This is a genomic window from Mesobacillus harenae, from assembly GCF_013343715.1.
GTDB classification, from domain to species: Bacteria; Bacillota; Bacilli; order Bacillales; family Cytobacillaceae; genus Mesobacillus_A; species Mesobacillus_A harenae.
In genome coordinates, this window is sequence record NZ_JABUNR010000004.1 from 112288 (window position 1) to 304685 (window position 192398).

Genomic DNA, 192398 nt, shown 5'->3' on the forward strand with positions numbered 1-192398 from the left:
AGCTTCTTTATAAGCCTTTTCCGACCAAGAGCCTGTCAAAATATAATAAGCAGTGCTTCCTTCCTGCAGCAAATTCATTGGAACCATAGTGAATTGTAGACTGGCGCCGCCCTGCAGGAATAAAACATCATAGTTGTCCGGAATATCCAAAAGGGACCGTAAAAGGGATTCCGCCTTGTTATGTATTTCCTCATATGCCTTACTGCGGTGGCTGAGCTCCATAACACCCATTCCGGAATCTTGATAATTCATCATTTCTTGTTGGGCTTTTTCCAATACTTCAGCAGGCAGAGCTGCAGGTCCTGCATTAAAATTCAATGCACGTTTCATTGTGTTTCACTCCCCAATATAATTTAAGTAATGCGTTAAAGAGTTTCGATAGTATCATGGTCAAGGTGAAGAAAAAAACTTCTGCAACGGCAGAAGTTTTAAAGATTACCTGCAATCTCTGCTGAAATGTTTTTTAAATCCTCTTGCGTGTATTCGCTGGTATTGGTTTTCCAAACAGCACCAAACCCATCACCTTCACCATACCTTGGAAGAAGGTGCATGTGAAAGTGGAATACTGATTGCCCAGCCTTCTCACCATTGTTGTTTAGAATATTCATGCCAATAGGATTATAAGCAGACTTCAGTGCATTTGCTATTGCCGGAACTGTCTTAAACAAATTGGCAGCCACTTCTTCATCTAATTCATAAATGTTTTCCTTATGTACCTTTGGGATCACCAGTGTATGTCCTTTTGTGACTTGGCTTATGTCAAGAAAGGCAACAACATGTTCATTTTCAAAAACCTTTGCAGCTGGTATTTCCCCATTGACAATCTTGCAAAAAATACAATCGCTCATTAAATTCGTCCTTTCCTTTTATGATTTGATCGTATTTTATCATAATTTTCAATAAAATACGTAATACATCCATTTAAAATTTCGCAGATAATTATCGACAAGACTAAAAAAGCCGCACCAGGGTCTAGATGGACATAAAGCATGGGAATATCCGTAACTTGAAGTTTTTCTATCTCCTTACTTTCTTAGCAATAGGAAAAGGACAGGATTCTGCCCGAATCCTGTCCAGAAGGGGAAATTTGCTTCAAATGTGCTTTCTCGTTAGGAAGTCTTCGACCAACACCTCATTTTCTAAAAAATATGATGTTTGTCTAAAACAATACTGAATTCAATCTGACCATCCCCTAATTTATATATTTCAACAACGTATAAAGCGGGAGTATGATCTTTGACAGACACCTCATTTCAAAAGTGCTGTAATGCCAGAATTCAAAAAATACTGTTCGTGAAAGCAGCATTCCATAGTTAGAACACAGAAGCTGATAAAATCGAATGGTTATAGTCTTTAACGGACACCCCATTTTCGATTGTGATATTTCCCCTTCGAAATTATTATGTCCAAACGAAAAAGAGAATATGAATACTAATTGGACTCTTTTAACGCTCATTCCTATTTTTCATGAACACATTTTGATAAAATTAGATATATATTAGCTGGGAAGGACGTTGACCATGTCTTTATTAGAAATACAGGCTATAACTGGAGGCTATACAAGAAATCCGGTTTTAAAAGAAGTTACTTTTGAAGTGAACAGGGAGGAAATTGTTGGCTTAATTGGCTTGAATGGTGCGGGAAAAAGTACGACGATTAAGCATGTCATCGGATTGATGGAGCCCCATCAAGGAAAAATTAAGATAAATGGAAAAGTATTTCACGAGGATAAAGAAGCTTACCGAAAAGAATTCACTTATGTTCCAGAAACACCTATCTTATATGATGAACTGACTTTAGAGGAACATCTGAAAATAACAGCCATGGCATATGGTTTAAGTGAATCAGTATATAAGGAAAGAATGGAAAGGCTTCTTGTTGAATTTAGGATGACTAAAAGGCTTAAATGGTTTCCTGCTCATTTTTCAAAAGGTATGAAGCAAAAAGTTATGATCATGTGTGCATTCCTAGTTCAGCCTTCACTTTACATAGTTGACGAGCCATTTGTGGGCTTAGATCCGCTTGGAATCCAGTCTTTCTTGGATCTAATGAAACAAATGAAGGATAACGGTGCAGGGATTCTAATGTCCACTCATATTTTGGCTACAGCGGAGAGGTATTGTGACCGATTTGTCATTCTTCATGAAGGAAAAGTGAGAGCAAAAGGAACACTAGCGGACCTTAGGAAGCAATTTTCTATGCCTGGCGCAACATTAGACGACCTTTATATTCAACTGACAAAGGAAGAAGACCATGTTTAAACCAGAGGAGTTGTGGAAGCAGCGATTTAGCCGCTTCGTAAAAGAGACTGGCCGATACCTTCGCTATATTTTAAACGGGCATCTTGTAATTGTGTTTTTATTTTTGCTTGGTACAGGTGCCTACTATTATCAGGAGTGGGTTCAGACTCTTACTCCATCTTTTCCAGCCGCTATTTTACTGGCTGTTGTTTTGGCTATTCTCTTGACATATAGCCCGATTTTCACTTTCCTAATGGAAGCCGATAAAATATTTTTGCTGCCTCTTGAGACAAAGCTTAGTGACTACTTTAAGCGATCGATTCTGTTTAGTCTGCTCCTCCAATCCTATTTGCTTCTTATGGCTTTGGCTGTACTGATGCCAATATATGCACAAGTGAGTGGATCCGGCTTCAGTAAGTTCTTTCTATTTTTACTTGCAATAATAGCAGTTAAGTTACTTAATTTAATGGTTCGTTGGCAGCAGCAATATTACCTTGATGCCAAAATACATCTAATTGATTCACTAGTTCGATTTTGTGTGAATGTGGTTTTTCTTTATCTATTGTTTTCAGATGCAGCTTGGCTGCTTATTATTGTAACTTCAGCAATTCTTTTTATGCTTTATTGGTATTATCGTTCTCAGACAGTGGATAAGGGGCTAAAGTGGGAAGCCCTTATAGAGGCAGATGAACGGCGGATGACATCTTTTTACCGGCTGGCCAATATGTTTACAGATGTTCCACAGATGAAAGATCGGGTTAAGAGGCGTAAGTGGCTTGATTGGCTTGTGGCGAGACTCCCTTTTCAGCAAAATAGTACGTATGCTCACATTTTTGGCCGTACTTTTTTAAGAGCAGGGGATTACTTTGGATTGGCTATCCGTTTGACAGTAATTGGGGCATCGGCACTTTATTTTATTTCCTTCGGACTAGGACAGATCCTTCTTGTGGTGTTATTTTTGTACTTAACTGGGTTTCAGCTCTTACCGCTATGGAGCCATCACCAATATAAGCTATGGACTGAGCTTTATCCTGTTAAAATGGAAACGAAATTGAGGTCATTCCAAAGGCTTCTTTCAACTATACTCTATTTGCAAAGCCTAGCTTTTGCCATGATATTAGTCTTTAAAAGCGATTTGATGACAGCACTATTGTCCCTTCTCGCGGGTTGTTTATTTGCTTACTTTTTCGTGTTTATATACAGTAAAAAACGAATAAGTGAGTAGCTGAAAATTCCTCTTCAAAGAATCTAATGAAGAGGAGTTTTTTGTAGCAATCAGTTTTGGGATCTGCTGACCATCGAATGAAAGAACAGAGAGGTTCAAAGAAGTTACGTAACTAATTGGGTGCCGAGGCGTATTAATTAAATGAGGTGGAAGTGATGAACGAATATGAACTAAAAGCTTATGAAGAGGTTATAATGTGGAAAAGACAGTTGCTGAAAAGGTCAGGAATCCTTAAACGTGTTTCCAAAAGAGCCCAATCCAAGGTCAATCAGTTAATTCCAGCGAAAGTCCACAAAGTATTAACGGAAGGAATAAAAAACATGGTAAAGGCTACCCTCGCTGGTTCAAATTTAACAGTTAAAAAAAACCAAGCTAACGGGTTGTCACTTTTTGAAAGAGATCAGCTTGTGTTGAAAAAAATGGGTGCATACCGAAAAACAGCGGCAGTTGAAGGAGCGGGAACTGGGGCTGGCGGTTTTATGCTTGGCCTTGCTGATTTCCCATTGCTTTTATCCATAAAAATGAGGTTTTTGTTTGAGGCAGCTTCCATATATGGGTACAATCCGGCCGATTACGAGGAACGATTATTTATTCTTCATGTTTTTAAGCTTGCCTTCTCAAGCGATGATAAGCAGAGAGAAACCTTTAGGATCATTGAAGAATGGGATAACAGGGGGGGAAAGGCCGGGTCAGAGATAGACTGGCATGAGTTCCAACAGGAGTACCGAGACTATATTGATTTTGTAAAGATGCTTCAGTTAGTTCCAGTCATAGGTGCTGCTGTGGGAGCGTATGCGAATTACAGTCTTTTGGACCATTTGGGTGAAACAGCAATGAACTCATACAGGCTTAGATTATTAAACACACCTCCAGCCGCCATATAAGGCAGTGGAGGCTTCTAATACTTTAATGTGCTACTTTGCTAAGCTTTGGCAGGATCAAAGCTTTTTGTCTCATCGGACTGAAAGGCATGGTAATTTAGTGCAGCTGTTCCTAGTGTCTTAGCTGCGATTAGCATGGCATTCTCATCAATATCAAATTTCGGGTGATGGTGAGGGTATGCAATAGGCGTATTAAGCGGCTTAGCCCCTGTAAAGAAAAACGTGCCTTTCACCCGCTGAAGATAGTGAGCGAAATCTTCACCGCCCATTTGAGGTTCTGATTCTTCAATAAGATTAACCTCTGGAACCAGGTCCGCGGCTGCTGCAAGGAATTCAGTTTCGGCCTGATGGTTTACAACTGCTGGATATCCTCTGTCAAAAACATAATCATAAGAACAGTCTGCACTATAACAGGTACCTTTGATAACTCGCTCAATTTCTTTTTCGATAAAGGTTCTGGTTTCTTCATTGAAGGTTCGGACTGTTCCGACTAATTTCGCTTTATCTGCGATTACATTAAAAGCATTTTCTGCAACGAAAGATCCTACTGTTACTACGGCTGAATCTACAGGATTAACTCTGCGGCTAACAATTTGCTGAAGAGCGATAACAAGTTGAGAGGCTGTGACAATAGAATCCTTCGTTTTGTGCGGTTGAGCACCGTGTCCTCCCTGACCCTGTATGGATACCTCGAATCGGTCTGCTGCAGCCATAAAAGGACCTGTTCGATATTGTATAACACCAGTTGGGACACTGGCCCACAAATGAGTTCCGAAGATTACATCCACGCCCTCAAGGCAGCCGTCTTTTATCATCGATATCGCACCGCCCGGCGCGTATTCTTCTGCATGCTGATGAATCATCACATATGTACCGGCAAGTTCATCTTTTAGCTCGTTAAGAGTTTTTGCAAGGACAAGTAGTGTTGCAGTATGGCCATCATGACCGCAAGCATGCATAACTCCTGGTACTAGCGATTTATACGGAACATCTTTTTCATCCTGTATAGGAAGAGCATCAAAATCTGCCCTTAAAGCAACTGTTTTACCGGGCTTATTTCCCCGGATCCGGGCTACCACTCCATTTCCGCCTACTCCGCCTGTTACTTCAATCCCAAGCTTTTCATAATAAGCTTTGATATAGTTTGCCGTGTTTACTTCTTTAAATGATATCTCTGGATGCTGATGCAGATATCGTCTAATCTCCACCATTTCCTCATAATAGCTTTCAAGCTTGCTGAATAAGTGTTCCACTATATCCTCCCTTTCGGTCTGCCTGACGTTTTAGTCCTCCAATTATATCATTCCTGTAAGGCTAAATAGCAGTATTTTGTGAGTATTTTTACTATTATAATAATATTCTGAGGAGTTAGGATAAATACAAAGGTTGGGTGTAAATGAAAAAAATAGAACCTTAATATTATGGCTGGCAGCAGCAATAATTTTATATTTTACCTACATGGTAAAACTAAAAGGGAACCAGGGGACTTTAGGGTTTGATGAAGTAATTACTCCATTTATTTTACAGCTCACAAACCATGCGGTAGAGGATTTTTTATCTGTCTTTGAAGCTGTTGCTTCTAAACTTGGGATTGTGGCTATAGCCGGTACAGTAGTGTTTTGGCTATGGAGGAGGAAAAGAGATTATAAGGGAATCATCATTTTCTTGGTGGCTGTTGGAGGAGGATATGGTCTAAATACATTTTTGAAACTATATTATGGACGTCTGCGGCCGGGGCTGGATATATGGATAGATTCAGATTCATTTGGATTTCCAAGTGGGCATGCAATGGTTGGAACAGTTCTTTATACATTTACGGCCTATTTTATCATTCAGAGTTATCGAGAAGCTGTTTGGACAAGAAGAATAGTCCCCTGTTCTGCTGCGCTTTTAATTGTTTTGACCGGACTTAGCAGAGTGGCTGCTGGGGCACATTATCCATCAGATGTAATAACAGGGTTCGCCTATGGCATCAAAATTTATGAAATTGGTAATCCGCGAATGATAAAAACCGCTTCTGAGAAGGGAATCCGAATAGGAACGTGACTGAAATACAGCTGCATACTTAAAAGAAACAGCCCTTCCCAGTTTGGAGCAGGACTGTTCGGGGCTGTTCAAGTATAGTTTTCGATTTCTTAATTTAGGATTTTTACTTAGCTAAATGGCCAATGCTTTTAACCAAATTGGAAGCCATCAATAGAAAGCCAGTGGCTTTCTGGAGTTTCTTAGCAGCTTGGCTATATAATAATCCGCAGGAGGTAAGCTATTGCATGAGATTGGATTTCTTCTTCGGTGTGAATGTTATTCCTGATTTTCTTCTGCTATATAGTATTCTGCCGAATAAGGAGCTTCAGAAAAAATTGTGCTGGATTTTTTGCCTGGAGCTTCAGAAAACATCTTTTGAGTGCTTTCGAAAGAAGCTGAGTTTTTCCAGTCTTCAAAGCTTTTTGCATTCTCCCAAGCTGTAAGGACAATATAAGTGTCAGAACCAATGGGGCGCAGGAGCCGGAATGCAACAAAACCCGGCTGTTTCTCAATTAGACGCGGACGATTTTTATATTGATATTCAAACACTGGCCTGCCTTCGTCTGTAACTGGAATATTATTAAATACTATAAAACTGGCAGTATCCCATGACCCAGAGCTATCTAATACTTCATATTTTCGGGGAGCCTGAAAAACAGTCTTTCCAATGGTTTCATGGAGTATCAATGTGTTTGTGGAGTTTGACATTAACAGCATATTTTCATTAGGGAACTTTTTCTTTAAATTACTTAGAAACTGCAGCGTTCCGGTTGTTATAAATGTTTTCATATGAATCTCCTCTAATAAGTATTTTTTAGATCATGTTTTACTAAGCCAAATTATCAAAAACAATCTTCCTATATAGTCATTTGAATCTGCCGCATAAAAACGTCAATTTATTGACATTTGATACTGGTAACTAGGAATAAAGGGAGTAAAGGGATATAGTGTATATAGCCAAGTTGGGATTTCACAACTGCTCCCAAAGCTGAAGCTGACGGATCTCTATTCTATCCGTCCGGCGGCAATTAATTATACTTCAATCACTTTACTTGTTTTTAAAAAGACAGATGAGTGAAAAAAAGGATTAACTGTTTTTTAATTTATTCCTCTTATATTACAATGATAAACAGAGAAGTCATGAAAGGTGGAAAATTTTTAATGAGCAAAATAATTAACAACACATTTTTAAAGGCTGCTAGAGGAGAACAAACGGATCATGTTCCTGTTTGGTACATGAGGCAGGCAGGGCGTTCTCAGCCTGAATATAGAGCAATAAAAGAAAAATACTCTCTATTTGAAATAACGCACCAGCCGGAACTTTGTGCCTATGTAACCAGGCTCCCTGTTGAACAATATAACGTAGATGCAGCTGTTCTGTATAAGGATATTATGACACCGCTGCCCGCAATTGGTATTGATGTTGAAATCAAATCAGGAATCGGCCCGGTGATCGCTAATCCAATTAAGTCCTTGTCAGATGTAGAAAAACTCGGGAAAATTAATCCCGAAAGTGATGTGCCATATGTTCTTGACACAATTAGGTTATTGACCCAAGAGCAGCTTTCTGTTCCGCTAATCGGTTTTGGGGGAGCCCCGTTTACACTAGCTAGCTATATGATTGAAGGTGGTCCTTCGAAAAACTATAACAAAACTAAAGCTTTCATGTACTCTCAGCCAGAAGCTTGGTTTGCTTTAATGGACAAGCTTGCGGATATGACAATCACTTATGTGAAATCACAAATTAAAGCAGGCGCGAGAGCTATCCAAATTTTTGATTCTTGGGTAGGAGCACTTAATGTTACTGATTACCGCCATTATATTAAACCTGTAATGCACAGGATTTTCACTTCACTTAGAGAAGAAAACGTGCCTTTAATTATGTTTGGTGTCGGAGCGAGCCACCTTTCCCGCGAATGGCATGATCTTCCTCTTGATGTAGTGGGGCTTGATTGGAGGCTTTCAATAAAAGAAGCGCGCCAAATGGGTATGACTAAAACTTTACAAGGGAATTTGGATCCTTCCATATTATTGTCTCCATGGAAAGTGATTGAGGAGAGGACCAAAGCAATACTCGATCAGGGAATGGAAGCTCCAGGCTATATTTTTAATCTTGGCCATGGTGTTTTCCCTGAGGTAAACCCTGAAACATTGAAAAGATTAACTTCATTTGTTCATGAATATTCTAGTGCTAAAATCGGTAAATAACCTCTTTTTTATTGGTAAGTTTAAAGGTTTTTTGGCAAAATAAATGCTTAGGAATAAAAAAAGAGGTGTAATCAATGGCAAAGAAAAAACTAGGATTGCTTGTAATGGCATATGGCACTCCATACAAGGAAGAAGACATCGAACGTTATTATACCCATATTCGCCATGGCCGTAAGCCGACTGAAGAAATGCTAACAGATCTAAAGGACCGGTATGAGGCAATTGGGGGCATTTCTCCATTAGCCGAAATTACAATGGAACAGGGCAAGAAGCTCGAGCAACATTTAAACAAGGTCCAAGACGATTATGAATTTAAAATGTATCTCGGTTTAAAACACATAGAACCGTTTGTTGAGGATGCAGTAAAACAAATGTACGATGATGGAATTGAAAAGGCCATCAGCATTGTTCTTGCACCACACTTTTCAACATTCAGTGTTAAATCTTATATCGGCCGGGCCAAGGAAGAAGCTGAAACCCTGGGTGGTCCTGAGATCCATTCAATTGAGAGCTGGTACAGAGAACCGAAGTTTATTCGCTACTGGGCAGACAGGGTCAGAGAGACATTTGAAAGTATGACAGGCGAGGATAGAGAAAGTGCTGTGATGATTGTTTCAGCGCACAGCCTCCCGGAAAAAATTCTCAAATCAGGAGACCCATACCCTCATCAATTACAAGAAACTGCTGATCTTATTGCCGAGATGGCAGGAGTTAAGAATTATGAGATTGGCTGGCAAAGTGCTGGTAATACACCTGAACCTTGGCTGGGACCGGATGTTCAAGATTTAACACGTGAATTGTATAATCAGCATGGTTACAAGGCTTTTGTCTATATACCAGTCGGATTTGTAGCCGACCATTTAGAAGTACTTTATGATAATGATTATGAATGCAAAATTGTTACTGATGAGGTGGGTGCTAGCTATTACAGACCACCTATGCCAAACGCCCAGCCAGAATTTATTGATTCGATGGCCACTGTCGTTTTAAATAAGCTATCTGAATCAATCTAACAATCTTTAGAAAAGTAGGCGATTAATCGTGGTAGATGAAAAACAAAAGGTTGTTATTGTTGGGGGAGGAATAACGGGACTTGCTGCAGCATACTACCTCCAAAAACACGCCCGCGATAATCAGCTGCCGCTTGAGGTGAGATTGATTGAAGCTTCCCATCGCCTTGGGGGTAAAATGCAGACGGTTGTAAAGGATGGCTTTGTCATTGAAAGAGGCCCTGATTCTTTTTTAGAACGAAAGGAAAGTGCCGCACGTCTTGCTAAAGAAGTAGGGCTTGGAGATAAGCTTGTTAATAATGGAACAGGGAAATCCTATGTTCTCGTTAAAGACCGTTTACATCCTATGCCTGGGGGATCAGTAATGGGAATTCCTACTGAAATTCGCCCCTTTATATCAACTGCCCTATTCTCGTGGCCAGGTAAGTTTAGAGCTGCGGCAGACTTTGTTATGCCGCCTTCTAAGGAAGAAAATGATCAGTCTCTGGGTTCGTTTTTTCGGCGCAGGCTTGGAGATGAGGTTGTTGAAAATTTAATCGAACCTCTGTTATCAGGTATTTATGCAGGTGATATTGACAACTTAAGCCTGATGGCGACATTTCCGCAATTTTTTGAAGTGGAACAGAAGCATGGCAGCCTGATTCGTGGGATGAAGAAAGGGACACCTGTGCAAAAGAAACCTGTTAAGGCTGGGACATCACAGCGAAAAGGCATATTCTTGACTGTAACAACAGGTTTGCAGTCCTTTGTTGAAGCGATCGAAGCTAAACTTGAACCTGGGACTGTGCTTAAAGGTGTAAGAGTTGATAGAGTTGCGAAAGAAGAGGCTGGATACAAACTAAGGCTAAGTGATGGGACATTTGATAAAGCTGACGCTATACTCGTTTCAGCCCCGCATGAATCTGCGCTCAATATGTTTTCTGATAATGAAAATATATTTGAGGAATTCATCAATATGCCATCAACCTCTGTTGCTACTGTTGCCTTGGCTTTTCCAGAAGAAGCTGTTAAACAGGATATTGACGGTACTGGGTTTGTTGTTTCACGTAATAGTGATTATTCTATTACAGCCTGTACCTGGGTTCATAAAAAATGGCCGCATTCCACTCCTAAGGGGAAAGTCCTTCTGCGCTGTTATGTAGGAAGAGCAGGAGACGAAGCAGTTGTGGATCTTTCTGACGAAGAAATTATAAAGACCGTTATGGATGATTTGAAAAAGACGATGGACATATCAGCAGAACCAGAGTTTTCAGTAATTTCCCGCTGGAAGGATTCTATGCCTCAATACACAGTGGGACATAAAGACAGGGTGGACAGATTAAAAAAATCCCTAAAGCAGGAATTGCCGGGTGTTTTTGTAGGCGGAAGTTCCTTTGAGGGGCTTGGCTTACCTGATTGTATCGATCAAGGGGAAGCCGCGGTAGAGGCTATTCTGACTTATCTCAAGCTTAAAAAATGATAGCTTGCCATTCACAAAAAATACTCTCCTGAAATAAAAGAACACAAAAAGGGCCAGCCACTTTTTATAAGGGCTGGCTTTATATTGCAGCTTAAAGCTGCGGGGAAGGGAATGGAACACAAGTTAAGTTAATGCACCGGCCGTAGGGCCAGCAAGTTAATAGGTTAGCAGATTTACAGCCTGGTAACATCGAGACAGCTGTCACATTTGTTTCCATAGCATTCATGCTGCTCGGCAATCTGTTCTCCACACTCTGCACAGTTTTTAGGCGGTAAGTTTTTGTAGAAATCCAAGATATTTTCAAGCATTCTGATAACCTCCAATTAAATAGTTGTTATAATACAAATATTTTTATTAATTGTATTGTATTATAACAGATCACCCTTGTCAATAAATGTTTTAATACAATTTTCAAAAAAATGAACTGTACTGATACAGCTTGCCCGAAGTATAATTTTTTTGTTTCTTTAATAGTCCTAAAGTATCTTAAGGTCAAAGATTAAAAAAACAACGAGCTAACTCTCATGATGAGGATTTCTGCTAATAATAAGGTATAGTAAAAGGTAAATATTCAAAGGAGGCAGACTAATGAAGTTAACAGTTATTGGCTGCTGGGGCGGCTATCCGAAAAAAAATGAGGCAAGTACAGGGTACTTACTGGAGGCAGGCGATTTTAAATTGCTGATAGATTGTGGCAGTGGTGTACTTTCCAAGCTGCAAAACTTCGTCTCTCCTGAAAAGTTAAATGCAGTTATTCTTTCGCATTACCACCCTGACCACATTGCTGATATTGGAGTTCTGCAGCATGCCCGACTGATACAGGGATTTTTAAAGGGCCAGCCAGATACACTACCAATATATGCGCATTACGCAAATCAGTCTGAATTTAAAAAACTTACATATAAGGATATTACAAAAGGGGTCGCCTATCAGCCGGAGAATACGATCAATATTGGACCTTTTACAATTCGGTTTCTACTCACCAATCACCCAGTCCCATGCTATGCAATGAGAATTGAGACGGGCGGGAGTTCAATTGTATATACAGGAGACACCGCATATAAAAAGGAATTCATTTCTTTCGCAAAGGATACAGACATTTTACTAAGTGAGTGCAATTTTTATGCGCATCAGGATGGCAAAAATGCTGGTCATATGAATAGCACTGATGCAGGAACCATAGCCCAATCAGCAAATGCAGGTAAATTAATACTCACACACCTTCCGCACTATGGGGATGTTCAGCAGCTTGCCCAAGAAGCTTCAAACCATTTTACCGGTGAGATTGTACTTGCCGAGGAAGGTTTAACAGTTACATTGTAAATTGGAGGGAATACATATGTTATTTATTGATAATAAAGGAATAACCGACCCGCGGATCAATCTTGCTATTGAAGAGTATGTACTAAAAAATTTGGATATAAATGAAACCTATTTGCTCTTTTACATCAATGAGCCCTCGATTATTATCGGGAAGAATCAAAATACGATTGAAGAAATTAACACAGAGTACGTAGAAGATAATGGCATACATGTAGTCCGCCGCCTTTCCGGTGGGGGCGCTGTTTATCATGATCTCGGCAACTTAAACTTTAGCTTTATCACCAAGGATGACGGAGAGAGCTTTCATAACTTTAGAAAGTTTACTGAACCTGTAGTAAAGGCATTACATAAGCTTGGTGTACAGGCGGAGCTCAGCGGCCGAAATGATCTAGTTGCTGAGGGCAGAAAGATTTCCGGTAATGCACAATTTTCTACAAAAGGAAGAATGTTCAGCCACGGAACGCTTTTGTTCGACTCAGAAATAGAACATGTTGTGTCTGCGTTAAATGTAAAAAAGGATAAAATAGAATCAAAAGGGATTAAATCAATTCGAAGCAGAGTAGCCAACATTTCCGAGTTAATGGAAGAGGCCATTAGTATAGAAGATTTTCGGACTTTGCTGCTCAATAATATTTTTGAAAATACCACTGAAATTCCAGAATATAAACTGACTGAACAGGATTGGAAGAACATTGAACAGCTTTCACAGGAGCGTTATAAAAACTGGAATTGGAACTATGGTAAATCACCAAAGTTTAACCTTCAGCATTCACACAGGTTTCCTGTCGGCCAAGTTGATGTAAGGCTCGATGTCACGAAAGGGATCATTGAAAACTGTAAAATCTATGGTGACTTTTTTGGTGTTGGAGATGTGAAGGAAGTGGAGGATAGGTTAATTGGGGTTAACTATGAAAGATCTGAAATTGCGGAAGCTTTAAACGATTTGGAAATGAAATATTATTTTGGAAATATAACCAAAGAGGATTTTATTAATTTAGTTTATTGAATGGCTCTGTTAAACTTGTATGCTGAGTTCCGCTGCAGATCTCGTTTTTTCGCGGAAGAGTCCAGGAGCATTCTAGGGATATACCGTCTAAGAGGTCTGTCCCGGACCCGCCTCCTGCAAGAGTCCGATGTCCTCCACTCTAATCTATGCAGCCGCGGAATTAACTGTTAAGTAAATTAAAACTATGTCTATTAAATATAAACACGGTGGCAACTGTCATCGTGTTTTTTTAATATTAAAGAAAATTAGACAAATTTCTTGTATCATTAACTTTCTTTCAATATAATATATTTAGAATATTTTTGCGAGTCCCGCAACTGTATTTACGAGTCAAAGGGGGAAGGTAAATGAATCTTTCGGAAAAACTTCATGAAACAGCATCTAAACTAGGACAGAAACCGGCATACTATTTCATGGATCAGACAACAACATACGCAGAGCTGGATGCAGCTGTGACTAAGTTCGCATCAGGCCTTGAAAAATTAGGGGTTAAGCAAGGTGACCATATTGCGCTGCTTCTAGGGAATTCACCTCACTTCATCATCAGCCTTTATGGCGCAATGCGGCTTGGTGCAACAGTTATTCCAGTAAATCCAATTTATACTGCAGATGAAATTGGTTATATTCTTAAAAACGGTGACGTTAAAATAGTTGTAGGGCTCGATTTGCTCTTGCCTGGTGTTGAAAAAATGCATCAGCAGCTTACATCAGTCGAGAAGTTTATCGTCTGTGAATCAGGCCAAGTTAAAGAGTCAGATCTAGATGTTACAAAGCTTTCTGTTTATCCTAAATTGAAACCGTTTGCAGAGGTGATCGGTTCTGGGGATCTAGGATTTAAAGGACCTGAAACGGATGAGAATGACACAGCTGTTATCCTATACACTTCCGGAACAACAGGAAGACCTAAGGGTGCCATGCTGACTCAACGCAATCTGTTTAGCAACGCGAAAGACGTTGGAGAATACTTAAGAATGAACAAAGACGATAAGGTTATTACTACTCTGCCAATGTTCCACGTATTCTGTTTGACTGTTGCACTTAATGCCCCACTAATGAACGGGGCAACGTTACTACTTGTTCCTAAGTTTAGTCCTGCTGAGATCTTTAGAATCGGTCAAAAATTTGAACCGACTGTGTTTGCAGGCGTTCCAACCATGTACAATTTTATTCAGCAGCATCCTGAAGGTAACCCGCAGGACCTGAAATCCCTGCGCCTGTGCATTTCTGGCGGAGCTCCCATGCCTGTTGCGCTGCTAAAGGATTTTGAGAAGAAATTTAATGTTAGAATTTCAGAAGGCTATGGGCTGTCTGAAGCATCTCCTGTTACTTGCTTTAACCCGCTTGATCGGCCCCGTAAGGCAGGATCTATTGGTATGTCCATTGTAAATGTGGAAAATAAGGTAGTTGACGAGCTTGGAGAAGAAGTACCAGTTGGACAAGTAGGTGAACTGATTGTTCAAGGACCAAATGTAATGAAGGGCTATTACAAAATGCCGGAAGAAACAGCTGCAACTATACGTGATGGCTGGCTTTATACAGGAGATTTAGCAAAGGTAGACGAAGAAGGTTATTTTTATATCGTTGACCGGAAAAAGGACCTAATTCTTGTTGGAGGTTATAACGTTTACCCTCGGGAAGTGGAAGAAGTACTTTACTCGCACCCAGATGTTTTAGAGGCGGCCGTTTTAGGCGTGCCAGATCCTAACTTCGGTGAGTCTGTCCGCAGCTATGTAGTCAGTAAGAATCCTGACTTAACTGAAAAAGAGCTTCTAGAGTTTTGCAAAGAGCATATGGCAAAGTATAAAATTCCAAGCTCAATCGAATTCTTAGAAGAACTGCCGAAAAACACTACAGGAAAAATTCTGCGCCGTGCTTTGAAAGATAAGGTATTACAAGAGAATAAGTAAATTGCAGATTTTAGATAACGTACCAGGTGCCGACTATGGCCCTGGTATTTTTTTGTTTCCGTGTTACTAGGCTTGCAGTGGAATTACCAGCGTTATTCCGAGCAGGAAATTAGCATAAAGGCGACGAAAACTAGTTTAAGAGAATTTAAGTCTATTGGAGGGAAAACCATAATGACAGTTAACTTTAACCTTACTGGCCACATTGGAGTTATCATGTTAAACAGGCCTGAAGCAATGAACGCTTTTAATTATGAAATGCTAAATGAGCTATTTGAGCATGTGGAGAATATTCGGGTCAACCCAGAAGTCCGCGCGGTTATTTTTACGGGAGCTGGAGATAAAGCGTTCAGTGTTGGCGCTGATTTAAAAGAGCGTAAAAGCTTAACAGCTGAACAAGTAAAACGAAACCTTTTAAAAATAGGAGAGGTATTTACCGCGATTGACCAGCTGCCCCAGCCAACGATTGCGGCGATAAATGGATATGCTTTTGGCGGAGGAATGGAACTAGCGCTAGCTTGTGATATTCGAATTGCCGCAAACGGGGCCAAAATGGGGCTGACAGAAACGAGCCTGGCTATCATCCCTGGAGCTGGAGGAACACAGCGGCTGCCAAGGCTGATAGGAGAGGCAAAAGCCCTTGAATTAATACTGACGGCAAAAAGAATCACCTCGGAGGAAGCTTTGGCTAAGTATCAGCTTGTAAATAGTCTTGCTGAGAAAGAGGCTTTGCTTGATGAATGTTTTAAGCTTGCTCAGCAAATCCTGGCAAACGGACCGGTCGCTATTCAGCAGGCTAAGTTTGCGATCAAGCAAGGAATGAACACAGATCTGCAAACAGGCTTGCAGATTGAAAGAAAAGCTTATGAAGTCACTATTCCAACCGAGGATCGGATAGAGGCTCTCGAAGCATTCAGCCAGAATCGAAAGCCGCACTTTAAGGGTAAATAGAGGCTGCCGGACGGCGGACTTATTCAAGAAAGATTTCTATACAGTTGAAAATAGCCGAACTAAATTCAACCTCCATCTCCCATTGAAAATAGCAACAGGAGATAAGCGTATACGGTTAGGCAATAAATAAAATATCTTATTAAACTTTAGAAGAAATATAGTAATCTCCTGATTAAATTCCATCTACAAGTGTTTATCAGTACTCGGGCTATTAATATATATCAAGAATACAATGTGCTTCTTCAACTTTTCTAAAAATTTAGTGAAAAAGCTTGAAATTAAGTATGTTATAGCATTATAATTTAGTGAATAAAAGCATAAAAGCGTTTAAGTAAAAAAGTATAATGATAGAAGATAGAAATAAGGGGGATATATAATGTTGAAAAAATGGAGAATTGCAGCAGCAGCAGGGCTTTTAAGTGCTGTTATGTTAAGTGCTTGTGGTTCAGAAAGTTCTGACGGTGAAGGAGGAAACGGAGAAGGGGAAGCAAAAACGTATAATGTTGGCGTTTCTCAAATTGTTGAACATCCTTCTCTTGATGCTGCTTATGAAGGATTTAAGGAGGCCCTAGAAGATGAAGGCCTTAATGTTGAATATGATGTGCAAAACGCACAGGGTGATACGAACAATACCCTTCCAATCGCCCAAAACTTTGTTGGGGATAATGTGGACTTAATTTTTGCCAACTCTACGCCAAGTGCTCTTGGTGCATTGAATGCAACAAAAGATATTCCGATCGTGTTTACATCTGTGACGGATCCTCTAGGAGCAGGACTGGTCAGTTCATTTGAAAATCCTGGCGGTAACGTAACGGGAACAACTGACACTCATCCGGATGCGATTCCTAATACAGTTAAATTCATCAGTGAGCATTTCTCCGCAAAGAATGTCGGAGTAATTTATAACGCAGGCGAGCAAAATTCAACTGCACAGATTGAACTTGTGAAAGAAGCCATGACTGGGACCGATCTTAAGCTTGTTGAGGCTACCGTATCCAATTCTTCTGAGGCCAAACAAGCAGCTGAATCATTAGTAGGAAAAGCAGATGTTATTTATGTTATTACGGACAACACAGTTGTTTCAGCATTGGAATCTGTTATCCAAGTAGCGAATGACAATGACATCCCATTGTTTGTTGGTGAGCTTGATTCCGTTAAACGCGGAGGATTTGCAGCTTACGGGTTTGATTATAAAGATATTGGTTATGAGGCTGGACAAATCGCAGCAAAGATTTTAAAAGGTGAGAAGACAGCTGAAGAATCGCCAGTTCAATACCCGCAAAACTTAAAGCTGTTGATCAACAAAAAAGCAGCTGAAGAAATGAATGTTGATATAAAAGACGAGTGGAACGATCTAGCGGAATTTACCGAATAAAAGCTTTGTAAATTTAATAGATAATGAAAATGTTGATTAAATAATTCAAAAAGGCTCCGGCTAATCTTAAAGTTAGGTTTCCGCTGGAGCTAAACAGCCAGAGTTTCAGCTTTAGCTTTGTGGAAAGGAAGAGGTAGCATGCCAACAGCAATTTTTACGTCAGTAGAGGCAGGGTTTATCTATGCTTTAATGGCCTTAGGTGTATATTTATCTTTTAGGATATTAGATTTTCCAGACTTAACGGTCGATGGCAGTTTTGTAACCGGTGCTGCGGTAGCTGCGGTACTTATTGTCTCAGGAGTCAACCCATTTTTGGCAACAGGCGCAGCGCTTTTGGCAGGTTTTTTAGCAGGATGTATTACCGGGCTTTTACACACAAAGGGAAAAATCAACCCATTATTGTCTGGTATTTTAATGATGATTGCTCTATATTCTATTAATCTGAGAATTATGGGAAAATCCAATGTCCCGCTTTTAGCTGAAGAAACTGTGATCACGAAGATTACAGATTTCTGGAAAAGCCTTGGAATTGATGATGGAATTCAAGCCGGCTTAGCAGCAATCGGGGTTTCTAACTTTATTCCGAAAACGTGGGCAGTTATCATGATCATGATGCTGCTAGCACTGGTCATTAAATTTGTGTTTGACTGGTTCTTTAAAACAGACCTTGGGCTGGCTATCAGAGCAACCGGAGATAATGAAACAATGGTTAAAAGCTTTTCAGCTGATACAGACTTTCTTAAAATAATCGGGCTTGGCCTTTCTAACGCACTTGTTGCATTTTCTGGAGCTTTAATTGCGCAGTACAACGGCTTCAGTGATGCGGGCATGGGAATCGGTATGATCATCATTGGCTTGGCATCTGTTATTATCGGTGAAGCAGTTTTTGGAGCAAAGAATATTATACGTGCGACGATTGCAGTAATTGGAGGCGCTATATTATACAGAATTATCGTTTCTCTCGCATTGAGGGTTGAATTCCTTGAAACGGGAGACATGAAATTAATCACAGCTTGCATTGTCGTCAGTGCACTTATTTTCCCTAAAATACTCGATAAACAACGAGAGAAGAAGCGAAGAAAAAAACGCCTGGCAAGAGCACAGGAAAAAGACGATGCTGCTTTTGAAGAGAGGGGGCAAAGCCTTGCTGCAGTTAAGACAGATTTATAAGGTTTTTAACGAAGGTACACCAGATGAGAAGATTGCACTTGATCATGTGAATTTAGATCTTAAGCAAGGTGATTTTGTCACTGTTATTGGAAGTAATGGAGCTGGAAAATCAACGCTAATGAGCGTCATATCAGGCAAGATTTTTCCTGATCTAGGTGTGGTAAAGGTTGATGGCAAGAATGTCACTCAAGTAAGTGAGCATAGACGTGCCTCATTGATTGGCAGAGTCTTCCAAGATCCTATGGCAGGAACAGCTCCTTCCATGACAATTGAGGAAAATATGGCGATTGCATATGGAAGAATGAAGAAGCGTGGAATGGCCCTCGGAGTTTCAAAAAAGAAGCGCTCCTTTTTTAAGGAAACGCTTGAAAATCTCCATCTTGGTCTAGAAAACCGTCTTGAGGCAAAGGTGGGACTTCTGTCCGGAGGAGAACGTCAAGCCTTGTCTCTTTTGATGGCTACTTTTACCGAACCGAAAATTCTCCTGCTTGATGAGCATACTGCTGCGCTTGATCCATCAAGAGCTGAGCTTGTAACACAACTGACAAAAGAAATAGTAGAAAAGTACGGCCTGACTACCTTGATGGTTACCCACAACATGCAGCAAGCATTAGATTTAGGGAACCGCCTGATTATGATGGACCAGGGACAAGTCATTTTTGAGGCAGAGGAACAGGAAAAAGAAGCCTTATCTGTTGATAAACTTCTTGCAGAGTTCCAGCGAATCCGCGGAGAAAAGATGAGCAGTGATAAGGCAATTCTCATTTAAATCTAACAAAGACACATGGGAACATACCATGTGTCTTTCTCTGCGTTTAGGGGCTGTTCGCATTCGATCAGTGACTAGTGAAATTTGCTAACCTTCCTGCGATAAATTAGCACCGAGTCAATTTTGCCGCTTTCCTTCAGTTTATTTGCGCTTTTGCTTTTAATGCATGAAAATCTTTAAGAGTAATACATGACAACCTGAAATCGTGTCATTTGACTGCTGCGGCTGTGGTAAGAATGTTGCTGATTGGCATTAAAGCGGATCGAGCTGCCCGCGGGGATCTGATAGGTCTCCCGTCCGATAACCAGTTCAAGCTCACCGGAGATAACTGTTATATATTCTTCTACTCCATCATTATGCTTATCGGAATCCTGTTTACAGCCAGATTCAATTTCAATTGTAAAAATTTCAAACTTCTTTCGCGGGTCAAAAGGGAAGATCGGGTATACCCTGTAATCTCCGCCCTGTTCCATTACAGATTCGATCTGATCCTGGTGGATAATATGAACACCTGAGGGTTCCTCTTTAATCAGTGTAGAAAAGGAGATTTGCAGTCCAGTAGCAATTTTCCAGAGAGTAGTAACTGTTGGATTGGATTCGCCACGCTCTACTTGGCCAAGCATTCCTTTACTCACTCCTGTCAGGTCTGCGGTTTGGTCAAGGCTTAAACCTCTGGATTTTCGGATTGCCCTTAAGTTTCGGCTGATATTTTGTTGGATATTTTCCATATTTTCCTCCAAAACAATTGTACAATATAACGTACATATGTATAATAAGTTATAATAGTTTCATTATAGCATTCTTTTAGTTTATTATAGTACATATTTTATAGGCAGAGTATATTTATGGGAAATTGGATGGTGACCACAATGGGCGAGTTGGCTCTTGAGAAGACATCAGCTTCAGAATTCAAAAAAGGTGTGCAGTCTGGGATTAGTATAGGCATTGGGTACTTCCCGGTTGCTTTAACCTTTGGTCTTTTAGCAAAAACGACAGGCCTGACCTTAGGTGAAACAGTCATGATGAGCCTGCTTGTATTTGCTGGTGCATCTCAGTATATTGCCTTAAGCCTGCTAGTACAGGGTATAGGGATGTTCGAAATCATACTTACAACCTTCATTGTTAATATAAGACATTTTTTAATGTCCGCTTCTCTAAATGAAAAAAGTGAAGATGAGCCAGTAGGTAATAAGATGTTATATTCTTTTGGTATAACGGACGAAACCTTCTCGGTTGCCGCAACAAGAGAAGGTTCTGTTACGACAGGCTATATGCTTGGTCTCAGCTTAGTTGCCTATTCGAGCTGGGTCGTTAACTCTGGTGTTGGTTTTATAGTAGGAGCTGGTCTGCCTCAATCCCTGCAGGAAAGTATGTCAGTTGCCCTGTATGCAATGTTTATTGGTCTGTTGGTTCCATCTATAAAAGGAAGCATGAAGGTTTTGTACTTAGCAGCAATTGCTGCTGCGTTTAGTTCCATCTTCACTCTTGCGGACTTGATGTCAACGGGCTGGGCTATTGTTGCAGCGACTCTTTTATCAGCGGTGCTAGTTGAAGCAGTGGAGACGCTGAAAAGGCAGGGGAGGCTGAGCAGGGTTGAATAGAGAAATTATTCTTATGATCATTGGTATGGCGGCAGTAACCTATATCCCAAGAATGCTGCCATTTGTTATGTTTAAGGGCAAGGAATTGCCGGCTTTTTGGCAAGGGGTGCTAAAAAATGTTCCATATGCGACTCTTGGTGCGCTCATATTCCCTGCTATCCTATTTATTCAGGAGGACATCTGGTATGGAATTATTGGGGCAGCCGCTGCGTTTATAGCAGCCTTCCTCGGTGCCAATGTTATTGTAGTCGTTATTGGTTCGATTGCTGTCCTTTCAGCTTACTCTGTTTTCTTTTAACTTGGATCTGTTGATTTCCGACTAAGCGCTTCAACCGACGCAGCCGAATATTCAAAAATGAACCCTAACACAGACTGAATATTAAATAATACAAAACCGGCCCTGCTCAAGTGGCCGGTTTTGAGTTGCTTATTTTTAAATGCTTTTTGTAAGATAAATTGTCTATCAAATTAAGGGTAAAATTGTGGGAGGTACTACGGCCATTTAACCTCTACAATTCGGGGTGCATTTCCCTATACGAATTTCCATGTAATTACCACCCAAATGGTTTTGCACCAATAATAAATGAGTGACAATTTGATCTGGAATTGTTATTCACTTTAACTTGCATTTTTAATGTTTGTGATGGGAAACGGAACTGTTACGGTTTTTGCCCGGTTTTTCTTATTTGTTGTTCTAATTATTTATTTTAGACTTAAAATAAGTATAGAATGGTTGTACGAAAAGGGGGAATAGCTGTGGTAAGAAAAATGGCCTTTTATTCGGTGTTATCCTATATCTTGTATGGGTTTGCCATGTACTGGTATATTTTTTATTTTGCAGATACCAGCTTACCGTTTGAACTTGAAGGTTCTAGGGCAGACCCTGCCACATTTTTAAATAGCAGGGAGTTAATGCTGAGCGAGGAGTATTCAAAGATAAGGAATTTGCTTTTTTTTCTATCAACACCGTTTGAGTGGCTTTTTTATTTTCTGATATTACTGTTTGGCTTTTCTAAAGCCTTCAAACGCTGGGGGGAAGAGACGTCCCCGTACAAAGCCGTCCAGACTGCTGTCTATCTTATTTGGCTTTCGTTTTTTGCTTATTTAGCAACTTTTCCTCTTAGCTATATTAGTTATACCTTGTCAAAAACCTATAACATATCGACCCAGAATTTTTCATCGTGGATGAAGGATGAGTTAATCGACTTCTGGGTTAACTATGGGATGATGTTTGTGATCGTAGGGGTATTATACTGGCTGATTAATAAAAGTAATAAGCTATGGTGGCTGTATGCCTGGCTTTTGTCTGTTCCATTTACATTATTTATCATGTTTTTGCAGCCGGTCATAATTGATCCGCTATACAATGATTTTTATCCGTTGAAGGATAAGGAACTGGAGACGAAAATCTTAACGCTGGCAAACGAAGCACATATTCCAGCTGAACATGTGTTTGAAGTGAATATGGCTGAGAAGACAAATGCTTTGAATGCATATGTAACGGGAATAGGTTCCAATTCCAGAATTGTCTTATGGGATACTACGCTGAACAGGTTGAATGACGACCAAATTCTATTTATTATGGCGCATGAAATGGCCCACTATGTGGAAAAACATTTATATACCGGGATTGCCGGTTACTTGCTACTATCTTTGGTCGGTCTGTATTTGACAGCCCGCTTAATGAACTGGGCGATAGGTCGCTGGGGTAAAGAGCTAAAAGTAGGGGCTATTGGAGATATCAGGTCTCTTCCGCTATTTCTGCTGATTCTGTCTATGTTTATGTTTGCTGCCAGTCCGCTTACCAATTTTGTATCACGTTACCAGGAAGCGAGAGCAGACAGATTTGCGATTGAAATGACAGAAAACCCGGATGCAGCGATAATGGCCTTTCAGGAACTGACTAAAGCAGGGTTAAGCCAGGTTAACCCGCCTACGCTTGTAAAAGTGTTCAGATATGGCCACCCTACCATGTTGGAACGCATTTCGATGCTCGAGGAATTTGAGGTCCAGAAAAGGAATTTAGAACAATAAAAAAGGCCCCTGAGGCCCTTTTTTATTGTTTGCTAAATATATTTTTGATGGACTTGAGGGTTTAAGCAAATGGCTTAGGACACTTTGTTTACTCTTCATCACAGGGAAATCATGGCGATAAATTAACAATAATGGCTGTTTTCGTAAACTTTGTTGCTATTTAACAAATGCAGTCGTTGGTTTTCGCTTTAGATGCTCGCTTTCCGCGGGGCGGGCGGTGAGCCTCCTCGGCGCATTGGCATTGGCGCCTGCGGGGTCTCACCTGTCCCGCTGATCCCGCTGGACATTGATTGGGCATCCTCGAATTTTCCCACGCACGAAGGAAATGCGATAGCTATTTTCGAGGAGTCTCGCATCTTCCGCTCCAATCAAATTTTGTTTTCACAACTCTGCAAAAACAACAATCTTTTGAAAAGAGCCAAAATAATAAAATACTTACGTTCCAAATTTTTTGTTTAAATACTTCAGTTCCTCTGTGAGCGACAAGAACGACTCCCGATCTTTTTCATCAATGGCCTGGTCGATGCGGTTTAAGAGCTTTTCCTTTTGAACGTTCAGGTTAATTTCAGAAATAAGCATATCAATGTATATATCCATAACAAAGGTTTTCTTAGACTGCTTCTGCTTCATAACACTGGCTCTCATTATTTCAGAATATGATCTTTCCTTCATCGAACTCACCTCTTAGACCTTTTTTATATTATATGGAGTTAGGGAAAGATAATCAACTAATTTTTTAAATTTTTAGAAAATTTTAATTGAATTATTGAATTGTGAATATAATCCGAACTTTAATACAATTTTAATAAAACTTGAAAAGCAAATGATATGATAATTTTGTGGGATACTGCAAGCCAAGGAGAGGAACAAATGATAAGGGAACATAGAAGCCATATTGAGGAATATGAGGTTAATCCCTATACGATGTTGGTATTACCTGTTCCGTATGGGAGCAAAATTTATTCGCAAGTAATTGAATATGAGGATGAATTTTTATCACCATATAAACCAATTGACATTATTAAAAAAAGCTGTCAGTATTTCGGCTCAAGTTATGAGGGAAGAAAGGATGGAACAAGGCAGCTTACAGGAATTACTCATAAAGTCCCAATCATCATTGATCCTAACAGCTTCATCTACTTTTTGCCGACCACTTCACCAACGAACCCTCAATGTATATGGATTTCACATGGGCATGTATTGGACCATAGACGTATAGATACTCATACCTCAGAAGTGCTTTTTAGGAATAAGAAGAGTTTCACGCTGCCGATATCCTATCATTCTCTGGAAAACCAGTTGTTAAGAACAGCCTTATTAAGAACGAGGCTTACACAGCGTATGGAGGAAACAGAGAAAAAAGCATCTTATATGTTTAGGGGGCAGAGACATTTGGAATACCCGCCCGGAAATTATCCAAACCCGTATTAATACATTTAAGGACAGAAGACGAAGCGCACAGCTAGGCTTCTGTTTTTGTATGGAAAAGAATGTGTCTCTTAAATAAGTAATGCTTGAGCAGCTCCTGAACTTTATTCCGAATCCTCGGGTTAAAATAATTATGCTGCTCCTCGTAGCCTTTGAATAAGAAAAGATACATAGTAAATGATTCATCCCGTTTGAGTTCCTCAACGCGAAGTTTATTTTGCCTCATGAAAAGTTTTGCCTCATGTAATTCCTTTTGAATCACCTTCATCGTTTCTTCAATTAATTCAAGATAGGGCTCCTTCAGCTTAAAAGGGCTTTTTTCCACTATTAGGCGATCGCGGTTTAACACGGTCAATACCATCGGGAGGTAGATTGCCTGCTCCATTATATTGCGCTCATTTTCGGGGATCCTCGTCATTTCCAGTCACTCCTAAGTAAAATACGGAACGTATGTTCGTTATAATCGTACTGAAAAAATGCCATCTATGCAAGATATTTTTAGAAATAAATAAATATATAGGTTATACTCAGCATTGCCATGTTTAAAAGAAAAATTCCAAGGTGAAATGAGCAGAAAAAGCAGGGGATTTATTTCTGATAACGAAATGATTTAATGGAGCTAATTAGGAAGGGTGACGTTTGCTTGAGCAAAAAAAGAAAAATTACACCAGAAGATTTATATAAAATAAAATCTGTGGCAGACCCGCGGCTGTCTCCTGATGGAAAAAAGTGCGTGTACGTTGAAACTAGGCTGCAAGAGGATAATGATGGCTATTCTTCAAACCTTTTCTATTTAGATATGGCAGATAAAGGACCCAGCCGGCAATGGACTTTTGGGGCAGACCGAAACCATTCACCGCGCTGGTCTCCTGATGGAAGTAAAATTGCGTTCGTTTCGAATCGCAGCGGCAAGGATCAGATTTATATGTTACATTCTAGCGGCGGTGAGGCCAGAAAACTGACTGCGTGCAAAAATGGGGCCAGGAATCCTGTCTGGTCACCAACTGGCGAGGAGATCGCGTTTACAGCTTCCCTAAAAATGAATGAGTCTGTTATGGAGACAGAAGAAAATATAAAAGAAAAAGAGACTGTGGTTCCCCTTGAAGTGGATATTATGAAATATAAATCCGATTCCTCCGGTTTTTGGGAGGGTAAAAACCTGCAGATTGCTATTGTAAGTATCGAAACAGGAGCTATTCGACAATTGACAGATGGAAGAACAGACTACCATTTGCAGAGTTGGTCCCCCAGCGGACAGTGGATTGCAGCGACCGCCGACATGGCACAAAATCGGGATCTGTCTTTTAATAGTCATGTTCTGTTGATTCATGCTGAGACAAAAGAAATTGATCAGCTTACAAATGAATCAGGTCAGTTTGGGAGTGTAACCTTTTCTCCTGATGGAAAATACATAGGGTTCATTGGTCACAAACGAGAGCATGAAAATGCAACCTTATCGAAGCTCTGGACATACAATACAGAAACAAAAGGAATTAGCTGCCTTACAGAGGAAATGGATCTGCTGACGGGGGATTATGCTATTGGGGATATTCAGCAAGGAGCAGTTACCCCTGGCGTCTTATGGAGCTATGACAGCAGCAGCTTTTATTTTCTTGCCTCTGACCGGGGAAACACAGTTATTTACTTCGGGAACCTAGATGGTGAATTCTATCCAGCGCTGCTCGATCAGCAGCACGTTTATGGGTTCTCCTTGGATGCCCAAAATCAAAAAATAGTCGCTGCCATTAGCAGGCCTTCTTTACCGGGAGAACTTTTTTTACTCGATGTGCCATCAGGCAGCTTGGAACAGATGACTGCGGTAAATGAATCCTTTATGAATGAAGTTATTCTTTCTGAACCGGAAGAGACAGACTTTATGGGAAAAGACGGAGCTTCGCTTCACGGGTGGCTAATGAAGCCGATAGAGGTAAAACAAGGTGAAAAGTATCCGCTCGTTTTGGAAATTCATGGCGGACCGCATATGATGTATGCAAATTCATATTTTCATGAATTTCAAATCCTTGCTGCTCAGGGGTTTTCCGTCCTCTATACAAATCCAAGGGGAAGTCACGGGTATGGCCAGGCTCATGTGGATGCCGTTCGCGGTGACTATGGGGGAAGTGACTACGATGACATTATGTCTGCAGTGGACTACGCCGTCAAAACTTTCAACTTGGTTGACAGCTCGCGTCTCGGGGTAACTGGGGGGAGCTACGGAGGGTTTATGACTAATTGGATCATTGGGCGCACGAATCGTTTTAAGGCCGCTGTTACCCAAAGATCTATCTCAAACTGGGTGAGCTTTTATGGCGTAAGCGATATCGGCTACTATTTTTCTGAATGGCAAATGAAAGCCGGGTTGAGCGATATCAAAACACTTTGGAAGCATTCCCCGCTCGCATATGCCGAGAACATCAATACACCTCTTCTTATTATGCATGGAGAAAAAGATTTGCGTTGTCCAATTGAACAGGCGGAACAACTATTTATCAGTTTAAAACGGCAAAATAAACAGGTTAAATTCATAAGATTCCCTGAGGCCAATCATGAATTATCAAGAAGTGGTAGGCCTAGCTTGAGAATTCACCGGCTAAACTATATTGCTGATTGGTTTAAACAGCATCTAAATTAAAGTCAATTTTTCCGCAGCTTGGTTTGCGGATTTTTTTAATAGGTAAAGGATAAAAAAAGACTTCAACTCCGTTAGTAATCCCTGTACTGCTAAATAAAAAGATAATGGATAAAGCGAGGAATTATATCTACCCTAAAAATAGCAACTTTTTTCTTACTAGGACTGTCAATATAGTTAAATAAATAATATGGAGGGGGTTATCGATGAGATCCGATCGTTATAAACCAAAGCATAAAAAGAGTGGGAAATCGAAGAAAATACTGTATTTTTTATTGTTTATAGCTGTATTAGCTATTATTTACTCGATTTACCAATATAGACAAGGAGTGTCGGATTCCACGCAAACGAGTGAAATAGATCAAGAAAAATATGAATTTAATGGCAACCGTGATGAATCCGGGGCTACAAATATATTATTGCTTGGCAGCGATGCACGGGGGGATGAACAGGCTCGAGCTGATACAATTATGATCGCCCATTATAATCCAGATACGGGCAGTTATAAGGTAACATCTATTATGAGAGATACTTATGTGGACATTCCTGGGCATGGAAAGAATAAAATTAACGCAGCAAATGCAATTGGCGGACCTGAATTGTTGAGGCAGACCATAAAAGAAAATTTTGATGTAGATATGCAGTATTATGCGATTATTGATTTTGAAGGATTTGTAAGAGTGATTGACGAAGCATTTCCTCAAGGGGTAGAGGTGAATGTTGAGAAACATATGTCTGAAAATATTGGCGTCACACTTCAGCCTGGGCTGCAAAAGTTGGATGGCGAACATCTCCTCGGTTACGTTAGATTCAGGCAGGATGCTGTTGGCGATTTTGGGAGGGTAGAAAGACAGCAGAATGTTATCAAGGAGGTAGCGGGACAGCTAGCAAGTATACAAACAATTCCAAAGCTGCCTAAACTTCTTGGGGTTATCACTCCATTCGTAAATACCAACCTGGACACAGGAGACATGCTATTTATGGGAAGGGGATTATTAACAGCAAACGAAAAAACGATTGAAACGTTAAGAATCCCGGTCGAAGGAACTTTTCAAAATCAAAGAGTCAGCGGTGCAGGAGCTGTCCTCGTTATTGATATTGAGGCCAACAGACAGGCCCTTAAAACCTTTATAGCGAGCTGAACTATATAACAAATTTAATTTCCTAATTTCTAAAAAGAGGAGTACAATTGTCATATAGAGGTAAATTTATGGTACGAGCTTGGATTAAACACAAATCTGTAACAGCCAAGCCTCCAGGGTGATACTACAAGGAGATTATCAATGGATTTCGGATCAATTAGAGAATGGCTAACAGTAGAAAATATAATGGAACTAATCGACAGGTACCGTTCTTTCGGGCCTGTCCCGGGAATTCTTCTGCCAATGCTTGAAGCTTTCCTGCCGTTTCTGCCACTCGTTTTATTTGTGATGGCTAATGTGAATGCTTTTGGTCTTTGGTGGGGGTTTCTGTTTTCCTGGGCAGGTGCTTGCCTCGGGGCACTACTAGTCTTTTTTTTAATAAGAAAATATGGACAGCGCCGAATTTTAAAGGTGCTGCATAAACACCCGAAAATTCGCAAATCCATGAGTTGGATTGAACGCCATGGTTTTGGACCGCTATTTCTTCTTTTATGCTTCCCTTTCACCCCTTCAGCTGTCGTAAATGTGGTGGCAGGACTGTCAAAAGTTAGTACTGCTCAATATATGCTGGCTGTGCTGGCTGGAAAAATGGTCATGATATTTACTGTAGGTTTTGTGGGTTATGATATTAAGGCCTTGATTACTAATCCGGCAAGAACAGCTATTGTCACAGCCGTCATTATCATTCTTTGGTATATTGGGAAAAGAATCGAAGTAAGAATGAATATGAGACCAGAAAAAGACCATAATGTTGAATAGAAAGCCGTGTAAGAATGGGGGAAGGGTGAATGAAAACTGAAGTAAAGAAAGAAGGAATCGAATGGCTGAAAGCGTTTGCGATCGGAATTATTATTTTCGCCTTTATTAGAACTTTCTTTATTTCCAATTACGTGGTTGAAGGAGAATCGATGCTGCCTACCCTCAAAGAGGGAAACAAATTGGTTGTCAGTAAATTTGGCTATGAAACCAGCGACCTAAAACATTTTGATATTATCGTATTTCATGCAAGCAAACGTGAGGATTTCGTTAAAAGGGTAATTGGACTGCCTGGGGATAAAATTGAATATCGTGATGATCGTTTGTTTATCAATGGGACCCACAAAGAGGAACCCTTCCTTGACATCTATAAAGAAGAAACACTAGGAGGTACCTTAACAGGAGATTTCACCCTTGAGGAGCTAACTGGCTATGAAAAGGTCCCAGAAGGGAAGCTATTCGTTCTTGGAGATAACCGGCTTGGAAGCTGGGACAGCCGGCATTTCGGATTTATCTCAGAAGATCAGGTTGTAGGAGCAGTTAACCTAAAGTATTGGCCGTTAGATGAAATACATCTCTCTTATAATTAATTACTATTTGTTAACGCTGTTATTTGTATGAAAGGACTCGGCACGATTCGAGTCTTTTTTTAGTTTCATATAGTAAAGCAGTTAGAATATTAAGGAAAGAATGAGAAGGAGAGTGGAAGGGTTAATGGCAATTATTAAAACTAAACGATTCCCCTTTGTTAAAGAATCATTTATCCAAAGATCGAGGTATCACTATAAAGTGAAACGGTTATCAGATATCTTTTAACGCTTATCCATTCTGGAGCAGGTTATGGAAAAAGTACAGCTCTTGCTTTATTGGAACAGGATGAGAACGGAGAAAGTAATGGATTCCCAAGGAAAAAATATTTTCGAGGGGTAAAAAGTAATCTTCTCAGGTTTTAAAAATGCATTGAATTCGTTGAATAAAGAACTTGAGCCAGACAGATAGACGGGCCGATTCATTTTCTATTGATCGTTACTAGGTTAAATCCAAGCAAGAAGATATTATGTTCGCATAAACTTAACCGTTTTAATAAAAGATAATAGGAGAAACGGTAAGGAGGCTTTGAATGAGACATCTTTTAAACCTTGGATTGAAATTTTTACTCATTACCTCGGTCGTTTTTGTTATTCTTCAGCTGTTATATGGAGTCGACTTTGGGACCGTATTGCTAATCTCAGCCACACTAACATTGGTATCTTATTTTGCTGGTGATTTATTGATTTTGCCAAAAACAAATAACTTAACAGCTTCATCAGCAGATTTTGGTCTATCTCTTATAACCATATGGCTAATGGGTGTGCTATTGGTTGGTAACCCATATTATCCTTCCTTAACGGCTGCGCTGATAACATCAGTAATTATTACTGTAACGGAATATGGTTTCCATATATATATGGGGATTATCGACAGCGGTGAGCCGGGTCAAGCTGCAGGACAAACCAAGCGTGACTTTAGCTTTGAGGCATCGGAAGAACTGCTTCCCGATCAGAAAGCAGGTTCAAATGCTGACAGTCATAAAAAGAAGTAAAGAGATGTTTTCCGATTTGGAAAACATCTTTATTATCGTTTAGGCACTTATAAAAGTTCTAAATTGAAGAATGGCTAGTTTATTTATAGAAAATAATTCAATAAAGAAAAGATAATTAATTTCAGTGGTATGAGATGGGAATCCGAAATCGGGTTCTTTTTTGAAGGTAAGAAATGATGAACATTGACTACCGTCTAGCTCCAGCACCAAGGGAATTTTCTCCAGGAGCTAGCTTCTGAGCATCTTGCTAGGAGCACCTAGGTATCGAACAGCTCAAAATTCCCTTAATTCATGTTATTGAATCACAGCAAGAGATTATTGTTGGCACAATTGTTAGGGTATTCGAAAAACCTAGATAGGTTAGCCTTTTGAAATCCTAGTAAGTTCTCCTTTTCAATATAAAGATTAAACATACTAAAAAGGTGGTAAACCATATAAAAGGAGCCAAAGGAGTTGAATACATTGGATAACAGAAAAGAGACCTATTATGTAAATATAGAAACAGGTGAAGTTCTGCAGCAGCCTATTGAAGATACTAACTTTAGAATTTTTGCTGATGAGGATGAAGTGACTGATTTGATGGGGTTACTCGGTGAAAATTATGATGATGATTTAAAAACCTTCGGGGCAGCCCATATCCCCTATCGTAATGATCTCCCTGAGAATAAGGAATATGACCAGACGTTAAACAAGGTATATGAAAAAATTTATGTACTGGGAGATGAAAAAGCCAAGCGGCATATTGAGGGCATGGGCATATTATCAGAGCCGCCCATCAGCGAACATGATAATGTTTAAGCTTATAGCATCAAGAGTCCCTCAAGGGGCTCTTTTTTCGTAGGTTTAGGCTATTTAGATGGCCTAAACAGGAAATAAGTGTGTGAGCCCGAATGCGAGGCCTATTCGGCAAAGCCGGTATGGAATGAGGATAGTGAATCTGAATTTAAGGCCTTAAACTATTGTCCGAAAAGGTCATTAACCGGACTACTCGTTCTCTTTAAGATTAATAGAGCCAGTCTGATAAAAGAGGAAGGAACCCCCGCTTTGATGAAGAAGTGGGGGTGAACTTGTCTTTAGGGGCTTATGCTTTTCCTACTATTGGAGTAATGAAGCAGGAACACGTAGCCGCCTTGGAAGAGCTGGAATTCCTATTCTTGGATGCATCGTTTTACTATTCGGGGATTACATAGCAATTTCAAGGAAATAAGGTGAGTATGTCCTATCCCTTCGTGCGAAGCATAATTTAGTCTAGTTTAGACTTCATTTTTTGGTGGGAAAGCTTAGCAGATTTTGCTGCCAGCTACAAGCCATGCAAGTATATTAGCTTGGAAAAAATTAACGTCATCTTAAAATAGAAACTGCTGTCAAAAACAACTATACTATTCTTATAAACTTCCTGCTTTTAATCGGGCAGGAGAACGGCTTTAAAGGGCGCAGAATTGCGGCCCTTTTTTTCATCATTTCAGGAAGATTCATAAAAGCTTTAGTCGCGGATAATTTAATGCGTTGTCCGCATTGAGCTTCGGCGTCCAACGATGGGGGTACTTTCAAGCCACCTCTCTACGATAAGTCAACATCGATTCGTGTTTTCTTTTTCTCAGTAGGGTGCGCTCCGGTCCAGACGTTGCTTAAAGAGCGTTTGCGCTTTTGTTCTTTGTTCATGGGGCTCTATGATAAAATGAAGAGATAGAAAACATATAATTTAGCACAGGGAGAAGGGGTTCTTTATGTCTGTTCGATTAATTTACGGACGTTCTGGAAGCGGGAAAACAGAATTATGTTTAGAGGAAATGAGGGAAAAGCTTTTCGAGAAACCTCAAGGTGATCCAATTCTCTACCTTGTTCCTGAACAAATGTCGTTCCTTTCCGAATACCGATTATCCACGACCCCGGGCCTGGGGGGAATGATCAGAGCTCAGGTATATAGCTTGCCTCGTCTCGCCTGGAGAATTCTGCAGGAAACAGGAGGCTTTAGCCGCCACCACTTAACTAGTGTCGGAATCAGTATGCTGATTCGTAAAATTATAGAGGATAACAAAGAAGAGCTTAAGATTTTTCAAAAAGCTTCAGATAAAAATGGGTTTATCCAGCAAATGGAAAAGATGTTAGTAGAATTTAAACGTTATTCGATTAATCCGGAAAGTCTTGCCGACTATGAATCTCCTGGTGCTCAAACTCCAGAGGGACAAAAGGCCATAGAAGAAAAACTGCATGACCTTGAGTTGATTTATCAGCATTTTGAATCAGCTCTTTTTGATAAGTATATAGATTCTGAGGATTATTTCAGGCTACTTGCTGAAAAAATCCCCTCATCCCTTTACTTACAGCAAGCTGAAGTTTATATTGATGGCTTTTACAGCTTTACCCCACTTGAATTCATGATTATTGAACAGCTTGCGCGGCATTGTAAGCGACTTACGATAACACTTCCTTTAGACAAGCCATTTAAGGGGCAAGAGTTACCGGATGAACTTGATTTGTTCAGGCTGACAGGTGAAACTTGCCATACTCTTTATGAAATCGTGCGGGCTAATGGTCTTATTTTAGAGGAAGAAGTTTATTTGGACCAGCAAATGCGCTGGCAGGACCCTAGCCTTAAGCATCTTGAACTTCATTTTGACTCACGGCCGGCAAGCCGGTATGAGGGTGAAACAGCCATCCATCTATGCCAGGCAGCTAACCGAAGAGCGGAAATCGAGGGAGTCGCCAGGAGGATACAGGAGCTTGTCAGGGATGGCGGGTACAGATACAGAGATATAGCGGTTTTAATGCGAAATAGCAATGACTATCGCGATATTCTGGAAACAATCCTGGAGGATTACAGCATCCCTTACTTTATCGATCAAAAAAGGACCATGTTAAATCATCCCTTAATTGAGTTAGTCCGTTCAAGCCTTGAGACTATTATAGGGAATTGGCGCTATGAACCCATATTTAGGGCTGTTAAAACAGATTTGCTTTTCAAGAAGGATGTTCACTTAGCAAAGGTTCGCGAGCAGATGGACAGGCTGGAAAACTATGTGCTGGCTTATGGCATTCAAGGTGATAAATGGACGAAGCGAGAACGCTGGATTTATCGGAGAATTAGAGGTTTAGAATTTGATAATGTAGTTCAAACAGATGCCGAAAAGGAAATTGAGAATGAACTGAATGATTTGCGTCTGCTGATTACTGCTCCAATGCTACGGATGTCACGAAGAATAAAAAAGGCAAACACGGCCCGAAAATTGTGTGAAGCAGTCTACTTATACATCGAGGAGCTGGATATTCCGGCAAAGCTTGAGCAGTGGAAACTTCAGGCAGAACAAAATGGAAAGCTCGTTCAGGCTAGAGAACACGATCAGGCTTGGAATGCGGTTATACATTTGCTTGATGAATTTGTTGAAATGCTTGGTGATGAGCAAGTTTCCGCTAAGCAATTTGTCAGTATTTTAGATGCAGGCTTTGAATCGATGGAATTCTCGCTTATACCGCCAGCAATTGATCAGGTCGTCGCGGGGGACTTAGAAAAATCCCGGCTGGCTGAAATTAAAGCAGCATTTGTGATTGGGATGAACGAAGGGGTCTTGCCAGCTAAAGTACCGGAGGATGGCATACTCGGTGATGAAGATCGTGAATTTTTATCAGCAAAAGGAATTAAAGTTGCACCTGGGAGCAAAACCAGGCTGCTTGATGAGCATTTTTTTGCTTATAGAGCCTTTACTATACCGTCGGAAAAGCTGTTTCTAAGTTATCCGATTGCCAATGAAGAAGGAAAAACGCTGTTGCCGTCTGTTTATATAAAGCGAATGATGGACTTATTTCCAAACGTACAGCAGCATTACTTTGTTCCGGATCCATCAGAGCTTGGCGAAAACGAACAGCTTGAATATGCAGCCAATGAAAACACCGCTTTAGCTTATCTGACTGGACAGCTGCAGTTGAAGAAGCGATCTTACCCTGTCTATGATTTCTGGTGGGATGTGTATAACTATTACATGAACCATACAGTTTGGAAGGAGCCAGCCAGGAAGGTTCTTTCAAGCTTGTTCTATGAAAATCGGACTAAGCCGCTGTCACCTCAGTTAAGTGAGGAGCTGTACGGGGATGAAATTGAGGCAAGTGTTTCACGGATGGAACTGTTTCATAGCTGTCCTTTTTCACATTTCACCCAACATGGCCTCAAGTTGAGGGAAAGACAGGTGTTCAGGTTAGAGGCGCCTGATATTGGCGACCTATTCCATGCCGCACTCAAGCATATTGCTGATGCTGTGATGGAGCAGAACCTTTCCTGGTCAAATATGACAAGATCGCAATGCGAGCAGCTAGCTCGTGAGGCAGTCGAAAGGCTTGCTCCAAGGCTGCAAAACGAAATCCTGCTCAGCTCTAACAGGCATCATTATATAAAACGGAAGCTGGAAAGCATCATTAGCCGTGCCTCCTATATATTAAGCGAGCACGCTAAGGCAAGCGGTTTTTCGCCGATTGGCTTAGAGCTTGGTTTTGGGCGAAGCGGAAAGCTGCCTCCTTTATCATTTACATTGAAAAATGGAGTGAAAATGGAATTAGCCGGAAGAATCGACAGAGTGGATAAAGCAGTTGACGATAACGGAGTTTATCTGAGAGTAATCGATTATAAGTCGAGTGAAAAAGATATTAGCATGACAGAAGTGTATTACGGTTTGGCTTTGCAGATGCTCACTTATCTAGACATCATCGTCACACATTCCAAGGATTTGGTCGGAACAGAAGCTGACCCCGCTGGTGTTTTGTATTTCCATGTCCACAATCCGGTCATCAATTCAGCTAAACTGCTTTCTATGGACGAAATCGAACAGGAAATATTAAAGAGGTTTAAAATGAACGGGCTTATGCTTGGCGAACAAAATGTCATTCGTTTGATGGATCAAACGCTTGAAGATGGGGATTCCAATATTATCTCAGCTGGAATCAAAAAGGATGGAAACTTGTCAAAGCGTTCAAAGGTAGCAAGCAAGCAGGAATTTAACAGTCTGCGCTCTTTTGTTCGAGGCAAATATGTCCAAACAGGCAACGACATTATCAGCGGAGTTGTCGACATCGCTCCATATAAATTGAAAAATAAAGTCCCATGCACATTCTGTTCCTTTAAAGCGGTCTGCCAGTTTGACCAGTCAATCGAACACAATGAGTATCGGAGTTTGCCTTCGCGAAAAAAAGAGGATGTTTTAGCTTCCATTGGAAAGGAGAACAATGCAAATGAGTAAAACAGTCATTCCGGAAAAGCCTGAAACATCAACCTGGACTGATGACCAATGGAAAGCAATTATGGCCAAGGAACAGGATATCCTCGTTGCAGCGGCCGCTGGCTCAGGAAAAACAGCCGTTTTAGTTGAGAGGATTATTCAAAAGGTGATTTCCGAAACCGAGCCGCTCAATGTGGACCAGCTTTTAGTTGTAACTTTTACTAATGCGTCAGCAGCTGAGATGAGGCACCGAATTGGTGAGGCACTCGAAAAAGCAATTGATCAAGATCCGAAATCGGTTCATTTAAGAAAACAGCTAAGTTTATTGAATAGAGCGTCCATCTCAACCTTGCATTCCTTTTGTCTGGAGGTTATTAGAAAATACTATTATCAAATTGACATCGATCCTGGCTTCCGGATGGCGGATCAAACAGAGGCACAGCTGTTAAGAGATGAGGTTATCGACGATCTTTTTGAAGAAGAGTATGGAAGGGCAGGAAATGAGGGATTCTTTAAGCTTGTTGATACGTTCACAAATGACCGAAGCGATGATGCCTTAAAGGATATCATTCTTGATTTATATGATTTTGCAAGGTCTAATCCAGCTCCGACAGCGTATTTAAATTCTATTGCAGCCATGTATGCTTTAGAAGAGGATGCAAGTATGGACGAGCTTGAACTTACTGATATTTTACGAAACGATATTGAGCTTCAGCTGCAGGGAGCAAAGCAGCTGCTTCAACAAGGGCTGGAAATGACGAGTCTCCCCGGTGGTCCGGCACCAAGAGCGGAAAACTTCATAAGTGATCTTCATCTTGTAGAAACCTTGCTTACAGCATTGAACGAATCGTGGACAGTCTTATATACAGCCATGCAGTCTGTTGATTTTTCAAGAGCAAAGCCGTGCCGCGGTGATGATTTTGATAAAGACCTGGTAGATCGTGCCCAAAAGATCAGGGATAGGGCAAAGAAAATTGTCAGCGAAATACAGAATGATTTATTCACGAGAAAGCCGGAAAGCTTCATTAAAGATATTCGTGAAATGAGCCCGCTCATCGACACACTCGTAAATCTGGTCGCTGTCTTTTCAGATAGGTTCAGCAGGAATAAAGCAGAAAAAGGTCTGGTTGATTTTTCTGATTTAGAGCATTATTGTCTCGAGATTCTCAGTAGAGAAACAGGGGATGCTGGAAAGTATCTTCCATCGGAGGCAGCTCAATCTTACCGGAACCAGTTTGCAGAGGTACTAGTGGACGAATACCAAGACACAAATATGGTTCAGGAAACCATCTTAAGCTTGGTTACTAAAGACAGTGAAACTAACGGGAACATGTTCATGGTTGGAGATGTTAAACAATCCATTTACCGATTTCGTCTAGCCGAACCGAATCTATTTCTCGGTAAATATACACGATTTACGACGGCAGGCGATAATTTTGGATTAAGGATTGATCTGGCCCGAAACTTTCGCAGCCGTGCCGAGGTACTTGATGCTACTAATTATCTTTTTAAACAAATTATGGGTAAGAGGGTCGGTGAAATCGTATATGATGAAGCCGCGGAACTGATTAAAGGTGCACCATACCCTGACGATGATCCATTTCCTGCAGAATTACTGGTAATTGACCTAGAAGACCGAGAGGATTCTCCTGCTCAGGAGGGTTCGGAGGATACAGACTTCGACAGTGAGGATATGGAGCAATCCCAGCTTGAGGCCCGTTTAATGGCATCGAAAATCAGGGATATGGTTGATAACCGCAGGCCGGTATTCAATACGAAAACAAATACAGACAAGCCAATCATGTATAGGGATATTGTCATTTTGCTTCGATCGATGACATGGGCTCCGCAAATCATGGAAGAATTCAAGCAACAAGGCATTCCTGTATACGCTAACCTGTCGACAGGTTATTTCGACGCCACCGAGGTATCGGTTATGCTTTCGCTGCTAAAGGTGATTGATAATCCGCTCCAGGATATACCGCTGGCAGGGGTACTCCGCTCACCAATTGTTGGTTTAAATGAAGAGGAGCTTGGCTTAATTAGAGTCGCTTTTAAACGTGGCAGTTTTTTTGAAGCATTATCGGTATTCTGCCGGCAAACGTCCACCCAGCAGACAGAGGAGCTTCATACCAAAGTTCAGCCTTTTTTAAAAAATCTTCAGGAATGGAGGTCCCGGGCAAGACAGGGAGCTGTATCCGACCTAATCTGGCAGTTGTTTCGTGAAACAAGATTTTATGACTTTGCTGGTGGTATGCCAGGGGGCAAACAGCGGCAAGCTAATCTTCGAGCCTTGTATGATCGGGCTAGACAGTATGAATCTACCTCTTTTAGGGGACTATTTAGATTCCTGCGCTTTATTGACCGTATGAGGGAACGCGGAGATGATTTAGGAGCTGCCAGAGCACTTGGTGAACAAGAGGATGTCGTAAGGATTATGACGATTCATAGCAGCAAGGGTCTCGAGTTTCCCGCCGTATTTGTGGCTGGGCTTGCCCGCCAATTTAATACAATGGATTTAAAAAAGACTTATATGCTTGATAAGGAGCTTGGCTTCGCTGCGAAGTATGTTAACGCTGAAAAAAGAATCTCCTATCCTTCCTTGCCTCAGCTTGCATTTAAACGCAAAAAGAAGCTCGAAATGCTCTCTGAAGAGATGAGAGTTTTGTATGTAGCCTTAACGAGAGCAAAGGAAAAGCTTTATTTAATTGGGTCGGTAAAAAGTGCTGAGAAACAGCTTGCAAAATGGTCAGCTTCAGCCGAGCATACTGAATGGCTGTTAAAAGATTATGACAGGGCTGCAGCAGGTTGTTACTTGGATTGGGTCGGTCCGGCCCTAATGCGCCATCAGGACTGCGATGCCCTCAGAGGAGGGAAAGGCTTAAATCCGCTAACACCTGCTGAAATAACTGAACATAAGTCACGCTGGCACGTTGAAGTAATTCATTCGGAGGAAGCTGCAGCCTTGGCAGGGGAACTAAGTCTTGAGAAGGACGATGCTATGAGTTCTGTTGCTACTGGACGACCTGTCGATATTGCTTCCAATCATTCGGAAACAGTGAAGCAGCAGTTGGCTTGGAAATATCCTTATACTGCTTCATCTTCACACCGCTCAAAACAATCTGTTTCCGAGTTAAAGAGAAATTATGAGACCCGAGATGATGAAAGCGGAACAGATTTACTGAGGCAATACACTCGGCCGATTTTGAACCGACCTAAATTCATGCAAGAAAAGAAATTGACTCCTGCTGAAAGAGGAACAGCTATGCACATGGTCATGCAGCATGTTGACCTCTCGATGCCTGTAACAGAGCCTGCCTTACAAGTGCTATTAGATAGAATGGTAGAACAGGAGCTGCTTCTTCAAGAGCAAAGGGACGCTATTCAATTAAACTGGATTCTTCAGTTCTTTGAAACGAAGCTTGGCAAGCGTCTGTTTGATGCTGAAAAAGTTGAAAGGGAAGTTCCATTTTACCTGTCCCTTCCCGCCGAAGAAGTCTACCCTGACTGGAAGGGAACAGAGGAAGAAATTTTTATCCAGGGTGTGATTGACTGTGTATTTGAAGACGAAGAGGGTGTGGTGCTATTAGACTTTAAAACGGATGGAATTTCTGACCGTTTTAAAGGAGGCATTGCGCAAGCCCAGCCGATTTTGGCAGAACGCTATCGGATTCAAATAAGCCTGTATGCAAAGGCTCTTGAGAAGATCTGGAGACGTGAAGTAAACGAGAAATATCTGTTTTTCTTTGATGGAGGGCACATTATCCACCTGGAAGACTAAAATCAAAAGCCGGAGCACAGTTAGTCTGTGCTTTACCCAGATGGTCGACAAAAGGCATCGGAGAACTCTCTCGGTGCCTTTTGTCATTGTTTAGGGAACCTAAGGGGTATTTTTGAGTTTATCCGCAGTCTGTGCTTTTGGCTTTTAATATTAAAGAAAATTCCTGCTTCCAGTGCTTATAGAAGTCAAACAACGGCTTTACGTGTGGTTTGATGGGATTGTTCAAGAAGATTCTGCTTATATTTGATTGGCGTTAACGGGTATATTTTAAATAAAGAAGCTAGGAGTGTGATGTTTAATGGCGAAAAAGCGTTTAGACGGAAGATGTGAACTTTGCGGGCGCGAGCCGGTCCAAACGACTGTCCATCATTTAATTCCCAAAGAAATGGGGGGGACTTTTGGAACAACCGCCGATTTATGCCTTCCATGCCATAAACAGATTCATGCACTATTTTTTAACAAAGAGCTTGCAGAAAACTTCCATTCAATCACAGCTTTACAGGAGGAACCGAGGATTCGAAAGTATATAAGGTGGATTAAAAAGCAGCCTGCAGCAAAACTTCCGATTCTCAAAAAATCAAATCATAAAAAAAGGCGATAGTCTCAATGACCGCGCCAGTAATTTTTACGTTATGCGTTTCCTTGTGTCGGCTGATCAACAAGGTCAGGGTCAACCATGTTGCTTGCATTGATTCCATTATTGGTAATAATGAAACCTCCGGTATTAGAAGCCCCTTGGCCACTAGTGGACTTAGAGTTGCTTTTGGGGGATATATAAAGAGAGTCTCCAAATTGAACGATACCGCCGCCGACATTCACGATCTGAACTGGGCCGACAATAGATGGCATGATAAAACATCCTTTTCTTTAACGTTAAATATTTTTATTATAATCAGGCTATGCTTTTAGTCAGGAGATTGTTCTTCTTCCATAGGGAGAAGCTGGCGGATATGTTTCACCCTGGCCTCCAGGCTGACTTTTTGCGTATTGCCAATATGAATAACCGAGGAAGCTGAAGTACCAATTATATCGATGCTATTCACTTTTATAACAGGATTAAGATGGTGGGTAAACATTGTCGCTGCTTCATTAAGGGCAGGAAGTGGAATGGGTTCACGAAAAATCGAGTAGGCATCAAAATTTCCTTCGTTGCTATAGAAAATTTCGGCCTCTCTTTGGACAGCGATGGCACGCGAGAACCCATTAATAATTGTTGAGTCTCCAATCTGTAAAACTGAGGAAAAGGCAAGTGTAGCTATATTAATTTTATTCACCTTAGAAGTTCGATTGAGCATTATCCTACATCCGGTGTCAGAGGCACAAACGGCCCGACTATCAAGGATTCTGGGGGAGTATCAAAAGCTGAGGCCAATTGGATAGACTGCGCATCACCAACCAGAAGTAATGAGGACGTCGAGACCCCAATAATTCTAATATCCCCAACGGAAATATCCCGATTATACACATAAAAATTCACTCTGTTTTCCTTCCTTTCACCTGATCTGGCAGCTGTTTCAGGAATAAGAGGACTCCATTTTCTATTTCAAGCTTTAATCTGTCTATGACTGATTTCTGGCTTTCGTCCTTGCTAGAACCAGAACGGCTTGCGGCATCCTCTTTTAAATATAAGTTAATCCGCTCAGGAAGCTGCTTTGTAATATCTTGACGAATAAAGTCCAAATAGGAATCATCTACTTTTATTTCTAATTTTTCTTGAGCCATTTTAAAAATCGAAGGAAGTTTTTCTTGCATATACTGGTCAAGCTCTCTTTCTACTTCTACTGTTCGTTCAAATTGATCCTGGGGTGAAAATGGAGTTTTTATCTGTTGATTGTCGACTGAAAAGTCTTCTATTCCCTGAAGGTCGGAGGGGTTTAACCCAATATTTAAGGTGCCTTCAAGTGTTTCTACCTTCAGCTGGTCAAATTTATATTCAATTCTGTCTACACGAACCGTATTTCTATCTTTTAATTGAGTAATTTCAGCTTGAAAATTCTTGGCGAGTCTTTCTAATTCTTTTATTCTCCGATCTTGTGACTCAATAAATGTATGAAGTTGCTTTAGATATTCATAGAAATTGTTGCTCAAAGGCCGCACCTCCCTCTGTATAGTTATTGCGGCGGAACCAGGGGAACAGCAGGGGCTTCTACATTGGTTCCATCCTCGGCTGGCGATTGTGGCTCTGGCGCAGGCTGTGTGAACCCCCCTGTATTATATAAATATGAAGCTGGTTTAATTATTCCTGCACTTCCTATCTGCAGCACGGATGAATTGCTGACAGCATCTACCTTTAAGAGATTTATTGTAATGTTTTGCTGTATATAAAAATTCATTTTTATCACCTGCAATTATGCATTTGCGACATTCCCTTGATCAATAGCATCTTGATCAAACGTATTCGTTGAGCTTTTATTATTATAAACTTGCAGCCCGTCACCTGTATTGAACGATCCAGCACCAGAGAACGTTTTCGCATTGGATACAGGTAAAATTTTATAAACATCTCCAATGTTGAAGACGGAGCTGTTACCAATTGAGATGACCTGCACGGCACCGACGATAGCTGGCATGATGGGCAACACCCTTTTAAAAATTTATTTATAAAAGTAACAACCTGTGACTGTAAAATATTTTCTTGCGATTTCTCTATTATCGTATGTAATGGGCGGCGAGTGGTGCATAAACTTTGGGCTTTTCTGCAGGCTCTGTAAATCTGCACAAAATTAGCCAAAAGCGGTGCTACTAACAGGGAAGATACTATGGTAATATAAGGTATATTCATAATATTCTATAAAATCAGGAGGGTTACTATGAATGTACCATTAATATTAAATCAATTTCTGGATCGGGCCGTTTCACTTTATGGGGAAAAGGCCGCAATCTATAATGAGGACAGAGTATTTTCGTATAAGGATTTAAACGGTCGTGTGAATCAGTTGTCATCAGGCCTTAAAAAGCTTGGTGTCAAAAAGGGTGACAGAGTTGCCTACCTTGCCCCAAACACCGTTGAAATGCTGGAGGGCTTTTATGGAGTTTTTCAGCTTGGTGCTATTATGGTACCGCTTAATACCCGGTTGAAGCCTGATGATTATTTGTTTATTTTAAATCATAGTGAATCTAAGATTTTATTTGTTGATCAGGAGTTATATCAGCTTATTTCACCAATTAAAGATAAACTAACGACAGTAGAAAAAATTATTATTCATTATAACGAGGGGGAAACCAATGAGATTGGGTATGACAGCTGGCTGGAAACCCAAAACTCTTCACCTTTCGAGCGAGAATTACTAGACGAAAACGATGTATGCAGCCTGCTTTACACAAGCGGTACGACTGGCAACCCAAAAGGGGTAATGCTGACTCATCGCAACAACTATATTCACGCATTAAGTACGATGCATCATTTACGGGTGTCTGATGAAGATACGCTTCTACACGTTCTGCCCATGTTCCATGTGAACGGGTGGGGCTCACCTTTTTACTATACTGCCAATGGATCATCCCAGGTTTGCTTAAGAAAGGCATCTCCAGAAGCCATTTTCTCACTCGTGAAAAAACACGGCGTTTCAGTTATGCACATGGCGCCAACAGTGTTGAACTCCCTGCTGCAGTACAATGAGCAACATGCTCCAAACATTGACCAAGCCGTCCGAGTCGTCATTGCGGGCTCAGCACCACCGCCTGCCTTTGTCACGAAGGTTGAAAAAGAACTAGGCTGGGAATTTATCCAGGTATATGGGATGACAGAATCAACCCCGTTAAGCACGATTTCCACGATTCGTTCCCATTTAAAACAGCTGCCTATTGAGGAACAGTACCGGATGAAATCAAAAGCGGGCGTGCCAATGATAACTTGTGAAGTTAAGGTAGTGAATGATCTTGGGCAAGAGGTAGCCAAGGACGGATCTGAAATTGGCGAGGTTGTTACGAGAAGCAATGGAGTAATGAAAGGCTATTGGAAAAATGAAGAAGCAACAATCGAAGCGATCCGCAATGGCTGGCTGCATACGGGAGACATGGCCAACGTAGACCAGTATGGAAATATCGATATCGTTGACAGAAAAAAGGATGTAATTATTAGCGGCGGTGAAAATATTTCCTCGATAGAAGTAGAGGGAGTTCTTTATGATCACCCTGGTGTGCTCGAAGCGGCCGTTATTGCCGTGCCCCATGAAAAATGGGGCGAAACTCCTCACGCTTATGTAGTATTGAGGGGAAATTATAACCTTTCAACTCAGGACTTAATCGCTTTTTCTAGAGAAAAACTGGCTCACTTTAAAGCGATCACAGGGGTTACTTTTGTCGATGAACTTCCAAAAACAGCATCTGGAAAAATTCAAAAGGTTTATTTAAGAAATGAATACTGGGAATCGAATGGTGTCTCCGGCAAGTTTGTTAATTAACCAGGCTTTGTAAAGTTTATCAAAATATATTGCTGAGGCTGCTCTCTTATGGGGCAGCCTTCATGCTGTTCTGAAAATGGACTATAATGAGAGTAATAGCTCTTTCAAGAAATGAGGAAGTTTAATGAATCAAAACTCCAGGGCAACAACCAAAAGGCGAACCAGGCTTTTATCGCTCGATCTCATGAGAGGTATTGCATTGTTAGGGATTTTACTCGTAAATATGATCTCTTTTCATGCGCCTTTTTTATATATAGACCCTTTAGCTTGGTGGTCAGGTGACCTTAATCATTATACATATATTTTTATTGATGTATTTATCCAGGCGAGCTTTTACCCGCTATTTGCTTTGCTGTTTGGATATAGCATTGTTTTGTTTCAGGAGGGGAGCCTGGCAAAAGGCCTTCAGTTCTACAGAGTAGCAGTTAGAAGGCTTCTGTTCCTGCTGATAATTGGGATCATTCATATGGTTTTTGTCTGGCATGGCGATATCCTTATTACCTATGCCATATGCGGACTGCTTTTGCTGTTGTTCCTTAGGCTCTCAAGCCGGGGGTTAGTCTGGTGCGGGATTTTGCTATACAGCATTCCCAATCTGTTATTTGGCTTACTGATATTTGCTGCTGAATCTATGGCACCATCTGAAAACTTAACAACTGGTGATCCAGTTGCGGCTAGTACCTCGGTGGCTGTTTATCAAAATGGCCAATGGATAGAAATAATGAACCAAAGGATTCACGACTGGCTTCAAGTGAATAACCCAGCCTCGTTTCTTTTTCTGATACTAACGATTCTCCCATTGTTTTTAGTTGGAGCGGGCGCAGCCAAAAATAATTGGGCTGGGAATTTTTATCTTTATAAAAGACCAATGTGCTATGTATTGATATTTTTGCTGCCTTTTGGACTGCTGTTAAAATCCTTTCCGTATTTTTTTGAACAAACAGCTGCAGCTGATTATTTTCAAGACTTATTTGGCGGAGTTTTTCTGGCTATTTCATATGCGATTTCAATTGCCTTTCTTGCATGCAATGAGCGTGTAGTTAAGGTGATTATGCCGTTCGCAGCTGTTGGAAGGATGTCAATCTCAAATTACTTATTTCAATCCGTGCTGTTAACAACAGTTTTTTATGGTTATGGTCTTGGGTACTATGGAAAAGTCTCACTATTTACAGGATCAGTTGGCGCAGTACTAGTTTTTGCTCTTCAGATTATTCTCAGCAACTGGTGGTTAAATCGATACCATTTTGGACCGGTTGAATGGGTTTGGCGAAATGTGACCTATTTAGAGAGTCAAAAATGGCGAAAAAAGAATAAATAGACTAAATCTCTAAATATTTTTTGGGGGTCGCGAAGTTATTTTTGTGAAAAATGAGTCTATACTCACATAAAAACAAGTTGCTTTATGGGTCTAAGAGACTAATATTTACACAGGGTTAATGTTAGGAATGAGCAAAAATAAACATATTTTTACAATTTATTTAAAAATTCAGATAATTATATTCAAAAGTGTAGGTAAAAGGATATGGTGATGAAAGGAATATGTCGAAAAAAAGGTACTTTAGACTTGGTTTCCTGATTGAGAAAAAAGGGTATATTAGGGGATTTTGTTGGTAAATGTTACATTTTATGATGTGTTTAAGAGTTCAGTCGAATTACGCTGAATCTCGATAAAGGCAAACCTGGTGAAAACCAGCGACGCAAAACTACAGGGGCTAAGGGTGCAAAAGCACTACGCCAGCCAGTTTCCGAAAGATAAGGGCGTTATATGTATCTTAACCCCCCTTTCGGTCAAGGCGGGGTTTATTTATTTTTATGGGAATGGAGGTGTAAATTGTGAGACTCGTGAATGACAGCAATGGCGAGGAGCTAAGCAGCACAATGAAAATAGCAGCCACCTTTTTTACTAGATTAAAAGGACTGATGTTTTCAAAAGAGCTGCCAGCAGGTCACGGTCTTTACATAAAACCCTGCCGATCCATTCATACCTACTTCATGAACTATCCCATCGATGTAATCTACTTAAACGAGAAGTATGAAATTGTGGGTCTTGACGAAGCTGTTCAGCCCAGAACGATTGGAAAGTATCACAAAGGTGCGAAATCTGTCATCGAACTCCCTGAGGGTACGATACAGCGGACAAAAACCGAAGTTGGACATGCATTACAACTAAAAAACAGTTAAGGGGCTGGATGATAATGATAAACAAAATGAAAGCGTTATTTACAGAAGAACAAGGACAAGGAATGACAGAGTACGGATTAGTGTTAGGAGTAATTGCAGTGGCTGCAGTAGCGGTTTTGTTCCTTTTAGGTGACGAAATTCAAACAATGTTCAATGAAGTACTTGCTAATGTTCAAAGTAGAGCTGGAGCTACTACAACTACTACACCATAATTTGTTTTCGGTGCACATAAAATCAATTTTAACAAGGTATTGTTTAGGAATCATTCTAGTAATTAAAATTTTAAGTCAACCCGAAAAGCCTTGCGTGCGCACGTAAGGCTTTTTCAATAAAAAACCCTTTTTATGAAATGAGGGAAAGACCATTGTGGATTAATCTCTTTTTAATCATCTTGTTGACGACTTGTGTCATTACTGACTGGCGTGAACGAAAAATTTACAACAAAGTCCTTTTTCCGTTTCTGGTAATTGCCTTAGCGTACCATATTATAACAGGGGGCTGGATAGGACTTGCCGATACGTTGACTGGAACAGTTGTTGGATTTTCAATTCTGCTTATTCCTTACTTTATGGGAGGAATGGGAGCAGGAGACGTAAAGCTTTTGGCCGTAATCGGTGCGCTAAAGGGGACCGGCTTTGTGCTTATGACTGCCCTGTACATGGGGATTATTGGCGGTATCATCGGGATCCTTGTCCTATTATTCCGAAGTGGCGCGAAAGCACGCTTACTCCATTTCGCATTCATGTTTATTGGGGTGAAGCATGGAGTTAAATTCCCGTTTACTATGGATAAAGAAGCTCTGAAAACAACGTACCCATACGGAATTGCTATCGCTGCAGGAGCAATCATTGCAATTAGTGTCACACCAGGAGGCTTCTTCTCATGAGGAAGGATGAAAGTGGGCAATCAATGGTTGAGATGGCCCTCATTCTACCGATTCTTCTTTTGTTAGTCGTTGGAATTTTTGACTTGGGCCGATTAATTTATTCCTATGCGCATTTACACCAGGCTGCCCAGGAAACGGTACGTGTAGGATCACTAGGAGATAATGATGCAGAAATTACATTGTTTGCCCGGAATTATATTCATTTGGGCGATGCGAGCCAGCTTCAAGTAGGAATAACTCCGCAAGAAACAGTCCGGCATTCCGGTGATTACATGACAGTGACTCTAACTTATCCCTTAGAATTATTTACTCCTCTTTTAGGACGTATCCTTCCGTCTCCAACATTCATCACAACAGATTCCACCATAAGGGTTGAGTGAGGTGCAATGAATTGAGCCGAATTGTAAAAAAACTGCTAAACCGTCAACAAGGAAATGTGCTGCTCTTGTTCTCGCTGGCATTAATGTGTTTGATGGGAATGGCTGGACTTGCACTTGACGGCAGCTTAATTTATATGACGAAAAGCCACCTGCAGAAAACAGCGAATGCAGCAGTTTTATCCGGGGCACAGGAGCTCACTAATCAAGAGGCAAAGGTTACGGTTGTTGTCAACGATATACTGGCCTCCCATGGAGAAGCTGATTCCCTTCAAAGCTTGGGGATAGAAATGGAGAAAAGAGTAGAGGTTAGTCTTTCTAAACCGATCTCACTAAACTTTATGCGGCTATTTGGGTTTGACACGATTAATGTGCCCGCTGATGCATCAGCAGAACTAAATGCAATGGGCAGAGCAGCAGGCGCTGCACCTCTAGGAATTGATGAACGGATCACACTCGAATATTACACGCCTTATCAATTAAAGGTAGACTCATCTGACGTTGACACAGGGAATTTTGGTATTTTGGCTTTAGGTGTTCCAGGGGCAAATACCTATGAAGATAATCTGCGGTTTGGGTATAAGGATGAACTGAGGGTAAACGATGTGATTGATACACAGACCGGAAACATAGCTGACAAGACTAGGAGTTCCATTCAGGAACGCATAAATGGATGTTCACTCACTTATGAACAGGCGATTGACCGCGAATGCTCCCGAGTAATTCTAATTCCTGTCTACAAGCCTTATCTGCAGGACAGCAACCAGTTAAAATCAATCCAAATCACCGGGTTTGCGTATTTTTACATCACAGACCCGATGAGCCATAATGATACATCCATAAAAGGGATGTTCATTAAGAAGACGGGAACCGGTTATCAAGAAGACGGCAGCGTTCTAAGAGGTGCTTACAGCATCCGATTAGCAAGGTAGGTGAAGAAAAGTGCGGACAAAAGTAGTCCTATTGCTAGCTCTTATTATGGGGGCTATTACAACGGTATTATTCTTTCAGTATATGAAGTCGTACGATGCAGCAGAAACCGTAACGGCTGAAAGCACTATTGGAGTAGTCATCGCGAAAGAGCAAATCAGCAAAAATGAACGGATCCCTGCAGAAAAACTAGAAATGCAGCAGTTACCGGAAAAGTCTGTGCACACCGGAACGGCTAAAACCATAGATGAGGCCGCAGGAATGATCGCAACGGCAGATATCATCGAAGGAGAGCCAGTAATGCTTCATCGCCTCGTATCCGAGAAATCCGAGACAATTTTTGTTTCGCGAAAGGTTAGGGAAGGGTTTCGTGCCGTATCAGTGGGAGTCAACTTCACTCAGTCAGTTTCGAATTTGATTGAACCGGAAGACGAGGTTGATGTTATTTTTACAAAGCTCAAAAAGGATGAGAAAAATGAAACGGCTGCATCGTCTGTCATCCTGTTGGAAAAGGTGAGGGTTCTGGCTGTCGGCAGGAAGCTTATAGCTCCTGAAGATAAAGAAGAGTTATATGCAGAATACAGCTCGGTTACGCTGGAATTAACACCAGGTGACTCTGTCAAACTGGTAAACTCAAGCCAGGAAGGAAGCATTCACTTTATTCTGCAGCAGCGTCCGCCAGCAGAGAGCAGTACCGCCGAAATGCAGTCAGAACAGGAAGCAGCATTATAATTATTTGTAACAATAGGGAAGGTGAATGTAATGGCGAGCCAGGAACGAACTCAAACTGCAGTTGGACAAGATCCGCCGAAACGAGGAGAAATTATAGCGGTCTGCAGTGCAAAGGGCGGCGTGGGTCGGACGACGCTGACTGTTAATACAGCTGCTGCGTTTTATAAAAACAATCGGTCCGTGGGTGTATTGGACGGAGACTATCAATTTGGGGACGTCAGCCTTGCTTTAGACCTGCAGTCAGCTTTTACCGTCAAAGAAGTGGTAGAAGGAATTGAGAATCTTGACCCCTATGGATTACAAGGCTATATCAGCAGCCATGAAAGCGGTGTGAAGGTTTTGGCAGCTCCTGAGCGGCCTGAATTCGCCGACCTTGTTACAAAAGAGCATACGAACCTAATCTTAGATCTGATGGCTTCTTTATATGATTACGTGCTGGTTGACACTAGTGTGGGGCTTAGTGATAACACTCTTAATTTTATTGAAAAAGCAGACCAGGTACTTCTCGTGACAAATCTTGAGATGGCAACTTTAAAAAATACGAAACTAATGTTAGAAACCTTTTCGGTTCTAGGGTTGAGAGAAAAGGTGAAAGTCATTATTAACCGATCGACTATGCAAAGTGTCATATTAGCATCTGATGCAGCTGCAATTCTAAATGAAGAGGAGCCAATATATATCCCGAACGATTTTCAAATCTGCTCTCAATCTCTTAATATCGGAATTCCTTTTGTTATCAATCAAGGAAAATCAGAGGTTGCGAAAGCTGTATTTAAAATGGCTGAACGGATAAGCACAAGGAGAGAGATAAGTGTGCCGGCAACTAACAATTCATCTTCCTTCTTATCAAAATTACTTCCGAGAAAACGAAGGAAGGGAGGGCGGCTTGTATGAGTTTATTAAGCAGAATACAGGAGAAAAATCAGCAGTCAGCTGAATCACCAAATCCTGGGAAACCACAGCAAAGCCAGCCTGTTCAGGTCAAAGATGGTGATATCAGAACGGCATTCAGAGAAAATATCAAGCCAGAGCTAAAAAAGGCAAATACACCGAAAAAGAATGATAAGCACCAAGAACTGAAAAACCTGCTCCATAAAAAAATCTTAACGGAGCTTAAGGAAGACAATGTAGAAGAGATCATAAAACAGCTGGATAGCATGGCTCTCGAAATTATAAAGGAAAATGAGACCTTTAGAGGACATATTGACCGAAAAAAAGTTATTGAGGAGCTTGCCAATGACTTAACGGGATTCGGTCCGATCAACCCCCTTCTCCTGGATGAAGATGTTTCCGAGGTCATGGTAAATGGTCCTGATCAGGTATATTGCGAACGCAAAGGGAAGCTTGTGCTGACAGCCATACAGTTTCGTGATAATGAGCATGTTATGAGCGTTATTGAAAAAATTGTTGCACCTATAGGGAGAAGAATCGATGAAAGCTCACCGATGGTTGACGCGCGGCTTCCTGATGGATCGCGGGTAAATGCAATTATCCCTCCGTTGGCTTTGAAGGGTCCAACGATTACAATCAGGAAATTTTCCAAAGAACCATTTCAGATTGAAGATTTGGTTAACTTTGGTACCCTGACAAGCGAAATGGCTATCTTTCTGGATGCCTGTGTCAAGGCAAGGCTAAATATATTTGTCAGTGGTGGGACAGGTTCAGGAAAAACGACGACACTTAATGTCTTATCAAACTTTATACCAGAAGATGAGCGGATCGTAACGATTGAGGATGCTGCAGAACTTCAGCTGGGCCAAGATCATGTTGTCTCGTTGGAGTCACGTCCTCCTAATATTGAAGGAAAAGGAGCTATTACAATTCGGGACTTGGTAAGAAATTCTTTGAGAATGAGGCCAGATCGGGTTGTGATTGGCGAAGTCCGAGGAGCTGAAGCGCTAGATATGCTTCAGGCAATGAATACAGGACACGATGGGTCACTTGCTACCGGTCACTCAAATAGCCCGAGAGACATGATTTCCCGTCTTGAAACCATGGTTCTCCTTGCGGGGGTTGAGCTTCCGGTTAAAGCCATTCGTGAGCAAATCTCCGGTGCAATTGACCTTATTATACAGCAGACCCGTTTAAAGGATGGTTCCCGCAAAATTGTGAATATCACCGAAGTACAAGGGATGGAAGGTGATGTAATCGTTCTGCAAGATATTTTTTCTTTTAGTCAGGATGGAATGACTCCTGAAGGGAAAATCATTGGCAGATTATTGCCAACAGGAGTTAGGCCGAAATTTTATGACAGATTTGAAGCATCAAACATACATATACCAGCCAGCGTCTTTATTGAAGCAGAGGTATGGACATGATGATTTATATTATTCTAGTCTTTTTTTTGCTGACTTGCTTTTTCTTGTTTTCCTTTATATTTGGGACTTTGCTCAGATCGGATAAAAGAATTGAGAACAGAATGAAAAGGTACTTAACTTCGCCCGAAACAAAACTTACTAACAAGCAGCTAAATGTTTTTTATCAGCTGAAGCTTGCCAAGAATGGAATCCGAAAAAGTGTCCTTACAAAAGAAAAGAATAATAAGCTCGAGGTATCGATTGCTCGCTCCGGCCTCCCATTAAAGCCCGAAGAATATATTCTGTTTCAATGGATCAGTATTGGATTTACGGGTGGTATATTTGGGCTAGTGACCGATAACTGGCTTTTCGTCGGAGTTGGAGCCTTACTAGGCCTCTGGATTCCCAAGTGGTACATCAAGAAAAAACAGCATGATAGGCTTGTTAAATTTAATGAGAGCCTCCCAGATATGATTACTACTATTGTAGGGTCACTCAGAGCAGGCTTCAGTTTCCCGCAGGCCCTCAAAACCGTCGGGGAGGAAGCACAGTCCCCAGTGAAGGAAGAAGTTGAACGCCTTTTGAAGGAAATGCAGTACGGAAGTTCTCTTGAGGAATCTCTGCTTGAACTTTACGAAAGGATGCCTAGCGAGGATCTAGACCTTATGATCCAGGCTATTTTAATTCAAAGACAGGTTGGCGGCAACCTTGCGACAGTATTGGATAAAATCGTCGAAACGATTCGTGACCGGACCAGAATCCAAAGGCAGATTAAGACATTAACAGCTCAAGGGAGAATGTCAGGAATTGTGATCGGGTTATTGCCCATAGTTTTGGCCTTTATCCTGTATGTAATTGAGCCAGATTATATTGGTACCCTGTTCCGCCATCCAATCGGAATTGGACTTTTGGTTGCAGCAGTTGTTTCAGGGATGATCGGCTTAGTGCTGATAAAAAAAATAACGACTATTGAGGTGTAAACAGCCATGATGTACCTCACCTTCTTTTTATTTATTAGTCTTTTTTCATACGGGCTATTATTAAGCAAAGCTGAAAAAAATCAGCATGTTGAGCAGCGCATGGAAGCTTTCATAACTGGCAGAAAGGACGGGAAACTTCCAGGCAGAGATGCGGAAAGTCATCCATCATTATTTAGGCGGCTTATTTTGCCGATATGGAGTGATTTTAAAAGAAGTTTTAAAAGGAGAATGCCGGGGGAAAAAGAAGCAAAGCTAGAAAAAAAATTACAGATGGCCGGCAGCCCGTTTGGGATTACGCCAGTAGACTTTCGTCTGCTGCAAATCGCTCTTCTTTTCACTCTTCCGCTCGCGTTTGGCGGGTATGCTTGGGTTCTGGGTGTGGGTGCCGGTCCCAAAATGATTTTTATAATCACAGGAATTGTCGTTGCAATTGTGCTTCCTAATTTTTATTTACAACAAAAAATGAAAACAAGAAATCATCATGCATTGCGGGAGCTGCCAGACGTCCTAGACCTGCTGACAGTCAGCCTGGAGGCTGGGCTAGGTTTTGATGCGGCCGTCAACAAAGTGGTATCGAAAAAAGGCGGAGTGATTGCGAGTGAATTTCACCGCTGCCTAGAAGAAATGAGACTTGGAAAAACTAGGCGGGAGGCTTTATCAGGAATAAGGGACCGTTTAAGTGTTGATGAAGTACGCGCTTTCATTGGAAGTATTTTACAGGCCGAAAAGCTCGGTATCGGCATGGTTCTTGTTTTAAGAGTCCAATCAAATGAGGTCCGTGAACAGAGAAAACAGCGAGCAGAAGAAGCGGCTATGAAGGCACCGATAAAAATGCTTTTTCCACTTGTACTATTTATATTTCCCAGCTTGTTTATCGTGTTGCTTGGCCCTGCGCTGATTCAATTTATTGAAACGTTTCAAAAATAGTTCGGAGGCTCAGAATTGAACAGATTTTATCTCGATGGACACAGGAATATACACGGTTGGTATCGAAAAAAGGAAGTGATAGAAGAAAAAGAGGTGGAGAGTATGAAGTTTGTAACAGCAAATGATCAATTGGGCTCATTTGTAGGGCTAGTAAGCAATGATGACAATATGGTACTACCGTTGGGACGTACAGACCTAAAGCGAAACGGTGAAAATCAAATCCCTGATACCTTGCTTGGCTGCATTTCCCAAGGAAACGCTTTTCTGGATAAAGCAAAGTCGTTAGCAGAATGGGCAGACTTGCAGTCGGATGAAAATCAATATTATCTTCCGATTCAGTCAGTTGAATTAGAGTCACCAATCCCAAGGCCAGCTAAAAATATTTTCTGTGTGGGGAAGAATTATGCTGAACATGCGATTGAGATGGGAAGCAAAGACGATATACCTGAACACATAATGGTCTTCACAAAGGCACCGACTTCAGTTATTGGGCATAATCAAACCATCTTGCCGCATCACGAAGTAACCAGCGAGCTCGATTATGAAGGTGAACTTGCGGTTATCATTGGGAAAAAAGGCCGGAGGATCTCGAAGGAAGAAGCACTGGATTATGTGTTTGGCTATACGATTGTGAACGATATAACAGCAAGAGACCTGCAGGCGAAGCATAAGCAGTTTTTTATCGGGAAAAGTCTTGATACATCCTGTCCAATTGGGCCATGGGTTGTTCACTCTTCGGTGGTTAAAAATCCAAATCAGTTGAATATACAAACGGCGGTTAACGGAGAAATCAGACAAAATGCGAATACAGAACAGTTTATTTTTCCAATTGAAGAGATTATATCTATCTTATCAAAGGGTATGACTCTTGAGGCTGGGGATATTATAGCAACTGGGACGCCTGCTGGTGTTGGCAAGGGTTTCAATCCACCACGTTATCTTAAATCCGGGGATGAAATTAAAATAACAGTTGAAAAAGTTGGAACATTGATCAATAAAGTTGGCTATTAAAGATTATAAAATTATGTGTCATTATAGGTGAATTTTATGCATTTTACCGAGAATATGGTATGATAACTTAGAATTTACATAAGGAGGACATGCAGATGACACATGCCCATATTACGGCCTGGCTTTTAGCGCTGATTCTATTTTTCGTTGCCCTGGGGCTGCAAAAAGGCGGAAATGCCAAAGGTGCCAAAATAGTTCAAATGATACTTAGAGTGCTCTACATTTTGATTCTATTAACAGGAATTATGATGCTTTTCGATCTAACCACCATTAGCATGCTTTATATTTTAAAGAGCGCTGTTGGGCTTTGGATAATTGCCCTATTTGAAATTATCCTCGCCCGTACAAGCCGGAATGAGAATGCATCCGTTTTATGGATTCAGTTCGCCATTGCCCTGGTCCTTGTACTTTATCTAGGTTTTAGCCTTCCATTAGGATTTGATTGGTTTTAATTAGCATTAGCTGCCGCATTTAGGCAGCTTTTTTCTTTTAGGGCTCTGTTAAGCCCTCTTTTAAAAAAGGACCGGGCTGTCCTAGTTTCCGTGACTAGTATATTTTATGAATGTGCCTGAATTGTTCTTTTAATTGTAATATTTAGAGGAAGAAAAATATGGTATTTTAAGAGCAGGGATATTGGAGAAATACTAGATTTGGAGAAAATCATGGCCACTAAAACTTCCTGCAAATATGAAGGCGACCTACCATTCAATGGCTCTATTGAAAAACAGAGCCGTGATTATTTCCAAGCATTTTTTAAAAATAATACAGACTTTGTTTATTCTACTGATCTAGAAGGACGATTAACAAGCGTGAATCCAGCTTTTCTTAAAACCTTTGAGTGTACAGAACGAGAAGCACTTGGAAAGACCTCAGTGAGTTACTTCAATTCTAAAGATAAGCCCCGGTTAAATTCCCTTTTTGAAGCAGCCTTAAAAGGGGCTGAACAAACATACAGCCTTGAAATTAAAGGGAAGACAGGGGCGCAGCTGTATCAAGTAAAAAAGATGCCTATTATAGTAGAAGAACAGATAATTGGAACATATGGAATTGGAAGGAATATCAACGACCAAAAAGAAAAGGAAGAAAAGATTATCCAGTTGGCATATTACGACCATGAGACAGGCCTGCCGAACCGGATGAACTTTATGGAGAGACTGGAAGAACGAGTGCGCAAGGCTAGAATCACAAACTCAAAGCTAGCCGTTTTAATTTTAGACTTGGACCGCTTTAAATTTATAAACGACAGCCTCGGCCATTATGCGGGTGACTTCATTCTTAAAGGAATAGCTGGAAGGATAAAGTCAGTCATAGGATCTGATACATTTATGGGGAGATTTAGCGGGGATAAGTTTATCATCTTGGTTGAAAAGAAAGTGAGCCTTGATGAAACTATGAATGCTGCTAAAGGAATCCTTAAGGAGATCTCTAAGCCTATTGTCTATGAAACTAAGGAATTTTCCGTAACTGCAAGTCTGGGGATCAGCCTTTTTCCAGAAGACGGGGCAGAAGAAAATATATTATTAAAGAATGCGGATGTTGCGATGAATCGGTCAAAACAGCAGGGCGGTAATCGGATTACCTTCTTTTCAACCGAAATGAACGGAGAAGCGATGATTAGGCTTGAACTCGAAAGTTGTTTACGAAAGGCTTTGCAGAAAAATGAATTCTTTCTGTGTTATCAGCCATTAATAGATCTGCAAACTGGACAAATTTCAGGAGGAGAAGCACTAATCCGCTGGAATCATCCTAAACTTGGTCTTGTCTCGCCCAATCAGTTCATCCCGTTAGCCGAAGAAACAGGGCTAATTGAACCCATTAGCCAATGGGTAATCAAAACAGCCTGCAGGCAGACAAAGAAATGGCATAAAAAGGGCCTTGGGAAATTGCAAATTGCTGTTAATGTGGCAGCTAGCCAATTTCAGCAGCCTAATTTTGTATATGCAGTAAAAACAGCTCTGGAAGAGTGCCAGCTTGACCCAAGGTATTTAACTCTGGAGCTTACGGAGAGGACAATGCTTAGAAATATTAATTATAGTATTTCGGTTATTAAATCCCTGCAAAAATTAGGTGTTAGAGTGTCAATTGATGATTTTGGTACGGGGTACTCATCACTAAGTTATTTGAAGCACCTGCCCATCAACACTTTAAAAATTGATCAATCCTTCATTAATAACCTGCACCAAGAACCATCCGACATCGCCATTGTCCGGGCTATCATCACAATGGGTCAGGGGCTTGATGTAAAGGTAGTGGCTGAGGGAGTAGAATCCAAGCAGCAAATTGATATATTAAAAGAGTTAAAGTGCCATTATGCACAGGGATTTTATATTCAAAAGCCAGTTAGTCCAACTGAGTTTGGACAGGGATATATATTTTAAACAGAGAAGTCTGCCCTTGATAGGCAGACTTCTTTATCTATTTTATAGTGAGGCAGATTCAGGATATTCTTTCAATCAGTGTCCGTCTTCCAGAGCTTAACGTAAATTCAAATCGGTCATTTTGCTGGTCAAAATAATCAAAGTGATGCTGAACATTCGCGATCTCTTCCTGGTTATCAAACATAATAAAATTAACGCCGCTTTTTCCTTCACTTTGAGCAAGGAAGGTTAAGTGATTATAACAGTAAATGCAATCATAAATCGAGAATTGCAGGCTGTTCAGTGTTGTTATAAAGTGTAAAAACGCATCCTCATTTAGTTCTTCTAACAACCGCTCTAACGAATAGACAAGCTGCTTGCGTATGCGAACAGGATCATTATTTGTTAGGTCAATAAGACTTGCCCCGGTTTGTATCTTTCCCTCTTTAAGAAGCAGTCCCTTCTTCCAGCGGTTATGACGGTAAACCTCGATCTCCTGGTGTATATAGTCATCAAGCAAGAGAGCTTCTTCTGTTTCATCATCAAAAAATACCCATTGTTCATTAATGTTTTCTATTGAACCTTCAGTAAAAGCACGAAGCTGAGATTCTAAAAGTTGTGAACGTTGCTGTTGATTCATAGTTACCTCCGAAAATAAATGCCTCACCATCCTTTTTAGACAGTTTCATCAGAATTTATAACTGGGCATCCCTGGAAATAGACGATTAACCATATATGCAGAACTCGCATATGTTGAAAATATGTTTTAAAAAGACTGAGCGCTTTTTAGCAGAAAGGATGAGTAAAATGTGCGGGATAACCGGTTGGGTTAATTATAAAAGGGACCTAAGAAATGAACAAAAAACAGTAGCCAAAATGGCAGATACACTAGCATTTAGGGGCCCAGACGATACAAATTTATGGGTCCGCCATAACATCGCGTTAGGCCATAAACGCTTAATTGTTGTAGACCCAGAAGGCGGAATACAGCCTATGACTAGGGAGAAAAGCTCCAACCACTATACGATCTGCTATAACGGCGAACTTTATAATACTGAAGATCTAAGAAAAACCCTGTTATTAAAAGGATATTCATTTGAAGGCCATTCCGATACAGAAGTTTTGCTGACTTCCTATATTGAATGGGGGGAAAGCTGTTTGGAGCATCTAAACGGAATATTCGCATTCGCAGTCTGGGATGAGCAAAAGGAGCAATTGTTTATTGGCCGGGATCGTCTTGGGGTGAAGCCTTTATTTTACAGTGAGCTGGGAGCAGGCCTTATCTTCGCTTCAGAATTAAAGGCATTATTGGCACACCCTGATATGAAAGCTGAACTAACTAGAGAGGGACTTTCCGAAGTTTTCGCTCTTGGTCCTTCGCGTTCCCCCGGTTCGGGTGTGTTTAAAGGGATTAAAGAGCTAAGGCCAGGCCATGCCCTTAATTTTTCAAAGAATGGACTGAAAACATGGCGCTACTGGAATGTAAAAAGTGAGAAACATACTGACACCATTGAAGAAACTGCTGAAAAGGTTGGCTTTTTAGTAAGAGATGCAGTGACAAGACAGCTTGTTTCAGATGTGCCGCTGTGTACATTCTTATCAGGAGGTCTTGATTCAAGTGCAATTACCGCGATTGCGGCTAATGAATACTTAAAGGAAGGCAAAGGAAAATTTCATACTTACTCAATAGAGTATGAAGAAAATGAAAAGTATTTTAAGGAAAGTGAATTTCAGCCTAATTCAGATTTGCCCTGGATTAATAAGATGCAGGAATCCTTTAATACGGCCCACAATTTCAGTGTCATTACCCAGCAGCAGCTTGCTGAGTACCTAAAGGAAGCGGTCCACGCAAGAGACTTACCGGGAATGGCTGATATAGACTCATCTCTCTTATGGTTTTGTAAAGAAGTTAAAAAGGACTTTACAGTCAGCTTGTCCGGCGAATGTGCTGATGAAATATTTGGCGGGTACCCATGGTTTCACCGTGAAGATGATCTAAATAGAAGCGGTTTTCCCTGGATGCGCTCAACAAAAGAAAGGCAGGGGCTATTGCGGGATCATTGGTCAGATAAGCTTAAACTCGATGACTATGTTATGGAAAAGTATAATCAGACAGTTGCGGAAACCCCTGCCCTTGAAGGAGAGAGTGCTGCAGAGGCTAGGAGGAGAGAAATATTTTATCTAAATCAAACCTGGTTTATGACGACGTTGCTAGATCGTAAGGACAGGATGAGTATGAGGGCCAGTTTGGAGGTTAGGGTTCCGTTTGCAGATCATCGGCTTGTTGAGTATGCATGGAATATCCCTTGGGAGATGAAAATGTATAAAGGGCGTGAAAAAGGAATTCTGAGAAAATCGCTTGAAGGTCTTTTGCCCGATGAGGTTTTATACCGTAAGAAGAGTCCATATCCGAAAACTCATCATCCACAATACACCGAGGCGGTTCTGCAGCTTTTAAATGAATGTCTCCAAGATTCACATAGTGCTTTGCATGAGTTTTTTGATAAGAATCAGCTTCGTGCAATTATGGACTCGGAAGGTGCAGCATTTAAAACACCATGGTTTGGCCAGTTAATGACGGGGCCTCAGCTGCTGGCATATTTAGTGCAGACACATATCTGGTTTAAAGATTACAATATTAATATTACTGATTAGCCAGGCGGCACTCCACTATTCTTCTTAGGGGGGTGCTTTTTGGGTGAAAAAGAGATATTATAAGGAGTGGCTATGACTAGTATTAAATATACCTTAGCCCTCTTTTTGATGCTCTTTTTTTGGTGCATGTCGGGTTTGACTGGGAGTACCTTAAAAGATAATCAAATAGTAAATAAATCTAACAAGCAAAAGGCTGCAGTGTCTTTGCTTGTGTTCTGAAGGAGCTGCAGAAATGAAAAAAGGAATGCTTTCAACTCTCATTGCTGCTGTTTTTCTTTTAACAGGCATTCCTGTGGGAGCGGCAGAAAAAGAAGAGCGGAAATTGCAGGATGAAACGGTTTATCTCTTGATGGTTGACCGATTTAATAATGGGGATTTCAGCAATAATTTCGAAGTTAACACTAAGGACCCGACTGCTTTTCAGGGTGGGGACTTCCAGGGAATCATTGATCAGCTCGATTATATAAAGGATATGGGGTTTACTTCAATCTTGCTGACGCCAATTTTTGATAATTCATCAATGGGCTATCATGGCTACTGGGTAACCGATTATTACAAAACAGAAGAACACTTTGGTTCAATTGAGACGTTCAAACAGCTTGTGGAAGAGGCGCATAACCGAGATATCAAGATTATATTAGACTTTGTCGCCAACTCTGTATCTCCTGAGCATGAATGGGTTAACGACCCTGCGAAAGAAGACTGGTTCCATGAAGATAGTCTTTCAGCGAATCAAGGTGACCAGGAACAGCTTGAAGGTTTGCCAGATCTAAACCATGATAATCCAGAGGTGCGGGATTATTTAATGGAAGCTGCCAAATGGTGGATTTCGGAGACAAATATCGATGGCTACCGGCTCGATTCAGTCAATCATGTACCAGCCGATTTTTGGACCGAATTTACACATGAAGTTAAAAGTATGAAAGAAGATTTTTACCTTCTAGGAGAGGTACCATCCAACGAGCCAGCAGAGATTGCTCAGTATAATCAAACTGAAATTGATGGATTTCTAAATTACCCTCTAATGGAGCCTTTACGGACAGCCTTTGCTCAGCCAGGCCAGCCCTTGGACATGCTATTTTCAGTTTCTGAGCAAAACGAATCTGTCTATAAAGATCCTTATCTAATGATGTCCTTCATGGATAACCATGACACAGTTCGTTTTACGCGGGATGCTATTAATAACAACCAGCATCCTGGTGCGCGCTGGAAGCTTGCCCTTACTTACCTGTATACGACGCCTGGTATACCAGCCGTTTATTATGGAAGTGAAATCGCACTTGATGGCGGAGAAGCGCCGGAAAACAGAAGACTGATGGACTTCCGCACAGATAAAGAATTGGTTGATCACATAACCAAGCTTGGAGAATTGCGCGCGGATCTGCCTTCCCTAACAAGAGGAACGATGGAATTGCTTTATGAAGCCAATGGGATGGCTGTATATAAACGTGTCTACGAGGATGAAACAACTGTTATTGCCATTAATAACACAACTGAAACTCATTCTGTGACATTGACCTCTGAGCACTTGGAGGGAGAGATGGAATTGCGGGGCCTCCTTGCCAATGACCTGATTAGAAGCAACGGGGAAGAGTATCTGCTTGTTCTTGATCGTGAAGAATCCGAAATTTATGTGCTGGCAGAAAGAACGGGTTTAAACATTCCCTATCTAGTAGTCATGGGTACAGTTTATGCCGCATTTTTCGGATTCATTTATTTATTGTGGAAAAGAGCAAAACGTAAAAACTCCGAGGAAAATGAATAGGTAAGATTTACTGTTCGAGTGGGTTGAAGTGGAAAGAAAAAAAGGCAAAGCTGTGGCTTTGCCTTTTTTCTATTTCCCATTTATAAGCTAATCTGAATCAGCATCAGAGGATCAATAATTTTAGCCATTTAAAATCGTTCCCCCGTTAACATGTATGGTTTGACCGCTGACATATGAAGAGTCATCGCTAGCCAGGTAGACATAGGCGGGGGCGAGTTCGTATGGCTGGCCAGCACGGCCCATTGGTGAATTGGTTCCAAATTTGGAAACCTTGTCAGCAGAAAAAGTCGATGGAATTAAAGGTGTCCATATTGGTCCCGGTGCCACACTGTTTACCCGGATCCCATTTCCTGAAAGTGACATAGCAAGGGATCTTGTGAAAGAAACGATAGCTCCTTTAGTGGAGGAATAGTCAATTAGCATTTCATTTCCCTTATAAGCAGTGATAGAAGATGTGTTTATAATCGTGCTTCCTTCTTTTAGATGGGGAAGGACAGCCTTTGTTAAATGGAAAATCGAAAATACATTTGTCCGGAATGTTTTTTCCATTTGCTCTGCCGAGATATCCAGCAAGCTGTTTTGTGGATGCTGTTCAGCTGCGTTATTCACAAGAATATCGATTTTATCAAATTCATTAAGTGTTTGCTCTACGACATCCTTACAAAAGGCTTCGCTGCCAATGTCACCAGATAACAGAAGGCATTTTTGGCCCTCTGCTTCGACCAGCTGTTTAGTCTCCTCGGCATCTTTATTTTCATTTAGGTAAACAATCGCAACATTGGCGCCTTCTTTAGCATAATAGATGGCAATTGATTTGCCGATACCACTGTCTCCTCCAGTGATTAAAGCAACCTTATTTTTCAGTTTTCCTGATCCTTTATAATTTTCATCTACCGAAATTGGTTCCGGATGCATCTCATCCTCGGTACCCGGCTGGTGATCTTGATGCTGAGCGGGGAAGCCTTTCTTATTTTCACTTGTCATTAATCTTCACTCCTAACATTAGTTTAGACTTTAATTATTTAATTCCATTAATTGCTTGAGAAAAAACATGGTAAATTTTTCGGGGGGCTAAGATTTCCTATTTTATTAAAAAAATCTCGTTCACGTTGAGCGAGCTGGTATATCGAGAGCTAGGTCTAGGCTCTGGAAACAGTTAATCACATCTTCTTGTACATGGGCTATTTCAAAGGGTGTAAAATCGATGTAATGGGGACTGCAAAACCAAGGGGACCCCAAAGGCTTTCAAGCGACGATAAGTATGAAAAAGTGCAGCCTACCCAGAATAAGACGGCTGGTCACTGTGGGGATTATCTATGAAGATTCCCTTAAGATAGTGATAAAGAGGATGGCCTTCAGCATGTGCAGCATACTAAAAAGGTGATAGTGAGGAATTTTTCAATTAAAAAAGGATCCCTTATAGAGATCCTCTGCATGCTTATTTAGCTTTTTAACGATAGTTTACAAACTGAACATCAATCGATAGATCTGCTTCTCTTACAGCAGCTATGATTTGCTGAAGATCATCACGGTTCTTGCCGGTTACACGCACCTGATCGTCTTGAACCTGGCTCTTCACCTTAACTCCGCTATTTTTTATTATCGTGTTGATTTTTTTAGCATTTTCTTTGTCAATTCCCTGTACTAGCTTAGCTCGTTGTCTGATCGTACCGCCTGAAGCTCGTTCAATTTTGCTGTAATCTAGGTTTTTAATTGGGATTCCTCTTTTTATCATTTTTCCTAGCAATACATCCTTTAATTGATCCATCTTGAACTCATCATCAGAAACGAGGACAAGATCTTCTTTATCAAGTGTGACCTCACTTTTGCTGCCCTTGAAATCGTAGCGATTTTGAATTTCTTTCATTGTTAGGCTTATTGCATTAGTTACTTCAGAAAAATCAACTTTTGATACAATATCAAATGAACTTTCTTTTGACATAAAAACAGGACCTCCAATTAGTAATTCAAGTACAATAAGTGCAACTGACCGAAATTTTATCCTCAATATTCGAGATCGTTTCACTTTATCTTTATATTATAGTAAAATATAGCAGTTCAAACAACTTTTCATAAAGGCTCTGTTCGTAAACTTATTGCATTTAATACTTAATATGAAAACTAATACAAATAGTAATAGTGTATATGTTAGAGGTTCTACTAAAATTTGCTCAGACATCTAAATTAGTAAAACGTAGACAGTTATTCGTAAACAACAATCCTTTTGAAGCAGCTTTAAAACTTAGAAGTAAAGAAATAAGATTCTCAGGAGGTAGGCAATGTCTCTAGAACAATACACAGGACAAATTATTGAATTGGATGTAGCAAGGATCGTTGATTTCGGCTACTTTTTAACAGATGGGGAGGAAGATGTCTTACTTCATAAAAATGAGACTGACCAGGAATTTCAGGAGGGCGATAAAGTAACAGCCTTTTTATATGTGGATTCCCAAGGAAGGCTGTCAGCAACCACTACTATGCCAGCCGTAACTGTCGGAAAATATGAATGGGTTCCAGTTGTAGACGTGAACGATGGAATCGGCGTTTTCCTTGATATAGGAATTAGCAAAGATATTTTACTCGGAGAGGAAGATCTGCCCGCTTTAAGGTCGGTTTGGCCAGAAAAAGGGGACATGTTGTTTATTACATTGAGAGTCAATCGCAATAACTTGATATATGCCCGAATGGCGAGCGATCAAGTTATTCAGGAAATTTCCCGTGAAGCAAGGCGTGAGGATTTTAACAAAAACGTTCATGGCTATATCTACAGAACTGCTAAAGTGGGAAGCTGGGTTTCAACGGTTGATGGCTTCAAAGGCTTTATACATGAATCACAGCGCAAAACTGAACCGCGGCTTGGCGAAAAGATAGAGGGCAGAATCATTGATATAAAAGAAGATGGGACTGTCAACATCTCCATGCTGCCTCGTAAACAAGAGTCACTTGACGAAGATACGGAAAAACTTATTGCCTATTTGGAAATGAGAAATGGGGCAATGCCCTATGGTGACAAAAGCATGGCGGAGGATATACAAGTACGCTTCAATATGAGCAAGGGCTCATTTAAAAGGGCTCTCGGCAGGCTGATGAAAGAAGGTCGGGTTTACCAAAAAGATGGCTGGACCTATATTAAAGAAGAAAAGTAGAGCAGGCTATAAAGCCCGCTCTACTTTTTTAGTTATAGGAAGGTATAACATTCTCCGCAGCTCTGCAAACTTAACTACAGTCCTTTGCATTCGGACTCGTCCGAGCCAATTCCATCCTGTGCTGTCCGAATAAGCCCGGCATTCGGACTCGTCCGAGCCAATTCCAGCCTGTGCTGTCCGAATAAGTCCGGCAATCGGACTCGTCCGAGCCAATTCCATCTTGCGCTGTCCGAATAAGTCCTGCATTCGGACTCGTCCGAGCCAATTCCATCCTGCGCTGTCCGAATAAGCCCGGCATTCGGACTCGTCCGAGCCAATTCCATCCTGTGCTGTCCGAATAAGTCCTGCATTCGGACTCGTCCGAGCCAATTCCATCCTGTGCTGTCCGAATAAGCCCGGCATTCGGACTCGTCCGAGCCAATTCCATCCTGTGCTGTCCGAATAAGTCCTGCATTCGGACTCGTCCGAGCCAATTCCATCCTGTGCTGTCCGAATAAGCCAAGCATTCGGACTCGTCCGAGCCAATTCCATCCTGTGCTGTCCGAATAAGCCAAGCATTCGGACTCGTCCGAGCCAATTCCATCCTGTGCTGTCCGAATAAGCCCGCATTCGGACTCGTCCGAGCCAATTCCATCCTGCGCTGTCCGAATAAGCCCGGCATTCGGACTCGCGTCAGTCATAGCCCGCCAATCAAGTCCAAACAGAATCACAAATGAACGGCATGCTTGATCATTTCGGTTAAGAGGCTCCACTCATGTTTCCCTTGAAGAGACGTATTACAGGTGGTCTGTTTTCTTTGAAAATTGCTTTTTACCAGCTTTGCGGTTTTTTTCGCGAAGCATATTCTTTTCGTGTCGCATTGCATTATGATCTTGAGCCTTTTTATCATTGTCAGAAGTATGTGGCATTGAAAAAACCCCTTTCAGTTAAGTAAGAGTGTACAGCTTTAGCTTTACCTTAACAGAAAGGAGTATGTAACTAGAAAGTTTTGTTTAGAAAGAAAATAGCAAACGTGCCGGGTCCGGTATGGGAGCCAACAGCAGCTCCTATTGATGTGATCTCTACAGTTTTTGTGCCAAATTCCTGTTCAATCATTTTTTTAATCTCGAGTGCAGTGGCCATGTCATCAGCATGGCTGATTCCCACAGTCTGCATTCCCAAATCGGTACCGCGTTCTTTCATTACTTCAATGACTCGGCGAAGTAATTTCTTCCTGCCGCGAATTTTCTCAATGGGAACTAATTTTCCATCTTCGACATTAAGCAGCGGTTTAATGTTTAAAAGTCCTCCTAAGAAAGCAGAGGCTTTTGATACACGGCCACCTTTTGCCAGATAGTCAAGGTCATCAACTGAAAATAAATGTTCCATCGCTTCAGCTCGAAAGTTAATATCTTTTAGAATCTCTTCTTTTGAAACATTTTCTTTTGCCAGACGAGCAGCCTCCATTACGATAAGCCCCTGCCCAAGTGAAGCACACTTAGTGTCTACAATCGTTAGGGAGAACTCAGGGAATTTTTCTTTAACCTGTTCAAGCATCATAACAGCGGTTTGATATGTTCCTGATAACTTAGAGGAGAAAGCTATATAAATTCCATCTTCTTTGTTTTTCGCCATTTCAGTAAAAGCTTCTTCGAATGCAGCAGGAGAAACCTGTGAGGTTTTTGGATGCTGGCCTTCTCGAATGGCTGCATACACCTCATCAGGCTGAATCGTTTTCAGATCCTCGTATTCTTTTTCATGTAGCTGAACTTTTAAAGGAAAAAGAGTAACATTGTTATTTTTGAAGAAACTTAGAGGTAAATCACTTGCACTGTCAGAAAGAATTTTGACTGACATATTTCCGTTCACCTGCTTTCAGACATATATGATATAAGTTTATCGGTTTCATTAAAAAAATACAATTCCTAGTACTGTTATGGCCCACAATTGGGTATGAGAACATGGTAATAGATATGAGGGGGATTTTGATGATCTGGTTAGAAACAAAGAAATTGATTGTAGTATTAATCGGAGCATTGTTAAATGCTGTCGCACTAAATTATTTCTTAATACCTGCAAATGTGTATGCAAGCGGATTTACGGGCTTTGCCCAATTAATTTCAAGTATTCTGGGGGAATTTGCTCCATTTAACATTTCAACTGGGATCTTGCTGCTATTGTTAAATATTCCAGTTACGATATTGGGCTGGAAAAAGGTCGGCAAATCCTTTACGCTATACAGCTTCATTAGTGTAGTGTTAATGTCGTTCTTCCTTGAAGTAATCCCAATTCAAAAGGTATCTGATGATATTCTGTTAAATACCGTCTTCGGGGGCGTCATAGCAGCAATTGGGGTAGGGTTCACCCTAAAATGGGGAGCCTCGACTGGCGGAATGGATATTGTCGCCATGGTGTTATCCAGAATGAAAGATAAACCTGTTGGTACATATTTCTTCGCCTTAAATGCCATCATTATAGTAACGGCTGGTTTCTTATACGGCTGGGAGAAAGCTCTTTATACTCTTGTACAGCTTTATGTATCCACAAGGGTGATCGATGCAATTCACACACGCCATGAGAAGTTGACGGCGATGATTGTTACAAAGAAGTCGGAGGAACTAAAAAAAGCTATTCATGATCGCTTGGTTCGAGGGATAACAACTTTGCCAGCCAAGGGTGCTTTTACGAATGAACCGAAGGAAATGATGATTATCGTAGTCACCCGATATGAATTATTTGACCTTGAAAGGATTATTAAAGAAGTGGATCCGACCGCGTTCACAAACATTGTTCAAACCACAGGCATTTTCGGATTCTTTCGGCGCGAATAGGGATACTGGAGGTGAATTTTAATGAGAAGTTTGGCTATATACTCTTTCCTAATGCTGCTTATATTTTTTCAAAGCCCAGGGTTAGCGGCAGTACAAGAAGATAGAGATCAGCAAGAATTCACGTTTTTTGCAGAGCCTGTTGTGCTGCCCGACCGCATTGACTTTGAATTAGCCCTGACTAACGAGGGTGAAGATCCGCTTACTTTTGTTTTTCCAAGCTCACAGAAATATGAAATTTTGGTTAATGATAAGGGGGGCGAGACGGTCTTTAGGTATTCCGCTGATAAAATGTTTAGTCAGGCACTTCAAAAGATAACACTCGCCCCAAACCAGACAGTATCCTGGACTGAGGAATGGAATTTTCAATCAACCGGGACAGATATGAAGCCGGGTGAATATCAGGTGGTTGCAAAACTAAAAGCAACCAAGGTCGATGGTAAAGCGATTAGTGATAATCAAAAGCTTACAAGCCGATCGACATTCCTTATCCCAGGAGAAATCCAGATATATAAAAACCTAATAGTAAAAGGGGAACAGGGGAATTATCAAGTTACCGGCCGGGTTAGACCGTTAGGGGGCAAATTATTCTACACAGTCGAGGACGGACACAATGAACTTATTGCTGAGACAGTGGTCAAAACGAAGACAAAATATCCTCAATGGTCAGATTTATCTCTAAGCATCAGTATAAAAGAAAGCAGACTTCCTTCGAACGGAACCTTAGTCCTTCACCTATATGAAAAGGCCGGGCAGGATGGGGAAATGATTCATACATGTCCAGTTGTATTAGAGAAGTTCTATTGAGATCCATCAGGAAGGCAAAAAGGACAGCCATAGAGAGCTGTCCTTTTTGCTTGCTTATTTCAATGTATCAAGCTCGTTTTGGTAGTGTCGAAGCTGCTCTTGCTCGGCACGCGTCGTATTGGCATAGGCTGAGGAAAGGGCATTCTCTGCAGTAGCTACTGCTCTATGCTGGTATTCAGCTGGGGCTTGTTTTGCAAGCTCTACAGACCTTCTAGCTTCCTGAAACAGTCTGTTGCCCATCTTTAAACCCCTCCTAACGAGGATCTTTCCATATCAGCCAATTTTCTTGCTTCTGCCTCTGCGTAGGTCGTGTGGTAAGGGATACGTTTATCATGTTTGGAAACTGTATCTACTCCATACTGAACAAAACGTTTCGACTTATTGCGTTTACCCACATGAATCCCTCCAGATCGAGCTTGATTTTGAAACAGTGGAACTGTCTCACTCGTAGTATGTGCATCAGAAAACGAAACAACACAGAAAAACGAGAAAACATCGAAGAAGCAGTGACCCATGTTTTCGGATAAAGCTTAGAGTGCTTTTAAATTTAGAAAATCATTTAAATAAACCGCTATACCATCTTCTTCATTCGTTAAAGTTTGATCGTTGGCAATATTTTTCACTTCAGCAAGTGCATTTCCCATTGCGATTCCCCTGCCTGCATATTCAAGCATATCCAGGTCATTATCCTCGTCTCCGAAAGCTATAATCCTGTCTTGAGGAATTTGAAAGTAATCAGATGCCCGCTTAAGGCCGACCGCTTTATTTAATCCGAACTTTACGATTTCAACGACATGCCAAGGTGCTGCCCACCGGCGATGGTCAATTACTTCAGCATGAACAGCTGATAAATGCTGACGGATTTTTTTTACATCATCCTCATCTGAATGAATAAGCATACTTGTTGGGGATTCTTGCAAAAACCTCCTCAAATCGCCCGTAGTAACATTCGGCTGGCCCATATTAAAAATATCAAGAAGCTTTTCATCATGATAATGAAAATAGACATCATCAATTACTTCAGCAATTATATTATGGAATTTGTAATCCTCAAGAGCCTCTACAATATCCTTAGCAACTTTGATATCTAACGGAGAGTGGTGAACTCCGAATTTCTCGTCAAGCGGATGGTGCATAAAGGCTCCGTTAAAGTTGACAATTGGTGTATCCAATCCAAGCTGGTGGTAATACATTTCACTTGAACGAAATGGGCGGCCGGTTGCGATCATCACGATATGGCCTTCTTCGCGCGCTTTTTTGATTACACGCTTATTGGTTTCTGAGATGGTCTTTTCGTCTGTTAATAAAGTGCCATCTAAATCTAATGCAATTAAATGTTTCTCAGCCATAAATACTCCCTCTTCTAGAAAATTTTCGAATTTAAAGTGTTAAACTTTAGGTTAGTAAGCGATATGCATGATAGACTCATTTATATAAAAAAAGCAGTAACTCTAAAATGCCCAACAGAAATTCCTTATATATTATAAAAGGTTCTGTTAAAGAAGATGTAGATTTTTAGCAGTGTTGCCAGCGGAAGGCATACACTTGGAACGAAAATCAACAGCTAACAGAGCGAATAAAAAAGGAACCTGTTATTACACTATGATAACCATTTTAACTAACTTGTTGAGAAAAACATATTTTCAAGCATTTAAATAGTGTCTGGAGGATAAAAAGTTGATTGTCGTTGAAAATAAGCTTATTGAACATATTCCCGTTCTTCACATTGCAAAACAAGACCAATTTTCTGAAAAGCTTCCGCTAGTACTTTTTTTACATGGGTTTGGAAGTGCGAAAGAAAATAACCTGCACTACGCTTATTTGCTGGCTGAAAAAGGATTTAGAGTGATGCTGCCTGAGGCCCTGCATCACGGCGAGAGAAGCAGCGAGTATCAAAAAAGCGAGTTGAACAGCCGCTTTTGGGAAGTTGTTATAAATTCTATCAAAGATTTGAATATCATCAAAGAATATTCTGTTAATGAGGGAATAGCTGATGCTGAACGAATTGGCGCAGCAGGTACATCAATGGGGGGGATCGTAACCCTTGGTGCACTGACGCAGTATGAATGGATTAAAGCCGCCGTCAGTTTGATGGGAATGCCCTACTACGAGAAGTTTGCCCGCTGGCAGCTGAATGATTTGGAAAAGCAAGGGGTGAAGCTTTCTTTAACAGACAAACAAATAGCCTCCTTGTTAAATGAGGTTCGGAAGTATGATTTAACTCTGCAGCCCGAAAAGCTTAATGAACGTCCGCTTCTTTTTTGGCACGGTCAAAAGGACCCGGTTGTTCCATATTCTTTCACACACCAATTTTATCAGGAGATCACTGGTTTATATAAAATGAGCCCTGACAAATTGAAATTTATATCGGACGAAAAGGCAGAACATAAGGTCAGCCTGCTTGGAGTAAAAAGCACAGTTGACTGGTTTGTAGAATACCTTTAGGAAATAGATGAGACCAATGAAAGCCGTTTGCTTTAAAAGGTGAAGTAACATTGTTATGATAGTAGTAATACCAAGTTTATACGAATGAGGAGTGAACAAAATGGATCAGGATTTAAAAGATAGCATAATGGGTGCCCTTGAAATGGTAATTGACCCTGAGCTGGGTGTAGATATTGTTAATCTTGGCTTAGTGTATGATGTGGAAATGGATGAAGAAGGCACAGCGACAGTCACAATGACGTTAACTTCAATGGGATGTCCGCTTGCAGGTACAATCGTTGACCAGGTTAAGGCATCCCTTGCCGATCTGCCAGAAGTAAAGGACACAGAGGTTAATATTGTGTTTAATCCTCCATGGTCAAAAGATAAGATGTCCCGCTATGCTAAAATTGCTTTGGGTGTTCGTGACTAACCCAAACTTGGAGGAGAAACATGAAAAACAAAGTAATTTTGGTAAGCTCCGATCAACTCGGTAAAGGGGACAAAGAGCTAGGGGAAGGTGTTCTTGAAACGTTTTTTACTTTGTTGAAACAGAGGGAAGACCTTCCCAAAGCCGTCTTTTTTATGAACAGAGGCGTATTCACTTTAACAGATGAATCGTTTGCTTCTGTTCATTTGAAGGAACTTGAGTTAAAGGGTACAGAGATATTAGCATGCAAAACATGTGTTGACTATTATGGTCTTGCAGAAAAATTAACAGCAGGAAAGATCAGCGGCATGGGAGACTTTATCGAACTTGCTGCCAAATATGAAGTGATAACTATTGCTTAAAGGGAACAACAGCCTGGAATGAAAGAGGCTGTTGTTTTTTTGCGTTCTCTGAACCTGACTAGAGTAAGTCACAAAATTGTAAAGGTTGACTTAAATGAGAGCTGTTGTTGTGAGATAGTTCACTTATCTATATTGTAAAACCTCCTATACTTAAATTAGAGATTAAATATAGGAGGGGCAACATATGTTTTCAAGAGATTTTAATGAGAATCCATTTATTGTCATCTGGGAGCTTACACGGGCCTGCCAGTTAAAATGCTTACACTGCCGCGCCGAAGCTCAGTATAGAAGAGATCCGCGTGAACTATCATTCGAAGAAGGAAAAGTACTCATTAATCAAATATATGAGATGAATAATCCACTGTTAGTTTTTACAGGGGGAGACCCACTAATGCGACAGGACGTTTTTGATATTGCAGCATATGCAGTGAAAAAGGGTGTACGTGTATCGATGACTCCAAGCGCAACACCGAATGTCACGAAGGAAGCAATTGAAAAAGCGAAGGAAGTAGGGCTGTCTCGCTGGGCCTTCAGTCTCGATGGGCCAACAGCTGAAATACATGATCATTTCCGTGGTACCGATGGGTCCTTTGATCTTACCATTGAAAGGATAAAGTATTTGCATGAGCTCGAAATTCCAATTCAGATAAATACGGTCATATCTCGTTATAACTATGATTATTTAGAAGAGATGGCAAAAGTAATCGAAGATCTTAATTGTGTCCTTTGGAGTGTGTTTTTCCTGGTACCGACGGGAAGAGGACAGGAAAAAGATATGATTTCTCCAGTAGAGCATGAAAAAGTGTTCAAATGGCTCTATGATTTAAGCAAGCGTGTAAAGTTTGATATTAAAACTACAGCTGCCCAGCATTACCGAAGAGTAGTTATTCAGCAAAAAATGCGCGAAGCTAAGGAACAAGTAGCGGAAATTGAATATTTGGATGCGTTGACAAAAGAAGGGCTGACTGGCTCGATTGATGGATTAGGAAGAGCACCAAAAGGAGTTAATGATGGCAATGGGTTCGTGTTTATTTCGCACGTAGGAGATGTTTATCCCAGCGGACTTCTTCCTGTCAAAGCAGGAAATGTAAGGGAACAGCCACTTGGAGAGATCTATCGAGAGTCCCCAATTTTTAAATCTTTGAGGAACCCAGATGAGTACAAAGGGAAATGCGGTGTATGTGAATTTAGATATGTGTGTGGAGGCTCTAGATCGCGTGCTTATGCAATGACAGGTGACTATATGGAGAGCGAACCATTTTGTGTATATGTCCCTAAAGCAATGAGAAAAGAAAAACAATTATAAAAAAAAGGAGGGAAAATTTATTCCGCTCCCAGGCTGTAGGCAAACTCGAAGAAGCTAGAATTTGTCTACAGTCATTTTTATAAAAAAACTATGATTACAAGAACAGGCCGATTAGCCTTGAGTTTTACGGCTCTGCTTTTCTTGTCTAGCTTCACCTTCTAGGGGCTCGGGGTCATAAGTCAATCGCTTCGGAAGGCAAAATACGCCTTCTGTCAGCGCTCGCCTTATGCCTGTCGCCCCTGTTCAGTCGGCTCCGCTTTTCTTGTCTAGCTGCAGCGCCAAGCCCCTTGAGTCATAAGCCATGCCCTTACTGAAGGCAAAAAGCGCCTTCATTCAGGCCCTGTCTTATGCTTGACGGGGCTGAATATGGCGCTTCCGCTTTTCTTGTCTAGCTTCGCCTCCTAGAAACTCGGCAAACTTCAGCTCCCCTGGCAGAAGCACAAATCGCTTCTTTGTCAGAGCCTCCAGTTTGCTCGTTTCTAGACAGTCGGTTCTGCTTTTCTTTTAGTCTATGCTGCAGTAGATGGCTGGGCAGTTTTCGCAATCGATTTCCTTTTTTAAATAGTTCAAATCGTGAACCATGATTTTGCCTTTCTTTACTGAGATAATGCCCTCTCGCTTTAAATCATTTAGAATGCGGTTTGTACTTTCTCGTGAAGTTCCGCAAAAGTTGGCAAGCTCCTGATTAGTAAGAGGAAGATCAATTAAAATATCGCCGTGCTTTATAATTCCATAGCTGTTAGTCATTCTAATGATCGTTGAAAAAAGTGCACCCTTTTTTCCATTTAATACAAGGTCTCTGAATTTTGTCTGGGTCTTGCGGAAATGATCGCTCATCCACTTCATAAATTCGAATGCAAGTGCAGGGTTCTGGAAAATTTCTCTCTCAATTAGATCTTTTTTAATGGCAACAACCTCCGCATCTTCTAAAACGAGAGCGCTCAATAAATACTTTGGAGATTCAGTGAACAAAGTTAGTTCTCCGCATATATCATTTTGACCGCAAATTCTTAATGCCAGTTCTCTGCCATCTTGGGTAACTTTACTGATTTGCACCTTTCCGGAAACGATCAGGTACAATTCAGTTGCTTCCATTCCCTCTTGAAAGATGAATGATCCTTTTTGTACATGGAGCGTTCTATCTGCAAATTGAAGTAATTCCTTTATTTCAATTGATTGTGTAGGTTTAATTGTTTGCTGCATTTGAATCAACCTCCTCTTTTAATTTTCCGAAGCCTATGGTTAATTTATTGACCCAATAATAACACCGAGGTAGTAGAAAAGGAGAGTATTAAAAGAGTTGTTGAAATGTTGTCATAATTAGGTTGCAGCGAATTTCCCATATATCCAATATCTTTTTATGAGAGATCTAGTTTAAAACTTTAGTTTAATAAGGTTCTGGATCAATTTTAAAGCAAAAAACCTTAAAGCTAAACTGTGACAGATTTATGAAACATGCAACAAGAGAAGCCGGCCCGGGATTCAGAAAAATGGATTGGCAAAAGGGTGAACACAGAGCCTATATACATTTATCTCAGTAATTCAGTGTAAAAAGGATAATAAATTACCTAGACCAGCCATCCCCAACCATAAATTCTATTGATGACAACTTCATGACATTTCCCTGTAATTTCACTATCTACAAGTTTTTTATGTTGTAATAAAGACAAGTACAGAACACGTTTCAGTTTCTTAAGCATGTGAGAATATTAACAGTAATTCAATCAGTTCGTTGCTAAAATGAATGTCTAAGGACTTCTAATTAGATGGAGTTGACTATAATGGATAAAACAATTATTAATGATAAATTAAATAGACCGCTTCGCGACTTACGTATATCGGTCATAGACCGCTGTAATTTCCGTTGCCAATACTGTATGCCAGCAGAGGTTTTTGGTCCTGATTTCGCGTTTCTTCCAAAGAGTGAACTTTTAAGCTATGAAGAAATTGAAAGGGTTGCAAAGATCTTTGTACAGCTTGGCGTGGAAAAGATTCGTCTGACAGGGGGGGAACCTCTGCTTCGTAAAGACCTGCCTGTGCTTGTAAAAATGCTGTCTGAACTGGATGGCCTGCGTGATATCGCACTAACAACAAATGGCGTGCTGCTGCCAAGGCTTGCCAATAAACTGAAGGAAGCGGGACTAAAGCGCGTAAATATTAGTCTCGATAGTCTGAATGATGAGCTATTCGGTTCCATTAATGGCAGAAATGTAGGAGTTGGGCCAGTGATTGCTGGCATAGACGCTGCGAAAAGTGCAGGCTTGGGAGTTAAGCTTAATATGGTCGTTAAAAGGGGTTTAAACGATTCTGAAATTCTTCCAATGGCTGAATTCTGCAAGCAAAAGGATCTCGAGCTCCGTTATATTGAATACATGGATGTAGGCAGCACTAATGGTTGGAGAATGGATGATGTCGTTACGAAGAAACAGATTTTTGACATCCTTCAAGAACAATACGAGATAGAACCAGTAGACGCAGCTTATTATGGTGAAGTTGCCAAACGGTACCGCTATAAAGGAACGAATACAAATGTAGGGTTTATCTCTTCTGTGTCAGAATCATTTTGCTCCAGCTGTACAAGGTCCCGCCTTTCAGCGAACGGTCAGATTTTCACTTGTCTTTTTAACGGAAATGGCCATGATATTCGTGACTTTATGAGACAAGGTGCAACAGATGATCAGATAATCAGCAGAATAGCAGATATTTGGAATCATCGTGGCGATCGGTATTCTGATGAACGGACGGCAGAGACTAGGGCTAACCGAAAAAAAATTGAAATGTCGTATATCGGCGGATAAACAATAAAGGTGACAGGCACCATCCAAAAAAATGGATGGTGCCTGTCACCTTTTTAGCTGATTTTGTTATACAGGAGCTGCCTCTAAATATCTAGGGAAGAGGATGTTATTTTCTAAGTGAACATGCATAAATGTTGTTTCTTCGAGAGTTTCCAGGCGTTTGTATACTAGACGATATGTTCCGCAAGCATCTAACGGCGGGTTAAAGTCACTTGTAACTTCACGCAATTGTCTAAGCAATGTACCGGCATAGTCATGTTCTTTTTCTAGTTCATGAATATAGGCAATCATTTCTTCCTTTTCAGAACCTTTAGCATGCTCTAGCTGGAGCAGCATCGGGAAGACTGTTTCTTCTTCTTTTGAAGTATGTTCTAAGAGTTCTTTTTTAAACTCATAAAACAGGTCATATACTTTTAAAAGTTCTGGCCGGCGATCGCCGTGAACTCTTGCAACTTTAGTGACATAAGGACTTAATAATCGTAATTCCTCTTCGAGAGAACGATGGTATTTTTCCTTAATATGCTCAATTAAAGTTACGGAATCGGTTTCTGTCCACACCTCAGGATTTTCAGGAAAGCTAGCATTTTTATCGTATAAACTAGCAAGCTCATCCATTAACAGAGAAATATTAATTCCTCGTTCAGCAGCAGCTTCACTTAATGAAATATTTCCGCCACAGCAAAAGTCGATTCTATTTTGTTTGAATAAATCACTAGACTTAGGGAATTGATTAACAATATCACGAACTAACGCAGATTCTGTAAATGGTAAGTTCATTTTAATGGCCTCCTTTAGGCAAATAGGTTTAATTGGTTCTAACTACAGCATAAAGGATACTAGTAACCAATCCGGTGATATGAATCACACATTGCAACTTTTATCGGTTTTTTTTTTCTAATTAAGTCTTCAAAGCAAAAATGGTTTGTGAAGTTTGTCATGTTATCTCTTTTCATATAACCTTATAATTACAATAAACATTAGCCTGTTAACTGGAGTGACGAATATGGTGGAAAAAAGAACTCCCATTTCAGTGGGAGAAGCTGTAGAGAAGGTAATGCGCTATCAAAAGCCAGGTAAACTAGAGTACATACCAATTACAAAGACCTTTGGAAGGCACTTAGCGGAGGATTTAACAGCAACAAGCGATGTCCCTCATTTTGACAGGGCACCTTATGATGGATATGCTATCAGGTCCATTGACACCTATGAGGCTTCACAAAACAACCCGGTCAAGTTTGAAGTAGTTGATCATATAGGAGCCGGTATGGTCTCTGCGAAAGAGCTTGGTCCTTTTCAAGCAGTACGGATTATGACTGGAGCGCAAATGCCAGAAGGGGCCGATGCTGTCGTTATGCTAGAGCTGGCAAAAGATGGTGAGCAGGACGGCACTAAATATATGGCAATCAAACGTTCATATAAAAAAGGGGATAATGTCTCTTATCGAGGTGAGGATGCCAAAGCGGGGGAGATTCTCGTAAAAAAAGGAACGATGATTAACCCTGGCATTCAGGCCATGCTGGCGACTTTTGGTTACGCGGAGGTACCTGCAGCAAAAAAGCCTGTTGTTGGTCTATATGCAACTGGAACTGAACTGCTTGATGTCCATGAACCGCTTGAACCAGGAAAGATACGTAACAGCAATTCTTATATGATATCAGCTCAAATTGAACGAGCTGGAGCGGAAGTGAAATACTTCGGTCAACTAGCCGACGATTTTAATGTTTGCTATGAAGCGGTCAAAGAGGCTGTGAAAGAAGTTGATTTGTTTATTACAACAGGTGGTGTCTCTGTTGGCGACTTTGATTATTTGCCAGCGATTTATGAGAAACTTGGAGCGGAAGTACTATTTAATAAAGTAGCTATGCGGCCAGGCAGCGTAACTACTGTCGCCCAGCTCGATGGAAAACTTCTCTTTGGTCTTTCCGGAAACCCATCTGCCTGTTATGTAGGTTTTGAATTATTTGCCCGGCCTGTTATTAAAAAGATGCTATATTCCGCTAAGCCTCATCTTCGCAAGGATAAAGCGATCTTAAATGCTTCTTTTCCGAAAGCGAATCCGTTTACTCGATTCGTTAGGAGTGCTGCAGCCATTGAAAACGGAAGGCTTACAGTTGCTCCAAGCGGTCTTGATAAGTCTAATATTATTATGAGCCTTGCTGGTGCCAATTCATTGATGATTCTCCCAGGCGGCACAAGAGGTTTTGAACAGGGTATGGAAGTTGATGTCCTGAGTTTGGATGACCAAACAGGAAGTGAGTGGCCTTGGTAGAACCAGTTATTTTTCAAGTAGCTGGTTTTCAAAACAGCGGCAAAACAACGATTATCAAAAGGCTTATCCAAACATTCAGTGAGGAACTCCTAACAGTTGCAACCATTAAGCATCATGGTCACGGGGGCAAGCCGGACGTAGTCGCAAATAAAGATTCTAGCAAGCATCTTGCTGCTGGTGCTGTTGTATCACTAGTAGAAGGTTCAGGAAGAGTTCTGTTGCAATCAGAAGCTGCAGATTTGAACCTTAATGATAAAATAAAGCTTATTTCATTCTTTAAAACGGATATAATCCTTATCGAAGGCCATAAACAGGAAGATTACCCAAAGGCCGTTCTGATACGTGATGAGCTTGATTTGCCTTTATTAGAGAAATTGAGGAATATCCAGGTTGTTTTTGTACGTTCAGAAAAAGTGGAAGAAAAAGTAAGGCAGGTCAACCATTCAATCCCAATTTTTCATATGGATGATCCAGGAGCCTATAAGTGGGTTTGCACGTTTGTAAAGAGCACGAATAATTCATAAGAAGAACTTCTTATTAAGTCCGACATTAAATCGTAAAAAAATAGACATATAGGCGACATTTGTCACTGTGTCATTGGATTCATCCGGCTAAAATGTAGATTGGAATAGGGTGTTAGTTTCAATGACAAGGCTGGGGTGACGGATGGATGGAAATGCTGCCAATAGTAATTTGGGTAATTTTCCCTTATACAGTATTAGCGATTGTCGGGATGGGGCTGGTTTGGCAATATAACGAAGTGGCGTTATCGGAAGAAGATTTATCCTACTTTAATCCGTGCTGCTTTATTAACAAGCTTTTGAAAGGGTTATTGGTGCTGACCTGCTTATCAGGTTTTGCGATGGTCGCATTCTCGGCTTTTAGCAATGAACCTATTCGGCTTTTTCAATGGGTAATGAGTCTTGTATTGCTTCAGCCGGACATGGAATTAGTAATGAATATCTCAATCTATTCTCAAGTTCACTTTTTTGTTGTGTGTTTCTTTTTGCTTATTTTGGCATTCACGAATAAGGTGGCTTACTTATTTAAACCTCATCTTTATTTGATGGAGGTTTTAATAAAGCTTTCCTATGTGAAAAAACACCCATAATTTATAAGAAATAAAAGTTTAGTAAGACCGCTGAAAATCTGCCAGTTTGTACAATAAAGGAAAAAGCCGATTCCCTTCCATAAAGATGAAGGAGAGTCGGCTTTTTCTTATTTTCAGTTCACATTGGCTATTGCTGTTTTAATTGGAGTGGAAGGACTAGGCGTTTGAGCTTTTGTTTCCTGCAGGGAAATCAAATTGATTGCCAGGTGTTTTGTAACTAAGTCAGATCCGATCCGAATAGTTCAACACAAGCTTTGTGACGATTTTTTGAATAAGTGTTTAAACCGAAAAAAATGTGACCTGTTTCACTTAATGGAAACCCAATATCATCTATAGTGAAGTTAAGCAAATTCCAGGGAGTGGTCATGATGAAGTTATTTTTACCAAAGCAGCATGGTGCTTGGGCTATGCTGATTATCCCTTTTTGGCTTGGTGCCGCCGCAACAGGCTTTGTGTGGGAGCATATTCCATTTTTTTTGGGCTGGTTGTCTCTTTACCTGGCAACCTATCCGATGCTGCTGCTTTTTAAAAAGAAGAAAATCTCTTTTTACATGAAGTGGACAATCATTTATATGGTACCAGCTGTTCTATTGTTTCTGATTCCGTTGTTTTCGCGGCCATCTATTGTCCTATTCGGAGTGGCGATGATCCCATTCTTTATAATAAATGCCTATTTCTCTGCCAAAAATCGAGAGCGTGCACTCTTAAATGATTTCAGTGCAATTTTTGCTTTTGCAATTGCAGGGCTAGCGAGCAGCTACCTCCCTAATGGAACATTAACGGCGGAAGCTATTACAGTCTTTTTCGCTTCAATTTTGTTTTTTACAGGAAGTACATTTTATGTAAAGACAATGATAAGAGAAAAGAAAAATATAAACTTTAAATGGGTTTCGTGGGTTTTTCATGCATTTGTGCTGCTTCTGTGGTTGCTGCTTGGTGAACCAATAATAGCTTTAGCTTTCGTTCCAAGCTTATGGCGGGCTGTCTATTTTTATGGAAAGCCGTTTGGTATTATGAAGCTAGGAATATATGAAATAGCTAATGCATCTATATTATTTATTATCACAATCATAAGTATAGTGTAATGATCAATGGAGCCTAATTATAAGGCTCCATTTTTTACTGTTAAAAATTCAAGTAAGTACTTGGCCGCGACTCCCCCGCCAGCAATAGCAAAAAACGCTTCTTTGTCAGCGCCTCCAGTTTGTGCTCTTCCGGACACTAAGGGAAGCTGATAAGAGAAGCGGCCCGCTCCGACAGTAAAGTGGTTCACTTCGAGAATAGCTCGGCACGATAAAAAAACAAAAGGTGTCGAGAGAAAAGTTCTCGCGACACCTTTTTTGAAAAATCAAAACAAGCAAAAATTAAACTTCTTTCCTATTCAATATTACAAATGCTAACAGGGCAATTTTCACACTCAATCTCATCTTTAAGATATTGTAAGTCAAGGATTGTGATAATCCCTTTATCAATCTGAAGAATCTTGTTTCTTCTCAGATCACTTAATAATCTGTTCACAACTTCGCGCGAGGTTCCGCAAAAATTAGCGAGCTCCTGGTTAGTCAAAGCGATACCAATTTGGATGCCGGATGGAGATTGAACCCCATAACTGTTGGAAAGTCTGATTAACGTTGAAATTAGTGCACCTTTCTTTCCATGAAGAACTAAATCACGAAATTTTGTTTGGGTCCTCCTATACTGATTAGAAAGCCACTTTATCATCTCAAGAGCTAGCACGTTATTGATGGCAAGCATTTCTTCGAGTTTATCCTTTTTTATGACAGCAACACTTCCAGCTTCAACTACTCTGGCATTAAGGAAGTGAGTGAAAACGGGGCTGAAGAGGTTAATCTCACCTATCAGCTCACCCTGCGAGCACATTCGCATTGTTAATTCTCTTCCATCAGGAATGACTTTACTTATCTGGATTTTTCCGCTTTGAACGACATAAAGCTCATCAGCAATGCTTCCCTCATCGAATAAATAGGTCCCTTTTTGAACCTGGCGTATATGGTGAACACTTTGTAAAAGTTCTTTAAGTGCGGATGAAAATGCAAGAGATGCCTGCATGAGGTTACCACCTTTTGGCGGACAATTCGTCCACCTTTTTTAACTAAAGTTGTTACGCAAAAATTATTTTTTTAAATAAACGCCTTAGCCCGGCATTAGTTGAGTTGTCGGGTAAATTAAAAAAACCTTACAATGAACCCCTATTAATATAGGGATTATTTAATATTATTATATTGGATATCGTACAAATACTTCAACAAAACTACAAATCGTTCACAGAACATTAAAATATTGGTTGATTTTCATGGAAGACATTACTATAATAAGAGGAACATTTTCTTATAATTATAAACAGAAATGATTAAATATGCATAAGTTGGTTTATGTGGAAAGGAGTCTACAAATGAAGGTCTCAATCATTGGTACAACTGGCTATGGTGGAGGAGAGCTTATCAGGCTTTTAAGGAACCACCCCATTTTCACCATTCATTCTATTCATACAACACGAGATGAGGTGCCAATTTCTGACGAGTATCCGCATTTAAGTGATATTTTTGAAAAACGCCTTGAAAAAGTCGATCCGGAAAAGATTGCCGAACAATCCCAGATTGTCTTCCTTGCGACTCCATCAGGTATATCTGGAAAATTGGCTGCTTCATTTGCTGATAAAAACATACAGGTTGTTGATTTATCAGGAGATCTCCGATTGAAAAATCCTGAAGATTATGAAAGCTGGTATAAACGTGAGCCAGCAGCCGAAACCTTGGTTTCTAAAGCTGTCTATGGGTTGAGTGAATGGAATCGAGAAAGTATACAAAAATCAACACTCGTGGCGAACCCTGGGTGTTTCCCAACTGCGACCCTTTTAGGATTGGCGCCTGTAACCATTCAAAACGTAATCAATCCTGCAAGTATTATTATAGATGCCAAGACAGGTGTATCCGGGGCAGGAAGGTCCCTCTCAAAAGGGATGATGTTTGCTGAAGTAAATGAAAACCTTCGAATCTATAAAGTAAATGAACATCAGCATACTCCTGAAATAGAACAGCAGCTGAAATTATGGAATTCGGGTTGCGGCCCTATTACATTTAATACACACTTGCTTCCCATCACCAGAGGGATTATGACTACGATGTACGTTCAATTAACCGATAACCTTAATACTGCTGCTTTAATTGATCTTTATAAAGAGACATATAAGGATCAGCCATTTGTCCGAATCAGAAAAAATGGAATTTATCCGTCTGTCAAAGAAGTATCAGGCTCGAACTACTGTGACATCGGACTTAATGCCGATTCTAGAACAGGGCGGCTGACAATAGTGTCTGTCATTGATAATTTAATGAAAGGCGCGGCGGGCCAGGCGGTCCAAAATGCGAATATTATGAATGGACTGCCGGAGACAACCGGATTGGAAATTGTACCGTTATACCCATAAAGGAGGACCATTATGCAGGCTCTAACTGAAACAGCTCATATAAAAGAAGTAAAAGGGGGAGGGATTCTAACACCTAAAGGATTTCACTCAGCAGGTACTCATGCAAAGCTGCGATACAGCAAACAGGACTTAGGAATTATTATAAGTGAGAACCCTGCAAACTGTGCCGCTGTTTATACAACCAGCCATTTTCAGGCGGCCCCTTTAAAAGTCACTCAGCAAAGTATTGCCGAAGATGGCTTAATACAGGCTGTTATAGTCAATAGTGCGTGTGCCAATGCTTGTACAGGCCAGAAGGGTTACCAGGACGCATTAAGAATGAGAAGCCTTACAGCACAGAAATTTAATATAAAGGAGCATTATGTAGCTGTTGCATCAACCGGGGTTATCGGTGAATTTTTACCGATGGAAAAGATCGAGAAAGGAATTTCCGAACTCAAGCCAGCAGGTGAGCAAGTAAACGCAGAGGATTTTCAAACAGCTATTTTAACAACAGACACCGTCATGAAAGCCGCTTGTTTTTCTGCTGAAATTGGTGGAAAGAAGGTTACAATAGGCGGTACAGCTAAGGGATCAGGAATGATTCATCCGAATATGGCAACGATGCTTGGGTTCTTAACGACTGATGCAGCTATTTCTACTAATCATCTATCCTTGGCTCTGAAGGAAGTGACAAATCAGACGTTCAATCAAATTACGGTCGACGGTGACAGTTCTACGAATGATATGGTTCTAGTACTGGCAAATGGGGCCGCTCAAAATGAAGAATTGAATCCTGAACACTCAGACTGGCCGATCTTTGTGAAACTATTGGAGAAAAGCTGTGAGTCTTTGGCAAAACAGATCGCAAGGGATGGAGAAGGCGCTACGAAGTTAATTGAAGTTAATGTTACAGGTGCTAAAAACGATAAAGAAGCTCAAACAGTAGCCAAGCAAATCGTAGGCTCCTCTCTTGTGAAAACAGCTGTTTACGGAGCCGATGCAAACTGGGGCAGAATTATTGGAGCAGTAGGGCAAAGCGACGCACATGTGAATCCTGATACGGTTGATATCTCCATCGGAAATATTTCAATGCTGGATAAAAGTGAACCAATAGCATTCTCTGAAGAGGCCGCGCTTGAATATTTACAAAAAGAAGAAGTTTTAATTTCTGTGAACCTCAATGTAGGTAAGGGACAGGGTAAGGCTTGGGGCTGTGATCTCAGCTATGATTACGTAAAAATAAACGCGAGTTATCGGACTTAGGGGTGCTAAAGTTGAGAACTATTGTAATCAAGTGCGGCGGCAGTGTTTTGGATGATTTGTCTACCGAATTTTTCTCAGGAATCCATGCTTTAATACAAGAAGGCTTTCATCCAGTAATCGTTCACGGAGGCGGCCCAGCCATAAATGCAATGCTGACAGTCCATAATATTCCCTCTAAGTTTCATAAGGGCATGAGAGTGACCTGCGAGAAGACTATGGAAGTTGTTGAAATGGTGCTATCTGGCCAAACCAATAGACAGCTTGTTCACTTACTTGATATAAATCGATTGCAAGCCTTTGGATTAAACGGAAGCGATGGGAAATGCCTGCAGGCAGAACTTATTGAAGAAAAAGAACTGGGACTTGTAGGACAGATAAATAGAGTGAATATTTCGGCAATCTACATGTTACTTGACCAGGGATATATTCCTGTGATTACCCCTGTTGCTGTGACAGAGGACGGCAGAAAGGTAAACGTTAATGCTGACTATGCGGCAGCATCAATTGCAAGTGCGCTACAATCGGAACGGTGCGTATTTGTTACAAATGTTGATGGTGTAATCATTAATGGGACAATTGCCAAGCAGCTTTCAGTTGGGGAGATACAAGGACTGATAGAATCAGGTGACATCTCAGGAGGCATGATTCCTAAAGTTGATTCTTCAGTTTCAGCTGTTAACCAGGGCCTAGAAAAGGTAATGATTGTTTCAGGTAAAGCCTCGTTTTATTCCAAGGGATCCTGGCAAGGAACGACTATTCTTCAAGAAGAGGAGATATCAAAATGAGCCACTTATTTCCTACCTATAAACGTTGGGAGGTTGAACCGGTAACTGCATCAGGGACAGTTGTAACGGATAAGGAAGGCCGGGAATATCTTGATTTTACATCTGGTATTGGGGTGTGCAATCTTGGGCACCGGCCAAAAAATGTCGAAGAAGCAATTGTAGATCAACTAGGCAGGTTTTGGCATGTATCCAATTTGTTTGAGCAGGGCATTCAGGAACAAGCTGCAAAACTTTTAGCTGAAGCGGCAGCATTAGATTTAGTGTTTTTTGCGAATAGTGGAGCGGAAGCAAATGAAGCGGCTATCAAACTAGCAAAAAAGGCGACAGGAAAGTCCAAAATCATCACATTTAACCAATCCTTTCATGGACGCACGTTTGGAGCAATGGCTGCTACAGGGCAGGAGAAAATTAAGCAAGGATTTGGGCCAATGCTTAAAGAATTTGTTCATCTACCGTTTAACGATCTGAAAGCTTTCGAAAATGAAATTGAAAAAGATACTGCCGCGGTAATGCTGGAAATTGTCCAGGGAGAAGGAGGAATCCACATCGCAGGACAGGAATTCCTTCACTCGATTGAAAAGGCCTGCAAGAAATACGGTGCACTTTTAATTATTGATGAAATTCAGACAGGGATCGGCCGGACTGCAAAGCCGTTTGCCTATCAGCATTTCGGTATCAAACCTGATATTGTAACCGTGGCTAAAGGACTTGGAAGCGGGCTTCCAATTGGAGCGGTAATCGGAAAATCAGGTCTTGGCGAATTTTTTGGAGCGGGAAGCCATGGATCAACATTTGGAGGAAACCCAGTTTCGGTCGCAGCGGCAATTGCTACAATGGAATCAGTGTTTCAGGAAGATTTTCTTAGCGAAGTAACAGAAAAAGGTGTTTATATGACCCAACTTGCTGAGAAAAATTTGGCTGGACTTGAATCAGTCAATGAAATTAGAGGCCTGGGAATGATGGTAGGTATTGAAATGAACATAGATATTCAGCCTATTTTAAAGAAACTCCGGGATAAAAACCTTTTGGTATTACCAGCCGGTGAGAATGTAATTCGGCTGCTGCCGCCACTTACAGTTTCAAAAGAAGAGATAGTCAAAGCAATTGAGATATTAAAGGAAACGATAAAACTGCATTCAGTTACAGCCGTATAGGCTGTATAATTTTGAAATGCGGTGCATAAATATTAGTTAGTAAAAATAAATATACGGTGTAAGAGGTGTAATATGAGCGGATATCTCCATTTAGAAAATGGTAAATCGTTTGAAGGAACGTGGCTTAATAAGCCTATTGAAAAAGAAGTGACAGGGGAAATCGTCTTTTTTACTGGTATGACCGGGTATCAGGAGGTTTTAACAGACCCTTCTTATAAAGATCAAATTGTTGTATTTACGTATCCGTTAATCGGGAACTACGGGATAAATAAAGAGGACTTTGAGAGCAAGCGTCCTTATGTAGCTGGAGTTATCGTATATGAGTTAAGCCCTGTGCCATCTCATTATCAATCCGCTTGGTCACTGCAGGAATACCTGGAAAAGTGGGATATCCCTTTGCTTGGGGCAGTTGATACTCGGGCCCTTGTAAAAGGAATCAGAGAACATGGTTCAATGCCCGCTGTTCTCGCGTCTACTGAAGAAGTTGACTCCACATTCGTATTGCCTAGAGGTTTAAAGGTGGCTGACGTTTCTGTAAGTAAACCTGTGACCTATGGAAACGGTGACTTTCGCGTTGTAGTTATGGATTATGGCTGTAAACAGTCGATTATTGATTCACTGGTGGAGCAAGATTGTCAGGTGATTCTGGTTCCTTATCATTTTTCATTCCAACAAATTTCCGCTCTCCAGCCGGACGGTATTGTTTTATCTAATGGACCAGGAGATCCGAAAGACTTAACCGATTATCTTAAAACAGTTAAGCAGGTTATTCAAAGTTATCCAGTCCTTGGTATTTGCCTGGGGCATCAGCTTGCAGCTCTAGCATTAGGAGGCAATACTAAACGGATGCTGTTTGGACACAGGGGGGCAAATCAGCCAATTCATGATTTGAAGGGAAATAAAGTTTTTATGTCATCCCAAAATCATAGTTATGTAGTTGATGAAACTAGCCTTCAGGGAACTGGTTTGGAAGTAAGGTATTTCAATTGCAACGATCAGACAGTAGAAGGTTTATCGCATGTTTCACTGCCATTGCAGACTGTGCAGTTTCACCCAGAAGCCCATCCGGGTCCTGAAGAAAGCGGAGTAATTTTCACGGAATTTATCGACACAATAAAAATTAACAGCGGGAGTTCGGTAAGCTATGCCTAAGGATATAAGTATAAAATCAATACTAGTAGTAGGATCAGGGCCGATTGTTATCGGCCAGGCTGCAGAATTTGATTATGCAGGAACGCAAGCCTGTATTGCATTAAAAGAAGAAGGTTACCGAGTAATACTCGTTAATAATAATCCAGCCACGGTTATGACAGATGATTTATTTGCAGATGCCGTCTATTTTGAACCGTTAACTTTAGACAGCCTCGAAAAGATCATTGATCGTGAGCGTCCGGATGGCTTGCTCGCAACATTAGGGGGTCAAGCAGGCTTAAATATGGCTTTTCAACTTAATGAAGCAGGTGTTTTAGAAAAGTATGGAGTGAAGGTGCTTGGTACTTCCATTGACTCAATCAAGCAGGGTGAAGACAGAGAAGCCTTTCGTGATTTGATGAATCAGCTTGGTGAGCCTGTGCCTGACAGCAGTGTTGTTCAATCAATTGAAAGTGCTGTACAGTTTGCGGTCCAGGTCGGTCTACCAGTTATTGTGAGGCCTGCATACACATTAGGTGGCTCAGGTGGAGGGATCGCCCATTCCTTGGAAAGTCTGACAGCCCTTGTTGAAGGCGGATTGCGGGAAAGCCCAATTAGCCAGTGCCTGATCGAGAAAAGCATAGCGGGTTTTAAAGAAATTGAATACGAAATGATGCGCGATGAAATGGGGACATGTATTGCAGTATGTAATATGGAAAACATTGATCCCGTGGGTATCCACACAGGCGATTCAATAGTTGTCGCACCTTCTCAGACACTGACTGACAGGGACTATCATATGCTGCGGTCTTCCGCTTTGAAAATCATATCCGCTTTGGGAATTGTCGGTGGCTGTAATATTCAATTTGCTCTTGATCCAAAAAGTAAACAGTATTACCTGATTGAAGTTAATCCAAGGGTGAGCCGCTCGTCTGCTTTGGCCTCTAAGGCAACTGGATACCCAATTGCAAGAATGGCTGCAAAGCTGGCGATTGGGTATCAGCTTTCTGAACTTAAAAATCCAGTTACTGGAAACACGTATGCCAGCTATGAGCCGGCCCTAGACTATTTAGTCGTTAAGTTTCCAAAGTGGCCTTTTGAAAAGTTCCCGGAAGTTAACCGGACGTTAGGGACTCAAATGAAAGCAACCGGGGAGGTAATGGGAATTGACCGTAATTTCGAGAGGGCTCTCCAAAAAGCAGTTCGGTCACTGAATATTAAATTGACAGGCCTTAAGCTGGACACGTTAAAAGATAAAACAGTATCTGAGCTTGAATCAAGCCTTAGCATGCAGACCGATGAACGGTTCTTTATTATCCTTGAAATGATGCGTAAAGGTGTATCGATAAACGAACTTCATCAAAAAACACAGATAGATCTGTTTTTCTTAACCTATTTTGAGAAACTCATTAAGGCTGAATCGGATATTACAGAGTTAAGTTCCGAAACAGTTTCCAAAACAGAAATGCAGCATATTAAAGAGCTTGGATTTAGCGATTCTTATCTAGCGGCTGAATGGGCAGTCAGTGAACAAGAGATTCGGGTGTTACGTAAACAGCTCGGTGTGGTTCCTTCTTTTAAGATGGTAGATACTTGTGCGGCGGAATTTAAATCCGAATCAAATTATTATTATTCTAGCTATCGTGGCGAGAATGAAGCGATAACGACAAACAAGAGAAAAGTTCTAGTTATTGGCAGCGGTCCGATCAGTATTGGTCAGGGAATAGAATTTGATTATTGTTCAGTTCATGGCGTATTTGCCCTAAAGGATCAAAATGTAGAAACAATTATGATTAACAATAACCCAGAAACTGTCAGCACGGATTTTGCTATTGCTGATCGCTTATATTTTGAACCGCTTTGTGTTGAGGAAATTTTAAATGTTATTGAACAAGAGGGCTTATCTGAAGCAATTGTCCAGTTAGGGGGACAAACAGCATTAAATTTAGCAGAGGAACTAGAGCGAAATGGAATTACTCTATTGGGTACTAGTTCCAAAACAATTGATCTTTTTGAGGATAGAGATTTATTTTATCAGCTTTTAGATCGATTAAATATACCACGTGTTAAGGGATATACTGCAGCAAATGACGAAGAACTACTTAATGCGGCAAAGATGGCTGGTTATCCTATTCTTGTGAGACCTTCTTATGTAATTGGAGGCCAAGGGATGAGGATTATAAATGAGGAAACAGCTTTAAAGGCCATGCTTGGTGAAGGCTCTATTACTTATCCCGTTTTAATAGATCAATACCTGCAAGCCATGGAAGCTGAGCTAGACCTTGTTGCAGATGGTAAGAACACGTTAGTGCCTGCCATTATTGAACACATAGAAAAAACAGGCGTTCATTCAGGTGACAGTATTTGTTTAATACCAGCTCGCAGTTTTTCAGACGAAATTAAACAAAAAATGCTAGATTATGCAGAAAAGATTGTTAAAGAAATTAACTATAAAGGTCTAATGAACATACAGTTTATTATTGATGGGGAAGAAGTCTTGGTGCTTGAAGTAAATCCGCGCTCCAGCCGGTCGATGCCGATCGTGAGTAAAGTGACCGGGGTTCCAATAGTTCAAATTGCAACAAAAATATTGCTCGGGAAATATTTTTTGTCGAATGATTATTCGTACCCGTTGACACCATTGCCTCTACCTTATTCATGCATTAAGCATCCGGTGTTTTCTAACTATGCCTTAATGGGTCTTGATCCAAAAACAGGACCTGTCATGAAGTCCACCGGTGAAGGAATTAGTGTTGCAGCAACAGTTGAGGAAGCATTAAGGAAGTCGTTTCATTCCTTAATTGGCAACAAGACCGGCAGAACGGTTGTTTTTACAGACAAAGCTATGCCTAATGATCTTGTTAGACTTGCTGAGGAAACAGGGGTCATTTTTGCTCCATATAAAGAAGGCATATTAAGTGATAAAAATGTGATCGGCTTATATAGTACAGAGATGACGGATATTGATAGAGAGGCCAGGGGGAATGCAGCGCAAAGACGACTGATTACATTCTCGGAAAAAGAAACACTTAAAGCCTTCTTAAGCAGCTTGAGAACGACAAGCTGGGAGGTTAAGCCAATGGGAGAGTGGCTTAAGGAACTTAGAGAGGATGTGGTTGTTCGATGAACACAGCGAAAGCAGCAGAAGCCAAAATGAAAAGTAATGATTTTTTAACACTGTTGGATTATTCTCCTGCTGAAATAAATCAATTACTTCAAGAAGCAATCATATTAAAAGATAAAAAGCTTCAAAATGATTCTGCCCTTCCGCTGAAGGGCAAGGTACTTGGAATGATTTTTGAGAAGTCTTCTACCAGAACAAGGGTATCATTTGAAACAGGGATGCTGCAGCTGGGAGGCCATGCACTTTATTTAAATAGCAATGACCTTCAGATTGGGAGAGGGGAAACGGTTGCCGATACCGCTAAGGTCTTATCCAGATATGTTGACGGGATTATGATTCGAACGTTTTCCCACAAAATGGTGGAAGAACTGGCTGAAAATGCTGATATACCTGTCATAAATGGGCTTACAGACAAATATCATCCTTGTCAGGCGATTGCCGACCTGCTGACTATCGTAGAGAAAAAAGGGGAACTAAAAGGTCTTCAGCTGACCTATATAGGCGATGGAAACAATGTCGCCCATTCATTGATGGTTGCCTGTGCAAAAATGGGAATGGAGTTCAGCATTGCAGCCCCAGAAGGGTATCATCCTGATAAAGACGTAGTATCCTTGTGTGAGGAGATCGCCAGCCAAACTGGAGGAAAGATTACCATAACGACTGATCCTGTTTCAGCCGCTACCGGAGCAGATATTTTATACACGGATGTTTGGACCAGCATGGGTCAGGAGGCAGAAAATGCCAAGCGGATTGAGGTCTTTCAAGACTACCAGATAAATGAGGACCTTGTTCAATATGCGAAGGAAGATTTTTTGTTCATGCATTGCCTTCCAGCCCATCGTGGTGAAGAAGTCTCAGCTGGAGTTATGGATGGAAGCCACTCAGTTGTTTTTGATCAGGCAGAGAACAGGCTACATGCTCAAAAGGCCTTGCTTGTTCAATTGTTAGGTTAGGCAAGCTAATATAAAGAAAAAGAAAAGACTAATACTTTGGACTGTAGACAAACTCGTAAAAGTCGGGTTTGCCTGCAGTTTTTTGTTTTAGACTTTGTTAACCCTACTGATTTTTTAGAGTAGTCCCATCTGTTCCGCGCTAATCAATTAGCAGAGAGGGGAGGTTAGCTGTTTTCTGTGCCAGGGTGAATTTAGTAATCGAAAACAAAAGTCCTTGAAACATACAAAAGGGGTTCGGAATACTTCCCTTCCGAACCCCTTTTGGCGGTAATTAAGCATTTAAGACAAGGCTCTTCCAAAAGATTTGTTGTTTATGCCTGAGTTGTGAAACCTGTGACTTCATTCTTGAAATAACAACAAAGTTTACGAAAACAGCCTAGGATAAAAAGTAAACTAATGGCCCAACAATGAAACAATAAATTGCAAAATAAACGAGGTTGCCCTTGGCCATAATATTCATGAACCATTTTAGGGAAAAATAAGAAGCGATTAAGGATGCAATAAAGGCCAAAGCATAAGGCAAGGCCAGCTCTGTTAGATGCGGGTCCCTTAGTATATCATTGAAACCTAACAGCATACCCCCAACGCTGACTGGTATGTACAGCAAAAAGGAGAAGCGTAAGGCTGTTTCTTGTTTCATTCCCAGGCTCATTGCAGCAACAATGGTTGCCCCTGACCTGCTGATTCCAGGAATAAGCGCTACCGCTTGAGCGATACCAACAATCACTGCATCTTTAATGGTCATATCTGCATCGCTCTTGCCGCCGCGCATATTTCGAATAAGCCAAAGTGCTAAACCTGTGACTAACAGGGTAATGCCAACGGTCTTAATAGAAGCTAGGTGGGCATCGATAAAATCTTCATAAAGAACCCCAATCACACCAGCAGGAATTGTCCCGATAATTAGGTAGATAATAAATCGAAAATCAGCTTTTGCCCTTTCATCTTTAGTTGTAACATACACTAGTCCATTTTTAATGAGACGAAGAATATCCTCGCGATAAATGAGCAGCACAGCAAAAAGGGAGGCAGTATTCACCAGGAGAGAGAAGCTCATTCCCTCAATCTCAAGACCTAAAAAATATTCCGCAATTTCCAGGTGGCCGCTTGAGGAAATAGGAATCGGCTCTGTAAGACCCTGAAATAATCCAAGAAACAAGTATTTTAATATCAAATAAAGCTCTTCAGTCATTTAATAATCCTCCAAATATTAATCAGCACACCATTCATTTAACTATAAAAAGGAAATTCATGCAAAGAAATGATTTAAAGTAAACTTTAAATATTTCCGTTATAACTGGAGCGATATAAGGGATTAATAAAAACAAATCAAAATAGAAGGAGGAATTTCTGATGGGACAAAATCGCCAGTTTCGTGCTGGACAGAAGGCGCCGAATAATGGAGCTTATATCGAAATAGGTGAAACCGGAGATGGTGTGATGAACCCGAAAATGGTCAAGCTAAAGGCAGGAGATAGATTTCCGGAAAATTCAAACCATAACAGGCTTTGGACATATACTCCAAAGCCCTAAAAGCAGAGAGGCCATCCCCAGCGGATGGCTTTTCCTTTTTCCTGAAATCCTTTATAATAAATAAAAGGTCAAAAAAGGTCAGGGGGTTTCTAATGGACTTTCAGAAGATGACAGAACGCTTGCAGGAAGCATTTTTGGATGCTAATAAGCTTGCAGCAGAAATGCAGAATCAAGGACTGGATGAGATTCATTTATTAATGGCCATGCTGAGACAAGAACAGGGTCTGGCTTCCGCTCTGCTGATTAAATTAAAGGTTGATCCAAGCATTATTTTAAATACCTTGAACGATCTTTTACAGAAGAAGCCTCAAGTAACAGGCAGTGGAGTTGATACCAGCCGCCTTTATATATCAGCATCATTAGAAGCAATAATAAAAAACGGGCAAGCAGAAATGGATTTTTTTAAGGATGATTTTTTATCTGTCGAACATGTACTTCTAGCTATGGTTTCTAATGAAAAGTCAGATCTTTCAGGAGTGTTTAAGCAACACCAAATATCAAGAAATCTATTGTTAAATGCGATTAAAGAAATAAGGGGGAATCAGAGAGTGACCTCTCAAAATCCAGAAGCTGTTTATGATGTCCTAAAAAAGTATGGAAGAGACCTCATCGAAGAGGCCCAGACCGGTAAAATGGATCCCGTAATTGGAAGGGACCAGGAGATTAGAAATGTAATTCGTATTCTTTCTAGAAAAACAAAAAACAACCCCGTATTAATTGGAGAGCCGGGTGTTGGAAAAACCGCAATCGTTGAAGGTTTGGCTCAGCGGATTCTCCGGGGGGATGTTCCGGAAGGGCTTAAAGACAAGACCATATTTTCTTTGGATATAGGAGCTTTAATTGCCGGGGCTAAATTTAGGGGGGAGTTTGAAGAAAGGCTAAAAGCCGTACTCCATGAAGTCAAAAAGAGCGATGGGAAAATTTTGCTCTTTATTGATGAACTCCATACAATAGTTGGAGCCGGTAAAACAGAGGGCGCAATGGATGCCGGAAATATGCTGAAGCCCATGCTTGCAAGAGGAGAGCTGCACTGCATTGGAGCGACAACTCTAGAAGAGCACAAAAAGTATATTGAAAAAGATCCAGCTTTGGAACGGCGCTTTCAGCAGGTGTTAGTCCAGGAACCGACTGTTGAGGAGACTGTTTCCATTTTGCGCGGCCTAAAAGAAAGATTTGAAATTCACCACGGTGTGAACATTCATGATAGAGCTATTATTGCTGCTGCAACCCTATCTGACAGGTATATAACGGAGCGGTTTTTGCCAGATAAGGCCATAGATTTAATCGACGAGGCAAGCGCTATAATCAGAACCGAAATTGACTCAATGCCAGCTGAACTCGATGAGATTACCAGAAAAGTCATGCTCCTGGAAATTGAACAAGCTGCACTTCAAAAAGAAACGGATGAACAGAGTAAGGACAGGCTTACCGGGATAGAAAGAGAGCTCGAAAGCCATCGTGAAAACTTAGCCGCTCTTAGGGCTAGATGGACTGTTGAAAAGGAAGGTATACAAAAGGTACAGGAAACTCGTGAAATTCTCGAAAGGGCTCGCCGTGAACTTGAACAGGCCGAAACTAAATATGATCTCAATAAAGCCGCAGAGCTGAGGCACGGCCGTATTCCCCAGCTGGAAAAGGAACTGGTTCGGCTTGAACAAGATATAAATAGAAAGCAAGGAAGCCGCCTGTTAAGGGAGGAAGTTACAGAAGATGAGATTTCTTCAGTGGTTGCAAGATGGACTGGGATTCCGGTTACAAAACTTGTAGAAGGACAAAGAGAAAAATTATTAAAGTTAGAGAGTATTCTTCACGAGCGGGTTATCGGACAGGATGAAGCTGTTTCACTAGTATCTGATGCCGTCATAAGAGCTCGGGCAGGAATAAAGGATCCAAATAGGCCAATAGGTTCTTTCATCTTTCTTGGACCTACAGGGGTAGGGAAAACAGAACTTGCTAAAACCCTTGCACTTGCGTTGTTTGACAGCACAGAACAAATGATTAGGATGGATATGTCCGAGTATATGGAAAAGCATACAGTTTCAAGGCTAATCGGCGCACCTCCAGGTTATGTAGGTTATGAGGAAGGCGGACAGCTCACTGAGGCTGTGAGGCGCAAACCTTATTCGGTTATTCTTTTAGACGAAATTGAAAAAGCACATCCAGAGGTTTTTAATATCCTTCTGCAGATGCTCGATGATGGGAGAGTAACGGATTCACGAGGACGTACGGTTGATTTTAAAAATACAGTAATCATAATGACTTCTAACATTGGTTCACAATTTTTACTAGAGGGTTTAACAGAAGAAGGGGATATAAAAGAATCAAACAAAGATGCGGTATTAAACCAGCTGAAAGCACACTTTAGACCTGAATTTTTAAACAGGGTAGATGAAACAATTTTATTCAAGCCGCTGTTATTAAACGAAATAAAACATATTGTTACAAAATTAATAGGGGAATTACAGTTAAGGCTGTCGGAACAGCAGATCAGACTGGATATTTCTGAAGAGGCAAAGAGCTTTATTGCCGCCAGTGCGTTTGATCCTGTGTATGGAGCCCGTCCTCTTAAGAGGTATATTCAAAGGAACGTTGAAACAGCCTTGGCAAGACAAATTATTTCAGGAAATATACTTGAAAAAAGCAGCGTGCTAATTACAGTGGAAAACGGGGAAATTTCAGTAAAAAGAAGCTAGGAGCATAGAGGAGAAATTAAAAAAGTCATCCACATGGATGACTTTTTTATTTACTGAATCTTAATGGTGTCCCTGATCGTCAGCAGGCTCATTAGGAAGAAGAACCGGAAGGAGCAGGATAAGTATAGTAGCAAAAATTGATAAAATCGTAGCTGCTACAAAGTCGAAGCCAACTCCGAGCATCGCGCTTGAAACATATGTCAGCATTTGAACGAGAAGAAATGTCCATAAAAGGGTCCAAAAATATCGCATGTTATTCACCTCTAACAATTTAAAATCCCTTTTCATATTATCATATGCATGAAGAATAATAAACGGTTTCATATAAATAATGTACTCGCTTTCTTTTATCTTGTACTTTGATTAAGGAAAATAGGTCAAACTCCTATTCATTTTTAGTAAAGAGACATACAGTATTATGAACAAATCAGAGAAGAAGGAGTTTTTTTATGGAGACCCGAAACTTTAAGCTGGATACCGAATGGAATGTACTCCATTATCCTTATAAACCTAATGGTTTCGGTATCCTGGTAATAGGAGATGAAAGAAGTTTTGTTAATGATAACAGTTGTTTTTGGACACAAAACGAGGGAAAGCATATACTGCTTAAGCAATTAAAAGAGGCGGGATATACTATATTTTATTCTAATTTATACGGAAGAAACTGGGGGAGTCCTAAAGCTGTAAACCATGCAAAACACTTAAATCACCATATACAGCGGAATGAAATTTTAAATGATAAAATTCATATTATTGCTGAGGGAATGGGTGCGCTGGCAGCCCTCAAGCTTCTTCAGCAAGCTGATTTTCCAATACGGTCTATGCTGTTAATAAATCCAATTCTTTCCTTACGCTTTCACCTTGAACAAGAAAAAGAGCATAAATTTTTTTATAAAAAGCTTCTTGCAGAATTGGCTGATGCTTATGAAATTAGAAAGTCTAATCTCGAGGAGTGTTTACCTGAGGAAAAGGAGATATGTAATTATGGTACTGTTGTTCCTCTGAATATCGTCTATGTCCTTTCATCAGGTAATCGGGCACTTAAACAATCTGTTCTATTAGATGAGCTATCTGCGAAGTGGAAACATGAGGATATAGCAATTTCAATCTGTTATATGGTTCCCGATAAGTTGTCCGAACTTCCTGTACAGGCAGTTGATTTCTTCCAACAGCATGAACGGTTCTTATAAATCGATATATTTTTTCCAATAGCAGCATAGGATACATGTAGGTTATTCATGGGGGGCATGTTCGTGAACAAGGCAATCATTGTAGGTGTTTATGGCTTTTTGGGGTACAGCCTTTGCTCTGTCCTGCTAGAAAAAGGGGTTTCTGTGGAAGGTATTTCTCTGTTGGGCGAAGAAGAGGAACATATCATAGAGGAAAAAAGACTTCAAATTGGAAGGAACGCCAATTTTACAGAAGTTGCTTTTCAGGATTGGCCAGAGGCTGTACCAGCAGATTTGGAGGACACTCATTTAATCATTCCAGTTTATGATATATACAGCAGCAGGTTGGAGCAATCCTTATTTAAGGACCAATTTATTGCTGGAAAGTTAAAGCATCTAAAAGGAAAACAGTCTTTACAGGTTACACTTATTCATCCCATTCAGTTAGCGGTTAAACCCGAACATTGCTTAATAAAAGAAGAGATTGACGCTTTTAAAAAAGAACTTAAGAATTCAGCTAGCTTTCAAGAATTTTATATACCAACCTTATTCGGACCGTGGCAGCCAAAAAGCTTTTACTTTCACCAGCAAATGCTTGGTGGAGAAGGAAACGGCAAGGTTCTAGACGAACGAGAATGGGTTTATGATGCTCTATTTATTGAAGATGTCACGCTTGAGGTGATAAGGAAAATTGGCAGTAAAGATCAATCAGGATATATTTTTGAAAGCGGAGAAAATCAATGGGCCAATTGCGTAGTCTGGCTGGAAGCCCCAAAAGGGTCCCAAATCCGTCCGTTTAGAAAATTAGTACTTCCTAGGGATGATTTAAAGATTAAACAGCCCGAGATTCTTACTAGCTTTAAGGAAGGTTTGCAGAGACAGAAGAAACAATTTGAATGTTTGAATGAACGTCAACTATGAAAATATCACTAAATCTCTTTTCAAACATCCTATATTAAGAGTAAAATATAAAGGAATTATGCTTATAAAAGTCATAGGCATCTGGAACGAAACGGTTTATGACATGCTTGTTGGTATACAAAGGAGATGCATAAAATGATGAAACGTTTCGGGCTGATGTTTTTTTTCCTTCTTTCCTTAGCTGCGTGTGCACAGCCAATGAATAGTGGTGAAATAAAGAAGGTGGGTCTTCTTGTTCCTGAAACCATTGATGACCAAGTATGGGGTACAAAGGGATATAAGGGGTTATTAAAAATTCAGTCCCGATTTGATGTGGATGTTTTTTATAAAGAATCAATGAACTCAGAATCCATTGTCCAACAGGCTGTAGAGGAGTTTGATCAAAAGGGAATTAACCTCATTTATGGGCATGGAAACGAATTTGCCGTATATTTTAATAAGTTAGCGGAAGAATACCCCAATATTCATTTTATTAGCTTTAATGGGGATGCAAAAAGATCTAATACAACCAGTTTGAACTTTGAAGGGTATGCGATGGGCTTCTTTGGCGGAATGGTAGCTGCCCATATGACTGAAACTGATCGAATCAGTGTTATTGCAGCCTATGAATGGCAACCTGAAGTTGAAGGATTCTATGAAGGCGCACATTTTGAAAACGAAAATGTTAAAGTGGATATCCGCTATGTGGGCCACTGGGATAACCATGATAAAGCAATGGAAATAGTCAATAGTGTTCTCTTGGAAGGCTCCGATGTTGTCTATCCCGCAGGCGACGGATATAATGTTCCTGTTATTGAAAAGGTAAAGGAAGAAGGCCTGTATGTTATTGGCTACGTATCTGACCAATCAGACCTCGGTGAATCAACCATCCTAACAAGCACGGTTCAGCGGGTGGATCAATTATACGAACTGACTGCAGAACAGTATAATAAGGGTAAACTTGAATCAGGCAACTTATTTTTTGACTTTCAAGATAATGTAATTACATTAGGGAAGTTTAGCCCGTTGGTAGATGATCAGTTCAAGGTATCAATAAACAATCACATTCAAAGCTACAAAGAAACGGGTAAACTGCCAAACCAATAATACTAGGAGGAATGAAATGATGGAATCCCCAGACAAGTCTTTTCAGTTTTTACAGATAGCTATGAAGTACCTTCCAGAAGCTAAGCAGCAATTAGAAGAGGCAGGGGTTGAGCTTTCTATGGACAAGCTTCAGCCTTTTATGGAACTTTTTACAAAGGTTATGGGCGAAGCCTATGAATTAGGAAAAGCTGACGCGAAAAGCGAGTCTGAATAAAAAACGAGTCCGCGGTTTACAAAGCGGACTCGTTTTCTTTAGGCGCTAGCGCTTTTGTTCACGATTCATGCTATTTTTTTTGAACAAACTGTTCAATTAGCGGGCCAAGCTTTTTAAACATTGGCTTTACTTGATGATAGGAATTAAGCAATGTGTCAACGTGAGTCATTAGTTCTTCTAGATCAATTTGTTCTAAGATCTCTTCATGCTTTTGCTTTTGATGCTTTGGTGCAGGTTGTACACGTGTTGCTCTTGGACCAAACATCATTCTGTCAAACGGAGCAATTTTTTCCTGGGAATCATCAGAAACATCAGAAATATTTATACTTTTTTCCTGAGGTTCGTCAGTAACATTTACACTTTTTTCTTCCTCCAAACTAACCCCTCCTAAAATAATTCCTTATTGCATTTTATGAATCCTAGCTTTAAGCGGCATAGACAAGTGCGGATGCAAACCAAATTAGTGTTGCTAAATATCATCTTACTCTGATAAAATTAGTACCAAGTCATAATATTTGATAATAAACTTATGCTGGATTATAAAAAGGGAAAATGATAATGAAGGAGATGGCGCAATGAACGCCGGAATAATTGGAATCGGGCGATGCGTACCTGATAGAATTTTAACAAATACTGAATTAGAAAAAATGGTCGATACAACAGATGAATGGGTACGGACCAGAACCGGTATAGAAGAAAGGCGAATAGCAGGTGAGGACCAGAATACATCTGACTTAGGGTTCGAGGCTGCAAAAAAGGCGATTGAGGACTCAGGTATAACTCCAGAACAGATTGATTTAATTCTTGTTGCTACAGTGACTCCAGATCAGCCGTTTCCTTCAGTTGCCTGTATGCTTCAGGAAAGACTCGGGGCAAAAAAAGCAGCGGCGATGGATGTGAGTGCTGCATGTGCAGGGTTTATGTATGGGGTGGTTACTGCCAAGCAATTTATAGAAACAGGAAGTTATTCTTATGTATTAGTAGTTGGCGTCGAAAAACTCTCGAAAATAACAGACTGGACTGACAGAAATACAGCTGTTCTTTTTGGAGATGGAGCGGGTGCAGTTGTAATGGGGCCGGTATCAGACGGGAAAGGCATCTTATCCTTTGAATTAGGTTCTGACGGTTCTGGTGGAAAATACTTGTATCAGGACGAATTCATAGCAATGAACGGCCGTGAAGTCTTCAAGTTTGCAGTTCGCCAAATGGGCGAAAGCAGTCTTAATGTTATTGAAAAGGCCGGTTTAACTAAGGAGGATGTCGATTTTCTAATTCCTCACCAGGCGAACATTCGAATTATGGAAGCTGCGAGGCAGCGACTGGAGCTGCCGGTCGAAAAAATGTCTCAAACTGTGAGTAAGTACGGTAATACTTCAGCTGCATCAATCCCTATTTCACTAGTCGAAGAAGTTGAAGCAGGAAAGATCAAAGACAATGATTTGATTGTGATGGTCGGCTTTGGCGGGGGACTGACTTGGGGAGCAATCGCATTAAGATGGGGTAAATAAACAGCGGAGCGACAAAGGAGTGCAATTATAATGGAAAAACGAAGGGTTGTAGTAACAGGGATCGGTGCTGTGACACCGATTGGCAATAATGCTGAAACGACTTGGGATAACCTTATCAAAGGAGTTTCGGGTATTGGACCGGTCACGAGGCTGAATGCGGATGAATACCCCGCAAAAGTAGCAGCAGAAGTAAAAGACTTCAATATTGAAGAATATCTTGAGCGAAAAGAAGCTCGGAAAATGGACCGATTCACTCATTATGCTGTTGCGGCTTCACTAATGGCTGTTAAGGACTCAGCACTTGATATTACAGATGAAAATTCCCATAGAGTTGGTGTATGGATTGGTTCGGGAATTGGCGGCATGGAAACCTTTGAACAGCAGCACGAAATCTTTTTAAATCGCGGCTATAAAAGGGTTAGCCCATTCTTCGTACCGATGATGATTCCAGACATGGCGGCAGGCCAGGTTTCCATTATCCTGGGAGCTAGAGGCTTTAATTCTTGTACGGTAACGGCATGTGCGACAGGGACTAATTCGATTGGCGATGCTTTTAAGGTAATCCAGCGAGGTGATGCAGATGCCATGGTAACTGGAGGGGCAGAAGCTCCAATCACAAAAATGGCATTTGCGGGCTTCTGTGCCAATACAGCTTTATCTACAAATCCTGATCCAAGCACAGCAAGCCGTCCGTTTGATAAAAATCGTGACGGGTTTGTTATGGGTGAGGGTGCTGGTATCCTAGTTCTTGAAGAATTAGATCATGCTCTGGCAAGAGGAGCAAAGATCTACGCAGAAATTGTAGGCTATGGGGCTACAGGGGATGCTTATCATATTACTGCCCCTGCTCCCGAGGGAGAAGGCGGAGCAAGAGCCATGAAGATGGCCCTTGATGATGGGGGCCTTAACCCTGAGGACATCGGATATATTAATGCTCATGGGACGAGTACAGGATATAATGATAAATTTGAAACATCTGCAATTAAACAAGTCTTTGGAGAGTATGCTTACAATCTGGCTGTTAGCTCTTCCAAATCTATGACGGGCCATCTGCTTGGTGCAGCAGGTGGTATAGAAGCAATTTTCACGGTGCTTGCCATAAAAGAAGGGGTGCTCCCGCCAACCGTTAACTATGAAACACCAGATCCTGACTGTGACTTGGATTATGTGCCTAATGAAGCCAGGAAACAGGAAATTAACGCTGCGATCAGTAATTCACTTGGTTTTGGCGGACACAATGCAACTGTTGCTTTTCGTAAATATGCGTAACGACAAAAGAACGGGGAAATTCCCGTTCTCTTTTTTTTGTGAAAAATTCACTATGACCAATTCCTCAAACTGCAGAACGAAACAACAATTAATTTCATACACTACCCATAGAATATTACAGGTTTGGAGGGATTCGATTGGGATAGTGGATACTGAAAAGTGGCTTAGGGATGATTTTGATAAACCTATAAAAATTTGTGCACGCCTTCAGAAACAATTTGATGAAACGAACCCTAGAGCTATTTATGAATACTTGCTTAGATTTGGTATGTATAAACCGAACCGGAGAAATAGAGAGAGTTATAAAAAGCTGGCTGATGCAAACTTTTATAAGCAAGTTGAGGACTATTATCAGAAGCTGAAGAAACGCTGGCAAGGTCCAGATATTCCTATTTATATTTTCCCCCTTGATTGTGGGAGTCATTATTTTCGAAAAGAGGGTAAAAACAAGTCAGGTGTTTCCTTTAAAGATAAAATGTTTTTATTCCTGTCTCCACAATTGGATGAGCGAGAATTAGAAGCGCTAATGGTACATGAATATCATCACGTTTGCAGGATAAACATCCAAAGGAAAAAGGTTATAGACTATAGTTTGCTAGATTCTATGATTTTGGAAGGACTGGCTGAAAGTGCGGTTGAGAAGATTTGCGGACCCGAGTGGCAGGCTGACTGGTGCAGTTATTATTCAGAAGATGAATTATCCTTCTATTGGAAGGAACATCTTTCCGAAGATCTCACTGTCACTAAACGTGACCCTCTTCATGACAAACTTCTTTATGGAAGCAGGGGAGTTCCCACACTGCTCGGTTATGCAGCAGGTTATCATATCATAAAGCAATTTAAACGGACACAAAAGCTTACTGAAAAGGCTTCTTTTCGCTACCCCTCTGAAAAGTTCACGATTGATTTAGAGTTGTGAAGTTTTTACTAAGGGTAAGATAAAGGTTTAGAAATAACTTATTTAAATTTACAGACATTAGAAATCTGCTGAATAGGTAGATTTTTTTTATTCTATTTTAATGAACATGTTGAGGCATAGATAATACTTTATCTTCTATAGAAGGTATTCATGTTCATATCTAACAAAACCGAAACATATATATGATAAAAATGGACAAGGTTAGAGGTGGTATATATGAATACTCTGCCTGAATTAAATTTGGGAAAACATGTGAATAGTCATGGTTTTTAGGGCTTTCGTTCTATTAACTGGTTTTGGACTAGCAGTTGCAGGCGGTGTGAGCATAATTGCCTATTTAAACTTATTGACTACTGGTCATAGGTTTTCTGAATACTTTTCGTTTATCACTACGAGAATAGAATGTTATCTGCTCCCAGGTGGAATTATTTTAATTTGGCTTAGCATTTACTATCCCAAAGAAAAGGAATCCGAGTGAAATCAAATTTACCCTAAAGATCTCAAAAAAGGAATAAATTTACTTGCTGCTGCCCATACTGATGGACAAACAGTTTCTTGAAGTGAGGGGTTTTATCGATGTTGTATCTTCATGATGTCTGGGTTAACTGGTTTGAGGGGGAAGAGAACGGCTACAATGTTTGCCATTTTCACGAATGGCGTAAAGACGATGGTGTTGAACTTCTAGATCAAGTTCCTCTTCTTAAAATTGACCCGCTATTGTTTGCCTATATCGAGAATGATTTATCTGAGCTGCCCCAGCAGCTGCTAGATGATATTTATCAGAAGGCCTACCTGCGCAAAAATCACGAGCGGACACAGATGGATTATTGTTTCGTTGTTTCAGATGGGACCGGAATTTTAGCAGTAGATACAATAGGCTATAATATCCCGATCCGAAAAAGCAGGTTAATTCCAAGACAAGAGCAGCTTGCCTACGAAATGCTTGAAAACCAGGATACAACCAGTTACACCTTTAATCCGGCTTCACCTTCGAAAGACTTTCATATTCTTTCACCAGAACCTGAATTGATGTCAGGATTAACGAGAAAAGAAAGACAGCTGAAGCAGCTGCTATTTATGGCCCTGGACCAATTGCACTCCTCTAAAAATGATGCTGAGATACGGTACTGGTACACAGAATGGTGTCCGGAGCGCTACCGGGAAATCCAGGATATGAATTTTGAAGAGGCTTGGCAGTACTTATTTGCTGACGCGAGGCTGGGGTGGTCAAATAAACATAAAAATTTCTGCGAAAACCTGATAAAGGGACAGCCTTTTTTTGAAAAGTTATGGGAGATGGAACACGGTCCAAAAGTAAACTGACGTAGCATCCGTTAAACAAGTCAATATTTGAAAACATAAAAGGAGCTGGCATCAGCTCCTTTTTATATTCTATATAGCTGGGACAAACTTACTCATCGCTTCCGGCCAAGCCCCATCGCTTTTTCCATCTTTTTAAGTGTTTTATTAGCGGTATAGTTTGCTTTTTCAGCACCGCGATCAAGAATTTCATCCAAAAGATTTGATTCCATTAAATCATGATACTTATTTTGGATCGGCTCTATCGTTTCGATTAGGACTTTAGCAAGATCTAATTTAAATTCTCCGTAACCTTTACCATCATATTGTTTTACAATTTCAGAAACAGCCTGATTAGTGAATATAGAATAAATCGTTAAAAGGTTTGATATGCCTGGCTTATTTTCTTTGTCATAAACAACTATGCCTTCTGAATCTGTAACCGCGCTTTTAATTTTCTTTTCAATCGTCTTAGGCGGGTCAAGCAGGCTGATAAAGGCTTTTTGGTTTGGATCAGATTTGCTCATTTTTTTTAGAGGATCCTGAAGGGACATAATGCGAGCCCCAACTTCTGGAATGCTAACCTCAGGGACAGTGAATATATCATTGTATTTCTTATTAAATCGTTCCGCTAAATCTCTTGTCAGCTCTAAATGCTGTTTCTGATCCTCGCCTACTGGAACAAGATCCGTGTTGTAAAGGAGAATATCAGCTGCCATAAGCGGAGGGTAAGTTAAAAGTCCCGCAGATACGGCTTCTTTTCCAGCGGATTTATCTTTGAACTGAGTCATTCTTTCAAGCTCGCCTATGTATGCGACACATTGCAGCATCCATCCTGCCTGAGCATGTGCAGGAACCTCTGACTGAATAAATAGGGTTGCCTTTTCAGGGTCTATTCCAACAGCAAGGTAAAGTGCGGCAAGGCTTCGGATATTCTGCCTCAATACTTGTTTTTCCTGAGGTACAGTAATGGCATGCTGGTCAACAATACAAAAGTAACAATTGTATTCCCGTTGAAGCTCAACGAATTGCTTTAAAGCTCCAATGTAATTCCCAAGCGTAATTGTTCCGCTAGGCTGAATCCCAGAGAAAATCGTTTTCATTGTTTTATCCTCCTAATTATCAGTCATGCCTGTGAAAGAGCTCTTCTATAAAATGGGTTTTTGAGCAAAAAAAGACCATTCATCCCTATAGTTAGGGACGAATGGTCCGTGTTGCCACCCTAGATTACTCGTAATGAGTCACTCAGCCCCCTGCAGATCACAGGGGTACCTTGTAACGTAAGGCAAACGCCGCAGAATTAGTTTGTTATTTTCGTAACAGTTCTTTCCGGGAGCTCAAAAGCCCATTCACTCTACCTGGTTGTTTGCTTGCACCAGCCACAAACTCTCTAAAAACCAATGGGCAGAGCTACTACTCTTTTTCATCGCTATTTAACTGATATTATTTTCTCTTTATATTAATAAAAAACTTAAGAAAAATCAAGGTGGCTGGGCAGTTAGGAGGAATCCGGTATATTGTGAAGAAGGAGATATGTAATAGAGGGAAGATAAATATCCGCCGCCCTGATGAATGTAGGACATGATTCTTTATTACCAATATTTTTCACCAAGTGAAGAGATCACAAAATAATCAGAAGTTTTTACGTTGATATACCTGACTTGTGCCCCTTTTTGTTTATTATTTTTTCAGAATAATAATTTTTAGAATTCTAAATCATTCTTGCAAAAAACTTTTAAACTACTTATAATAAGCGTAGCAAACAAATGTTAATGAAACTGTAACATTTCCTTCAAAGAACTGTAAAACTTAGAAATAAAGAGAATGTAAGTTTATCACTTTATATGAATCTCAAATTAAAGTAAAGGGCTTACATTTTTTATTCTGTATTTTTTTTGTGAATTAAATTTACTGACTATTGAAGCAATATTTTTGAGGTGTACAGTTGTTTTTGAGAGGATTTGACTATTCATTGGCTGTTTGCAAAAAAAATTAAAAGGGGGAAACACCATGAAAAAAAGATTTTCGATGTTTTTCAGTATGCTTTTAGTACTTAGCATGTTTCTAGCTGCATGCAGCGGCGGCGACAAAGACAATGCTGGCGAAGGCGGCGAAGGCAATGGAGAGGGGAACAAAGACGTTCCTCAGGAAATGGCTGTTAACATTAACTCTGAGCCATTCTCTTTACATCCTGGATTAGCAAATGACGCTACTTCCGGCGGGGTATTGCTTCAAACTTTTGAAGGTTTAACCCGTATTAACCAAGACGGAGTGCCAGAAGAAGCAATGGCTGAAACAATCACTCCATCTGAGGATTTAACACAATACACTTTCAAAATCCGTGAAGGTGCAACATGGTCTAATGGTGACCCTGTAACTGCTCATGACTTTGAATATGCTTGGAAATGGGCTATTGACCCAGCAAACCAATCACAATATGCCTACCAGCTTTACTATATTAAAAATGGTGCGGCTATTAACAGTCCAGCTGAAGGCGAAACTGGCCTAAACCCAGATGAGCTTGGAGTAGTGGCTGAAGATGATCAAACTCTTGTAGTAACGTTGGAAAACCCAACACCTTACTTCTTAGAGCTGACAGCTTTCTATACTTACTTCCCGGTTAACAGCAAAATTGCTGCTGAAAATCCAAACTGGCACACTGATGCTGGAGAGCTATACACTTCTAACGGGCCTTTCAAAATGACTGGCTGGGAGCACAGCGACAACATCGTTTTAGAAAAGAACGAAGACTACTGGGATGCTGATGCAGTTTCCCTTACTAAGATTGATATGTACATGATTAACGACCCAACTACAGAGCTTTCAATGTTTGAAAACGGCGAATTGGATTGGGCTGGATCACCATTTGGAACACTTCCAACTGACGTACTTCCACAGTTAGAAGAACAAGGTGACCTTAACGTCCAGGCTATTGCTGGTACTTACTGGTACAAGTTCAACACAGAAGCAGAACCTTTAAACAACAAAAATATCCGTAAAGCTTTATCTTACGCAATCAACCGTAAAGCCATTGTTGAAAATATTACACAGGGCGGACAAATTCCTGCTATGGCTGCTGTTCCTCCGTCAATGATGGAAGGAAATGAAGAAGGCTACCATAAGGATGCAGATGTTGAAACTGCAAAAGAACTATTGCAAAAAGGTCTTGAAGAGTTAGGCTATAGCGATGTTTCTGAACTTCCAGCCATCAGCCTTTCTTATAATACAAGTGAAGCACACCAAAAAATTGCTCAGGCTATCCAAGATATGTGGAAAACTGAGTTAGGTATCGAAACAACTCTTGATAACCAAGAATGGCAGGTTTACATCACTAAGCTTCATGAAGGCGACTACATGATCGGCCGTATGGGCTGGTTGGGAGACTTTAACGACCCAATTAACTTCCTTGAGCTTTACCGTGACAAAGACGGTGGAAATAACGATACTAACTGGGAACATCCTGAGTTCAAGCAGCTTCTGATTGATTCTCAAAGTGAAACTGATGCAGATAAGCGTATGCAAATGCTTAAAGATGCAGAAGCTATCTTTATGGATGAAATGCCAGTTGCACCAATTTACTTCTACACAAATGTTTGGTTAAGTGCAGACAATTTGAAAGATGTAGCAGTATCTGGTCTTGGAGATGTACAGTTAAAATGGGCTTACTTCGAGTAAAACCCGAATAAATTAAATGCTTAGAGACAGAGGTATATGGGTTTTTTCGCCCATATACCTTCGTTTCTGATTAAAAGCATTATCTAGTTTTGGAGGTGTGTCTATTGGCAAAATACATCGGTAAACGATTGCTGTTTATCATACTTTCGCTGTATTTGATTATAACAGCAACGTTTTTTCTTATGAGAATGGCACCTGGTAACCCTTTTAATTCAGAAAAACCATTGCCACCAGCAATCCAAGCCTCTTTAAATGCTCACTATGGATTAGACCAGCCTTGGTATGTTCAGTATGGTGAATATTTAGTAAATATCGCTCAGTGGGATTTCGGCCCATCATTTAAATACAAAGCCAGAACTGTTAATGAACTTATAAGTGATGGTTTTCCTATTTCACTAATGTTAGGATTAGAAGCTATTTTTCTTGCAGTCTCAGTTGGTGTATTACTAGGCGTAATCGCAGCAATGAAGCATAATAAATGGCAAGACTACACAGCTATGATTGTAGCTGTTGCTGGTATTTCCGTACCAAGCTTTATCATGGCAACAGTATTGCAATATTTCCTTTCTATCAAGTTAGGCATATTCCCAGTAGCACGTTGGGAATCGTTCATGCATACAGTGCTTCCGGCCATAGCGCTCGCATCAACTCCAATGGCGTTTGTGGCTCGATTAACTCGGTCAAGTATGCTAGACGTACTAAGTAATGATTATATTCGAACTGCAAAATCAAAAGGTCTTAGTCAGGGCGTAATAACGGTCAAACATACTATCCGTAACGCACTGCTTCCAGTGGTATCCTATATGGGTCCGCTTTCAGCTGGTGTAATAACGGGAAGTTTTGTTATCGAGAAAATTTTCGGTATTCCAGGATTAGGCATGCATTTTGTAACTAGTATATCTAACCGTGATTATACGGTCATTATGGGTGTTACCGTGTTTTATAGTATTATCCTACTGGCATCTATTCTCCTTGTCGATATTGCGTATGGATTAATTGATCCACGCATCAAACTCACTGGCGGGAAGAAGGGAGAGTAATTATGCAACAGATTTCGAAAGATAAATTCAAGATTGTCGGTGCAAAAGCATCAGATGCAGAGAAGATTTCCAAACCAAGTCTTTCATTTTGGAAAGACGTCACCATTAGATTCCGAAAAAATAAGCTTGCCTTGTTTGGTGTTGTATTACTAACATTGTTAGTATTCATGGCAATCTTTGGACCATATATGACGAAGTACAATTATTTTGAAAATAATCTTATGAATACGAACCAGCCACCAAGTGGAGAGCATTGGTTTGGAACGGACGACCTTGGCCGTGATATGTTTGCGAGAACTTGGTTTGGCGCAAGAATTTCCTTGTTTATCGGCGTTATGGCTGCGTTAATTGATCTTGTAATCGGTGTTCTTTGGGGCGGTATTTCAGGATACAAAGGCGGCCGTACGGATGAATCAATGATGCGTTTTGCCGACATCCTTTGGGGTGTACCTTACCTATTGCTTGTAATCTTATTGATGGTTGTATTAGGCCAGGGATTGGGGACTATGATCCTCGCAATGACCATAACCGGCTGGATCAACATGGCACGGATAGTGCGCGGACAAGTATTATCACTTAAAAGCCAGGAATATGTTTTGGCTGCGAGAACGCTTGGAGCTACTACACAGCGTATAATGTCTCGCCATTTAATCCCAAATACATTAGGTCCAATCCTAGTTACAATGACCTTAACAGTTCCTTCGGCAATCTTTACAGAGGCATTTTTAAGTTATTTAGGTCTTGGATTGACTCCTCCGTTAGCGAGTTGGGGAACCATGGCATCGGATGCCTTACCTGCATTAAGATATTACCCATGGCGCTTATTTTTCCCTGCTACGTTTATCTGTTTAACTATTTTTGCTTTTAATGTTATCGGGGACGGAATGCGTGATGCATTAGATCCTAGACTACGTAAATAGGGAGTGAGAAAATTTGGAAAAAATACTTGAAGTTAAAGATCTAGAAGTCTCATTCCAGACATATGGCGGAGAAGTTAAAGCCGTCCGCGGTGTAAGCTTTGATCTTTACAAGGGTGAAACCTTGGCCATAGTTGGTGAATCTGGATCAGGAAAGTCAGTGACAACTCAAACCATTATGAAGCTCATTCCAATGCCTCCTGGCAAAATTGCAAATGGTCAAATTCTGTTTAATGGAGATGACATTGTTCCAAAAACAGAAAAACAAATGGAGAAAATCCGCGGCAAGGAAATCAGCATGATTTTCCAAGACCCGATGACATCTTTGAATCCTACCATGAGAATTGGCCGTCAAATAATGGAAGTATTAATTAAACACCAAAATATGTCTACTTCTTCAGCGACTGAACGAGCAGTTGAATTACTTCGCTTAGTTGGTATACCTATGCCTGAGAAAAGGATCAAACAATACCCGCATGAATTCTCCGGTGGTATGAGACAGCGTGCGATGATTGCTATTGCACTTGCTGCAAGCCCGAAGCTATTAATTGCGGATGAACCTACAACTGCACTAGATGTAACCATTCAAGCCCAAATTCTTGAACTGATGAAAGACCTTCAGTCTAAAATGGATACATCCATTATCTTTATTACCCATGATCTCGGCGTAGTAGCAAACGTTGCAGATCGTGTTGCTGTAATGTACGGCGGTCAGATAGTAGAGACTGGGACTGTAGATGAGATTTTTTATGACCCTCGGCACCCTTATACATGGGGCTTACTTGCTTCTATGCCAAGTGTTGATAATGATGGAGGGGCGGAACTTACTGCCATTCCGGGAACACCTCCGGATTTAACCAATCCGCCAAAAGGTGACGCGTTCGCTCCAAGAAACCAATATGCTATGGCAATTGATTTTGAAGAGGAGCCACCGATGTTTCAGATTTCCGAGACGCATTTTGCAAAAACCTGGCTGCTTCATCCAGATGCACCAAAGGTTGAGCCTCCGGCTGTCGTTCAGAAACGTATTCGCAAGCTATCCTCCACATTTGACAAGCCTGTTTTAGTGAAGGAGGAGAAATAACATGGCTGAAAAACTTATCGAGATTAGAAATTTAAAACAGCATTTTAATGTTGGACGTCCTAATTTAGTAAAAGCAGTTGATGGAATCTCCTTCGATATTTACCGTGGAGAGACACTTGGCTTAGTTGGTGAATCAGGTTGCGGTAAATCTACAACAGGCAGGTCTATTATTCGTTTATACGACGCTACAGATGGTGAGGTCTTATTTGAAGGCGAAAATGTGCATGGAACAAAATCTACGAAAGAGTTGAAAAAATTCAACCGTAAAATGCAGATGATTTTCCAGGATCCATATGCCTCATTGAATCCCCGAATGACTGTTGCCGATATAATTGCAGAGGGCATTGACATCCACGGCCTTGCAAACAGTAAGCAGGAACGTATGGAGAGAGTGTATGAACTGCTTGAAACTGTTGGGTTGAATAAAGAGCATGCCAGTCGCTATCCTCATGAATTTTCTGGCGGGCAAAGACAAAGAATTGGGATTGCCAGAGCATTGGCAGTTGAACCTGAATTCATTATTGCTGACGAGCCAATTTCAGCTCTAGATGTTTCGATTCAGGCACAGGTGGTCAATCTGATGAAACAGCTGCAGCGTGATAAAGGATTGACTTATTTATTTATTGCCCATGATTTATCAATGGTAAAATATATTAGTGACAGAATTGGTGTTATGTATTATGGAAAGCTTGTAGAACTTGCTCCTGCGGACGTGCTTTACAAGAACCCGCTACACCCATATACACAGTCACTGCTTTCTGCCATCCCACTTCCAGACCCAGAGACAGAGCGCACAAGGAGACGTACTTCCTATGATCCTGATGTTCACGAATATGCTGATGGTGAAGAAGTACAAATGCGTGAAGTATCAAAAGGACACTTTGTTTATTGTTCCGAAAAGGAGTTCCAGAAACTTCAGAAACAATATAAAAACTAATATATAACGATCTCATTCTTGAGATCGTTTTTTTGACTATCAGTGAGTGAGATCCTTGTTTACTTATTTAAATTTTTAGCGGCGCTTTAATACATGTATGCTTTAATGCGGTGCATTTTCTATATCATACAATATTTCGACTTAAAGTACTATTACAAAGTTTCTGATAACCGTAATTATTTTGGATAAAAATAAATAAACTTTTACATAATCCCAAAATGATCCAGGATATCTCTTAATAAAAAGCCATGTTATTTTTGAAATATTTATTATTTGAAGTTTTAAAGCGTGATTTAAAGGATATTAGGATAATATATCTTATTTATTAATGTACAATAGACTAATATAATAAACTTTCATTGTTTGATTTGGAGGCATTACTAGAGGGCCCCAAGCACATATACACGAGAGAGGGGATCCATATTGAATCTGAAAAAGATAGCAGCTACTGCAATATTACTGTCAGGAGCTTTTGGAGGCACCGCTCTGGCACAAGAACACGCTATTGAAAAACAGCCGGTTAGGGAACACGTTTCCTTAATAAAAGAATTGCCTGAACAAATGGCGAGATTTAAGTTCCAGTCGGATTATCAGTTTGAGTATCCAGATGCCGTAAGAGGGGTATATGTTACTGGTCATTCAGCAGGAGGGGAAAGGCTTCAGACTCTAATTTCTTTAACAAATGAAACTGAATTAAATGCAATGGTTATTGATATCAAGGACGATTTTGGTAATGTTACATATAAGCTTCCAGAAGGATCGGAATATAATAATGTGGGCAAGTCTTATATTGGAGATCCACTTCAACTAATGGAACAGCTAGAAGAAAATGAGGTTTATCCTATCGCCAGAATAGTAGTTTTTAAAGATACGGTACTGGCTGAAGAGAAGCCGGAGTGGTCTTTTAAGGACGGGAATGAAGTTTGGAAGAATCGGAGAGGCGAGTCTTTTGTAAATCCGTTTTTAAAAGAAGTATGGGATTATAATATAGGGATTGCAATTGAAGCTGCTAAGATGGGTTTCCAGGAAATCCAGTTTGACTATGTCCGCTTCCCAGAGGGATTTGAAAACCGTGACACGGAACTACAATATTCAATGGGTGATTACCCAGAGGACCATCAGGATAATGTACAGACAAGGGTAAGTGCTGTAACCGATTTTGTTGCTTATGCAAAAGAAAAGCTAGAACCATATGATGTGGATGTGTCCGTCGATATATTCGGATACACAGCTACCCTTCCAGAAGCTCCGGGTATTGGACAAAACTTCACGAAGATCTCGGAACATGTGGATGTTATTTCTTCTATGATTTATCCTAGCCATTGGACATCTTATTTTGGGGTTGCAAAGCCAGACCTGGAACCATATAAGATTATAAAGGAATATGCAAAGCTGGAAAATAAAAAACTTTCGGAACTTGATAACCCTCCAATTTCAAGGCCTTGGATCCAAGACTTTACAGCTTCTTATTTAGGGAAAGGGAATTATCTAAATTATGGAAAAGCAGAGGTGGAGGCGCAAATTCGTGCTCTTAATGAAGAGGGAATTAATGAGTATCTTCTCTGGAATGCAGGCAACCGCTACACAGAGAATGTAGATTATACACCTTAAAACGGTGTGTCTAGACTTTCTGTAAATGTATGCCCGGAGAATCAACAGACTGATTTGCAGAGGAAAATAAAAGACTGTAGACAAGCTGATTTCATCGAGTTTGTCTACAGTCTGAGGAGAAGGTCTAAAAACAAGCCCTTCTCTTTTTTTGTTCTAAGGTAAGAAAGTATAAAAGTTGAACCTTGACTACCGTCTAACTACAGCGCCTAGTCGGCTTTCTCTAGGTTACATATCTAGTAAAGGGAGCGGCCGAAGAGTCCTCTGCCTCCACGGTTAAAGCCGCGTCGTAAGGCTGCAAAGAAGCTATTACAGGGGTAGGTGTTCTTGTGCCGAAGTCAAAGAACGACTTCAACAGCAAGGCCCCAGCACTTGTCAAAGCTAAACAGTCGGCTTCATATTAAGGTTTGTCGGGACTGATCACTAAGGAAATCTGCTAAGAGAATTACCTTCGCAGAAACAAGCTGGACTTATGCTTAGTTCCTAAGGAGCTTCTTAAAAGGAAGCAATCACATCAGTTGTCACCTCAAGGAAGTTAGAGTATGATAATAAATGGGAACTACTTTTGTTTCCTGCCGCCAACAGCTTTCCAGCCAGTTTGCATTCTGTCTGACTGATCCACGAATTCGGACTTACGCTTTCCGCCAAAAACTTTTTCCCCTAACCCATTAAGAAATACGCCCATGATAGCTGTAATTCCGATTACTAGTAAAGCAACTAAAGTTAAATCTAATATGTAACCACCCATAATAAACCTCCATCTTTCTTTTTCACCAAATGACGCTAGCTGGTGATAAATATGAAAAACTGGTGCTACTCTCATTTTAAAAGAACTTATGCCGTATTAAAAGCTATAATTCAACAAATAGTAAATTTATTGGCCAGAATTACATATAAAGAAAGCTGGATGCTTATCAGGATGGAATAAAATTTCAAAGGAGCATGTCATGCATTGGTATGAAAAACTAAATCAGTATTTCCCTATTGAGGAAATGAAATCTCAGGAGCACATGGAATCTTTATTAAAGGAAAAGGGTGATATTTACCGTAAAGACGAAGGCCCCCACCATGTCCTTATGTATGTTGAACTTGAAAATTTTGTGTTTATTGATTATTTATTTGTTTCGAAAGATGCCCGTGGTCAGGGTCTAGGCCACAAACTTATCCAAAACCTTAAGAAGAAGGGCAAGGCAATTATTTTGGAAGTGGAGCCTGTTGACTATGAAGATACAGATACCGAAAAGCGGCTTCGTTTTTATAAGCGGGAAGGGTTTGAGCATGCCCAATCGATTGGTTATAAAAGAAGGTCACTGGCTACTCAAGAAATTAATGCTATGGAAATTTTATACTGGGCTCCTGGTGAAGAATCGGAAGAGTTAGTGTTCGAAGCAATGAAAGCAACCTATAAGATGATTCATACCTATAAGGATGAAAAGTTTTACGGTAAATCTTATCAGCCAGTGGATGAAGTATTAACATTTGAAGAAAATAAAAATGACAAAGACCTGTTAAGCGAATTATAAAGATCGAGCAGCCATGCGAGTGCATAGGCTGCTTTTTCATTCTAAAACTTCAAATGAGAATTTAAAGAAGTGTAACTGGGGAATAAAAAAAGTTTAAATTTAAGGTTTACCGAAGTTTATAAAGGGTATTAAGGTACAGAATTGAAAAATTTTAAAACGACCAGCATATAAATAGGCAGATAAGACGAATAAATATCAAGATAACAAACAAAAGGAGGAATATTCTAAGAAAAAATGAAACTTTTGACATGAGAATACGCCTATTGAAGGAAGTAAGATTAAAAGCCTCTCTCAGAAAGTTACATATATGTCTATATATTTTTCTGAAAAGGGATACCAAGTGACTCACTTTTAGTGTATAATAAACAATATAAATTACAAAATTAAACTTATTTTAATTTAATAATATTGCTGCTAAATTGGTGGCAATATTATAAGAGTTTAGCAAAGGGAGTGTGAATTTACCAATGGTCACTTTATACACTTCACCAAGTTGTACTTCTTGCAGAAAAGCAAAATCGTGGCTTGAAGAGCATGAAATTCCATATAAAGAGCGGAATATTTTCTCCGAACCTTTATCAATTGATGAAATCAAGGAAATATTGAGAATGACTGAGGACGGAACAGATGAAATCATCTCAACCAGATCAAAAACATTCCAAAAACTTGATGTTAATCTGGAAACAATGCCACTTCAAGATTTATTTGAATTAATAAAGGAAAATCCAGGATTGTTACGCCGTCCAATTATTATTGATGAAAAGCGCTTGCAAGTTGGATATAATGAGGATGAGATTCGCAGGTTCCTGCCTCGGAAAGTCCGTACATTCCAGCTTAGAGAAGCTCAACGTCTAGTTAACTAAAAGAATCCTCCAACTCATAAACAGAGTTGGAGGATTTTTTGCGGCTAAGGCTCCTCATAATTTGATAACTGGCTTTTTTTCTGCTAGAATTTAAAGAATACTTTGATATTCATGGGCAACTCACACTTAGATAGCTAGCAAAGAATTATATAAATTATATCCGATATTTATTAAGATCCCCTCAGCTCTTAACTCTCAATACCAACTAAGTTACAACATTGCTTAAAACTGCATGTCAGGCTGAGACAGTTAGGCATTGTTGCTAATACTGTGGGGGAAATATTGGCTGATAAAAAGGGCGTCTTTTTGTTTCCCTTATTGAACATTTTATCATAAAATATAAGTACAAGATCATCATTCTGGATGCTTTCCCTTTATTAACAAGGTGATTTAGTTTCATAATATAAGGGTAAAAGAAAAATATTCGACTTTGGGGGTTTAGTCCCTTCATTTCTTTACCTGGAAGGGAGAGAGTAAAATGGAAATAGAACGGATCAATGAAAATACTGTAAAGTTTTATATATCATATATGGACATCGAAGAAAGAGGATTTGACAGGGAAGAGATTTGGTATAATCGGGAACGAAGTGAAGAACTTTTCTGGGAAATGATGGATGAAGTACATCAAGAAGAGGAATTTACTGTTGAAGGACCTCTCTGGATACAAGTTCAAGCCCTTGATAAAGGGTTAGAGGTTTTGGTTACGAAGGCACAGCTCACAAAAGATGGACAAAAGTTTGAATTGCCTGTGTCTGATGAAAAAATGAAGGACTTCCCGGTTGATGAGAAAATTGAGGATCTTCTTGATCATCATTTCACCCCGAAAGGTTCTGAGGAAGAGGAAGATGAGGGTGTTGAAGGGGATTTAGAGTTCTTGATTGTATTCAATGATTTTGAAGATATTATTTCCCTGGCAAAGCGACCTGGTATAGGAGACATAGTCACTACTTTATATAGCCTTGAAGGGAAGTACTACCTATATTCTGAATTTCCTGAAGAAGTATTCCAGGATGAAGATGAAATTGATAATCTTTTGAGCATTTTGCTTGAGTTTGGCCTGGAATCGGGGACGACTATACACCGTCTAGAGGAATATGGTAATAAAATAATTGAGAATGATGTTTTCGAAGTTATTAGAAAGCACTTTTCCTGACCAAAAGGCCGATTTCCGACATGGAAACGGCCTTTTGCAAAATAATGGGGCAGCCAGAATGCTTAATACAAGAAAATTAATATGTGGAATTGGTTAGGATAGATATTTGGGCTGAATGTAATTTAAGCTTATATTGACCCCTAGAAGACATCATTGCCATACTGATTAAGGGTTCAAAGGACCGAAAAATATACCCTTTGGTTCTGGGTAGGCTAGGAAGGTTGAACCTTTTCAGTGCATATTGTTGACTATTAATTATTAAAGAGAACTGCATTGGCCAAATGTGGTTTTTTTTATTGTTAGGAAACTATAAAAGGTTTCAAGTTTAGGATAATCTTGTGCTTTTTCTGTATCCAGCGCCCAGCAACTAGTGTACTTCGCTCTTCTCCTATGAAAACCCAAGTTCTGCATGTTTCCTTTATCGCAGTCAGTGTTCCTCCAGCCGATACTGCTCTTACCTGGCGCTAACGGTTTTTATTCTGCCAAAGAAGAAGGATTTCCTTTCGTCAATGTGAAATTAATAAAGTGGAAAGGAGGAATGACATGTTAACAGCCCATAATAGTTCTGGACAAAGGGTATGCTTGGCAGATGAAAGGATACGAACAAAGGTAAAAGAATTAAGAAAGGTGGAGGATTTTTTTTGCCCGGAATGTGGATGTCGGCTGGTTTTAAAGCTAGGTGATAAAAAAGCCTGGCATTTTGCGCATGAACATCGAAGCAGCTGCAGTGACTATAAGCGGGAGACACTCTACCACCTTTCAGGAAAAAAGCGGATCTACGAGTGGCTTAAGCGCTGGGATATAAGCCCGGAAATTGAGCCGTTTGATCCGATCTGCAGGCAAAGGCCGGATGTGGGGTTTTGCTGGAATAAGAAAAAATACGTTGTTGAATACCAGTGCTCACCTATTCCTGAAACTTTGTTTTTAAAACGAACGAACGTTTTTTTCGAAAACGACTATTACCCTATTTGGATATTAGGGGGAAACCAATTAAAGAGATTAAAGAATAATGTTGTTTCACTTTCAGCTTTTCATCTATTATTCACACATTTACTCCGCGGACAAGAGGTGCTCATTGTTTATTGCCCCGTTACAAAGCAGTTGATCATACTTCACCAACTTGTTCCAATTTCAACTCGAAAGTTTCTATGCTCCTTTTATATAAACACCCTTGAATACTTAAAACCTTCATCTTTTCTTCCCGACTTGTCTATAAAACAGCCTTTTATATTGAATTGGGTCCTTGAATTAAAGCGTTTCAAAGACCGTCTGAGTACTGGTCCAGGGGCATACAACAATTGTTTCTTGCGTACATTGTATCAAAACAGACTAAACATACACCTTCTTCCCCCTCAGTTAGGCGTCCCTGTGAAAAACAGTCTTTTAATCGAAACCCCGCCGCTAATATGGCAAACCTTTCTTTTTATCGATGTTTTTCAGCACCATAAGGCTGGGCAGCTTATTTCATTATCAAGTCTGATTGAAGCCTTTTCTAAAAGGGTGAGGAAGAAGGAAATTCTCCTTAGACGACTGCCGCTTGTGAAAACCCGAAATCCCGGTGAGGCGGTTCTGTCTTATATGGAGATTTTAACGATACTTGGTTATTTTAAACTCGTTAATAACTCAATGTTTCAATTAAAGAAGCCAATTACGATTTCTGGGTCTATTCCTGAAAAAATTAAAATGGAGCGGCTTTTTTATAACCAGTTTGGCTTGCAAATCGAGACTGCCTACCATAGTACGAAAAGTTTTTATTAATGAAAAGGCAGGGTAAAGCGTAAAATAGAAGGAGTAAATCATGAAAACGGGAGGAATTCTAAAGTTTGACTCGAATCTAACAATATAATAAACTTGCGACAATCTTAACGTGAATGGAGGATTTTTATGACTAATGATACTAAGGCAAAAAGACTGCCGGCCAGAAGTGAAATACCGGCACAAGATAAATGGAGACTTGAGGATATCTTTTCTTCTGATGTTGATTGGGAAAAAGAATTTTTGGAAGTAAGTTCTTCGCTTCCGAATATTGAGAAGTTTAAAGGAACTCTTGGGAACAGCGCCGAAGCTCTTTACGATGCTCTTAAATATCAAGACGAATTGATGGAAAGACTTCTTAAACTATATACATACGCTCACATGAGGTATGACCAAGATACGACGAACTCTTTTTATCAAGGCTTGGATGAAAGGATCAAGAGTTTATACTCCCAGGCTTCTAGTTCCCTGGCTTTCATTATTCCAGAGATTCTTGCTATCGATGAACAAAAGGTGGAAGATTTTCTTAAGGGACATGATGCTTTAAAGCTGTATGAACATGCGTTAGAAGAAATTAATTTACAGAGGCCGCATGTACTTTCTGCTGATCAGGAGTCACTTCTAGCGCAGGCAGCAGAAGTAATGGGCTCATCAGGCAACACATTTGGAATGCTCAATAATGCCGATCTAGAATTTCCTGCTATTAAGGATGAAAACGGTGAAGAAGTTGAAATTACGCACGGGAGATATATTCGGTTCCTTGAAAGTGAGGATCGCCGAGTCCGCAAAGATGCATTTAAAGCTGTCTATGAAACTTATGGCAAATTTAAAAATACATTTTCAAGTACATTAAATGGTACCGTTAAAAAGGATAATTTTAATGCAAGAGTGCGCAAATATGATTCAGCAAGGCATGCCGCCTTAGCAGCAAACAATATCCCGGAATCTGTCTATGAAAACCTTGTAAAGACAGTTCACGATAATCTTCCGTTGCTCCACAGATATATTAAGCTCAGGAAAAAGGTACTTGGAGTAGAGAAGCTTCATATGTACGACCTTTATACACCGCTTGTGAAGAATGTAAATATGGATGTGAGTTACAAAGAGGCGGAAGAACTAATTTTAAAAGGCCTTACTCCCCTAGGTGAAGAATACGTTAGTATTTTAAAAGAAGGCTTTGAAAACCGCTGGGTTGATGTTCAGGAAAATAAGGGGAAACGGAGTGGTGCATATTCCTCGGGTGTTTATGGAACAAATCCTTATATTCTTATGAACTGGCAGGATAATGTAAATAATTTATTTACACTGGCACATGAATTCGGTCATTCTGTCCATAGCTATTATACAAGAAAGAATCAGCCATTTCCGTATGGAAATTATTCAATCTTTGTTGCAGAGGTAGCCTCGACTTGTAATGAGGCCTTATTAAACAATCATTTACTAAATACGATTGAAGATGAGCAAAAACGACTTTATTTGCTGAATCACTATTTAGAGGGATTTAGGGCAACAGTCTTTAGACAAACGATGTTCGCAGAGTTTGAACATTTGATTCATCAAAAAGCACAAAATAATGAAGCGTTAACAGCCGAATCCCTTACAGAGGAATATTATGAGTTGAATAAGAAGTATTTTGGGGAAGAAGATATCGAGATAGATGAAGAAATTGGACTTGAGTGGGCAAGGATACCTCATTTCTACTACAATTATTATGTATACCAATACGCAACAGGATATAGTGCTGCAACGGCCTTAAGCAAACAAATCCTTGAAGAAGGGGAGCCTGCAGTTCAGCGTTATCTAGAATTTCTTAAAGCAGGCAGCTCTGACTACCCAATTGAAGTTCTAAAAAAGGCTGGCGTTGATATGACAAGCTCACAGCCGATAGAGCAAGCATGCAAGGTATTTGAACAAAAGCTAGAAGAAATGGAAAAACTCCTTTCATAAAAGAATTGCCGACTGTCCAAAAACGCAAAAACTGGAGACTCCGACAAAGAAACTTGACCGTTGTAGCGTCGGTTGGCTCTCAGAACCATCATTTGGGGCTGTCAGTGGACCCGGAGACAAAGTGATTACCTTGAGAAAATGTTTCTGCTTTATGTCCTAACCAAGAGACCGCCGCAAAAGTATGGGCGGTTTTTTGTCGTCTATTGGAGAAAGGGCTAAAATCCTTTAAACTTTTTCCGATCATTTAAAAGGAGAATTAACACAAACAAGGAGAGGAACAAAATCGGTGAGCTAATATAAAGTGGAATTAAGTGCATAAGGGCCATTATATGAAGTAAGAAAGCAGCTAAAATTAAAAGACACATGATTATAGGAATCAAGGTTTTCAAGTCGGTATCCTCCAAACGTGTGGTTATCAGAGAGTATACTCATCTCATACCAATATATTCACTTGTCCCTGGTGGCATTCCGAGTTTTTGACAATATTGTGAAATGAAACACAATGTTATTGTCATGGTTCAAAAGTGATGGTATATTAATGTTGTGAAGTTGATCACATACAAACATATACCCCTTTTGTTTGACCGTGAAAGATTTCTCCCATCCCCTTTGTTCGCATATATAAAAAAGGCCTTTCAGCATGCCGGCTGAAAGGCCTTTTTCTTGTGAAGATAAGAGTAGGGGCATCATGACTCAATATATTTCCAGAACATCCCGTACTTTACTGGAACCTGCTCAACAGCTTGCTTCAATAACAGCTTTTTCATTTCCTTCTCTACTTGTTGAACAGTTATGTTGTACACGACTGAAATCTCTTTTGAAGCAACAAGCTTATAGTACTTAAGAAATGATTCCAATGGCGGCGGAGTAGCCGGAACTGGTTTTTCCTGAAGCATCTCTTCCAGAATCTGAACGTAAACCTCATAAGGGTAATAACCTGTTATTTTAATACCTTCCTCTTCCACTTTGGAATTAAAGAAAACGAAAGTTGGTATTTCCTGTACTTCCATTTCAGTTGTAATTTTCAGATCACATTGAAATGCTTTTGCTGCACCTTCCGAATGAATATCCGTAACAAATTCTGCAACATCAAGATCTACAGACCGGGCGCAATCTTTAAGGACCTCAAAACTAGAAACATTTAGCTTCTCAAGAAATAAGACTTCTTGTATTTTTCGCAGAAAACGAATACCTTTTCTTCTTCCTTGCAATTCAGCAGCTTTAATTGCGACCGAAGCAAGATAGGGAGAATTGACAGGATTCTCAAACCATAGGTTGCCATCACATGACATTCCAGATCGGCTGGCCGTTTTTTCCCATAGATCTGCTATAGAATCATATTGTTTTTTACTTCCCATATTCAAGGAAGCAAGGCGGCCGCTTAACACATGCTTTAAAGAAAAATAGCGTCCATATTCTATCTGCAGCTTTTTTATAATCGGTTCCAAAGCCCAGCATTCGGGACATAGAGGGTCGACGAACATATAGATTTCAATCGGCTTCTTTTCATTCCCATGACAATGGTGGGATGAGTTCATTGTTGCTTGTTGAAATTTATTACTCACTAGCTTTCACCCTTTAGTTCATCGTCTGGCGTATTTATCATATGTTGGGCCGTCAAAACTAGCCTGGAATAAAAATTCTTTCGTAATTCCCCATCAAGACCGATTTCATCCATTGCTTCTGCCATACACGAAAGCCAGGCTTTAGCTCGTACTGGAGTGATTTCGAATGGCAGGTGTCTTGCTCGCATCATTGGATGTCCATGTTCATGTGTATATAATTGAGGGCCGCCCAGGTACTGAGTCAAAAATTGTTTTTGTTTTCTGGCCGTCTCTGTCAAATCATCAGGAAAAATAGGAGTGAGATCAGGGTGCTGTCCAACCCGGCGATAAAAAGCATCAACTAGCTTGTGAAGCTTTGCTTCACCAACGGCTTCAAACGGTGTTGGCATATGCTCGACCATAATATTAACTCCTTTAAATTAATGTAATATGTTTCTTATTTTATCAATGCTATATTTATAACTCAAACAAATAGCTTATATATGACTAGTTTCGTTTTAATGTACACAAAAAAACCGTCTGTTACCACTAACAAACGGTTCATTCCAACTTGTAATATTATCCAATAAAAGTCCGAGTAACATTCCTAACGTAACTTTGTGTTTCTTTAAATGGAGGGATACCTCCGTATTTGTCAACGTTACCAGGGCCAGCGTTATAAGCAGCGAGAGCGAGGTCTATATTTTGATCATAGCGGTCAAGCATCTGGCGGAGGTACTTGCTGCCCCCAAGGATGTTTTCAGCTGGATCGAAAGCATTCTTGACCCCAAGGTATTGGGCTGTACCAGGCATAAGCTGCATTAGCCCGGAAGCTCCAGCATGGCTGATAGCATTGGGGTTGAAATTAGACTCTTGTTTAATCACAGCCTTTATTAAAGGGACCGGAAGATTATAAGTATCCGCAGCCTGTTTAATAATATCATCGTAATCCCCTTTACCCACCGTGAGCTTTGTCATTTGAACAGGAGGGAGTACAGGTCCAGTATGGGGTGCAATAGAGGCCAGACCTTGAGGAAGTTCGCTGCTTAGTTCTTTCTTGAAAAACTCCTCCCCCTGGCTCTTTAGGAAATCCTGTAACAACTCCTCAAATTGAGTCGTTTGATTTAACGGTGAGGTACGGCTGAAATTTTGGAGTGCCTGCAGTTCAAGCATAACTTTTAATTGATTAATATTCATGTCGTCTCCTGTTAAATGCTTTTATATTTTTCATTATAAAACCGTTTGATTTTATTTTCTGTGTCACGAAGAGGGATGCTAAGTTGATTTAGTAAGTGTAAAAACGTTTCCTGACCTTGCTTCGCGTCTTCTACCTCATATTCTATCTCATAATCAGTCTTGTTTAAATAGTCACTAATATCAAGGGCAATTAATCCACTTTTGTATGGTGTTTCCGCTCTCCTTGTTATCAAAGAACCAAAATGGTGAAGCTGTTCACTGCCGACTAGGTTAAATAAGGCGGACATTACAATACCTTCGGGAATATTTCCAGTTTCAAGGGCGGTTTTCACCTGGCTTGCAGACAAAGTTTGATTGGTCTCAAGCAAGCCTTCCTTTGCAGGCTGCTTTAGAGTGAGCTCTGCTTTCCCGTCTTTCTCGCGAATTCTTAAAGCAGAATTTTTATCCTTAAGGTTGTAGGCAGGGGTTTCAAAGTAATGATTTACCTGTTTGGCAAACATATCCGATGTGATGTTAAAATAGGCGGTAGCCTTGTTAAATTCAGCTTCAGTAAGCAGGTTTTTAAATTCAATTTCAATTTGTTGAGACACTGTCATTCTTCCTTTCTGCAGGGCACTAGCCATATTATCTCTTTCTTTCAATGACACTTCAATCCTTAGAAATAATTGTTTCAATATGGTAAAATAAAAAAGATTAATGGAGGTTCAAAATTATGAAAAGAAAAATAACTATTTTAAACGCAGAAGTGACAGAAAATGAACTTATTCTAGAAGCGGATTCAGATATAGACCTATCAGGACTTAATGATGCCGGGCAAATGTTAGTTGATTCTGATAATCTTTCATTCGTCTATCTTGCAGAGGAAGAGGAAGAATATATCTATATATCTGTACCTGAAGCGGTTTGGCCGGATATTCAAAAAGCACGCCAGCTTAAACTGCAGGCAATAGCCGTTAATAATAAAGGTAAGCTAATGCTGACACGGTTTATGGAGGAGCTGGAATATTTAATTGAAAATATAAAGGGTAACAGTAACTATGGAGAGGAAATGGTCGCAAAAGTAGAGGGTGTTTTTTAGCGAGCCAAAATCACCATCCGCTTTACTCGTATATAAAGATAGAACCGGATGAGGTGGACACAGTTGAAGCATTGGGATCACTTTTTAGAGCCCTATAAGCAGGCAGTTGAGGAGTTAAAAGTGAAACTTAGGGGGATGAGAACCGAATTCGACCTTAATTCTGCACATTCCCCGATTGAATTTGTTACCGGAAGGGTAAAACCTATTGCAAGTATTTTGGATAAAGCTAACGAAAAGGGCATTCCTCTAGATAAGCTTGATACGGAAATGCAGGATATTGCCGGATTGAGAATGATGTGCCAGTTTGTGGAGGATATAAAAACAGTTGTTGAACTCATAAGGAAACGGAACGATTTTGAAGTTGTGGAAGAAAGAGATTACATATCACATAAAAAAGCCAGTGGTTATCGATCCTATCATGTGGTTATCAAATATCCAGTTCAAACGATTAGCGGAGAAAAAAATATTCTAGCGGAAATTCAGATTAGAACATTGGCAATGAATTTCTGGGCAACAGTTGAACATTCGCTCAATTACAAGTACAAAGGACAATTTCCAGATGATATACAACTCCGTCTCAAACGTGCTGCTGAAGCTGCTTTCCGCCTTGATGAGGAAATCTCGATAATAAGAGGAGAAATCCAGGAAGCCCAGGCGTTTTTCACAAGGAAGAAAGAGTTGAAGCAGGATGGAGAAAACTAAGCGGACGAAGACGGTCTGTTTCTAATTAAAAAAGGTGTGTGGAATTTATGAGATTTGCCATAACTTCAAAAGGTGATTCAAGATCCAACACGTTAATGCATAAAATGAGATCTTATCTTCTTGATTTTAACCTAATTTATGATGAAGACCAGCCAGATATTTGTATATCTGTTGGTGGTGACGGGACATTATTATATGCCTTTCACCGATACAGCCGCCGGCTGGACAGGACGGCGTTTGTAGGTGTACATACAGGGCACCTTGGTTTTTATGCCGACTGGGTTCCCGAGGAAATAGAAAAATTGGTTATTGCGATTGCTAAAACCCCTTATCAAGTTATTGAATATCCTCTTTTAGAGGTTATTATCCGCTATCTGTATGGAGGGAAGGAAACTCGCTACCTTGCCTTGAATGAATCAACTGTAAAAGCAGTTGACGGTACCCTGGTTATGGATGTTGAGATACGTGGTCAGCACTTTGAAAGGTTTCGGGGGGACGGCCTCTGTGTTTCTACCCCGTCCGGAAGCACTGCCTATAACAAGGCACTCGGGGGGGCTATTTTACATCCTTCTATTCCTGCCCTTCAATTAGCTGAGATGGCCTCGATCAATAATAGGGTTTTCCGAACAGTCGGTTCTCCTCTAATTCTTCCGGATCATCATACATGCATGCTGAAACCGGTTAACAGGCCCGATTTTCAAATAACAATCGATCATCTTACTCTCCTTCATAAAGATGTAAAGTCAATCCAGTTTCGGGTAGCAGATGAGAAAATTAGATTTGCCCGGTTCAGACCATTCCCGTTTTGGAAACGGGTTCATGATTCATTTATCTCTGATTAATTTCTGAATGACAGGAGCAAAAAAAATGGGCGATCGGTTCAGCCTTTCCTGGTGCATGGGGAGCCGGGAAGAAGGAAAGTTTATACGTGATTTCCTAAGAGAAAAAAACATATCAAAATCTGCTCTAACTGATATTAAATTTAAGGGCGGAAGTATTACGGTGAATGGTGAAGAAACGACCGTTCGTTATGCTCTCAGAGAATCTGATTTACTAAAGGTGATTTTTCCGGAAGAGGTTCCTTCAGTAGGACTAAAAGGGGAACTATTGCCGCTTGAAATTATATATGAAGATGAGTCCTTGCTTGTCATCAATAAGCCGGCAGAGATGAACACAATACCTTCCAGGGAGCATCCCTGCGGAAGCCTTGCTAACGCTCTTATCGGCTATTATGATAATGCCGGAATACCTTCAACCACCCATATTGTAACGAGGCTTGACCGTAATACTACTGGTCTTGTTCTTGTTGCTAAACACCGGCATGTACATCATCTGCTTTCACTTCAGCAAAAGTACGGACAATTAAGGCGTGTTTATGAAGCATTCACAGAAGGCTGGCTGGCTGGCGCTGAAGGCAAAGTTGAGGAGCCTATAGGAAGAAAAGAAACGAGTATTATTGAGCGCGAGGTCCGCCCGGATGGACAATATGCCTGCACTTTTTATCAGGTTATAGAAAGAAAAAAGAATTTTACTTGGGTGGAACTTCGCCTAGAAACAGGGCGTACGCATCAGATAAGGGTGCATATGTCACATTTAGGTCATCCGCTTTTAGGGGATGGATTATATGGCGGTAACAATACTCATATAAAAAGGCAGGCTCTCCATTGTAAGAGATTAACCTTTTCCCATCCTTTAAGTGAAGAGATTCTTGAGTTTGAAGTTGGATTGCCAACAGATATGGGCAGGCTCCTATAAAAGAGTAACCTCCTTTACAATCCTGCAAACTTTTAAGAAGGCACAGGAGAATCAAGCAGTAGTTTTTTGACGACGGAACTGACCCAGACAATGCATGAAATTATCCGTAAGTGGGTATTGAAAATCTGTAAACGAATAAAAAACCGGGACATTGTCCCGGTTTTGCTAATCAAGGCTCTTTTCAAATTGGATCCTTTAACTTTCCATCTACAAGCGGCATTGTAGATGGAACAGACAAAATTTCTAATTCAGGATATCTTAAAGCAGTTAATTTACCGCCAAAAACAGCCCCTGTATCAATATTGATTGTTCTATTGATGAATCTAGCCTCTTTTACAGGAGTATGGCCATAGACAATAAGTGCTGAACCATTGTAATCCACTGCCCAATCTCTTCTCACAGGAGTTCCGTCCGGGTTTTTCTCACCGGTAATGTCCCCATATAATACAAAGGTTTTAACTTTTGAAGTTCTTTTCCCAATATACTCCTCCTTAATCCCTGCGTGTGCGATGATTAACTGAGCATTATCTAATACATGGTACAACGGAGCATTTTCATAAAGATCGATAAAGTGCTGGCGGAATTCAGTCTGTCCATCCTTTGGCAATGTTTCATATTCTGCTACTGTCGTCTCCAGTCCATGAGTGACCTGTACCTTGTTTCCCAAAAGAAACCGGTAGAGCTTATTGCAATGGTTCCCAGGCACATAGTATGCATTTTTTTGGCTGACTAATTTACAAACACATTCAGCTGTTTTAATCGAATCAGGTCCTCTGTCCGTTAAGTCGCCAACAAAGGCAAGATGTCTCCCTAAAGGGTGAACAGGTAGGTTAGCCTGCCATACATAACCCAGTTTTGAAGTGAGTTCATAAAATTCTTCAAAACAGCCGTGGAGATCTCCTATAATATCCAGTTTCATCTAAGCACCCCTTTTCCATAGACTTTATTATCTTACCCATATTTCTGGATAGTGTAATTCTCTCTTGATTAAAGGGGAAAGTAAGGTATCTTAAAATATAAATTTCTGCTTCGAAAATTCTGATATTTTAAAGTTCAATGATTATAACACGACAAAAAAATTGATATTTGCTAGTATAAGTAAAATAAGCTGAGAAAGGGGGCAATGCCATGAAGGAAAAACGCAGTGAAAATGGCAATCGTGCGATTAACATGGATCTTTTGATAGAAGCTCTTTCTGGCGAAAGAATAGACGAATTCCGCCAAGAATTTTTGGAACTTCATCCATATGATCAAGCCTCCGTTTTTAGTGAGCTGCCTGAAAATTTAAGGGATAAAGTATATCAGTATCTTTCACCAGAAGAAATGGCAGATTTATTTGAGAACCTGGATAATGAGGAAGTTGAATATAAAGATCTTTTGGCGGAAATGGCGCCAGGTTATGCCGCTGATATGCTGTCGCATATGTACGCAGATGATGCGGTTGATGTATTAAATGAGCTTGAAAAGGATCAAGTAGTAAGTTACCTGACCATCATGAATAAGGAAGCTGCTCAGGAAATTAAAGAGCTCCTTCATTATGAAGAGTATACAGCAGGTAGTATCATGACAACTGAATTTGTTGCTATATCTGCCAATCAGACTGTCAGATCGGCTATGTACATTCTGAAAAAGGAAGCACCAGGCGCAGAAACTATTTACTACGTCTATGTCCTTGACGAGGAGAGAAGGCTTGCAGGCGTTGTATCCCTTAGAGATTTAATTATTACCGAAGATGATGTTATGATATCCGAAATTATGAATGACCGCATTACTTCTGTTTCGGTTGGAGAAGACCAGGAGGAGGTCGCCAGGATGATGAGAGACTATAACTTTCTTGCTGTTCCTGTAGTGGATTTTCAAAACCACCTGCTTGGCATTATCACTGTAGATGATATCATGGACGTTATGGATGAAGAGGCATCTGACGATTACTCCAAACTCGCGGGTATTGCCGACATTGATACAATGGACAAAAGTTCAATAGGTGCAGCCCGGAAAAGGCTTCCCTGGCTGATCATTCTCCTTTTTCTTGGGATGTTTACTGCAAGTTTAATTGGCCGATTTGAAGATACACTTGATCAGGTTGCGATTCTGGCTATATTTATCCCGCTAATTGCAGGTATGGCTGGAAATACGGGCACTCAAGCATTAGCAGTAGCTGTCAGAGGGATTGCGACTGGAGATTTAGAAAAAGAGAACAAAATGAATCTGATTTTACGTGAAGCAGGGACAGGACTGATAACTGGAACGACATGTGGTATTCTTATAACTATTATTGTTTACATTTGGAAAGGTGACCTGTTTCTAGGGGGATTAGTGGGTATATCTATCCTATGCACATTAATTATTGCCACTCTAGCTGGCTCGCTGGTGCCGTTATTGATGCACAAACTTAATATTGACCCAGCAGTTGCTTCAGGACCTTTCATAACAACTATTAATGATATTATCAGTATTTTAATTTATTTTGGAATTGCTACCATGTTTATGAGTCATCTTACACAGTAAAGGGGGAAGGATCAATGGAAGAGCATGCATCACTCACATCTCTCCTAATAGTCATTTTGGTCGCATTCATGACACCAATTTTACTGCATCGGTTTAAACTAAATTTTATACCGGTTGTGGTTGCAGAGATACTAGTGGGTTTAATTATAGGCAGCAGCGGGTTTGATATCGTACATGAGGATATGTGGCTAGAAACTCTTTCTACTCTTGGTTTCATCTTTTTGATGTTCCTAAGTGGATTAGAGATAGATTTCAGCGCGTTTTCCGGATCGAAAAAACGGAAAACGCTGCCTAGTGGCAAACTGGAACCCAATACCTTTCTGGTTTCCTCGGTTATATTCGTTGGTATTTTTATCATATCTCTGCTCCTTTCATATGCGTTTGTCTTATTAGGATTCATAGAGAATATGTTTTTAATGACGTTAATCATTTCGACTATTTCCCTTGGGGTAGTTGTGCCGACTCTAAAGGAAGCTCAAATAATGAAATCTGGCATCGGCCAGATTATCTTATTAGTAGCGGTTATTGCCGATTTGGCTACGATGATACTGCTCGCAGTATTTGTCTCTATTAATGATAAAGGTCAAGGGAACACATGGCTGCTGCTTATCTTGTTCGCTGCTGGAGTTGCCCTGTACTTTCTTGGACGACGATTTAAAAACAGGCAATTTATCGACACACTTTCAACAGGTACCACACAAATCGGTACAAGGGCTGTATTTACGCTCATCATTGTACTAGTGGCTGTATCAGAGACAGTAGGGGCAGAAAACATCCTTGGAGCCTTCCTAGCTGGGGTACTGGTTTCATTGCTTTCACCGAATCAGGAAATGATTCATAAGCTCGATTCCTTTGGTTATGGCTTTCTGATTCCAATTTTCTTTGTAATGGTCGGTGTAGGGCTTGATATTTGGTCCTTATTAAGTGATCCAAAAATGTTAATTCTTATTCCATTATTGCTGTTGGCACTATTGCTATCAAAAGTCATTCCGGTATACTTGCTGAAAATATGGTATGACACAAAAACGGTAATAGCATCTGGTTTCTTGCTAACATCAACGCTATCACTTGTTATTGCCGCTGCAACTATCGGAGAAAGAATGGAAGTTATCACTGCAGAAATGAGCGGTACGCTGATTCTTGTAGCTGTACTCTCCTGTGTTATAACTCCTGTGGTTTTCAAAAAGCTTTTCCCTAGGGAATTAACAGAAGAAAAGCAAATTAGGGTATCTTTTATTGGTGCAAACCAAATGACCCTCCCGGTATCCCGGGATTTAAAATCATCGTTATATGAGCCTGTTCTTTATCACACAAAACAGGAAAAATCTGAAAGACAAATAGCCAATTCCCTGTTTGAAATCATTGAGGTAGATGAATTTTCACCAGAGAAACTAGCTGATAAAGGCGCGTTTGACACAGATATAGTCGTTATTTCAACTGGCGATGAAGAGGCCAATGCTACTATCGCGATGGAAGCGAAACAAAGTGGGACTGAGCGAGTTATTGTCAGAGTGGAAAGTCCAGACCTTGAAGGAAATCTTAAAGAACAGGATATTGAGGTATTTTCCGTTCTTCTGTCGACAAATGCATTGCTGCGTGCAGTTATTGAGGCCCCAGCAGTGATTAACATCCTGACAAATCAGGATACGGCTTTATATGAAATACGTATGCTGAATGAACAATTTGCAGGAATGACGGTAAGGAGATTTCCATTTACAGGAGATGTAATATTTGTAAGGATTTTTAGAGGAAAGGACTCGATAGTTCCTCATGGGGAAACAGAGCTGCAAATAAACGATCGATTAATTGTTACTGGAAGTAAAGAATATGTAGATGAACTTAAAAGAGAACTAGAATTCTGCGAATTTTGTTAAGAAAAAATAGAAAAGCGGAGGTGCCTCGAATAAGCCCGACAAGCGCTGGAGGGCTTGAAGGTGAAGTCGTTCTTTGACTTCATCAGCAAGACCGAAGCGACTCGAGGGGTTAGGCGCCGCAGCTAGACAAAGAAAAGCGGAGGTGCCTCGAATAAGCCCGACAAGCGCTGGAGGGCTTGAAGGTGAAGTCGTTCTTTGACTTCATCAGCAAGGCATCTACCTGAAGCAGCTTCTTTGCAGCCTTGCGACGCGGCTTTAGCCGTGGGAGCAGGACTCCCTGGCCGCTTTCTTTACTGATATATATGTGGCCTCGAGATGTTAAAAGCTAACGCTTTGCGCAAGATATTGTAAGGAACATATTCATGTTGACTAGCTAGGAGGCAAAGCTGGACATTCCTGAGGGCACTCAGCTGACTAAGATCTCTCCTGTCCGTGGCTAGTCAATTGCCATCCGTATCAAAAACCTTTTTAACAGGTTTTTGATACGGTTTTTTTTATATGCTTCACATTCAATAGATTATAAGGTAGAATTAGCACTAGGTACTAATAACTTGTATTAGCAGGAGGAATAATAATGACTCTTTCATTAGATGGTAAAAAGTTTGTTGTTATGGGAGTAGCTAATAAACGCAGCATTGCTTGGGGTATAGCAAAATCACTGCACGATGCTGGAGCTGAACTGATTTTTACATACGCAGGAGAAAGACTGGAAAAAAACGTACGTGATCTCGCGGAATCTCTTAATGAAGAATACAGGGTTCTCCCATGCGATGTTACGGCCGATGAAGAGGTTGCGAAATGTTTTGCTGCCATTCGTCAGGAGGTTGGAACGATTCACGGAGTCGCCCATTGTATAGCCTTCGCAAATAAAGAAGAGTTACAGGGAGATTATTTAAATGTGACACGGGATGGTTTCCTAATGGCTCATAATATTAGCTCTTATTCATTAACAGCTGTGGCAAAAGAAGCGAAGGAATTAATGACAGAAGGCGGCAGCATTGTTACATTAACTTATCTTGGCGGAGAACGTGTTATTCAAAACTATAATATAATGGGCGTCGCCAAGGCATCTCTAGATGCAAGCGTAAAATATTTGGCCAAAGATCTTGGTAAAAACGGGATTCGTGTAAATTCGATTTCGGCTGGACCTATTAGAACACTTTCAGCTAAAGGAGTGGGCGATTTTAATGCCATTCTCCGTGAAATTGAAGAAAGGTCTCCACTTCAAAGAACAACTACACCAGAAGAAGTGGGCGACACTGCTTTATTCTTATTCAGCGAGCTCTCTCGCGGGATCACAGGCGAAAATATTCATGTAGATTCCGGATACCATATCCTCTAAAAAATAGTTAAGAACAGAAGCCACAGAATAAATGCTGTGGCTTTTTTGAAGTTGAGTCTGATTTCTACGTTTTAGATTACATAGTGCTTGTCTGTAATCCAAGGCACAGTTTAGTTAACTCCTCCAAATGATAATTCAACATTGAGTAGCTTCCTCGCTATTTCACTCTTCCTGTTTCCTTTACCTCAATTTGCTGTGTTGAGTCCACACTGAATAATCGGTTGCTTGTGCTTTCTTATTTGAAAAAGGCCAAGTTTAGTAGGCTCAAACCTAATCCGGACAGCTTCTAAAACCGGAAACGAAAAAGCCTCCCATGCATACATATAGATTGTGTAAAATGTTTTTGGAGGTGATAGGGTTTGTCCAATCGTAATTTAAGTAAACAACCGTTGTTATATATACATCAGCCCGAGCTTAGAAAACCCCAGGCAAAGATGCAGGAAGCGTATTCAACCAGAAAAGACAATAACATTGCTTATGAGGAAGATGTCCAGACTGAACCTAAGTTAGAAACGGCTACTCCAGTGGATGATCTTGATCTAGATATGTCAGAACGAGAAACAGATCAGACTGCCCAAGAAAATAATAATTTTTTGGAACTAAAAGCAGATCCAATTGGAAATCCAGATGCTTCTGGGGAATTAGAGGCTGACGTTTCTCCGTTTACAACATCCAAGCAAGGAAGGTATGCCTTTAAAAAAGTTAAAAGCTTTAAAGAAATGGATATTAATGAGAGACTTGTATATTTAGCGAAATTCCCTAAACAGCTTCCGCCGGTGCCCTGCTTATTTATTACGGAAGAAACAGCGTATAAAGGCTACCTTAAAACAGTGGAAGAGGACGAAGTTCAAATTGTTCTATCAAATAAAAAGCCCGTTTCTATTCCGTTAAACCTACTAAAGGAAGTAAAGATGGCGGGTTATATGTAAAAAAGCCGGCCGTTTAGCGGCCGGCTTAATTCGCGAATAAGAATTAATCTTCACAGATGCCTAAGTCGCAGTCAGTTATACATTGAACTGCACAGAAGCAACTAAGGTCTACAGTGATACAGTCTTCACTGGCAGCAAAACGCGTAGCTTCACAAACCTTGCCAAGATTAATTCCGCCTTTGTCACCAACAAGGTCAACTGGCTTGAATTTGTTTTGGTTTGAACCTTCTTGTTTCTTAAGCGGAACTAACACACGAAGTGTAGCACAGCAATTATCAAAGATTTCCTCTACCCGGAAAAAGATTGAAACGCATGCGTCTTCATTACCGGTAAAGAATGCATGAAATGGAGAACCGTCCTTTGTTTTTAAAACAAATACACGTGTATCAGCATTTATCCTTTTAGCCGGGTTTACTAGAGCTCCCATTGGCTCCATGAAGCAGTTTGTAGGGCAATCGCAATCATCGTCTGTAGCAGCATCTTGGATATCCTTGATAGCGCGCAATACTTGGCATACGCAATTTTCATCATCGCTAAATCCGCCAAAAAGATCATTATTTCCACAACCCATTATTATTCCTCCTTCTGATTTCTAGGTATTTACATTACTAACATATTGCTTTATAGGGTTTTGGGTTACGGACAAACGCCTGTTTTTATCAAAATTGGGCGAAATTTTATCAGTGCGGGAGGGTTAACCCATGGAAGTTAATTTTCTTTTGCTTTTAATGTTTTCATTTGCAAGTTTCAGGCTGACGCGGCTTCTAATATATGACCGAATAACCGAATTTATAAGAAAACCCTTTCTTGATGAAATACACGAACAAAACCAGGCAGGAGAAGTAGAGGTCTTCCTCTCGCCAAAACAGGCGCCCATAAGGGGATTCCTAGGAGAATTGCTGACATGCTATTGGTGCACAGGTTTTTGGGTGTCTTTAGGGCTTTTCTTAATTTATTACTTATGGCCTTGGTTGGCTGAACCTCTACTTGTAATCCTTGCTGTTTCTGGTATGGCTGGATTAATTGAAACATTTGTTCAAAAGAATTTAACTGATTAGCTGTCAATCAGGGCAAATGGATACACAAGCCATATAGACCAGCATATTTTAAAGTAACTGAAGTATTACTCGCTTGGAGGAGCAGCTATGAATGAAAAAAATTTTTCAAAGTTAAAAAAGCAAAAAGATCTGTTATCGGGAACTAAAACGAAAAAGAAAAAAGGCTGCGGCTGCGGAAAAAAAAGAAAAGTTATTAAAAAAACTGCTGAATAAGGCAGTTTTTTTGTTGCGAAAAATAATTTCCACTAATTGGATTGATAAATCCTAGTAATCAATTCATAAATGGCAGCAGAGAGGTGGAAAATAACTTAGAGATTCTACATAGGAAGGAATTATTTATGCATATGACATCAATTGGTATAAGGGTCTTAGTAATTTTCTGCATATTCGTTGGGCTATCAGGCTGCAATCAAGAACAAAGATCAGCAGAAAGCCGCTACTCACTATTACAAACGACTAATCCCGACCCGGCAATAATGGAATCGCAGGATCTAAAAAAGAGCAATATTGGAGCCAAAGTAAAAGAAGAGGTTTTATCACTCGAGGAAGTTTATGATGTTGCAATTGTTAAAGGGAAGCAGGACATTCTGGTTGCTTACAAAGTCAAACATCTGCAGCGATTTCGCATGAAAAAAATTGAAGGAAGAATTACCAAGCTTCTTGAAAAAAATCATCCAAAGGAAAACTTTACTGTATCCAGTGACTATAAGATTTTTCTGGAGGCTGTTGAGCTAAAAGAATATATGGATGAACCGGACTATTCGGAAGCAAAAGCAGAAAAAAAATTACAGCATATTATCAAACTCAAAAATGAACTCACTTAGAAAGGAGAAGTCCAATGGGGAAGACTAAAAAGACACCTGAACAGAAAAGTTATCAAAAACTTGAAAAAAAGCATGAGTTAAAGAGACCCGTAGGCATGAATTGTCTTAAGGCCTTTTTGGTTGGAGGTCTTATCTGTACGATTGGACAGGTCCTTACCTATTTTTATATTTATTATTTCAATTTCACTGAGGCGACAGCTGGAAATCCTACTGTAGCTACCCTAATTTTCTTTGCAATGCTGCTGACAGGGTTCGGTGTTTATGATCATATTGGACAGTTTGCCGGTGCCGGAAGTGCGGTCCCGGTGACCGGCTTTGGAAATGCAGTTATTTCTGCTTCCATCGAGCACCGTTCTGAAGGCTTCGTCCTTGGTGTGGGCGGTAATATGTTTAAACTGGCAGGTACAGTCGTCTTGTTTGGAGTGTTTGCTGCTTTCGTTGTGGCTTTAATTCGTACACTTTTATCAATGTGGGGGGTCATCTAAATGTTGAAAGGAAAGCAATCATGGGTTTTTCCAAAACGGCCGGCTATCGTTTCAACAGGGGTCACCGGAGGGCCATTTGAAGCAAAAGGAAAACTGGCCGAAGACTTTGATATCCTTCACGAAGACCTGACGATGGGTAAACAATCCTTCGAAAAGGCACATTGCCTATTACTTGAGGAAGCAATTGAAATCGCCATCGAAAAAGGAGAAGCGAAGAAGGAAGATATTCAGTTTATGATAGCCGGGGATTTAATTAATCAGATCACTCCTTCGAGCTTTGCAGCCAGAAAGATGGAGATCCCATATTTCGGTATATTTGGTGCTTGCTCAACTTCAATGGAGGGATTGGCACTTGCCTCTTTTATTATTAATTATGGGGGAGCAAAAAAGGTTGTTACGGCCGCATCGAGTCACAATGCAGCTGTTGAAAAACAATTCCGATATCCAACCGAGTATGGCGGCCAAAAGCCACCTACAGCACAATGGACAGTGACAGGGGCTGGTGCGGCGGTAGTCACTGAAAATTCGGGGCAAAAAGGCCTGCCTGTTACTACATCTGCAACAATTGGAAAGGTCATTGATATGGGGTTGTCTGACCCATTTAATATGGGTGGAGCTATGGCTCCAGCTGCGGCCGATACAATTTTGGCCCACTTTAACGATATGGATTTAGACCCCTCTTATTACGATCTGATCGTGACAGGGGATTTGGGTAAGATTGGTCAGGAAACAACCTATGAGTTGTTGAAAAATGCTGGTTTAGCACTTGAAAGAGAAGCTTTTAAAGATTGCGGGCTGATGATTTATAAGGAAGATCAGCCTGTTCAATCAGGCGGAAGCGGAGCGGGGTGTTCAGCAACAGTTGTATATGGCCATTTGATTAATGAGATGAAGCGAGGAACTTATAAAAAAATACTTATGGTTGCTACAGGGGCTTTGTTGTCGCCGTTATCCTTCCAGCAAAAAGAAACCATTCCTTGTGTTGCCCATGCTGTCGCAATTGAAATACAAGATTAAATTACTGGAGGGATTTTAAATGCTTGCAATGTTTTTTTGGGCCTTTGTTGTTGGTGGGGCGATTTGCGTGATTGGCCAGCTTCTTCTAGATGTTGGTAAGTTAACCCCAGGTCATACGTTAAGCACTCTTGTGGTAGCAGGAGCAATTCTTGATGGCCTAGGGCTCTATGAACCGTTAATCGATTTCGCGGGAGCGGGCGCTACAGTACCTATTACAAGCTTCGGCAATTCATTAGTCCATGGCGCCCTGCAGGAAGCAGAAAAGCACGGACTTGTTGGAGTTTTGACCGGAATGTTTGAAGTAACAAGCTCAGGTATTTCGGCAGCAATTCTGTTTGGGTTTATCGGAGCTCTAATCTTTAAACCTAAAGGGTAATCACATCGGTAAATAGAAAATTGCTGCTGATAAAGTAGGCTGTTTAATAAACGGTCTTCTTTTTTTTGCTCATTCTATATTATCATTTGTAAGAAAGCGCTTTCTTTTATATAATGAAGTTAGAATTTTTAGACTAATAGTTGAATAATTTCCAAAAAAGAGTATACTAGAAATTGATACACATACTGACCGGTTAGTAAGGGAGGGGGAAAGAATATGAACTTTTCATATTCAGACAAAGTAAAAGATTTACAGGGCAGGCTTACGAGCTTTATGGAGGAACACGTATATCCTAACGAGAGGCTTTATGAGCAACAATTAAATGAACAAGAAAATCGCTGGAGTGACGTTCCGCCAATTATGGAAGAGCTAAAGGAAAAAGCAAAACAAGCTGGACTATGGAACTTATTTTTACCTGAAAGCGATCATGGTGCAGGGTTAACTAATAGTGAATATGCTCCGCTTTGTGAAATTATGGGACGTTCTATGATTGCGCCAGAAGTATTTAACTGTGGTGCTCCTGATACTGGGAACATGGAAGTTCTCGTCCGTTACGGGAAAGAAGAACACAAAGAGAAGTGGCTTAAGCCTCTATTGGCTGGGGAAATTCGCTCATGTTTTTCAATGACTGAACCAGACGTTGCCTCTTCTGATGCAACAAATATTGAAGCTAGAATTGAAAGAGATGGAGACGAATACGTAATAAATGGACGTAAATGGTGGTCATCAGGAGCAGGAGATCCGCGCTGTAAAATTGCCATTGTTATGGGCAAAACAGACCCAGAAGCAAACCGTCATGAACAGCAATCTATGATTCTAGTTCCTCTTGATTCTCCTGGCGTAAAAATAGAGCGGATGCTGCCTGTATTTGGTTATGATCATGCTCCACATGGCCACGCAGAAATTACGTATGAAAATGTTCGGGTTCCCGCTGATAATATTTTATGGGGTGAAGGGAAGGGCTTTGCAATTGCACAAGGCAGGCTTGGACCAGGAAGAATCCACCATTGTATGCGACTAATCGGCGCAGCTGAACGTGCTTTAGAAATTTTATGTAAGCGTGTACAAGATAGAGTAGCGTTTGGTAAAGAGTTATCGAAACAGGGAGTAATTCAAGAATGGATTGCTGATTCACGTATTGAAATCGAACAGGCCAGGCTTTTGACTTTAAAAGCTGCTTATATGATGGATACCGTTGGAAACAAAGAAGCTAAAGCAGAAATAGCAATGATTAAAGTTGTCGCTCCTTCAATGGCATTGCGTGTTATGGACAAAGCTATTCAGGCTTTAGGCGGTGCTGGAGTATCCAATGACTTCCCTGTAGCAGCTCAATGGGCTAATGCACGGACTTTACGTCTGGCGGACGGGCCGGATGAAGTTCACCGTGCTCAGATTGCGAAGCTGGAATTAAAAAAATACAAATAACTATAACTAAAAAAATAGCGTAAAAGAATTAGAAAGTGGTGGAGTAAATGAATGTAATGGAATTATTCAGCCTAAAAGGGAAAACAGCAATTGTAACTGGAGGCGGCAGAGGTCTTGGTGAACAAATAGCAGAAGGTTTTGCTGAAGCAGGGGCAAACGTTGTTCTATGTTCAAGGAAAGTTGAAGCGTGTGAGGAAGTTGCCCAGCGTCTGACTCAACAAAAGGGAATACAGGCATTAGCATTGAAATGTGATATTGCTAATCCTGAAGATGTTAAAAATGTGATCGAGGAAACTTTAAAAAAGTTTGGCTCAATTGATATCCTCGTTAATAACAGCGGAGCGACGTGGGGGGCACCTGTTACAGAGATGCCGCTTGATGCATGGAATAAGGTAATCAATGTCAACGTTACTGGCACGTTTTTGATGAGCCAGGCAGCAGGGAAAGTGATGATTGAGCAAAAATCAGGAAAAATCATCAATATCGCTTCTGTAGCAGGCTTGGGAGGAACTGATCCAAGACTCATGGATACAATCGGATATAATACAAGCAAAGGTGCCGTAATTACTTTTACAAAGGATCTTGCGGTCAAGTGGGGTCAGCATAACATAAATGTTAATGCGATAGCTCCTGGTTTTTTCCCAACTAAAATGTCTAAAGCACTTATTGAACAAGGTAAAGACCCTCTTCTGGAAGGGACTCCGCTGCGACGTTTTGGTTCGGATAACGACCTAAAAGGTGCTGCTCTGTTCTTAGCGTCCGATGCCTCAAACTATGTAACTGGAGATGTCCTTATAGTTGATGGCGGCACACATGCTAGATAGAAGTATGAATTGATTGGGAGGAATTGAAATGAGTATTAAAGGTTCTTGGCTTTCTCATTACCCAGAAACAATTGCAACTGAAATTGATATACCTAACATAGCTCTTCCGCAAATGCTCAAAGACACCGCTGAAAAATACCCGCAAAATTCTGCAATCTCATTTTATGGCAGGAAGTTTACCTACCAAGAGCTTCAGGGGGCTGTCACTGCATTTGCCTCAGCTCTTCAAAACAATGGGGTTAAAAAGGGCGATAGAGTAGCCTTAATGCTTCCCAACTGTCCGCAATACGTCATTTCCTATTTTGGAGCGTTAACTGCGGGAGCGATTGTCACACAGGTAAATCCAATGTCAGTTGAAAGAGAGCTTGAACATATTTTTACCGATTCAGGAGCGGAAACGATTGTCGTCTTTGATGCTCTGTATCCCAAGGTTAAAAGCGTTCAGTCTAAGTCGTCGTTAAAGAACGTCGTTGCCGTCAGCCTTCAGCCATCTGGTCAGGAGTTTGCTCCGGATTATACATTCGAAACTTTTATGGGCAGTGCTAAACAAAGTTTTCAGCCGGTCAGTTTCGATCCCGCAAATGATGTGGCGATCCTTCAGTACACGGGAGGAACTACTGGGCGCTCAAAAGGGGCTATGCTGACTCATCGCAACATTTTTGCTAATGTTCTGCAGTCATATGAATTTTTTAAAGAAACAATGAAAGTTGGACAAGAGAAGTGTCTAACAGTCATTCCATTATTTCACGTATTCGGGATGACCTCCTGCATGAATCTATCCATTTATACAGCAGCAGAATCGATTATGCTGCCACGTTTTGATTTAGAAGAAGTTCTGAATACCATCAAAAATGAACAGCCAACGATATTCCCTGGCGTTCCAACGATGTATGTGGCAATTACCAACCATCCAGAGGCAGAAAAATATGGAATAAGCAGTATCGAAACCTGTAACAGCGGCAGTGCGCCTATGCCGGTGGAGCTGATGAAAGAGTTTGAAGGCAAAACTGGATCAAAAATTCTTGAAGGATATGGCCTTTCTGAGGCATCTCCGACAACACACTGCAATCCTCCGTTTGCTGACCGAAAACCTGGAAGTGTGGGAATCGGATTTCCATCGACCGAATATAAAATTGTGGACCTTGCATCTGGGACAGAAGAGCTGCCAGCGGGCGAACTTGGAGAGATCATCTTAAAAGGTCCACAGGTTATGAAGGGTTATTGGAATATGCCTGAAGAAACAGCCAATACTTTACGTGATGGCTGGCTATTTACGGGAGACATCGGAAAAATGGATGAAGATGGCTATTTATATATTGTTGACCGGAAGAAAGACATGATCATTGCAAGCGGATTTAATATCTATCCACGTGATGTAGAAGAGGTTCTCTATGAACATCCTTCTGTTCAGGAGGCAGTCGTGATCGGGGTGCCGGACCCATACCGCGGGGAAACAGTTAAAGCTGTACTTGTTCTAAAAGCTGGCAAGGAAGCAACCGAAGAGGAGATCAAAGCCTATTGCAAAGAAAATATGGCCTCCTATAAAGTTCCTACTATCGTTGAATTTAGGGAACAGCTTCCTAAAACAGCAGTCGGAAAGATTTTGCGCAGATCATTGCGAGATGAAGTGAAAAATTAAGTGCCTCAATAAAGAAAAAGGAAAAAAAGGGAAGGGGCGAGAAGTTATTATGGTATAATTTTGTTAGTAACGTAAGATTGTGAGGAACGAATTATGAAAGAAAAAATTACAGAACAAAGTATTAGATTATTTGAAAAAAAGGGTTTTAGTGAAACGTCAATACAGGATATTGTTGATTCTCTAGGTGTTACAAAGGGAACGTTTTATTACTACTTTTCCAGCAAAGAAGAACTGTTGATGGATATTCATCTCGGATATATTACTGAAATGATTGCGATCCAAGAAAGCATATTAAACGATAAGAAGATGGACTGCAAAACGAAACTCTCAGAAATCGTTTATATGCTAATTAGCAATATTAAAATCCAGGGTGCCAGTGCTAAGGTCTTTTTCAGAGAAATGAAAAACCTAAGCGAGGATCGGCTTGCTTTGATCATCCCACAGAGAGACCAATTCAGATTAAATATTGAAGTTCTGATAAAAGAAGGCATGGAAAGTGGAGAGTTCAGACAAGACTTAAATCCTTCCATAGTAACCTTCGGAATCCTTGGGGCAGCCAATTGGAGCTACCAATGGTATAACCCCGCTGGCAAAATGGAGGAGAAAGAAGTCTCAGACATTTTTGTGGAATTGTTCTTAAAAGGGATTGCTAATAACTAGGGAATGCGGAAGATGAAATGATGCAGCATGGCTTATCTTCCGTGCTTCTTTTTTTAACCTAGATACCAACTGGTTAGTATCTTATAAGGGTAAGGAGGCGGGGACAATCGAACTTAAAGAAATACGAAAAATAACGGTTATTGGTTCAGGACAAATGGGCCATCAGATTGCTATGTTATGTGCTTTGGGAGGCTACGAAACCACCATTCAGGATCTTAAGGAAGATGAGCTTCAGCAGGCTGACGAAAAGCTTCGTGGCATTATGAATAAGTGGGTGGCAAAGGGAAAGCTTTCAGAGGAAGCAATGGAAACAGCATTTCAAAGGTTAAGATTTACTACGGATCTTAAAGAGGCTGCCCAATCCGCAGATTTTGTAATCGAGGCGGTTGTTGAGAAATTGAATGTGAAGGAACAGGTATTCAAAACTCTTGAAGAGTTTGCGCCTGCCCATACTATTTTTGCCACCAATAGTTCAACGATTGTTAATAGTTTACTAGCAGGTGTGACTAAAAGGCCTGAAAAGGTAGTCAACATGCATTTCTTTTTCCCGCCGCTTGTTATGGATTGCGTCGAGGTTGTAATGAGTGAGCAGACATCGGAGGAAACGGCTCAATTCACGTTAGGTGTCTGCGAAAAGATCAATCGGACTGGACTGCTGCTGCGCAAAGAAATTTCAGGGTTTGTTGCAAACCGGATTTTAGGAGCTCTGCAACGAGAAGCGGTTCATCTCTATGAAGAAGGCATAGCTGACTTTAAAGATATTGATTTAATTTGCAGAAAAGCTTTGAGCCATCCAATTGGTCCATTCGAATTGATGGATTTATCAGGGTTAGATGTCGGCTACTTTGTAATGGAACAGCGTTACCGCGAAACTGGAGATCCAGCGGATAAGCCATTTGCCAGCGTTGAAGAGAAAGTAAAAAAAGGGGAATTGGGCAGAAAGACAGGCAGAGGCTGGTACGAATATAACAAAGAAGAAGTAAAGAGCTAATGAAGAAGATACAGGAGGGTTTAAAAGTGCATGAGATTCAGGTAACCGTTCGGTTCGGTGAGACGGATGCCCTTGGGCATGTCAATAATGCCAGCTACTTTATTTATTTAGAAGAAGCGCGAATCCGTTTTTTTGAGGCGCTTGGCTACGGAATGGATACTAAAGGCTGGAACTTTATACTTGCCTCAACCAAGTGTGATTTCTTGAGTCAAGGTTTCTTTAACCAGCCACTAACGATAAAAACCGAAGTCAGCAGAATTGGGACGAAGAGTTTTGAATTGACACATGATATTGTTTGCACCCAAACGGGAGAGTTAATCGCAAAAGCCAATGCAGTCATTGTATATTTCGATTTTGTCGAACAAAAGAGTGAAGTTATACCAGAAATGCTGCGGAGTGGCCTTGAGAGTAACTTAGTGCAAGTTTAAAAATCAGAATAGTCTAAAATCCATTTGGGGTTTATAAGGGAAGGAGAGATAATATGAGTCAGAAAATTAGTGTAGATACCATTCCTGTCCGTAATGGAGAGGAATTAAATGCACAGGCACTGGAATTGTTTTTAAAGGAAAAAATTGAGAATCTCCCTGATGAACCGTTGGAAATCAGGCAGTTTTCGGCCGGACATTCCAACCTAACCTACCAGCTGAATTTAGGTGATTGGGAGGCTGTGCTGCGAAGACCGCCGCTTGGTCCGGTTGCACCAAAGGCACATGATATGGAAAGGGAATTCAAAATTATCTCTGAGCTGCAGCCATTGTTTTCCCCAGCACCAAAGCCAATTCTTTTTTCCGAGGATGAGTCGATTGTCGGAAGCAAATTTCTAATTATGGAAAGGAAACATGGCATTGTTCTAGATTCGACTTTTCCAAAAGGGGTGGAGCCAACAGAGGAAATAGGAAGAAGACTGTCAGAAATAATGGTCAGCAGGCTGGCTGAGCTTCACTCAATTGACCACGAAAAAACTAGTCTTGGAGCTATTTCCAAACCCGAAGGCTTTATGGAAAGGCAAGTTCATGGATGGATTTCCAGATATGAACGATCAAAAACAGATGACATTAAAGAAGCTGAAATTTTAACGGAATGGCTTGTTAAACATGTACCTGCAAAGCATGATTCAGCAATCATCCACTATGATTATAAATTTAATAATGCAATGTTCAATGAAGAGCTTACCGAAATGGTCGGTTTGTTTGACTGGGAGATGACTACGGTCGGGGATCCCCTTGCAGACGTTGGAGCGGCAATGAGTTATTGGATACAGGCCGATGATCCTGATCTTCTGAAAAATGGTCTTGGTAAAGTTCCAGTTACCGTTTATCCAGGATTCATGTCAAGGCAGGAGTTTATGGAAGCATATGCAAAAAAGAGCGGCCGTGACTTGACGAATATTAACTTCTATTTAACATTTGCTTATTTTAAATTAGCGGTTATATGCCAGCAGATTTACTATCGCTATAAAAAGGGCCAGACAAATGATGCTCGTTTTGCCCATTTTAATCATTTCGTGCAAAGTTTAATTAGCTATGGAACTCATGTCGCATTTAATGAAAAAATAATTATACAAAAGCGGTAAAATCTGAGGTGTAATAATGAAGAAAGTTCACCTTCTCATCAAGAAGGAAGAAATAGATGAAGAAAAAATGGCAACTGGCAGTAAAGTCGCAGTAGTTCTCGATGTCTTACTAGCAACCAGTACAATAACCGCAGCACTCTATGACGGGGCAAAGGAAGTACTGCCTGTATTGGACAGTGCTGAGGCTCTTGAAGCAGCTAAGACATTTAAACCAGAAACCTGTGTGGTTGCAGGAGAGCTGAATGCAAAGCCACTTGATGGTTTTGTTTATCCCAGCCCCAGGGTAATCAGGGAGCAAATTAAAGATAAGACTCTCATTTTATCAACCACTAATGGAACTGTCGCTTTAAGGAAGTCAGCAGCGGCAAAGAAGGTCTATATTGCTTCGCTTCTGAACAACTCTTTTGTAGCGCAGGCAGTAAACGAAGAAAAAGATATGGATACTATTGTAGTGGTCTGCTCAGGAAATTCTGGAGAATTAAGCCTGGAGGACCTTTACGGAGGCGGACATTTTATCTCCTGCCTGTTAGGTGGGGAGCCGGAAAAGTACGATCTGACAGACCCCGCTAAAGCTGCGCTAAGCTTTTACGAAGGCCGTAAAGAAGATGCGTATAACGTACTTTTGTCTTCACGGGTCGGAAGCATGTTCGGTAAGTATAGCTTTATTGATGAGCTAGAGTTTGCAGCTTCAAAAGGAAAACTGCCAATTGTTCCGGTTCTTTATGACGGTAAGGCAGTCAGAATATAGAGTTCGTTAGCTTAGCTGATTTACACCGAATGATTCTAATGACTTACAGCAAGTACACACATAGGAGGATTTTTCATGGAAAAAACAAATACTCGAACTAGAGGGGCCAGCTTTTTATTTTCAAAAGTTGAACCAGATCATGTATTTACCCCGGAGGATTTTACAGACGAACACCGAATGATCGGGACAACAGCAAAGCAGTTTGTTGAAAAAGAAGTCACGCCTCATCAAGGACAAATCGAGAAGCAGGACTTTAAGCTTATCGTCACACTCATGCAAAAGGCAGGGGATCTTGGACTCCTTGCCCATAGTATTCCAGAACAGTATGGCGGACTTGGCCTTGACAAAATCAGCAAGGGAATTGTTGGTGAAATGGTAGGCCAGTCAGGTGGTTATGGGGTAGCCCATTCAAATCATACTTGTATCGCTACGCTTCCAATTACGTATTTTGGAACGGAAGAACAAAAAGCGAAGTATTTGCCGAAACTTGCTTCAGGAGAGTACATAGGTGCGTATTGTTTAACCGAGCCAAATGCCGGCTCTGATGCTCTTTCAGCCCAAACGACAGCTAGGTTGAATGAGACGGGTACCCATTATGTTTTAAATGGTACGAAGCTCTATATAACAAACGCCTTTTTTTCTGATACCTTTATTGTGTATGCCAAGGTTGATGGTACGAAATTCACTGCATTCATAGTTGAAAAGGATTTCCCAGGTCTATCGCTTGGACCAGAGGAAGAGAAAATGGGAATAAAAGGATCGTCAACAAGGTCGGTCATTCTTGAGGATTGCCAGGTCCCTGCCGAAAATCTTCTCGGAGAAGTAGGGAAAGGCCATGTGATTGCATTGAATGTGCTTAATCTAGGCCGGTTTAATCTCGGATCAGCTTGTATGGGGGCGTCAAAGTACAGCCTTAGTAAAGCGTTGCAGTTTACCCAAGAAAGAAAGCAGTTTGGACGTGCTATTTCAGATTTCCCAGCCACAAAACAAAAAGTGGTTAAAATGGCTGGCCGCATTTATGCAACAGAGTCACTTCAGTATCGGACAGCCAGCTTACTTGAAGAAGCGTTAGGCGGGTTATATGAGTCTTCTGATTGGAAAGAAATTGGGAAACAAATGAGCGAATTTGCAACGGAGTGTGCAATTTGTAAGGTATACGGATCAGAAACTCTGGATTTCACAGCTGATGAAACGCTCCAGCTTCACGGTGGTGCTGGGTTTATAAAGGATTATGGAGTCGAACAAATCTATCGGGATTCAAGAATTAATAGGATTTTTGAAGGAACAAATGAAATCAATCGGCTTTTAATTCCTACCCACTTATTCCGAAAAGCAATGAAGGGTGAAGTGGACTTACTATCGAAGGTGCAGCAAGCAATCGCAGAGCTCCAAGAATCAGTAAAGCTAGATAACGAACCGTTAGCTGAAGAACGGAACGCAGTAGATACAATCAGGAATTTATTCCTTTTATGTGCAGGTCTCGCGTTTGAGGCCCATGGAGAAGGGCTGGTTCATGAACAAGAAACTTTAATGGGACTAGCTGACTTAGCGATTACTCTATATACTGCCGAATCATCGGTTATTAGAACGTTAAGATCGGTCAAACGGTATGGAGAGGAAAAATCAGCACTGAAAATAAACTTGGCGAGAGTAGTCCTCGAAGACTCGCTTTGGGATGCAGAACGACTTTCCAGAACTCTAACTATGGCGCTGACTGACGGAGAAAAACAAAAGCAGCTTACAGGTCTGATTTTCAGAGAATGCAGCCAATTAAGAAGCGTAAGCCTTAGTGTTGATAAAAAGCGCGAACTAGCAGACCTTCTTTTCAAAGAAAACAAATTTATATGTTAGGGGAAGATTGTATGCGATTTTCAGATTCAGTTGCTCTGATTACGGGTGCTGGAAGCGGGATTGGCAAGGCAGTTGCAGTAAGACTGGCAGATGAAGGCGCAAGAGTCATTTTAGTAGGAAGGACTCGGTCAAAGCTCGAACAAACGGCAAAGGAAATAAATTCAGCCAGAAAGTTGCCAGTTGCAGAAATTTTCTCGGCGGATGTGACCGATGAAGAAGATGTGATTGAGTTAGCTGAATATGTTGAAGAGCAGTTTGGGGATCTGCATATCCTCATTAACAATGCTGGCGGTTCGAATTCATCAAGTATCCTAGAAATGCCAGCAGATGAATGGGATAAAGTTCAGGCTGCTAATTTAAAAAGTGTATTTCTAGTTTCGCGAACACTTGGAAAGCTGATGGCTTCAAGAGCAGAACAAAACAAAGATGAACCTGAAAACCGTGCTGTGGTAAACGTTGCATCTCTTTCTGGACACCAGGCAGGGGCTCATATACCCCATTACAGTTCTGCCAAAGCAGGAGTAATCAACTTTACAAAGGCGCTTGCCCTTGAGCTTTCTCGCTATGGCATTCGGGCGAATTCCGTTTCCCCTGGCTTCATTGAAACCCCCTTGACAGAAGCAGGTTTGCAAAATGAGCAGTTTGTAAAATCGATAGAACGAAACACAGCGTTAAAAAGAGTTGGAACAGCTGAGGAAATCGCTAATCTGATTGTCTTTTTGGCCTCAAGAGAAGCATCCTATGTGACTGGAACAGATGTTGTTGCTGATGGCGGCTGGTTAATTAAATAACAAAAACTAGGAGGAGATAACATGAGTCAAAACGATCTTTTAATTAGTATGAATGGACCTGTCCTGTCATTAACACTAAACAGGCCAGATAGCTTGAATTCGTTTAGTCCTGAGATGATTCTAGGCATTACCGATGCATTGAAAGAAGCGCAGTCAAACCCGGAGGTTAAAGTGATTGTCTTATCAGGGGCTGGAAGATCGTTCAGTGCCGGCGGTGATGTTAAAACGATGGGTCAGGCAGCACCAGCACAAGTCTATGAGCATATTGGGAGACTCAATGAATGTATTTTAACAATTAAAAACACCGAAAAACCTGTCATAGCTGCTGTCCATGGTTTTGCTGCAGGTGCTGGTTTTAATCTCGCGCTTGCTTGCGATTTAATTATTGCCGCAGAAGACAGTAAGTTTGCCCTAAGTTTTTCTCAGGTGGGACTTATCTCGGACGGTGGTGGCTCCTACTTCTTGCCGCGTCTTATCGGACCACACTTGGCAAAGCAGTTCTTTTTTAGCGGTGAGCCAATTCCGGCTGAGAGACTATACCAGCTTGGTGTAATCAATCAGCTTGTTTCTGTTGAAAAGCTAAAGGAGGAAACAGAGAAATTTGCTGCAAGGCTTGCTCATGGACCTGGTAAAGCGTACGGAATGATCAAAAAACTAGTAGACCACTCGTTTACCGCTACACTCGAAGAAATACTTGAACAAGAAAGAATCACGCAAACGTTAATGGTTTCTACAGAGGATCATCTAGAGGGAATCGCAGCATTTAAAGAGAAAAGAAGACCAGTCTTCACGAGCAATTAATCAGAGGAGGAAAAATATGAAAGCGATCCAGTTAAGCGAATACGGCGGACCAGAAGTTTTAAAAACGGTAGAAATCGAACGGCCAGTACCAACGGGCAATGATGTGTTAATCGAAATCCATGCAATAGGTGTCAATTATGCTGATATAGCTCGCCGTCAAGGGAAATATGTCATAGATACACCTCTACCCTTTATTCCAGGAGCAGAAATCGCAGGAGTAGTCGTCGAGGTAGGAGATAAAGTAACCCATATCTCACCGGGTACAAGAGTTGTTAGTTTAATAAGTTCAGATGGTTACGCTGAATATGCTCTTGCAGATGCGAGAGGGTTAATTCCCCTTCCAGAGGGATTGGATTTCCAGACAGCTGCTGCACTGCCTCTTCAAGGGTTAAGCGCCTACCATGTGCTGAAAACTATGGGCCGTCTTGAAAAAGGAGAAAGTGTTCTTGTCCACGCTGCTGCGGGTGGAGTTGGAACTATAGCAGTCCAGCTTGCCAAGTTATTTGGCGCAGGTAAGATAATCGCAACGGCGAGCAGCCCTGAAAAACTAGAAACAGCTAGGGAGATGGGGGCAGATGTTTTAGTCGATTATACAAAAGAGGGCTGGGAAAATGAAGTGCTTGAAGCAACCGGAGGAAAAGGTGTCGATGTTGCGCTGGAGATGGTTGGCGGAGACATTTTCAATAAGACACTTAAGTGCCTGGCTACGTTTGGCCGCCTGGTTGTTTTCGGTGCAGCGAGCGGAGAACAGAGCAAGCTTTATCCTTCCATGTTAATGGGCAGGAATCAGTCTGTTATTGGATTCTTCTTGCCGCAAATTATGAGGAAGCCAGAGTTGCTTGCACCGAGTATGACCGAGCTTCTTACGTATTTGGGAGAAGGTAAATTAAAGCTTACAATTGGAGGTGTGTACCCACTAGAAGAGGCAGCAGCAGTCCACACTCGTCTGCAATCCAGAAAAACAATTGGAAAACTAATTCTAGAACCTTCAAGAAAATAATAGAATAATAGGACGCAGTTATTAGAGACTTCTTTCAATAGACATCCATGTTTTTACTGTTAAATGCCAGTTAATAACTGAGCATGCCTTTACATTTTGCATCTTAGAATCCTTTCAAACAACAGATTCCCTATTTTAGCCTCCAATTAATGAGGCAGTCTGAGTGTTTTATATACGAAAAACTAAAAGGATGGTGCAGTATAATGGGAAAGACAGTTGAAACCGTAACCGGAAAAATCTCAGTTGACCAGATTGGAAAAACGCTAATTCACGAACACTTTATCTTTGGCTACCCAGGGTTCCAAGGCGATGTAACACTAGGTCCATTTAAAGAAGAAGAAGCTTTGGAAACTGCAATTGGGGTTGCAAGACAGGTCATGAGTTTTGGGGTTAAAACAGTGGTTGACCCAACTCCGAATGAATGCGGGCGTGATCCTCTATTTTTAAAGAAGGTTTCTGAAGCTACTGGACTGCAAATAATTTGTGCAACGGGGTACTATTATGAGGGAGAAGGCGCGACCCCTTATTTTAAGTTTCGGCAGGCTCTAGGGACAGCGGAGCAGGAAATCTATGAAATGTTCAAAGAAGAAATAGAAAATGGAATAGCAGGAACAGGAATTAAACCTGGGGTTATTAAGCTTGCCTCAAGTAAAGGCGAAATAACCGAATATGAAAAAATGTTTTTTAGGGCAGCAGCACGGGTGCAGCAAGAAACAGGTATTGTCATATTAACTCATACCCAAGAAGGAACAATGGGTCCAGAACAGGCCCAGTTTTTGATCGATGCTGGAGTGGATCCTAGTAAAATTATCATTGGTCATATGTGTGGAAGTACAGATCCTGCTTACCATCGTGAAACAATGGATAAGGGCGTGAAAATAGCCTTTGACAGATTTGGTATCCAAGGAATGGTTGGAGCCCCGTTTGATCAGGAGAGGATTGAAGTATTACTAACGCTGTTGGAAGCTGGCTATGAAAACCAAATTATGCTTGCACATGATTCGGTAAACATTTGGCTTGGCAGACCTCCTGTTATGAACGAGCAGGTTATGCAGATTATGGAGAATTGGAATCCCGCGCATATTTTCACAAACATTTTACCGGTCTTGCAAGAACGGGGAATTTCTGAAACCCAATTGGAGAAGTTATTTACCGATAACGCAGCTAGCCTGTTTTCTGGATCAGGCTCAACGGTCCTTAAAGGTTAGATATAGAGATTATCAGTTTATTTTTAGTGATTTAAAAAATTAAATCACCCCTCTTTTTCACCATTTCACGCCTCCCTCATACTATAAGAGTAGTTTAAGAAGGAGGCGTGGAGTTCCAACATGGATAATCAATTCTTTAAAAATGTTGAAAAGAAAACAGGGGTCAATATGTCTGATATATTGGAATTAGCAAACTCCCTGCAAAATGCTAATTTAAAAGATGAAAAGACTGTGCGTGGGGTTATTCAGAGAGTTTCGCAGATTGCAAACAAACCTGTTTCAAAAGAAATGGAAGATAAAATCGTGAAATCAATTGTCAACGATGGCAAACAGCTGGATGTTGGTACAATTGCGCAGATGATGAATAAGAAATAAAAAAAGGCAACAGGATTGCCTCAGCAGAAAAGGACCCGGAAACTAGCCCCGGGTCCTTTTCTGCTGTTATGGAAACTAAAAAAGTTCCAAGTTGTAGATAATCGTAGGGTTGTCTGAGTCCAGCTCCAGCGCCCAGCGACTCGTGTACTTCGGTCACCTCCCTATGATAAGTCAACATCGAATCGCTGCCGCTCTTCGTGTTTCCTTTATCTCAGTCGGTGTCCTCCAGTCCATACGTCGCCTTACGGGCGCTTGCGCTTTTAATCCTATCCAGCTCCAGCGCCCAGCGACTCGTGTACTTCGGTCACCTCCCTATGATAAGTCAACATCGAATCGCTGCCGCTCTTCGTGTTTCCTTTATCTCAGTTGGTGTCCTCCAGTCCATACGTCGCTTAACGGGCGCTTGCGCTTTTAATCCTTTACTGTTAGATGAGAAGTTTTGCATCAGCTTCTGCTGATTTTCGCCAAGAATCTGGAAGGGTAAGCTTTACGGCCACGTCTAGTTTGAGGAATAGAAATTAATAAGTTTTCTTTGGCTCTAGTGGCTGCTACATAAAAAAGCCTGCGTTCTTCCTCTAAGCCATCTTCTTTTCCGTTCCTGTAAGCTTCTAATGCATGGTCATGTGGCAGGCTTCCGTCCACTGTGCTGCTAATATAGACAGACTCATACTCAAGCCCCTTAGCTCTGTGAATCGTGCTAAGTGTAATTGCATCAACTCTCGTTTTGCCCAGCTTTTTAATTTCCTGATTCATTGCTGTCATATGGGCAGCATGGTCAAGAAAATCCATAAGATTAGGAAAGGACCGGGCTGCCACTTTTAAATCGCGGATATCGTCCGAGCCTTTTTCTAACATGTTGCCTTCACTGCCCCGCTTTTTAATAAAGTCACTAAACCCAAGGTCTCTTTCAACCACTTCAATGGCCATTAAAGGACTAAGCTTGCTCAGCGATCGGACGATCGGAACAAGTCTTTTAAGCTTTCGTTCCTGAAAAGCAAAACCTGTTTTAACGGCCGAAACCGCTTCAAGCATAGAGCAGTCGCGGAGTATACTTTCGGCCTGAAGATCCCGGTACACAGTTTGTTTCATAAATAAGGCTGGTAAAATACCCTTTATTGCTCCCGTATCATCTTCATTTAAGCTCAAGCGCAGAAACGACAATATGCCTTTCACAATAAATCGCTCATAAAAGGACTCCATATCCTGATCCAATTTAAATGGAAGACTGGAATTAGCAAGCCGTTCAAACACAGCGCGGCTCGATGTATTTGTTCGAAACAAAATTGCAAAATCAGCAGGGCGCGCGCCTTTTTCTATTTTCTCCTGGATATCAGTGATAATCATTGTTGCCTCTTCTTCCTCGTCGTATGGGTAAAAGACAATCGGGCTTGGACAGGAGCTCTGTGCCTTCATTTTCTTTGGGCGCCTAACTTTGTTTGCCGAAATAATCGCATTAGCGGTTTCAACGATATCGTGGCCAGAGCGATAGTTTTGCTCCAACACAACAACTTCAGCCCCTTTAAAATCCTGCTCAAATTGTAGAAGGTAGCCGGGATCACTGCCGCGGAAGGAGTATATAGACTGGTCATCATCTCCGACTGCACAAACATTTTGATTTTTTGCAGAAAGCATCTTTATAAGCTCATACTGAACTCTATTAATATCTTGGAATTCATCGATTAGGAAATAGGAAAATCGATTTTGGTAGACCTCCAGAAGAGCTGAATCCTCTTTGAATAATTCATAGCAGCCAGTCAGCATATCATCAAAATCATAGACGCCACGCTGCTGTTTCATTTCCTCATACATCTTATAAAGGGAGGCTGTTTGTTCTTCCCATGGTGTTTGAGCTTTTACAGAACCGGGAGTTATGAGCGAATTTTTCCAATAACCAATCTGCTGCAAGGCTAAATCAAAGGCGAACTCACTATCAATTAGGCCGAGTGACTTCCCGGCTTCCTTAACCATTTGCTGCTTTTGCCACTCTTTTTTTATAAGCTTGTCACCACCCCAAACTGATGGCTTATGAAAAGTTAAAATCCGATAAAAAATACTGTGAAAGGTGCCGGAAATAATTCGGTTTACTGTAGCAGGGCTCATGTTTGGGTATTGGGCGAGACGGTTTTTCATTTCTGCTGCAGATTTTGCTGTAAAAGTAACAAGCATAACGCTTCTGGGATCAGCCTTCTCTTCTTCTAGCAGATAAGCTGTTCGGGCAGTTAACACCCTTGTTTTCCCACTGCCAGCACCTGCTAAAACCAAAAGTGGTCCCTTAGTTGAAATTATGGCCTTTTTTTGGGCTATATCCAATTGTATCCCTTTTGATATAAGACTTTGAAGATAGGTTTTATCATCGAATTCAGTGGGTTCTGGCTGCGGGTTGAATGGAACCGAAACCCTAACCTGCTCAGCTTTCTTAAAAGAAGCTGCAGGTGCTTCAATTGTTCCAATGCTTCTGGATTTAGGTATTCTAAATCCATTTTGTTCAATAAATTCCTGCTCAGCCTGTAGGGAAGAACTAGGCACTTCCTTTAAAGGTGTAAAACAGGCAGGTTTATTGGAAAGATGATGATAAAAATGAGGCTCTTCGTGAATTCCTAAATACAAACGAACGGGCTCTTTGCAGGAATGGCAAGACAAAAGTCCCTTTTTTCCTTCGTCATAGAGCTGCTGTAACAGTTCACGCCCAGATTTATTCAAATCAATTATGTTATTTTTTCTAAATGCTGTTTTCATAGAAATCCCTCTTTTTCGTCCGGAAAATAAGACAAACTTTATCATAACAGAAGAACTTTCTATAAAAAAGCCAAAACCGGTTTAAATAGAGCGAGCAACGGGCAAATAACTGTTATAGCTTACGTATTATATATAAAAAGACCAAAACGGATACGAAAAAACATTCAATACATATACTTCTATAAAGGCAGAGAAGCTGAAGAGAAGGTTCTGGAAACATTTCTAATTGAGGAGGAAACAAGATGGGGTATATCATTCCATTTACTCATTATCAATATAGCCAGTATGCTGAGAGGGAGGCAGGAAATGATTCAGGCTTGCTACCAGTAAGCCCTGTATCCAAAATTCAAAAAGAAAGGCCGGTTCAAAAGGGAAATGACCAAACTGGGCAAGTTGATGAAAAGAAAAGACACAGCCACACTAGTGTAATGCTAAGTAAACGTTCGGTGGATAACAACATAATAGAAAAAGTATATGCGGAAATAACAGGAAAAGGGAAGCACTTCAGCGAGATCATTTAGCTCTGGCTGTGGCGCTTCTTTTTTAATTGATCTTTGAATTTACGGAACGGAAATAAGGCTGATTCGGACAGGGTAAGAGGGAAAAGCGTGTTGAGAGTCCGAATACGAAAAGCCCCTTGCCACTGGCAAAGGGCTTTTCCGTTACTAGATCTGTTTTTTCATTGATTTATGAGGGATCCCTGCGTCAAGAAATTCTTCGGATACAACCTCATACCCCAACTTTTCATAAAAAGGAATTGCTTGTGTCTGGGCATTTAGCTTAAGTGCACTAAGCCCCTCGGACTTGGCATATTCCTCGATCTTTTCCATGATTGCTTTCCCAGCTCCAGTATTTCGCTGGTCCTTTAGGACACAAATTCTCTCAACCTTGCCAATTGCGTCGAGAACACGGAATCTCCCCGCACCAGCAGGCCTTTTATCGTCGTATAAAACGAAATGGGTTGAGTCATTTTCGAATTCATCAATTTCTTCTTCCACCGGTACCTGTTGTTCATCTACGAATACTGTTTTTCTAACACTAAAAGCTTCTTCCAATTCTTGATTGTTTTCTACGATTTTAACGTTAATCATTATGCATCCTTTCCAAGCCGAAATGTTTCAAATACAGTCCAGGATCCATTTTCAAGCTGGTATAAGAGGTGGATTCTGTCAACTGTTTCTTCAAACTTAACATCCGTCATGCGGAGAGTCCCAAAAACATCAGAATGCTCATCGTCTGACAGATTTTGTCCAATAGTAATATGAGGTACAAAATTGTACTCTTGATCAATATCAAAAGCTGCACCAAGGTCCTGGTGAAGGTTGTCCAGTTCTTCAGTTGGTTCAGCCTTTAAGTAAATAACATTATTCACAGGTGAAAAAGAACTGAATTTATAAACGTTTAGCCGGACAGGAACATGTTTTCTTGAGATATCATCAAGTTTTCCAGCAATCTCCCTGATTTGTTCTTCGGTTGCATCAAAACCCGATTTTAAAGTCAGGTGCGGAGGAATTAAGGCATAGTTCGGATCATACCTTTTCCTGAAAGAGTTTGCATAATCCTGAATTCTTTTTGAAGGAAAAATTACTATTCCAAATTTCATATTATTACCTCCAATATCTTTTTTAAAATCATTGATAGACTCAGAAGGAAAAATACTTCTAGCTGATATAATAGTTCATTATAACAAATTTTCTAAATATAATATAATGTATTCCCTTTTTAAAAGAAAATAGCCTTTCATTAAAACATTTGATTCAAAGCGCGTTTTAAATCTGGCTGCCAATGGGTCCATGTGTGATCTCCGTTAAATTCTTCGTAAAAGTAAGGGAATTGCTTATCTGTGATAATTTCTGCCAGTTTGCGGTTAGGTGTCAGGAAATCCTTCTGTCCATCTCCAGTCTTTACGTCAGTTTCCCCTTTTCCGATAACATGGTAGATACTTAACAGTTGAGCTTCTTGAAATTCCTCAGCAGCCGTGAGGACATCTAGATTAACATAAGGAGACTGAAGTAAGACTTTCCCAAATGTATGAGGGTAAAGAAGGGCTGTCATTAATGACACCGTTGCTCCCAATGAATCCCCAATTAATGCACGTCCCATTCCTATTTGATAGGTTGGAAATTCTCTATCAATATAGGGGACAAGTTCATGAGCTAAAAAACGAATGTATGCTCTGTTTAATTCCCCTTTTGGGTGATATTTTTTCCTTCTATCTTCAACATTTTTATAAGGGACACCGACAATAATTATATTTTCGATAAGTCCATCATCTAACAGTTCATCTGCAGTCCTCGCAATTCTGCCTAGCTGAAAATAATCCCGGCCATCTTGAGCAATAAGCACCGTATATTTGTATAGCGGGGAAAAGGAGGCGGGCAGGTAAATTAACAGAGTTATATCCTCATTTAACGCCTCGCTGTATAAAGTAACCTCACTAATTCTTCCCTTGGGGATGCTCATATATAATTCCTCCAGTACAAAGATTGCTTGTTTGTTCGATCCTCCTAAATTCTATCATATGTTTTTTAGACATGCTGTTTAAGGGAGAGTTAAATGTTTAATAAACGGAGTTTGTTGGTTAATTATAGGCTTTAATTTGACAATCCTGTTAACGAATATGGTAATATTAAACGGTATATACCGAAAATTTAAAGGGGGATTTAGTATGAAAAAGAAGAATTTTCTATTATTGGCGGCTTTAATGCTAGTTCTGTCAATGTTTCTTGCTGCATGCGGCGGCGGTAATGATACCGGCGGCGAAGACGAAGGCAATAACGAGGGCGGCGGAGATAGCGGCGAAGCTGTTGAAGAAAAGCCAGAGTTTATCAGTGTCTTAACAGGTGGTACTGGCGGTACATATTTCCCGCTTGGCGGCGCATTTGCTAATATCATCCAAGATGAAACAGGAATAACTACTAATGCAGAGACAACTGGTGCTTCTGCTGAGAACATGCAAACATTAAAAGATGGCAATGGAGAAATTGCTTTTACACAAACGGATATTGCTTCTTATGCTAAAGAAGGCAAATTGATGTTTGAAGGAAATGCTGTTGATAATGTAAGTGCGATTGGGACATTATATCCTGAGACAATACAAATCGTAACAACTGCAAAATCAGGAATTAAAACGGTTGAAGACCTTAAAGGTAAAAAAGTTTCGGTTGGTGCTCCAGGATCTGGAACAGCTGCTAATGCTGAGCAAATTCTTGAAGTATACGGATTAACATTTGATGATATCAGCAAACAAGACCTTTCATTTGATGAGTCTGTTGCAGGTATTCAGGATGGTAACATTGACGCAGCGTTTGTAACAGCTGGTACACCAACTGGTGCTGTTGATGGCTTAGCTGCAACAGAAGATGTGGTAATCGTACCTGTTGATGATGATAAAGCACAGGAACTTATTGAAAAGTATCCATACTACACAGTTGATGAAGTTCCAGCTGACACATACGGCCTAACAGCTGCTGTACCTACTGTAGCCGTTCAGGCAATGCTTGTTGTTGCGAATGATCTTTCTGAGGATGTCGTTTACGATATCACGAAAGGGATCTTTGAAAACCTTGACAAAGTTACGCATGCAAAAGGTAAATTAATTAGTGCTGAAAAAGCTCTAAATGGTGTAGGAATTGACGTTCACCCTGGAGCTCAAAAGTATTATGACGAGCAAGGAATCAAGGCCGAATAGTTAGCTAAGCGGCAAAAAAAGATAAGATTACTTGGCCGGACACAGACCCCTGGGTTTGTGTCCGGTCAACTTGTCTATGAGAAAACCTTTTAGAAAGTGCTGCTGGAAATCGGGCTATCTAAACACTTTTATACCAGGCTTATGAACAGGCGGGATTAACTTGAAGTTTAATTCGAAGTGGAAGAAGAAAAGCTTTATACTAATCCCCCCCATCCTTATACTCATCGCCCTTATGTTTCTCATTCCCAACAAGGAGGCTCTCGTCTTTCATGACTCAGAGCAGGTCCTTGCCTACATTCCGCTATCAGAGGGGAACACTTTCAAAATTAAATATACCCACTCTATCCATTTATCAGATGTAATCGAAAGCTATGAAATTCTTAAGGATTTAAGTATTCGCCAATACGAATTACAATATGAAGACTTTGCTGTAGGGATGCCTGCCGATGCTTCAGCTGGAGAAACATTTGAAGTTATTGAGGGTAAGTACTATATTAAAAATATGAATCGTGTATTTTCATTTTTTGACCTGAGAGTTGGACAGGTCAGGGCAAACCATACTGTCCTATATAAAAACAAAGAATATCCGCTCTCAAGTTATATAGAGCCAGGAACAAGAGTCCGGGTGATTGTCAAAAAAATAAACTTGTTGCAGCGAATGGAAGGAGTGAACATCCTTGAGTAATAAAAGTGAAACATTATCACAACAAGAACAGCAAGCACTTCTTGAAAAATATGATCCGGAAGCCAGTACCCGCAAATTAAACGGTATCTTTGGCTGGATTGTTTTTTTTGGTCTATTATCATTTTCATTGTTTCAACTATATACATCCATTTTTGGAATATTGACTGCCCAGTTGCAGCGCTCAATACACCTTGGTTTTGCCTTAGCTCTAATCTTCCTATTGTTTCCGGCTAGGAAGAAAAATAGAGTCAAAAATAAAGTTGCTTGGTATGACATTGGCTTAGCTCTAATTGCAGTAGCAGTTGGCGCCTATTGGCCCCTCATGATTGATGATCTTGTATTGAGGGTAGGACGTTTAACTGAACTTGACTTTTATATCGGGCTTGCAGCTATTTTACTTGTGTTGGAAGCGACCAGACGAGCTGTAGGTCTTCCAATAATGATCATATCAATTACGTTCTTGCTGTATGCCATTTTTGGCCAGTACATGCCTAGTTTCCTTGCCCATAGAGGATTGGAGCTTGACCGTTTAGTACAGACAATGTTTTTCACAACAGAAGGTATCCTGGGAACACCATTGGGAGTTTCAGCAACTTTTATCTTCCTGTTCTTATTATTTGGTGCTTTCCTTGTGAAAACAGGGGTCGGTCAGTATTTTAACGATCTAGCTGTTTCTCTTGCTGGGAAGCGGGTAGGCGGACCGGCAAAAGTTGCGATCTTTTCAAGTGCACTACAGGGAACGATTAGCGGCAGTTCTGTTGCTAACGTTGTAACATCCGGTTCGTTTACGATTCCGATGATGAAAAAGTTAGGATATAAAAAGGAATTTGCCGGAGCAGTTGAAGCTGCTGCATCAACTGGCGGTCAGCTAATGCCTCCAATCATGGGAGCAGCTGCTTTCTTAATGGTAGAATTTATCGGCGGCATATCTTATTGGGAAATCGCTAAAGCAGCAGCAATTCCTGCCCTATTATATTTTGCCGGGGTATGGATCATGACTCACTTTGAGGCAAAGCGAATAGGCCTCCGCGGTTTAACGAAAGATGAAATTCCAAATAGAAAAGAAGTATTATCAAAAATATATCTGTTATTTCCGATTCTGGCCGTCATCATCTTTATGATGAGCGGTATGAGTGTTATGAGAGCAGCATTATGGTCGATTCTTATTGCCATTGTTGTCAGTGCCTTTAGAAAAGACACAAGGATTGGCTTTAGGGACATGATTGACGCTCTTGTTGATGGAGCGAGAACAGCACTAGGAGTCGCAGCAGCAACAGCTGCTGCCGGGATTATTGTTGGTGTTGTAACAAAGACAGGTTTGGGTTTAAAGCTTGCCAATGGCCTTCTTGATCTTGCAGGCGGTGCCCTTATACCAACCTTAATGCTGACCATGGTTGCAGCGATTGTCCTGGGGATGGGATCTCCAACAACTGCAAACTATGTTATCACCTCTACAATTGCGGCGCCGGCAATTATTTTACTCGGTGTCCCAGACTTATCTGCACACTTATTCGTTTTCTATTTTGGAATTATCGCAGATATCACGCCTCCAGTAGCATTAGCGGCATTTGCTGCGGCTGGGGTAGCGGGTGGAGAACCTATCAAGACAGGGGTTAACTCGGCAAAGCTGGCGATTGCCGCGTTTATTATCCCTTATATGTTTGTGCTATCGCCAGAATTATTGATGATCGATACAACATGGACTTACTTGATTTGGGTGGTCTTTACGGCCTTATCCGGAATGATGGCAATCGGTGCCGGAGTTATTGGGTTCTGGATGAGGAAGCTTTACTGGTGGGAAAGAATCCTAGGATTGGTAGCGGGCCTATTGCTTATCTATCCTGAGGGTATGAGCGATATAATTGGTCTTATCATGTTTGTAAGCTTAGTGGCCCTTCAGTACTTTATAAAAAGAGACCATCCTGCAAAACCGCAGACAGCTAACTAAAAAAGAAGCCCTCAAAAGGGCTTCTTTTTTTCGTTAAGGTGAGTTATAAATAGTTCTAGTGGTGGATAATCAGATGGGTGTATGTATCCAAATCCAACAACCAGCAGCCTATGACCACCTGCCTGCCTGCGTTAAAGTATAAATCGGATTGCTTCCGCTCTTGTGTCTTCCTTTACCTGTTTCAGTGTAACTGGCGCTCTCGCATTTTGTTCCAGGGTATTTTCTAAATGATTTGTTGGAGCATGTCAGTTTGAGTTTGCTTCACTGGAAGTACGGAGAGGATGTTAGATGTTTTGAAGGTACGGTTCTTCTGCCTGAGGCAACAATAGGCAACGAAATATTGGCCTTTTAATTCTCTGCCAATTACTTTGCGCTGGGTGATTTCCCCGTTAGCAGCCATATAGATCATTTCAATTGGTTTATGGTTTTCAATTGACTTGTTAAGAAGGCCATTCATTAGTCGATCACCCTTTAAGTATTCTTAATGATATGATATGCGAACATAGGTTCCTTATGCAACTATTTTAAGAACATTCGTTCTTGTTGATTTAGTGTAAGATTCCTGTTTCTGATTCACCAAAATCTTCTTTTATAGCCTTCGATGTGACCAAAATTTTATTGACAATTTCTTAGAAAGACTGTATATTAATAAATGTCTTTAATAAAAGGCAAATAATCGATTCCGTAGCTCAGCTGGGAGAGCACTACCTTGACAGGGTAGGGGTCGCTGGTTCGAACCCAGTCGGAATCATACTTGTTAGAAAGCCCGAATCCCTTGTTTATCAAAGGATTCGGGCTTTTTTTGTTTTGGTCACATTTTGGTCACGCTTTTTTTCCTTAATCACTAAGCTTTGGGAAATATTGTCCACCTCATAAGATTTGTGATGGTTGTCATTTAAATCGCAGCACTTTGAAATTATTTGAAGAAGCCAATTTATCCATGAATAAAGTTGATTCCTGCTATAAGTAACTATTTTTAGCTATTGAATCTTCCTTAAAGTGGGTTTCATTATTTTTTAAAAACAGCCTTCTGATAGTGGTGATTTTTTCGATTATCCAATGCTTAGGGTGAGGGTTCTTTTCCAGTTTTAATAATTAATTAGCCATCACCCATTCTATAAATTGAAATGCGTTAAAATCAAGAGGATAACGAAGGGAATTCTGTGGAGATTTTCAATGAGTTGAACCCAATAATAAAATTAAAAAAACTTGTTCATCTTCACACTTTCATCAAATTCCCTGTCTATAATGAAAATAAGTAAAACGAGGAGGTATGGGATGTGAGCTGGGAACTTTTATTATTACTAGCATGTCCACTCATGATGTTGGTGTGTATGAAAGGTATGTTTTTTGGAAACAAAGCATCAAAAGCAAATCAAACAAATCAAACAAATCAAACAGATTTACAATCGTTACAAATTAAAATGGCAGATATTATGGAGCAAAACCATAAGTTAACACAAGAAATTGAGAATATTAAAAATCCAAAAAGTGATGAAACAAACGTTATTGATCTAAAAAAAGCTCAAAATAGTTAAAATTCACAGCGAGGGAATTGTTCCTTCGTTTTTTTGTCAATTACAAGTCTTTTATAACATTCATTCATAAAAGTAAGTTAATAATATATGACTAGTTTGTCATACAGAGAAAAGAAAAAGTATTTTAGGGTTGACTCTGTATCTAGGTACAGACTTTATAATAGTTGAGAAGGGAGGGATTCTCTTGGAAGGTTTATCAATTAGTAAAGTAGCGAATGAAGCTGCTATTAACATAGAGACAGTACGGTACTACGAAAAAAGAGGCCTAATACCTGAACCGCCAAGAACAGAAAAAGGCTATAGGATCTATTCAGGAGAGTACGTAGACAGAATTAGGTTTATAAAAAGAGCACAGGAGCTAGGGTTTACACTTGATGAGATTCTGCAGCTGTTGAGAATATCAGAAGGTGGACACGATGCACAAATCGTAAAAGAGTTTACTTATGAGAAAATACAAGAAATTATATGGAAAATCGATGATTTACTCCTAATGAAGAATACATTACAAAAACTATCGGACGAATGTCCAGGTCCTGGTGTACCTTCAAGTAAGTGCCCAATTATTCAAGATCTGACCAATCACAAGTGAACGAAAACATATAGGTGCTGAACTTACGATATAAAACACCCAATTAGATAATAATAATGAAGGCATATTGTGTACTATGGGTAATAAAATATCAACCTTATTTTAAATGACGATGCTCTTAACAAGAGTAGCTAAAACTAAAATGTTACTTAAGGAGGGATATATATAATGAGTGAAAATGCCAAAGTTCGTAACATAATGGAGCAACAGGTCACATTAGGGATCAAAGGGATGACATGTGCAGCATGTGCAACCCGAATAGAAAAAAACCTTTCGAAAATCGATGGGGTAAGCAAAGCAAACGTAAACCTTGCATCTGAAAAGGCTACAGTTTCTTTTAATCCTACTCAGACTTCTGTTGAGCAATTAATGGGTAGTGTAAAAAAGACTGGTTATGAGGTTCGTGAAGAAAAAACAACATTAGCCATAACGGGTATGACGTGTGCGGCATGCGCGACTCGTATAGAAAAAGGAATTAAGAAGGTTGATGGTGTAATCAATGCGAATGTAAACCTTGCAAATGAAAAAGCAAATATTGAATATAGTCCAGGTAAAACAAATGTAGATCAACTAATTGCAGCTGTAAAAAAAGCAGGGTATGGTGCTAAGGTGGCAGGAGACGCCAATGCAGATAGAGAAAAAGAAGCTCGTGAGAAAGAATATAAAACACAAAGGAATAAGTTCTTACTAGGAACTTTGTTATCCATATGGTTTCTTCCGCAAATGATTTCAGATTTGCAGGTTCAGTATGGGTTTAATGTAGGGTTTCAATATCATTTAAATCCATGGATTCAATTTTTATTAGCAACACCCGTACAATTTTATGTGGGTGGCCACTTTTATAAGGATGCTTATAATGCACTTAGAGGTGGAAGTGCCAATATGGCTACGCTTGTAGCATTAGGAACATCTGCTGCTTACTTTTACAGTTTAGTTGTTACGATAACCGGGGCGAATACTGGACTCTATTTCGAGGCGGCAGCCATCATTATTACGTTAATCATTCTCGGAAAGCTTTTAGAGGTTCGGGCAAAAGGCCAAACATCAGATGCCATCAAAAATTTAATGGGATTACAGGCGAAAACAGCTCGAGTCATACGTGATGGAGAAGAAAAAGACATTCCAATCGAGGAAGTAGCAGTGGACGATGTCATTTTCGTGAGAGCAGGAGAAAAAATACCGGTAGACGGAGAGATTGTCGAAGGAAGCAGTACAATCGATGAATCCATGCTTACAGGTGAGAGTCTACCAGTAAGTAAAAATATCGGTGACTCTGTTATTGGAGCTACAGTTAATAAACATGGATCATTTAAGTTTAAGGCAACGAAAGTAGGAAAAGATACTGCGTTGGCTCAAATTATTAAACTTGTGGAAGAGGCTCAAGGTTCAAAAGCACCCATTCAGAAGTTGGCTGATAAAATCTCAGGCGTTTTTGTCCCAATTGTTATTGTTATTGCGTTCGTAACATTTGGAATCACCTATTTCTTAGTAGGATTTACCCCTGCTCTTATTAGTGCCGTTGCTGTTTTAGTCATTGCATGTCCGTGTGCACTTGGTTTAGCAACACCAACAGCTGTAATGGTTGGAACAGGAAAAGGGGCAGAGAGCGGCGTTCTTATTAAGGGAGCGGAACACTTAGAAAGTGCTCATCGTGTAACAACGGTGGTTTTAGATAAAACTGGAACCATTACAAAGGGTGAACCCGAAGTAACTGATATTATTACAACGAAAAACTTTCAAGAAGATGAATTGCTTCGATTAGCAGGTTCAGCAGAAAGAGGTTCGGAGCATCCACTTGGCGAATCGATTGTCAACAGGGCTAAAGAAAAAGGCATTTCCTTAAGCGATCCTGCTGTATTTAATGCAATTCCAGGTCATGGTATTGAAGTAAAAGTGGATGATAAAAAAATTCACATCGGAAATAAAAGATTAATGCAAAAACAAAGTATTGTATTTGAGTCATTAATCAATCAAATGGACGAATTAGAAGGACAAGGTAAAACGGCTATGCTTATGGCAGTTGACGGTGAACTTGCAGGCTTGATTGCCGTTGCTGATACTGTGAAAGAAACATCAGCAGAAGCGATTGCACAATTAAAAGGAATGGGCATAGAAGTAGCGATGATAACTGGTGACAATCGACGTACTGCAGAAGCGATTGCTAAGCAAGTAGGAGTTGATCGCGTGTTGGCTGAAGTACTTCCAGAAGACAAGTCTGCTGAAGTGGAGAAACTAAAGCAGCAAGGAAAAGTGGTGGCAATGGTTGGTGATGGGATTAATGATGCCCCAGCTTTGGCTGCAGCACATATTGGCATTGCGATTGGTACAGGAACAGATGTTGCAATAGAGGCTGCAGATGTAACCCTAATGCGGGGTGATTTAATGGGAATTGTTGATACGATACGCTTATCTAAGGCAACAATGCGTAAAATAAAACAAAATCTATTCTGGGCATTTGCGTACAATACGATTCTTATACCAGTCGCAGCAATCGGACTACTTAATCCCGTACTAGCCGGTGCGGCAATGGCATTTAGTTCGGTATCCGTTGTTACCAACACCTTATTCCTGCGGAGATGGAAACCAGTCCGAGCAGTCTAACTGACCGCAATGTTTATGTTAAATCTATTGTTTTATAAAGGGATCGCTCATGTTTCTGGTAGGTATTTAATCCGACAGAGGCATGAGCATTTCTTTATATGAATATAAAACTCTAGTTTTAACAAAATACTTTTTATTCTTCACAAAAAATCTATATTCACCATGTATAATTGGGGGTTGTGTTTATGATTGAGGAACATGATTAGGGAATTATTTCTACTAATATTATAAGGAAATGAGGAAATCTAATGAAACCCCTTTTTAGTTTTGGTCCTTTTACGGTTCATCTTTTTGGTTTAATGATCGGTATAGGTGTGTTAGCAGGACTTCTATTATTTATTAGAGAAGCAAAACGTAGAAAGATGAACCATAAATTATTAATGGACGGTGTGATTTATTCATTTTTCGGAGGAATTGTAGGAGCTCGTATCCTCTATATTCTTATTTATAATCCTTCCTATTATTTTGCCAACCCTATGGATATTTTCTTTATCCATAATGGCGGCTTATCCATTCATGGCGGAATTGCAGGAGGAATATTCGTCGGCTTTCTATTCTTAAAACGACATAAATTGCCGATATGGGAAACATTAGATGTGGTTGCTCCTGCCCTGATTTTGGCACAAGGAATAAGTAGAATAGGCTGTGACGTGTTTGGTGGACCCCTCTCTAGTGCACTTCCATGGGGAATTGAAAGAGGCGGGGAACTGTTGCATCCGGCACAAGCCTATGAGTTTATTCTGAACTATCTTTTATTTGGATATCTATTGTTGCGCTTGATAAGACCTTCATACAATGGTCAAGTCTTTCTTCATTATCTAATCGGCTACTTAACTATTCGAGGGATAGTAGAATTTTCTAGAATTAACCCGCTTGTAGTTGGCCAGATTAGTGTAAGTCATATAATGAGTCTAATTGGGATTATTATCACCATTTTTATAATAAGATTACGTAAGAAAAGTGGATTAGTTAATAATCTCAAACCAATCTCCAAAAAGGAGTACATTAAAACTGGATTATCTGTGTTATTACTCATGGTCACTTCTTTACTACTTTATTACGGAATACAAGGCTAAGCAATATAGATGGTCGTATGAGAAAGATCACTTAAATTAAAAAGCGAAAAGTCTCGAGTAGTTTCACTAAGGTAGCCACGTGCTCGTTTTTTTTGGTTTTGTTATCAAGAAAACGATTAATATGTGACATTGTTAGTCATTGTCAATCTAGTTTGCCCAGATCAAATGACTAGGTATTTATAATTTTTTAGAAAATGTTGAAAAAATGGTAAAGTTATTTTTCCATCACAGAATCTTCATATTTATCGTCTATAATTCTAAAGAATGGTTATTAGTAACGAGGAAAATGTGATGTGATTGATTGGTTAGAAGACAAAAATGATTGTTACCTTTGGGTATTTTAGCCGTATTATAAGGATTTTATGGTTGAAACTGTAAATAAATACAAAGAAACACCACTCTAAGGTATAAGAACAAGTAACCAATCAAAAGAGTGTGGAGGAGCGAACATGTCATTTTATAAAATTTATTTAGCGATTTCTGGTCTGGTTTTCCTTTTAGTACCAACGGGTGCTTCAGCGCATAGCGGACAAGAGAAAAGTGGTTTACATGATTATTCCTTTTTTGAGCTTTGGAACCCAGGATTATTAGTAGGAGTTCTTGCAGTTTTTATGCTATATATCTTTATTATTAACAAGAATCGAAGAAATAATGATTACTTTACCCCTGTTTCCAGAATGAAAAAACTTTCTTTCTTAAGTGGGTTGATTATATTTTATATTGCATTGGGGACTCCATTACATGTTTTAGGTGACAGTTTCTTATTTAGTGCTCACATGCTGACCCAGTCTTTAGTTTATATCGTTATGCCACCTTTACTATTAAGGGGACTCGAGAAATGGATGATTCAATCTGTTATAAAAGTTGGTTTAAAATATAAAATTCTATCAATAACAAAAGTTCCACTAGTTTCATTATTGCTATTTAATATTTTGTTTTCCCTTTATCATATTCCAGTCGTTTTTGATGCAATAGTTTCAAACACTATTTATCACAACTTAACCCATCTGGTTTTAACAGCTACGGCGTTTATAATGTGGATCCCTTTATTTCCTGTTGCTGATGAATTAGACACACTTTCTCCTTTACAGAAACTAGGATATATATTTGGTGCGGGTATTTTATTAACTCCGGCTTGTGCATTAATTATTTTTGCTGATCAACCTTTGTATGAAGTGTACTCAAATGCTCCTCAATTATTTGCTTATTTAGGTCCAGTAGAAGATCAACAAACCGGTGGGATCATCATGAAAGTGGTACAAGAATTCATTTACGGATCGATTATCGGGTATATCTTTTATATATGGGCAAAAAAGGAACACACTAAGGAAGAATATGTACCAGTTATAAATGAGGGATAGTGAGTGATTACTTATGAAAGATAAAATTCTTATTGTTGATGATGAATGGAATATGAGGAACTTGTTGAAGATTCATTTAGCCCCTATTTTAATAATGATGAGGCCGAGAATGGAAAGAAGCTCTAAAAAAATAAATGATGGAAATTTCCAGTTAATCATATTACTAAATAATCATCCGCGCCAATATTAAGGCCATGAACCTTTTCCTTTACATGCGATTTATGTACACAATCCACAACCGAATAGTAGATATATTAATGAATCGGTTTGCTAAAGGTGAAATCGGTGAAGAAGAGTTCGAGCAAAAAAAGAAGATCTTATTAAAATGAAATTTGCTTTTCTTGCATATTTTTCATATGAAAACATAGGGACAAACTAGAATGAGAGGAGCCACCTTTTGAGTTCCTTTCATTTTTTTATGAAAAATATATAATCTCCACAGTTTCATCAATTTTACCGTCTATACTGTGGGTAACGATATAGAAAGGAGGAGGAGCAAATTGAAAAAGAAAATAGCTTTTGTTTCATCTTTTGCTTTGGCAGCCCTTTTAGTAGTAGGACAGTTTACGTATGCCGAAAATCCAGATAAAGGTATGGGCAATATGATGAATGGAAACGGAATGATGAACATGATGGAGGCTATGAATTCCCCGGAAGGTCAAAAAATGATGAAAGCTTGTGGAGATGTCATGGGATCCTCTAATGAAGATAGCAATAATGTTTCCGATTAATGTAGTATACTCCGTTTATAATGCAATGGAAAAAGGCCTTTCCTATGGGCCTTTTTATTTTGGTCTAGGAAATTATAAAATACTAGATAACTTTCAGTTGAGTAGACGTCCAGCGTTAAGCGACTAGTAAACTACCCCCTTCGAATAAAACCGCTTTCGATTTTTCATCCTTACCTTAATCACCATCGGATGATAACGTTCTTCGTGTGACCTTAATCTCAACGGAGGGGTCCAGGTTATACCTAGACGGTGCGGTTTTATTCTTGAAATTAATGGATAACAAGCCTTTTGGGCTAGTGGTTACTGAATATAGCAAGTAATTAAAACGGAATTTTAAAATAAGAGTCATGGAAAGCTGGACTATATGAATTTAGAATGGATATATAGATTATTTACAAGTGGTCACGATTATTTGTGGGATCTTTATACAGGTAGCTCTTTTTACATGAAGCCAATATGGTTAGGTGTAGTCTCCTTGCTGACACAAAGTCAATTATTAATTAACCTTCTTCTTTTAATATACTAGTTCATTTTTTTAAAAAAGGAAGATTGGGTAAAGAGCCTCTTTTTAATAGGGAGTGGAAGGATTATAGGCTTGTTTATAGGGATAGGAATCACGACTTTGTTTGGGGATTATTATTTTCAGATCATACTTGGTCAAGTTAATAAGAGTGTTGGGTGAACAAAAATATTGTTCTTTTTATAGTAAAACTTTGGGTGCTTTTATAGTTATTATCTTTTTATCTTGATCCCGTTTTTTATAGTTACTCTGGGTTCTTACCATTCTTCTCGACGGAGAATTTGGGAGTTTCTTTAAGATTTTGCTGTACTCACTTGTGCTTATCTTCCCCATCACTTTATTTGGACTAATCACATATGGCTTTGAAATTGACCAATGGGCTAGAAAAAAAGAAGATCTTTACAAAGGGTTAAAAACAGCTTTAATAGGTTTATTTTTATATACTGCAATGATATCATTCTATCTTTATTGGTCTTAAACCCTATAAGGAGTATGAAGTGTGATGAGGTTAATAAGAGTTTTTTTCGTGGCAAGTATTGTAACAGTTTTTATCATAAGATTATTTCCCCCTGAAGGTGAAGCAAAAGTGAAAATGAACCCAACTACCATTGAATTGTGGTTTCAAGACCCAGTCTTACTGCATTCCAATGCGTTAGAAGTTATTGATACATCAGGTAAATCTTTTGAATTAAGTAACACATATGTAGGATACAAATGTTGATCCACAATTACCGTTGATCAAAGACAAATGGGCAAGTTGAATAGGAGGTTGTTCTTCAAAAAAATCCTGTAAGAGTCTTCAAACCAATATTAGGACATCCTAATAAAAGGAGGGAGATTCTTGGGATTTCGTATATTGTTTCTGCTAACTTTCCTTTTCCTTCACTTTTCAATAATGGTAAGTGCTAATGCCCCACTTACTGCTGCATTTACCCGTAATCATCAATTATGGATCAAAAAGGGAGACCAGGAAATTCAGATCACGCAAGATAAATATGTATATTCTCCAAAATGGTCCTATGACGGTCGGTTTATTGGATATATTGATGGAGATGAAAAAGGAGAAAAATCTGATTTATTCATTTATGATACTAAAGAAAAAGAAAACTACCAGCCATATATTAGAGTTGTAACATCTGACTTTAAATGGTCACCTACCAAAAATCAATTAGCCTACACAGACCAAGGTTTACTGAATGTGACCAAGACAAAGAATGGTCGTCCCCAGGGGTTTGAAAATGTCTCTTTGGGGGTTAGTGGCTTTGAGTGGTTCCCAACAGGGAAAGAATTTATCGTTTCCTCACAATCCAGTTTACGTCCTACTGGTTGGGGACCAATACCGCTATATAGTATATCCGTTGATGCCAATCTGGCTGCTGATAAAATGGAGCCTTTTTATACCATTCAAACAAAAGAACCTGATTTGTTTGGAATCATCGCGGATTATTTCAAGTGGAGTCGCAATGGAAAATGGGTTAGCTTTTTATTGATTCCCACCGCTTCCTGGTCAATGGACAGCAATACAATATGTGTCTTATCGTTACAAGGAAAAGAATTCCAGGTTGTAGGAAAAATGTTGGGATACAAAGATTGGATGAAGTGGGCACCATCAACGAATCAATTAGCCTATATTTCAGGTGAAGGAAGGTTTTTCGTGGAAAACAAAAAAACCACGGTTGCAGACATTCCAATTTCCAGACAGGAAAAAGAGTATACACCAAAAGGGTATGTTGACCTTGATTTGGAGTGGTACTCCCTAGAAGAAGTGGTGGTAGCTCGTGCAAAAGAAAACAAGGAATGGGATGAAGGACCTGTACCAACGATGTTTACCGCACTTTATGCTATTAATATAAAAACAGAGGAACAAAAACAAATTTCTTTTCCACAGGATAATGAAATTGATGAACAACCTCAAGTTATTGGACCTTACCTTACTTGGTTGCGAACGGATTCAAGTAATATGCAACGTAATATTTGGATCAAGGAAGGGTTAACTGGACAAGAGTGTATATGGGTTAAGGACGTTGATTCTGCTCCAGTCTTCTTGAATCCGACTGGAAAACCTTGAAGATATCTATCTTTTTATCTTTTTCACGAGGGAGGGCCTTAAAAAGGGGCTCTCTTTCTTTGCGTCAAGCCAGGAAGTGTTAACTCCTTTTTTGATCTTTATAAAGCTAAGAGGCAGGTTAGTTTAAAGGAAAACGCACGAATGTTGTTTGTCGACATTCGTGCGTTCTAATTATGAGAATTTCCACCTTGAAGAAACCACGTCCAGACTTCCATGTGATCCTTATACGTTGTATAAAGCACCATCAATTGTGTATGAAGATGAACTTACATAGGAAGCTTCATCAGAAAGTAAAAATGCTATTACGTTAGCTACCTCTTGAGGTTCACCGTAGCGTTTCATTGGTACTGCATCGTTATAAGCTGCCTGTGCGGCTTCTGCTGCACCTGGTGCAACGTTTTCTTCAATATTACGCATCATTTGTGTATTAATTACACCTGGATTTACTGTATTCACACGAACGTTAAATTCAGCTGCTTCTAATGCGGCAACTTTATTAATACCCATCACAGCGTGTTTGGAAGAGTTGTATAAAACCATGCTTGGTGAACCGATTAAACCGGCTATTGATGAAGTATTGACGATTGAACCTGATTTTTGTGCTTTCATGACCGGTAATACATATTTTAGACCGAAAAGTACGCCTTTTACGTTAATACCGTAAACGAAATCGAAATCTTTTTCTGTCACCTCTTCAAGTGGTTTAGCTGGACCTTCAACGCCTGCGTTATTTACAAAGCCATCAATGCGTCCAAATTTAGAAACCGCTAGATCTACATAATTTTTAACATTTTCTTCTTTAGAAACGTCCGCTTTTACCACTAAGCTATTTTCTTCTGTTAAACCAAGCTCAGCTTGAACAGCTTTGATAGCATCTTCATTTAAATCAACAAGTACAACTTTCGCTTGCTCGTCTGCTAATTTTCTTACGACTTCTTTCCCGATGCCACCTGCTGCACCTGTAACAATAACTACTTTACCATCAAATCTTGCCATTTTGTATTCCTCCTTTTGTTTAGTATACATTGGAATATATCTTGATTTCGAGATATAAGGAACACTTTAAGCATAAAACATGTATGAGAGGGCTTCAATATGCAATAATGATAAAAATGTATGATAATCAACAAAAGTATCGATATTGTGCGTTAAAAGTGTTAGAAGGAGCTTTAGAATGTCCATTCATCACCCCGATAGACGTGTAAAAAGAACAAAAGAGAAGTTTAGAGAAGTTTTATTATCATTAATGGAAGAGAAAAGTTTACGTGATATTACTATAACTGAGATTGTAATTGCTGCAGATTTCAATCGTGGCACCTTTTATGCACATTATGAAAAGAAGGAAGATTTACTGAATGAAATTATTGAAGAGATGTTAGAGAAAATGACGGAAGCTTTTCGAAAACCATATCTCAATTTATCAGTCGTTGATTTAAATACAATACCTTCAAACTCAATTATCTTATTCGATCATTTCTTAGAAAACAAAAAATTCTATCAGCTTATGTTACAACCAACAACAAACTACAATTTTTATGAGAAAATGACAAGAAGATTGGCCAAGTTATTCAGAGAAGAATTCGAATTTTTAACTACTGAAATAGATCCTGCTATTGATATCGAACTTTTTAGCACCTATCGTATACATGGTATTATTGGATTGATTCTTGAATGGGTTGAAAATGATTTTGCACAATCCTCATCTTATATGGGAGAGCAACTTATACATATATTAACCTTTTATACACCCAAAATATATATTAGAAAGAACAAAGGATGAAGCTAGGATGACAAACGCCAACATTATATACTATTATAACTTTATTTGAACTGGATATTGAAAATACTCCAAGTAGTTCAGAAATTAGTTACTCTTCACACATTGATACATACGTTTGTAGCCCATGTGGTTATAAAGGGAATGCCACTAGTGTGCATCCAAGCCGCTATTGGGCCTAGACGACATGAAAGAAAGCCTTGGACCATACTTAATGCTTTCTAAAGGTATAAGGTTAACTGCTCTTACTTTTAATAAAGATGTTTCCAAATTATCTTGTTGAGCTGGATAAAGGGGACAGTTGTTCATAGTTATCAAATGGGAATATCAGTTAAAGAAGGAGGAGCCTTGAGGATCCTTCTTTAACTATGGATGCTTTGTAGATAAGCTTAGCTAGTTTTTACTCGCAGCCCTTTTTTGTATAAATCCTATTATTTCAGCGACAAGGGTTAAAACCGTACCGGTGTGTTGTAGATCAATCCATAACTAAACTGTGACCCCTACTCGCTAAAATAAGTTCGATAATTACATTTCACAACCTAAGAACAGACGTGCAGGTTTTAGAGCAAGAGGCTTGTCCTGTTATTTTATAAAGGGAGAAAATGCCTCTAGGCTCATTAGCTCTTTCGGGTAGTAAGTGATGAATAAACGTTCTCTTCCTTAAGCATTTACTCTTTGTAACATGGTATAATGAACAAATGAAACTAATTATAAATGTTTAGTTTATCAAACATTTAATAGGGACTGGACACAGGGATCGGTCTAGTTAAAGGAAGGTATCATAATGGAAGAGAATATAACGAGAATTGAGCTAAACGGCAAGGAATACATACTGATTGGGACTGCGCATGTTTCAAAGCACAGTGCAGAGCAGGTCAAAGAGGTTATTGAAGCAGAAAAACCAGATTCTGTTTGTGTTGAATTGGATGAACAAAGATATAAATCGATCACGGAAGGCAGCAAATGGAAGGAAATGGATATAATTCAGATTATAAAAGAAAAAAAAGCTTCTTTACTTTTAATGAATCTAGCTATTTCTTCTTTTCAAAACCGCATGGCAAAGCAATTCGGTATTAAAGCGGGCCAGGAGATGATTCAAGGAATTGAATCTGCTAAGGAAACGGGCGCAACTCTTGTATTGGCCGACAGAAATATTCAAATAACGTTCTCCAGGATATGGGGCAGTATCGGCTTGAAAGGGAAGGCTCTCCTTCTAAGCCAGATTATCACCGGCATTTTCAGCAAGGACAGCATATCTGAAGAAGAATTAGAAAAAATGAAAAATCAGGATACGATAAATACCATACTGAACGAGTTTACTGAAACATTTCCGCGCTTAAAGGTGCCTTTAATTGATGAGCGTGACCAGTACCTTGCACAAAAGATTAAAGATGCACCGGGAGATAAAATTGTCGCGGTACTCGGTGCAGCCCACGTACCGGGAATAAAAGAAGAGATTAAAAAGGAACAAGATATGAAGCGTCTGACAGCCCTTCCGCCAAAATCTAAAGTTCCAAAAATCATTGGCTGGTCAATACCAATCCTTATAGTGGCGGTTATTGCTTATACTTTTTATGCAAATCCATCAGCCGGTCTTGCCCAGACCATCAGCTGGATCCTGTGGAATGGTTCCTTATCAGCAATCGGAGCAGCGATCGCCATGGGTCATCCGCTAACAATTTTAACAGCATTTATAGCTGCTCCAATCACATCACTAAATCCGCTTCTTGCAGCTGGCTGGTTCGCTGGGATTGTACAGGCTTATATCCGACGCCCAAGTGTAAAGGACTTTGAGAATCTTACAGAGGATGTCTTTAGCGTAAAGGGGTTTTGGAGAAATAAAGTTAGCCGAATTTTGCTGATTGTAGTGCTGGCAAACCTCGGAAGCACACTTGGGACAGCAATTGGCGGAGTAGATGTAATAAGAGTGTTTTTGGAAAACTTATAAACCTAGAATTAATAAAGTATATATCAAGGATGAAATCTAATCGGTTTCATCTTTTTTGGCGTTTAGAAATTGATAGGGTGTTTGATTCCAGCGCCTTTGCCCGTTTCCATACGATAAGTCAACAACGAATTGCTTCCGCTCTTCATGATTTGTTTATCTCAGTCGTGCGCTTGCTCTTTTCTTTAAAAGGCTGCAATCATGTTAACAAATGATTGCAGCCTTTTTAATAAGATTAAATTTGACTAAACCGAATTAGGCAGAGGTGCATTCATGAGAGGGAAGCTGGTAGTAGGTGGTACTGTAGAGATGGATCGCTCCGTAAGCTGAGCATGTCTTAATATGCTCTGAAGTTACTTCAAGGACCTTTTCTCCTTGTTTGATTGGAATAAGGTTAGCCTTCTTCAACGGTTTGTACACCTCCTGTTATTAGGTTAGAGGGTTTCACTTTCTTCCTTCCTCTTATTAAAAAGTTACTAATCGTTCTACAATCTGTTTATATTTATCTATACCTGCGGGAGAAGAAGTTTAAACTCTTTTTTGGGGAAAGGGAATAAATACAGAAATCAAAACTTCTCACATTAAAAAATAAAGTGTTCTTTCCTTGGAAATTGGTTACTATTAAACAAACTAGGCTTTAATTCTTCTTAACAGGAGTGAATCCATGAAAGAGCATGAGTTTGATGAAAGACTTAATATAAAAACTGAAGAGAAGCAAGCTGGATTCGGTAAAACCTTACACTATCATCGCTATGAGCCAACTCCCTATTGGGCACTCGGGAAATTGTTTGATAAATATGCACTCGATGCAAGTGACCGGGTTGTTGATTTTGGTTCGGGAAAAGGCAGGTTAATATTCTATATTAATTATTTATTCAATGCTGAAGTTACCGGTATTGAACTCAACGAGGTATTGGTTAAAGAAGCCATTATTAATCGGGACAGTTACCTGAAGATAACTAAGAAGAACAAGGATAAAATTACGTTTCACTGCTGCAAGGCTGAGGAATATCAGATTAAACCATTGGAAAATCGCTTTTATTTTTTTAATCCGTTCTCCTTACCGATTTTCATAAGAATTTTGAACAATATATTGATATCAGTGGAAAATTCGAAACGGCAAGTAGATTTAATTCTATATTATCCATCAGAAGAATATATCTATTATTTGGAAAACAGTACCGTATTTGAATTACATAAGGAAGTTGTCTTGCCAGAGCTGTATGATCACGATTCAAATGAGAGGTTTTTAATCTATCATTTGGGATATTAGTTATACTTCACTTTTAATCACTCTTTCTAACGTCTGAACCTTTAATAAATTATTCACAATACAAGCATCTTTATTAAAAGAACTCAAATTATAATGAATATAAGAATTGAGAAAGACATTTGAGGAGCGTTCTTTTATGAAAAAACGATTGCTTGGCTTTTTATTATGTGCCGCTTTAGCGGGCTGTTCAGGTGATGAAGAGGCTGTTCCCCACGAAGGGAATGAGGAAAGGTGGGCTTCAGTTGAAGGTAACCTTGAGGGGACCATCGAAAGATTGAGAAGTAACAGTGCACTTGTTCCGCTCGGTGATGTTCAAATCCCAGAGAATACTCCCATGACCCCCGAACTAATAGAATTGGGAAAGATCTTATTTTTTGATCCGCGCCTCTCAGGTAACAATGAAGTCAGCTGTCAGACTTGTCATGATCCTACATTGGGATATGGCGATAATAAGCAGACTTTTGACAAGTATTCCGGGGGAGAGGGCGCCAGAAACAGTCCGACGATTATTAACTCTGGTTATTATACCAGTCTATTTTGGGATGGACGGGCTGTTTCTTTAGAAGAGCAAGCTCTTGGGCCGATTGAAAATCCTGATGAGATGAATCAGCCACTGGATGAATTGATTGAAGAGTTAAAAGGGATTGAAGGATATGAAGACCTATTTTTATTAGCATTTGATGAAGGGATTACCGAAGAGAATATTTCTAAAGCATTAGCTGCCTTTCAAAGATTAGTAGTTGTCAAGGATACTCCCTATGACCAGTTTCTTCTGGGCGAAACGGATGCCTTAACTGCGGCGGAGATTAAGGGCTTGGATTTGTTTACTGGGAAAGCCTTTTGCAGTACTTGCCATAATGGTCAGAATCTCTCAGATAACAACTATTACAATATCGGTATTAATACAAAGGATGAAGGCCGTTTTGCAGTAACAGGTGAACCAGGGGACTTAGGCAGAATGCGAACGCCTGGACTTTATGGAATTACACACACCGCACCTTATATGCGGGATGGCAGTTTGGCAACGCTTGAGGAAGTAATTGAATATTATAACCGGGGCGGAGACGGCCACCCTAATACAAGCTTTTTCATACAGCAATTTATGAGTCCATTAAATCTTTCAGAAGATGAACAAGCCGATTTATTATCATTTCTTCAAGTGTTAGGCGGAGAGCCGCCAATCTTCACTAAACCGGTTTTACCCGGAACGGATTAAGTCAAAAATAGTATAAAAAAAGGGTGCACGAATAGCATATCTGCTACCATACACCCTTTTTTATTTTACTACGTTTCCTTTAGCAGGGATTGGATTCTCCTTAAGTAAACGGGCAAAATGAATTAAGTTATGGGCCATAATTTTGGTATGCTGCATTGTAAATTCATTTTGCTGGCCATTAGCTTCTATAAATGAGGCACCTGGGCCAGCTTCACCTACCCAATAGGTGTCAACATTGGGAGGAATGGTGAATCCTATATGGGATAAAGCATAAATCAGAGAGCGGGAAACTTGTTTAGCTCCGTCTTCATTACCGGTGACAACAACTCCACCAACCTTGTTGTAAAATAAATATTGACCTTTTTCGTTCGTTAGACTGCTGCCGCCATAAAGCCGCTCAATAACTTTTGTCGCCATACTACTTTGTTGTCCCAGCCAAACAGGCGATCCTACAATGATAATGTCTGCATCTTTTACTTTTTCGAAAATGCCAGGCCATTCGTCTGTCTCGTTAACAGATTCAGCTGTAATCCCATAACCAATGTCAAAATCTGCCATCCTTAGATTCTCTGTAACTACTCCGTTTTCTTCAAAAATCTTTTCAACATGGTTAATGAGTGCCTGGGTATTTGACTGTTCGTTGCTTTGTTTTAGTGTACAGTTTAGTACTAGTGCTTTTAAAGGCATAAGAAATTCCTCCCATTTGGCAACTAATTTTCCTTTTCCCTCTTAAAAAGTATAAAAACACAAAAAGAAGAGCAGCTAATCCAGCTGCTCTAATAATAGTTCTTTTGCTTTTTCAATAAATAACTTGGTGGCCATCGAAAGCGTCCGGTTTACATTATAGACAAGGTAAAAATATCGTTCTTCGGTAAAACCGTCTATTTGATGAGTTGCAACAAGAGGATTAGCGGCTGAATACTCACGAGAGGCGATCTCAGATATAATGGAAATTGCAATCCCTTGTTTGACAAATTGGATTAAGCTTTGCCCGCAGTCAGTGTAGGCAATAACATTCAATTGATCTTTTGATATGTTGTTTTTCTTAAAAAATTTTTCAAGAAGGGCGTTTGTTCCGGATTCTGAACCTCTTAAAACCATTGGATGCCGAATAATTTCGTGAATATTAAGAGGGCTTCTTATCTTCATATGACTAGGTGATACGAGCACCAAACCTTCTTTTAACAAAGGAATATAGCACAGTTTCTCATTGTCATACTTTTCTCCGAGTATACCCACATCTACTGCCCCGCTTAAAACTTTTTCAGCCACGACTTTTGAAGGGGACTGGTTGATATGAAAGGTTACAGAGGGGCACTCTTCCCTAAAGAGCTTCACCATATTAGGGACAAGAAACTGTCCAGGAACAGAACTGGCTGCAATCCTGATGTCACCTCGTAAATCCTTTAGCCCCACATTTAAATCCAGCAGCGCTTCATCTTTTAATAATAAAAGCTTGCGGGCCCACTCATATAAGCGCTGTCCGGAAGATGTAAGGATGCTTTCTCTCCCGACACGGTCAAAAAGAGTGATATTTAAGGACTTTTCCAATGAATGTATATGTGAGCTGACCGTCGATTGGCTTAATGAAATATCATCGGCAGCTTTGGAAAAACTTTTATGCTCCACTACCTTGGTAAAAACGTAAAGTTGATGTAAATCCATAATATCCCTCCATCTATTTATAAAAACGATTTTCTATATAGAGATTAATAGATAAAACGAATTAAAATAAGGATACCATTTTGAAGGGGAAATTAGAACCTAACTTAGAGGGAGTGGATGAAAGCTTCAGGTAAAGATAGCTTCTTTTATGCAAGTACAATCCTTTATAAAGTTTCTAGAGTGTTTTGCGAAAAGAAGTCCTATAGAATGAAAAACCCTGCACACTTTGCGGCATGCAGGGGATTGACTCTGAATTAATTGGAGTTGAACTTAAACTGTGACCTTTGTGCTGCCAGATGTTTCAGTTTGCTTGTTGAACATTTTCCGGATATATGGGATCACCCAGCGGTCAAGTCCGAAGCGGCCTGCATTGTATCCAGCAGCAAGGATGATGAAGCCAAGGAAGATGTCAGTAGGGTTATGAGATACTGTTCCTGCAAGGAAGAAAGAGAAATTCATTACAAGTCCGAAGAACATTGCTGCAGTTGTCAAGCAGCCAAGCAATAGGCCAAGTCCTACAAGGAATTCACCCCAAGGTACAAGGAAGTTAAACAAAGCGATATTCGGAAGTGCAACACCTTCAAGAAAAGATACATACCATCCGTAAACCATACTGCCGTCTGGCCCTTTGACAGGATTGGCCACTGCATTCGCCAAGTATCCAGAAGCATCAAATCCTCCCGTGATCTTGCCCCAGCCTGCTGTCATCCACGCGTATCCAAGATATAACCGTATGACTGTTAAAATGCCTGCTGCAATGTTGTTTTCTCTTAATAATTGATTAAACATGAAAGATTCCGCCTTTCGTTTTTAAGTTAATTGATTGTTTCTACACTTCCAATATATACCGTGGAAGTTCTTTTAGGAATAGGGTTTAGAAGCTGTTCACAGAACGTTAAAGTCTTATTGACAAAAGATTGAACGACCATTTGTTTAGCAGAGCAAGGAACGATCGAAGGTACCTTGATGTATTCGTAATTAGTAAGTTCGATTTGATGAACTTTGGGTACCACCCCTTACTTTACAAACATAAGGGATGGTATCCAGTTATGCTGTAGCCTTTTCAGCTACAGCTGTCTTTTTATTAATGGTTTTGCGGATATATGGAATTACCCAGCGATCTAAACCAAAGCGGCCTGCATTGTATCCAGCAGCAAGGATGATAAATCCAAGGAAGATGTCAGTAGGGTTATGAGATACTGTACCTGCAAGGAAGAAAGAAAAATTCATTACAAGACCGAAGAACATCGCGGCAGTTGTCAAGCAGCCAAGCAATAGGCCAAGCCCTACAAGAAATTCACCCCAAGGTACAAGGAAGTTAAACAAAGCTATATTCGGAAGTGCAACGCCTTCTAGGAAAGATACATACCATCCGTAAACCATACTGCCGTCTGGGCCTTTGACAGGATTGGCAATTGCATTTGCCAAGTATCCAGAAGCATCAAATCCTCCCGTGATCTTGCCCCAGCCTGCTGTCATCCACGCGTACCCAAGATATAATCGTATGACTGTTAAAATGCCCGCTGCAATTTTGTTTTCTCTTAATAATTGATTAAACATGAAAGATTCCGCCTTTCGTTTTGTTTAAATATTACTTACTACACTTACAATATATAAGATAACAATGGGGAATTAAATAGGTTTGTGAAATAGTTCACAATTTGTTAATAGCTTATTGTCTAAAAATTGAACGACCAAGTTTTTTAAAAGTCTGAGGGTTTTTTAAAATTTATTGAGCTAGTTTTTTATAAAAAAAACCTCCTAAAGATTATATTGAATAGTAGGAGGCGTAAGGATGAAGTTTTACTTATACAGGAATTTTAGTGCTTTCTGAAATACCTACTCGTTTGTTGAATGTTTTGCGGATGAAAGGAAGTACCCATCGATCCAGTCCATAGCGGCCTGCATTGTAGCCCGCTGCTAGGATAATAAAACCAAGGAATATGTCTGTTGGGTTGTGAGATACTGTACCTGCAAGGAAGAATGAGAAATTCATCAAAAGACCGAAAAACATGGCAGCTGTTGTTAAGCAGCCGAGCAATAATCCAAGTCCTACTAGAAATTCGCCCCAAGGAACAAGGAAGTTAAACAAAGCAATATTTGGAAGTGCAACGCCTTCTAAAAATGATACATACCAGCCGTAAACCATGTTGCCATCGGGCCCTTTGACAGGATTGGCCACTGCATTAGCCAAATATCCAGAAGCATCAAATCCCCCTGTGATCTTGCCCCAGCCTGCTGTCATCCACGCGTACCCGAGATATAATCGAATGACTGTTAAAATGCCTGCTGCAATTTTATTTTCTCTTAAAAATTGATTAAACATAAAAGATTCCGCCTTTCCATTGGTAATTGAATAGTTAGTTACTACACTTACAATATATACCACGTTAATGATAAGTTGTTTGATTGATCGGTGTGTTCACAGAACGTTAAAAGCTTATTGACTAAAAATTGAACGCCATGGTTTTTAAGCGCAATTTTAATCAACGAAAAAAGACGCTAAGCGCGTCTTTTTTCATCCGTTTCAGTTTACCCTTTTACCACCGGTGTGCCTTTGCGTTACTTAACAAAATTCGCGTAGTCTTGGACACTTCAGTTTGACCATTAATTTGAGACTTTGTATGTTTTCTTCTTGTCCAAGGATGGTGAAATAGCTCAGAGTGCTGATCTAATTGATCTTTGTAACTCAATGCAATCACCTCACAGGCAGGATAGTGAAACGTTGTTGATATTCATTTTGAATATCAACCTTATCCTTCTTATATCAAATACAAAATATACACGTTTTTGGATTTAAGAGGGCTTCTATAAATTAAATAAGAACCAAGATAAGGCAAGGTATTTCGAATGCTAGCAGTTTACCCTGTTTAATTGTCCCTATTTTTAGGGTAAATAAGGATCTTAAAAGTAAAAGTGAAAAAGGAGATACACCATGAGAAACATAGTGTTCTTGCTGCTTGCTGCGCTTGGCTTTGCAATAATCCTGATATTTACCGAATATGGCTCGTTTCCAAAAAAACAGACAGAAGTGAGTAGCATCGTCGCTTTTGGAGACTCACTAACCTATGGTTATGGAGATCACCAAGCCGGTGGCTATATCAGTGTCCTTAAGCAAAGATTAAATGAAAACAATGAAGAGAGAATTTATACCTTTAAAAATAACGGTGTTTATGGACTTGAGAGTTCAGGAGTTTTAAAGCAGTTCGCTGAACCTATTGTCATCAGCGAAATAAATGAAGCTAATTATTTGATTGTCTTCATTGGCACAAATGACTTAATTAATTCTAATGGCGGAGACTTAAACCCCTTGTTTCCCGAAAGGATTGAACAGGCAAGGAAAGTATACATTAAAAATATGAAAGAAATTATTAAAATCTTAAAAATTGAAAATGATTCAGCCCCAATTCTGCTCTTGGGACTATATAATCCAGTTCTAGAATCAGAAGAAATTGAAAAACAATTTGATCGATGGAATAACTCAATTGCTGAGTTAGCAAAGGGAAATGACAGGATTTATTTTATAAACACGAATGATTTATTTAAAGGGAAACAAAAAAAAGAGTATTTTCATGATTCACTTCATCCCAACCACAAAGGATACAAACTTATTGCCGAAAGGGTATTGACTAAATTTGAATTTAAATAAGGTGGATGTTTTCAAAACACAAATGAATCCCCCTAGAACTAAAAAATTGGTAGAATAGGAGAAGATACAGCAACGAAAGGAAAATCTACTGTGAAGGCCAAAAAGCTGGGTAAGTTTTTAGTTAGTTTATTATTTTTACTAGTTTTATTACTTCTGCTATATCAATATACTTCTGCCCCGCATATCAATGAAGATGTGCCTTTGCCTGATCAGCTGCATCCTAAAGTGGCAGAGAATAGGGATATCTTAATTCAAGAAGGTGCAGAGAAAGGAATACAAATAATAATTACCGATGGGTTCAGAAGTAAAGCAGATCAGGACAGATTATATGAACAAGGGCGGTCAGAGGACGGAAATATTGTTACGTATGCCAAAGGAGGAGAGTCCTATCATAACTTTGGACTTGCGATTGATTTTGCCCTTTTATCTAAGGAAGGAAAGGCTATTTGGGACATGAACTATGATGGGAATGGAAATGGAGAGTCAGACTGGATGGAAGTCGTGGCTATAGCTAAAGATCTTGGTTTTGAATGGGGAGGAGACTGGAAAAGGTTTAAAGATTATCCCCACCTGGAAATGCCATTTGGATTATCGATCCACGAGCTGCAAAGAGGGAAGAGGCCTCCTGGGAGCGACGTCCTAAAATGATGTAAAATTTATATAAAAACTCTAGTGGTTTATTAATTAAACCGGCTAGAGTTTTTTTGAACTTAACTTGGCCTGGGCTACGCCATTACTTGCTAAAGCTGCGGACTGTATAATAGTTATTTCAGGTTGGATAGAGAGACCTTTGGCTGCGTTTTTTTAGACTTGAAAAGCTGCTTTAACAGAAGTCTTGGTCCACCTAGAACGAGAAGGTATCTCGCTTCAATCACTTGCTTTAATAGTGCTGCAAAGCTGCCTGTGACTTTTATATCACCCACTTTACCAACTGCTGCTCTGTTTCCAATTGAAGCTACCGTTCCTTTATGGTGATATTCAAATGCATGGAGTTTTTCACCGCGAATTACTGATACCAGATTCTTTCCGCAAAGCTGGGCTTGCTGGATTGCAACCTGTGCAGTTGGAGGAAGCGGTGTATTGTCTTCCTTTAGAAATAAGGAGGCATCACCGAGACAGAATATATTTGTGAATCCATGGACTTTCAATTCCCTATCTACTCGAACCCTTCCCTTTTGGATTGGTACACCTAGAGTTTCAAGAATCTTATTTCCTCTGACACCACCAGACCATACAAGTGTTTTAGCCTCGATCTCTTTTCCATTATCAAGCTTAATGATGTCACCTGTATACTCAAGGATTTTAGAAGAAGTCAATACTTCAACTCGATTCTTCTTAATATATTTTGATGCGAAGGCAATTGCTTCCTCGGCAAATCCTGGCAGCAGAGTATTAGAGGCTTCAATGTTAATAATCCTAGTTTTTTCCACAGGTATGTTGTAGACCCTGCAGAGGTTTGGCATAGCCTCAAACAGTTCTCCAATCATCTCAACTCCTGTAAACCCTCCTCCAGCTACCGCAAAAGTTAATCGGCTAGGATCCTTGTCCTCTTGATAGGATGAAAATTGTTTAATAATATGGTTTTGGATTGCTTTTGTACTTCGAAAACTTCGTATCTTAAAAGCAAATTCTTCGATACCAGGTATACCAAACGTGTCAACATCAAAACCAAGCGTAATTAATAGATAGTCATAATCTACTGTTTCGCCTGATTCAAGCATAACAACTTGTTGATTAATATTAAGGTCCGTAACGGTGCCGCGTTTAAAATCTATTTTCCCTTTTGACAAAAGACTGGGAATATTTAAAGTGTTTCTTTCGTCAGTTGCGGTTCCTGCCCCGGTTTTATGCAGCTGTGTTGCAATATAATGGTAATCATGTTTATTGATTAGTGTCACTTCTGCTTCGTCTTGTTTTAACAGTTTTTCTAATGTTCGGCTGGTTATTAAGCCCCCGTAGCCGCCTCCAAGAATAACAATTTTACTCTTCTTCATTTTTAACCCCTCTTTCTTCATTCAAGCCATAGTTTACAAATGTGAAATAATTCACAATACGAACCAAAAAATATAGAGCTGGCTGCTCTGGAAGATGGTTATTTGTGAAAACATTCACATTCATTTTCTCTATCAATAGATTACGATAATAATTTAATTTAAGCAATAATATCTAGGAGGAAATTATGGCGGAAATCTGACAAAAGGAAGATAGAAGTTATAAACAAAGCGTAGGCTCTCGTCTCACTTTGGCCAATACGAAGAGGTATGACAGTATAGGGGAGAACGCAAAATACTAGTTGCTGGGCGTGGGGCACGCATCCGTTTATCGAAAAAAAACACCGGCTATAAACCGGTGCAGGGTTATTAAAGTTCTAGTACTTCACCAGAATGATCATTGCCATTCATAAATCGTACCATTGAAAGGTCAATTTCAAGCACTACATAATCTGGATCATCAGGGCTTTCAATCCATGGTTTCATTTCTTCGTTCCAAAGTTTTTTCTTTAATTCCTGATCTTCATTAATCACAGTCTTTCCTTCTGCTTCAACGTATGCATCTCCACGGCCATCTCCGTTATAGCCCAGCAGTATATGAACATAAGGATTTTCTTCAAGCTCTTCTACTTTATAGGTTTGCTTGCTAGTTGGTGTATACAACTTTAAATCATCATTGAAAAAAGTCATATACCTTGAATGCGGCTTATTTTTTTCAACTGTGGCTAATGTCCCGACATGATTGTTTTCAAGTACCTTAAGGACTTGCTCCTTTAGACTTTTCTGATCCATATAATCGCTCCTTTCACAGCTCTACTTATTGTGTCCATATTCAGCTGAAAAATTTATCTTAAAAATAAAGGATTCTTATCTGTTGTTATCAAAATCTTGCTTATATTTTTTTTCTGTAGATGACTGATCCTTTGTATTTGGTCCATCTTTTTCTTCTTCTTTTTCCATATTTAAATCTTCCATTGGTATTGAGTCAACTGTCTGCTCGCTTTCGAACTTATCAAATAAACTTTCTTTTTCAGTTGGGTATTGTTCTGGATTATCCATGGATTTGCCTGTCGTTTTCTGATTCGAATGTTTTTCTTTTCCTCCCATACGTACACCTCTCTCTCTCGGGACTAACCAAGATTTTTTATGTTGGCAGGTAAGAGCATGAAGTAGTTCGATCAAAGGCGGCCGATAATAATATTATCAAAAGTTATTTTTGCAGGCTATTTAGTAATTAGTATTTTTCTCATTTTGTGGGGTTTCTGGCTCTCGTTCTGGTTCGATATCTTTATGACTTTGTTTCTTTTCCTTTTGTTCAATAGAGTCATTTTTGGTTACTTTGGATTGTTCTTTCACCTTGAGTCCTCCTTATAGTGTATTAATAGAGTTTTACCCTCATTAGCAGGTGAAAAAACAGAAATATTGTGCATTCACTAAACATGTGCGTTCTCTCACTATTGAAAAGGGCTTAGGAACTTGTCTGGTCTTCCCTCAACCTTCTTTTCGTTGAGTCATTAAAATAAAGAACCCCCCTATGGTTATATAAACCATTATAGTATAATGTTTCCAATAGACGAAAAATTTTACTAGCTTACGATATTGGCATGAAGTTTAGAAGAAAAAGAAACTCACTAGCAAAGTAAATTGGAGGTCAATATGGTTTCAGAGCAGATTTTAATTTTGTGCTCCATTTTATTGAATTTTGTCTTTTTTTATTGGCTTTTGCGAACTAAAATTCGCACAGATCAAAAAAGGACACACGTTTTTCTGTCCTCAATAACAACTATTCTCTATTGGGGTTCCATCTTTTTAATGTTAAAAACGTTTTTAAAATTGGACTTTGCAGAAATGGTAGGTCTGAAATGGGTCCCGCTGTTCTTTCTTACCTTTTTATTATTCTTTGGTGGATTTAGCCGTTTAACAAGAATTGAACACAGTATGAAATCAGTTCATTTTTTTCTTTATAGCATAGGTTTGGGGATAGGCTTCGTGGCAATAGAGAGTGTTTATTTCATAGCGGTCTTATCTTACACAAGTATCAGCGGGTTTGTGCTGGGAGTGGGAATCGTTCATACAACCACTTCTATGTTTCTAACCCAAAGAGTTATTCAGCAGATTAGAATTGATCAGTATATTAATAGAAAAAAAGTGGCCAATTCTTTGTTGTTTTTCGTGTCATTAATGATTGGCTTAGTGATGTTTGGTGCTGTGTTGACTGTTGGTGAAGCATTTTTCATCAGCGGAAATTCCTATTTTTTTATTATTGAATTTCTGAGTTTACTGCTTTTGATTTTCATTACAATCGGCTATGGGGAAAAGCAGTATACGGAGAAGCAACAAGAAATTATTAGTAAAAATATTGAATTATCCTATTTAGCACACCATGATCCCCTGACTTCTATGTATAACCGTTTGTTTATTCAGAATAAAATGGAGGAACTGATCGAAGGTGATGAACGATTCAGCTTGCTTAATATTGACCTGGACCATTTTAAGCAAATTAATGACTTTTACGGGCATCAGTTTGGAGATCATGTTTTAAAAATAATTGCTGATCGTCTGAACCTTAGTCTTAATGACGGAGATATGGCTGCAAGGCTGGGTGGAGATGAATTTATTGTTATTTTTAAGGAAATGGATTACAAAGAAACGATCCAAGAGTTTGCGCAAAAATTAATCTCCTTATTTTGTGAGCCCATTTACATAGACCATTGTGTATTAGGTGTTACGTCAAGCATAGGAATAGCCAGTTACCCGGAGGATGGATCGAACTTGGATGATTTGCAAAAAAAGTCTGATATGGCTATGTATAATGCAAAAGGCAAGGGAAGGAACAGGTTTTCTATTTTTGACAAACAGATGGAAAAGGACAGGCTGTCAGAACTTCAATTAAAAGAAGATTTATCTAGGGCGCTCAAACGGAAGGAATTTCTTCTGCATTACCAGCCGCAAATTGATTTGAAGTCTAATAAAATAATCGGGTTTGAAGCACTAATCAGGTGGAACCGCCCCAAAATGGGTATGGTTTTGCCAGATCAGTTTATTAAAATTGCTGAGGACACAGGTCTTATTTTGCCTATTGGCCAATGGGTTCTTGAAGAGGCCTGTTCCCAAGTTCAGAACTGGAATAAAACATATGGAGAAAGCTTTAGGATTTCGGTTAATCTGTCTCTTAAGCAGTTTACGAAAAAGAACCTCTTGGAGTCTATTTCTAGGGCTTTACAAATCAGTGGTCTTCCAGCAAATAGGCTGGGCCTCGAGATCACTGAAAGCACGGCAATGGAAGACACGCTTTATACAATGGAAGTGTTAAAGCAATTAAACCTAATGGGAGTTCATATATCAATTGATGACTTTGGAACAGGATACAGTTCTTTGAATTATTTAAAAGAATTCGATATTCAAAGCATAAAAATAGATAAATCATTTATTAAGGATCTTGCTTCAAATAGAGATGATATCTCGATTGTTAATGCGATCCTGTCTCTTGCAAAAAACCTTGGTCTAAAAGTCGTTGCCGAAGGTGTGGAAGCAGGGGACCAAGAAAAACACCTCATTCAGCAGGGCTGTGATGAAGCCCAGGGATTTTTCTACAGCATGCCGCTGAATGACACACAAATAAGTAATTATATCGACCGTATGTTAATAAAGAGGTAGCTATTTGCCAGACCATTATCTTTCTTACATTAATTCTGCAGTAAGATTCATCTTTCTATAAGTCCTCAGCACCCATTTATTTGCCTCATCCTAAATTAGGATTGGGCTTTTTTTACGTTTCGTAATCCTTCTTAATTTTTGGAAAATCTGATTGTCTTTAACTCTGAATTGCCGGTTCAATCGATAAGCCGCTCACCATAAACATCTTCGTTCATAGGCTAATAGAAAAGGCCAGTTTTTGCATTGTAATATGTAGCTTTGAGGAGGAGTGACATGATAACCATTAGGATGGCAGGTCAACTGGGAACGCAGCTGCCTGCGAATCTAGAGGGGAAGCAAAGGGAGATTTATGAGGAACTGGAAAAAAGCAGTGAAACATTCATTTATAACACTGCCAGGGATTTAAGATTTGAAATAATCCTGCGCGAACAAATAATAAGGGCTGCACTTTTATTAAAAGACAGCGGAGCATCATTTACATCCTTTAGACACTCAAACTTTAATCCAAGGTATTGGATTAAACGGAGTACTGGCTATCAACTAAAGCCAACAGCAAGTCCAGCAGAAGCCGTAAGAGATGTTTTTTTAAATGGAGATATTTATGGATTCGAGTGTTCCACAGCAATTGTGCTGATTTATTATAAAGCGGTTCTTGAAGTGATTGGTGATAAAAATTTTAATCTGCTTTTCGGAAACTTGCTTGTGTGGAACTGGAACTATGATCCCGACCTTGCCATTATTACCCGTCCAGGTGATGAATTTATTCCAGGTGATGTTATTTATTTTTTTAACCCAGACTACAAAAAGCCGATTTGGTATGGAGAAAATGCTGTTTATCTTGGTAAAGGGCTGTATTTCGGGCACGGAATTGGGATAGGAACTGCTGCCCAAATGATAGAGGCTCTTAATACTCTGCGTAAGGAAGGGGCAACCCAATCAGCATATTTACTGAATCAGCATAGCCGGCTGAATTTTAGATATCTCGCTCAATTTAGCAAAAACTAAGGATTTCGTAACGGAACGCGTATGCGTTCCTTTCTTAAAAAGGTAAGAAATATAAAAATTAAAAATTCGCCTTGCCCTAGCCCCTTGCTAATTTTTGTTCCAGAATTAATTCCAAACCCGATAAGAGCGACTCGAATCGCTTCGATAAACTGATGAAGTCAAAGAACGACTTCACTTTTAAGCTTTATAGATACCGATACACAGCAGTTTCACATTATGGAATTTTGAGGTATTTCAAATCGCTTTTTTATTTATCACGTTTTCCTTTATAAATAAGTGGTTTTAAGGCATAGTTTTATGAAATAAGGGAATATAAAAGGAGATGAATTATATTTTTATTAAACAAGCACTATGATTTATTTCTCAAAGGGAGTTTTTACTATGAAATTATCCAAGGTGCTCGACAGCCTTGAAGGGTGCGTGGAGGAATATTCTCTTTTACATAACCCTGATATTACAGGTATTAAGATGGACTCACGGAAAGTAATGCCGGGCGATTTGTTTGTAGCGATTTCCGGATATCAAAGTGATGGGCATCATTATATTAAAGAAGCAATTGAAAAAGGAGCAGCAGCCATACTAGGAGAGAGGATAGGAGATATTTCGATACCTTTTGTTGTGGTACAGGACAGCAGACCCGCCCTTGGAAAAATAGCAAGTTCTTATTATGGCTACCCTTCAAAGAAGCGGAAGGTTATCGGGATAACTGGTACTAATGGAAAAACGACTGTCTCTTATATTGTTAAGCATATCCTAGATACTGCAGGGCGCTCATGTTCGTTGTTTGGGACAGTAAATTATGTTATTAACAACGAAGTGTATGAGCCTGTAAATACCACTCCTGATTCACTTCTGATTCAGGAGATGATTTCCAAGAGCAATGATGAGTTTGTTGTCTTGGAAGTTTCTTCACATGCACTTGAACAATCAAGAATTGAGGGACTTGAAATAGATTATGGGCTGTTTACAAATTTATCTCACGACCATCTGGATTATCACCATAGTATGGACGAGTACTTTACGGCCAAAGCAAAAATGTATGAATACTTAAAACCAGGAGGGAAAGCGGTTATCAACATCATGAATCCATGGGGAGCAATACTTTCGGATCGGTTGAAATCGACTTCTACACCTGTGATTGAACTCGGTGAAAAAGGATCCGGGGACTTGAGTATTGAAGATATAAAACTCAATGGGGAAACTTTCTTTTCATTAAAACATGGACAAGATGTCTATGGCATTTCATTCCCTTATCCTGGGCTTCACAATGTATATAATGCTTCTCTGGCCTTCTTGACAGCGCTGGATCTGGGAATTAGACCAGAAGTGATTGTAAATGCAATGGAGAGTTTCCCTGGAGTTCCTGGGCGATTTGAAATGATGCAGCACCCAAGCGGAGCGACTTTTATAATCGATTACGCCCATACTGAAGATGCGATCGAATACTGCTTGCAGGCCGCAAAGGAACATGATGCCAATAAGATTATCCATATTTATGGGTTTAGAGGTGAAAGAGATACGACGAAACGAGAAAATATGGTCATGGCTTCAGCAGCGCTAAGTGATTCCTTTTACCTAACCTTAGATGATCTAAATGGGACTTCTGAAGAGGACATGCTTTCCGAACTGCAAGCACTAAACAAGAAGTATGGACTAGGGAAAGGGACTGTCATTGCTGATCGTACACTTGCGATTCAAAAAGCTTGGGAAACAGCAGAAAAAGGTGACTGGATCTTGATTACGGGAAAAGGTCCTGAGGAATATAAAGTTAACTTTGAACTGCCGGTATCCAGTGATAAAGATGCTCTCCTGTATCTTCAGAAAACAAAGGATGGAGAACAGGTTGTGTAACAGTATAAAACAGGACACTATATGGGGTTCCATTTTATGTGCTTTTTAAAATATGTGCGGAAATGACAGTCGTTTTAGCATCGTTAATGGTATAGAAAAAGTAAAACTCGCCATTGTTTTTTTGGCGAGTTTTATTAGAAATCATTTATATAAAACCCATTCTGAGATTAACACTCACTCCCTTTTAAATAAGATGTCTTGTCCTTAATCGAATGATCAGCCAAAAGTAAATAAGTGAATATTTTTCCGTTAAATACAAAACTGAGCTCGTTTTGGGGTAAATAGGGGGAGTTTTCCACCTATACAATGCAAAATTACCTATTTTCACGTTTTTCGAATCAAATAAGAGGAATTTCTCCGCCTATTAAACTCTATTTTCAGAGCTATTATTAATTAAGGGGAATTTCTCCGTCTATTTGTCAGATCCACCACTAGCTTAATTGCTGGCCTGTTTTATATTGCTTTTAGATGGCAATTCAAGATAGTCGGTAACTATTCCGTCTACATTTAGTTTAAAGGCCTTCTCCGCCATTGTTTTATCCTTAATTGTCCAAACAATTACTTTAAGTCCATGTTTATGGGCACGCCTGACTAGTGATTTAGTCAGGATTGAATATTTAGGGTTTAGATAGTTCACATACTTTGATAGTTTGTTTAACTCCCCTTCATTCGATGCACCTTGAAATCGTTTAATAAGCAGGCCAAGAGGGATTGTTGGGAGCTCCTGGTGAAAGTTCAGTAAAGTGTTTTTGTTGAAAGACTGGATGATAATTTCACCCTTATTCAGCTGATCTAGCCCCCGGCTTTTTAGTTCTTCAGCCATCTTCTTTTCAATTCCGGAATACAATTCTGGATTTTTTAATTCTATCAATAATCCGATCTTACCGGCGTATTGATCTAAAACTTCTGAAAACGACGGTAACCTGGTTTCAGGTTGAGGCAGGCTGCCTTTATTTCCTGCATTAAGTTTACTCAATTGCTCGAAGGTTAACTCAAATATTCTTCCTTTTCCATTGGTGGTTCGATTGACTGTTACGTCATGGATGACCACTAAATGCCCATCTTTCGACATTTGAACATCCATTTCCAGAAAATCAGCACCCATCTCAACTGCTTTATTAAAAGAAAGAAAAGTGTTTTCTGGAAAGTACCTCGCCGCACCGCGGTGGGCTACTATGAGGGGACGGGCTTTTTTCCGCAATAAAAAAGAAACTACCCTATCGGCTCTGCCTAACAAGTGAAGAAGAAGTGTTAATATCCGGATTATCAATTTTAAATAAGTCAAAGATCTGCTCCATTCTCTCGTTTCCGACCATAGTACTGGGGTTTAAAATATTTGTCAACTTGTTTATGATTTCATCTGAAAAGTGGCGAATTTCAAAACTGAGAATTGACAAAAAGGTGAACTGTGAGCCTCTTCCCCCCTTCAGATTATTTTATTGTTTAAAATAAGATTAAGGATGAATGGATAGGAGGGTGTGATTTTGAAAAGGAAAATTTATAATACACTGGAAGAAGTCATTGAACCTTCACTTGGAATTGATATAGTAAATTTGGGACTTGTATACGAGGTATGCATTAAAGAAGATAATGATGTTCAAATTGTTATGACCACTACATCTGGGGATAGCTTTTTAGCAGAAGTAATTGCCAAAGAAGTGAAGCGAATCTTAAAACAAAAACTAACGATTCTTAGGAATATTGACATAAATATCGTTACAAGTCCAAGGTGGTCAGCAGACAAAATGACTCGCTATGCCTGGTATGCACTCGAATTGCAGCCTTTACAAAACTAACCCAAATCCCATTAATATAAAGGATCCGTTTACGTGGGTAAACTTTTAATAAATACACCAAATTAAAGACCAAATCGCATATGATTTGGTCTTTATATTTCCGTTAATGGTTATCTTATAACATTCAACGGATCGAGTTTAACAAAAAATCTTAAGATAATTAGGAAACCATTTAAAAGGTTTTGATCAGTTGTTTTGACTAGCTCCTATGAACCATGATAAAAAAGGTGTTCCAGCTTGAGCTGTCCGAATGAGCCTTGGTTTAACTGGTTCTTTATTCATGCCCCTAAAGTGCCTTGCCTTAAAGATGGGCACTTTTTTTAATTTAGCGTTTCGCACATTTCGATGGTTTTGAATAGGATATATTGAGATTAAAAAGGAGGTTGGTAAGATGGCTGATGGATTTGGTTATGGCGGAGGCTTTGCCCTTCTCGTTGTATTGTTCATTCTGTTGATCATTATTGGAGCATCATGGGGTTACGGAGGAGCTTATTAAGGCTTTGCCCCCTTTTTAAATGAATTAGGGTTTTGCCACGCTCGACCGGTATAGCTCATCAGCATGATATGGCTGCAGAGTTTTAAGATTCTTTTAATCGATGTCCTGTCCTATATCACAGATACAGCTGTGTGAGACTATGTATAAAAATGATATTGAATATACCTAATGAAGGTATAATATGAAAAAAGTGCCTGAGGAATGAGCTATACCCCGTATAACGGACACTGATAAAAAAGTGTCCCTTATACGGGGTTTTTTGTGTTTCAATAGAATTATTGAGGGGACGGAGGAGTATCATGGGGAAGAATTTATATACCGATTTTCAGATAAAAGAACTT

193 protein-coding genes, 1 tRNA gene, 1 riboswitch and 1 other annotated feature (1 of these 196 running past the window's edge) are annotated in these 192398 nt (G+C 40.1%); of the genes, 137 read left to right on the top strand and 57 right to left on the bottom strand.

Features of this window, described 5'->3' with window-relative positions:
- Together serC and HRJ06_RS06415 are read right to left on the bottom strand one after the other, a co-directional pair.
- Positions 1 to 330, bottom strand: partial view of a 3-phosphoserine/phosphohydroxythreonine transaminase gene (gene serC, locus HRJ06_RS06410; RefSeq protein ID WP_174730610.1) — the beginning only. Its footprint begins 753 nt before the window's first position; 330 of the gene's 1083 nt are visible here — the first part of the coding sequence; it begins with the start codon at positions 328 to 330; its stop codon lies beyond the left edge, outside the window.
- 98 nt (positions 331 to 428) lie between these two features.
- Entirely contained in the window at positions 429 to 848 is a 420-nt protein-coding gene (locus HRJ06_RS06415) for an HIT family protein (protein WP_174730613.1), read from the bottom strand.
- A 672-nt stretch (positions 849 to 1520) separates the two neighbouring features.
- Here HRJ06_RS06415 and HRJ06_RS06420 point away from each other — a divergent pair.
- From HRJ06_RS06420 to HRJ06_RS06430, 3 genes are all read left to right on the top strand, one after another.
- The gene (locus HRJ06_RS06420) at positions 1521 to 2261 is read left to right on the top strand and encodes an ABC transporter ATP-binding protein (protein ID WP_174730616.1); all 741 of its coding nucleotides are present in this window, start codon (positions 1521 to 1523) and stop codon (positions 2259 to 2261) included.
- A complete protein-coding gene (locus tag HRJ06_RS06425) occupies positions 2254 to 3465 on the top strand; it encodes an ABC transporter permease (RefSeq protein ID WP_174730619.1) in 1212 nt (403 codons plus the stop codon). Before HRJ06_RS06420 ends, HRJ06_RS06425 begins: the two co-directional genes overlap by 8 nt.
- Positions 3466 to 3620: 155 nt before the next feature.
- A complete protein-coding gene (locus tag HRJ06_RS06430) occupies positions 3621 to 4349 on the top strand; it encodes an EcsC family protein (protein WP_174730621.1) in 729 nt (242 codons plus the stop codon).
- A 38-nt stretch (positions 4350 to 4387) separates the two neighbouring features.
- On the opposite strand, the gene HRJ06_RS06435 is transcribed toward HRJ06_RS06430, so the two are convergent.
- Positions 4388 to 5602 (bottom strand): amidohydrolase, encoded by a 1215-nt coding sequence (locus HRJ06_RS06435; protein ID WP_338421063.1) that lies wholly within the window; start codon positions 5600 to 5602, stop codon positions 4388 to 4390.
- A gap of 130 nt (positions 5603 to 5732) precedes the next feature.
- Between HRJ06_RS06435 and HRJ06_RS06440 the strand changes: the two genes are divergently transcribed.
- Positions 5733 to 6392: a phosphatase PAP2 family protein gene (locus HRJ06_RS06440; RefSeq protein WP_174730625.1), complete on the top strand. Its 660-nt coding sequence runs from the start codon at positions 5733 to 5735 to the stop codon at positions 6390 to 6392.
- Positions 6393 to 6647: 255 nt separating this feature from the next.
- Here the strand turns inward: HRJ06_RS06440 and HRJ06_RS06445 are convergent, their stop codons facing one another.
- Positions 6648 to 7160: an antibiotic biosynthesis monooxygenase family protein gene (locus tag HRJ06_RS06445; RefSeq protein WP_174730628.1), complete on the bottom strand. Its 513-nt coding sequence runs from the start codon at positions 7158 to 7160 to the stop codon at positions 6648 to 6650.
- Between the two features lie 372 nt (positions 7161 to 7532).
- On the opposite strand from HRJ06_RS06445, the gene hemE reads away from it, so the two are divergent.
- The 3 genes from hemE to hemY all read left to right on the top strand — a co-directional run bounded on the left by hemE (position 7533) and on the right by hemY (position 11048).
- The gene (hemE, locus tag HRJ06_RS06450; protein ID WP_174730632.1) at positions 7533 to 8579 is read left to right on the top strand and encodes a uroporphyrinogen decarboxylase; all 1047 of its coding nucleotides are present in this window, start codon (positions 7533 to 7535) and stop codon (positions 8577 to 8579) included.
- A gap of 74 nt (positions 8580 to 8653) precedes the next feature.
- Positions 8654 to 9592 carry a ferrochelatase gene (gene hemH, locus HRJ06_RS06455; RefSeq protein WP_174730635.1) on the top strand — a complete coding sequence of 313 codons (939 nt, stop codon included), beginning with the start codon at positions 8654 to 8656 and terminating at the stop codon, positions 9590 to 9592.
- Between the two features lie 28 nt (positions 9593 to 9620).
- Positions 9621 to 11048 (top strand): protoporphyrinogen oxidase, encoded by a 1428-nt coding sequence (gene hemY, locus HRJ06_RS06460; protein ID WP_174730638.1) that lies wholly within the window; start codon positions 9621 to 9623, stop codon positions 11046 to 11048.
- A gap of 173 nt (positions 11049 to 11221) precedes the next feature.
- Here hemY and yhfH read toward each other — a convergent pair whose 3' ends face one another.
- Entirely contained in the window at positions 11222 to 11356 is a 135-nt protein-coding gene (yhfH, locus tag HRJ06_RS06465) for a protein YhfH (RefSeq protein WP_174730641.1), read from the bottom strand.
- Between the two features lie 280 nt (positions 11357 to 11636).
- Between yhfH and HRJ06_RS06470 the strand changes: the two genes are divergently transcribed.
- The 7 genes from HRJ06_RS06470 (at position 11637) to HRJ06_RS06500 (ending at position 19546) form a co-directional block, all read left to right on the top strand.
- Positions 11637 to 12371, top strand: a complete 735-nt coding sequence (locus HRJ06_RS06470) for an MBL fold metallo-hydrolase (protein WP_174730644.1) — start codon at positions 11637 to 11639, stop codon at positions 12369 to 12371.
- A gap of 16 nt (positions 12372 to 12387) precedes the next feature.
- Positions 12388 to 13377: a lipoate--protein ligase gene (locus HRJ06_RS06475; RefSeq protein WP_174730647.1), complete on the top strand. Its 990-nt coding sequence runs from the start codon at positions 12388 to 12390 to the stop codon at positions 13375 to 13377.
- A 347-nt stretch (positions 13378 to 13724) separates the two neighbouring features.
- Positions 13725 to 15284, top strand: a complete 1560-nt coding sequence (locus tag HRJ06_RS06480; RefSeq protein WP_174730650.1) for a fatty acid--CoA ligase family protein — start codon at positions 13725 to 13727, stop codon at positions 15282 to 15284.
- 171 nt (positions 15285 to 15455) lie between these two features.
- Entirely contained in the window at positions 15456 to 16232 is a 777-nt protein-coding gene (locus tag HRJ06_RS06485; protein ID WP_174730653.1) for an enoyl-CoA hydratase-related protein, read from the top strand.
- Positions 16233 to 16608: 376 nt separating this feature from the next.
- Complete coding sequence (locus HRJ06_RS06490; protein WP_174730656.1) at positions 16609 to 17607, top strand: ABC transporter substrate-binding protein; 999 nt, start codon at positions 16609 to 16611, stop codon at positions 17605 to 17607.
- Between the two features lie 138 nt (positions 17608 to 17745).
- On the top strand, positions 17746 to 18777 hold the full coding sequence (locus HRJ06_RS06495) for an ABC transporter permease (RefSeq protein WP_174730659.1): 1032 nt from the start codon (positions 17746 to 17748) through the stop codon (positions 18775 to 18777).
- Complete coding sequence (locus HRJ06_RS06500) at positions 18752 to 19546, top strand: ABC transporter ATP-binding protein (protein WP_174730662.1); 795 nt, start codon at positions 18752 to 18754, stop codon at positions 19544 to 19546. The genes HRJ06_RS06495 and HRJ06_RS06500 overlap by 26 nt, the downstream gene beginning before the upstream one ends.
- Before the next feature lie 176 nt (positions 19547 to 19722).
- Here HRJ06_RS06500 and HRJ06_RS06505 read toward each other — a convergent pair whose 3' ends face one another.
- Positions 19723 to 20274 (bottom strand): helix-turn-helix domain-containing protein, encoded by a 552-nt coding sequence (locus HRJ06_RS06505; protein ID WP_174730665.1) that lies wholly within the window; start codon positions 20272 to 20274, stop codon positions 19723 to 19725.
- A 141-nt stretch (positions 20275 to 20415) separates the two neighbouring features.
- On the opposite strand from HRJ06_RS06505, the gene HRJ06_RS06510 reads away from it, so the two are divergent.
- From HRJ06_RS06510 to HRJ06_RS06520, 3 genes are all read left to right on the top strand, one after another.
- Entirely contained in the window at positions 20416 to 21147 is a 732-nt protein-coding gene (locus HRJ06_RS06510; protein ID WP_174731155.1) for an AzlC family ABC transporter permease, read from the top strand.
- A gap of 13 nt (positions 21148 to 21160) precedes the next feature.
- The gene (locus tag HRJ06_RS06515) at positions 21161 to 21445 is read left to right on the top strand and encodes an AzlD domain-containing protein (protein ID WP_422392716.1); all 285 of its coding nucleotides are present in this window, start codon (positions 21161 to 21163) and stop codon (positions 21443 to 21445) included.
- Between the two features lie 458 nt (positions 21446 to 21903).
- Entirely contained in the window at positions 21904 to 23181 is a 1278-nt protein-coding gene (locus HRJ06_RS06520; RefSeq protein ID WP_174730671.1) for a M48 family metalloprotease, read from the top strand.
- 435 nt (positions 23182 to 23616) lie between these two features.
- Here the strand turns inward: HRJ06_RS06520 and HRJ06_RS06525 are convergent, their stop codons facing one another.
- Positions 23617 to 23853, bottom strand: coding sequence for an IDEAL domain-containing protein (locus HRJ06_RS06525; RefSeq protein ID WP_174730674.1), 237 nt, complete (start codon positions 23851 to 23853; stop codon positions 23617 to 23619).
- Between the two features lie 198 nt (positions 23854 to 24051).
- Between HRJ06_RS06525 and HRJ06_RS06530 the strand changes: the two genes are divergently transcribed.
- Positions 24052 to 24612 (top strand): competence protein ComK, encoded by a 561-nt coding sequence (locus HRJ06_RS06530; protein ID WP_174730677.1) that lies wholly within the window; start codon positions 24052 to 24054, stop codon positions 24610 to 24612.
- Positions 24613 to 24643: 31 nt separating this feature from the next.
- Here HRJ06_RS06530 and HRJ06_RS06535 read toward each other — a convergent pair whose 3' ends face one another.
- Positions 24644 to 25027, bottom strand: coding sequence for a YhjD family protein (locus tag HRJ06_RS06535; RefSeq protein ID WP_174730680.1), 384 nt, complete (start codon positions 25025 to 25027; stop codon positions 24644 to 24646).
- Between the two features lie 225 nt (positions 25028 to 25252).
- On the opposite strand from HRJ06_RS06535, the gene HRJ06_RS06540 reads away from it, so the two are divergent.
- The 9 genes from HRJ06_RS06540 to HRJ06_RS06580 all read left to right on the top strand — a co-directional run bounded on the left by HRJ06_RS06540 (position 25253) and on the right by HRJ06_RS06580 (position 40304).
- Complete coding sequence (locus HRJ06_RS06540; protein WP_174730683.1) at positions 25253 to 27241, top strand: S9 family peptidase; 1989 nt, start codon at positions 25253 to 25255, stop codon at positions 27239 to 27241.
- Positions 27242 to 27444: 203 nt separating this feature from the next.
- Positions 27445 to 28380 carry an LCP family protein gene (locus HRJ06_RS06545; RefSeq protein WP_174730686.1) on the top strand — a complete coding sequence of 312 codons (936 nt, stop codon included), beginning with the start codon at positions 27445 to 27447 and terminating at the stop codon, positions 28378 to 28380.
- 141 nt (positions 28381 to 28521) lie between these two features.
- Complete coding sequence (locus HRJ06_RS06550; protein WP_174730689.1) at positions 28522 to 29139, top strand: TVP38/TMEM64 family protein; 618 nt, start codon at positions 28522 to 28524, stop codon at positions 29137 to 29139.
- Between the two features lie 29 nt (positions 29140 to 29168).
- Entirely contained in the window at positions 29169 to 29726 is a 558-nt protein-coding gene (gene lepB / locus HRJ06_RS06555) for a signal peptidase I (protein WP_174730692.1), read from the top strand.
- A gap of 530 nt (positions 29727 to 30256) precedes the next feature.
- The gene (locus HRJ06_RS06560) at positions 30257 to 30718 is read left to right on the top strand and encodes a DUF2512 family protein (RefSeq protein ID WP_174730695.1); all 462 of its coding nucleotides are present in this window, start codon (positions 30257 to 30259) and stop codon (positions 30716 to 30718) included.
- A 462-nt stretch (positions 30719 to 31180) separates the two neighbouring features.
- Positions 31181 to 31516, top strand: a complete 336-nt coding sequence (locus HRJ06_RS06565) for a hydrolase (protein ID WP_174730698.1) — start codon at positions 31181 to 31183, stop codon at positions 31514 to 31516.
- Positions 31517 to 32445: 929 nt separating this feature from the next.
- Positions 32446 to 35943: a helicase-exonuclease AddAB subunit AddB gene (gene addB, locus HRJ06_RS06570; RefSeq protein WP_174730701.1), complete on the top strand. Its 3498-nt coding sequence runs from the start codon at positions 32446 to 32448 to the stop codon at positions 35941 to 35943.
- On the top strand, positions 35936 to 39703 hold the full coding sequence (gene addA / locus HRJ06_RS06575) for a helicase-exonuclease AddAB subunit AddA (RefSeq protein WP_174730704.1): 3768 nt from the start codon (positions 35936 to 35938) through the stop codon (positions 39701 to 39703). The genes addB and addA overlap by 8 nt, the downstream gene beginning before the upstream one ends.
- A gap of 298 nt (positions 39704 to 40001) precedes the next feature.
- Positions 40002 to 40304 (top strand): HNH endonuclease, encoded by a 303-nt coding sequence (locus tag HRJ06_RS06580; RefSeq protein ID WP_174730707.1) that lies wholly within the window; start codon positions 40002 to 40004, stop codon positions 40302 to 40304.
- A gap of 29 nt (positions 40305 to 40333) precedes the next feature.
- Here the strand turns inward: HRJ06_RS06580 and HRJ06_RS06585 are convergent, their stop codons facing one another.
- Genes HRJ06_RS06585 through HRJ06_RS06610 form a run of 6 tightly spaced genes read right to left on the bottom strand, consistent with a single transcriptional unit; the run spans position 40334 to position 42273 of the window.
- Positions 40334 to 40552, bottom strand: coding sequence for a spore germination protein (locus tag HRJ06_RS06585; RefSeq protein WP_174730710.1), 219 nt, complete (start codon positions 40550 to 40552; stop codon positions 40334 to 40336).
- A gap of 56 nt (positions 40553 to 40608) precedes the next feature.
- On the bottom strand, positions 40609 to 40998 hold the full coding sequence (locus HRJ06_RS06590; protein ID WP_174730713.1) for a spore germination protein GerPE: 390 nt from the start codon (positions 40996 to 40998) through the stop codon (positions 40609 to 40611).
- Complete coding sequence (locus HRJ06_RS06595; protein ID WP_174730716.1) at positions 40998 to 41180, bottom strand: spore gernimation protein GerPD; 183 nt, start codon at positions 41178 to 41180, stop codon at positions 40998 to 41000. The genes HRJ06_RS06590 and HRJ06_RS06595 overlap by 1 nt, the downstream gene beginning before the upstream one ends.
- Positions 41177 to 41791, bottom strand: coding sequence for a spore germination protein GerPC (gene gerPC / locus HRJ06_RS06600; RefSeq protein WP_174730719.1), 615 nt, complete (start codon positions 41789 to 41791; stop codon positions 41177 to 41179). Before gerPC ends, HRJ06_RS06595 begins: the two co-directional genes overlap by 4 nt.
- 23 nt (positions 41792 to 41814) lie before the next feature.
- Positions 41815 to 42036 carry a spore germination protein GerPB gene (locus tag HRJ06_RS06605; protein ID WP_174730722.1) on the bottom strand — a complete coding sequence of 74 codons (222 nt, stop codon included), beginning with the start codon at positions 42034 to 42036 and terminating at the stop codon, positions 41815 to 41817.
- Between the two features lie 15 nt (positions 42037 to 42051).
- Complete coding sequence (locus tag HRJ06_RS06610; RefSeq protein ID WP_174730725.1) at positions 42052 to 42273, bottom strand: spore germination protein; 222 nt, start codon at positions 42271 to 42273, stop codon at positions 42052 to 42054.
- Between the two features lie 240 nt (positions 42274 to 42513).
- Here HRJ06_RS06610 and HRJ06_RS06615 point away from each other — a divergent pair, with 240 nt between their 5' ends.
- The 15 genes from HRJ06_RS06615 (at position 42514) to HRJ06_RS06685 (ending at position 56805) form a co-directional block, all read left to right on the top strand.
- Positions 42514 to 44106 (top strand): long-chain-fatty-acid--CoA ligase, encoded by a 1593-nt coding sequence (locus HRJ06_RS06615; RefSeq protein ID WP_174730728.1) that lies wholly within the window; start codon positions 42514 to 42516, stop codon positions 44104 to 44106.
- A 124-nt stretch (positions 44107 to 44230) separates the two neighbouring features.
- Positions 44231 to 45424 carry a DUF418 domain-containing protein gene (locus HRJ06_RS06620; protein ID WP_174730731.1) on the top strand — a complete coding sequence of 398 codons (1194 nt, stop codon included), beginning with the start codon at positions 44231 to 44233 and terminating at the stop codon, positions 45422 to 45424.
- Between the two features lie 344 nt (positions 45425 to 45768).
- Positions 45769 to 45856, top strand: a riboswitch (cyclic di-GMP riboswitch).
- Between the two features lie 83 nt (positions 45857 to 45939).
- Complete coding sequence (locus HRJ06_RS06625) at positions 45940 to 46287, top strand: DUF192 domain-containing protein (RefSeq protein ID WP_174730734.1); 348 nt, start codon at positions 45940 to 45942, stop codon at positions 46285 to 46287.
- A 14-nt stretch (positions 46288 to 46301) separates the two neighbouring features.
- Complete coding sequence (locus HRJ06_RS06630; protein WP_174730737.1) at positions 46302 to 46499, top strand: Flp family type IVb pilin; 198 nt, start codon at positions 46302 to 46304, stop codon at positions 46497 to 46499.
- Positions 46500 to 46651: 152 nt separating this feature from the next.
- Entirely contained in the window at positions 46652 to 47173 is a 522-nt protein-coding gene (locus HRJ06_RS06635) for an A24 family peptidase (protein WP_174730739.1), read from the top strand.
- Positions 47170 to 47553 (top strand): TadE/TadG family type IV pilus assembly protein, encoded by a 384-nt coding sequence (locus tag HRJ06_RS06640; RefSeq protein WP_174730742.1) that lies wholly within the window; start codon positions 47170 to 47172, stop codon positions 47551 to 47553. Before HRJ06_RS06635 ends, HRJ06_RS06640 begins: the two co-directional genes overlap by 4 nt.
- Before the next feature lie 11 nt (positions 47554 to 47564).
- Positions 47565 to 48482, top strand: a complete 918-nt coding sequence (locus tag HRJ06_RS06645) for a pilus assembly protein TadG-related protein (RefSeq protein ID WP_242035148.1) — start codon at positions 47565 to 47567, stop codon at positions 48480 to 48482.
- Positions 48483 to 48492: 10 nt separating this feature from the next.
- Positions 48493 to 49212 (top strand): Flp pilus assembly protein CpaB, encoded by a 720-nt coding sequence (cpaB, locus tag HRJ06_RS06650; RefSeq protein WP_174730747.1) that lies wholly within the window; start codon positions 48493 to 48495, stop codon positions 49210 to 49212.
- Positions 49213 to 49242: 30 nt separating this feature from the next.
- The gene (locus tag HRJ06_RS06655; RefSeq protein WP_174730749.1) at positions 49243 to 50106 is read left to right on the top strand and encodes a CpaE/TadZ family protein; all 864 of its coding nucleotides are present in this window, start codon (positions 49243 to 49245) and stop codon (positions 50104 to 50106) included.
- Entirely contained in the window at positions 50103 to 51530 is a 1428-nt protein-coding gene (locus HRJ06_RS06660) for a TadA family conjugal transfer-associated ATPase (RefSeq protein ID WP_174730752.1), read from the top strand. The genes HRJ06_RS06655 and HRJ06_RS06660 overlap by 4 nt, the downstream gene beginning before the upstream one ends.
- Before the next feature lie 101 nt (positions 51531 to 51631).
- Positions 51632 to 52489: a type II secretion system F family protein gene (locus HRJ06_RS06665; protein WP_242035149.1), complete on the top strand. Its 858-nt coding sequence runs from the start codon at positions 51632 to 51634 to the stop codon at positions 52487 to 52489.
- Between the two features lie 6 nt (positions 52490 to 52495).
- The gene (locus HRJ06_RS06670) at positions 52496 to 53416 is read left to right on the top strand and encodes a type II secretion system F family protein (RefSeq protein WP_174730755.1); all 921 of its coding nucleotides are present in this window, start codon (positions 52496 to 52498) and stop codon (positions 53414 to 53416) included.
- A 102-nt stretch (positions 53417 to 53518) separates the two neighbouring features.
- A complete protein-coding gene (locus HRJ06_RS06675; RefSeq protein WP_174731164.1) occupies positions 53519 to 54427 on the top strand; it encodes a fumarylacetoacetate hydrolase family protein in 909 nt (302 codons plus the stop codon).
- Between the two features lie 95 nt (positions 54428 to 54522).
- Positions 54523 to 54879: a YisL family protein gene (locus tag HRJ06_RS06680; RefSeq protein ID WP_174730758.1), complete on the top strand. Its 357-nt coding sequence runs from the start codon at positions 54523 to 54525 to the stop codon at positions 54877 to 54879.
- A gap of 210 nt (positions 54880 to 55089) precedes the next feature.
- A complete protein-coding gene (locus HRJ06_RS06685; RefSeq protein ID WP_174730761.1) occupies positions 55090 to 56805 on the top strand; it encodes a sensor domain-containing protein in 1716 nt (571 codons plus the stop codon).
- A 58-nt stretch (positions 56806 to 56863) separates the two neighbouring features.
- Here the strand turns inward: HRJ06_RS06685 and HRJ06_RS06690 are convergent, their stop codons facing one another.
- Positions 56864 to 57424, bottom strand: coding sequence for a DUF2777 domain-containing protein (locus HRJ06_RS06690; protein WP_174730764.1), 561 nt, complete (start codon positions 57422 to 57424; stop codon positions 56864 to 56866).
- Positions 57425 to 57591: 167 nt separating this feature from the next.
- On the opposite strand from HRJ06_RS06690, the gene asnB reads away from it, so the two are divergent.
- Both asnB and HRJ06_RS06700 read left to right on the top strand, forming a co-directional pair.
- Complete coding sequence (gene asnB / locus HRJ06_RS06695) at positions 57592 to 59439, top strand: asparagine synthase (glutamine-hydrolyzing) (protein ID WP_174730767.1); 1848 nt, start codon at positions 57592 to 57594, stop codon at positions 59437 to 59439.
- Positions 59440 to 59671: 232 nt separating this feature from the next.
- Positions 59672 to 61204, top strand: coding sequence for an alpha-amylase family glycosyl hydrolase (locus HRJ06_RS06700; protein ID WP_174730768.1), 1533 nt, complete (start codon positions 59672 to 59674; stop codon positions 61202 to 61204).
- A 120-nt stretch (positions 61205 to 61324) separates the two neighbouring features.
- On the opposite strand, the gene HRJ06_RS06705 is transcribed toward HRJ06_RS06700, so the two are convergent.
- Both HRJ06_RS06705 and HRJ06_RS06710 read right to left on the bottom strand, forming a co-directional pair.
- Positions 61325 to 62188 (bottom strand): SDR family oxidoreductase, encoded by an 864-nt coding sequence (locus HRJ06_RS06705; RefSeq protein ID WP_174730771.1) that lies wholly within the window; start codon positions 62186 to 62188, stop codon positions 61325 to 61327.
- Between the two features lie 466 nt (positions 62189 to 62654).
- Entirely contained in the window at positions 62655 to 63146 is a 492-nt protein-coding gene (locus HRJ06_RS06710; RefSeq protein WP_174730775.1) for a YajQ family cyclic di-GMP-binding protein, read from the bottom strand.
- Between the two features lie 337 nt (positions 63147 to 63483).
- On the opposite strand from HRJ06_RS06710, the gene HRJ06_RS06715 reads away from it, so the two are divergent.
- Positions 63484 to 64350 (top strand): CvfB family protein, encoded by an 867-nt coding sequence (locus HRJ06_RS06715; RefSeq protein ID WP_174730778.1) that lies wholly within the window; start codon positions 63484 to 63486, stop codon positions 64348 to 64350.
- Between the two features lie 74 nt (positions 64351 to 64424).
- Here the strand turns inward: HRJ06_RS06715 and HRJ06_RS06720 are convergent, their stop codons facing one another.
- The 3 genes from HRJ06_RS06720 to HRJ06_RS06730 all read right to left on the bottom strand — a co-directional run bounded on the left by HRJ06_RS06720 (position 64425) and on the right by HRJ06_RS06730 (position 66186).
- Positions 64425 to 65102, bottom strand: coding sequence for a hypothetical protein (locus tag HRJ06_RS06720; RefSeq protein ID WP_174730781.1), 678 nt, complete (start codon positions 65100 to 65102; stop codon positions 64425 to 64427).
- A 24-nt stretch (positions 65103 to 65126) separates the two neighbouring features.
- Positions 65127 to 65258, bottom strand: coding sequence for a DUF3941 domain-containing protein (locus HRJ06_RS06725; RefSeq protein WP_174730784.1), 132 nt, complete (start codon positions 65256 to 65258; stop codon positions 65127 to 65129).
- 70 nt (positions 65259 to 65328) lie between these two features.
- Positions 65329 to 66186, bottom strand: coding sequence for a DegV family protein (locus HRJ06_RS06730; protein WP_174730787.1), 858 nt, complete (start codon positions 66184 to 66186; stop codon positions 65329 to 65331).
- A 131-nt stretch (positions 66187 to 66317) separates the two neighbouring features.
- Between HRJ06_RS06730 and HRJ06_RS06735 the strand changes: the two genes are divergently transcribed.
- Together HRJ06_RS06735 and HRJ06_RS06740 are read left to right on the top strand one after the other, a co-directional pair.
- Positions 66318 to 67160, top strand: a complete 843-nt coding sequence (locus HRJ06_RS06735) for a YitT family protein (RefSeq protein ID WP_174730790.1) — start codon at positions 66318 to 66320, stop codon at positions 67158 to 67160.
- A gap of 21 nt (positions 67161 to 67181) precedes the next feature.
- Positions 67182 to 67964, top strand: a complete 783-nt coding sequence (locus HRJ06_RS06740; protein ID WP_174730793.1) for a BsuPI-related putative proteinase inhibitor — start codon at positions 67182 to 67184, stop codon at positions 67962 to 67964.
- 54 nt (positions 67965 to 68018) lie between these two features.
- On the opposite strand, the gene HRJ06_RS06745 is transcribed toward HRJ06_RS06740, so the two are convergent.
- The 3 genes from HRJ06_RS06745 to HRJ06_RS06755 form a co-directional block, all read right to left on the bottom strand.
- The gene (locus HRJ06_RS06745) at positions 68019 to 68204 is read right to left on the bottom strand and encodes a DUF3813 domain-containing protein (RefSeq protein WP_174730796.1); all 186 of its coding nucleotides are present in this window, start codon (positions 68202 to 68204) and stop codon (positions 68019 to 68021) included.
- Positions 68205 to 68206: 2 nt separating this feature from the next.
- Positions 68207 to 68359 (bottom strand): hypothetical protein, encoded by a 153-nt coding sequence (locus tag HRJ06_RS06750; RefSeq protein ID WP_174730798.1) that lies wholly within the window; start codon positions 68357 to 68359, stop codon positions 68207 to 68209.
- A gap of 135 nt (positions 68360 to 68494) precedes the next feature.
- Positions 68495 to 69313, bottom strand: a complete 819-nt coding sequence (locus HRJ06_RS06755) for a Cof-type HAD-IIB family hydrolase (RefSeq protein WP_174730801.1) — start codon at positions 69311 to 69313, stop codon at positions 68495 to 68497.
- A gap of 328 nt (positions 69314 to 69641) precedes the next feature.
- Between HRJ06_RS06755 and HRJ06_RS06760 the strand changes: the two genes are divergently transcribed.
- From HRJ06_RS06760 to HRJ06_RS06775, 4 genes are all read left to right on the top strand, one after another.
- Positions 69642 to 70409, top strand: coding sequence for a prolyl oligopeptidase family serine peptidase (locus tag HRJ06_RS06760; protein WP_174730805.1), 768 nt, complete (start codon positions 69642 to 69644; stop codon positions 70407 to 70409).
- 100 nt (positions 70410 to 70509) lie between these two features.
- Positions 70510 to 70821 carry a metal-sulfur cluster assembly factor gene (locus HRJ06_RS06765; protein WP_174730809.1) on the top strand — a complete coding sequence of 104 codons (312 nt, stop codon included), beginning with the start codon at positions 70510 to 70512 and terminating at the stop codon, positions 70819 to 70821.
- A 20-nt stretch (positions 70822 to 70841) separates the two neighbouring features.
- Complete coding sequence (locus HRJ06_RS06770; protein ID WP_174730812.1) at positions 70842 to 71180, top strand: DsrE family protein; 339 nt, start codon at positions 70842 to 70844, stop codon at positions 71178 to 71180.
- A 184-nt stretch (positions 71181 to 71364) separates the two neighbouring features.
- Positions 71365 to 72486, top strand: a complete 1122-nt coding sequence (locus HRJ06_RS06775) for a TIGR04053 family radical SAM/SPASM domain-containing protein (RefSeq protein ID WP_174730814.1) — start codon at positions 71365 to 71367, stop codon at positions 72484 to 72486.
- Between the two features lie 504 nt (positions 72487 to 72990).
- Here the strand turns inward: HRJ06_RS06775 and HRJ06_RS06780 are convergent.
- Positions 72991 to 73689, bottom strand: coding sequence for a Crp/Fnr family transcriptional regulator (locus HRJ06_RS06780; protein ID WP_174730816.1), 699 nt, complete (start codon positions 73687 to 73689; stop codon positions 72991 to 72993).
- A gap of 578 nt (positions 73690 to 74267) precedes the next feature.
- On the opposite strand from HRJ06_RS06780, the gene moaA reads away from it, so the two are divergent.
- Positions 74268 to 75284 (top strand): GTP 3',8-cyclase MoaA, encoded by a 1017-nt coding sequence (gene moaA, locus HRJ06_RS06785; RefSeq protein WP_174730819.1) that lies wholly within the window; start codon positions 74268 to 74270, stop codon positions 75282 to 75284.
- Positions 75285 to 75350: 66 nt separating this feature from the next.
- Here moaA and ric read toward each other — a convergent pair whose 3' ends face one another.
- Positions 75351 to 76061, bottom strand: a complete 711-nt coding sequence (gene ric, locus HRJ06_RS06790) for an iron-sulfur cluster repair di-iron protein (protein WP_174730822.1) — start codon at positions 76059 to 76061, stop codon at positions 75351 to 75353.
- A 226-nt stretch (positions 76062 to 76287) separates the two neighbouring features.
- Here ric and HRJ06_RS06795 point away from each other — a divergent pair, with 226 nt between their 5' ends.
- From HRJ06_RS06795 to HRJ06_RS06810, 4 genes are all read left to right on the top strand, one after another.
- Positions 76288 to 77553: a molybdopterin molybdotransferase MoeA gene (locus tag HRJ06_RS06795; protein WP_174730824.1), complete on the top strand. Its 1266-nt coding sequence runs from the start codon at positions 76288 to 76290 to the stop codon at positions 77551 to 77553.
- Entirely contained in the window at positions 77541 to 78077 is a 537-nt protein-coding gene (mobB, locus tag HRJ06_RS06800) for a molybdopterin-guanine dinucleotide biosynthesis protein B (protein ID WP_422392715.1), read from the top strand. The genes HRJ06_RS06795 and mobB overlap by 13 nt, the downstream gene beginning before the upstream one ends.
- A gap of 146 nt (positions 78078 to 78223) precedes the next feature.
- Positions 78224 to 78664 carry a respiratory nitrate reductase subunit gamma gene (locus tag HRJ06_RS06805; RefSeq protein ID WP_174730830.1) on the top strand — a complete coding sequence of 147 codons (441 nt, stop codon included), beginning with the start codon at positions 78224 to 78226 and terminating at the stop codon, positions 78662 to 78664.
- A gap of 368 nt (positions 78665 to 79032) precedes the next feature.
- Positions 79033 to 79749: a YwiC-like family protein gene (locus HRJ06_RS06810; protein ID WP_174731167.1), complete on the top strand. Its 717-nt coding sequence runs from the start codon at positions 79033 to 79035 to the stop codon at positions 79747 to 79749.
- Between the two features lie 17 nt (positions 79750 to 79766).
- Here HRJ06_RS06810 and HRJ06_RS06815 read toward each other — a convergent pair whose 3' ends face one another.
- Entirely contained in the window at positions 79767 to 79937 is a 171-nt protein-coding gene (locus HRJ06_RS06815; protein ID WP_174730833.1) for a hypothetical protein, read from the bottom strand.
- A 104-nt stretch (positions 79938 to 80041) separates the two neighbouring features.
- Complete coding sequence (locus HRJ06_RS06820) at positions 80042 to 80734, bottom strand: Crp/Fnr family transcriptional regulator (protein WP_174730836.1); 693 nt, start codon at positions 80732 to 80734, stop codon at positions 80042 to 80044.
- A gap of 343 nt (positions 80735 to 81077) precedes the next feature.
- Here HRJ06_RS06820 and argC point away from each other — a divergent pair, with 343 nt between their 5' ends.
- The 7 genes from argC to argF all read left to right on the top strand — a co-directional run bounded on the left by argC (position 81078) and on the right by argF (position 90504).
- The gene (gene argC, locus HRJ06_RS06825; RefSeq protein ID WP_174730839.1) at positions 81078 to 82112 is read left to right on the top strand and encodes an N-acetyl-gamma-glutamyl-phosphate reductase; all 1035 of its coding nucleotides are present in this window, start codon (positions 81078 to 81080) and stop codon (positions 82110 to 82112) included.
- A 12-nt stretch (positions 82113 to 82124) separates the two neighbouring features.
- Positions 82125 to 83357 carry a bifunctional ornithine acetyltransferase/N-acetylglutamate synthase gene (gene argJ, locus HRJ06_RS06830; protein WP_174730842.1) on the top strand — a complete coding sequence of 411 codons (1233 nt, stop codon included), beginning with the start codon at positions 82125 to 82127 and terminating at the stop codon, positions 83355 to 83357.
- 2 nt (positions 83358 to 83359) lie between these two features.
- Positions 83360 to 84142: an acetylglutamate kinase gene (gene argB / locus HRJ06_RS06835; protein WP_338421060.1), complete on the top strand. Its 783-nt coding sequence runs from the start codon at positions 83360 to 83362 to the stop codon at positions 84140 to 84142.
- Positions 84139 to 85296, top strand: coding sequence for an acetylornithine transaminase (locus HRJ06_RS06840; protein WP_174730848.1), 1158 nt, complete (start codon positions 84139 to 84141; stop codon positions 85294 to 85296). Before argB ends, HRJ06_RS06840 begins: the two co-directional genes overlap by 4 nt.
- Positions 85297 to 85368: 72 nt before the next feature.
- Complete coding sequence (locus tag HRJ06_RS06845; RefSeq protein WP_174730851.1) at positions 85369 to 86448, top strand: carbamoyl phosphate synthase small subunit; 1080 nt, start codon at positions 85369 to 85371, stop codon at positions 86446 to 86448.
- On the top strand, positions 86441 to 89554 hold the full coding sequence (locus HRJ06_RS06850; protein ID WP_174730854.1) for a carbamoyl phosphate synthase large subunit: 3114 nt from the start codon (positions 86441 to 86443) through the stop codon (positions 89552 to 89554). Before HRJ06_RS06845 ends, HRJ06_RS06850 begins: the two co-directional genes overlap by 8 nt.
- A complete protein-coding gene (gene argF, locus HRJ06_RS06855; RefSeq protein WP_174730857.1) occupies positions 89551 to 90504 on the top strand; it encodes an ornithine carbamoyltransferase in 954 nt (317 codons plus the stop codon). The genes HRJ06_RS06850 and argF overlap by 4 nt, the downstream gene beginning before the upstream one ends.
- Positions 90505 to 90880: 376 nt before the next feature.
- On the opposite strand, the gene HRJ06_RS06860 is transcribed toward argF, so the two are convergent.
- Complete coding sequence (locus HRJ06_RS06860; protein ID WP_174730860.1) at positions 90881 to 91696, bottom strand: undecaprenyl-diphosphate phosphatase; 816 nt, start codon at positions 91694 to 91696, stop codon at positions 90881 to 90883.
- Between the two features lie 161 nt (positions 91697 to 91857).
- On the opposite strand from HRJ06_RS06860, the gene HRJ06_RS06865 reads away from it, so the two are divergent.
- Entirely contained in the window at positions 91858 to 92037 is a 180-nt protein-coding gene (locus tag HRJ06_RS06865) for a YjzC family protein (protein WP_174730862.1), read from the top strand.
- A 92-nt stretch (positions 92038 to 92129) separates the two neighbouring features.
- A complete protein-coding gene (gene clpB / locus HRJ06_RS06870; RefSeq protein WP_174730866.1) occupies positions 92130 to 94730 on the top strand; it encodes an ATP-dependent chaperone ClpB in 2601 nt (866 codons plus the stop codon).
- 60 nt (positions 94731 to 94790) lie between these two features.
- Here the strand turns inward: clpB and HRJ06_RS06875 are convergent, their stop codons facing one another.
- Positions 94791 to 94982: a YjzD family protein gene (locus HRJ06_RS06875; RefSeq protein WP_174730870.1), complete on the bottom strand. Its 192-nt coding sequence runs from the start codon at positions 94980 to 94982 to the stop codon at positions 94791 to 94793.
- A gap of 197 nt (positions 94983 to 95179) precedes the next feature.
- On the opposite strand from HRJ06_RS06875, the gene HRJ06_RS06880 reads away from it, so the two are divergent.
- The 4 genes from HRJ06_RS06880 to HRJ06_RS06895 all read left to right on the top strand — a co-directional run bounded on the left by HRJ06_RS06880 (position 95180) and on the right by HRJ06_RS06895 (position 98120).
- Positions 95180 to 95920, top strand: coding sequence for a hydrolase (locus HRJ06_RS06880; protein WP_174730873.1), 741 nt, complete (start codon positions 95180 to 95182; stop codon positions 95918 to 95920).
- Between the two features lie 63 nt (positions 95921 to 95983).
- The gene (locus tag HRJ06_RS06885; protein WP_174730876.1) at positions 95984 to 96820 is read left to right on the top strand and encodes a hypothetical protein; all 837 of its coding nucleotides are present in this window, start codon (positions 95984 to 95986) and stop codon (positions 96818 to 96820) included.
- Between the two features lie 135 nt (positions 96821 to 96955).
- The gene (locus HRJ06_RS06890) at positions 96956 to 97906 is read left to right on the top strand and encodes a BMP family ABC transporter substrate-binding protein (RefSeq protein ID WP_174730879.1); all 951 of its coding nucleotides are present in this window, start codon (positions 96956 to 96958) and stop codon (positions 97904 to 97906) included.
- Between the two features lie 19 nt (positions 97907 to 97925).
- On the top strand, positions 97926 to 98120 hold the full coding sequence (locus tag HRJ06_RS06895; protein ID WP_174731170.1) for a ComZ family protein: 195 nt from the start codon (positions 97926 to 97928) through the stop codon (positions 98118 to 98120).
- 70 nt (positions 98121 to 98190) lie between these two features.
- Here HRJ06_RS06895 and HRJ06_RS06900 read toward each other — a convergent pair whose 3' ends face one another.
- Positions 98191 to 98496 (bottom strand): hypothetical protein, encoded by a 306-nt coding sequence (locus tag HRJ06_RS06900; protein WP_174730882.1) that lies wholly within the window; start codon positions 98494 to 98496, stop codon positions 98191 to 98193.
- 199 nt (positions 98497 to 98695) lie between these two features.
- Between HRJ06_RS06900 and HRJ06_RS06905 the strand changes: the two genes are divergently transcribed.
- The 5 genes from HRJ06_RS06905 (at position 98696) to HRJ06_RS06920 (ending at position 103139) form a co-directional block, all read left to right on the top strand.
- Complete coding sequence (locus HRJ06_RS06905; protein ID WP_174730885.1) at positions 98696 to 99628, top strand: beta-ketoacyl-ACP synthase III; 933 nt, start codon at positions 98696 to 98698, stop codon at positions 99626 to 99628.
- A 30-nt stretch (positions 99629 to 99658) separates the two neighbouring features.
- A complete protein-coding gene (fabF, locus tag HRJ06_RS06910) occupies positions 99659 to 100897 on the top strand; it encodes a beta-ketoacyl-ACP synthase II (RefSeq protein WP_174730888.1) in 1239 nt (412 codons plus the stop codon).
- Positions 100898 to 101042: 145 nt separating this feature from the next.
- A complete protein-coding gene (locus tag HRJ06_RS06915; RefSeq protein WP_338421061.1) occupies positions 101043 to 101816 on the top strand; it encodes a DUF2268 domain-containing putative Zn-dependent protease in 774 nt (257 codons plus the stop codon).
- A gap of 262 nt (positions 101817 to 102078) precedes the next feature.
- A complete protein-coding gene (locus HRJ06_RS23735; RefSeq protein WP_242035150.1) occupies positions 102079 to 102294 on the top strand; it encodes a YuzI family membrane protein in 216 nt (71 codons plus the stop codon).
- Between the two features lie 98 nt (positions 102295 to 102392).
- Positions 102393 to 103139 carry a YjbA family protein gene (locus HRJ06_RS06920; protein WP_174730891.1) on the top strand — a complete coding sequence of 249 codons (747 nt, stop codon included), beginning with the start codon at positions 102393 to 102395 and terminating at the stop codon, positions 103137 to 103139.
- Between the two features lie 92 nt (positions 103140 to 103231).
- Here HRJ06_RS06920 and trpS read toward each other — a convergent pair whose 3' ends face one another.
- Positions 103232 to 104218 carry a tryptophan--tRNA ligase gene (gene trpS, locus HRJ06_RS06925; RefSeq protein ID WP_174730894.1) on the bottom strand — a complete coding sequence of 329 codons (987 nt, stop codon included), beginning with the start codon at positions 104216 to 104218 and terminating at the stop codon, positions 103232 to 103234.
- A 90-nt stretch (positions 104219 to 104308) separates the two neighbouring features.
- Positions 104309 to 104551, bottom strand: a binding site (T-box leader).
- Positions 104552 to 105125: 574 nt separating this feature from the next.
- On the opposite strand from trpS, the gene HRJ06_RS06930 reads away from it, so the two are divergent.
- The 6 genes from HRJ06_RS06930 (at position 105126) to HRJ06_RS06955 (ending at position 112379) form a co-directional block, all read left to right on the top strand.
- Positions 105126 to 106790 (top strand): peptide ABC transporter substrate-binding protein, encoded by a 1665-nt coding sequence (locus tag HRJ06_RS06930; RefSeq protein WP_174730898.1) that lies wholly within the window; start codon positions 105126 to 105128, stop codon positions 106788 to 106790.
- A gap of 104 nt (positions 106791 to 106894) precedes the next feature.
- Positions 106895 to 107830, top strand: coding sequence for an ABC transporter permease (locus HRJ06_RS06935; RefSeq protein ID WP_174730901.1), 936 nt, complete (start codon positions 106895 to 106897; stop codon positions 107828 to 107830).
- Between the two features lie 2 nt (positions 107831 to 107832).
- Positions 107833 to 108750: an ABC transporter permease gene (locus tag HRJ06_RS06940; protein WP_174730904.1), complete on the top strand. Its 918-nt coding sequence runs from the start codon at positions 107833 to 107835 to the stop codon at positions 108748 to 108750.
- Between the two features lie 13 nt (positions 108751 to 108763).
- Positions 108764 to 109831, top strand: coding sequence for an ABC transporter ATP-binding protein (locus tag HRJ06_RS06945; RefSeq protein ID WP_174730907.1), 1068 nt, complete (start codon positions 108764 to 108766; stop codon positions 109829 to 109831).
- Between the two features lies 1 nt (position 109832).
- Positions 109833 to 110768 carry an ABC transporter ATP-binding protein gene (locus HRJ06_RS06950; protein WP_174730910.1) on the top strand — a complete coding sequence of 312 codons (936 nt, stop codon included), beginning with the start codon at positions 109833 to 109835 and terminating at the stop codon, positions 110766 to 110768.
- Between the two features lie 429 nt (positions 110769 to 111197).
- Positions 111198 to 112379 (top strand): putative glycoside hydrolase, encoded by a 1182-nt coding sequence (locus tag HRJ06_RS06955; RefSeq protein ID WP_422392717.1) that lies wholly within the window; start codon positions 111198 to 111200, stop codon positions 112377 to 112379.
- A 556-nt stretch (positions 112380 to 112935) separates the two neighbouring features.
- Here HRJ06_RS06955 and HRJ06_RS06960 read toward each other — a convergent pair.
- Entirely contained in the window at positions 112936 to 113124 is a 189-nt protein-coding gene (locus HRJ06_RS06960) for a hypothetical protein (RefSeq protein ID WP_174730913.1), read from the bottom strand.
- A gap of 199 nt (positions 113125 to 113323) precedes the next feature.
- Here HRJ06_RS06960 and HRJ06_RS06965 point away from each other — a divergent pair, with 199 nt between their 5' ends.
- From HRJ06_RS06965 to pepF, 5 genes are all read left to right on the top strand, one after another.
- Positions 113324 to 113899 carry a GNAT family N-acetyltransferase gene (locus HRJ06_RS06965; RefSeq protein ID WP_174730916.1) on the top strand — a complete coding sequence of 192 codons (576 nt, stop codon included), beginning with the start codon at positions 113324 to 113326 and terminating at the stop codon, positions 113897 to 113899.
- A 467-nt stretch (positions 113900 to 114366) separates the two neighbouring features.
- A complete protein-coding gene (gene spxA, locus HRJ06_RS06970; protein WP_174731179.1) occupies positions 114367 to 114762 on the top strand; it encodes a transcriptional regulator SpxA in 396 nt (131 codons plus the stop codon).
- Positions 114763 to 115240: 478 nt separating this feature from the next.
- The gene (mecA, locus tag HRJ06_RS06975; protein WP_174730919.1) at positions 115241 to 115915 is read left to right on the top strand and encodes an adaptor protein MecA; all 675 of its coding nucleotides are present in this window, start codon (positions 115241 to 115243) and stop codon (positions 115913 to 115915) included.
- Positions 115916 to 116458: 543 nt separating this feature from the next.
- Positions 116459 to 117673, top strand: a complete 1215-nt coding sequence (locus HRJ06_RS06980; protein WP_174730922.1) for a competence protein CoiA — start codon at positions 116459 to 116461, stop codon at positions 117671 to 117673.
- A 126-nt stretch (positions 117674 to 117799) separates the two neighbouring features.
- A complete protein-coding gene (gene pepF, locus HRJ06_RS06985; RefSeq protein WP_174730925.1) occupies positions 117800 to 119617 on the top strand; it encodes an oligoendopeptidase F in 1818 nt (605 codons plus the stop codon).
- A gap of 686 nt (positions 119618 to 120303) precedes the next feature.
- Here the strand turns inward: pepF and HRJ06_RS06990 are convergent.
- The 4 genes from HRJ06_RS06990 to HRJ06_RS07005 form a co-directional block, all read right to left on the bottom strand.
- On the bottom strand, positions 120304 to 121155 hold the full coding sequence (locus HRJ06_RS06990) for a ClpXP adapter SpxH family protein (protein ID WP_174731183.1): 852 nt from the start codon (positions 121153 to 121155) through the stop codon (positions 120304 to 120306).
- Positions 121156 to 121181: 26 nt separating this feature from the next.
- A complete protein-coding gene (locus tag HRJ06_RS06995; protein ID WP_174730928.1) occupies positions 121182 to 121583 on the bottom strand; it encodes a globin domain-containing protein in 402 nt (133 codons plus the stop codon).
- Between the two features lie 157 nt (positions 121584 to 121740).
- Positions 121741 to 122358 carry a lytic transglycosylase domain-containing protein gene (locus HRJ06_RS07000; protein ID WP_174730930.1) on the bottom strand — a complete coding sequence of 206 codons (618 nt, stop codon included), beginning with the start codon at positions 122356 to 122358 and terminating at the stop codon, positions 121741 to 121743.
- 11 nt (positions 122359 to 122369) lie between these two features.
- Positions 122370 to 122954 carry a CYTH domain-containing protein gene (locus HRJ06_RS07005; protein ID WP_197969883.1) on the bottom strand — a complete coding sequence of 195 codons (585 nt, stop codon included), beginning with the start codon at positions 122952 to 122954 and terminating at the stop codon, positions 122370 to 122372.
- Positions 122955 to 123070: 116 nt separating this feature from the next.
- On the opposite strand from HRJ06_RS07005, the gene HRJ06_RS07010 reads away from it, so the two are divergent.
- The 4 genes from HRJ06_RS07010 to HRJ06_RS07025 all read left to right on the top strand — a co-directional run bounded on the left by HRJ06_RS07010 (position 123071) and on the right by HRJ06_RS07025 (position 125893).
- Positions 123071 to 123436, top strand: coding sequence for a UPF0738 family protein (locus HRJ06_RS07010; protein WP_174730936.1), 366 nt, complete (start codon positions 123071 to 123073; stop codon positions 123434 to 123436).
- 63 nt (positions 123437 to 123499) lie between these two features.
- The gene (gene yjbM, locus HRJ06_RS07015) at positions 123500 to 124138 is read left to right on the top strand and encodes a GTP diphosphokinase (protein ID WP_277874657.1); all 639 of its coding nucleotides are present in this window, start codon (positions 123500 to 123502) and stop codon (positions 124136 to 124138) included.
- Between the two features lie 47 nt (positions 124139 to 124185).
- Positions 124186 to 124980, top strand: coding sequence for an NAD kinase (locus HRJ06_RS07020; protein WP_174730942.1), 795 nt, complete (start codon positions 124186 to 124188; stop codon positions 124978 to 124980).
- A 25-nt stretch (positions 124981 to 125005) separates the two neighbouring features.
- Positions 125006 to 125893, top strand: a complete 888-nt coding sequence (locus HRJ06_RS07025) for an RluA family pseudouridine synthase (RefSeq protein ID WP_174730945.1) — start codon at positions 125006 to 125008, stop codon at positions 125891 to 125893.
- Positions 125894 to 126074: 181 nt separating this feature from the next.
- Here the strand turns inward: HRJ06_RS07025 and prpE are convergent, their stop codons facing one another.
- On the bottom strand, positions 126075 to 126812 hold the full coding sequence (gene prpE / locus HRJ06_RS07030; RefSeq protein ID WP_174730948.1) for a bis(5'-nucleosyl)-tetraphosphatase PrpE: 738 nt from the start codon (positions 126810 to 126812) through the stop codon (positions 126075 to 126077).
- Between the two features lie 251 nt (positions 126813 to 127063).
- On the opposite strand from prpE, the gene mgtE reads away from it, so the two are divergent.
- The 4 genes from mgtE to HRJ06_RS07050 all read left to right on the top strand — a co-directional run bounded on the left by mgtE (position 127064) and on the right by HRJ06_RS07050 (position 132546).
- Entirely contained in the window at positions 127064 to 128401 is a 1338-nt protein-coding gene (gene mgtE, locus HRJ06_RS07035; protein ID WP_422392718.1) for a magnesium transporter, read from the top strand.
- A gap of 14 nt (positions 128402 to 128415) precedes the next feature.
- Positions 128416 to 130275 carry a monovalent cation:proton antiporter family protein gene (locus HRJ06_RS07040; RefSeq protein ID WP_174730954.1) on the top strand — a complete coding sequence of 620 codons (1860 nt, stop codon included), beginning with the start codon at positions 128416 to 128418 and terminating at the stop codon, positions 130273 to 130275.
- 574 nt (positions 130276 to 130849) lie between these two features.
- Positions 130850 to 131617 carry an enoyl-ACP reductase FabI gene (fabI, locus tag HRJ06_RS07045; RefSeq protein ID WP_174730957.1) on the top strand — a complete coding sequence of 256 codons (768 nt, stop codon included), beginning with the start codon at positions 130850 to 130852 and terminating at the stop codon, positions 131615 to 131617.
- 359 nt (positions 131618 to 131976) lie between these two features.
- Entirely contained in the window at positions 131977 to 132546 is a 570-nt protein-coding gene (locus HRJ06_RS07050; protein WP_174730960.1) for a CotO family spore coat protein, read from the top strand.
- 43 nt (positions 132547 to 132589) lie between these two features.
- Here HRJ06_RS07050 and HRJ06_RS07055 read toward each other — a convergent pair whose 3' ends face one another.
- On the bottom strand, positions 132590 to 133117 hold the full coding sequence (locus HRJ06_RS07055; RefSeq protein ID WP_174730964.1) for a CotY/CotZ family spore coat protein: 528 nt from the start codon (positions 133115 to 133117) through the stop codon (positions 132590 to 132592).
- Between the two features lie 130 nt (positions 133118 to 133247).
- Here HRJ06_RS07055 and HRJ06_RS07060 point away from each other — a divergent pair, with 130 nt between their 5' ends.
- The 20 genes from HRJ06_RS07060 to spoVIF all read left to right on the top strand — a co-directional run bounded on the left by HRJ06_RS07060 (position 133248) and on the right by spoVIF (position 150192).
- A complete protein-coding gene (locus tag HRJ06_RS07060; RefSeq protein ID WP_174730967.1) occupies positions 133248 to 133604 on the top strand; it encodes a DUF1360 domain-containing protein in 357 nt (118 codons plus the stop codon).
- Positions 133605 to 133691: 87 nt separating this feature from the next.
- Complete coding sequence (locus tag HRJ06_RS23435; protein WP_277874658.1) at positions 133692 to 133817, top strand: hypothetical protein; 126 nt, start codon at positions 133692 to 133694, stop codon at positions 133815 to 133817.
- Between the two features lie 125 nt (positions 133818 to 133942).
- A complete protein-coding gene (locus tag HRJ06_RS07065; protein WP_174730970.1) occupies positions 133943 to 134428 on the top strand; it encodes a YhcN/YlaJ family sporulation lipoprotein in 486 nt (161 codons plus the stop codon).
- 14 nt (positions 134429 to 134442) lie between these two features.
- Complete coding sequence (gene spoVAC, locus HRJ06_RS07070; protein ID WP_174730973.1) at positions 134443 to 134913, top strand: stage V sporulation protein AC; 471 nt, start codon at positions 134443 to 134445, stop codon at positions 134911 to 134913.
- Positions 134914 to 135930 carry a stage V sporulation protein AD gene (gene spoVAD / locus HRJ06_RS07075; RefSeq protein WP_174730976.1) on the top strand — a complete coding sequence of 339 codons (1017 nt, stop codon included), beginning with the start codon at positions 134914 to 134916 and terminating at the stop codon, positions 135928 to 135930.
- A 19-nt stretch (positions 135931 to 135949) separates the two neighbouring features.
- Positions 135950 to 136306 carry a stage V sporulation protein AE gene (spoVAE, locus tag HRJ06_RS07080; protein WP_174730978.1) on the top strand — a complete coding sequence of 119 codons (357 nt, stop codon included), beginning with the start codon at positions 135950 to 135952 and terminating at the stop codon, positions 136304 to 136306.
- A gap of 216 nt (positions 136307 to 136522) precedes the next feature.
- Positions 136523 to 137731 carry an acyl-CoA dehydrogenase gene (locus HRJ06_RS07085; protein ID WP_174730981.1) on the top strand — a complete coding sequence of 403 codons (1209 nt, stop codon included), beginning with the start codon at positions 136523 to 136525 and terminating at the stop codon, positions 137729 to 137731.
- A gap of 47 nt (positions 137732 to 137778) precedes the next feature.
- The gene (locus HRJ06_RS07090) at positions 137779 to 138555 is read left to right on the top strand and encodes an SDR family oxidoreductase (RefSeq protein ID WP_174730984.1); all 777 of its coding nucleotides are present in this window, start codon (positions 137779 to 137781) and stop codon (positions 138553 to 138555) included.
- A gap of 28 nt (positions 138556 to 138583) precedes the next feature.
- The gene (locus HRJ06_RS07095; RefSeq protein ID WP_174730987.1) at positions 138584 to 140194 is read left to right on the top strand and encodes a long-chain-fatty-acid--CoA ligase; all 1611 of its coding nucleotides are present in this window, start codon (positions 138584 to 138586) and stop codon (positions 140192 to 140194) included.
- A 93-nt stretch (positions 140195 to 140287) separates the two neighbouring features.
- Positions 140288 to 140854: a TetR/AcrR family transcriptional regulator gene (locus HRJ06_RS07100; RefSeq protein ID WP_174730990.1), complete on the top strand. Its 567-nt coding sequence runs from the start codon at positions 140288 to 140290 to the stop codon at positions 140852 to 140854.
- A 106-nt stretch (positions 140855 to 140960) separates the two neighbouring features.
- The gene (locus HRJ06_RS07105) at positions 140961 to 141845 is read left to right on the top strand and encodes a 3-hydroxyacyl-CoA dehydrogenase NAD-binding domain-containing protein (RefSeq protein ID WP_174731185.1); all 885 of its coding nucleotides are present in this window, start codon (positions 140961 to 140963) and stop codon (positions 141843 to 141845) included.
- 26 nt (positions 141846 to 141871) lie between these two features.
- Positions 141872 to 142273 (top strand): thioesterase family protein, encoded by a 402-nt coding sequence (locus tag HRJ06_RS07110; RefSeq protein ID WP_174730993.1) that lies wholly within the window; start codon positions 141872 to 141874, stop codon positions 142271 to 142273.
- A 53-nt stretch (positions 142274 to 142326) separates the two neighbouring features.
- Complete coding sequence (locus tag HRJ06_RS07115; RefSeq protein WP_174730996.1) at positions 142327 to 143418, top strand: phosphotransferase family protein; 1092 nt, start codon at positions 142327 to 142329, stop codon at positions 143416 to 143418.
- 16 nt (positions 143419 to 143434) lie between these two features.
- Entirely contained in the window at positions 143435 to 144166 is a 732-nt protein-coding gene (locus tag HRJ06_RS07120) for a 2-phosphosulfolactate phosphatase (RefSeq protein ID WP_174730999.1), read from the top strand.
- A 75-nt stretch (positions 144167 to 144241) separates the two neighbouring features.
- Positions 144242 to 146017 (top strand): acyl-CoA dehydrogenase family protein, encoded by a 1776-nt coding sequence (locus HRJ06_RS07125; protein WP_174731002.1) that lies wholly within the window; start codon positions 144242 to 144244, stop codon positions 146015 to 146017.
- Positions 146018 to 146028: 11 nt separating this feature from the next.
- Positions 146029 to 146808 carry an SDR family NAD(P)-dependent oxidoreductase gene (locus tag HRJ06_RS07130; RefSeq protein ID WP_174731005.1) on the top strand — a complete coding sequence of 260 codons (780 nt, stop codon included), beginning with the start codon at positions 146029 to 146031 and terminating at the stop codon, positions 146806 to 146808.
- 21 nt (positions 146809 to 146829) lie between these two features.
- Entirely contained in the window at positions 146830 to 147609 is a 780-nt protein-coding gene (locus tag HRJ06_RS07135) for an enoyl-CoA hydratase/isomerase family protein (protein WP_174731008.1), read from the top strand.
- 16 nt (positions 147610 to 147625) lie between these two features.
- A complete protein-coding gene (locus tag HRJ06_RS07140) occupies positions 147626 to 148609 on the top strand; it encodes a quinone oxidoreductase family protein (RefSeq protein ID WP_174731011.1) in 984 nt (327 codons plus the stop codon).
- Between the two features lie 203 nt (positions 148610 to 148812).
- Positions 148813 to 149817 (top strand): phosphotriesterase family protein, encoded by a 1005-nt coding sequence (locus HRJ06_RS07145; RefSeq protein ID WP_174731014.1) that lies wholly within the window; start codon positions 148813 to 148815, stop codon positions 149815 to 149817.
- A 120-nt stretch (positions 149818 to 149937) separates the two neighbouring features.
- The gene (spoVIF, locus tag HRJ06_RS07150; protein ID WP_174731017.1) at positions 149938 to 150192 is read left to right on the top strand and encodes a sporulation-specific transcription regulator SpoVIF; all 255 of its coding nucleotides are present in this window, start codon (positions 149938 to 149940) and stop codon (positions 150190 to 150192) included.
- A gap of 444 nt (positions 150193 to 150636) precedes the next feature.
- Here spoVIF and HRJ06_RS07155 read toward each other — a convergent pair whose 3' ends face one another.
- Positions 150637 to 152928, bottom strand: coding sequence for a UvrD-helicase domain-containing protein (locus HRJ06_RS07155; protein WP_174731020.1), 2292 nt, complete (start codon positions 152926 to 152928; stop codon positions 150637 to 150639).
- 242 nt (positions 152929 to 153170) lie between these two features.
- Here HRJ06_RS07155 and HRJ06_RS07160 point away from each other — a divergent pair, with 242 nt between their 5' ends.
- Positions 153171 to 153449 carry a hypothetical protein gene (locus HRJ06_RS07160; protein ID WP_174731023.1) on the top strand — a complete coding sequence of 93 codons (279 nt, stop codon included), beginning with the start codon at positions 153171 to 153173 and terminating at the stop codon, positions 153447 to 153449.
- 144 nt (positions 153450 to 153593) lie between these two features.
- Here the strand turns inward: HRJ06_RS07160 and HRJ06_RS07165 are convergent, their stop codons facing one another.
- The 3 genes from HRJ06_RS07165 to HRJ06_RS07175 all read right to left on the bottom strand — a co-directional run bounded on the left by HRJ06_RS07165 (position 153594) and on the right by HRJ06_RS07175 (position 155391).
- Positions 153594 to 154016: a GNAT family N-acetyltransferase gene (locus HRJ06_RS07165; RefSeq protein ID WP_174731188.1), complete on the bottom strand. Its 423-nt coding sequence runs from the start codon at positions 154014 to 154016 to the stop codon at positions 153594 to 153596.
- Between the two features lie 2 nt (positions 154017 to 154018).
- Complete coding sequence (locus tag HRJ06_RS07170; RefSeq protein WP_174731026.1) at positions 154019 to 154531, bottom strand: YjcG family protein; 513 nt, start codon at positions 154529 to 154531, stop codon at positions 154019 to 154021.
- 140 nt (positions 154532 to 154671) lie between these two features.
- Positions 154672 to 155391, bottom strand: a complete 720-nt coding sequence (locus HRJ06_RS07175; RefSeq protein WP_174731029.1) for an alpha/beta hydrolase — start codon at positions 155389 to 155391, stop codon at positions 154672 to 154674.
- A 205-nt stretch (positions 155392 to 155596) separates the two neighbouring features.
- Here HRJ06_RS07175 and HRJ06_RS07180 point away from each other — a divergent pair, with 205 nt between their 5' ends.
- The 3 genes from HRJ06_RS07180 to HRJ06_RS07190 all read left to right on the top strand — a co-directional run bounded on the left by HRJ06_RS07180 (position 155597) and on the right by HRJ06_RS07190 (position 159252).
- Positions 155597 to 156619 carry a TAXI family TRAP transporter solute-binding subunit gene (locus tag HRJ06_RS07180; RefSeq protein ID WP_174731032.1) on the top strand — a complete coding sequence of 341 codons (1023 nt, stop codon included), beginning with the start codon at positions 155597 to 155599 and terminating at the stop codon, positions 156617 to 156619.
- Between the two features lie 160 nt (positions 156620 to 156779).
- Positions 156780 to 157304, top strand: coding sequence for a DUF1850 domain-containing protein (locus HRJ06_RS07185; protein WP_242035151.1), 525 nt, complete (start codon positions 156780 to 156782; stop codon positions 157302 to 157304).
- Complete coding sequence (locus HRJ06_RS07190) at positions 157297 to 159252, top strand: TRAP transporter permease (protein ID WP_174731035.1); 1956 nt, start codon at positions 157297 to 157299, stop codon at positions 159250 to 159252. The genes HRJ06_RS07185 and HRJ06_RS07190 overlap by 8 nt, the downstream gene beginning before the upstream one ends.
- Positions 159253 to 159475: 223 nt before the next feature.
- Here HRJ06_RS07190 and HRJ06_RS07195 read toward each other — a convergent pair whose 3' ends face one another.
- Positions 159476 to 159709 carry a WYL domain-containing protein gene (locus tag HRJ06_RS07195; RefSeq protein WP_174731038.1) on the bottom strand — a complete coding sequence of 78 codons (234 nt, stop codon included), beginning with the start codon at positions 159707 to 159709 and terminating at the stop codon, positions 159476 to 159478.
- 221 nt (positions 159710 to 159930) lie between these two features.
- Between HRJ06_RS07195 and HRJ06_RS07200 the strand changes: the two genes are divergently transcribed.
- The 9 genes from HRJ06_RS07200 (at position 159931) to HRJ06_RS07245 (ending at position 169736) form a co-directional block, all read left to right on the top strand.
- Positions 159931 to 160003, top strand: a tRNA-Val gene (locus tag HRJ06_RS07200).
- 529 nt (positions 160004 to 160532) lie between these two features.
- Positions 160533 to 160790, top strand: a complete 258-nt coding sequence (locus HRJ06_RS07205; RefSeq protein ID WP_174731041.1) for a DUF2933 domain-containing protein — start codon at positions 160533 to 160535, stop codon at positions 160788 to 160790.
- A 184-nt stretch (positions 160791 to 160974) separates the two neighbouring features.
- Positions 160975 to 161379: a MerR family transcriptional regulator gene (locus HRJ06_RS07210; protein WP_174731044.1), complete on the top strand. Its 405-nt coding sequence runs from the start codon at positions 160975 to 160977 to the stop codon at positions 161377 to 161379.
- Positions 161380 to 161547: 168 nt separating this feature from the next.
- Positions 161548 to 163980: a heavy metal translocating P-type ATPase gene (locus tag HRJ06_RS07215; RefSeq protein ID WP_174731047.1), complete on the top strand. Its 2433-nt coding sequence runs from the start codon at positions 161548 to 161550 to the stop codon at positions 163978 to 163980.
- A gap of 248 nt (positions 163981 to 164228) precedes the next feature.
- The gene (gene lgt, locus HRJ06_RS07220) at positions 164229 to 165056 is read left to right on the top strand and encodes a prolipoprotein diacylglyceryl transferase (protein WP_174731050.1); all 828 of its coding nucleotides are present in this window, start codon (positions 164229 to 164231) and stop codon (positions 165054 to 165056) included.
- A gap of 449 nt (positions 165057 to 165505) precedes the next feature.
- A complete protein-coding gene (locus tag HRJ06_RS07225) occupies positions 165506 to 166417 on the top strand; it encodes a cytochrome c oxidase assembly protein (protein WP_174731053.1) in 912 nt (303 codons plus the stop codon).
- 257 nt (positions 166418 to 166674) lie between these two features.
- A complete protein-coding gene (locus HRJ06_RS23665) occupies positions 166675 to 166746 on the top strand; it encodes an SHOCT domain-containing protein (RefSeq protein WP_422392719.1) in 72 nt (23 codons plus the stop codon).
- A gap of 171 nt (positions 166747 to 166917) precedes the next feature.
- The gene (locus tag HRJ06_RS07235; protein WP_174731059.1) at positions 166918 to 167148 is read left to right on the top strand and encodes a hypothetical protein; all 231 of its coding nucleotides are present in this window, start codon (positions 166918 to 166920) and stop codon (positions 167146 to 167148) included.
- Between the two features lie 1415 nt (positions 167149 to 168563).
- Positions 168564 to 169736, top strand: a complete 1173-nt coding sequence (locus HRJ06_RS07245) for a TolB-like translocation protein (RefSeq protein WP_174731065.1) — start codon at positions 168564 to 168566, stop codon at positions 169734 to 169736.
- Positions 169737 to 169958: 222 nt separating this feature from the next.
- Here the strand turns inward: HRJ06_RS07245 and HRJ06_RS07250 are convergent, their stop codons facing one another.
- The gene (locus HRJ06_RS07250) at positions 169959 to 170732 is read right to left on the bottom strand and encodes an SDR family NAD(P)-dependent oxidoreductase (protein WP_174731068.1); all 774 of its coding nucleotides are present in this window, start codon (positions 170730 to 170732) and stop codon (positions 169959 to 169961) included.
- A 178-nt stretch (positions 170733 to 170910) separates the two neighbouring features.
- Here HRJ06_RS07250 and HRJ06_RS07255 point away from each other — a divergent pair, with 178 nt between their 5' ends.
- Together HRJ06_RS07255 and HRJ06_RS07260 are read left to right on the top strand one after the other, a co-directional pair.
- Positions 170911 to 171516 carry a TetR/AcrR family transcriptional regulator gene (locus tag HRJ06_RS07255; protein WP_174731072.1) on the top strand — a complete coding sequence of 202 codons (606 nt, stop codon included), beginning with the start codon at positions 170911 to 170913 and terminating at the stop codon, positions 171514 to 171516.
- A 778-nt stretch (positions 171517 to 172294) separates the two neighbouring features.
- Positions 172295 to 173461: a TraB family protein gene (locus HRJ06_RS07260; RefSeq protein ID WP_174731194.1), complete on the top strand. Its 1167-nt coding sequence runs from the start codon at positions 172295 to 172297 to the stop codon at positions 173459 to 173461.
- A 252-nt stretch (positions 173462 to 173713) separates the two neighbouring features.
- Here HRJ06_RS07260 and HRJ06_RS07265 read toward each other — a convergent pair whose 3' ends face one another.
- The gene (locus HRJ06_RS07265; RefSeq protein ID WP_174731075.1) at positions 173714 to 173866 is read right to left on the bottom strand and encodes a hypothetical protein; all 153 of its coding nucleotides are present in this window, start codon (positions 173864 to 173866) and stop codon (positions 173714 to 173716) included.
- 256 nt (positions 173867 to 174122) lie between these two features.
- Between HRJ06_RS07265 and HRJ06_RS07270 the strand changes: the two genes are divergently transcribed.
- Both HRJ06_RS07270 and HRJ06_RS07275 read left to right on the top strand, forming a co-directional pair.
- Positions 174123 to 174731, top strand: a complete 609-nt coding sequence (locus HRJ06_RS07270) for a methyltransferase domain-containing protein (protein ID WP_174731080.1) — start codon at positions 174123 to 174125, stop codon at positions 174729 to 174731.
- A gap of 136 nt (positions 174732 to 174867) precedes the next feature.
- Entirely contained in the window at positions 174868 to 175947 is a 1080-nt protein-coding gene (locus tag HRJ06_RS07275) for a cytochrome-c peroxidase (RefSeq protein WP_174731083.1), read from the top strand.
- Positions 175948 to 176007: 60 nt separating this feature from the next.
- Here HRJ06_RS07275 and HRJ06_RS07280 read toward each other — a convergent pair whose 3' ends face one another.
- The 6 genes from HRJ06_RS07280 to HRJ06_RS07305 all read right to left on the bottom strand — a co-directional run bounded on the left by HRJ06_RS07280 (position 176008) and on the right by HRJ06_RS07305 (position 180305).
- The gene (locus HRJ06_RS07280; protein WP_174731086.1) at positions 176008 to 176634 is read right to left on the bottom strand and encodes a flavodoxin family protein; all 627 of its coding nucleotides are present in this window, start codon (positions 176632 to 176634) and stop codon (positions 176008 to 176010) included.
- 75 nt (positions 176635 to 176709) lie between these two features.
- Entirely contained in the window at positions 176710 to 177612 is a 903-nt protein-coding gene (locus HRJ06_RS07285) for a selenium metabolism-associated LysR family transcriptional regulator (protein ID WP_174731089.1), read from the bottom strand.
- A 270-nt stretch (positions 177613 to 177882) separates the two neighbouring features.
- Positions 177883 to 178401: a DoxX family membrane protein gene (locus tag HRJ06_RS07290; protein WP_174731092.1), complete on the bottom strand. Its 519-nt coding sequence runs from the start codon at positions 178399 to 178401 to the stop codon at positions 177883 to 177885.
- Between the two features lie 258 nt (positions 178402 to 178659).
- The gene (locus tag HRJ06_RS07295; RefSeq protein WP_174731094.1) at positions 178660 to 179172 is read right to left on the bottom strand and encodes a DoxX family membrane protein; all 513 of its coding nucleotides are present in this window, start codon (positions 179170 to 179172) and stop codon (positions 178660 to 178662) included.
- Between the two features lie 247 nt (positions 179173 to 179419).
- Positions 179420 to 179938: a DoxX family membrane protein gene (locus HRJ06_RS07300; protein WP_174731097.1), complete on the bottom strand. Its 519-nt coding sequence runs from the start codon at positions 179936 to 179938 to the stop codon at positions 179420 to 179422.
- Positions 179939 to 180152: 214 nt separating this feature from the next.
- Positions 180153 to 180305 (bottom strand): YpzG family protein, encoded by a 153-nt coding sequence (locus HRJ06_RS07305; protein ID WP_174731101.1) that lies wholly within the window; start codon positions 180303 to 180305, stop codon positions 180153 to 180155.
- 242 nt (positions 180306 to 180547) lie between these two features.
- Here HRJ06_RS07305 and HRJ06_RS07310 point away from each other — a divergent pair, with 242 nt between their 5' ends.
- A complete protein-coding gene (locus tag HRJ06_RS07310; protein ID WP_174731103.1) occupies positions 180548 to 181261 on the top strand; it encodes a DUF459 domain-containing protein in 714 nt (237 codons plus the stop codon).
- 90 nt (positions 181262 to 181351) lie between these two features.
- Positions 181352 to 181909, top strand: a complete 558-nt coding sequence (locus HRJ06_RS07315; RefSeq protein WP_174731106.1) for a M15 family metallopeptidase — start codon at positions 181352 to 181354, stop codon at positions 181907 to 181909.
- A gap of 116 nt (positions 181910 to 182025) precedes the next feature.
- Here the strand turns inward: HRJ06_RS07315 and HRJ06_RS07320 are convergent, their stop codons facing one another.
- The 5 genes from HRJ06_RS07320 to HRJ06_RS07335 form a co-directional block, all read right to left on the bottom strand.
- Positions 182026 to 183255: an NAD(P)/FAD-dependent oxidoreductase gene (locus HRJ06_RS07320; RefSeq protein ID WP_174731109.1), complete on the bottom strand. Its 1230-nt coding sequence runs from the start codon at positions 183253 to 183255 to the stop codon at positions 182026 to 182028.
- Positions 183242 to 183373: a hypothetical protein gene (locus HRJ06_RS23440; protein ID WP_277874659.1), complete on the bottom strand. Its 132-nt coding sequence runs from the start codon at positions 183371 to 183373 to the stop codon at positions 183242 to 183244. The genes HRJ06_RS07320 and HRJ06_RS23440 overlap by 14 nt, the downstream gene beginning before the upstream one ends.
- Before the next feature lie 248 nt (positions 183374 to 183621).
- On the bottom strand, positions 183622 to 184044 hold the full coding sequence (locus HRJ06_RS07325; protein WP_174731112.1) for a pyridoxamine 5'-phosphate oxidase family protein: 423 nt from the start codon (positions 184042 to 184044) through the stop codon (positions 183622 to 183624).
- Between the two features lie 75 nt (positions 184045 to 184119).
- Entirely contained in the window at positions 184120 to 184359 is a 240-nt protein-coding gene (locus HRJ06_RS07330; RefSeq protein ID WP_174731115.1) for a hypothetical protein, read from the bottom strand.
- A gap of 120 nt (positions 184360 to 184479) precedes the next feature.
- Entirely contained in the window at positions 184480 to 184608 is a 129-nt protein-coding gene (locus HRJ06_RS07335; RefSeq protein ID WP_174731118.1) for a 3-methyladenine DNA glycosylase, read from the bottom strand.
- 456 nt (positions 184609 to 185064) lie between these two features.
- Between HRJ06_RS07335 and HRJ06_RS07340 the strand changes: the two genes are divergently transcribed.
- The 3 genes from HRJ06_RS07340 to HRJ06_RS07350 all read left to right on the top strand — a co-directional run bounded on the left by HRJ06_RS07340 (position 185065) and on the right by HRJ06_RS07350 (position 189765).
- Entirely contained in the window at positions 185065 to 186909 is a 1845-nt protein-coding gene (locus tag HRJ06_RS07340; protein ID WP_174731121.1) for a putative bifunctional diguanylate cyclase/phosphodiesterase, read from the top strand.
- A 273-nt stretch (positions 186910 to 187182) separates the two neighbouring features.
- Positions 187183 to 187914: a protein-glutamine gamma-glutamyltransferase gene (locus HRJ06_RS07345; protein ID WP_242035152.1), complete on the top strand. Its 732-nt coding sequence runs from the start codon at positions 187183 to 187185 to the stop codon at positions 187912 to 187914.
- A gap of 381 nt (positions 187915 to 188295) precedes the next feature.
- Positions 188296 to 189765, top strand: a complete 1470-nt coding sequence (locus HRJ06_RS07350; protein ID WP_174731124.1) for a UDP-N-acetylmuramoyl-L-alanyl-D-glutamate--2,6-diaminopimelate ligase — start codon at positions 188296 to 188298, stop codon at positions 189763 to 189765.
- Positions 189766 to 190201: 436 nt separating this feature from the next.
- On the opposite strand, the gene HRJ06_RS07355 is transcribed toward HRJ06_RS07350, so the two are convergent.
- Entirely contained in the window at positions 190202 to 191050 is an 849-nt protein-coding gene (locus tag HRJ06_RS07355; RefSeq protein WP_174731127.1) for a glycerophosphodiester phosphodiesterase, read from the bottom strand.
- A gap of 199 nt (positions 191051 to 191249) precedes the next feature.
- On the opposite strand from HRJ06_RS07355, the gene HRJ06_RS07360 reads away from it, so the two are divergent.
- Both HRJ06_RS07360 and HRJ06_RS07365 read left to right on the top strand, forming a co-directional pair.
- Complete coding sequence (locus HRJ06_RS07360) at positions 191250 to 191561, top strand: metal-sulfur cluster assembly factor (RefSeq protein WP_197969874.1); 312 nt, start codon at positions 191250 to 191252, stop codon at positions 191559 to 191561.
- 391 nt (positions 191562 to 191952) lie between these two features.
- The gene (locus HRJ06_RS07365; RefSeq protein ID WP_174731133.1) at positions 191953 to 192057 is read left to right on the top strand and encodes a YjcZ family sporulation protein; all 105 of its coding nucleotides are present in this window, start codon (positions 191953 to 191955) and stop codon (positions 192055 to 192057) included.
- Positions 192058 to 192398: the final 341 nt, after the last annotated feature.

Excerpts from the sequence above, each read along its gene's own strand:
- HRJ06_RS06685 (WP_174730761.1), top strand. The coding sequence starts at position 55,090 with ATGGCCACTAAAACTTCCTGCAAATATGAAGGCGACCTACCATTCAAT.
- mecA (WP_174730919.1), top strand. The coding sequence starts at position 115,241 with ATGGAAATAGAACGGATCAATGAAAATACTGTAAAGTTTTATATATCA.
- HRJ06_RS06930 (WP_174730898.1), top strand. The coding sequence starts at position 105,126 with ATGAAAAAAAGATTTTCGATGTTTTTCAGTATGCTTTTAGTACTTAGC.
- prpE (WP_174730948.1), bottom strand. The coding sequence starts at position 126,812 with ATGAAACTGGATATTATAGGAGATCTCCACGGCTGTTTTGAAGAATTT.
- trpS (WP_174730894.1), bottom strand. The coding sequence starts at position 104,218 with ATGAAAACGATTTTCTCTGGGATTCAGCCTAGCGGAACAATTACGCTT.
- HRJ06_RS07310 (WP_174731103.1), top strand. The coding sequence starts at position 180,548 with ATGAGAAACATAGTGTTCTTGCTGCTTGCTGCGCTTGGCTTTGCAATA.
- HRJ06_RS06550 (WP_174730689.1), top strand. The coding sequence starts at position 28,522 with ATGGATTTCGGATCAATTAGAGAATGGCTAACAGTAGAAAATATAATG.
- fabF (WP_174730888.1), top strand. The coding sequence starts at position 99,659 with ATGGAAAAACGAAGGGTTGTAGTAACAGGGATCGGTGCTGTGACACCG.
- HRJ06_RS07135 (WP_174731008.1), top strand. The coding sequence starts at position 146,830 with ATGAGTCAAAACGATCTTTTAATTAGTATGAATGGACCTGTCCTGTCA.
- HRJ06_RS06850 (WP_174730854.1), top strand. The coding sequence starts at position 86,441 with ATGCCTAAGGATATAAGTATAAAATCAATACTAGTAGTAGGATCAGGG.
- addA (WP_174730704.1), top strand. The coding sequence starts at position 35,936 with ATGAGTAAAACAGTCATTCCGGAAAAGCCTGAAACATCAACCTGGACT.
- HRJ06_RS06700 (WP_174730768.1), top strand. The coding sequence starts at position 59,672 with ATGAAAAAAGGAATGCTTTCAACTCTCATTGCTGCTGTTTTTCTTTTA.
- HRJ06_RS06690 (WP_174730764.1), bottom strand. The coding sequence starts at position 57,424 with ATGAATCAACAGCAACGTTCACAACTTTTAGAATCTCAGCTTCGTGCT.
- HRJ06_RS06675 (WP_174731164.1), top strand. The coding sequence starts at position 53,519 with ATGAAGTTTGTAACAGCAAATGATCAATTGGGCTCATTTGTAGGGCTA.
- HRJ06_RS06590 (WP_174730713.1), bottom strand. The coding sequence starts at position 40,998 with ATGCTCAATCGAACTTCTAAGGTGAATAAAATTAATATAGCTACACTT.
- HRJ06_RS07175 (WP_174731029.1), bottom strand. The coding sequence starts at position 155,391 with ATGAGCATCCCCAAGGGAAGAATTAGTGAGGTTACTTTATACAGCGAG.
- spoVIF (WP_174731017.1), top strand. The coding sequence starts at position 149,938 with ATGGATAATCAATTCTTTAAAAATGTTGAAAAGAAAACAGGGGTCAAT.
- asnB (WP_174730767.1), top strand. The coding sequence starts at position 57,592 with ATGTGCGGGATAACCGGTTGGGTTAATTATAAAAGGGACCTAAGAAAT.
- HRJ06_RS06610 (WP_174730725.1), bottom strand. The coding sequence starts at position 42,273 with ATGCCAGCTATCGTCGGTGCCGTGCAGGTCATCTCAATTGGTAACAGC.
- HRJ06_RS06615 (WP_174730728.1), top strand. The coding sequence starts at position 42,514 with ATGAATGTACCATTAATATTAAATCAATTTCTGGATCGGGCCGTTTCA.
- HRJ06_RS07095 (WP_174730987.1), top strand. The coding sequence starts at position 138,584 with ATGAGTATTAAAGGTTCTTGGCTTTCTCATTACCCAGAAACAATTGCA.
- HRJ06_RS06905 (WP_174730885.1), top strand. The coding sequence starts at position 98,696 with ATGAACGCCGGAATAATTGGAATCGGGCGATGCGTACCTGATAGAATT.
- HRJ06_RS06745 (WP_174730796.1), bottom strand. The coding sequence starts at position 68,204 with ATGGGCAACAGACTGTTTCAGGAAGCTAGAAGGTCTGTAGAGCTTGCA.
- HRJ06_RS06795 (WP_174730824.1), top strand. The coding sequence starts at position 76,288 with ATGGTGGAAAAAAGAACTCCCATTTCAGTGGGAGAAGCTGTAGAGAAG.
- mgtE (WP_422392718.1), top strand. The coding sequence starts at position 127,064 with ATGGATCTTTTGATAGAAGCTCTTTCTGGCGAAAGAATAGACGAATTC.
- HRJ06_RS07005 (WP_197969883.1), bottom strand. The coding sequence starts at position 122,954 with ATGACAGTGTCTCAACAAATTGAAATTGAATTTAAAAACCTGCTTACT.
- HRJ06_RS06865 (WP_174730862.1), top strand. The coding sequence starts at position 91,858 with ATGGGACAAAATCGCCAGTTTCGTGCTGGACAGAAGGCGCCGAATAAT.
- HRJ06_RS06640 (WP_174730742.1), top strand. The coding sequence starts at position 47,170 with ATGAGGAAGGATGAAAGTGGGCAATCAATGGTTGAGATGGCCCTCATT.
- argJ (WP_174730842.1), top strand. The coding sequence starts at position 82,125 with ATGCAGGCTCTAACTGAAACAGCTCATATAAAAGAAGTAAAAGGGGGA.
- HRJ06_RS07340 (WP_174731121.1), top strand. The coding sequence starts at position 185,065 with ATGTTAAAAACGTTTTTAAAATTGGACTTTGCAGAAATGGTAGGTCTG.
- HRJ06_RS06770 (WP_174730812.1), top strand. The coding sequence starts at position 70,842 with ATGAAAAACAAAGTAATTTTGGTAAGCTCCGATCAACTCGGTAAAGGG.
- HRJ06_RS06730 (WP_174730787.1), bottom strand. The coding sequence starts at position 66,186 with ATGTCAGTCAAAATTCTTTCTGACAGTGCAAGTGATTTACCTCTAAGT.
- HRJ06_RS06990 (WP_174731183.1), bottom strand. The coding sequence starts at position 121,155 with ATGAACTCATCCCACCATTGTCATGGGAATGAAAAGAAGCCGATTGAA.
- HRJ06_RS07060 (WP_174730967.1), top strand. The coding sequence starts at position 133,248 with ATGGAAGTTAATTTTCTTTTGCTTTTAATGTTTTCATTTGCAAGTTTC.
- HRJ06_RS06680 (WP_174730758.1), top strand. The coding sequence starts at position 54,523 with ATGACACATGCCCATATTACGGCCTGGCTTTTAGCGCTGATTCTATTT.
- HRJ06_RS06890 (WP_174730879.1), top strand. The coding sequence starts at position 96,956 with ATGATGAAACGTTTCGGGCTGATGTTTTTTTTCCTTCTTTCCTTAGCT.
- HRJ06_RS06660 (WP_174730752.1), top strand. The coding sequence starts at position 50,103 with ATGAGTTTATTAAGCAGAATACAGGAGAAAAATCAGCAGTCAGCTGAA.
- HRJ06_RS06995 (WP_174730928.1), bottom strand. The coding sequence starts at position 121,583 with ATGGTCGAGCATATGCCAACACCGTTTGAAGCCGTTGGTGAAGCAAAG.
- spoVAE (WP_174730978.1), top strand. The coding sequence starts at position 135,950 with ATGCTTGCAATGTTTTTTTGGGCCTTTGTTGTTGGTGGGGCGATTTGC.
- HRJ06_RS06980 (WP_174730922.1), top strand. The coding sequence starts at position 116,459 with ATGTTAACAGCCCATAATAGTTCTGGACAAAGGGTATGCTTGGCAGAT.
- HRJ06_RS06950 (WP_174730910.1), top strand. The coding sequence starts at position 109,833 with ATGGCTGAAAAACTTATCGAGATTAGAAATTTAAAACAGCATTTTAAT.
- HRJ06_RS06530 (WP_174730677.1), top strand. The coding sequence starts at position 24,052 with ATGATAAGGGAACATAGAAGCCATATTGAGGAATATGAGGTTAATCCC.
- HRJ06_RS07320 (WP_174731109.1), bottom strand. The coding sequence starts at position 183,255 with ATGAAGAAGAGTAAAATTGTTATTCTTGGAGGCGGCTACGGGGGCTTA.
- HRJ06_RS06420 (WP_174730616.1), top strand. The coding sequence starts at position 1,521 with ATGTCTTTATTAGAAATACAGGCTATAACTGGAGGCTATACAAGAAAT.
- HRJ06_RS07000 (WP_174730930.1), bottom strand. The coding sequence starts at position 122,358 with ATGAATATTAATCAATTAAAAGTTATGCTTGAACTGCAGGCACTCCAA.
- HRJ06_RS07285 (WP_174731089.1), bottom strand. The coding sequence starts at position 177,612 with ATGGATTTACATCAACTTTACGTTTTTACCAAGGTAGTGGAGCATAAA.
- HRJ06_RS07090 (WP_174730984.1), top strand. The coding sequence starts at position 137,779 with ATGAATGTAATGGAATTATTCAGCCTAAAAGGGAAAACAGCAATTGTA.
- HRJ06_RS06880 (WP_174730873.1), top strand. The coding sequence starts at position 95,180 with ATGGAGACCCGAAACTTTAAGCTGGATACCGAATGGAATGTACTCCAT.
- HRJ06_RS06495 (WP_174730659.1), top strand. The coding sequence starts at position 17,746 with ATGCCAACAGCAATTTTTACGTCAGTAGAGGCAGGGTTTATCTATGCT.
- HRJ06_RS06485 (WP_174730653.1), top strand. The coding sequence starts at position 15,456 with ATGACAGTTAACTTTAACCTTACTGGCCACATTGGAGTTATCATGTTA.
- ric (WP_174730822.1), bottom strand. The coding sequence starts at position 76,061 with ATGAACTTACCATTTACAGAATCTGCGTTAGTTCGTGATATTGTTAAT.
- HRJ06_RS06810 (WP_174731167.1), top strand. The coding sequence starts at position 79,033 with ATGAAGTTATTTTTACCAAAGCAGCATGGTGCTTGGGCTATGCTGATT.
- HRJ06_RS07215 (WP_174731047.1), top strand. The coding sequence starts at position 161,548 with ATGAGTGAAAATGCCAAAGTTCGTAACATAATGGAGCAACAGGTCACA.
- HRJ06_RS06725 (WP_174730784.1), bottom strand. The coding sequence starts at position 65,258 with ATGCCACATACTTCTGACAATGATAAAAAGGCTCAAGATCATAATGCA.
- HRJ06_RS07145 (WP_174731014.1), top strand. The coding sequence starts at position 148,813 with ATGGGAAAGACAGTTGAAACCGTAACCGGAAAAATCTCAGTTGACCAG.
- hemE (WP_174730632.1), top strand. The coding sequence starts at position 7,533 with ATGAGCAAAATAATTAACAACACATTTTTAAAGGCTGCTAGAGGAGAA.
- HRJ06_RS23435 (WP_277874658.1), top strand. The coding sequence starts at position 133,692 with ATGAATGAAAAAAATTTTTCAAAGTTAAAAAAGCAAAAAGATCTGTTA.
- HRJ06_RS06705 (WP_174730771.1), bottom strand. The coding sequence starts at position 62,188 with ATGACAAGTGAAAATAAGAAAGGCTTCCCCGCTCAGCATCAAGATCAC.
- HRJ06_RS06805 (WP_174730830.1), top strand. The coding sequence starts at position 78,224 with ATGGAAATGCTGCCAATAGTAATTTGGGTAATTTTCCCTTATACAGTA.
- HRJ06_RS06545 (WP_174730686.1), top strand. The coding sequence starts at position 27,445 with ATGAGATCCGATCGTTATAAACCAAAGCATAAAAAGAGTGGGAAATCG.
- HRJ06_RS07250 (WP_174731068.1), bottom strand. The coding sequence starts at position 170,732 with ATGGCAAGATTTGATGGTAAAGTAGTTATTGTTACAGGTGCAGCAGGT.
- HRJ06_RS06860 (WP_174730860.1), bottom strand. The coding sequence starts at position 91,696 with ATGACTGAAGAGCTTTATTTGATATTAAAATACTTGTTTCTTGGATTA.
- HRJ06_RS06490 (WP_174730656.1), top strand. The coding sequence starts at position 16,609 with ATGTTGAAAAAATGGAGAATTGCAGCAGCAGCAGGGCTTTTAAGTGCT.
- HRJ06_RS07130 (WP_174731005.1), top strand. The coding sequence starts at position 146,029 with ATGCGATTTTCAGATTCAGTTGCTCTGATTACGGGTGCTGGAAGCGGG.
- lgt (WP_174731050.1), top strand. The coding sequence starts at position 164,229 with ATGAAACCCCTTTTTAGTTTTGGTCCTTTTACGGTTCATCTTTTTGGT.
- HRJ06_RS07365 (WP_174731133.1), top strand. The coding sequence starts at position 191,953 with ATGGCTGATGGATTTGGTTATGGCGGAGGCTTTGCCCTTCTCGTTGTA.
- HRJ06_RS06775 (WP_174730814.1), top strand. The coding sequence starts at position 71,365 with ATGTTTTCAAGAGATTTTAATGAGAATCCATTTATTGTCATCTGGGAG.
- HRJ06_RS07115 (WP_174730996.1), top strand. The coding sequence starts at position 142,327 with ATGAGTCAGAAAATTAGTGTAGATACCATTCCTGTCCGTAATGGAGAG.
- HRJ06_RS07245 (WP_174731065.1), top strand. The coding sequence starts at position 168,564 with ATGGTAAGTGCTAATGCCCCACTTACTGCTGCATTTACCCGTAATCAT.
- HRJ06_RS06475 (WP_174730647.1), top strand. The coding sequence starts at position 12,388 with ATGTTATTTATTGATAATAAAGGAATAACCGACCCGCGGATCAATCTT.
- spoVAC (WP_174730973.1), top strand. The coding sequence starts at position 134,443 with ATGGGGAAGACTAAAAAGACACCTGAACAGAAAAGTTATCAAAAACTT.
- HRJ06_RS07140 (WP_174731011.1), top strand. The coding sequence starts at position 147,626 with ATGAAAGCGATCCAGTTAAGCGAATACGGCGGACCAGAAGTTTTAAAA.
- HRJ06_RS06445 (WP_174730628.1), bottom strand. The coding sequence starts at position 7,160 with ATGAAAACATTTATAACAACCGGAACGCTGCAGTTTCTAAGTAATTTA.
- HRJ06_RS06535 (WP_174730680.1), bottom strand. The coding sequence starts at position 25,027 with ATGACGAGGATCCCCGAAAATGAGCGCAATATAATGGAGCAGGCAATC.
- argF (WP_174730857.1), top strand. The coding sequence starts at position 89,551 with ATGAACACAGCGAAAGCAGCAGAAGCCAAAATGAAAAGTAATGATTTT.
- HRJ06_RS07280 (WP_174731086.1), bottom strand. The coding sequence starts at position 176,634 with ATGCCTTTAAAAGCACTAGTACTAAACTGTACACTAAAACAAAGCAAC.
- HRJ06_RS06710 (WP_174730775.1), bottom strand. The coding sequence starts at position 63,146 with ATGTCAAAAGAAAGTTCATTTGATATTGTATCAAAAGTTGATTTTTCT.
- HRJ06_RS07155 (WP_174731020.1), bottom strand. The coding sequence starts at position 152,928 with ATGAAAACAGCATTTAGAAAAAATAACATAATTGATTTGAATAAATCT.
- HRJ06_RS07345 (WP_242035152.1), top strand. The coding sequence starts at position 187,183 with ATGATAACCATTAGGATGGCAGGTCAACTGGGAACGCAGCTGCCTGCG.
- HRJ06_RS06940 (WP_174730904.1), top strand. The coding sequence starts at position 107,833 with ATGCAACAGATTTCGAAAGATAAATTCAAGATTGTCGGTGCAAAAGCA.
- HRJ06_RS06840 (WP_174730848.1), top strand. The coding sequence starts at position 84,139 with ATGAGCCACTTATTTCCTACCTATAAACGTTGGGAGGTTGAACCGGTA.
- HRJ06_RS07275 (WP_174731083.1), top strand. The coding sequence starts at position 174,868 with ATGAAAAAACGATTGCTTGGCTTTTTATTATGTGCCGCTTTAGCGGGC.
- lepB (WP_174730692.1), top strand. The coding sequence starts at position 29,169 with ATGAAAACTGAAGTAAAGAAAGAAGGAATCGAATGGCTGAAAGCGTTT.
- HRJ06_RS06765 (WP_174730809.1), top strand. The coding sequence starts at position 70,510 with ATGGATCAGGATTTAAAAGATAGCATAATGGGTGCCCTTGAAATGGTA.
- addB (WP_174730701.1), top strand. The coding sequence starts at position 32,446 with ATGTCTGTTCGATTAATTTACGGACGTTCTGGAAGCGGGAAAACAGAA.
- HRJ06_RS07120 (WP_174730999.1), top strand. The coding sequence starts at position 143,435 with ATGAAGAAAGTTCACCTTCTCATCAAGAAGGAAGAAATAGATGAAGAA.
- spoVAD (WP_174730976.1), top strand. The coding sequence starts at position 134,914 with ATGTTGAAAGGAAAGCAATCATGGGTTTTTCCAAAACGGCCGGCTATC.
- HRJ06_RS07025 (WP_174730945.1), top strand. The coding sequence starts at position 125,006 with ATGGGCGATCGGTTCAGCCTTTCCTGGTGCATGGGGAGCCGGGAAGAA.
- HRJ06_RS06470 (WP_174730644.1), top strand. The coding sequence starts at position 11,637 with ATGAAGTTAACAGTTATTGGCTGCTGGGGCGGCTATCCGAAAAAAAAT.
- HRJ06_RS07125 (WP_174731002.1), top strand. The coding sequence starts at position 144,242 with ATGGAAAAAACAAATACTCGAACTAGAGGGGCCAGCTTTTTATTTTCA.
- HRJ06_RS07270 (WP_174731080.1), top strand. The coding sequence starts at position 174,123 with ATGAAAGAGCATGAGTTTGATGAAAGACTTAATATAAAAACTGAAGAG.
- HRJ06_RS07295 (WP_174731094.1), bottom strand. The coding sequence starts at position 179,172 with ATGTTTAATCAATTATTAAGAGAAAACAAAATTGCAGCGGGCATTTTA.
- HRJ06_RS07010 (WP_174730936.1), top strand. The coding sequence starts at position 123,071 with ATGAAAAGAAAAATAACTATTTTAAACGCAGAAGTGACAGAAAATGAA.
- HRJ06_RS06630 (WP_174730737.1), top strand. The coding sequence starts at position 46,302 with ATGATAAACAAAATGAAAGCGTTATTTACAGAAGAACAAGGACAAGGA.
- HRJ06_RS06425 (WP_174730619.1), top strand. The coding sequence starts at position 2,254 with ATGTTTAAACCAGAGGAGTTGTGGAAGCAGCGATTTAGCCGCTTCGTA.
- HRJ06_RS06525 (WP_174730674.1), bottom strand. The coding sequence starts at position 23,853 with ATGAAGGAAAGATCATATTCTGAAATAATGAGAGCCAGTGTTATGAAG.
- HRJ06_RS07225 (WP_174731053.1), top strand. The coding sequence starts at position 165,506 with ATGTCATTTTATAAAATTTATTTAGCGATTTCTGGTCTGGTTTTCCTT.
- moaA (WP_174730819.1), top strand. The coding sequence starts at position 74,268 with ATGGATAAAACAATTATTAATGATAAATTAAATAGACCGCTTCGCGAC.
- HRJ06_RS06415 (WP_174730613.1), bottom strand. The coding sequence starts at position 848 with ATGAGCGATTGTATTTTTTGCAAGATTGTCAATGGGGAAATACCAGCT.
- HRJ06_RS06430 (WP_174730621.1), top strand. The coding sequence starts at position 3,621 with ATGAACGAATATGAACTAAAAGCTTATGAAGAGGTTATAATGTGGAAA.
- HRJ06_RS07020 (WP_174730942.1), top strand. The coding sequence starts at position 124,186 with ATGAGATTTGCCATAACTTCAAAAGGTGATTCAAGATCCAACACGTTA.
- HRJ06_RS06605 (WP_174730722.1), bottom strand. The coding sequence starts at position 42,036 with ATGAATTTTTATATACAGCAAAACATTACAATAAATCTCTTAAAGGTA.
- HRJ06_RS06715 (WP_174730778.1), top strand. The coding sequence starts at position 63,484 with ATGTCTCTAGAACAATACACAGGACAAATTATTGAATTGGATGTAGCA.
- HRJ06_RS06960 (WP_174730913.1), bottom strand. The coding sequence starts at position 113,124 with ATGGGTGGTTACATATTAGATTTAACTTTAGTTGCTTTACTAGTAATC.
- HRJ06_RS06620 (WP_174730731.1), top strand. The coding sequence starts at position 44,231 with ATGAATCAAAACTCCAGGGCAACAACCAAAAGGCGAACCAGGCTTTTA.
- HRJ06_RS06740 (WP_174730793.1), top strand. The coding sequence starts at position 67,182 with ATGAGAAGTTTGGCTATATACTCTTTCCTAATGCTGCTTATATTTTTT.
- pepF (WP_174730925.1), top strand. The coding sequence starts at position 117,800 with ATGACTAATGATACTAAGGCAAAAAGACTGCCGGCCAGAAGTGAAATA.
- HRJ06_RS07255 (WP_174731072.1), top strand. The coding sequence starts at position 170,911 with ATGTCCATTCATCACCCCGATAGACGTGTAAAAAGAACAAAAGAGAAG.
- hemH (WP_174730635.1), top strand. The coding sequence starts at position 8,654 with ATGGCAAAGAAAAAACTAGGATTGCTTGTAATGGCATATGGCACTCCA.
- HRJ06_RS07290 (WP_174731092.1), bottom strand. The coding sequence starts at position 178,401 with ATGTTTAATCAATTATTAAGAGAAAACAACATTGCAGCAGGCATTTTA.
- HRJ06_RS06895 (WP_174731170.1), top strand. The coding sequence starts at position 97,926 with ATGGAATCCCCAGACAAGTCTTTTCAGTTTTTACAGATAGCTATGAAG.
- spxA (WP_174731179.1), top strand. The coding sequence starts at position 114,367 with ATGGTCACTTTATACACTTCACCAAGTTGTACTTCTTGCAGAAAAGCA.
- HRJ06_RS07330 (WP_174731115.1), bottom strand. The coding sequence starts at position 184,359 with ATGGGAGGAAAAGAAAAACATTCGAATCAGAAAACGACAGGCAAATCC.
- HRJ06_RS07085 (WP_174730981.1), top strand. The coding sequence starts at position 136,523 with ATGAACTTTTCATATTCAGACAAAGTAAAAGATTTACAGGGCAGGCTT.
- yhfH (WP_174730641.1), bottom strand. The coding sequence starts at position 11,356 with ATGCTTGAAAATATCTTGGATTTCTACAAAAACTTACCGCCTAAAAAC.
- HRJ06_RS06755 (WP_174730801.1), bottom strand. The coding sequence starts at position 69,313 with ATGGCTGAGAAACATTTAATTGCATTAGATTTAGATGGCACTTTATTA.
- HRJ06_RS06510 (WP_174731155.1), top strand. The coding sequence starts at position 20,416 with ATGGGCGAGTTGGCTCTTGAGAAGACATCAGCTTCAGAATTCAAAAAA.
- HRJ06_RS07055 (WP_174730964.1), bottom strand. The coding sequence starts at position 133,117 with ATGGGTTGTGGAAATAATGATCTTTTTGGCGGATTTAGCGATGATGAA.
- HRJ06_RS06505 (WP_174730665.1), bottom strand. The coding sequence starts at position 20,274 with ATGGAAAATATCCAACAAAATATCAGCCGAAACTTAAGGGCAATCCGA.
- HRJ06_RS06845 (WP_174730851.1), top strand. The coding sequence starts at position 85,369 with ATGAGCGGATATCTCCATTTAGAAAATGGTAAATCGTTTGAAGGAACG.
- HRJ06_RS06665 (WP_242035149.1), top strand. The coding sequence starts at position 51,632 with ATGAAAAGGTACTTAACTTCGCCCGAAACAAAACTTACTAACAAGCAG.
- HRJ06_RS06560 (WP_174730695.1), top strand. The coding sequence starts at position 30,257 with ATGAGACATCTTTTAAACCTTGGATTGAAATTTTTACTCATTACCTCG.
- HRJ06_RS06480 (WP_174730650.1), top strand. The coding sequence starts at position 13,725 with ATGAATCTTTCGGAAAAACTTCATGAAACAGCATCTAAACTAGGACAG.
- HRJ06_RS06670 (WP_174730755.1), top strand. The coding sequence starts at position 52,496 with ATGATGTACCTCACCTTCTTTTTATTTATTAGTCTTTTTTCATACGGG.
- HRJ06_RS07065 (WP_174730970.1), top strand. The coding sequence starts at position 133,943 with ATGCATATGACATCAATTGGTATAAGGGTCTTAGTAATTTTCTGCATA.
- HRJ06_RS07180 (WP_174731032.1), top strand. The coding sequence starts at position 155,597 with ATGAAAAAGAAGAATTTTCTATTATTGGCGGCTTTAATGCTAGTTCTG.
- HRJ06_RS06580 (WP_174730707.1), top strand. The coding sequence starts at position 40,002 with ATGGCGAAAAAGCGTTTAGACGGAAGATGTGAACTTTGCGGGCGCGAG.
- HRJ06_RS07160 (WP_174731023.1), top strand. The coding sequence starts at position 153,171 with ATGGGGTATATCATTCCATTTACTCATTATCAATATAGCCAGTATGCT.
- HRJ06_RS06655 (WP_174730749.1), top strand. The coding sequence starts at position 49,243 with ATGGCGAGCCAGGAACGAACTCAAACTGCAGTTGGACAAGATCCGCCG.
- HRJ06_RS07325 (WP_174731112.1), bottom strand. The coding sequence starts at position 184,044 with ATGGATCAGAAAAGTCTAAAGGAGCAAGTCCTTAAGGTACTTGAAAAC.
- HRJ06_RS07195 (WP_174731038.1), bottom strand. The coding sequence starts at position 159,709 with ATGAATGGCCTTCTTAACAAGTCAATTGAAAACCATAAACCAATTGAA.
- HRJ06_RS07350 (WP_174731124.1), top strand. The coding sequence starts at position 188,296 with ATGAAATTATCCAAGGTGCTCGACAGCCTTGAAGGGTGCGTGGAGGAA.
- HRJ06_RS06965 (WP_174730916.1), top strand. The coding sequence starts at position 113,324 with ATGCATTGGTATGAAAAACTAAATCAGTATTTCCCTATTGAGGAAATG.
- clpB (WP_174730866.1), top strand. The coding sequence starts at position 92,130 with ATGGACTTTCAGAAGATGACAGAACGCTTGCAGGAAGCATTTTTGGAT.
- HRJ06_RS06920 (WP_174730891.1), top strand. The coding sequence starts at position 102,393 with ATGTTGTATCTTCATGATGTCTGGGTTAACTGGTTTGAGGGGGAAGAG.
- HRJ06_RS07100 (WP_174730990.1), top strand. The coding sequence starts at position 140,288 with ATGAAAGAAAAAATTACAGAACAAAGTATTAGATTATTTGAAAAAAAG.
- HRJ06_RS06585 (WP_174730710.1), bottom strand. The coding sequence starts at position 40,552 with ATGCCATCTATTGTCGGCCCAGTTCAGATCGTGAATGTCGGCGGCGGT.
- fabI (WP_174730957.1), top strand. The coding sequence starts at position 130,850 with ATGACTCTTTCATTAGATGGTAAAAAGTTTGTTGTTATGGGAGTAGCT.
- HRJ06_RS07040 (WP_174730954.1), top strand. The coding sequence starts at position 128,416 with ATGGAAGAGCATGCATCACTCACATCTCTCCTAATAGTCATTTTGGTC.
- HRJ06_RS07300 (WP_174731097.1), bottom strand. The coding sequence starts at position 179,938 with ATGTTTAATCAATTTTTAAGAGAAAATAAAATTGCAGCAGGCATTTTA.
- HRJ06_RS06515 (WP_422392716.1), top strand. The coding sequence starts at position 21,161 with ATGATCATTGGTATGGCGGCAGTAACCTATATCCCAAGAATGCTGCCA.
- HRJ06_RS06780 (WP_174730816.1), bottom strand. The coding sequence starts at position 73,689 with ATGCAGCAAACAATTAAACCTACACAATCAATTGAAATAAAGGAATTA.
- HRJ06_RS06820 (WP_174730836.1), bottom strand. The coding sequence starts at position 80,734 with ATGCAGGCATCTCTTGCATTTTCATCCGCACTTAAAGAACTTTTACAA.
- HRJ06_RS06735 (WP_174730790.1), top strand. The coding sequence starts at position 66,318 with ATGATCTGGTTAGAAACAAAGAAATTGATTGTAGTATTAATCGGAGCA.
- HRJ06_RS23735 (WP_242035150.1), top strand. The coding sequence starts at position 102,079 with ATGGTTTTTAGGGCTTTCGTTCTATTAACTGGTTTTGGACTAGCAGTT.
- HRJ06_RS07170 (WP_174731026.1), bottom strand. The coding sequence starts at position 154,531 with ATGAAATTTGGAATAGTAATTTTTCCTTCAAAAAGAATTCAGGATTAT.
- HRJ06_RS06875 (WP_174730870.1), bottom strand. The coding sequence starts at position 94,982 with ATGCGATATTTTTGGACCCTTTTATGGACATTTCTTCTCGTTCAAATG.
- argC (WP_174730839.1), top strand. The coding sequence starts at position 81,078 with ATGAAGGTCTCAATCATTGGTACAACTGGCTATGGTGGAGGAGAGCTT.